The sequence below is a fragment of the Nocardia anocheti genome, from assembly GCF_029675105.1.
Taxonomy (GTDB): Bacteria; Actinomycetota; Actinomycetes; order Mycobacteriales; family Mycobacteriaceae; genus Nocardia.
This window is the reverse complement of record NZ_JAQQFV010000004.1, coordinates 225,901-456,586: the sequence shown is the minus strand read 5'-3', so window position 1 is coordinate 456,586 and position 230,686 is coordinate 225,901. Positions and strand designations below refer to the sequence as shown.

At 68.4% G+C, this 230,686-nt stretch carries 206 protein-coding genes, 4 tRNA genes and 3 pseudogenes (2 of these 213 running past the window's edge); 107 read left to right on the top strand and 106 right to left on the bottom strand.

Annotated elements, in window-relative coordinates; all coding sequences use genetic code 11:
* Nucleotides 1-325, top strand: partial view of a L,D-transpeptidase gene (locus tag QC180_RS13170; protein ID WP_278262976.1) — the end only. The gene continues 884 nt to the left of window position 1, outside the view; only the last 325 of its 1,209 coding nucleotides appear in the window; its start codon lies off the left edge, out of view; it ends in the stop codon at nt 323-325.
* Between the two features lie 68 nt (nt 326-393).
* On the opposite strand, the gene QC180_RS13165 is transcribed toward QC180_RS13170, so the two are convergent.
* Both QC180_RS13165 and QC180_RS13160 read right to left on the bottom strand, forming a co-directional pair.
* Nucleotides 394-744 (bottom strand): hypothetical protein, encoded by a 351-nt coding sequence (locus tag QC180_RS13165; protein WP_278262975.1) that lies wholly within the window; start codon nt 742-744, stop codon nt 394-396.
* A gap of 110 nt (nt 745-854) precedes the next feature.
* Complete coding sequence (locus tag QC180_RS13160) at nt 855-1,022, bottom strand: hypothetical protein (RefSeq protein WP_278262974.1); 168 nt, start codon at nt 1,020-1,022, stop codon at nt 855-857.
* Nucleotides 1,023-1,047: 25 nt separating this feature from the next.
* Here QC180_RS13160 and QC180_RS13155 point away from each other — a divergent pair, with 25 nt between their 5' ends.
* Nucleotides 1,048-1,575 (top strand): CGNR zinc finger domain-containing protein, encoded by a 528-nt coding sequence (locus QC180_RS13155; RefSeq protein ID WP_278262973.1) that lies wholly within the window; start codon nt 1,048-1,050, stop codon nt 1,573-1,575.
* Between the two features lie 45 nt (nt 1,576-1,620).
* Here QC180_RS13155 and QC180_RS13150 read toward each other — a convergent pair.
* Both QC180_RS13150 and orn read right to left on the bottom strand, forming a co-directional pair.
* A tRNA-His gene (locus tag QC180_RS13150) sits at nt 1,621-1,693 on the bottom strand.
* 55 nt (nt 1,694-1,748) lie between these two features.
* Complete coding sequence (gene orn / locus QC180_RS13145) at nt 1,749-2,387, bottom strand: oligoribonuclease (protein ID WP_278262972.1); 639 nt, start codon at nt 2,385-2,387, stop codon at nt 1,749-1,751.
* A gap of 140 nt (nt 2,388-2,527) precedes the next feature.
* Here orn and QC180_RS13140 point away from each other — a divergent pair, with 140 nt between their 5' ends.
* Nucleotides 2,528-4,189 carry a helicase HerA-like domain-containing protein gene (locus tag QC180_RS13140; protein ID WP_278262971.1) on the top strand — a complete coding sequence of 554 codons (1,662 nt, stop codon included), beginning with the start codon at nt 2,528-2,530 and terminating at the stop codon, nt 4,187-4,189.
* Here the strand turns inward: QC180_RS13140 and cmrA are convergent, their stop codons facing one another.
* Nucleotides 4,190-4,993 (bottom strand): mycolate reductase, encoded by an 804-nt coding sequence (gene cmrA, locus QC180_RS13135; RefSeq protein ID WP_278262970.1) that lies wholly within the window; start codon nt 4,991-4,993, stop codon nt 4,190-4,192.
* Between the two features lie 66 nt (nt 4,994-5,059).
* Between cmrA and QC180_RS13130 the strand changes: the two genes are divergently transcribed.
* Entirely contained in the window at nt 5,060-6,259 is a 1,200-nt protein-coding gene (locus tag QC180_RS13130) for a phosphotransferase enzyme family protein (RefSeq protein ID WP_278262969.1), read from the top strand.
* A gap of 101 nt (nt 6,260-6,360) precedes the next feature.
* Here QC180_RS13130 and QC180_RS13125 read toward each other — a convergent pair whose 3' ends face one another.
* Both QC180_RS13125 and QC180_RS13120 read right to left on the bottom strand, forming a co-directional pair.
* Nucleotides 6,361-8,388: an NADPH-dependent 2,4-dienoyl-CoA reductase gene (locus QC180_RS13125; protein WP_278262968.1), complete on the bottom strand. Its 2,028-nt coding sequence runs from the start codon at nt 8,386-8,388 to the stop codon at nt 6,361-6,363.
* Complete coding sequence (locus QC180_RS13120; RefSeq protein ID WP_278262967.1) at nt 8,385-8,939, bottom strand: PadR family transcriptional regulator; 555 nt, start codon at nt 8,937-8,939, stop codon at nt 8,385-8,387. Before QC180_RS13120 ends, QC180_RS13125 begins: the two co-directional genes overlap by 4 nt.
* Nucleotides 8,940-9,053: 114 nt before the next feature.
* Between QC180_RS13120 and QC180_RS13115 the strand changes: the two genes are divergently transcribed.
* Nucleotides 9,054-10,379: an MFS transporter gene (locus QC180_RS13115; RefSeq protein WP_278262966.1), complete on the top strand. Its 1,326-nt coding sequence runs from the start codon at nt 9,054-9,056 to the stop codon at nt 10,377-10,379.
* Between the two features lie 46 nt (nt 10,380-10,425).
* On the opposite strand, the gene QC180_RS13110 is transcribed toward QC180_RS13115, so the two are convergent.
* Nucleotides 10,426-11,073, bottom strand: a complete 648-nt coding sequence (locus QC180_RS13110) for a TetR family transcriptional regulator (RefSeq protein WP_474646432.1) — start codon at nt 11,071-11,073, stop codon at nt 10,426-10,428.
* 144 nt (nt 11,074-11,217) lie between these two features.
* Here QC180_RS13110 and QC180_RS13105 point away from each other — a divergent pair, with 144 nt between their 5' ends.
* From QC180_RS13105 to QC180_RS13095, 3 genes are read left to right on the top strand one after another with little or no spacing between them, the layout of a single operon-like run.
* Nucleotides 11,218-12,309 carry a ferredoxin reductase gene (locus QC180_RS13105; protein ID WP_278262964.1) on the top strand — a complete coding sequence of 364 codons (1,092 nt, stop codon included), beginning with the start codon at nt 11,218-11,220 and terminating at the stop codon, nt 12,307-12,309.
* A 44-nt stretch (nt 12,310-12,353) separates the two neighbouring features.
* Nucleotides 12,354-13,502, top strand: coding sequence for a fatty acid desaturase family protein (locus QC180_RS13100; RefSeq protein ID WP_278262963.1), 1,149 nt, complete (start codon nt 12,354-12,356; stop codon nt 13,500-13,502).
* Entirely contained in the window at nt 13,502-13,834 is a 333-nt protein-coding gene (locus tag QC180_RS13095; protein ID WP_278262962.1) for a hypothetical protein, read from the top strand. Before QC180_RS13100 ends, QC180_RS13095 begins: the two co-directional genes overlap by 1 nt.
* Here the strand turns inward: QC180_RS13095 and QC180_RS13090 are convergent, their stop codons facing one another.
* Entirely contained in the window at nt 13,835-14,329 is a 495-nt protein-coding gene (locus tag QC180_RS13090) for a DUF4254 domain-containing protein (protein WP_278262961.1), read from the bottom strand.
* Between the two features lie 356 nt (nt 14,330-14,685).
* Here QC180_RS13090 and QC180_RS13085 point away from each other — a divergent pair, with 356 nt between their 5' ends.
* Nucleotides 14,686-15,006: a hypothetical protein gene (locus tag QC180_RS13085; RefSeq protein WP_278262960.1), complete on the top strand. Its 321-nt coding sequence runs from the start codon at nt 14,686-14,688 to the stop codon at nt 15,004-15,006.
* A 7-nt stretch (nt 15,007-15,013) separates the two neighbouring features.
* Here the strand turns inward: QC180_RS13085 and QC180_RS13080 are convergent, their stop codons facing one another.
* The 5 genes from QC180_RS13080 to QC180_RS13060 all read right to left on the bottom strand — a co-directional run bounded on the left by QC180_RS13080 (nt 15,014) and on the right by QC180_RS13060 (nt 20,245).
* Nucleotides 15,014-16,006 carry an ABC transporter ATP-binding protein gene (locus QC180_RS13080; protein ID WP_278262959.1) on the bottom strand — a complete coding sequence of 331 codons (993 nt, stop codon included), beginning with the start codon at nt 16,004-16,006 and terminating at the stop codon, nt 15,014-15,016.
* 2 nt (nt 16,007-16,008) lie between these two features.
* Nucleotides 16,009-16,842, bottom strand: a complete 834-nt coding sequence (locus QC180_RS13075; RefSeq protein ID WP_278262958.1) for an ABC transporter permease — start codon at nt 16,840-16,842, stop codon at nt 16,009-16,011.
* Nucleotides 16,835-17,710 carry an ABC transporter permease gene (locus QC180_RS13070; RefSeq protein ID WP_278262957.1) on the bottom strand — a complete coding sequence of 292 codons (876 nt, stop codon included), beginning with the start codon at nt 17,708-17,710 and terminating at the stop codon, nt 16,835-16,837. Before QC180_RS13070 ends, QC180_RS13075 begins: the two co-directional genes overlap by 8 nt.
* Before the next feature lie 63 nt (nt 17,711-17,773).
* On the bottom strand, nt 17,774-19,144 hold the full coding sequence (locus QC180_RS13065) for an ATP-binding protein (protein WP_347567323.1): 1,371 nt from the start codon (nt 19,142-19,144) through the stop codon (nt 17,774-17,776).
* 369 nt (nt 19,145-19,513) lie between these two features.
* Nucleotides 19,514-20,245, bottom strand: coding sequence for a PaaX family transcriptional regulator C-terminal domain-containing protein (locus QC180_RS13060; RefSeq protein WP_278262956.1), 732 nt, complete (start codon nt 20,243-20,245; stop codon nt 19,514-19,516).
* Between the two features lie 134 nt (nt 20,246-20,379).
* Between QC180_RS13060 and QC180_RS13055 the strand changes: the two genes are divergently transcribed.
* The 3 genes from QC180_RS13055 to QC180_RS13045 all read left to right on the top strand — a co-directional run bounded on the left by QC180_RS13055 (nt 20,380) and on the right by QC180_RS13045 (nt 23,261).
* Nucleotides 20,380-22,011: an acyl-CoA dehydrogenase family protein gene (locus tag QC180_RS13055; RefSeq protein WP_278262955.1), complete on the top strand. Its 1,632-nt coding sequence runs from the start codon at nt 20,380-20,382 to the stop codon at nt 22,009-22,011.
* Nucleotides 22,012-22,033: 22 nt separating this feature from the next.
* Nucleotides 22,034-22,576 carry a diiron oxygenase gene (locus QC180_RS13050; protein WP_474646431.1) on the top strand — a complete coding sequence of 181 codons (543 nt, stop codon included), beginning with the start codon at nt 22,034-22,036 and terminating at the stop codon, nt 22,574-22,576.
* A 73-nt stretch (nt 22,577-22,649) separates the two neighbouring features.
* Nucleotides 22,650-23,261, top strand: a complete 612-nt coding sequence (locus tag QC180_RS13045) for a hypothetical protein (protein ID WP_278262954.1) — start codon at nt 22,650-22,652, stop codon at nt 23,259-23,261.
* A gap of 363 nt (nt 23,262-23,624) precedes the next feature.
* On the opposite strand, the gene QC180_RS13040 is transcribed toward QC180_RS13045, so the two are convergent.
* Complete coding sequence (locus QC180_RS13040; RefSeq protein WP_278262953.1) at nt 23,625-24,557, bottom strand: tyrosine-type recombinase/integrase; 933 nt, start codon at nt 24,555-24,557, stop codon at nt 23,625-23,627.
* Nucleotides 24,558-24,655: 98 nt separating this feature from the next.
* Nucleotides 24,656-24,729: transfer RNA gene (locus tag QC180_RS13035), tRNA-Arg, on the bottom strand.
* A gap of 139 nt (nt 24,730-24,868) precedes the next feature.
* Between QC180_RS13035 and QC180_RS13030 the strand changes: the two genes are divergently transcribed.
* From QC180_RS13030 to QC180_RS13000, 7 genes are all read left to right on the top strand, one after another.
* Nucleotides 24,869-26,938: a bifunctional copper resistance protein CopD/cytochrome c oxidase assembly protein gene (locus tag QC180_RS13030; RefSeq protein WP_278262952.1), complete on the top strand. Its 2,070-nt coding sequence runs from the start codon at nt 24,869-24,871 to the stop codon at nt 26,936-26,938.
* Entirely contained in the window at nt 26,935-27,912 is a 978-nt protein-coding gene (locus QC180_RS13025) for a serine/threonine dehydratase (RefSeq protein ID WP_278262951.1), read from the top strand. Before QC180_RS13030 ends, QC180_RS13025 begins: the two co-directional genes overlap by 4 nt.
* A gap of 120 nt (nt 27,913-28,032) precedes the next feature.
* A complete protein-coding gene (locus QC180_RS13020) occupies nt 28,033-28,593 on the top strand; it encodes a single-stranded DNA-binding protein (RefSeq protein ID WP_278262950.1) in 561 nt (186 codons plus the stop codon).
* Nucleotides 28,594-28,662: 69 nt separating this feature from the next.
* Nucleotides 28,663-30,339 (top strand): energy-dependent translational throttle protein EttA, encoded by a 1,677-nt coding sequence (gene ettA, locus QC180_RS13015; protein ID WP_278262949.1) that lies wholly within the window; start codon nt 28,663-28,665, stop codon nt 30,337-30,339.
* A 303-nt stretch (nt 30,340-30,642) separates the two neighbouring features.
* Nucleotides 30,643-35,520, top strand: a complete 4,878-nt coding sequence (locus QC180_RS13010) for an NAD-glutamate dehydrogenase (protein ID WP_278262948.1) — start codon at nt 30,643-30,645, stop codon at nt 35,518-35,520.
* A 41-nt stretch (nt 35,521-35,561) separates the two neighbouring features.
* On the top strand, nt 35,562-35,987 hold the full coding sequence (locus QC180_RS13005; RefSeq protein WP_347567324.1) for an acyl-CoA thioesterase: 426 nt from the start codon (nt 35,562-35,564) through the stop codon (nt 35,985-35,987).
* Between the two features lie 4 nt (nt 35,988-35,991).
* On the top strand, nt 35,992-36,663 hold the full coding sequence (locus QC180_RS13000) for a DUF8185 domain-containing protein (protein WP_278262947.1): 672 nt from the start codon (nt 35,992-35,994) through the stop codon (nt 36,661-36,663).
* Nucleotides 36,664-36,840: 177 nt separating this feature from the next.
* Here QC180_RS13000 and QC180_RS12995 read toward each other — a convergent pair whose 3' ends face one another.
* Nucleotides 36,841-37,164, bottom strand: coding sequence for an AzlD domain-containing protein (locus QC180_RS12995; RefSeq protein ID WP_474646430.1), 324 nt, complete (start codon nt 37,162-37,164; stop codon nt 36,841-36,843).
* A gap of 166 nt (nt 37,165-37,330) precedes the next feature.
* On the bottom strand, nt 37,331-38,026 hold the full coding sequence (locus QC180_RS12990; protein WP_278262946.1) for an AzlC family ABC transporter permease: 696 nt from the start codon (nt 38,024-38,026) through the stop codon (nt 37,331-37,333).
* Nucleotides 38,027-38,093: 67 nt separating this feature from the next.
* On the opposite strand from QC180_RS12990, the gene QC180_RS12985 reads away from it, so the two are divergent.
* Complete coding sequence (locus tag QC180_RS12985; protein WP_278262945.1) at nt 38,094-38,663, top strand: helix-turn-helix domain-containing protein; 570 nt, start codon at nt 38,094-38,096, stop codon at nt 38,661-38,663.
* 1 nt (nt 38,664) lies between these two features.
* Here the strand turns inward: QC180_RS12985 and QC180_RS12980 are convergent, their stop codons facing one another.
* The gene (locus QC180_RS12980) at nt 38,665-39,378 is read right to left on the bottom strand and encodes an HNH endonuclease (RefSeq protein ID WP_278262944.1); all 714 of its coding nucleotides are present in this window, start codon (nt 39,376-39,378) and stop codon (nt 38,665-38,667) included.
* A gap of 194 nt (nt 39,379-39,572) precedes the next feature.
* Between QC180_RS12980 and QC180_RS12975 the strand changes: the two genes are divergently transcribed.
* The 6 genes from QC180_RS12975 to QC180_RS12950 all read left to right on the top strand — a co-directional run bounded on the left by QC180_RS12975 (nt 39,573) and on the right by QC180_RS12950 (nt 44,363).
* On the top strand, nt 39,573-39,977 hold the full coding sequence (locus tag QC180_RS12975) for a globin (RefSeq protein WP_474646429.1): 405 nt from the start codon (nt 39,573-39,575) through the stop codon (nt 39,975-39,977).
* Between the two features lie 177 nt (nt 39,978-40,154).
* Nucleotides 40,155-41,759, top strand: a complete 1,605-nt coding sequence (locus QC180_RS12970) for a glycoside hydrolase family 13 protein (protein WP_474646428.1) — start codon at nt 40,155-40,157, stop codon at nt 41,757-41,759.
* 73 nt (nt 41,760-41,832) lie between these two features.
* Nucleotides 41,833-42,111 carry an aa3-type cytochrome oxidase subunit CtaJ gene (gene ctaJ / locus QC180_RS12965; protein ID WP_278262942.1) on the top strand — a complete coding sequence of 93 codons (279 nt, stop codon included), beginning with the start codon at nt 41,833-41,835 and terminating at the stop codon, nt 42,109-42,111.
* Nucleotides 42,098-42,562, top strand: a complete 465-nt coding sequence (locus tag QC180_RS12960) for a DUF5130 domain-containing protein (RefSeq protein WP_278262941.1) — start codon at nt 42,098-42,100, stop codon at nt 42,560-42,562. The genes ctaJ and QC180_RS12960 overlap by 14 nt, the downstream gene beginning before the upstream one ends.
* A gap of 140 nt (nt 42,563-42,702) precedes the next feature.
* Complete coding sequence (locus tag QC180_RS12955; protein ID WP_278262940.1) at nt 42,703-43,905, top strand: alpha/beta hydrolase family protein; 1,203 nt, start codon at nt 42,703-42,705, stop codon at nt 43,903-43,905.
* Nucleotides 43,906-43,967: 62 nt separating this feature from the next.
* Nucleotides 43,968-44,363 (top strand): helix-turn-helix domain-containing protein, encoded by a 396-nt coding sequence (locus QC180_RS12950; protein ID WP_278262939.1) that lies wholly within the window; start codon nt 43,968-43,970, stop codon nt 44,361-44,363.
* A gap of 132 nt (nt 44,364-44,495) precedes the next feature.
* Here QC180_RS12950 and QC180_RS12945 read toward each other — a convergent pair whose 3' ends face one another.
* Nucleotides 44,496-45,095 carry a TetR/AcrR family transcriptional regulator gene (locus tag QC180_RS12945; RefSeq protein ID WP_278262938.1) on the bottom strand — a complete coding sequence of 200 codons (600 nt, stop codon included), beginning with the start codon at nt 45,093-45,095 and terminating at the stop codon, nt 44,496-44,498.
* 60 nt (nt 45,096-45,155) lie between these two features.
* On the opposite strand from QC180_RS12945, the gene QC180_RS12940 reads away from it, so the two are divergent.
* Genes QC180_RS12940 through QC180_RS12930 form a run of 3 tightly spaced genes read left to right on the top strand, consistent with a single transcriptional unit; the run spans nt 45,156 to nt 48,475 of the window.
* Nucleotides 45,156-46,145 (top strand): patatin-like phospholipase family protein, encoded by a 990-nt coding sequence (locus QC180_RS12940; RefSeq protein ID WP_278262937.1) that lies wholly within the window; start codon nt 45,156-45,158, stop codon nt 46,143-46,145.
* Nucleotides 46,142-47,614 (top strand): flavin-containing monooxygenase, encoded by a 1,473-nt coding sequence (locus QC180_RS12935; RefSeq protein WP_278262936.1) that lies wholly within the window; start codon nt 46,142-46,144, stop codon nt 47,612-47,614. The genes QC180_RS12940 and QC180_RS12935 overlap by 4 nt, the downstream gene beginning before the upstream one ends.
* A gap of 24 nt (nt 47,615-47,638) precedes the next feature.
* On the top strand, nt 47,639-48,475 hold the full coding sequence (locus QC180_RS12930) for an SDR family oxidoreductase (protein ID WP_278262935.1): 837 nt from the start codon (nt 47,639-47,641) through the stop codon (nt 48,473-48,475).
* 76 nt (nt 48,476-48,551) lie between these two features.
* Here QC180_RS12930 and QC180_RS12925 read toward each other — a convergent pair whose 3' ends face one another.
* The 4 genes from QC180_RS12925 to QC180_RS12910 form a co-directional block, all read right to left on the bottom strand.
* Entirely contained in the window at nt 48,552-49,142 is a 591-nt protein-coding gene (locus tag QC180_RS12925; RefSeq protein WP_278262934.1) for a ClpP family protease, read from the bottom strand.
* 13 nt (nt 49,143-49,155) lie between these two features.
* Nucleotides 49,156-49,761: a ClpP family protease gene (locus QC180_RS12920; protein WP_278262933.1), complete on the bottom strand. Its 606-nt coding sequence runs from the start codon at nt 49,759-49,761 to the stop codon at nt 49,156-49,158.
* A gap of 132 nt (nt 49,762-49,893) precedes the next feature.
* Nucleotides 49,894-52,485 carry an aminopeptidase N gene (pepN, locus tag QC180_RS12915; RefSeq protein WP_278262932.1) on the bottom strand — a complete coding sequence of 864 codons (2,592 nt, stop codon included), beginning with the start codon at nt 52,483-52,485 and terminating at the stop codon, nt 49,894-49,896.
* 236 nt (nt 52,486-52,721) lie between these two features.
* Nucleotides 52,722-53,669 carry an NADP-dependent oxidoreductase gene (locus tag QC180_RS12910; protein WP_278262931.1) on the bottom strand — a complete coding sequence of 316 codons (948 nt, stop codon included), beginning with the start codon at nt 53,667-53,669 and terminating at the stop codon, nt 52,722-52,724.
* Between the two features lie 70 nt (nt 53,670-53,739).
* Between QC180_RS12910 and QC180_RS12905 the strand changes: the two genes are divergently transcribed.
* Together QC180_RS12905 and QC180_RS12900 are read left to right on the top strand one after the other, a co-directional pair.
* Nucleotides 53,740-54,696 carry a GlxA family transcriptional regulator gene (locus QC180_RS12905; protein ID WP_278262930.1) on the top strand — a complete coding sequence of 319 codons (957 nt, stop codon included), beginning with the start codon at nt 53,740-53,742 and terminating at the stop codon, nt 54,694-54,696.
* Nucleotides 54,697-54,916: 220 nt separating this feature from the next.
* A complete protein-coding gene (locus QC180_RS12900) occupies nt 54,917-55,753 on the top strand; it encodes a phosphoribosylaminoimidazolesuccinocarboxamide synthase (protein WP_278262929.1) in 837 nt (278 codons plus the stop codon).
* 18 nt (nt 55,754-55,771) lie between these two features.
* Here the strand turns inward: QC180_RS12900 and QC180_RS12895 are convergent, their stop codons facing one another.
* On the bottom strand, nt 55,772-56,128 hold the full coding sequence (locus tag QC180_RS12895) for a winged helix-turn-helix transcriptional regulator (protein WP_278262928.1): 357 nt from the start codon (nt 56,126-56,128) through the stop codon (nt 55,772-55,774).
* A 21-nt stretch (nt 56,129-56,149) separates the two neighbouring features.
* Here QC180_RS12895 and QC180_RS12890 point away from each other — a divergent pair, with 21 nt between their 5' ends.
* A complete protein-coding gene (locus QC180_RS12890; RefSeq protein WP_278262927.1) occupies nt 56,150-57,073 on the top strand; it encodes an NAD(P)-binding domain-containing protein in 924 nt (307 codons plus the stop codon).
* A gap of 111 nt (nt 57,074-57,184) precedes the next feature.
* On the opposite strand, the gene QC180_RS12885 is transcribed toward QC180_RS12890, so the two are convergent.
* Nucleotides 57,185-57,877: an NAD(P)H oxidoreductase gene (locus QC180_RS12885; protein ID WP_278262926.1), complete on the bottom strand. Its 693-nt coding sequence runs from the start codon at nt 57,875-57,877 to the stop codon at nt 57,185-57,187.
* 122 nt (nt 57,878-57,999) lie between these two features.
* Between QC180_RS12885 and QC180_RS12880 the strand changes: the two genes are divergently transcribed.
* Nucleotides 58,000-58,944 (top strand): AraC family transcriptional regulator, encoded by a 945-nt coding sequence (locus QC180_RS12880; RefSeq protein ID WP_278262925.1) that lies wholly within the window; start codon nt 58,000-58,002, stop codon nt 58,942-58,944.
* A 5-nt stretch (nt 58,945-58,949) separates the two neighbouring features.
* On the opposite strand, the gene QC180_RS12875 is transcribed toward QC180_RS12880, so the two are convergent.
* Together QC180_RS12875 and QC180_RS12870 are read right to left on the bottom strand one after the other, a co-directional pair.
* Nucleotides 58,950-59,426, bottom strand: coding sequence for an NUDIX hydrolase (locus tag QC180_RS12875; RefSeq protein WP_278262924.1), 477 nt, complete (start codon nt 59,424-59,426; stop codon nt 58,950-58,952).
* 5 nt (nt 59,427-59,431) lie between these two features.
* On the bottom strand, nt 59,432-59,860 hold the full coding sequence (locus QC180_RS12870; RefSeq protein ID WP_278262923.1) for a MarR family winged helix-turn-helix transcriptional regulator: 429 nt from the start codon (nt 59,858-59,860) through the stop codon (nt 59,432-59,434).
* Nucleotides 59,861-59,932: 72 nt separating this feature from the next.
* Between QC180_RS12870 and QC180_RS12865 the strand changes: the two genes are divergently transcribed.
* Complete coding sequence (locus tag QC180_RS12865) at nt 59,933-60,352, top strand: MarR family winged helix-turn-helix transcriptional regulator (protein ID WP_278262922.1); 420 nt, start codon at nt 59,933-59,935, stop codon at nt 60,350-60,352.
* A gap of 209 nt (nt 60,353-60,561) precedes the next feature.
* Here QC180_RS12865 and QC180_RS12860 read toward each other — a convergent pair whose 3' ends face one another.
* The 3 genes from QC180_RS12860 to QC180_RS12850 all read right to left on the bottom strand — a co-directional run bounded on the left by QC180_RS12860 (nt 60,562) and on the right by QC180_RS12850 (nt 63,502).
* A complete protein-coding gene (locus tag QC180_RS12860) occupies nt 60,562-61,800 on the bottom strand; it encodes an RNA polymerase sigma factor (RefSeq protein WP_278262921.1) in 1,239 nt (412 codons plus the stop codon).
* Nucleotides 61,797-62,192 (bottom strand): YciI family protein, encoded by a 396-nt coding sequence (locus QC180_RS12855; protein ID WP_278262920.1) that lies wholly within the window; start codon nt 62,190-62,192, stop codon nt 61,797-61,799. The genes QC180_RS12860 and QC180_RS12855 overlap by 4 nt, the downstream gene beginning before the upstream one ends.
* Before the next feature lie 89 nt (nt 62,193-62,281).
* Nucleotides 62,282-63,502 carry an NAD(P)/FAD-dependent oxidoreductase gene (locus QC180_RS12850; protein ID WP_278262919.1) on the bottom strand — a complete coding sequence of 407 codons (1,221 nt, stop codon included), beginning with the start codon at nt 63,500-63,502 and terminating at the stop codon, nt 62,282-62,284.
* Between the two features lie 147 nt (nt 63,503-63,649).
* On the opposite strand from QC180_RS12850, the gene QC180_RS12845 reads away from it, so the two are divergent.
* Nucleotides 63,650-64,294 (top strand): DsbA family protein, encoded by a 645-nt coding sequence (locus tag QC180_RS12845; RefSeq protein WP_278262918.1) that lies wholly within the window; start codon nt 63,650-63,652, stop codon nt 64,292-64,294.
* A 36-nt stretch (nt 64,295-64,330) separates the two neighbouring features.
* On the opposite strand, the gene QC180_RS12840 is transcribed toward QC180_RS12845, so the two are convergent.
* Nucleotides 64,331-65,500 (bottom strand): M48 family metallopeptidase, encoded by a 1,170-nt coding sequence (locus QC180_RS12840; RefSeq protein ID WP_474646427.1) that lies wholly within the window; start codon nt 65,498-65,500, stop codon nt 64,331-64,333.
* Between the two features lie 36 nt (nt 65,501-65,536).
* Between QC180_RS12840 and QC180_RS12835 the strand changes: the two genes are divergently transcribed.
* The 3 genes from QC180_RS12835 to QC180_RS12825 all read left to right on the top strand — a co-directional run bounded on the left by QC180_RS12835 (nt 65,537) and on the right by QC180_RS12825 (nt 67,411).
* Nucleotides 65,537-66,010, top strand: coding sequence for a ribose-5-phosphate isomerase (locus QC180_RS12835; RefSeq protein WP_278262917.1), 474 nt, complete (start codon nt 65,537-65,539; stop codon nt 66,008-66,010).
* 9 nt (nt 66,011-66,019) lie between these two features.
* On the top strand, nt 66,020-66,823 hold the full coding sequence (locus tag QC180_RS12830) for an Fpg/Nei family DNA glycosylase (RefSeq protein WP_278262916.1): 804 nt from the start codon (nt 66,020-66,022) through the stop codon (nt 66,821-66,823).
* A gap of 75 nt (nt 66,824-66,898) precedes the next feature.
* Nucleotides 66,899-67,411 (top strand): RDD family protein, encoded by a 513-nt coding sequence (locus QC180_RS12825; RefSeq protein ID WP_278262915.1) that lies wholly within the window; start codon nt 66,899-66,901, stop codon nt 67,409-67,411.
* Between the two features lie 54 nt (nt 67,412-67,465).
* On the opposite strand, the gene QC180_RS12820 is transcribed toward QC180_RS12825, so the two are convergent.
* Nucleotides 67,466-68,422 carry a GGDEF domain-containing protein gene (locus tag QC180_RS12820; protein WP_278262914.1) on the bottom strand — a complete coding sequence of 319 codons (957 nt, stop codon included), beginning with the start codon at nt 68,420-68,422 and terminating at the stop codon, nt 67,466-67,468.
* Nucleotides 68,423-69,061: 639 nt separating this feature from the next.
* Between QC180_RS12820 and QC180_RS12815 the strand changes: the two genes are divergently transcribed.
* From QC180_RS12815 to QC180_RS12800, 4 genes are all read left to right on the top strand, one after another.
* Nucleotides 69,062-69,132, top strand: a tRNA-Gly gene (locus tag QC180_RS12815).
* Nucleotides 69,133-69,173: 41 nt separating this feature from the next.
* Nucleotides 69,174-69,250 (top strand) — tRNA-Pro (locus QC180_RS12810).
* A 36-nt stretch (nt 69,251-69,286) separates the two neighbouring features.
* Nucleotides 69,287-70,039 carry an SDR family oxidoreductase gene (locus QC180_RS12805; protein ID WP_278262913.1) on the top strand — a complete coding sequence of 251 codons (753 nt, stop codon included), beginning with the start codon at nt 69,287-69,289 and terminating at the stop codon, nt 70,037-70,039.
* A gap of 88 nt (nt 70,040-70,127) precedes the next feature.
* Nucleotides 70,128-71,417: a GDSL-type esterase/lipase family protein gene (locus tag QC180_RS12800; protein ID WP_278262912.1), complete on the top strand. Its 1,290-nt coding sequence runs from the start codon at nt 70,128-70,130 to the stop codon at nt 71,415-71,417.
* 3 nt (nt 71,418-71,420) lie between these two features.
* Here the strand turns inward: QC180_RS12800 and QC180_RS12795 are convergent, their stop codons facing one another.
* On the bottom strand, nt 71,421-71,780 hold the full coding sequence (locus tag QC180_RS12795; protein ID WP_278262911.1) for a hypothetical protein: 360 nt from the start codon (nt 71,778-71,780) through the stop codon (nt 71,421-71,423).
* Between the two features lie 159 nt (nt 71,781-71,939).
* Here QC180_RS12795 and QC180_RS12790 point away from each other — a divergent pair, with 159 nt between their 5' ends.
* Entirely contained in the window at nt 71,940-72,344 is a 405-nt protein-coding gene (locus QC180_RS12790) for a DUF1801 domain-containing protein (RefSeq protein ID WP_278262910.1), read from the top strand.
* Here QC180_RS12790 and QC180_RS12785 read toward each other — a convergent pair.
* Together QC180_RS12785 and QC180_RS12780 are read right to left on the bottom strand one after the other, a co-directional pair.
* Nucleotides 72,341-73,141 carry a metallophosphoesterase gene (locus QC180_RS12785; protein WP_278262909.1) on the bottom strand — a complete coding sequence of 267 codons (801 nt, stop codon included), beginning with the start codon at nt 73,139-73,141 and terminating at the stop codon, nt 72,341-72,343. The genes QC180_RS12790 and QC180_RS12785 overlap by 4 nt on opposite strands.
* Before the next feature lie 45 nt (nt 73,142-73,186).
* Nucleotides 73,187-75,661 carry a phosphoketolase family protein gene (locus QC180_RS12780; RefSeq protein WP_278262908.1) on the bottom strand — a complete coding sequence of 825 codons (2,475 nt, stop codon included), beginning with the start codon at nt 75,659-75,661 and terminating at the stop codon, nt 73,187-73,189.
* 167 nt (nt 75,662-75,828) lie between these two features.
* Here QC180_RS12780 and QC180_RS12775 point away from each other — a divergent pair, with 167 nt between their 5' ends.
* The 5 genes from QC180_RS12775 (at nt 75,829) to clpX (ending at nt 80,864) form a co-directional block, all read left to right on the top strand.
* Nucleotides 75,829-76,377, top strand: a complete 549-nt coding sequence (locus QC180_RS12775) for an FKBP-type peptidyl-prolyl cis-trans isomerase (protein ID WP_278262907.1) — start codon at nt 75,829-75,831, stop codon at nt 76,375-76,377.
* 138 nt (nt 76,378-76,515) lie between these two features.
* A complete protein-coding gene (gene tig, locus QC180_RS12770; protein ID WP_278262906.1) occupies nt 76,516-77,874 on the top strand; it encodes a trigger factor in 1,359 nt (452 codons plus the stop codon).
* A gap of 183 nt (nt 77,875-78,057) precedes the next feature.
* Nucleotides 78,058-78,633: an ATP-dependent Clp protease proteolytic subunit gene (locus tag QC180_RS12765; protein WP_278262905.1), complete on the top strand. Its 576-nt coding sequence runs from the start codon at nt 78,058-78,060 to the stop codon at nt 78,631-78,633.
* A 42-nt stretch (nt 78,634-78,675) separates the two neighbouring features.
* Nucleotides 78,676-79,341 carry an ATP-dependent Clp protease proteolytic subunit gene (locus tag QC180_RS12760; protein ID WP_278262904.1) on the top strand — a complete coding sequence of 222 codons (666 nt, stop codon included), beginning with the start codon at nt 78,676-78,678 and terminating at the stop codon, nt 79,339-79,341.
* 242 nt (nt 79,342-79,583) lie between these two features.
* Nucleotides 79,584-80,864 (top strand): ATP-dependent Clp protease ATP-binding subunit ClpX, encoded by a 1,281-nt coding sequence (gene clpX, locus QC180_RS12755; RefSeq protein ID WP_278262903.1) that lies wholly within the window; start codon nt 79,584-79,586, stop codon nt 80,862-80,864.
* Between the two features lie 75 nt (nt 80,865-80,939).
* On the opposite strand, the gene QC180_RS12750 is transcribed toward clpX, so the two are convergent.
* Nucleotides 80,940-81,749, bottom strand: a complete 810-nt coding sequence (locus QC180_RS12750) for a hypothetical protein (RefSeq protein ID WP_278262902.1) — start codon at nt 81,747-81,749, stop codon at nt 80,940-80,942.
* A gap of 462 nt (nt 81,750-82,211) precedes the next feature.
* On the opposite strand from QC180_RS12750, the gene mihF reads away from it, so the two are divergent.
* Nucleotides 82,212-82,526, top strand: coding sequence for an integration host factor, actinobacterial type (mihF, locus tag QC180_RS12745; RefSeq protein ID WP_019045768.1), 315 nt, complete (start codon nt 82,212-82,214; stop codon nt 82,524-82,526).
* A 58-nt stretch (nt 82,527-82,584) separates the two neighbouring features.
* On the opposite strand, the gene QC180_RS12740 is transcribed toward mihF, so the two are convergent.
* Nucleotides 82,585-83,790 (bottom strand): FHA domain-containing protein, encoded by a 1,206-nt coding sequence (locus QC180_RS12740; protein ID WP_278262901.1) that lies wholly within the window; start codon nt 83,788-83,790, stop codon nt 82,585-82,587.
* A gap of 125 nt (nt 83,791-83,915) precedes the next feature.
* Here QC180_RS12740 and QC180_RS12735 point away from each other — a divergent pair, with 125 nt between their 5' ends.
* Both QC180_RS12735 and QC180_RS12730 read left to right on the top strand, forming a co-directional pair.
* A complete protein-coding gene (locus tag QC180_RS12735; protein WP_278262900.1) occupies nt 83,916-84,578 on the top strand; it encodes a TetR/AcrR family transcriptional regulator in 663 nt (220 codons plus the stop codon).
* Nucleotides 84,575-85,147: a GNAT family N-acetyltransferase gene (locus QC180_RS12730; RefSeq protein WP_278262899.1), complete on the top strand. Its 573-nt coding sequence runs from the start codon at nt 84,575-84,577 to the stop codon at nt 85,145-85,147. The genes QC180_RS12735 and QC180_RS12730 overlap by 4 nt, the downstream gene beginning before the upstream one ends.
* A gap of 202 nt (nt 85,148-85,349) precedes the next feature.
* Here the strand turns inward: QC180_RS12730 and QC180_RS12725 are convergent, their stop codons facing one another.
* Together QC180_RS12725 and QC180_RS12720 are read right to left on the bottom strand one after the other, a co-directional pair.
* On the bottom strand, nt 85,350-86,900 hold the full coding sequence (locus tag QC180_RS12725) for a glycerol-3-phosphate dehydrogenase/oxidase (protein ID WP_278262898.1): 1,551 nt from the start codon (nt 86,898-86,900) through the stop codon (nt 85,350-85,352).
* Nucleotides 86,890-87,510, bottom strand: a complete 621-nt coding sequence (locus tag QC180_RS12720; protein ID WP_278262897.1) for a TetR/AcrR family transcriptional regulator — start codon at nt 87,508-87,510, stop codon at nt 86,890-86,892. Before QC180_RS12720 ends, QC180_RS12725 begins: the two co-directional genes overlap by 11 nt.
* Nucleotides 87,511-87,705: 195 nt before the next feature.
* Here QC180_RS12720 and QC180_RS12715 point away from each other — a divergent pair, with 195 nt between their 5' ends.
* Both QC180_RS12715 and QC180_RS12710 read left to right on the top strand, forming a co-directional pair.
* The gene (locus tag QC180_RS12715) at nt 87,706-89,334 is read left to right on the top strand and encodes an FAD-binding oxidoreductase (protein WP_278262896.1); all 1,629 of its coding nucleotides are present in this window, start codon (nt 87,706-87,708) and stop codon (nt 89,332-89,334) included.
* Nucleotides 89,331-90,281 carry a diacylglycerol kinase family protein gene (locus QC180_RS12710; RefSeq protein WP_278262895.1) on the top strand — a complete coding sequence of 317 codons (951 nt, stop codon included), beginning with the start codon at nt 89,331-89,333 and terminating at the stop codon, nt 90,279-90,281. The genes QC180_RS12715 and QC180_RS12710 overlap by 4 nt, the downstream gene beginning before the upstream one ends.
* A gap of 3 nt (nt 90,282-90,284) precedes the next feature.
* Here QC180_RS12710 and QC180_RS12705 read toward each other — a convergent pair whose 3' ends face one another.
* Nucleotides 90,285-90,986, bottom strand: coding sequence for an AAA family ATPase (locus QC180_RS12705; RefSeq protein ID WP_278262894.1), 702 nt, complete (start codon nt 90,984-90,986; stop codon nt 90,285-90,287).
* Between the two features lie 312 nt (nt 90,987-91,298).
* On the opposite strand from QC180_RS12705, the gene QC180_RS12700 reads away from it, so the two are divergent.
* The 9 genes from QC180_RS12700 (at nt 91,299) to proB (ending at nt 103,677) form a co-directional block, all read left to right on the top strand.
* Nucleotides 91,299-93,977, top strand: coding sequence for a valine--tRNA ligase (locus QC180_RS12700; RefSeq protein WP_278262893.1), 2,679 nt, complete (start codon nt 91,299-91,301; stop codon nt 93,975-93,977).
* Nucleotides 93,978-94,057: 80 nt separating this feature from the next.
* Nucleotides 94,058-95,437: a bifunctional tetrahydrofolate synthase/dihydrofolate synthase gene (gene folC / locus QC180_RS12695; protein ID WP_474646442.1), complete on the top strand. Its 1,380-nt coding sequence runs from the start codon at nt 94,058-94,060 to the stop codon at nt 95,435-95,437.
* The gene (locus QC180_RS12690; RefSeq protein WP_278262892.1) at nt 95,434-95,832 is read left to right on the top strand and encodes a DUF4233 domain-containing protein; all 399 of its coding nucleotides are present in this window, start codon (nt 95,434-95,436) and stop codon (nt 95,830-95,832) included. Before folC ends, QC180_RS12690 begins: the two co-directional genes overlap by 4 nt.
* Nucleotides 95,833-95,885: 53 nt before the next feature.
* Complete coding sequence (gene ndk / locus QC180_RS12685) at nt 95,886-96,302, top strand: nucleoside-diphosphate kinase (RefSeq protein WP_278262891.1); 417 nt, start codon at nt 95,886-95,888, stop codon at nt 96,300-96,302.
* A 465-nt stretch (nt 96,303-96,767) separates the two neighbouring features.
* Nucleotides 96,768-100,031, top strand: a complete 3,264-nt coding sequence (locus QC180_RS12680) for a translation initiation factor IF-2 N-terminal domain-containing protein (RefSeq protein WP_278262890.1) — start codon at nt 96,768-96,770, stop codon at nt 100,029-100,031.
* A gap of 228 nt (nt 100,032-100,259) precedes the next feature.
* A complete protein-coding gene (rplU, locus tag QC180_RS12675) occupies nt 100,260-100,571 on the top strand; it encodes a 50S ribosomal protein L21 (protein WP_110039506.1) in 312 nt (103 codons plus the stop codon).
* A gap of 22 nt (nt 100,572-100,593) precedes the next feature.
* Complete coding sequence (gene rpmA / locus QC180_RS12670; protein WP_067486232.1) at nt 100,594-100,860, top strand: 50S ribosomal protein L27; 267 nt, start codon at nt 100,594-100,596, stop codon at nt 100,858-100,860.
* Between the two features lie 121 nt (nt 100,861-100,981).
* Nucleotides 100,982-102,436 (top strand): GTPase ObgE, encoded by a 1,455-nt coding sequence (obgE, locus tag QC180_RS12665; RefSeq protein WP_278262889.1) that lies wholly within the window; start codon nt 100,982-100,984, stop codon nt 102,434-102,436.
* Nucleotides 102,437-102,561: 125 nt separating this feature from the next.
* Complete coding sequence (proB, locus tag QC180_RS12660) at nt 102,562-103,677, top strand: glutamate 5-kinase (RefSeq protein ID WP_474646426.1); 1,116 nt, start codon at nt 102,562-102,564, stop codon at nt 103,675-103,677.
* 117 nt (nt 103,678-103,794) lie between these two features.
* On the opposite strand, the gene QC180_RS12655 is transcribed toward proB, so the two are convergent.
* The 10 genes from QC180_RS12655 to QC180_RS12610 all read right to left on the bottom strand — a co-directional run bounded on the left by QC180_RS12655 (nt 103,795) and on the right by QC180_RS12610 (nt 114,829).
* Nucleotides 103,795-105,375, bottom strand: a complete 1,581-nt coding sequence (locus QC180_RS12655; protein WP_278262888.1) for a hypothetical protein — start codon at nt 105,373-105,375, stop codon at nt 103,795-103,797.
* A complete protein-coding gene (locus tag QC180_RS12650; RefSeq protein WP_278262887.1) occupies nt 105,375-105,746 on the bottom strand; it encodes a hypothetical protein in 372 nt (123 codons plus the stop codon). The genes QC180_RS12655 and QC180_RS12650 overlap by 1 nt, the downstream gene beginning before the upstream one ends.
* A 37-nt stretch (nt 105,747-105,783) precedes the next feature.
* The gene (locus QC180_RS12645) at nt 105,784-106,518 is read right to left on the bottom strand and encodes an ESX secretion-associated protein EspG (RefSeq protein ID WP_278262886.1); all 735 of its coding nucleotides are present in this window, start codon (nt 106,516-106,518) and stop codon (nt 105,784-105,786) included.
* 113 nt (nt 106,519-106,631) lie between these two features.
* The gene (locus QC180_RS12640; RefSeq protein WP_278262885.1) at nt 106,632-107,600 is read right to left on the bottom strand and encodes a D-isomer specific 2-hydroxyacid dehydrogenase family protein; all 969 of its coding nucleotides are present in this window, start codon (nt 107,598-107,600) and stop codon (nt 106,632-106,634) included.
* A 102-nt stretch (nt 107,601-107,702) separates the two neighbouring features.
* Nucleotides 107,703-108,659 (bottom strand): non-homologous end-joining DNA ligase, encoded by a 957-nt coding sequence (gene ligD / locus QC180_RS12635; RefSeq protein WP_278262884.1) that lies wholly within the window; start codon nt 108,657-108,659, stop codon nt 107,703-107,705.
* An 82-nt stretch (nt 108,660-108,741) separates the two neighbouring features.
* Nucleotides 108,742-109,131: a hypothetical protein gene (locus QC180_RS12630; RefSeq protein ID WP_278262883.1), complete on the bottom strand. Its 390-nt coding sequence runs from the start codon at nt 109,129-109,131 to the stop codon at nt 108,742-108,744.
* A gap of 63 nt (nt 109,132-109,194) precedes the next feature.
* A complete protein-coding gene (locus QC180_RS12625; protein WP_278262882.1) occupies nt 109,195-110,295 on the bottom strand; it encodes a methyltransferase in 1,101 nt (366 codons plus the stop codon).
* A 117-nt stretch (nt 110,296-110,412) separates the two neighbouring features.
* On the bottom strand, nt 110,413-112,536 hold the full coding sequence (locus QC180_RS12620; RefSeq protein WP_278262881.1) for a RecQ family ATP-dependent DNA helicase: 2,124 nt from the start codon (nt 112,534-112,536) through the stop codon (nt 110,413-110,415).
* Nucleotides 112,537-112,565: 29 nt separating this feature from the next.
* Nucleotides 112,566-113,777, bottom strand: a complete 1,212-nt coding sequence (locus QC180_RS12615; protein WP_278262880.1) for an RtcB family protein — start codon at nt 113,775-113,777, stop codon at nt 112,566-112,568.
* 176 nt (nt 113,778-113,953) lie between these two features.
* On the bottom strand, nt 113,954-114,829 hold the full coding sequence (locus tag QC180_RS12610) for a ribokinase (RefSeq protein WP_278262879.1): 876 nt from the start codon (nt 114,827-114,829) through the stop codon (nt 113,954-113,956).
* A gap of 211 nt (nt 114,830-115,040) precedes the next feature.
* Between QC180_RS12610 and QC180_RS12605 the strand changes: the two genes are divergently transcribed.
* From QC180_RS12605 to lexA, 11 genes are all read left to right on the top strand, one after another.
* A complete protein-coding gene (locus QC180_RS12605) occupies nt 115,041-116,306 on the top strand; it encodes a glutamate-5-semialdehyde dehydrogenase (RefSeq protein WP_278262878.1) in 1,266 nt (421 codons plus the stop codon).
* On the top strand, nt 116,303-117,181 hold the full coding sequence (locus tag QC180_RS12600; protein WP_278262877.1) for an AAA family ATPase: 879 nt from the start codon (nt 116,303-116,305) through the stop codon (nt 117,179-117,181). The genes QC180_RS12605 and QC180_RS12600 overlap by 4 nt, the downstream gene beginning before the upstream one ends.
* A 3-nt stretch (nt 117,182-117,184) precedes the next feature.
* Nucleotides 117,185-118,576, top strand: coding sequence for a vWA domain-containing protein (locus tag QC180_RS12595; protein ID WP_278262876.1), 1,392 nt, complete (start codon nt 117,185-117,187; stop codon nt 118,574-118,576).
* A 10-nt stretch (nt 118,577-118,586) separates the two neighbouring features.
* Nucleotides 118,587-118,922 (top strand): MmcQ/YjbR family DNA-binding protein, encoded by a 336-nt coding sequence (locus tag QC180_RS12590; protein WP_278262875.1) that lies wholly within the window; start codon nt 118,587-118,589, stop codon nt 118,920-118,922.
* 150 nt (nt 118,923-119,072) lie between these two features.
* Nucleotides 119,073-120,062, top strand: a complete 990-nt coding sequence (locus QC180_RS12585) for a tetratricopeptide repeat protein (RefSeq protein ID WP_278262874.1) — start codon at nt 119,073-119,075, stop codon at nt 120,060-120,062.
* 41 nt (nt 120,063-120,103) lie between these two features.
* A complete protein-coding gene (gene nadD / locus QC180_RS12580) occupies nt 120,104-120,745 on the top strand; it encodes a nicotinate-nucleotide adenylyltransferase (RefSeq protein WP_278262873.1) in 642 nt (213 codons plus the stop codon).
* Between the two features lie 46 nt (nt 120,746-120,791).
* Nucleotides 120,792-121,208 (top strand): ribosome silencing factor, encoded by a 417-nt coding sequence (gene rsfS / locus QC180_RS12575; RefSeq protein ID WP_278262872.1) that lies wholly within the window; start codon nt 120,792-120,794, stop codon nt 121,206-121,208.
* Nucleotides 121,205-121,864 carry a histidine phosphatase family protein gene (locus QC180_RS12570; RefSeq protein ID WP_278262871.1) on the top strand — a complete coding sequence of 220 codons (660 nt, stop codon included), beginning with the start codon at nt 121,205-121,207 and terminating at the stop codon, nt 121,862-121,864. The genes rsfS and QC180_RS12570 overlap by 4 nt, the downstream gene beginning before the upstream one ends.
* Before the next feature lie 904 nt (nt 121,865-122,768).
* Entirely contained in the window at nt 122,769-123,455 is a 687-nt protein-coding gene (octT, locus tag QC180_RS12565) for a diglucosylglycerate octanoyltransferase (protein ID WP_278263141.1), read from the top strand.
* Nucleotides 123,456-123,458: 3 nt separating this feature from the next.
* Complete coding sequence (locus QC180_RS12560) at nt 123,459-124,301, top strand: DegV family protein (protein WP_278262870.1); 843 nt, start codon at nt 123,459-123,461, stop codon at nt 124,299-124,301.
* Between the two features lie 87 nt (nt 124,302-124,388).
* On the top strand, nt 124,389-125,039 hold the full coding sequence (gene lexA / locus QC180_RS12555; protein ID WP_278262869.1) for a transcriptional repressor LexA: 651 nt from the start codon (nt 124,389-124,391) through the stop codon (nt 125,037-125,039).
* Nucleotides 125,040-125,044: 5 nt separating this feature from the next.
* Here the strand turns inward: lexA and QC180_RS12550 are convergent, their stop codons facing one another.
* Complete coding sequence (locus QC180_RS12550; protein WP_278262868.1) at nt 125,045-126,007, bottom strand: DUF2332 domain-containing protein; 963 nt, start codon at nt 126,005-126,007, stop codon at nt 125,045-125,047.
* Between the two features lie 433 nt (nt 126,008-126,440).
* Between QC180_RS12550 and QC180_RS12545 the strand changes: the two genes are divergently transcribed.
* From QC180_RS12545 to QC180_RS12520, 6 genes are all read left to right on the top strand, one after another.
* Nucleotides 126,441-127,148, top strand: a complete 708-nt coding sequence (locus QC180_RS12545; protein ID WP_278262867.1) for a ComEA family DNA-binding protein — start codon at nt 126,441-126,443, stop codon at nt 127,146-127,148.
* Entirely contained in the window at nt 127,145-127,396 is a 252-nt protein-coding gene (locus QC180_RS12540) for a hypothetical protein (protein WP_278262866.1), read from the top strand. Before QC180_RS12545 ends, QC180_RS12540 begins: the two co-directional genes overlap by 4 nt.
* An 88-nt stretch (nt 127,397-127,484) precedes the next feature.
* On the top strand, nt 127,485-130,118 hold the full coding sequence (locus tag QC180_RS12535; RefSeq protein WP_278262865.1) for a ComEC/Rec2 family competence protein: 2,634 nt from the start codon (nt 127,485-127,487) through the stop codon (nt 130,116-130,118).
* Nucleotides 130,115-131,086, top strand: a complete 972-nt coding sequence (gene holA / locus QC180_RS12530; protein WP_278262864.1) for a DNA polymerase III subunit delta — start codon at nt 130,115-130,117, stop codon at nt 131,084-131,086. The genes QC180_RS12535 and holA overlap by 4 nt, the downstream gene beginning before the upstream one ends.
* Nucleotides 131,087-131,205: 119 nt before the next feature.
* Entirely contained in the window at nt 131,206-131,652 is a 447-nt protein-coding gene (locus QC180_RS12525) for an SgcJ/EcaC family oxidoreductase (protein WP_278262863.1), read from the top strand.
* Nucleotides 131,653-131,868: 216 nt separating this feature from the next.
* Entirely contained in the window at nt 131,869-133,026 is a 1,158-nt protein-coding gene (locus QC180_RS12520; RefSeq protein ID WP_474646425.1) for an LCP family protein, read from the top strand.
* A 9-nt stretch (nt 133,027-133,035) separates the two neighbouring features.
* Here QC180_RS12520 and QC180_RS12515 read toward each other — a convergent pair whose 3' ends face one another.
* Nucleotides 133,036-133,293, bottom strand: coding sequence for a hypothetical protein (locus tag QC180_RS12515; RefSeq protein WP_278262861.1), 258 nt, complete (start codon nt 133,291-133,293; stop codon nt 133,036-133,038).
* A 99-nt stretch (nt 133,294-133,392) separates the two neighbouring features.
* Nucleotides 133,393-133,653 (bottom strand): 30S ribosomal protein S20, encoded by a 261-nt coding sequence (gene rpsT / locus QC180_RS12510; protein WP_019045815.1) that lies wholly within the window; start codon nt 133,651-133,653, stop codon nt 133,393-133,395.
* Nucleotides 133,654-133,911: 258 nt separating this feature from the next.
* Between rpsT and QC180_RS12505 the strand changes: the two genes are divergently transcribed.
* The 4 genes from QC180_RS12505 (at nt 133,912) to QC180_RS12490 (ending at nt 138,218) form a co-directional block, all read left to right on the top strand.
* Entirely contained in the window at nt 133,912-135,582 is a 1,671-nt protein-coding gene (locus QC180_RS12505) for a circularly permuted type 2 ATP-grasp protein (protein ID WP_474646424.1), read from the top strand.
* 5 nt (nt 135,583-135,587) lie between these two features.
* Nucleotides 135,588-136,565 (top strand): alpha-E domain-containing protein, encoded by a 978-nt coding sequence (locus QC180_RS12500; RefSeq protein WP_278262860.1) that lies wholly within the window; start codon nt 135,588-135,590, stop codon nt 136,563-136,565.
* On the top strand, nt 136,562-137,404 hold the full coding sequence (locus tag QC180_RS12495; RefSeq protein ID WP_278262859.1) for a transglutaminase family protein: 843 nt from the start codon (nt 136,562-136,564) through the stop codon (nt 137,402-137,404). The genes QC180_RS12500 and QC180_RS12495 overlap by 4 nt, the downstream gene beginning before the upstream one ends.
* Before the next feature lie 64 nt (nt 137,405-137,468).
* On the top strand, nt 137,469-138,218 hold the full coding sequence (locus QC180_RS12490; protein WP_278262858.1) for an aquaporin: 750 nt from the start codon (nt 137,469-137,471) through the stop codon (nt 138,216-138,218).
* Between the two features lie 46 nt (nt 138,219-138,264).
* On the opposite strand, the gene QC180_RS12485 is transcribed toward QC180_RS12490, so the two are convergent.
* The 4 genes from QC180_RS12485 to QC180_RS12470 all read right to left on the bottom strand — a co-directional run bounded on the left by QC180_RS12485 (nt 138,265) and on the right by QC180_RS12470 (nt 142,968).
* Nucleotides 138,265-138,816, bottom strand: a complete 552-nt coding sequence (locus QC180_RS12485; RefSeq protein WP_278262857.1) for a type II toxin-antitoxin system PemK/MazF family toxin — start codon at nt 138,814-138,816, stop codon at nt 138,265-138,267.
* An 814-nt stretch (nt 138,817-139,630) separates the two neighbouring features.
* Nucleotides 139,631-140,275, bottom strand: coding sequence for a hypothetical protein (locus QC180_RS12480; protein ID WP_278262856.1), 645 nt, complete (start codon nt 140,273-140,275; stop codon nt 139,631-139,633).
* Nucleotides 140,276-140,426: 151 nt separating this feature from the next.
* Entirely contained in the window at nt 140,427-140,873 is a 447-nt protein-coding gene (locus QC180_RS12475) for a hypothetical protein (RefSeq protein WP_278262855.1), read from the bottom strand.
* Between the two features lie 427 nt (nt 140,874-141,300).
* Nucleotides 141,301-142,968: a DNA cytosine methyltransferase gene (locus QC180_RS12470; protein WP_278263139.1), complete on the bottom strand. Its 1,668-nt coding sequence runs from the start codon at nt 142,966-142,968 to the stop codon at nt 141,301-141,303.
* A 369-nt stretch (nt 142,969-143,337) separates the two neighbouring features.
* Here QC180_RS12470 and QC180_RS30235 point away from each other — a divergent pair, with 369 nt between their 5' ends.
* Nucleotides 143,338-144,048 (top strand): LGFP repeat-containing protein, encoded by a 711-nt coding sequence (locus tag QC180_RS30235; protein WP_347567322.1) that lies wholly within the window; start codon nt 143,338-143,340, stop codon nt 144,046-144,048.
* Between the two features lie 405 nt (nt 144,049-144,453).
* Here QC180_RS30235 and QC180_RS12460 read toward each other — a convergent pair whose 3' ends face one another.
* From QC180_RS12460 to QC180_RS12435, 6 genes are all read right to left on the bottom strand, one after another.
* A complete protein-coding gene (locus tag QC180_RS12460; RefSeq protein ID WP_278262854.1) occupies nt 144,454-145,101 on the bottom strand; it encodes a hypothetical protein in 648 nt (215 codons plus the stop codon).
* A gap of 89 nt (nt 145,102-145,190) precedes the next feature.
* Complete coding sequence (locus QC180_RS12455) at nt 145,191-145,853, bottom strand: hypothetical protein (RefSeq protein ID WP_278262853.1); 663 nt, start codon at nt 145,851-145,853, stop codon at nt 145,191-145,193.
* Nucleotides 145,854-145,935: 82 nt separating this feature from the next.
* Nucleotides 145,936-146,061 carry a hypothetical protein gene (locus QC180_RS12450; RefSeq protein WP_278262852.1) on the bottom strand — a complete coding sequence of 42 codons (126 nt, stop codon included), beginning with the start codon at nt 146,059-146,061 and terminating at the stop codon, nt 145,936-145,938.
* Nucleotides 146,062-146,109: 48 nt separating this feature from the next.
* Entirely contained in the window at nt 146,110-146,310 is a 201-nt protein-coding gene (locus QC180_RS12445; RefSeq protein WP_278262851.1) for a hypothetical protein, read from the bottom strand.
* 75 nt (nt 146,311-146,385) lie between these two features.
* Entirely contained in the window at nt 146,386-146,922 is a 537-nt protein-coding gene (locus QC180_RS12440) for a hypothetical protein (RefSeq protein WP_278262850.1), read from the bottom strand.
* A gap of 88 nt (nt 146,923-147,010) precedes the next feature.
* Nucleotides 147,011-147,541 (bottom strand): hypothetical protein, encoded by a 531-nt coding sequence (locus QC180_RS12435; RefSeq protein WP_278262849.1) that lies wholly within the window; start codon nt 147,539-147,541, stop codon nt 147,011-147,013.
* A gap of 608 nt (nt 147,542-148,149) precedes the next feature.
* Between QC180_RS12435 and QC180_RS12430 the strand changes: the two genes are divergently transcribed.
* The 9 genes and pseudogenes from QC180_RS12430 (at nt 148,150) to QC180_RS12395 (ending at nt 160,878) form a co-directional block, all read left to right on the top strand.
* On the top strand, nt 148,150-148,473 hold the full coding sequence (locus tag QC180_RS12430; RefSeq protein WP_278262848.1) for a hypothetical protein: 324 nt from the start codon (nt 148,150-148,152) through the stop codon (nt 148,471-148,473).
* The gene (locus QC180_RS12425; RefSeq protein ID WP_278262847.1) at nt 148,470-150,086 is read left to right on the top strand and encodes a relaxase/mobilization nuclease domain-containing protein; all 1,617 of its coding nucleotides are present in this window, start codon (nt 148,470-148,472) and stop codon (nt 150,084-150,086) included. The genes QC180_RS12430 and QC180_RS12425 overlap by 4 nt, the downstream gene beginning before the upstream one ends.
* On the top strand, nt 150,083-151,750 hold the full coding sequence (locus QC180_RS12420) for a hypothetical protein (protein ID WP_278262846.1): 1,668 nt from the start codon (nt 150,083-150,085) through the stop codon (nt 151,748-151,750). The genes QC180_RS12425 and QC180_RS12420 overlap by 4 nt, the downstream gene beginning before the upstream one ends.
* A 218-nt stretch (nt 151,751-151,968) precedes the next feature.
* Nucleotides 151,969-152,151: pseudogene (locus QC180_RS30350) on the top strand (helix-turn-helix domain-containing protein); the annotation flags it as partial.
* Between the two features lie 366 nt (nt 152,152-152,517).
* Nucleotides 152,518-153,231, top strand: coding sequence for a hypothetical protein (locus QC180_RS12415; RefSeq protein WP_278262845.1), 714 nt, complete (start codon nt 152,518-152,520; stop codon nt 153,229-153,231).
* A gap of 253 nt (nt 153,232-153,484) precedes the next feature.
* Nucleotides 153,485-154,534 (top strand): restriction endonuclease-related protein, encoded by a 1,050-nt coding sequence (locus QC180_RS12410; RefSeq protein WP_278262844.1) that lies wholly within the window; start codon nt 153,485-153,487, stop codon nt 154,532-154,534.
* On the top strand, nt 154,531-157,881 hold the full coding sequence (locus QC180_RS12405) for a hypothetical protein (RefSeq protein ID WP_278262843.1): 3,351 nt from the start codon (nt 154,531-154,533) through the stop codon (nt 157,879-157,881). The genes QC180_RS12410 and QC180_RS12405 overlap by 4 nt, the downstream gene beginning before the upstream one ends.
* Nucleotides 157,878-160,676, top strand: a complete 2,799-nt coding sequence (locus QC180_RS12400; protein ID WP_278262842.1) for an RNaseH domain-containing protein — start codon at nt 157,878-157,880, stop codon at nt 160,674-160,676. The genes QC180_RS12405 and QC180_RS12400 overlap by 4 nt, the downstream gene beginning before the upstream one ends.
* Before the next feature lie 70 nt (nt 160,677-160,746).
* The gene (locus tag QC180_RS12395; RefSeq protein ID WP_278262841.1) at nt 160,747-160,878 is read left to right on the top strand and encodes a hypothetical protein; all 132 of its coding nucleotides are present in this window, start codon (nt 160,747-160,749) and stop codon (nt 160,876-160,878) included.
* A gap of 64 nt (nt 160,879-160,942) precedes the next feature.
* On the opposite strand, the gene QC180_RS12390 is transcribed toward QC180_RS12395, so the two are convergent.
* The 6 genes from QC180_RS12390 to drmD all read right to left on the bottom strand — a co-directional run bounded on the left by QC180_RS12390 (nt 160,943) and on the right by drmD (nt 175,194).
* Nucleotides 160,943-161,524 carry a hypothetical protein gene (locus tag QC180_RS12390; RefSeq protein ID WP_278262840.1) on the bottom strand — a complete coding sequence of 194 codons (582 nt, stop codon included), beginning with the start codon at nt 161,522-161,524 and terminating at the stop codon, nt 160,943-160,945.
* Nucleotides 161,525-161,738: 214 nt separating this feature from the next.
* The gene (gene drmC / locus QC180_RS12385) at nt 161,739-162,467 is read right to left on the bottom strand and encodes a DISARM system phospholipase D-like protein DrmC (protein ID WP_278262839.1); all 729 of its coding nucleotides are present in this window, start codon (nt 162,465-162,467) and stop codon (nt 161,739-161,741) included.
* Complete coding sequence (gene drmB, locus QC180_RS12380) at nt 162,442-164,451, bottom strand: DUF1998 domain-containing protein (RefSeq protein WP_278262838.1); 2,010 nt, start codon at nt 164,449-164,451, stop codon at nt 162,442-162,444. Before drmB ends, drmC begins: the two co-directional genes overlap by 26 nt.
* Entirely contained in the window at nt 164,448-168,062 is a 3,615-nt protein-coding gene (drmA, locus tag QC180_RS12375; protein ID WP_278262837.1) for a DISARM system helicase DrmA, read from the bottom strand. Before drmA ends, drmB begins: the two co-directional genes overlap by 4 nt.
* On the bottom strand, nt 168,059-172,039 hold the full coding sequence (locus QC180_RS12370) for an Eco57I restriction-modification methylase domain-containing protein (RefSeq protein ID WP_278262836.1): 3,981 nt from the start codon (nt 172,037-172,039) through the stop codon (nt 168,059-168,061). The genes drmA and QC180_RS12370 overlap by 4 nt, the downstream gene beginning before the upstream one ends.
* Entirely contained in the window at nt 172,036-175,194 is a 3,159-nt protein-coding gene (gene drmD, locus QC180_RS12365) for a DISARM system SNF2-like helicase DrmD (protein ID WP_278262835.1), read from the bottom strand. The genes QC180_RS12370 and drmD overlap by 4 nt, the downstream gene beginning before the upstream one ends.
* 84 nt (nt 175,195-175,278) lie before the next feature.
* Here drmD and QC180_RS12360 point away from each other — a divergent pair, with 84 nt between their 5' ends.
* The gene (locus QC180_RS12360; protein ID WP_278262834.1) at nt 175,279-176,376 is read left to right on the top strand and encodes a helix-turn-helix domain-containing protein; all 1,098 of its coding nucleotides are present in this window, start codon (nt 175,279-175,281) and stop codon (nt 176,374-176,376) included.
* Nucleotides 176,373-176,912: a PIN domain-containing protein gene (locus QC180_RS12355; protein ID WP_278262833.1), complete on the top strand. Its 540-nt coding sequence runs from the start codon at nt 176,373-176,375 to the stop codon at nt 176,910-176,912. The genes QC180_RS12360 and QC180_RS12355 overlap by 4 nt, the downstream gene beginning before the upstream one ends.
* A 122-nt stretch (nt 176,913-177,034) precedes the next feature.
* On the opposite strand, the gene QC180_RS12350 is transcribed toward QC180_RS12355, so the two are convergent.
* From QC180_RS12350 to QC180_RS12335, 4 genes are all read right to left on the bottom strand, one after another.
* Complete coding sequence (locus QC180_RS12350; RefSeq protein ID WP_278262832.1) at nt 177,035-177,571, bottom strand: DUF8176 domain-containing protein; 537 nt, start codon at nt 177,569-177,571, stop codon at nt 177,035-177,037.
* 188 nt (nt 177,572-177,759) lie between these two features.
* The gene (locus QC180_RS12345) at nt 177,760-179,625 is read right to left on the bottom strand and encodes a glutaredoxin domain-containing protein (RefSeq protein WP_278262831.1); all 1,866 of its coding nucleotides are present in this window, start codon (nt 179,623-179,625) and stop codon (nt 177,760-177,762) included.
* A 515-nt stretch (nt 179,626-180,140) separates the two neighbouring features.
* Nucleotides 180,141-180,731, bottom strand: a complete 591-nt coding sequence (locus QC180_RS12340; RefSeq protein ID WP_278262830.1) for a hypothetical protein — start codon at nt 180,729-180,731, stop codon at nt 180,141-180,143.
* 324 nt (nt 180,732-181,055) lie between these two features.
* The gene (locus QC180_RS12335) at nt 181,056-181,505 is read right to left on the bottom strand and encodes a hypothetical protein (RefSeq protein WP_278262829.1); all 450 of its coding nucleotides are present in this window, start codon (nt 181,503-181,505) and stop codon (nt 181,056-181,058) included.
* Between the two features lie 403 nt (nt 181,506-181,908).
* On the opposite strand from QC180_RS12335, the gene QC180_RS12330 reads away from it, so the two are divergent.
* Entirely contained in the window at nt 181,909-182,421 is a 513-nt protein-coding gene (locus QC180_RS12330; RefSeq protein ID WP_278262828.1) for a hypothetical protein, read from the top strand.
* Nucleotides 182,422-182,486: 65 nt separating this feature from the next.
* The gene (locus QC180_RS12325; protein WP_278262827.1) at nt 182,487-189,062 is read left to right on the top strand and encodes a helicase-related protein; all 6,576 of its coding nucleotides are present in this window, start codon (nt 182,487-182,489) and stop codon (nt 189,060-189,062) included.
* A 257-nt stretch (nt 189,063-189,319) separates the two neighbouring features.
* On the opposite strand, the gene QC180_RS12320 is transcribed toward QC180_RS12325, so the two are convergent.
* The 24 genes from QC180_RS12320 to QC180_RS12205 form a co-directional block, all read right to left on the bottom strand.
* Nucleotides 189,320-190,363, bottom strand: coding sequence for a hypothetical protein (locus tag QC180_RS12320; protein ID WP_278262826.1), 1,044 nt, complete (start codon nt 190,361-190,363; stop codon nt 189,320-189,322).
* Between the two features lie 143 nt (nt 190,364-190,506).
* A complete protein-coding gene (locus QC180_RS12315) occupies nt 190,507-192,828 on the bottom strand; it encodes a WXG100 family type VII secretion target (protein WP_278262825.1) in 2,322 nt (773 codons plus the stop codon).
* On the bottom strand, nt 192,825-193,175 hold the full coding sequence (locus tag QC180_RS12310) for a type VII secretion target (RefSeq protein ID WP_278262824.1): 351 nt from the start codon (nt 193,173-193,175) through the stop codon (nt 192,825-192,827). The genes QC180_RS12315 and QC180_RS12310 overlap by 4 nt, the downstream gene beginning before the upstream one ends.
* Before the next feature lie 16 nt (nt 193,176-193,191).
* The gene (locus QC180_RS12305; protein WP_278263137.1) at nt 193,192-193,785 is read right to left on the bottom strand and encodes a DUF3558 domain-containing protein; all 594 of its coding nucleotides are present in this window, start codon (nt 193,783-193,785) and stop codon (nt 193,192-193,194) included.
* Nucleotides 193,786-193,799: 14 nt separating this feature from the next.
* Nucleotides 193,800-194,195 (bottom strand): hypothetical protein, encoded by a 396-nt coding sequence (locus QC180_RS12300; protein ID WP_278262823.1) that lies wholly within the window; start codon nt 194,193-194,195, stop codon nt 193,800-193,802.
* A complete protein-coding gene (locus tag QC180_RS12295) occupies nt 194,192-194,974 on the bottom strand; it encodes a hypothetical protein (RefSeq protein ID WP_278262822.1) in 783 nt (260 codons plus the stop codon). The genes QC180_RS12300 and QC180_RS12295 overlap by 4 nt, the downstream gene beginning before the upstream one ends.
* A complete protein-coding gene (locus tag QC180_RS12290) occupies nt 194,971-196,617 on the bottom strand; it encodes a hypothetical protein (RefSeq protein ID WP_278262821.1) in 1,647 nt (548 codons plus the stop codon). The genes QC180_RS12295 and QC180_RS12290 overlap by 4 nt, the downstream gene beginning before the upstream one ends.
* 98 nt (nt 196,618-196,715) lie before the next feature.
* Entirely contained in the window at nt 196,716-196,973 is a 258-nt protein-coding gene (locus QC180_RS12285) for a hypothetical protein (protein ID WP_278262820.1), read from the bottom strand.
* A gap of 190 nt (nt 196,974-197,163) precedes the next feature.
* Nucleotides 197,164-197,805, bottom strand: coding sequence for a DUF4913 domain-containing protein (locus QC180_RS12280; protein ID WP_278262819.1), 642 nt, complete (start codon nt 197,803-197,805; stop codon nt 197,164-197,166).
* Complete coding sequence (locus QC180_RS12275) at nt 197,802-199,529, bottom strand: type IV secretory system conjugative DNA transfer family protein (RefSeq protein WP_278262818.1); 1,728 nt, start codon at nt 199,527-199,529, stop codon at nt 197,802-197,804. Before QC180_RS12275 ends, QC180_RS12280 begins: the two co-directional genes overlap by 4 nt.
* Nucleotides 199,529-200,182, bottom strand: coding sequence for a type IV secretory system conjugative DNA transfer family protein (locus tag QC180_RS12270; RefSeq protein WP_278262817.1), 654 nt, complete (start codon nt 200,180-200,182; stop codon nt 199,529-199,531). The genes QC180_RS12275 and QC180_RS12270 overlap by 1 nt, the downstream gene beginning before the upstream one ends.
* Nucleotides 200,183-200,291: 109 nt before the next feature.
* A complete protein-coding gene (locus QC180_RS12265) occupies nt 200,292-201,902 on the bottom strand; it encodes a hypothetical protein (RefSeq protein WP_278262816.1) in 1,611 nt (536 codons plus the stop codon).
* Nucleotides 201,899-203,395 carry an SCO6880 family protein gene (locus tag QC180_RS12260; RefSeq protein WP_278262815.1) on the bottom strand — a complete coding sequence of 499 codons (1,497 nt, stop codon included), beginning with the start codon at nt 203,393-203,395 and terminating at the stop codon, nt 201,899-201,901. The genes QC180_RS12265 and QC180_RS12260 overlap by 4 nt, the downstream gene beginning before the upstream one ends.
* 73 nt (nt 203,396-203,468) lie before the next feature.
* Complete coding sequence (locus tag QC180_RS12255; RefSeq protein WP_278262814.1) at nt 203,469-205,124, bottom strand: hypothetical protein; 1,656 nt, start codon at nt 205,122-205,124, stop codon at nt 203,469-203,471.
* Nucleotides 205,121-205,744, bottom strand: coding sequence for a DUF8175 domain-containg protein (locus QC180_RS12250; protein WP_278262813.1), 624 nt, complete (start codon nt 205,742-205,744; stop codon nt 205,121-205,123). Before QC180_RS12250 ends, QC180_RS12255 begins: the two co-directional genes overlap by 4 nt.
* 80 nt (nt 205,745-205,824) lie before the next feature.
* On the bottom strand, nt 205,825-206,577 hold the full coding sequence (locus tag QC180_RS12245) for a DUF8175 domain-containg protein (RefSeq protein ID WP_278262812.1): 753 nt from the start codon (nt 206,575-206,577) through the stop codon (nt 205,825-205,827).
* Nucleotides 206,578-206,593: 16 nt separating this feature from the next.
* Nucleotides 206,594-207,046: a hypothetical protein gene (locus QC180_RS12240; RefSeq protein ID WP_278262811.1), complete on the bottom strand. Its 453-nt coding sequence runs from the start codon at nt 207,044-207,046 to the stop codon at nt 206,594-206,596.
* Nucleotides 207,043-207,330 (bottom strand): hypothetical protein, encoded by a 288-nt coding sequence (locus QC180_RS12235; protein ID WP_278262810.1) that lies wholly within the window; start codon nt 207,328-207,330, stop codon nt 207,043-207,045. Before QC180_RS12235 ends, QC180_RS12240 begins: the two co-directional genes overlap by 4 nt.
* A 24-nt stretch (nt 207,331-207,354) precedes the next feature.
* Nucleotides 207,355-207,897, bottom strand: coding sequence for a hypothetical protein (locus tag QC180_RS12230; protein WP_278262809.1), 543 nt, complete (start codon nt 207,895-207,897; stop codon nt 207,355-207,357).
* Nucleotides 207,894-208,505: a hypothetical protein gene (locus QC180_RS12225; RefSeq protein WP_278262808.1), complete on the bottom strand. Its 612-nt coding sequence runs from the start codon at nt 208,503-208,505 to the stop codon at nt 207,894-207,896. Before QC180_RS12225 ends, QC180_RS12230 begins: the two co-directional genes overlap by 4 nt.
* Before the next feature lie 20 nt (nt 208,506-208,525).
* Nucleotides 208,526-209,596, bottom strand: a complete 1,071-nt coding sequence (locus tag QC180_RS12220; protein ID WP_278262807.1) for a C40 family peptidase — start codon at nt 209,594-209,596, stop codon at nt 208,526-208,528.
* Between the two features lie 170 nt (nt 209,597-209,766).
* The gene (locus tag QC180_RS12215) at nt 209,767-211,065 is read right to left on the bottom strand and encodes a cutinase family protein (RefSeq protein ID WP_278262806.1); all 1,299 of its coding nucleotides are present in this window, start codon (nt 211,063-211,065) and stop codon (nt 209,767-209,769) included.
* On the bottom strand, nt 211,065-212,015 hold the full coding sequence (locus QC180_RS12210) for a hypothetical protein (RefSeq protein WP_278262805.1): 951 nt from the start codon (nt 212,013-212,015) through the stop codon (nt 211,065-211,067). Before QC180_RS12210 ends, QC180_RS12215 begins: the two co-directional genes overlap by 1 nt.
* Before the next feature lie 449 nt (nt 212,016-212,464).
* Complete coding sequence (locus QC180_RS12205; protein WP_278262804.1) at nt 212,465-212,635, bottom strand: hypothetical protein; 171 nt, start codon at nt 212,633-212,635, stop codon at nt 212,465-212,467.
* A gap of 691 nt (nt 212,636-213,326) precedes the next feature.
* Here QC180_RS12205 and QC180_RS12200 point away from each other — a divergent pair.
* The 3 genes from QC180_RS12200 to QC180_RS12190 are packed head-to-tail and all read left to right on the top strand — an operon-like array spanning nt 213,327 to nt 216,366.
* On the top strand, nt 213,327-213,854 hold the full coding sequence (locus QC180_RS12200; protein WP_278262803.1) for an ImmA/IrrE family metallo-endopeptidase: 528 nt from the start codon (nt 213,327-213,329) through the stop codon (nt 213,852-213,854).
* The gene (locus tag QC180_RS12195; protein WP_278262802.1) at nt 213,851-215,005 is read left to right on the top strand and encodes a DUF6545 domain-containing protein; all 1,155 of its coding nucleotides are present in this window, start codon (nt 213,851-213,853) and stop codon (nt 215,003-215,005) included. Before QC180_RS12200 ends, QC180_RS12195 begins: the two co-directional genes overlap by 4 nt.
* Nucleotides 215,002-216,366, top strand: coding sequence for a cytochrome P450 (locus QC180_RS12190; protein ID WP_347567321.1), 1,365 nt, complete (start codon nt 215,002-215,004; stop codon nt 216,364-216,366). The genes QC180_RS12195 and QC180_RS12190 overlap by 4 nt, the downstream gene beginning before the upstream one ends.
* 18 nt (nt 216,367-216,384) lie before the next feature.
* On the opposite strand, the gene QC180_RS12185 is transcribed toward QC180_RS12190, so the two are convergent.
* Together QC180_RS12185 and QC180_RS12180 are read right to left on the bottom strand one after the other, a co-directional pair.
* Complete coding sequence (locus QC180_RS12185; protein WP_278262801.1) at nt 216,385-216,777, bottom strand: hypothetical protein; 393 nt, start codon at nt 216,775-216,777, stop codon at nt 216,385-216,387.
* Nucleotides 216,778-216,785: 8 nt separating this feature from the next.
* A complete protein-coding gene (locus QC180_RS12180; protein WP_347567320.1) occupies nt 216,786-217,394 on the bottom strand; it encodes a hypothetical protein in 609 nt (202 codons plus the stop codon).
* 396 nt (nt 217,395-217,790) lie between these two features.
* Between QC180_RS12180 and QC180_RS12175 the strand changes: the two genes are divergently transcribed.
* The 4 genes from QC180_RS12175 to lepA all read left to right on the top strand — a co-directional run bounded on the left by QC180_RS12175 (nt 217,791) and on the right by lepA (nt 221,786).
* The gene (locus tag QC180_RS12175) at nt 217,791-218,027 is read left to right on the top strand and encodes a helix-turn-helix transcriptional regulator (RefSeq protein WP_278262799.1); all 237 of its coding nucleotides are present in this window, start codon (nt 217,791-217,793) and stop codon (nt 218,025-218,027) included.
* A 236-nt stretch (nt 218,028-218,263) separates the two neighbouring features.
* Nucleotides 218,264-218,467 (top strand): helix-turn-helix domain-containing protein, encoded by a 204-nt coding sequence (locus QC180_RS12170; protein ID WP_278262798.1) that lies wholly within the window; start codon nt 218,264-218,266, stop codon nt 218,465-218,467.
* 206 nt (nt 218,468-218,673) lie between these two features.
* On the top strand, nt 218,674-219,891 hold the full coding sequence (locus tag QC180_RS12165) for a tyrosine-type recombinase/integrase (protein ID WP_278262797.1): 1,218 nt from the start codon (nt 218,674-218,676) through the stop codon (nt 219,889-219,891).
* 50 nt (nt 219,892-219,941) lie between these two features.
* The gene (gene lepA, locus QC180_RS12160; RefSeq protein WP_278262796.1) at nt 219,942-221,786 is read left to right on the top strand and encodes a translation elongation factor 4; all 1,845 of its coding nucleotides are present in this window, start codon (nt 219,942-219,944) and stop codon (nt 221,784-221,786) included.
* 3 nt (nt 221,787-221,789) lie between these two features.
* Here lepA and QC180_RS30345 read toward each other — a convergent pair.
* The 4 genes and pseudogenes from QC180_RS30345 to QC180_RS12145 form a co-directional block, all read right to left on the bottom strand.
* Nucleotides 221,790-222,038: pseudogene (locus tag QC180_RS30345) on the bottom strand (sensor histidine kinase); the annotation flags it as partial.
* A complete protein-coding gene (locus tag QC180_RS30340; RefSeq protein WP_474646441.1) occupies nt 221,933-222,307 on the bottom strand; it encodes a histidine kinase dimerization/phospho-acceptor domain-containing protein in 375 nt (124 codons plus the stop codon). The gene QC180_RS30340 and the pseudogene QC180_RS30345, both read right to left, overlap by 106 nt.
* A 332-nt stretch (nt 222,308-222,639) precedes the next feature.
* A pseudogene (locus QC180_RS12150) lies at nt 222,640-223,242 on the bottom strand (response regulator transcription factor).
* 4 nt (nt 223,243-223,246) lie between these two features.
* Entirely contained in the window at nt 223,247-223,630 is a 384-nt protein-coding gene (locus QC180_RS12145; protein WP_278262795.1) for a hypothetical protein, read from the bottom strand.
* 275 nt (nt 223,631-223,905) lie between these two features.
* On the opposite strand from QC180_RS12145, the gene QC180_RS12140 reads away from it, so the two are divergent.
* Nucleotides 223,906-225,963: a hypothetical protein gene (locus tag QC180_RS12140; protein ID WP_278262794.1), complete on the top strand. Its 2,058-nt coding sequence runs from the start codon at nt 223,906-223,908 to the stop codon at nt 225,961-225,963.
* 59 nt (nt 225,964-226,022) lie between these two features.
* Nucleotides 226,023-227,825: a P-loop NTPase family protein gene (locus tag QC180_RS12135; RefSeq protein WP_278262793.1), complete on the top strand. Its 1,803-nt coding sequence runs from the start codon at nt 226,023-226,025 to the stop codon at nt 227,823-227,825.
* 6 nt (nt 227,826-227,831) lie between these two features.
* Here QC180_RS12135 and QC180_RS12130 read toward each other — a convergent pair whose 3' ends face one another.
* Complete coding sequence (locus QC180_RS12130; protein WP_278262792.1) at nt 227,832-229,811, bottom strand: glycoside hydrolase family 15 protein; 1,980 nt, start codon at nt 229,809-229,811, stop codon at nt 227,832-227,834.
* 112 nt (nt 229,812-229,923) lie between these two features.
* On the opposite strand from QC180_RS12130, the gene QC180_RS12125 reads away from it, so the two are divergent.
* Nucleotides 229,924-230,166 carry a hypothetical protein gene (locus QC180_RS12125; protein ID WP_278262791.1) on the top strand — a complete coding sequence of 81 codons (243 nt, stop codon included), beginning with the start codon at nt 229,924-229,926 and terminating at the stop codon, nt 230,164-230,166.
* A 206-nt stretch (nt 230,167-230,372) separates the two neighbouring features.
* Here QC180_RS12125 and QC180_RS12120 read toward each other — a convergent pair whose 3' ends face one another.
* On the bottom strand, nt 230,373-230,686 hold the end of the coding sequence (locus tag QC180_RS12120) for a M48 family metallopeptidase (protein WP_278262790.1). The gene runs 736 nt beyond the window's last position; the window shows 314 of its 1,050 coding nt (coding positions 737-1,050); its start codon lies beyond the right edge, outside the window; its stop codon occupies nt 230,373-230,375.

The following is a 230,686-nucleotide window of genomic DNA, read 5'->3' as shown; positions in this document are numbered from 1 at the left end:
CATGGACTCCTCGACCTACGGTGTCGCGGTGGACTCCGCGGCCGGGTACCGCACCCCGGTCGACTTCGCCACCCGGATCTCCTACAGCGGCATCTTCTTCCATTCGGCGCCCTGGTCGGTGGGGCAGCAGGGCTACTCCAACGCCAGCCACGGCTGCCTGAACCTGAGCCCGGCCAACGCGCGCTGGGTGTACGAGAACGCCAAGCGCGGTGACATCACCATCGTCAAGAACACCGTCGGCGGCACCCTGTCCGGGGTCGACGGGCTCGGTGACTGGAACATCCCGTGGCCGGAGTGGAAGGCGGGCAACGCCGACGTCGCCTGAGCCACGGCACACGAAAGACCGAGGGCCACCGGAGATCTGCGGTGGCCCTCGGTCGTGATCGGGGTGGTTCAGGCCGGGGTGGGCAGGTCGGCGCAGTCCATCATGGCCTCGCCCGCGACGGCGAGCGCGCTGCCGAGGGCGCCGCACAGGATCCGCCCGCCGAACAGCAGGCGGTCCAGGTTGGGCAGTCCGGCCGAGCCGGTGCCCGAGGAGCCGGTGGTCTCCACGCCGGTCGTCGATCCGCTCTGCGCGGAGCCGGACTCGGGCAGCTCGCTGGGCAGTCCGGCGGCCGCGGTGGCGCCGGGCACCTCCGCGGTGAACTCGGTGAGGGGCAGGCCGGGTGACGCCGCCGCGGTGCCCGCGACGGGACCGAGCACGGTGGCGGCCGCGAGGGCCACGACGACGGTGGAACGCTTCATCAAGTGGTCTTTCCGGTCGAACGCTGACGAGATCCGCCACACACCTGGGCGGCGGTCCAGAGTGTAGCGGGCCGGACGTGAGGTTCGTCATGAATCCGTCATGTGCCCGCTCAGGCGGTGGCTCGGTGATCTTCGCCATGCAGTTCGGTGCTGATCCCGGTCGGGTCGCCCAGGGCGATCCGGCGCACGCCGCAGCGGCAGCGCTGGTAGGCGACGAGGCCGTCGCTGGTGCGGTGGCAGGACTCGATCCGCCAGGTGTGGGTGTGGTGGCTGCTCATGCTTCGAGTCTGTTGTAATGGCATTGTGCATTACAACCATTACGGGCGGGAGCCGGTGCAACTTGGTATCGAACTGCTCAACGAGCCGTGCGCGAGCGCGGCGGAACTGGGGCAGCGCTGTGCCGCCGCGGGGCTGGTGCTGTCGTGCGCGCCCACCGAGGACGATCGCGCCTCCGTGACGGCCTTTCTGGCGCGCTGGCGTCGGGTGGTGCTGGCCGCGGACCGGTCCGAGCGCGCCGCCCTGCTCAATGTGTTGCTGGGCGAGTACGCGGCGGCGCCCCGGCTGACCGATCACGCCGGGGACGGCTGGCATCTGCACTTCCGCGACCCCGGTGTGGCCACCGCCCGCCAGATCGCCGCGCTGATCACCGTCGGCACGGCCCTGCACCTGACCGGTCTCGGCATGGATCGGCTCGGTGGCTGCGCGGCCGAGGGCTGCGACCGGGTCTTCGCGGACAACTCCCGCAACGGCACGCAACGCTTCTGCAGTCCGGCGTGTGCGAATCGTGCGGCGGTGCGCAGGCATCGTGCGCGTCGCGAGAATGCCCGCTGACACGGAGAAAGCCCGGTCCGTGGGGGACCGGGCTTTCTCGCTCGGGGTGACTGACGGGACTCGAACCCGCGACAGCCAGGATCACAACCTGGTGCTCTACCAACTGAACTACAGTCACCATCACCGGTTATTCACCGGCGCGGTAAATAGTAGCGTGCCAGGGGGCGTATGCCCTAATCCGCTGGTCGGGGGTTCGATCCGGTGACATCCACGGCCTCGGTGGCGGCCGCCGCGGCGGCGCTGATCTCGGTGGTCGAGGGGCCGGGCAGGGGGACGAACGCGGTGCGGCGGTAGTACTCGAGCTCGCGGATGGATTCCTTGATGTCGGCCAGCGCGCGGTGGGCCAGGCCCTTGTCCGGCTGACCGAAGTAGATGCGCGGGTACCAGCGGCGGCACAGCTCCTTGATCGAGCTCACATCGACCATCCGGTAGTGCAGGTGCGCGTCGAGTTCCGGCATGTCGCGGGCGATGAAACCGCGGTCGGTGGCGATGGAGTTGCCGCACAGCGGCACCGTGCGGGCGGCGGGCGCGTACTGGCGGATGTAGTCGAGGACCTCGGCCTGGGCCTGCTCGAGGGTCACGGTGGAGGCGCGGACCTCTTCGGTGAGACCGGACTTGGCGTGCATCTCGGCGACGACCGGGGGCATGCAGGCCAGGGCGGCGTCGTCGGCGTGGATGACGATGTCGACACCGTCACCGAGGATGTTCAGGTCGCTGTCGGTCACGAGCGCGGCGATCTCGATCAGCTTGTCGCTGTCGAGACGGAGCCCCGTCATCTCGCAATCCATCCAGACCAAGAGTTTGTCGGACACGTGAGTCACCCTAACGGTGCGGCACTCGCCCGGATCGGTAGGTGCGTCGCGCGGGCGAGGCGGCGCGGTTGCGCGACCGGCGAGGATACAGTTTTCCCTGGACTTGCGTACGGCTCGGTGACCAGACGGAGGACGCGCGAATGACCACCCCTCAGGAGAAGGCAGCGGCGGCCCGCAAGGCGGCCGAGGAGGCGGCGCGGGTCGCCGCGGAGGCGGCCGAAGCCGCCGAGGCCGCGGAGCGGGAGGCAGCCGCCAGCACCGAAACGTCCAGCGCGCCCGCGGTATCGGGCGCCGCCGCCGAGATCGCCGCGGGTTATGCCGTCGACGGTGCGGCCCTGGAGCTGGGCACCGTGATGGTCGACGGGGTCGCCGATCCGGCTGCGCGCGTGCGTATTCCGCTGCGGATGATGAACCGGCACGGGCTGGTTGCGGGCGCGACCGGTACCGGGAAGACCAAGACCCTGCAGGGCATCGCCGAACAGCTCTCGCGGGCCGGGGTTCCGGTGGTGATGGCCGATATCAAGGGCGATCTGTCGGGCCTGAGCGAACCCGGCGCCGACAACGACAAGATCCGCGCCCGCGCCGAGGAGACGGGCGCGACCGGCTGGGCGCCGAGCGCGTATCCCACCGAGTTCGTCTCGCTCGGGACCGGCGGGGTCGGGGTACCGATCCGCGCGACGATCAGTTCCTTCGGCCCGATCCTGCTCAGCAAGGTGCTCGGCCTCAACGACACCCAGGAATCGACGCTGGGCCTGATCTTCCACTGGGCCGATCAGCGCGGGCTGGCGCTGCTGGACCTGAAGGACCTGCGCGCGGTGATCACCCACCTGACCAGCGCGGAAGGCAAAGCGGATCTCAAGGGCATCGGTGGGGTGTCGGCGCAGACGGCCGGGGTGATCCTGCGCGCGCTGGTGAATCTGGAGGCCGAGGGCGGTGACACCTTCTTCGGCGAACCGGAACTCGATCCGGCCGATCTGCTGCGCACCGCGGGCGGGCAGGGCGTGATCACGCTGTTCGAGCTGGGTCAGCAGGCCGCGCGGCCGGTGCTGTTCTCCACCTTCCTGATGTGGGTGCTGGCCGACCTGTTCCAGGTGCTGCCCGAGGAGGGCGACCTGGACAAGCCCAAGCTGGTGTTCATCTTCGACGAGGCGCATCTGCTCTTCGCCGAGGCGTCCAAGGCGTTCCTGCAGCAGGTCGAGCAGACGGTGAAACTCATCCGCTCCAAGGGCGTCGGCGTGTTCTTCTGCACCCAGTTGCCCACCGACATCCCCAATCCGGTGCTCTCCCAGCTCGGCGCGCGGGTGCAGCACGCCCTGCGCGCCTTCACCCCCGACGATCAGAAGGCGCTGTCGAAGACGGTGCGCACGTATCCGAAATCGGCGGTGTACGACCTGGAATCGGCGCTGACCTCGCTGGGCACCGGTGAGGCGATCGTCACGGTGCTCTCGGAGAAGGGCGCGCCGACACCGGTGGCGTGGACGAAGATCGCCCCGCCGCGCTCACTCATGGACACCGTCGGCGAGGACGCGATCAAGTCCAAGGCACTGGCCAGCGCGCTGCGGGGCAAGTACGGGCAGACCGTGGACCGGGAGTCGGCCTACGAGATGCTGCTGGCCAGCGTGGCCGCCGCCGATCCGGCACCCGAGGCCACCCCAGCGCCCGGCCGGGCCGAACCCGCCGACGACTCGGCCGCCGACCGGATCATGAACAATCCGGCGGTCAAGAGTTTCCTGCGCTCGGCGGCCAGCGCGGCGGGTCGCGAGATCAGCCGCAGCCTGTTCGGGACGCGGCGACGGCGCTGACTAGTTGCCCAGCTTCTTGTAGAAGGCGCCCGCGATCGGGGCGGTGAACGAGCGCGGGCCGTAGTTGCCCGCCACGCTCATGCCCTTGCTGATCAGGCCGGGCACGATGCGCATCTTGTTGCGGGCCAGCGCGTCGATGGACACCTTGGCGGTGTACTCGGAGGAGACCCAGAGGAAGTCGGGGACCATCTTGTCGACGATCGACTCGTCCTCGGGAGCGGGGGTCTCGGTGCGCACCGGGCCGGGGGCCAGCAGGGTCACGTTGACGCCGCTGCCCTTGAGCTCGCCGCGCAGCGACTCGGAGAAGGTGTTGGCGAACGCCTTGGAGGCCGCGTAGGTGGCGTTGTTCGGGATCGGCATGTTGCCCGCCGCCGAGCCGCTGATCAGGATGCCGCCCGCCTTGCGCTCGATCATGCCCGGCAGCACGGCCAGGGTGAGATCGTGCACGGCGGTGGCGTTGAGTTCCATCTGCGCGCGCTCGTAGGCGAAGTCCAGTTCGGCGACCGGGCCGAAGGTCGCGATGCCCGCGTTGTTGCACAGGATCGCGATATCGCGCACGGCGAGCTCGTCGACCAGGCTCGCGCGCTGCGCGCGGTCGGCCAGGTCCACCGCGCGCACCTCGGCGGTGATGCCGTGCGCGAGGGTCAGACGCTGGGCCAGCTCGGTCAGGACCTCGCCGCGCCGCGCGACCAGGATCAGCGAGTAGCCGCGACCGGCCAGCTCGGCGGCCAGCGCGGTGCCGATGCCGGAGGAGGCGCCGGTGACGACGGCGCGATTGTCTGCAGTGGGGGAGGGCAAGCTCACACCGGGAGCTTAGGGGATCGGTCCGGCGGGCACATCGACCGGTTGGGCGGCCCTAGCATGGCTGCGATGATTGAGGACCAGGTCTTCGGGATGGGCGACGAGCCGCTCGCGGCGCCGCTCGGTCCGTCGCTGGGCGAGGACGAGGTCGCCCGGGTCGTCGCGGCAACTTGGCCCGAGGCGAGGCCCGAGGAGATCCGCTGGCGGAGCCCGCGGCCGTTGTCGTCGACGGTGGGGGTCCGGTGCGCGGACGGCACCGATCTGGTGGTGAAGCGGCTGCCGTGTGAACTGCGCGACCTGGCTGCGCTGGGCGAGGAACACGGGTTCATGGCACATCTGCGGGCACGCGGGATTCCGGTGCCCGAGGTGCGTGCCACGGTGGGAACGGCCGGTTCGGACCCGGCGGGGCGGGCAAGCGACGGACATCCACTCCGCCCCCAGTCGCCAGGCGTCCCCGTGACGCCGCGCGGCTGTGCCGAGCCTGGGCGGATCAGCGGATCGGGCTCCAGCGCAACCGGGCCCGGACGATTCGTCTACGAAGTGCAGCGGGCGGGGACCGGCACGGACCGGTACCGCGCCGACTTCTCCTGGTCGCCATACCGGGACCGCGACGACGCGGCCGGAGCCGGGGCGATGCTGGGCAGGCTGCACCGGGCCGCCGAGGGTTTCGCGGCACCCGCGCGACCGGCCCGGCCGCTGGTGGCGAGCATGCATACCGGGGTACGCGAGGGGTTCGAGTGGCATCTCGCGCGTCGTCCGGCGGTGGCGCGATTTCTCGCCGGACGGCACTGGCGGGACGAGATCATCGACTTCCGGGCGGACCTCGATGCCGTGGCACCGCTGTGGACGCACGGGGACTGGCACCCGACCAATCTGCTCTGGCAGCACCACCAGGTCGGTTCCGTCATCGACTTCGGGCTGGCCGATCGCACCACGGCGGTCTTCGACCTCGCCACGGCGATCGAACGCACGGCCGTCGACTGGGTCGCCTTGCGTGACGGGGGACCGGCCTCCGTGCGCTACGACCAGATCGCCGCGCTGCTGGCCGGATACCGATCCGAGCGGCCCCTCACGCCCGCCGAGCGAGCCGCGCTGCCGGACCTGCTGCCCCTGATCCACGTGGGCTACGAACTCTCCGAGATCGACTACTTCCTCACCGTCGCCCACGACGCCCGCGCTGCCGAGATCGCCTATCACGACTGGCTTCTCGGTCACCTGCGCTGGTACGCCACGCCCGAGGGGCGTGAGCTCGCCGACGCGCTCCGCTGACCCCGAGACAGCGCACCGCCCCACCCACCCGGATGCGAGTTCGGGGGATGGGGCGGTGCTGGCGGCCGTCCGTCGCGTCGGACGACCGGGTCAGGGGGGAACTACAGGCTCGCCGCCAGGCGGGTGCCCTGGGCGATGGCGCGCTTGGCGTCGAGCTCGGCGGCCACGTCGGCGCCGCCGATCAGGTGCAGGTCGACGCCCGCGGCGCGCAGCGGTTCCTCGAGTTCGCGCACGGATTCCTGTCCGGCGCAGACGATCACATTGTCGACCTCGATGACGCGCGGGTTCTCGTGCTTCTCACCGAAGGAGATGTGCAGCCCGGCGTCGTCGATGCGCTCGTAGTTCACGCCACCGACCTGCTCGACACCCTTGGCCTTGATCGCCGCGCGATGCACCCAGCCGGAGGTCTTGCCCAGGTCCTTGCCGAACGGGGTCGACTTGCGTTGCAGCAGCACGACATCGCGGGCGGCGGGAGCGGGCTTGGGCTGTTTGAGCTGGCCGCGGACCTGCTCGTCGTCGGCGTCGACACCCCACTCCTCCTTCCACTCGTCGAGTTTGAGCGTGGGATGCCCCTCGACCGTGAGGTATTCGCTCACGTCGTAGCCGATGCCGCCCGCGCCGATCACCGCGACCTTCTTACCGACCGGCTTCTCCTGCTTCACCAGTTCGGCGTAGGAGAGCACCATCGGATGGTCGATGCCGGGAATGTTGGGGATGCGCGGGCGCACGCCGGTCGCCAGCACCACCGAGTCGTAGCCGCCCGCGATCAGTTCCTCGGCGGTGACCCGCTTGTCGAGGTGCAGGGCGACACCGGTGAGTTCGATCTTGCGGTTGAAGTAGCGGATCGACTCGTCGAACTCTTCCTTGCCGGGGATGCGGCGGGCGATGTCGAACTGGCCGCCGATCTTGTCGTCGGCCTCGAACAGGTCCACCCGGTGCCCGCGCTCGGCCAGGCTGACCGCGGCCGAGAGCCCGGCCGGTCCGGCACCCACCACCGCGAAGCGCTTGGCGCGCCGGGTCGGCAGCAGATTCAGCGTGGTCTCGCTGCCCGCGCGCGGGTTGACCAGGCACGACACCTTCTTGTTGCCGAAGGCGTGGTCGAGGCAGGCCTGATTGCAGGCGATGCAGGTATTGATCTCGTCGGCGCGATCGCCCTTGGCCTTGTTGGCCCATTCGGGGTCGGCCAGCAGTGGGCGGGCCAGCGAGATCAGGGCGGCGTCGCCGCGGGTGAGGATCTCCTCGGCGATCTCGGGCATGTTGATCCGGTTCGAGGCGCAGACCGGGATGTCCACCTGCCGGGCGATCTTGGCGGTGAACTCCACGAACGCCGCGCGCGGCACCGAGGTGACGATGGTGGGCACCCTGGCCTCGTGCCAGCCGATATCGGTATTGAGGATGTCGACACCGACGGCCTCCAATTCCTTGGCCAGCGCGACGATCTCCTCGAAGGTCTGGCCCTTCTCCACCAGCTCGGCCATCGACAGGCGGAACACGATGATGAAATCGGGGCCGACCGCCGCGCGGATGCGCCGGGCGATCTCCACCGGCAGCCTGCGCCGGTTCTCCGGGGTGCCACCCCACTTGTCGGTGCGCTTGTTCACCCTCGGCGCGAGGAACTGGTTGATGAAATAGCCCTCACCGCCCATGATCTCGCAGCCGTCGTACCCGGCGAGCTTGGCCAGCGAGGCGCAGCGGGCGTAGTCGTCGATGGTGGACTCCACGCCCTTGCTCGACAGCGCGCGCGGCTTGAACGGGTTGATCGCGGACTTGATCGCCGAGGCCGACACACTGGTCGGCATGTAGGAGTAGCGCCCGGCGTGCAGGATCTGGATGGCGATCTTGCCGCCCTCGGCGTGCACCGCCTTGGTGATGGCGCGGTGGCGGTAGGCCTCGGTCTTGGTGGTGAGCTTGCCGCCGAAGGGCAGCAGCCAGCCGGTGCGGTTGGGGGCGTAGCCGCCGGTGATGATCAGGCCGACCCCGCCGCGGGCGCGTTCGGCGAAGTAGGCGGCCAGTTTGTTGGTGTCCCAGGCGCGGTCCTCCAGACCGGTGTGCATGGAACCCATGACCACCCGGTTGCGCAGGGTGGTATGGCCGAGGTCGAGGGGTTCGAACAGGTGCGGAAAACTCATGGGCTGGGTTCACCTTTTCGCGGTCGCAGGGCCTGCAGTACTTCGTCGCACCATTCGACGTAGCCGGTCTCCGCGCGGATACCCGCGCGCAACACCAGGTACTGGTGCAGAGCGGTGCCGGAGAGCTGGTCCGGCACCGGGAAGAATTTCTTCTCGCTGAGGTGGTATTCGTCCAGGCGGCGGGCGTGGTCGGCGCGATGGCGCTCGACCTCGGCGCACACCGCCGCGATGTCACCGTGCGCGGCGCCGCGGATCTTCACGCCCAGTTCGTCGCGCGCGGGGGTGGACTGGGTGGGTTCGGCGATCCAGCGGGCCAACTCGGTGCGCCCGGCGGGAGCCACCGAATAGACCTTCTTGTCGGGCTTGCCCTGCTGGGTCACCGATTCCACGGTCACCCAGCCGGATTCCTCCATACGCTTGAGGACCCGGTAGATCTGCTGATGTGAGGCACTCCAGAAGTAGCCGATCGACTTGTCGAATCGATGGGCGAGCTCGTATCCCGAGCCGGACCGTTCGCTGAGCGAGACCAGCAGCGCGTGCTCCAGTGCCATGGGACGAGGATATCCCGAACCCCCGGTACTATGCAATCAGGTTCATATAGGCGACGACCTGCCGAAACCTCGATGTGTCCTGCCGGGCGCCGCGATCGCCATTACGCTTCGGCCATGACCGAGGTGAGCGCGGCCGAGACCGTCGGTGAGGCGGCCGGACGCGGGCAGGTGCTGGCGTGGGGACTGTGGGATTGGGGGTCCTCGGCGTTCCAGGCCGTGACGCTGACCTTCGTGTTCTCGGTGTATCTCACCGACAAGGTGGGCGACGACCTGCCCGGCGGTGTCTCGGCGAGCGCCTGGCTGGGCTGGGCGCTGGCCGCCGCCGGACTCGTCGTCGCGCTGACCGCCCCGGTCTGCGGCCAGTACTTCGACGCCGTCGGCTCCAGGAAACGCGCGCTGGCCACGCTCACCACCCTCACCGTCGGCGCCATGTCACTGATGTTCTTCGTGCGCGACGACTACCACGACCTGTGGCTGGGCCTGGCGCTGCTGGCCTCCGCCTCGGCCACCTTCGAGCTGGCCGGGGTGCCCTACAACGCCATGATGCGTCAGGTGTCCACCCCGGCCACGGTCGGGCGGGTCTCCGGATTCGGCTGGGCGATGGGCTATTTCGGCGGCATCGTGCTGCTGCTGATCTGCTACGTGGGGTTCCTGGCCGGTGACGGCGACTCGCGCGGGGTCCTCGGCATGCCCACTGACCAGGGGCTCAATGTCCGGCTGGTGATCGTGCTGGCGGCGGTCTGGTTCACCGTGTTCGCGCTGCCGGTGCTGTTCGCGGTGCCGGAGATGCCACGCACCGGCGCCGACCCGGGCGCGGCGCGCAGCGGACTGCTCGGGTCCTACCGGGTGCTGTGGCGTGATGTGCGGGAACTGTGGGGTCGGGACCGGCACACGGTGTGGTTCCTGCTGGCCAGCGCGGTCTTCCGGGACGGGCTGGCCGGGGTGTTCACCTTCGGCGCGGTGCTGGCGGTGCAGGTCTACGGCTTCGCCGACGCCGATGTGCTGCTGTTCGGCATCGCCGCCAATGTGGTGGCCGGGGCGGCCGCCATCGCGGCGGGCCGTTTCGACGACCGGCTCGGCCCCAAGCGCGTGATCGTGGCCTCGCTGGTGGGGATGATCGCCTGCGGGCTGGTGCTGCTGGTGGTCTCGGGCACGCTGATGTTCTGGATCTTCGGCCTCGCGCTGACGGTGTTCGTCGGGCCCGCGCAGGCCTCGGCGCGCTCGTTCCTGGCCCGGCTGGCCCCGCCGGGACGCGAGGGTCAGCTGTTCGGGCTCTACACCACCACCGGGCGGGCGGTCTCGTTCCTCGCGCCCGCCCTGTTCGGCCTGTTCGTCTGGGTGTTCGGTAGTGACCGGGCCGGGATCGCCGGACTGCTGGTGGTCCTGCTGGCCGGACTCCTGGTCCTGCTCCCGGTCCGGGCACCCGCGCGGGCGGAATAAACCAGATCTGGGTGATCTCACAGTGAACGAATGTTCACCCTGTGGTTCACCCGGCGTTCTTGGGCTGCCACCCCGCGATACCCAGCGCGATGAGCCGCATCTGCATGACCGTGCGCTCGACGATGGCGGCCTCCTCGCGCGGGGTCGAGGCCACGAAGGCCGCGATGCCGTCGGTGACCGTGGTGACCAGCAGGTCCGCGGCGATCTCCAGTTCGGTGGTGCTCCACGAGTCCAGCGCGCGTAGCCGGGACAGGTCGGCCACGATCTCGCGCACGATGAGCTGCATCTCCATGGCGATGGCCTGACGCAGGGCGGCCGGGCCGCCGTGGCGCTCGCGGATGAGGAAGCCGAACAGCGCGCGCTTGGTGCGTACCTGGTCGAACACGAAGCGCACGGTATCGGCCAGATGCGCGTCCGGCTTGCGTCTGACCTCGCGCAACGCCAGTCGTAGCGCGGTGACGCCCTCGTCGACCAGGGTCGCGCCGAGGTCGTCGAGCGAGGCGAAGTGCCGATAGAACGCCGTGGGCACGATCCCGGCCGAGCGCGCGATCTCACGCAGGCTCAGCGCCGCGAAGCCGCGGTCGGCGGCCAGCGCGAGCGTGCCGTCGAGAAGGGCGGCCCGGGTGTGCGCTTTGCGCTCGTTACGGGTTCCTGCCTGCTCAGTCACATCGGTGAGCATACATCCGTTCACCATAGTCGAATCCCTCGAGATGTTGCCCGCCTCACATTATTGCCGGTTGACAGCGGGATGGGTCCATCCGGCACACTGGTGAGTGTACAGGCGTGCACTGAAATGTTGGATCGCACGCCGAGGAACTTCGCAGAGGGGCTACACGCAATGGTGGGACTGATCGACCTGGTGCAGACGCTGACGACGCCGCACCCGCTGGACCGGTACCTGGAACTCGTCCGCCCCGGGATCACCGCCCGGGAACTGCGCGCCGAGATCACCCATGTCTCGCACGCCACCCCCGGATCGGTGACCCTCACTCTGCGGGCTACCCGGCAATGGCGCGGTCACACCGCGGGCCAGTACGTACAGATCGGCGTCTCGATCAACGGCGTACGTCACACCCGGTGCTATTCGCCGATCGATCCGGAGAGTCGCGGGGATCGCTACCTGCAGCTCACGGTGAAGGCGCATCCCGGCGGGCTGGTCTCGAACTACCTGCACGACCACGCGAAGCCGGGCATGATCGTCGACCTGGCGCCCGCCTCGGGCGTCTTCGCGCTGCCCGAACAGCGGCCCGGCAAGGTGCTGCTGGTCAGTGGTGGCTCCGGGATCACGCCGGTACTGTCGATGTTGCGGACCCTCGACGCCGAGGGTTTCACCGGTCCGGTGACCTTCCTGCACTACGCGCGTCAGCCGGAGATGGTGCCGCACAAGGCCGAACTGACCGCGATCGCCAACCGTCGCCCCAACTTCCGCATCGAGTACCGCTACCCGGTCGAGCCGGGCACCGTCGTGAACGGCGAGACCTCCACCGGCAGCGGGTTCTTCGACTACGACGAGCTCGAGCGGGTAGCGCCCTGGTTCGCCGACTCGCAGACCTTCGTGTGCGGTCCGCCGCCGCTGATGCGCGCGGTGCAGACCTTGTTCGAGGCCGAGGGCCTGGGCGATCGGGTGCACAGCGAGGAGTTCACCCTCACCACCGTGCCCACCGATCCGTCGGAGGCCACCGGCACCGTGACCTTCTCCGGTAGCGCCGTCACCACCGAGAACTCCGGTGCGCCGCTGCTCGACCAGGCCGAGGCCGCCGGGCTCAGTCCGGAATACGGCTGCCGCATGGGGATCTGCTTCTCCTGCACGGCCACCAAGGTCTCCGGCTGCACCCGCAACCTGCGCACCGGTGAGCTCGACGCCGATCCCGACAAGCAGATCCAGATCTGCGTGAACACCGCGGTCGGCGACGTCGACATCGCGCTCTAGACGACAACCACAGCCCGATTCACCAACCAAGGGGAGATACCGCTATGACGATCCTCACCGAAGGCAAAGACGGTCCGGTCATCCTGACCCCCGACCAGGTCGAAGAGCTCGGCAAGGCGCTCGACGAGCTGCGCGCCCGCATCGAGGCCGACCTGGGCGAAAGCGACCGCGACTACATCTACAAGATCATCAAGGCGCAGCGCGGTTTCGAGATCGCCGGGCGCGGCCTGATGTACCTGGGCTTCCTGCCCCCGTTCTGGCTGGCCGGTGTCGCCTCGCTCGGTGTGTCGAAGATCCTCGACAACATGGAGATCGGCCACAACGTCATGCACGGTCAGTACGACTGGATGCGTGAGCGCGGCATCAACTCCCGCGAATTCGACTGGGACACCGTGTGCCCGGCCGATCAGTGGAAGCACTCGCACAACTTCATGCACCACACCTACACCAACGTCCACGACATGGACCGCGACATCGGTTACGGCATCCTGCGCATCGACGAGGGCCAGAAGTGGAACCCCTACTACCTGGGCAACCCCGTCTACGCCTTCCTGCTGATGGTGCTGTTCGAGTGGGGCGTGATGGTGCACGACCTCGAGGCCGACAACATCATCAAGGGCAAGCGCAAGTGGAGCGACCTCAAGCCGCTGCTCAAGGGCCAGGCGCGCAAGGCGGGCAAGCAGGTCCTCAAGGACTACGTGGCCTTCCCGCTGCTCACCGGTCCGCTGTTCTTGCACACCCTGGCCGGTAACGCCGCGGCCAACCTGGTGCGCAACCTGTGGACCTTCTCGATCATCTTCTGCGGCCACTTCCCGGCCGGTGTACAGACGTTCACCAAGGAGGAGACCGAGGTCGAGACCCGTGGCGAGTGGTACGTGCGGCAGATGCTCGGCTCGGCGAACATCAAGGGCTCCAAGCTGTTCCACATCATGTCGGGCAACCTGTCGCACCAGATCGAGCACCACCTGTTCCCGGACATTCCGGCCAACCGGTACCCGGAGATGGCGCCCGAGGTGAAGGCGCTGGCCGAGAAGTACGGTCTGCCCTACAACACCGGCCGTTTCTCCAAGCAGATCGGCTCGGTGTGGGCCAAGATCTTCCTGCTCTCGGTGCCCGATCGCTTCGTGAAGAGGGCACCCAAGCCCGGTGTTATCGTTATGCGTAATCGGAAGGCAACCGAAGTGGGCGTGTAATGATCGGGAAATTCGAGACCAACAAGGACCTCGTCCAGGAATTGACGTCCTCCGGTGCGCGCCGGGTCGGCAATATCGCCGCCCTCATCACCGGAACCGTCGCCGAGGTCGCTCGGGAAATCGGTGAATTCCTCACCGACGCGATCGAGATGAACGAGGCGGCCGCGGCCGCTCGCCGCGACGCCGCGGTGGAGCGCGCCGAACAGCGTCGCGAGGCCGAGGACCTGGACCCCACCGACGAGACCGACGACCGCGCCACGGCCTGGCTCACCGAGCCGGAACCGGTCGTCGCCGAGGCCGAGCCCGCCCCCGGCGAGCCCGGCAAGGGCTGATCACCACACCGGCAGCCGCCTGCGCCGCTCGGTGACATCGGTGATCAGATCCCGGTAACCGTCGGTCAATTCGGCCAGCCTGCACCAGTGCAGGTGTGTTCGTGCCACCGGATCGCCGCCCAGCGCCTGCTGGGCGGCGATCCATTTTTCTGCCATCCGGTCGATCACCGCGCCCAGGGTCTCGGTGTGCAGTGAGGCGCCGGAGCGGTGGGCCACATGGCCGGTGACCCAGTCGTCGATGCGGGCGATCAGACCGGCGCGGGTGTCGTCGATGTCGTCGAGCAGGCGACCGCACGCGGCGAAGACGGTGCCAGCGGCCTGCGCCTCGCGGGCGGCGTCGAGGGTGGTGCGTCGGCGGGCGTGGCAGTGCGCCAGCCCCGCGGCCGCGTCGAGTACCGGATGGTGCTGGGCGGTGGACTGGCGAAAGGCACGCAACAACGCCGTCGGCGAGGGGAGTTGCGTGGCATCCACACGATGGCCGGGTTCGTTCGGCATGGTGCACGCCCTTGACTACGCGGAATTCGAGAGTGGATACGCCAGGGCCGAGGAGGACGCGGGACGGGTGCACTCCCCGGCACCGGCGTAGCCCCGCCCGGGCGTCGACGAATCGACCGCGACGCTGCGGCAGGGAAGACGACCCGGGGAAAAATCGGGACCTCTCCAGGAAAGCGCGATCCGACGCCGCCACGCAATAGTACGGAGTACAAATCGGGCGCCCGGCAAGAATCGTTATCGACCATTACAGCCGGGTCACCGGGGTGCTTCCCCGGAGTAACCGACCGGCGCATTTCCGGCAATCATTGTCGCGGAGCACCCCGATATCGCCGCCGTATGCACTAGCCTCGGACAATGTGCCTGCCTATGTGTCCTCGCCCGAACTGACCTTCGGGTTCCTGTTCGCGCTGGAAGACCCGCAGCGAATCGCCGACGTCGTGCGCGATCTGATGGAGCGCCACGCGGTCTCGGTGTTCCGGATCGCGCGCCTGTCCGACGACGACGGCCCGCCCGAACGCTATGTGGTGAACTGGGCGGCCATCCCGCAGATCTCCATCACCACCGCCGCGCCCGAGGAGGCCGAGTTGCGCGCCCAGCGGATCATGCTGGTCAACGCCTTTCTCGGTGAGGGTGGCGAAGTGAGCCTGTATTCGGGAAACCCGCACGCGCCGAGCTGAATCTTGCTCAGCGCGCCGATTCGTAGATCCGGCGCACCACATCCTCGATGCCCGGTTCCTCGATGGACAGATCGCGCACCTGCGCCCGGTCCGACACCGCGGCCAGTAACGCCGCCGCGGTGGTGTGCTCGGCGTCGAAGGCCAGCCGCTGACGCATGCCGCCCGCCTCGCTGGACAGCAGTTGCGCCCCGCACGGCAGATCGTCGAGATCCGGTGCGGGCGCGGCCAGGTCGACCACCAGCACCCGGCGCGCGCCCACGGTGGCGCCCAGTCCGGTCAGTGAACCGTCGTACACCAGCTTGCCGTGATCGACCACCAGTACCCGGTCGCAGAGCCGTTCGATATCGCCCATGTCGTGGGTGGTGAGCAGCAGGGTGGTGCCGCGTTCGATGCGTTCGGCGCGCAGGAACTCGCGTAATCGCTGCTTGGAGAGCACGTCGAGGCCGATGGTCGGTTCGTCCAGGATCACCAGCTCGGGCGAATGCAACAGCGCGGCGGCCACTTCCGCCCGCATGCGCTGCCCCAGGGAGAGCTGGCGGACCGGGGTGTCGAGGGTCTCGGCCATCTCGAGCTGCTCGACCAGTTCGTGGGTGCGCTTGTCGGCGATATCGGGGTCGAGGCGGTGGATCGCGGCCAGGATCGAGAACGACTCGTGCAGTGGCAGATCCCACCACAGCTGCGAGCGCTGCCCGAAGACCACGCCGATGCGCGAGGCCAGCTCCCGGCGCTGGCGCACCGGTTCCAGCCCGCAGGTGCGCACACTGCCGGAGGTGGGCACCAGGATGCCGGTGAGCATCTTGATGGTGGTCGACTTGCCCGCGCCGTTGGCGCCGATATAGCCCACCGCGGAGCCGCGTTCGACCCGGAAACTCATCCGGTCGACGGCGGTGATGGTGTCGCGATGACGGCGCCATCGGCTGCCGTTCTTGCGGTAGACGGTGAATTGCCGGGTGAGGTCATCGATGTCGATGATGGGTTCGGTGTCGATCCGCTCGCGCATCGCTAGCCACCTCCTCCCTGGTAGTGCCTGGTACCGATCCGCCATGCCGACAACGCCAGCAACCACACCCAGACCGCCGCCAGCGGGGTCAGCCAGGCCGACCACGCGGGCAACAGCGGCGGGCCGGGCAGGCCGAGCAGGGCGATGGTCGGCACGTACGCCGTGAACGCGACGGGAATCGCGAACCCGAACAGCAGTTTCAGCGGTGTGGGGAACACCGAGGCGGGCTGCATGGCGGCGAACGAGCCGCCGTAGGTGAAGCTGTTGGTGAGCTCGGCACCGTCGATCAAGAAGAACTGTAGCCCCGCCGCGCATACGAAAAGGCCACAGAACAGCGCAATTCCACTCAGCAGGGTGATCACGATCAAGGTAACCGGGGCGATGCCCCAGTCGATGTCGTTGCGCCACAGCCCGATCGTCAGCACGATCACCGCGACCGCTGCCCTGGCGAGCCTGCGCAGGGAGATGTCGCTGGTGACCAGTTGCAGCAGCAGCGGTTGCGGGCGCAGATGGTAGGCGTCGAGGGTGCCCATCCTGATCATGGTCGGCAGCGAATCCAGGTGTCCCACCAGCACTTGCGCCAGCGCGAAGGAGGTGTTGGACAGGCCGAACAGCAACAGCGCCGCGTTCACGTCCAGCCCGCCGAGCGTGCCGACATTGTGGAAGATCACCCACACCTCGGCGAATTCCACCAGCCCGATCAGGAACGCGCTGAACACCTCGGTGGCGAAGGAGAGGCGGTACACCTGCTGTGCTTTCACACGCGAACGCAATACTGCGAGATAGGGGGTGAACCAGGTCCCGGCCACAATGCGCGCGGTCTCCGGTTCACCCACCCTGTACCTCCAGTCTGCGTTGTCCCGCCCGCAGCAGCACCCGGCCGAGCAAGCCGATCACCACCACCCAAAAACCTTGTGCCGCAACAGTAAACAACGCATCGACGCCCTCCGCTCGGCCGGAGAGCGTATCGATCGGGGCCTGCAGGATGGAGGGGAACGGCGTGGCCCTCGCGATGGTGCGCAACCAGTCGGGGAACATGTGGACGGGAACGAAGAGCCCTGCGAGGAAGGTGCCGACGATCTGGTACAGCACCCGGATGCCGCGTATCTCCACCACCCAGAACCCGATCAGCGCCACCGCGAACAGACACAGGAACGACAGCGCCACCGCCAGCAGCACACTGATCACGCCGAGCAGGTAGGCCGTCGGCGTCGTCGGCATGGACAGGCCGAAGGTGGCCGCGCCGACCACGATGCTCGGGACACCGCGCGGCAGGAAGGTGCAGGCGGCGCGGCCCATGTCCCCGGCCAGGTAGCTCAGCTGCACGTCCACCGGGCGCAGGAAGTCGATGGCGACGTCACCGGATTTGATGCGGTCGACCAGGTCGATCTGCGGGCCCATGAACTGAGTGGCCCCGAGCAGTCCCTGCGAGAGCCACACATACGCCGCGATCGTGCCCTCGTCGTAGCCGCCGAACCCACCGGCGGCGCGCACCGCGGCCACCAGCACCGCGGCCCGCACGAAGCCGAAGACACAGTTGGTGAACAGCCCGGCGAACATCGCCAGCTTGTACTGGGCCTGGCGTTTGAAGCCTGCCCTGGCGAAGGTCCAATACACGGCGACCAGGCTCGGCCTGCCGCGGCGGACCGGACACCGGCGCGTCGCGATGGCGAGTTGCCCGTCCCCCTTCGCATTGCCCCGCACAATCAGTCAACTCTAGGCCGATCCGGACAGATCAGCACGAAAACGGCACGGATCGACCGTGGTTCAGCGCAGCGGGACCTTGACGTCGGTGCCACCCTCCCTGGTGATCCGCGCGTTCATCGCGACCAGGGTGGGGGCGGGGGTGAAGCCGCCTGCGAACAGCGCCTCGCCCTGGCGGAACCACGGTGAGCGCTCCAGCAGCGCGGCGGGCGCGTAGCCGAAGTGGGTGCCCAGTTCGGCGAGGTCGACCGGTGAGGACATCTTCATCAGCGCGAGGTTGTCGCACTGGGACAGAATGTTGGGGTGGACCTTCGAGGGGCGCTGCGTCGACAGCAGCAGCCACAGCCCGAATTTGCGGCCCTCGGCGGCGATCTGGATCAGCCGCTCCCTGACCGCGACCGCGATCGGCGAATCCAGCTGGGGCGAGGCCAGATTGTGCGCCTCGTCGATCACCAGCAGGATCGGGCGGCGTTCCTCCCGGCGCGACCACAGCTCGTCGAGCAGCGCCAGCGCGACCACGAGTTGCTGTTCGGCGGTGGAGAATCCGCCCAGATCGAGCACGGTGGCGTCGGGTCGCTCGGCGACCACCTCGGTGACCGCGCGCTGATTGCGGGCCCACACCTCCCACTCGAGCAGGCCCAGGTTCTCGATGCGCATGCCGAGCCGCTGCTGCGCCGGTGATTCCGAGCTGCGCAGGTGCGGCAGGGTGTCGTCGAGTTCGGTGGCCGAGAGCACCGTGGACAGGTGCATGAGTTCGTTGAACTCCTCGCGATCGGCGATCGGGTCGATCCGCAGGATCGCGGCCTTGGACGGCAGCGGGAGTTCGGTGAAGCGGGCTCGCAGCAGGGCGCCCTTGTGTGGGCGCAGCACCCGGATGTCGCGGCGGCGCAGGGCGTCGGCGGTCGGGCCGCTCGCCTGGGGGTCGAGCTCGCCCAGGTGCACGAAATCGGAGTTGGGGTCGAAGACCACCACCGGCAGGGCGGTGTGCGCGATCAGCTGTTCGAGCACGACACCGAGGGCGTAGGTCTTGCCCGAGCCGCTCTGCCCACACCAGAAGGTGTGCCGGTTGAACCGGGTGGGCAACAGCCGGGCGGGACCGCCGGGTGGGGTGAGATCGACGCCGATGTCGAGCCGGGCGCCGGTGGTGTCGTGCAGGGTCTGCACCGTGGCCGCGTCGGCCATCTCCACCGTGGCGTCGTCGAACGGGTATCCGGCGCGCACGTCGATGCCGTCGGCGAGCACCTCGCCCATCATCCTGCCGCGCAAGGAGGCCGGGGAGGTCTGCGAGCGTTCCTCCACCAGCGCGAGCTGGCGGCGCTGTGCGCTGACGATCACCGCCAGCGAACCGGCGACCAGCGCGCACCCGGTCGCGTCGGCGACCACGAACGAACGACCGTCCTCGGACCGGGCGAAGGTCTGGCTACTATTCGGCACTCGCCGATCATCGCACCGAACAGGCTATGGACGCCCGGATAGCTACCGAGTCGCTATCTGGTGTTCGATCAGTGCTCCGGGAAGCCGGTCGCGAACAGGATGGCGATGGCCACAGAGCTGACCACGGAGATAGCGAGAATGATCCACATGAGTGGGAAGGGTACCGGTCCGTCGGTCCACTACCCGCATCGCGTCCGGTATCCCACGCGAGCACCTGCCCGCGGGTGACCCGGCGCTGCCCGATGGTTGCGCCGGTGGTGGTCGGATCGACCGTTCCGGCGTCCCCTGGGTCCGGGAGAAGTGTCGTCACCCGCGCCGCCGGGACCACCGCGGTGCGGCCGAAGCGGTGATGCGGCCGTCGGTGGGTGGTCATGGTGCGGACGAGGTGGCGAACTCGGTGAATTCCGTACGGAAGTCGCGGTAGGCGTGGCGCAGGGCGGTGCCCGGCCATGGTTGTGGCAGGAATTCCGTGGGCAGGATCGGGTCGTGCAGGATGTGACGCACGACCGCGGCCGCCACTTCGAGGCGGTCGCGCATGGTGCCGGCGGCGTCGAGGGCCGTCAGTAGTTTCGTCGCGGTGTCGGCCCAGTCGGTGGGGTGGAACAGGCGGGTGGCGAGGTTGGTGGGGTCGTCGGGGCGGCCGGTGACGTAGGTCAGCCGGTGGGCCGCGGCGATCTGGGCGGCGGTGCCCAGGTTGTCCGGGCGTCCCCAGACGCCTTCGCGGATCTCGCCGAACTTGTTGGCCTGCAGTGATTCCCGGAGCAGGGTGCGCTCGGCCGCGGCCTCGGCGCCGGTGGTGACGATCGCCAGGCGCCAGTCGCCGTCGTAGGGGCGCAGGACGGGGTCGAGGGCGAGGTCCTGCAGTTTCTGGCGGTTCAGCAGGCGGGGGGTGAGCCGGTAGGTCGCGTCGTCGCGTTCCAGGTCGCCTGCCGACACCATGCGGGTCAGTGCGGCGCGCACCGTCGACTCCTGCAGGTCGAGTTCGGTCGCCAGATGCACGATCGTCGCCGCCGACGCCTGTGCCGGATGCGCACCGAGCAGCACGCTCAGGATCGCCGATCGCGCTGTGAGCCGGCGCAGCGGCAGCGAGTTCCGGACCATCGGTCGATGGTAGCCAGTGGGCGCCGCGCGAGGATCCGAGCCCGGATCGGGCATTGCAAATTTTCTTCATGCGATGCAAACTTGCAATATCGGGGCGCGAGTGAGCCACGACACGGACTGCCGGAAGGATCAGCATGGCAACCCACGAGGTGACGAATCAGGTACCTCCGCTGGTCGGCTACGACCCGGCCGACTACCCGGTGGTGCTGGAAGCGCTGCACCGGGCGGGCGCCGATCATGCCCTCGACGAGCTGCACGAGGTGGGCAGGCTGGCGGGCAGCGCGCAGGCCCAGGAGTGGGGCGACCTCGCCGAGGCGCACCCGCCGGTGCTGAAGACCCATGATCGCTACGGTCATCGCGTCGACGAGGTCGTCTACGACCCCAGCTACCACCAGCTGATGACCAACGCCATCGGCTTCGGCCTGCACGCCGCGCCGTGGGCCGACGATCGCCCGGCTCCGCACCTGGTCCGCGCCGCCAAGATGAGCGTCTGGGCGCAGGTGGACGCGGGCCACGGGTGCCCGATGTCGATGACCTACGCGGTGGTGCCCGCGCTGCGGGCGAACCCCGAACTCGCCGCGCGCTACGAGCCGCTGCTCACCAGCGCGGTCTACGACCCCGAGTTGCGGGTGCCCGCGAGCAAGCCCGGCCTCACGGCGGGCATGTCGATGACCGAGAAGCAGGGCGGCTCCGACGTCCGCGCGAACACCACCACCGCCGTGCCCCAGTCCGACGGCTCGTACCGGATCACCGGCCACAAGTGGTTCACCTCGGCGCCGATGTCGGACTTCTTCCTGGTGCTCGCGCAGGCGCCCGGCGGCCTGTCCTGCTTCTTCGTGCCCCGGGTGCTGCCCGACGGCACCCGCAACCCGTTCCGTCTGCAGCGGCTCAAGGACAAGCTGGGCAACCACTCCAACGCCAGCAGCGAGGTCGAGTACGACGACACCGTCGGCTGGCTGGTCGGCGCCGAGGGCCGGGGCGTGCCGACCATCGTCGAGATGGTGAACCTCACCCGCCTCGACTGCATTCTCGGCAGCGCCGCGGGCATGCGGGTCGGGGTCACCCACGCGGCCCACCACGCCGCGCACCGCAGCGCCTTCGGCGCGACCCTCATCGACCAGCCGTTGATGCGCAATGTGCTCACCGATCTGGCCGTGGAGGCCGAAGCCGCGACGCTGGCCGGACTGTGGCTGGCCGAGCTCACCGACCGCGCCGTGGCTGGGGACGAGCAGGCCTCCACTCTGCGCCGGATCTCGCTGGCGGTGACCAAGTACCACGTCTGCAAGCGCGGCCCGATCCACGCCGCCGAGGCGCTGGAATGCCTGGGCGGCAACGGGTATGTCGAGGAGTCGCGGATGCCACGGCTGTACCGGGAGGCGCCGCTGATGTCGGTGTGGGAGGGGTCGGGCAATGTCGCGGCACTGGACACCCTGCGCGCCATGGCCAAACAGCCCGAGACCCTCGGTATCTTCCTGGACGAGGTGAAGTCGACGGCGGGTTCCTCGGCCGAACTCGACACCGCGATCGCTCGCCTGGAGCGGGAATTCGTCGACTTCGAGACGATGCAGTACCGGGCGCGCCGGGTCGTCGGGCAGATGGCGCAGGTGCTGCAGGGCTCGCTGCTGGTCCGCTACGGACACCCGGCCGTCGCTGACGGGTACCTGCGGACCCGGCTCGCGGGCGACCGCGGGGACGTCTTCGGCACCCTCCCGCTCGGCATCGACACCGCGGCGATTCTCGAACGATCCACACCGAAGCTCGCCTGAGCCCGGACAAGGAGCGCGATCAATGACGATCACACCTGAACGCAACGCCGCGGGCGAAGCCGTCGACTACGCCGCGATGCTGCACGCGCTGGCCGACGCCTCGGTCGACCGCGGCTTCAGCCCGTATCACGACATCGACTGGGACGCGCCGGAATTCCAGGTCACCCCTGGCGATCGCCGCTGGATTCTGCCCGAATCCGACCTCGTCGGCCGCCACCCCTGGTATCAATCGCTGCCCGAGTCGACCCGGATCGAGATCGGCATGCACCGGCAGGCGGGCATGGCGAAGGTGGGGCTGCAGTTCGAGCAGCTGCTGATGTCCGGGGTCATGCTCTACCTGCTCGATCTGCCCAACGGGTCGGCCGAGTTCCGTTACGCCACGCACGAAGTCATCGAAGAGTGCAACCACACGCTGATGTTCCAGCAGGCCGTCAACCGGGCCGGGACCGATGTGGTCGGCTTCGGCACACTCTTCCGCGGCATCGCGCCGTCGTGGGAGTTCCTCCGCTGGCTGGTTCACGACACTGACAAGCTACCAGCACGGCCAGAGGCGCCAACCTCGTGAGACGGCGCGCAATTAGGACATCGGACGACGAAAATGGCTGTGCAATTCGCTCTTCGGCTGAAATGATCATTGGATGTCACGTAGGAACCGACTGCGCTTTGCCTTCACGATCAAGGAAGGGCGGCATGCGGGGTGGACGTCTGGTTCCTGGAGGGTGTGGGTCAATAAGGAGGACACCTACATAGCCGCGGCAACCATTGGTGGGATCTGGAAGGCGTCACTTCATGGTGACGTCGCCTGGCGTATTGCGCAGACGAGCGAGAACGCTCAGTCGGAGAACCCGATCATTGACCCGACTGTTGGGCGAAACCTCTGGGAGTTCGATCCGGTCCCGTTCGAAGGTGGCGGACGAATGGCTTTTGCGATTGCCCCCCTGCGGTCGTCGTATCTGCCGCATGAGCTCGATGCGAAGGACGTGCATATTGAGGTTCCGGACCGATGGGACGAGATTACCGTTGCCTACGTCTGGATGACCGAGCCCGGCATTGCTTTTGATGCCGACCGCTTGGTGGGCGGACCGCTGACGTTGGCCAGCGGCCGTCGAGTTTGGGTCTCAGCTGGGACGGAACAAGTGGACCAGTTGGAGGAGTATGACATCGCTGGTTCGATGATCGAGCCGACGATTCCCGGCAAGCACGAAGTAGCAGCACCAGGGTTCTTTGTGAGAGGGCTACGATTGGGATAGGTGTGGCCGCGTCGAGCGCGTTCGGTACCTGTGGGGCGAGAGGATTCACCGAACCACCGTCCGTCTCGCGTCGCGACCGAGACCGCCGACCCGATCGAGCAGATCCGCCGCACCCACACGTTTGTGCTCGCGGGGAGCGCGGCCGCTCGCGCATCAGCACAGCAACGTGGTGCTGTTCGCGACCATGCACCGGGCACCGTGCTGCGGACTCAGTTGGCTCGCCGACACCGAACTACCCCACCGGTACCCGAGTGGGACAGTCAATAGGCGACCGTTGACGCGACAAATAGATTATGCTTAAATGCTTGTCTGCCAGCACTGTCGTTGCAGGTCAGTCAGCGCCGAAAGTGTTTGATTCATAATTCACAGTTGATCTCCGAGCCGAGCCCTGCGGTGCGCATCTCTGGCTCGTTCGTCGGCGACGGATGCGCCGTAGCGGCTGAGCATCTGTCTGGAGCGCCAGCCCGCCAGCATCATCAGGTCCTGTTCCTGGCCGCCGTTGGCGAGCCAGTTGTGGGCGAAGAAGTGCCGGAGTTGGTGTGGGTGGATGTGGTCGATCCCGGCGGCAGCCGCGCGCCGCTCGATCATCTGCTGGATGCCGGAGGCTGTCATCGGACCGAACCGGCCGAGCCACAGCGCGGGGTCGTTGTTCGCCGCGGCGGAGTGCTTCGACCTGACGCGCAGGTACCGCCGCAGGGCGGTGCGTGTCTTGTCGCCGAACGGCAGTGTGCGCGGTCGACGGCCCTTGCCGAGGACCATCACGGTGTTCTCGGTGAAGTCGAGGGCGTCGAGTTCGAGTGGTGCGAGCTCGCCGATGCGGGGGCCGGCGTCGGCCATCAGCCGGATGATCGCGGAGTCGCGCCGGTCGTCGAACGAAGTGCCTTCGCAGTCGGCGAGTAGTTTGCGCAGCGCGTCGACCGGAGGGACCGGGATCTTCTTCTCTGGGACGATCGGGGGTGACATCCGTGCGAACGGGTCGATTTCGAGGAGTTCCTCGCGGACGAGGTACTTGCAGAACTGCTGCAGACTGCGGTACTGGCGGTGTGCGTACTCCGGGGTGACCGGTTTCTGCGTGCGCTGATTCAGGCGGTTGAGCGTGTGCTCGATGTACGCGCCGAGCCGCTGACGTGTCAATGACTCCAGGGTCGGAGGCAGGTTTTCGCTGATCAGGTACTTCCGGAAGTAGCCGACGTCCCGCGCGTAGAGATCGATCGTGCCCTTGGCCTTGTTCTGCTGCCGCAGCTCGCTCGTGAAGTCCTCGAGAAGCTCGTTGATGTCGTCGAGGTCCTGGCTCATACAGCCACAATACCGGCAAAGTTTCTAGCTGTTGAAGCATTGTGCTGGAGTGGATTGAAGCTCCTGACCGGCAGTTATTGCAGGTCAGGAGCTGTTTGTGCCCCCGGCAGGAATCGAACCTGCGACCTAGAGATTAGAAGGCTCTTGCTCTATCCAACTGAGCTACGGAGGCAGTCGCATACACCTTGGCGGATCTGGGCCGCGCTGTCCAGCTCGAAAAGTATAGCGACCGACCAGATCGGGTGGGGGTGACGGCGGGAGCGAGAGCCCCATCGGGGCGGTGCCGGGCACGCCGAACTACCCTCGTTGTCATGTCGTTATCGCAGGACCCCTCCGCTGGACCCGCCGTCGACGGTGGACCACCGGCGGCGGAGTCGGGGCGGTCCGTGCCGGTGGGCAATGCCGCGTCCTTCGGGGTGCTCGGTGTGGTCGCGGGGGCGGTCGCCGCGGTGGTCGCGGCGATGGTGGTCGGGTTGTCGGCGGCGCAGGCGTTGAGTCTGCTGGGTATACCCGATCCGGGGCCGTTGACAACATATGGCTTGCCCGCGCTGCGCGCTGTCGCCGATCTCGCCGCCGCGGTGACGGTCGGCTCGCTGCTGTTCGCGGCGTTCCTGCTCCCGCCGCGTGACAGCGGGTTGCTCGAGGCGGGCGGGTATCGGGCGGTGCGACGGGCTTCGGGCGCGGCGCTGGTCTGGGCGGGGGCGGCGGCGCTGCTGGTGCCATTGACGGTGTCGGATACGACCGGTCAGCCGGTGACGAGCATCTGGCGGCCGGAGAAACTGTGGCCGGTGATCACCCAGGTCGAGGTCGCGGGGGCCTGGCGGACGACGGTGCTGCTCGCGCTGATCGTGGCGATCGGCTGCCGCCTGGCATTGCGCTGGGGCTGGACACCGGTGCTGCTGGGTGGCGCGCTGGTGACGATGATGCCGCTGGCGTTGACCGGGCACTCGTCCTCGGGCGGGTCGCACGATGTGGCGACCAACTCGCTGCTGTTGCACATGGTGTCGGCCGCGGTGTGGGTCGGTGGGCTGATCGCGGTGCTCGCGCACGCGATGCGCGGCGGGGCTGGCACCGATGTGGCGGCGCGACGGTTCTCGCTGGCGGCCACGGTGTCGATCGCGGTGATCGCGGTGAGCGGCGTGATCAACGCCTGGGTGCGGGTGCCCGCCGCCGACCTGTTCACCACCACCTACGGCAGGCTGGTGCTGGCCAAGACCGCCGCGCTGCTCGTGCTCGCCGCCATCGGCTATCTGCAGCGTCGCGCCGCGCTGCCCGCGCTGGCCGCCGACCCACGTGACCGCGGCGCCCTGATCCGCTTCGCCGGGGTGGAGATGCTCATCTTCGCGGCCACGATCGGGCTGGCCGTCGGCCTCGGCCGCACGCCGCCTCCGCCGCCCACCTCGGTGCCGACGCCGATGGAGGTGGAGCTCGGCTATGTCATCGACGGGCCGCCGACGGTGGCCAGACTGCTGTTCGACTGGCGCTTCGATCTGATCTTCGGAACCCTGGCCCTCGTGCTGGCCGCGCTCTACCTGCTCGGGGTGTATCGCCTGCGCAAGCGTGGGGACGCGTGGCCGGTGGGTCGGACCATCGCCTGGTGCAGTGGCTGTCTGGTGCTGTTGCTGGCCACATCCTCGGGGGTCGGCCGGTATTCGCCCGCCATGTTCAGCGTGCACATGGGCGCGCACATGGCGCTGTCGATGCTGGCGCCGATCCTGCTCGCCCTCGGCGGCGCGGTGACGCTGGCGCTGCGCGCATTGCCGCCCGCGGGCAAGGGTGGAGTGCCAGGGCCGCGCGAGTGGATCCTGGCCGCCGTGCACAACCCGGTCTCGCGGTTCCTGACCCAGCCGGTGGTCGCCTCGGTAATCTTCGTGGCCGGGTTCTACGCGCTCTACCTGGGCGGCATCTTCGACACCACCGTCGACTCGCACGCCGCCCATCTGATGATGAACGCGCACTTCCTGATCAGCGGCTACCTGTTCTACTGGGTGGTGATCGGCATCGACCCCAAGCCGCGCGAGGTGGCGCCGCTGACCAAGCTCGCCATGGTCTTCGGCACGCTGCCCTTCCACGCGTTCTTCGGCATCGCGCTGATGAGCATGACCACCGTGCTCGGCGGCTGGTTCTACCGCACCCTCGGCCTGGGCTGGCACATCGACCTGCTCGCCGACCAGCGCAACGGCGGCAGCTTCGCCTGGGCCAGCGGTGAGGTGCCGCTGGTGGTGGTGATGTTGGCGCTGCTGATCCAGTGGTCGCGCAGCGATCAACGCCTGGCCAAGCGCACCGACCGTGCCGCCGACCGGGACAACGACGCCGAGCTGACCGCCTACAACGCGATGTACGCGGAGCTGGCGCGCCGCGACGGTGAGGTGCGCCGGTGAGCGCACGCGAGGTGCCGGTGAGCGAGTCGGCCGAGCGTGCCGAGCCTCCGCGGATCCTGCGCACCGAGGTGCGCGCGGCCCGGCGCAGGCTGGCCGGACGGGTCCGCAAGACCCCCGTCTTCCACACCAGCGTCGACGGGCCGAGCGGTCCGGTGCCGGTCTCGCTGAAGTTGGAGTTCCTCCAGCACGGCGGCACCTTCAAGGTGCGTGGCGCGCTCAACGCGCTGCTGAGCACGCGGGAGCAGACCGGTCATGTGGTGGTCGCCTCCGGCGGCAACGCCGGGATCGCGGTGGCCCTGGCCGCCGCCCAGCTGGGTCGCGACTGCACCGTGGTGGTGCCCGAATCGGCGCCGCACACCAAGGTCGCGGCGATGTGGGCGCACGGCGCCGAGGTGCTCTGGCACGGCACCAGCTACGCCGAGGCCCAGCAGCGCGCGGTGACGTTGGCCGCCGAACGCGGCGCCGAACACCTGCACGCCTACGACATGCCCGCCGTGGTGGCGGGCGCCGGGGTGATCGGGCTGGAGCTGGAGGAACAGGTGCGCGGGCGGCCGCCGGTGCTGGCCGCGATCGGGGGCGGTGGCCTCATCGCCGGACTCGGCGCCGCGCTGGGCAGGCGCAGGCAGATCGTCGGCGTGGAATCCGAGCACACCCCGGCCCTGTCGGCGGCGCTGGCGGCGGGCAAACCGGTCGACGTGGCCGCGCAATCGCCCGCCACCGAGCTGCTGTGCGCGACCCGGGTCGGCGACATCGCCTTCGACATCGCCCAGCGGCACGGGATGCCCGCCCTGTCGGTCGCCGACGACGCGATCAGCGCGGCGCGGGAGTACCTGTGGCGCGAGTTCCGGGTGGTCGTGGAGCTCGAGGGCGCCGCCGCGCTGGCCGCCGTGCAGAGCGGGGTCTACACCCCGGAGCCCGGCGTGCGGCCGATCGTGGTGCTGTGCGGAGCGAACACCGAGCTTCCCGTCGTCTGACACGGCAGATATCCACAACCGGCGAAGTTGTCCCCATTTCGTCTTCGCCCCTCCCCCTCCGCCGCGTGAGCGGCCACCCTTGAATCATCAGGACAACGACGACGAGCGGGGGCGGATTCGATGTACGAGACGAACACGGCGGTGGTCGGCACCGTGATCACCCATCCGGTGCGACGGGACCTCGGCAACGGTGACCAGGTGGTCACCTTCCGCATGGCCAGCAATGCCCGGCGGCTCGACCCGGCGACGGGGGAGTGGGTGGACAACGGGAGCCTGTACCTGACGGTTTCCTGCTGGCGCAAGCTGGCGGTCGGCGTCGACCGGTCGTTGCATCGGGGCGACCCGGTGATCGCCTACGGGCAGTTGCGCTCGCACGAATACCGGACCAAGGACGGCACCGAGCGGCGCGATCTGGAGATGCGGGCGGCGGCGGTGGGGCCGGATCTGAACCGGTGCAGTGCCTCGGTGGTGCGACGGTCGGACGCCGCGCGGGCGGCGGTGCACCCGGCACGGAATATTTCCGGTCGGCTCGACGCTGCACCCTCGGGCGCCGGGGACGTGGCCGAGTATGCGCCCACCGCCCCCACTGCCGTAGCCTCTACGACCGCGGCGGATTCCCTCCCGGCGCGATCGCCGGACGAGGTGCCCCCGGCGGGCATCCCCGAGCGGGTCGACGCCTGAGGCGCTGTCCGCGGCACCCGGCCCGCTCCGCATCTCATCCCCGTTACCCGCACCGATAGGCTTCCATATATGGCTGAGTTCATTTATCAGATGATCAAGGTTCGCAAGGCGCACGGCGACAAGGTCATTCTCGACGACGTGACGCTGAACTTCCTGCCCGGCGCCAAGATCGGCGTCGTCGGACCGAACGGCGCGGGTAAGTCCAGCGTGCTGAAGATCATGGCGGGGCTGGACCGGCCGAACAACGGTGAGGCGTTCCTCGCGCACGGCGCGACGGTGGGCATCCTGCAGCAGGAGCCGCCGCTCAACGAGGAGAAGACCGTCCGCGGCAACGTGGAGGAGGGCCTCGGCGAGGTCAAGGTGAAGCTGGATCGCTTCAACGAGATCGCCGAGCTGATGGCCACGGAGTACTCCGACGAGCTCATGGACGAGATGGGCAAGCTGCAGGAGTTCCTCGACCACGCCGACGCGTGGGACGTCGACTCGCAGCTCGAGCAGGCCATGGACGCGCTGCGCTGCCCGCCGCCGGACGAGCCGGTCACCAACCTCTCCGGTGGTGAGCGCCGCCGCGTCGCGCTGTGCAAGCTGCTGCTGAGCAAGCCCGACCTGCTGCTGCTCGACGAGCCCACCAACCACCTCGACGCCGAGTCCGTGCTGTGGCTCGAGCAGCACCTGGCCTCCTACCCGGGCGCCGTGCTGGCCGTGACCCACGACCGGTACTTCCTCGACAATGTGGCCGAGTGGATTCTTGAGCTCGACCGTGGCCGGGCCTACCCCTACGAGGGCAACTACTCCACTTACCTGGAGAAGAAGGCCCAGCGGCTCGAGGTGCAGGGCAAGAAGGACCAGAAGCTGCAGAAGCGCCTCAAGGAGGAGCTGGCCTGGGTGCGCTCGGGTGCCAAGGCCCGCCAGGCCAAGAACAAGGCCCGCCTCGGCCGCTACGAGGAGATGGCCGCGGAGGCCGAGAAGCACCGCAAGTTGGACTTCGAGGAGATCCAGATCCCCGCGGGTCCGCGCCTGGGCGACATCGTGGTCAACGTGTCGAACCTGGACAAGGGCTTCGGCGACCGTCAGCTGATCAAGGACCTGTCCTTCACGCTGCCGCGCAACGGCATCGTCGGCGTGATCGGCCCCAACGGTGTCGGTAAGACCACCCTGTTCAAGACCATCGTCGGGCTCGAGGAGCCCGACAGCGGCGTGGTGAAGGTCGGCGAGACGGTCAAGCTCAGCTACGTCGACCAGAACCGCGCGGGCATCGACCCGAACAAGAACGTCTGGCAGGTCGTCTCCGACGGGCTGGACTTCATCGAGGTCGGTAACCAGGAGATGCCCTCGCGCGCCTACGTGAGCGCGTTCGGCTTCAAGGGCCCGGATCAGCAGAAGCCCGCGGGCGTGCTCTCCGGTGGTGAGCGCAACCGCCTGAACCTGGCGCTGACGCTCAAGCAGGGCGGCAACCTGATCCTGCTCGACGAGCCGACCAACGACCTCGACGTGGAGACGCTGAGCTCGCTGGAGAACGCGCTCGAGCAGTTCCCTGGCTGCGCCGTCGTGATCTCCCACGACCGCTGGTTCCTGGACCGCACCTGCACCCACATCCTCGCGTGGGAGGGCGACAGCGACAACGAGGCCAAGTGGTTCTGGTTCGAGGGCAACTTCGAGGCCTACGAGGCGAACAAGGTGGAGCGGCTGGGTGCCGAGGCGGCTCGTCCGCACCGGGTCACCCACCGGAAGCTGACCCGCGACTGAGCGGATCACACCGAGCCGGACCACGGGCAGGGTAGCGCGCGTCGCCACCCTGCCCGTGGTGTCTGCGGCGGCGATCCGACCTGCCCGTCGCGGTACCGGATCCGGGCGGACGACGGCTGTTCGCTGCGGGCGGAATCCGTTGCGGCACGGCGGGTTCGGCGTCGCTGACGTGTCCTCGGCGAAGTTACCGGTGGGGTAATCGGGTTGTCTCTCGGCGCGGCCCCTGACCTCGGGCTAGTCTCGATTCGGCGTCACCTGTATGCGGAACCGAAGCGGAACCGAATCCTTGGGAGTGGACGGAAAATGACGGTCTCGTCGGAATTGTCCAGCGCAGCGTGGGCGGCGGGTCTGCCCCAGCCTCTGCGTGGGGAGCTCGCCACCTTGGAGGAGGCGTACTTCCGACACGTCGACGCCGGGGACGTCGACTGCACGATCACCGGCATCACCCAGATCTTCCGCCGTCACCTCGAGCTGGCCGCCGAACGTCCGCGCGGCAAGGCGCTCATGCGGGTGCACCATCCCGACGACGGCGCGGGCGTGGGAGTCGCGGTCCAGCTGGTGACCGACGACATGCCGCTGCTGGTCGAGTCGATCACCGCGGCGCTCAATCGCGCGCAGGTCAGCGTCACCGAGGTCATCCATCCGATCTTCGAGGTCATCCGCGACGCCGAGGGCAAGCTGGTCTCGGCCGCCCCGCACGAGGTGGACGGCAACGGCGCGGTCGGGCTGGCCGAGTCGTGGATGCATCTGCAACTGCATCCCTCGACCAGCCGGGCGGCGCTCGACGAGCTCACCGTGACGCTGCCGAAGGTGATCGCCGACGTGCGGCAGGTCATCGACGACACCGAGGACATGGTCCGGGTGCAGTCCGGCCTCGCCGACCGGCTCGACCAGGCCGCTGGCCGGTCCCCGGCACCGTTCCCGGCCGCCGACCTGGGCGCGTGCGCCGACCTGCTGCGCTGGCTGGCCGACGGCAACTTCACCCTGCTCGGCTACGCGCGCTACCGGCGCGACACGGTGGGCGGGCACACCGTGTCCAGCGCGGTGGACGCCAGCTCGCTGGGTGTGCTGCGGCCGGGGATCGGCACCGACTTCCAGGTGCCGATCAACGGCGGTGACCGGCCGCTGCTGCTGCTCACCCAGGGGCTGGTCCGGGCCACCGTGCACCGGTCGGTCTACCCGTACTTCATCGGTGTCGCCGATGTCGACGACGCGGGCGCCGTGGTCGGGGTGCACCTGTTCATCGGGGTGTTCACCGTCAGCGCCGTGCACGAGAACGTGCTCGACATCCCCGTGATCAACCGGCGCGTGCGCAGCGCGATCGAGGCGGCCGGGTTCGACCTGGATTCGTTCTCGGGGCAGGCCATGCTCGAGGTGATCGAGTCGTTCCCGCGCACCGAGCTGTTCTCCGCCGACACCGAGACGCTGCGGCGCACCGCCGTCGCGGTGCTCGGCGTCGGCCTGCGCAGGCAGGTGCGGCTGTTCCTGCGGTCGGATTCCTACGGCCGTTTCGTCGCGTGCATGGTGTACCTGCCGCGCGACCGCTACACCACCGCGGTGCGGCTGGAGATGCAGGACATCCTGGTCCGCGAGCTGGGCGGCACCGATATCGACTACTCGGCGCGCGTCAGCGAAAGCGAGCTGGCCAGTGTCTATTTCACGGTCATGCTCTCCACCGAACCGCACGCGCCGATCCCGGACACCTCCGAGGAGAACCGGCTGCGCGTGCAGGCGCTGCTCGACGCGGCCAGCCACAGCTGGGACGACCGCGTCGAGGGCGAGGCGGCCACCTCGGCCGAGCACGATCCGGCTGCCGTCGCCCGTGCCGCCGAGACCTTCCCCGAGGGCTACAAGGAGGACTTCACCCCCGCCCGCGGCCTCGACGACCTGGGCAGGCTGGCCCGGCTGCGCGAGGGCGGCATCGGCCAGCTCCTCTACCGCACCCCCGATTCCGCGCCTGGCACCTGGCGGTTCAGCCTCTACATCGCAGGGAGTGGGGTGTCGCTGAGCCAGGTGCTGCCGGTGCTGCAGAGCCTCGGCGTCGAGGTCGTCGACGAGCGGCCCTACCGGCTCGAACACGCCGCCGAACGCTGGATCTACGATTTCGGCCTGCAGGCGCGGCCCGATCTGCTGCGCAACCCGCTCGTCGCCGAACTCGACGCGGGGCTGCTCACCCCTAGCGTCGGGGCCGACGCGATGCGCGCCCGCGTCACCGACGCCGTCGAGGCGGTCTGGTACGACCGGGCCGAGGCCGACGGCCTCAACGAGCTGGTGCTGCGCGCCGGACTCGGCTGGCGCGAGGTCACCATCCTGCGCGCCTACGCGAAATACCTGCAGCAGGCCGGGTTCCCGTACAGCCAGGCCAATATCGCGCGCGTGCTGCTGGCGCATCCGGAGGTGGCGCGGCAGTTCGTCGCGCTGTTCGCGGCACGCTTCGACCCCGACACCGTCTCGGCCGAGACCGCCGCGGAGCTCGAGACCAGGGTGCGCGCGGGCATCGACGAAGTGGTCAGCATGGACGCCGACCGGATCCTGCGGGCCATCCTGGGCCTGGTCAAGGCGACACTGCGGACCAACTACTACGTGGTCGACGCCGAGGGTCGCCCGCGCGACTACCTGTCGCTGAAGGTGGAACCGCGCGAGATCGCCGAATTGCCCAAGCCGCGACCACAATTCGAGATCTTCGTCTACTCGCCCCGGGTCGAGGGCGTGCATCTGCGCTTCGGTTCGGTGGCGCGCGGTGGCCTGCGCTGGTCGGACCGGCTCGAGGACTTCCGCACCGAGATCCTGGGCCTGGTCAAGGCGCAGGCGGTGAAGAACGCGGTGATCGTGCCCGTGGGCGCCAAGGGCGGTTTCGTGGTGAAGCGCCCGCCCGCGGCCACCGGTGACCCGGCCGCGGACCGGCAGGCGAGCATCGCCGAGGGCACCGCCTGCTACCGCACCTTCATCTCCGGGCTGCTCGACGTCACCGACAACGTCGACCTGGCCACCGGCGCCGTGCTGCCGCCCGACCGGGTGGTCCGCCGTGACGGTGACGACACCTACCTGGTGGTCGCCGCCGACAAGGGCACCGCCAGCTTCTCCGACATCGCCAATGACGTGGCCCTCGGCTACGGCTTCTGGCTCGGCGACGCCTTCGCCTCCGGCGGCTCGGCGGGCTACGACCACAAGGCCATGGGCATCACCGCCAAGGGCGCGTGGGAGTCGGTCAAACGGCACTTCCGCGAGATGGGCATCGACACCCAGAGCCAGGACTTCACCGTGGTCGGCGTGGGCGACATGAGCGGTGACGTGTTCGGCAACGGCATGCTGCTCTCGCGCCACATCCGGTTGGTCGCAGCGTTCGACCACCGGCACATCTTCCTCGACCCGAATCCCGACGCCGCCACCTCCTTCGCCGAGCGCGAGCGACTGTTCGCGCTGCCGCGCTCGTCCTGGGCCGACTACGACCGCTCCCTGATCAGCGACGGCGGCGGGGTGTTCGAGCGGACGGTGAAATCGGTGCCGATCTCGGCGCAGGCCAGGGCCGCGCTGGGCCTGCCCGACGCGGTGCAGGCACTCTCGCCGCCGGAACTGGTGCGCGCGATCCTGCTGGCGCCGGTGCAGTTGCTGTGGAACGGCGGCATCGGCACCTATGTGAAGGCGAGCACCGAGTCCAATGCCGAGGTGGGCGACAAGTCCAACGACGCGGTGCGGGTCGACGGAAACCAGTTGCGGGTCAAGGTGGTCGGCGAGGGTGGCAACCTGGGCGCGACGGCCCTGGGTCGCATCGAGTTCTGCCGCGCGGGCGGCAAGATGAACACCGACGCGCTGGACAACTCCGCGGGCGTGGACTGCTCCGACCACGAGGTCAACATCAAGGTGCTGCTCGACGGGGTGGTGAGCGCGGGCGCGCTGGCCCCCGCCGACCGCAACCCGCTGCTGGCCTCGATGACCGACGAGGTCGCGCGGATGGTGTTGCAGGACAATGTGGATCAGAACGCGCTCATCGGCATCGCGCGCACCGACGCGCCGCAGATGGCGAGCGTGCACGGGCGTGTCATCGACGATCTGGAACAGCGGCGCGGGCTGGATCGCGAGCTCGAGGCGCTGCCGTCGACGGCCGAGCTGAAGCGTCGCGCCGAGGAGGGCAGTGGGCTGGCCTCGCCGGAGCTGGCGAATCTGCTCGCCCACGTCAAGCTCGGGCTCAAGGCCGATCTGCTCGACACCGACCTGCCCGACAGCGCCTACTTCGCGCGCAGGCTGCCGCTGTACTTCCCGACCCCGCTGCGCGAGCGCTTCGGCGCCGAGATCAAGAAGCACCGGCTGCGCCGCGAGATCGTCACCACGATGATCGTCAACGAGATGGTCGACTACGGCGGCATCACCTACGCGCACCGGCTCGGCGAGGAGGTGGGCGCGAGCACCTCCGATGTGGTGCGGGCCTTCGCCGCGGCCAGCGAGATCTTCGAACTGCACGAGGTGTGGGCGCGCATCCGTGGCGCCGACGCACCGGCCGGGGTGTGCGATCTGCTGGAGCTGGAATCCAAGCGCACGCTGGACCGGGCCTCGCGCTGGCTGCTCAGCAACCGGCCGCAGCCCATCGCGGTGGGCGCCGAGATCAACCGCTATCACCGTCGCGTGCAGGAACTCGCGCCGCAGGTGCCGGGCTGGTTGCGCGGACACCACGTCACCTCGCTCACCCAGGGCGCGGCCGAGCTGATCGCGCGCGGCGCGCCGACCGACCTGGCGACCGAGGTGTTCGGGCTGCTGAGCATGTTCCCGCTGCTGGACGTGGTCGACATCGCCGACATCGCCGATCGCGACGGCGCCGAGGTGGGCGCGCTGTACTACGCGCTCAACGAGCACCTGAAGATCGACTGGCTGCTCGAGGCGGTCAGCCACCTCGAGCGCGGCGACCGCTGGCACGCGCTGGCCCGGCTCGCGCTGCGCGACGACATGTACGGTTCGCTGCGTTCGCTCACCCTCGATGTGCTCTCCGCGGGTGACCCGGAGGAAACCGCCGACGAGAAAATTGCATACTGGGAGTCGAAGAACCAGTCCCGGCTGGGTCGTGCGCGCGCGGCCCTGGCGGAACTGTTCGAGTCCGGGACCCACGACCTCGCCACACTGTCGGTCGCCGCGCGACAGGTGCGGAGCATGGTGAGCGGGGTGGGCGCCCAATCGGAGGTACCACGGTGACGAGTTCGCCCAACGGCGACACCGCCGCACCCACGCCAGATCTGGTGTTGCCGCAGCGTTTTCACGCGAAGGTCGAGATCCGCTGGTCGGATATGGACGTGTTCCAGCACGTGAACCACGCGCGGATGGTGACGCTGCTGGAGGAGGCGCGCATTCCCTGGCTGTTCGATGACGACAAGCCCACCGCCTCGATGGGGCGCCAGGGTTGCGTGCTGGTCGACCTGCACGTGAAGTACCGGGGTCAGCTGCGTCACGAGGACACCCCGCTCGACATCGCGATGTGGGTCAAGCAGTTGCGCGCGGTCGATTTCACGATCGGCTACGAGGTGCGGGCCAACGGCGTGGCGCCCGATTCGCCGCCCGCGGTCACCGCGACCACGCAACTGGCCGCGTTCGACATCGAGACCCAGCGACTGCGCAGGCTCAGCGATACCGAACGCGACTATCTGGCGCTGTGGCGGGCCTGATTTCGTGAGCTCCGAACAGCGGGTGCTGCACACGCCCGACCCGGCCGAACGCGAGAACCTGGCCACCTTCCTCACCCGGGCGCTGCGCCTGGACCCCGCCGCCGTCGTCCGGTTGCGCCGCCGCGGGTCGAGCCTCGTCTCGGCCTGGGTGGCGACCGGGTTCGAGACCCTCGCCGTGCGCACGGTCACCGCCGAACTCGGCGTCGACGACGCCACCGCCGCGGCCGACACGGTACTGGCCGGTCTGCGCACCGGACACCCGGTCGACCTGGGCTATTCGATGGATTCGGCCTGGCGCGGGGCGCTGCCGCCCGTCGACGGCTTCACCCACGTCGACGACGTGCCCGCCCGCGCCCTGGTCGAGCTGGCCGAGCGCGGCGCGGACGTGGCCCGCGAACACGGCGGCGCCCACGGCCCGCCCGCCTCGCTGCTGGACCAGTCGGTGCTCACCGTCACCGGCGCGGACGACCTGGCCGTCGAGGTCCCGATGCGCGTGGTCTTCGCCCTGACCGCCATGGACTTCATCCCGCACGCGGGTGAGAAGGCCGAGTCCCGCCGTATCCAGCCCACCGAACTGGTCCGCGTCCGCGCGACCCGCACCTGGTTGCGCCTGGACGCCCGCTACGGCTCCGTCGCCCGCCGCCTCGGCGGGGCAATCCCGCTGTCACCCAGCTGAATCCCCGACCGAGCGCCCACCCCCGCCCAGCTACAGGCCGCCGCCGCTGCTGATGGCGCGACGGTGCCTGCCGGCGCGGGCTCTTGCTGGCGTGGTGGTGTTGGCCGATGTGGCGGTGCTGTGCCATTGCGCCCGTGAGGGTTTCGTCGGATGCCGATCGGAATTCGCGGCGTGTGGTCAGTGCACGCCGACAAGGCGTAGCAGTGCCGTTGTAGACGCGGCGGCGAGCACGGTCACCAGTAGCGGTGCGCGGCGCCAGGCGAGGACACCGCCGACGCCGACCCCGGCGGGCAGGGCGATCCCGAGTTCGCCGGAGCCGGTCGGCAGGGTCGCGGTTGCCACGAGGGCCGCGAGCAGGATCAGCGCGCCGGTGTCGAGCAGGTGGATCGTCCTGGCGGACAGGCGGAGCCGATGCCGCAGGGCGGGGCCGGTCCAGCGCAGTGCGTAAGTGCCGACGGCGAGCGTGAGCATCGCGGGCAGCAGGTAGGGCGCGTTCACCACGGGCCCACCCGATTCGGACGTCGGCCGGGCAGGGGGCGTCTCTTGGGGTGGTCGTCTCGGCCGACGCGTGGCAGTCCGGGGTGCCCCGCGGCCGATAGGCCCGCGATGTCGCGGGATCGTGCGTCGGCCCGACCGCGACAGCGGCTTCCCGATGCCGGAGCTGTCGTCAGCATGCGGTGACCGCCGTGTGGTCCGGCGCCGGTGGGCGCAGGGCGAACACCAGGCCCAGCAGTGCGATGAGTACCGGGAGACCGGCGGGGACGAACGGGGCCACGACCACGGCCAGTGCCGCGCCGGACAGGACCGGGCGCAGGGTCGCGCGGTCGCGCAGGGCGGGGAGGATGAGGGCCAGCAGGATGACCGGGGAGACGGTGTCGAGGCCGAGCGCGGCGGTGTCGGGGACGATCGCGCCGAGGGCGGCGCCCAGGGTCGCGCCCAGCGGCCAGCACATGGCCACGCCGATGCCGCAGGCCCAGTACGCGGCGCGTTTGCGGGCGGGGTCGCCCGGGGCGGTGGCGAAGGCGACCGATTCGTCGTTGAGGACGTGGATGCCCAGCGCGCGCCGCCACCCACGGCCGAAGACTTCCGGGGCCGACAGGCCGTAGGGCAGGTGCCGGGCATTGAGCAGCAGCCCGGCCACGACGGCCGCGATCGGGCTGCCACCGCCGGCCACGATGCCGAAGAACAGCAGTTCCGAGCCGCCGGCCAGCACCGTCACCGCCATCACGATCGGCATCCAGACCGGGAAGCCCGCCGCGATGGTGGAGGCACCGTAGGACACCCCGAACAGGCCGACGGCCAGGCAGGCCGCGGCCACGGCCGTACCGGTCCGCCGATCGAGTGTTCGCCATATCGAACGCATGTTTCTCATAGTGAACGCACGCGGTGGGTAAAGTCAACGCGAACTCGCCAGCTCCCAGGAGGCGTTGATGGACCGGCAGGACCCGGTCGCCGGACCACCCCAAGCGGTGATCGCGGCGTCGCTGCGGCGCGAACGCGCCCGCGCAGGTTTGTCGCTGACCGAGGTCGCCAGCCGGGCCGGGGTCGCGAAATCGACACTGTCGCAACTGGAATCGGGCACCGGTAATCCCAGCCTGGAGACCCTGTGGGCGCTGTGCGTGGCGCTGGAGATGCCGTTCTCGCGCCTGCTCGACCCGCCTCGGCCGCAGGTCCAGGTGATCCGCGCCGACGAGGGCGCGCCGGTGCCCTCGGCCGACGCCGACTACCGGGTGACCTTGCTCGCGGCGGGCCAGTCACACACCCGCTGCGATGTGTACCGGATCGCGGCCGAGCCGGGCCATGTGCGCCGGTCCGAGCCGCACACCCCGGGCGTGGTCGAGCACGTGGTGCTGGCCGCCGGACGCGCGCTGGTCGGCCCGGCGGACGAGCCGATCGAGGTGGGCCCCGGTGACTACGTGCGCTACCTGGGCGATCTCCCGCATGTCTTCGAGGCGCTGGAACCGGGCACCTGGGCCTCGATGGTGATCGAGAGCCCCTGACTCAGGCGGCCCCTTCGCCGAGATACTGCAACCAGAGCGGATCCAGTTCGGCGGTGGTCGAGAGCAACCGCCAGTGCGGGCCCTTGGGCGAGACCAGTGGATGACGCAGTGTCCAGCCGAGTTCGGCCAGCATCTTGTCGGCCTTGCGGTGGTTGCAGGGCGCGCAGCTGGCCACGCAGTTCTCCCACGAGTGCTCGCCGCCGCGGCTGCGGGGGATGACGTGGTCGATGGTCTCGGCCTTGCCGCCGCAGTAGCCGCACCGGTAGCGGTCGCGGTGCATGAGGGCGGCGCGGGTCATCGGAACCCGGGCGCGATAGGGCACCCGCACGTAGGTGCGCAACCGGATGACGGAGGGAATCGCCACGGCGGCCCCCGCGGAGTGCAGGACCGGGGCGTCGGGATCGTCGTGGACGGCGTCGGCCTTGGCGCAGATCAGCAGGACCACGGCGCGGCGCGCCGACAGGGCGGTGAGGGGCTCGTAGGTGGCGTTGAGGAGGAGGACCCGGCGTTTGCGCCATGCGGCGGCGTCGTGGTCTCCGGCGAGATGCAATGGCGCGGGGTGATGCGGCAGGTCGTGACGACCGGATGCGCCCGGATGGTGATCGGACAGGATGTGCAGCGGGATGGCCCCCGAGCCACGGTTGTGGACGTCGGCGGGCTGGAGTTGTCGATACGCGCGCGCCTCGTGTGACCGGGCGCCTGGTCGCTGCTTCATCTTGACCTCGATTTCATGATTGGCAGGATCATGTGGTATCTGGGGTCGATACTGTCACCCAGTTGACCACGCTCGCGCCGGTATTGCACGGCTATTTTTCAAACTTCCGGGTGAACTGTGGTTGAAGGGCCATGCGTTCGTGATGCGCGCTGCCGCCGGGCGGGGCCGCCGGTCACCGGGGCACAATGGGGTACGTGACTTCAGGTGAGCAGACAACGACCTCGTTCTACGACGCGGTGGGTGGCGCGGAGACCTTCCGCCGGATCGTGTCGGTGTTCTATCGCGAGGTCGCCGCCGACGAGATCCTGCGGCCGATGTACCCGGAGGAAGACCTCGGCCCGGCCGAGCGGCGGCTGCGGATGTTCCTCGAGCAGTACTGGGGTGGGCCGCGTACCTACTCCGACGAGCGTGGGCACCCCCGGCTGCGGATGCGGCACCATCCGTTCGTCATCGGGCCGCTGGAACGCGACGCCTGGATGCGGTGCATGACCATCGCCGTGGGCGAGATCGAGCCGTCGATCCTGGACGACGAACACCGCAAGGCGCTCATGGACTACTTCCAAATGGCCGCGGCGTCCTTGCAGAACTCCCCGAACTGACCCACCCGGGTGCCCCGCGTTCGCTGATGACCGGCAGGTAGCGGCCCGATTTCGCGGCGATATCGAGGTTTACCGCGAGGTTTCGCCTCGGCGTGGCCGACGCTGGCGATTTGCCGGATCGTGAGAAAGTGCCGCGCCGCAGGAATATCGCGGGCGGTTTTTGGCAATATTGCGGTTGTGACACAGACACCTGCCTCGCCGGTGCCGGGGGACAAAAGCACCGCTCCGTGGTGGACAACCGCCGTGTTCTATCAGGTCTATCCGCGTTCGTTCGCCGACTCCGATGGTGACGGAATCGGCGATCTGGGCGGCGTACGCGAGAAGATGGGCTATCTCGAGCTACTCGGTGTGGACGCGCTGTGGATCTGTCCGGTGATGCGCTCGCCGCAGGCCGACGGCGGGTACGACGTGTCCGACCCGCGCGACATCGACCCGGTGTTCGGCGGGCTGGCCGCCATGGACGAGCTCATCGCCGAGGCCCACGATCGCGAGATCAAGGTCACGATGGATCTGGTACCCAATCACACCAGCGTCGAACATCCCTGGTTCACCGCGGCCCTGGACGCCGCGCCCGGCAGCCCCGAACGCGCCCGCTACATCTTCCGCGACGGCCGCGGCCCCGATGGCGCCGAACCGCCCAACAACTGGCCCAGCATCTTCGGCGGCCCGGCCTGGACCAGGGTCACCGAGGCCGACGGCACGCCCGGCCAGTGGTACCTGCACATCTTCGCCGCCGAACAGCCCGACCTGAACTGGGACAACCCCGAGGTCGCCGACGACTTCGAGAAGACACTGCGGTTCTGGCTCGACCGCGGCGTCGACGGGTTCCGCATCGACGTGGCGCACGGCATGGCCAAACCGGCCGGGCTGCCCGACATGGCCGAGGTCACCACCCGCCTGCTGGTCAACGACGACGACGATCCGCGCTTCAACGACCCCGGCGTGCACGCCATCCACCGCCGCATCCGCACCGTGCTCGACGACTACCCGCACGCGGTGTCGATCGGCGAGGTGTGGGTCGAGGACAACATCCGCTTCGGTGAATACGTGCGCCCCGACGAACTGCACCTGGCCTTCAACTTCCGCCTCGCCGAGACCCCGTTCACCGCCGAGGGCGTGCGAACCGCGATCACCCATTCGCTCGAAGCGGTGAGCGTCGTCGGCGCGCCACCGACCTGGACGCTGTCCAATCACGATGTCGAGCGCGAGGTGACCCGCTACGGCGGCGGCAAGATCGGCGTGGCCAGGGCCAGGGCGATGATGATGGTGGAACTCGCGCTGCCCGGCGCGGTCTTCGTCTACAACGGCGCCGAACTCGGCCTGCCCAACGTCGACGATCTGCCCGAGGACGTCCTGCGGGACCCGGTGTGGGAGCGCTCGGGCCGCACCGAACGCGGTCGCGACGGCTGCCGGGTTCCGATTCCCTGGGAGGGCCGGACCCCGTCGTTCGGCTTCACCGCGGGCACCGATTCGTGGTTGCCGATCCCCGCCGACTGGGCCGACCGCACGGTGGAAGCCCAACTGGAGACACTGCATTCGACGCTGTCGCTGTACCGGCTGGCCATCGACCTGCGCGGGACCCGGCCGGAATTCTCCGGCGACCGGATCGAGTGGTACGGCAGCCCCGACGGCGCCCTGGCCTTCCGCAGGCCGGGCGGGCTGATCTGTGTCCTCAACGCCACCGACGCGCCGATCCAGCTGCCGCCGGGAGAGGTGCTGCTGGCCAGCGCGCCCGTGGTCGAGGACCGGTTGCCCGCGAACGCGGCGGCCTGGCTGGTGTGAATCGGACGGGACACGCACGCCGAACCGATGACCGGAGGATGAACTACTACACAGCATCGTCTACCGTTGGACCGTGAGCATTCTCGAGACAGTGCTGATCTTCGTCGGCATCCCGGCCGCGATCTACTTCGCGATCGCGGGTTTGTCCTATCTCGGTAAGCCACTGCCCGGTGAGAAGCCGGCCCACTTCGCACTCGGGCAGAAGTGGACCCACTCGCCGGTGCTGTGGAGCGCTACCGACGAGGTGACCGCTGCTGCGGGTCACCACACCGCCGAGCCGCATGGCAGCCATGCGGCTCTCGAAGCCGCCGACGCGGCGCTGATCGGAGGCCGGGCAAGTGGCAAGTTCTAAGTGGCCCGCGGTGGTCGAGGCCGACCTGCCGCACGGTTCCGCGCTCACCAGCAGCGGCCGCGTCTCGGGTGTGCACGAGTCGGGCACCGTCTTCGACGAGGTGCCCTTCACCGACCGTGAGCGCATCATGCTCGACAACGCGCTCACCGAGGCGACCCGCGCCACCAAGGTGCGCTTCAGCATCTACGTGGGCGACCTGGGCGGCGACCCGGCCACCGGCGCCGACGAGCTGCTGCCGAACACGCCCGAGGCGGCCGACTCGGTGCTCATCGCCGTCTCGCCCAACCAGGGTGCGATCGAGGTGCGCTCGGGTGCGAACGTGGCCGAGCGGGCCAACGACCGCATCTGCCAGCTCGGCGTCACCGCCGCGCTGGCCTCGTTCCGTCAGGGCAACCTGATCGACGGCCTGATCTCGGCGGTGCGCGTGATGGCCGCCGCCATCGGCCGCTAGTTCGTTCGTTCCGCCGTCCGGCGCGTTCACCCGTGAAGGTGAACGCGCCGTTCGTGTCTCGGCCCTCGTCGCGGCATCGAGTAGTCTGATCGGCGGTTTACCGGCCGCGCGTGGCGGTCGGCGGTGGCGCTGGGGGGAAGATGCGGACAGGAATCGGTCGCGGGATCACGGCGGTGGCGCTGGCCTGTGTGCTGGCCGGATGCGGGCAGGACGCGCCGGTCGCCGACGGGCCGGTCGCGGGAGCGCCGCAGGCGCGGTTCTACACGCCCACACCGGAATCGGTGCCGGGTGCGCGCGCGTCGGTGATCCGGGTCGAACCGTTGACCGGCCCCCAGGCCGTGCCGGGCGCGCGCAACTATCTGGCGCTGTACCGCTCGGTGGACGGCGGCGGCGCGACGGTCGCGGTGTCGGGCACGCTGGCCGTACCCGAGGGCACGCCCCCGGCGGGTGGCTGGCCGCTCATCTCCTGGGCGCCCGGAACCAGCGGTGTCGCCGATGTGTGCGCGCCGTCGCGGTCGGAGGGTTCCTCGCCGAGCCGCGACGATCAGGCCCGCTGGATCGCCGCGGGCTACGCCGTGGCCAGGACCGACTACCAGGGCTTGGGGACGCCCGGTGACCACGGCTATCTGATCGGGGAGACCGAGCAGCGCGCGGTGGCCGATCTGGCCGTCGCCGCGCGCGCGATCGACGAGTCGGTGGGATCGCGCTGGGTGGCCATGGGTCATTCGCAAGGTGGGCACGCGGCGCTGTTCGCCGCGAGCGCGTCGGCGGGCTGGGCGCCGGACACGCCCCTGCTCGGCGCGGTCGCGTTGGCGCCGGTCTCGCATCTGGGCCAGCAGGTGCGGATGGCGAAGTGGACGGTGTCCAACCCGCTGGGCAAGGTCGGCGCCGGTGATCTGGCGGTCTATGTGCCCCTGCTGGTGCGTGGCGCGCAGACGGTCGCGTCGGTGGACCCGGGCCGGTTCCTCACCGAGCGGGCGGTCTCGATGCTGCCCATCGCCGATTCGGAATGCAGTGCGGGCCTGCGCGATCGGAGCAAATGGGGTGGGCTGTCCACCAAGGACGTGTTCTCCCGCGACGGCGACCTCTCCGCGCTGCTGGGAGTCCTCGACGGCAACGATCCCAGCGGGCTGTCGTTCACCACACCGGTGCTCGTCCTGCAAGGTCGCGACGACCTGACCGTGCTCCCGGCCTCGACCGACGCCATGGTCTCCGACCAGCGGAAGAACGGTCAGGACGTGGACTACCGCAAGCTCGACGACACCGACCACAGCGAGATCGTGGCCGCCGCCTTCGCCGACACGCTCGCTTGGGTGGACGCGCGCTTCGGCATCACCCGCTGACCCGGTTACGCCGACAGCAGAAGAGCGCGGTGTTCGCGAGCCCAGGTCTCTACCCTCGGAGTATGGGCGAGCACAAGGGATTGCGGGTGATTCCGGGCGGACATGAGCGGCGGCTCGAACCGCTGTGGCGCGAGGCGCTGGGGGAGCACCTGCGCGCCCTGCGTCAGCAGCGGCGCTCCACCCTGGTGGACACCGCCGGACGGGCGGGCATCTCACCGCAGTACCTGTCCGAGGTCGAGCGCGGGCGCAAGGAGCCGTCGAGCGAGATGATCGCCGCCCTCGCCGGGGCGCTGGGCACCTCGGTGGGCGAGCTCGTCGGCCGGGTCGCCGAGACGATGCGCGGGCGCGCCGCCGTCCCGGCCGCGGTGGTGGTGGGTGGCGATCGCCGGATCACGGCCCCGATGCCACGGACGCAGCCGCACACCATCGCCCCCAACGCGGTGCTGCTCGCGGCTTGACCACACCCGTCCTGCGCGGCGACCCGGACCTGCTGCGGCGGCGTGACCGCGGTTGTTCACGCCCCGTGTCGTCGGCTCGGATGTGCAGCGGTGGCCTGACCGTGTCGGTTCTCGTCCTGTCGCCGGGCGGGTTCAGGCGTCAACCGGCGAATCGATCAGGCTGCGCAGGAGGTCGACCAGGGCGCTGACCGGCATCTCGGGGTCGATGGCGCGTTGGACGCCGAGGCCGATGCCCAGCGAGAGCAGTTGCAGGGCGGCGTCGTCGGGGGAGACACGCAGGGTGGTTCCGGTGTCCTCGGCGTGGATGCGGATGAGCGAGCCGAGCATGGCGGTGAGGGTGCGGCGGCGGGTGGCCAGTTCGGTACGCACCTCCGGAACGTGCCGGGTGCTCGTCGCGAACTCGACCTCGAGCGCGGTCCAGCCCACGTCACCGATGTTCTCGTCGGCCCACCGGGCGAAGCCCTCGAGCCGCTCGGCCATGGTGTCGTGGGTCAGCACGGCCGCCGAGAGCGATTCGGCGCGCTCCACGTGCACCACATCGAGGACGGCCAGCCCCAACTCGTGCTTGGTCGCGAAATTCGAGTAGACCGCGCCCTTGGAGAAGCCCGCCTCGGCGGCCACCTTCTCCAACGAGGTGACGTTGTAGCCGTCGGCCAGGAACATGCGCTTGGCGGTCTCGACCAGACGCTCGCGGGTGAGTGCGTGCGATTGCTTGCGCGTCATCCTGGCCATACGCGAAATCCTAGCAAGATGGGCTACCGCTGGAATTCGAATACCGTTAGTATCCGAATTATGACTACACGACGTGGCCTGGCCATCGGATGCGGTGGCGTCCTCGGCTTCGCCTGGACCGCGGTCGCCCTCGACGCCGTCGAACGCGCCCTCGACTGGGACGCCCGCACCGCCGACGTCCTGGTCGGCACCTCGGCGGGCGCCGAGATCGTCGCCGCGCTGGGTTCCGGCCGCACCCCCGCCGACCTGCTCGCGGCCCTGGCCGACGCGCCCGACGCCGACCCGGTCCTCGCCCGACACGTGGCCGTCGACCCCGGCAAGCTGCCTCCGCTCCCGCGCCTCGGCCTGCCCGGCCTGGGCCTGATCGGCGCGGGCATCCGCGGCGGGTCGGCCTACACCGCGCTGGCCGGTCTGCTGCCGCGCGGCGGCGGTGACGCCGGTTGGCTGCGCGACTTCGGCCGCGCCCTGGCCGACCACGACGGCTGGGTGTCACACCCCGCCACCTGGCTGATCGCCGCCGACGCCGCCACCGGCGAGCGAATCGCCTTCGGCGCCGGTGACTCGGCCGGGTCGGTGCCGTCCAGGTCCGCCGATCCAGCCGGTTCCGCGGTCGATCTCGGTGACGCCATCGCCGCGTCCTGGGCGATCCCGGGCTGGTTCCCGCCGGTGCGCGTCGCCGGGCGCGACTACGTCGACGGTGGCGCGGTCTCCTCGGTCTCGGCCGACCTGCTGATCCCGCGCGAGCTGGACGAGGTGGTCGTGATCGCCCCGATGACCTCGGCCGGAGGCGAGCCCGCCACCGGCATGGACCGCGTCGAACGGCTGCTGCGCGCCCAGATGACCCGCGGCCTGGACCGCGAGATCGCCCAACTGCGGGCGGCGGGCACCCGGGTGATCCGGGTCGAGCCCAGTGCCGTGGACCTGGCCGTGATGGGCCCCAATTTCATGGATATCGCGCGGCGCGCGGCGACACTGGAGATCGCTCGTCGCACCGCACCCACCCGCGTCGCGGCGGCCGTCCGCGCGGCGCACGAAGGAGTCACCCTGTGAGCGAGCACCACGACGTGATCGTCATCGGCGCCGGTATCTCCGGTATCTGCGCCGCGATCAAACTGGCCGAGGCGGGCATCGACGACGTGCTGATCGTCGAGAAGGCCGAGACCTTCGGCGGCACCTGGCGCGCCAACACCTATCCGGGCTGCGCCTGCGATGTGCCCTCGGGCCTGTACTCGTTCTCCTTCGCGCCCAACAGCGAGTGGTCGCGGCTGTTCGCGCCGCAGCCGGAGATCCTCGCCTACGTCGACCGGGTGGCGCGCGAGCACGGGCTGGCCGCGCGGACCCGCTTCGGTGTCGAGGTCACCGCCGCGCACTGGGCCGAGGACCACTGGCGGCTGAGCACCAGCGACGGTGAGCTGACGGCGCGCTTCGTCGTCTCGGCGGCCGGGCCGTGGAACGAACCGCGCGTGCCCGAGATCCCCGGTCTGGCCGAATTCCCCGGCGAGGTCTTCCATTCCGCGCGCTGGAACCACGACTACGACCTGCGCGGCAAGCGCGTGGCGGTGGTGGGTTCGGGCGCCTCGGCGGTGCAGTTCGTGCCCGCCATCGCGCCCGAGGTCGCCCAACTGCACCTGTTCCAGCGCACCGCGCAGTGGGTGCTGCCCAAGCTCGACCACGCGGTGCCCGCCGTGGAGAAGCGGGTCATGCGGCGCATTCCGTTCGCGCACAAGGCGCTGCGGGGGATCGAGTACACGATCATGGAGGGTCTCGGTGTCGCGTTCCGGCGTCCGCGTCCGCTCATGCAGGCGGTGCAGGCCGTGGGTTCGGCGTATCTGCGCGCGGTGGTGCGTGATCCGGCGCTGCGCGCCAAGCTCACCCCCGACTATCTGCTCGGCTGCAAGCGGATCCTGTTCTCCAACAGCTACCTGCAGTCGCTGACCCGACCCAATGTCGACGTGTACGCCACCGGCGTGGCCGAGTTCCGGGGCAGCACCGTCGTCGGGGCCGACGGCAGCACCGCCGAGGTCGACGCCGTCATCCTCGGCACCGGCTTCCACATCCTCGACACCCCCTTGGCCGAGATCGTCCGCGGCGCCGACGGCCGCAGCCTGGCCGAGCACTGGCAGGGTTCGCCGGAGGCCTATCTCGGCACGGTCACCACCGGTTTCCCGAACGCGTTCACCGTGCTCGGCCCCAGCCTCGGCACCGGTCACTCCTCGGCGTTCGCGATCCTGGAGGCCCAGGTCGACTACCTGGTGACGGCCATCGCGAGCGCCCGCCGCGAAGGCTGGTCGGTGCTCGACGTGCGCCCACGGGTGCAGGCCGCCTACGTCGAGCAGGTGCAGGCGGCTCTCGCCACGACCGTCTACAACGCGGGCGGCTGCCGCAGCTACTACCTGGACGCCAACGGCCGCAACAGCTTCAGCTGGCCATGGTCCACCGGCGAGCTGACCCGCCGGGTCAGCGCCTTCGACCCCGCCGACTTCACCATCACCCACGACGACGTGGCTGTCCCGGCCTGACCGGGACACCGAAAGGAACGCAGCATGAGCTACCCCCGGATCGACCTGGACGGCGCACTGGTCGCCATCACCGGCGCCGCGCGCGGCATCGGCCTGGCCACCGCGCGGGCCTTCGTCGCGGCGGGCGCGCACGTCGCCCTCGGAGACCTGGACGAGGCGCTGGCCGTACAGGCCGCCGCCGAACTCGGTGACCGGGCGATGGGCCACGCCCTCGATGTCACCGACAAGGCCTCCTACGCCGCGTTTCTCGACGCGGCCACCCGGTGGCGCGGCCGTCCACTCGACGTGCTGGTCAACAACGCGGGCGTGATGCCCAACGGCGCGTTCCTCGACCAGTCCGACCGCATCGACCAGCTCACCATGGATGTCAACGTCTACGGCGTCATCCACGGCATGCGCCTGGCCCTGCCCGGCATGGTCGAGCGCCGGTACGGCCATGTGGTCAATGTCGCCTCGCTGGCGGGCAAGTTCCCGATCAAGGGCCTCGCGGTCTACAACGCGAGCAAGTTCGCCGTGGTCGGCCTGACCGCGGCGACCCGCCTGGAGATGGACGGCACCGGCGTGAGTGTGAGCGCGGTACTGCCCTCGGCGGTGCGCACCGAGCTGAGCTCCGGCATCGACTACGGCATCCTGCCCGCCGTCGACCCCGAGGACATCGCCGCCGCGGTGGTGCGCACGGTCAAGACGCGCGCCGCCGAGACCGCGGTGCCCGCCTATGTCGGTGTCGCCGCCGACGCCGCCGCGCTGGTGCCCGAACCGGTGATGAAGCTGCTGCGCAAGGCCGCTCACGACGACGCCGCGATCACCCGCGTCGACGACGAAGTCCGCCGCGTGTACCTGGACCGCATCGACAAGCAGTGAGCCGACGCGATGAGCCCGGCCGGACCTGGCGACGGGTAGACCCGGCCGACGCTCGCGCGTCCGCGCCGCCGGGCGCTCACCCGCGTTCGTGCAGGACCTGGTCCACCAGCCCGTAATCGAGGGCGGTGTCGGCGGTGAACACCCGATCGCGGTCGGTGTCGCGCCGGAGGGTCTCCGGCGACTGGCCGGTATGCACGGACAGGATCGCCTCCACCGCCGCGCGCATCCGCACGAGTTCGTCGGCCTGCAGGATGAGGTCCGGGATGGTGCCCTGACCGCGGGTCGCGGGCTGATGCAACACGATCCGGGTGTGCGGCAGCATGGCGCGATGTCCCGCGGCGCCCCCGGCCAGCAGGACGGCGCCGACCGCGATGGCCTGGCCGACACAGGTGGTGTGCACCGGCGCCTTGATGAAGCGCATGGTGTCGTAGACGGCGAGCATGGCCGACAGGTCGCCGCCCTCGCAGTTGATGTAGAGGCTGATCGGCTGGCCGGGGCTGTCGGACTCGAGGTGCAGCAGTTGCGCGATGAGCGCGTTGGCGACCCCGGAGTCGATCGGGGTGCCGAGATAGACGATGCGTTCGCTGAGCAGGTGCGAGTAGATGTCGGTGATCCGCTCGCCCCCGCGATGCTGGGACACGACATTGGGGATCGTGTAGCTGGTCACGGTGCCTCCTCGGCTAGGCGGTGATACCGATGCGGTGACGGTTGGGGACCACCTGATCGAACGATTCGACGATGTGGTCGATGAAGCCGTAGTCCAGGGCCTGGGTGGCGGTGAACCAGCGGTCGTGCAGGGAATCCTCGTAGACGCGGTCGAAAGGCTGGTCGGTGTCGGCGGCGATCAGGCCGAGCACCGTGTCGACGGTGTAGCGCAGATCGTCGGCCTGCACCTCCACCTCCACCGCGCTGCCACCGATCCCCGCCGAACCCTGATGCATGAGGACGCGGGCGTGCGGCAGCGCGAACCGGCGACCGGGCGAACCCGACGACAGCAGGAACTGGCCCGCGCTGCACGCCAATCCGAGCGCCAGCGTGGACACCTCACACGGCACCAGGCGCATCACATCGCGGATGGCGAGCATGGACGGCACCGAGCCGCCGGGGGAGTGGATCCACAGGGAGATCGGCGCTTCGGGCGACTGCGCGGCCAGGGTCAGCAACTGGGTGATCAGCAGGGTGCCGTTGTCGTCGTCGAGCGCGCCGTCGAGGACCAGGATCCGGCGGGCGAACAGTTGCTCGCGGGCCCGCCAGCTGAACATGGGGGATTTGTCATCGTGTGCCATGAGTCCACGGTGCCGTGTGGACAGGGTGACTCGCCGCTGATGCTGCTGTGAGCAGATCTGCTCAGGGCTGTGTTTATCGGAGAAGGTGAGAGGACCCGGTGCGTCGTGCGCACCGGGTCCTCTGGGGGGCGGTTACTTGGCGTCGAATTCCCTTGCGCGCAGGGAGCGTTCGATGCCTGCGCGGCCTTCGGAGACCAAGCGGTAGAGGGCGGGTGGGTGGTCGGCGGCGAGGAACTCGTCGGCCTTGGTGACCGCTTCCTCACTGATGGCCCAGTGGGGGTAGAGGCCGACTACGACGGTCTGGGCGACCTCGCTGGAGCGGCGGTCCCAGACGGCGGGGATCTGGGCGAAGTACTTGTCCACGTAGGGGGCCAGCAGCTCGGCCTGACCGGCGGGGGCGAAGCCGCCGACGATGGCGCGGGCGGTGATGTTGGGGACCGAGTCGTCGGCCATGACGGTGTCCCACGCGGTGGCCTTGACCTCGGCGAGGGGGCGGGCGGTGGCGGCCGCGGCGGCCTGGCGCTTGCCCGCGGCGGTCGGGTCGCCCTTCAGTTCGGCGTCGATGGCGGGGGTTTCGGGGCCGTCGGCGTCGATCAGCCCGGCCGCCGCCAGCGCGGTGACGATGCGCCAGCGCAGGTCGGTGTCGACGGTGAGACCGGCCAGTCCGGCGCTGGCGGGGTCGGCGTCGAGCAGCGCGGTCAGCACGTCGGTGTGCCGCGCGTCGAGCTTGGCGCCGGTCAGCGCGTTGACGAAGGCGAGCTGGTGATCCGACCCGGCCTCGGCGGCGCGGGCCAGTTCGAGCAGCCGGTCGGCGAAGGCGGGCCAGCCCTCCCGCTCGGCCCAGCCGGGATCGGCGTAGCTGCCGATGGCGGTGTTGGCCTGCATGAGCAGCCGCTGCACCACGCCGATCTCGGTCTCGGCGCCGATGCCGCGCTGCACCAGCGCCACGAAATCACGGGCCTTCATCTCGGCCTGACGGGTCATCTCCCACGCCGCCGACCAGGCCAGGGTGCGCGGCAGCGAGTCGGCGATGTCGCCGATGCGGCGCACCGCGACCTCCAGCGACTCCGGGTCGAGGCGCAGCGAGCAGTAGGTGAGGTCGTCGTCGTTGACCAGCACCAGCTGTCCGCGCGGCGCCCCGACCAGCTCCGGTACCTCGGTGCGGGCGGTGGCCGTCAGATCGAGTTCCACGCGCTGGGTGCGCACCAGCTTGCCGTCGACATCGTCGTAGACGCCGATCGCGATCCGGTGCACGCGGTGTTCACCCGCGCCCGGCTCGGCACCGTCCTGCACCACCGCGAAACTCTCGAAGGTGCCGTCGGCGGCCACGGTGAACTCCGGGCGCAGGATGTTGAGACCGGTGGTCTTGAGCCACTGCGCGCCCCAATCCGACAGGTCACGGCCCGACGCCTTCTCCAGCGCGCGCAGCAGATCGTCGAAAGTGGCGTTGCCGTAGGCGTGTTCGGCGAAGTAGTCACGCAGACCGGCCAGGAACGGCTGCAAGCCCACATAGGCCACCAGCTGCTTGAGCACCGAGGCGCCCTTGGCATAGGTGATGCCGTCGAAGTTCACCTCGACCGCGTGCAGGTCGGGGATGTCGGCGGCGATCGGGTGGGTGGAGGGCAGCTGGTCCTGGCGGTAGGCCCAGGACTTCTCCACATTCGCGAAAGTCGTCCAGGCGCTGGTGTATTCGGTGGCCTCGGCCTGGCACAGCACCGAGGCGAAGGTCGCGAACGACTCGTTGAGCCACAGGTCGTCCCACCACTTCATGGTGACCAGGTCGCCGAACCACATGTGCGCCATCTCGTGCAGCACGGTCTCGGCGCGGCGCTCGTAGGAGGCGCGGGTCACCTTGGACCGGAAGACGTAGTCCTCGAGGAAAGTGACCGCGCCCGCGTTCTCCATCGCGCCCGCGTTGAACTCCGGCACGAACAGCTGGTCGTACTTGCCGAAGGCATACGGCACGCCGAAGTTCTCGTGGTAGAAGGCGAAACCCTGCTTGGTCTCGGTGAACAGGCGCCCGGCGTCCATGTGGTCGGCCAGCGAGGCGCGGCAGAACAGGCCCAGCGGGATCTCGCCGTGCTCGTCGCGGTAGGAGTCGGTCCAGGTGGCGTACGGACCGGCGATCATGGCGACCAGGTAGGTGCTCATCTTCGGCGTGGTGGCGAAGGTATGGCGCACGACCGCGCCGACGGTGTGCTGCTGGGCGGTCGCGCCGTTGGACACCACCTGCCAGTCGGCGGGCGCGGTGGCCACGATGTCGAAGGTGGCCTTGAGGTCGGGCTGATCGAAGCAGGCGAACATGCGCTTGGCGTCGGCGGTCTCGAACTGCGAGTACAGGTAGACCTTGTCGTCGGCCGGGTCGACGAAGCGATGCAGGCCCTCGCCGGTGTGCGAGTACTCGCAGTCGGCCTCGATCACCAGTTCGTTGTCGGCGGCCAGGTCGGGCAGCGCGATGCCGGTCGACTCGTCGTAGCCGCTGATGTCGAGCGGGTTGCCGTTGAGCACGGCCGAACGCACCTGCGCGGCCACCAGATCGACGAAGGTGCTCGCGCCCGGGGTGGCGGAGAAGGTGACGGTGGTCTTGGAACCGAAGGTGTCCGACACTTCCGAGCCCGCGCCTCGCGGCTGGTCGGTGAGGTCGAGTTCGATCCGGTAGTTCCGCACGGCCACCGTGGCGGCGCGTTCGACGGCCTGGTCGCGGGTGAGATTCGGGGCGGACATAGATCTCCTTCGTCGTCGACGAACACGGCACGGTTCGCGCGTACCGGTGATCCCCGGCGCGCGCATCAGCGTCCACAATGCCACCTGCGGCCCGCCACCGCCCCCGGGTTCACCTCGGACCCGCACCCACCGCTCCCACCTCGCTGCTCGACCGACTCCGCTGCGCGTGCCGGTCGTCGGTGACGCGGTGTCCGCCCGGGGTGGCGCGCCGAGGGCACGCCACCCCGGGTAGCCGGTCAGCGCAGGGTGACCACCAGTTTTCCGAAGGTTCGGTCGGTCTCGCCGAGGGCGTGCGCCCGGGCCGAGTCCGCCATCGGGAACACCCCGGCGATGGTGGGCGTGAGGGTGCCCGTGGCGAGGAGGTCGGCGATGGCGTTCATCCCGGCGTGGTCGGCCTCGACGAGCAGGGCGGCCACCCGCACACCCTGCCGGTCCGCTTCGGCGCGCACTTCCTCCACTCCGATCGGTTTGATGGTGATCAGCAGGCCGCCGGGGCGCAGGACCCGCAGCGAGCGCAGGCTGGTCTCGGCGCCCATGGTGTCGAGCACGACGTCGACCTCGCGCACCGCCTCGGCGAAGTCGACGGTGCGGTAGTCGATGAGCTCGTCGGCGCCCAGGGCCCGCAGCTGCTCGTGCTTGGCGGCACTGGCCGTCCCGATGACGTACGCGCCCCGCGCCTTCGCGATCTGCACCGCCAGATGACCCACCCCGCCCGCGGCCGCGTGGATCAGCACACGCTGGCCCGCTTCGAGCTTCGCGGTGTCGACCAGTGCCTGCCAGGCGGTGAGCGCGGCCAGTGGGGTGGCCCCGGCCACGATGTGGTCGACGGACTCGGGCTTGCGGGCGAAGGCCCTGGCCGGGCCGGTGACGTACTCCGCCATCGACCCGTGCCCGTACGGATACGGCAGCATGCCGAACACCTCGTCGCCCGGCGCGAACAATGTGACGCCGAAGCCCACGGCCTCCACGATTCCGGAGACGTCCCAGCCGAGCACGAACGGCGGCGGGGGCAGGAACAGTCCGTCGAGCGCGCGGTGCTTCCAGTCGGTGGGGTTGATTCCGGCCGCGTGCACCCGGACGAGCAGTTCGCTCGGACCCGGTGTGGGGCGGGGCAGTTCGATCTCGCGCAGGACCTCGGGTCCGCCGAGGGTGTCCTGGCTGATGGCGCGCATGGTGTCGGTCATGCCGTAGACGGTGCCGGATTCCGTCCGCCCGGAAAATGGCAGAAAGGTCAGTATTCGATAGAATCGTGCCATGCATCGCGTGGTGGTTCTGGCACTCGACGGCGTCTACCCGTTCGAACTCGGGACGCCACAGCGGATCTTCGGCACCCTCACCGACCGCTATGAGGTGCTGACCTGCTCGGCCGACGGGCAGCCCGTGCGCACCAATGCCGACTTCCGGATCGTCGTCGACCACGGCCCGGCGTTGTTGGCCACCGCCGACACCGTGATCGTCCCCTCCTGCGACACCGCCGACGCGATCGCCGGGCTGAGCGAGTCCACCCGCGCCGCGCTCGCGCGCATCCGTCCCGGGACCCGGATCGTCTCGATCTGCACCGGCGCGTTCGTGCTGGCCGCCGCGGGTCTGCTCGACGGTCGCCCCGCTGCCACGCACTGGCGGATGGCCGACTCGTTCCGGACACATTTCCCGCGCGTGCGGCTCGACGCCGACGTGCTGTTCGTCGACGACGGCGACCTGCTCACCTCGGCGGGCGCGGCCTCCGGCGTCGACCTGTGCCTGCACCTCGTGCGCGCCGACCACGGCAGCGCGGTGGCCAATCACGTGGCGCGCCTGTGTGTGGTGCCGCCCTGGCGCGAGGGCGGCCAGGCCCAGTTCATCGACCAGCCGGTTCCCGATCCCGCCCAGGCCAGCACCGCCGCCACCCGGCACTGGGCCCTGGAGAACGTGGAACTCCCGCTCACCATCACCGAACTCGCCGCCCACGCCCGCATGAGCCCGCGCACCTTCGCCCGCCGCTTCGGGGACGAGGTGGGCATGAGCCCGGGCCGCTGGCTCACCCAGCAGCGGCTGGCCAGGGCCCGTCACCTGCTCGAGGCCAGCGAGTTGTCGGTCGAGCAGATCGCCGGGCGGGTCGGTTTCGCCACTGGGACCTCCCTGCGCCAGCACTTCCAGGCGAGCGTCGGCGTCGCCCCGTTGGCCTACCGCCGTACCTTCCGGCTCGCCGACGGTGATCGCGCCACTGCCTGATCGCGGCCCACGCCGCCGCATCCCCGGCAGGCGATCGGCGACCCGGCGCGCTGGGTAGCCCGGACGTGACCGTCCTCGGTGCGATCGCTGCCCCGCGGCCGCTCCGCCGGGAAATGTGACCGGCCTCGCGTCGCGGTGACCAGGCCCGATCCGGGGCCGGGCGGGCCGGTAGAGTCCGTACCGACATCAGTGCGTACACCCAGGATTCGGAGGCTCGACGTTGAAGCATGTGCACGCCGGGAAAGTTCGTGACCTCTACGAGGACGGCGACACCCTGCTGCTCGTTGCCTCCGATCGCGTGTCGGTCTACGACGTCGTGCTGCCCACGCCGATCCCGGACAAGGGCGCGCTGCTGACCCAGCTGTCGAACTGGTGGTTCGAGTACTTCACCGGCATTCCCAATCACGTGGTCTCGGCCACCGATGTGCCCGCCGAGTTCGCCGGGCGCGGCATCCGGGTCAAGCCGCTGAAGATGGTGCAGGTCGAGTGCATCGCGCGCGGATACCTCACCGGGTCGGGGCTCAAGGAGTACGAGCGGTCCGGGACCGTGTCGGGCATCGCCCTGCCGCCGGGTCTGCGGGACGGCGACAAGCTGCCCGAGCCGATCTTCACCCCGTCCACCAAGGCCGCCGAGGGCCACGACGAGGCGATCAGCTTCGCCGACGTGGTGAACCAGGAGGGCCGCGAGGTCGCCGAGAAGCTGCGCGGGCTGACCCTCGAGATCTACTCGCGCGGTGCCGAGCACGCGGCGAAGGCGGGCGTGATCGTGGCCGACACCAAGGTCGAATTCGGCTGGGACGGTGACGTACTCACCCTCGGTGACGAGGTGCTCACCTCGGACTCCTCGCGCTTCTGGCCCGCCGACGAATGGGAGCCGGGCCGCCCCCAGCGCTCCTTCGACAAGCAGTTCGTGCGCGACTGGTCGACCTCCACCGGCTGGAACAAGGAGTACCCCGGCCCGGAGATTCCCGCCGACATCGTCGAGATCACCCGCCGCAAGTACGAGGACGCCTACGAGCGCATCACCGGCAAGACCTGGACCGGCACCCCGGCCTGACCTCGCGCGCGGCGCCGGTCAGTGCACCGGCGCCGCGACACCCTTGACCTCGCACACGTGCGCCATGTGGGCGCTGCCCCACGCGCCGAGCGGCGCCAGCGCCGCGTTGAGCGACACCCCGAGCTCGGTGAGCGAGTACTCGACCTTCGGCGGCACCTCCGGATAGATCTCGCGATGCACGATGCCGTCGTGCTCGAGCTCGCGCAGCTGCTGGATCAGCATCTTCTCGGTGACTCCCGGCACCAGCCGTTTCAGCTCGCCGAACCGCTGCGTGCCGGTGGACAGCGCCCACAGGATCAGCGCCTTCCACTTCCCGCCCACCACGTCGAGCGCGGCATCGATACCGCACGAATACGGACGCTCTCGCTGCTTCATACGCGCCTTACTTACTTTTTGGTGAGTATTGGACTTGATAGTCGGTACTTGTCGATTGTAGCGCGCTCGGCGAATCTGGAAGGGCCTCGCCGATCGGCGGCGCGAGCTACGGCACAAGGGGAAGACATGTCCGATTCGGTGACGGCACAGCGGGTTTCGCTTCTCGGTCTGGGCGCCATGGGCACCGCGCTGGCGCGGGCGCTGCTGGCCGCCGGACACGAGGTGACGGTGTGGAACCGCACCGCCGCGCGGGCCGAGGCGCTGGCGGCCGAGGGCGCGACGGTGGCGGGCACGGCCGCGGAGGCGCTCACGGCGGCCGACCTGGTGATCCTGTGCGTCCTCGACGACGCGGCGGTGCGCGAACATCTCGAGCCCGCCGTCGACGGCCTGCGCGGCCGGGTGGTGGTGAACCTGACCACGACCTCGCCGGAACAGGCACGAGCCCTGGGTCGCTGGGCCGAGGCCGAGCGGATCGCCTGGATCGACGGCGGCATCATGGCCGTGCCGTCGATGATCGGCGGACCGGGCGCCTTCGTGCTCTACAGCGGCGCGGCGGCGGCGTTCGAGCGGCACCGCGCGGTGCTGGAGGTGTTCGGCCGGGCCGAGTTCGTCGGCACCGACCCCGGCGCGGCCGCCATGTACGACGTATCGATCCTCGGCGGCATGTACGCCATGTTCGCCGCCTTCCACCAGGGCGGCGCGATGGTACGCACCACCGGCGGATCGGCGGCCCAGTTGGCGGAGCTGATGGCGCCGTTCCTGCGGGCGATGGCGACGCTGCTCGCCCCACACGCCGTCGGCATCGATACTCCGGCGGAGTACATCCAGGAACAGAGCGACGAATTCACCGCCGCCGCGATCGATCTCATCGACAAGGCTGCCACCGAATCCGGCACGCCCACCGAACTGTTCGGGGTCTTGCGCCGCACGCTCACCGGGTTGTAACGGCGTCACTGCGCTGGTGAGAACCGATACGGCTGCGGACAGGCGGCCGGTGGTCCGCTGGCGGACCGCGACGCGGTGACCGGTGTGGGCCACCGCGTCGCGGGTGCCGGGTCAGGCGTCGACGAGGTCGGCGGTGAGGAACTCGTCGACGAAACCCCGCGCGGTCGCGTCGAAGGCGGCGTAGTGGGCGGCCCTGGCGTCGCCCTGGATGGCCGCGCCGATCACCAGATTGCCCTCGCTGTCGAGGGTCTGTGGCTGGTCCTCGGCATCGGGCAGCAGGCCGACGCGCGAGTCGGCGAAACCGCTGTAGTAGGCCAGACCCTCGCTGAGCTGGGCCTCGAGCAGCTGCTGCATGCCGGGGACGATGGCGTCGTCGGCGGTGGCCCCGGCCAGACCGAGCCACAGGATGCGCTTGCCCGCCAGCCGGGGCTTGCTGCGGCCGTAGGCGAAGCCGTAGTTCCAGATCCGGTCGATCCAGCCCTTGAGGATGGCCGGGGTGCTCTGCCAGTAGACCGGGAACACCACGACCACCACCTGGGCGGCCTGGACGCGGGCCATGTGCGCCTCGGCGTCGGCGGAGTACCGCTTGTCGCGGTTGCCCCAGTCGGGCTGGTCGGCGACGGTCATCCGGGGATCGAAGTTCTCGGCGTGCAGGTCCAGCAGGTCGACGGTGTAGCCCGCCGCGTCGAGCCGGGCGACGGCCAGCTCGGCGACATGCGCCGACAGCGAATCGGCGCGATGATGGGCGAGCACGACAAGCGCTGTGCGCGAAGCGGATTCGGTGGTGGCGAGCGACTGCGTCACGGTGGGACTCCCTGTTGATCTTGGGGGCGCGCTGCCCCGGTACCTAGAGTCAACCGCGATTCGTGTGGACGATCTATGGGTGATCATCTCCGCTCGATAGGAATTCGTCTACGGTGGTGGGTATGGATCCGTTGAGTTCGTTGCTGAGTGGCATCCGTGCGGACGGATCGGTGGTGGCCCACGCCGTATTGCGTGCCCCGTGGACGATCCGCTTCGCCGACGAAGCGCCGCTGATCATGGTCACCGTGCTGCGCGGTCGGGGCGGCACGCTGGTGCTGGCCGACGGTTCCCGCACCCGGCTGGTGCTCGGCGACACCGCGCTGGTGCAGGCCGGGGCCTCCTTCGAACTGCTCGACGGTGACACCGACGCCGGGAATCCGCGCCTCGAGTACGAGCTGTCCTGCTTTGTGCCGCGTGGTTTCGGCGCGGCCGAACTCGCCTGCGTCACACCGGAACTGGTGGAGGTAACCGGGGTCGAATCGGAGACCTCGCTGATCGTCGGGGCCTACCGCGCCTCCGGGCGGCGCCACGAACGGCTGCTGCGCGCGCTGCCGCCGGTGATGGTGGTCGGCGGCGACACCGAGATCTGCACCTGGCTCGAAGAGGCCGCCGCCGACGCGTTCCGCAATACCGCGGGCGCGCAGGCGCTGATGGACCGACTGCTGGACTGGGCGCTGGTCTGCACCCTGCGCAGTTGGCTCACCCGGCAGGGCGAATTCGCGCCCGCCTGGTATCGCGGCATGGCCGATCCGGTGGTCGGTCCGGCGCTGGAAGCCATCCACGCCAAGCCTTTCCAGCGCTGGACCGTCGCGAGTCTGGCCACCGAGGCGCTGGTCTCGCGCGCCCTGTTCGCCAAACGCTTCACCGAGGTGATGGGCGAACCCCCGCTCACCTACCTCACCGAATGGCGGATGGCCGAGGCCGAGGAGTTGCTCGCCGATCCCGCCCGCAGCGTCGCCCAGGTGGCCACCACCGTCGGCTACTCCGACCCCTTCGGCTTCAGCGCCGCCTTCAAACGCTCACGCGGACAGAGCCCCACCGAATTCCGGACCGCCGTGCGGGCGTGACCGGCTCAGCCGTCGAGGTGGGTGGTCAGGCGATCGAGGAACGGGCGCTGGCCGGTGACGAGCTTGTCGCGGGCCGACTCGGGGGCGAACCATTCCGCGCGGTCGATCTCCGGGAAGACGCCGGTGCGACCGGAGCGGGGCGGCCATTCCATCTCGAAGGTGCCGGGCACGATCGCGGTGGTGTCGAGGTCGCCCTCCACGGCCCACACGGTGACGGTCTTGCGGCGGCCGCCGCTGCCGTAGTGCACCTGGCCGAGATCGGTCCAGTCGCCGTCGGGGACGGGCAGGCCCAGTTCCTCGGTGAATTCGCGCGCGGCGGCCGCGCGGGGCTGTTCGTCGGGCTCGTACTCACCCTTGGGGATCGACCAGGCCGACTGGTCCTTCTTGGCCCACAGCGGTCCGCCCATATGTCCGAGCAGCACCTCGATGCCGTCGTCACCGCGCCGGTAGAGCAGGACGCCCGCGCTGAATTTCTCCGCCATGGGCTTCAGTCTGCCCCAGGTGGTTCGTCGAGCCCGGCGACGAAACGGCCGAGCAGGTGGGCGAATTCGCCGCGCTCGCGGACCGACCACCCGGTCATCGCGCGATCGAAGGCGCCGCGACGGCGCTCGTGGGCCTGTTCGACCAGCGCTTTCCCGGCGTCGGTGAGTTCCAGCAGCGAACGCCGTCCGTCGGACTGATCGGCGACGCGCCGCAGCAGCCCCCCGGCCACGGCCGTGGCGACCAGCTTGCTCGCGCGCGGTTGATCCACCGCGAGCGCGGACGCGACCGTCGAGACGGTCGGCTCGGGCGCGTCCTCGACCACGTCGAGCACGTCGAACGCCTGCCCGCTCGGCTCGCCCGCGCCCAGGGTGCGTCGCGTCTGCCGTCGTCGGATGGCGATCATCGCCCGTTCGATCCGCTCGACCTCGTCCACGCCGTCATGCTACCGTCGAACATATACATGTAAAAGAACATGTAATTGTCTGAGGATATGTAGGTGCCGTAGATGACCGAACGCCGACTGATCGGCTACCAGGTGAAACGCCTGGACCAGCTGATCGAAGCCACCTTCGACCAGGCCGCCGCCGAGGTCGGAATGACCCGCCGTGAATGGCAGGTCCTCACCACCCTCGGCCGTGGTCCCGCCACCGCCGACGCGCTCCAGGACGCCCTGCGCCCGTTCTGGGAGACCACCACCGACTCCGTCGCCGCCCTCACCACCGAACTCACCACGCGGGGCTGGCTCACCCGCGACGCCGACGCCCGCTTCGCCCTGACCGAAGCCGGGATCTCGGCCCACGCGGCCGCCACCCACTCCGTCGGCACCCTGCGCGCCCGGATGACCACCGGCGTCGCTGCGGCCGACTTCGACACCTGCACCACCGTTCTCGCCCGGATGATCGCGAACCTCGAGCCCGCGTCCTGACACCGCGAGCCGAGATCGCGCCGGAACGGGCCGCGAGGCGCGCGCTGCCGCAGACCACGCGATCCGGGCACGGGTGCCGCGTGCGTATCACGCGCCAGGCAGCCGGTCCGTGCCACACAGCAGGTGGGTGAGAACGTTCAGCCCGCGACGACCGCGTGTATCGGGTCGTGTCTGTGATCGACAGGTTCGGGTGGCGGTGCCGGTGTCGATCACCCTGGCGTCGGTGTGCCCGATCGAGGTACCTCGGTGGCGGCGGCGAGCCGGGCGGCGCGGAGCAGGAGGTAGTCGCGTTCGGGGGTGCTCGCGGTGTGTTGGGCGGCGCGGCGGTATTCGGTGATCGCGGCGGCCGGGTCGCCCGCCATCTCGTGGAGGTGGCCGCGGACGGCGGCGAGGCGGTGGGAGCGGGACAGGGCCTCGGCGACGGTGTCGGCGAGGGCCAGACCGGCGTCGGGGCCGTGGACCATGGCGGTGGCGACGGCCCGGTTGAGGGTGACCATCGGGTTCGGGCTCCGGCGTTCGAGCAGGGTGTAGAGGGCGAGCACGCTCGGCCAGTCGGTGTCCTCGACGCGGGGTGCCTGGGCGTGCAGGCCCGCGATGGCGGCCTGGAGTTGGTAGGGGCCGGTGAGACCGGCGGGCATGGTCGCGGTGAGCAGACGCAAGCCCTCGGTGACGCGGGCGCGGTCCCAGCGGGCACGGTCCTGCTCGGGCAGGGGGATCAGTTCGCCGTGCGGGCCGCAGCGGGCGCCGCGGCGCGCGTCGGTGAGCAGCATGAGCGCGAGCAGGCCGCCGACCTCGGTGTCGTGGGGGAGCAGGGCGTGCAGCGCGCGGGTCAGCCGGATGGCCTCGGCCGACAGGTCCGCCCGGTCCAGCGTCTCGCCCGCGCTGCTGGTGTGCCCCTCGGTGAAGATCACGTACAGCACCCGCAGCACCGAGTCCAGCCGCGCGGGGTCGGTCGCGCCGTCGGCGAACGGCCGGGGCAGGCTCGCCAGCTTCTGCTTGGCCCGCGAAATGCGCTGCGCCATGGTCGCTTCCGGAACCAGGAACGCCGCCGCGATCTCGCCGGTGCGCAGGCCACCCACCGCACGTAGCGTCAGGGCCACCGCCCCCGCGGGCGGTAGGTCGGGATGACAGCACAGGAAATACAGATCGAGGGTGTCGTCACGACCGGACGCCTCGGTCGGCAGCTCCCGCGCGAACACCGTGCTCTCCCGGCGGCGTCGCGCCACCTCCGCGCGCACCGCGTCGGCCATGCGCCGCTGGGCGACCTGGATCAGCCAGCCGCGCGGATTGTCCGGCCTGCCTTCGGTGTCCCACTGGGTGGCCGCGGCCAGCAGCGCGTCCTGCACCGCGTCCTCGGCCAGTTCGAAGTCGCCGAACCGGCGCACCAGCACACCGAGGACCTGCGGGGCGAGCGTGCGCAGCAGGTCCTCGGTGCGTGGCTCGCTCACGCTTCGGGGGCGCTCATGACCTGGCGCACCTCGATGTACTCACCGATCGGCGCACCACCGGGGCCGGGCGCGGCCGAGGCCTGCGCGGCGATCTCGATGGCCCGCTCGGTCGAGTCGACGTCGACGATCCAATAGCCCGCGAGGAATTCCTTGGTCTCCGGGAACGGCCCGTCGGTGACCACCGGCGCCGACCGCCCGTCGGAGTGCACGATCAGCGCCTGCTCCGGCCCGGCGAGACCCTGCCCCTCGACGAGTTCGCCCGAGGCGGCCAGCTGCGCGCCCAGCGCCCGCTGGAAATCGATGTGCGCGGCGATGTCCTCGGGCGCCCACTCGGGCAGCGGACGATCACAGTAGGCGGTCTCGCCGTAGGTCTTGACCAGCATGTACTTCATGACTCCAGCTCCTGTTCCGTGGCGCTCGTGCGGCGCCTTCGACCAGTGGTCGGAGCCACCGCGTCGGATTCGACAGACTTCCCGACCGATCAGAGGGGAATATCGGGATTCGCCAGCCGCTCGGGTTCCACCGGCTCGGCCGACAGGATCAGCTGCTTGATCCGGTCGGTCACATCCCACACGTTCACGTTCATGCCCGCCTTGACCCGGTTCTCGGGGTCGAGCCAGAACGCGACGAACTCCCGTTCGGTGGGCTCGCCGCGGACCACCACGCGCACGTCGTCGCCCCGGCCGACATAGCCGGTGTACTCCATGCCCACGTCGTACTGGTCGCTGAAGAAATACGGAAGCCGGTCGTAGACAGCCGATCTGCCGAGCATGGTGCGCGCGGCCACCGCGGGCTGGTTCAGCGCTGTCGCCCAGTGCTCCACGCGCACCCGCCGGTTCAGCACCGGATGCTGCTGTTCGGCGATGTCGCCGACGGCCACCACATCCGGGTCGCTGGTGCGCAGCGCCTCGTCGACGAGCACGCCGCCGTCGTAGTCGAGCCCGGCCGCGATGGCCGACTCGATATTGGGTGCCGCGCCCACCGCCACCAGCACCGCCTGCGCGGGGACCACCGTGCCGTCGCCGAGCTGCACGCCGGTCGCGTCGCCCTCGTCGGTGAGAATCGCGTCGACACCGATCCCGGTGCGCAGGTCCACGCCGTGTTCGCGATGCACCTCGGCGTAGAAGGCGCCCATCTCCGGGCCGAGCGCGCCCAGCAGCGGCAGCTCCGCCGACTCGATCACCGTGACATCCACGCCCCTGGCCCTGGCCTGCGCCGCCACCTCCAGACCGATCCAGCCCGCGCCGATGATCACCAGCCGTTGATCCGAGCGCAGCACGCCCGCGATCACGTCCGAATCGCCGATGGTGCGCAGGGTGTACACATTCGGCGCGTCGGCGCCGGGAATCTTCAGCGTGCGCGGGCGGGAACCGGTGGCCAACGCGAGCTTGTCGTAGGACAGGGTCGACTCGTCGGGCAGGGTGACGGTCCTGGCGCGCGCGTCGAAGGCCGTGGCGGTGGTGCCCAACCGCAGGTCGATGTGGTGATCGCGGTACCAGGCGGCCTGGTCGACGGTGAAATCGGGCAGCTGCTGGGTGCCCGCCAGATGCTGTTTGGACAGCGGCGGCCGCTCGTAGGGCAGCTCCTCCTCACCGGCCAACACGGTCACCTGACCGTCGAAATCGTTGGCGCGCAGGGCCTCGGCGAGCTTGGCGGCGGCGAGCCCGCCACCGATGACGACGAAATGCTGGTTCGAGCTCATGAACGGACTCCTTCTCGCGGGCGACCGGACTCCTCGCCGACGAGCCTAATCCGCTCCGGCGTCCGGGGGAACGATTCCGGGGCGCGCGCGGTTGCACCTGACGGCGAGCCCGTCCGCCCGCCGCCCGCTGACCCGAGAGGAAGACTCGTGAGCGATCAGGCCACGAAGGATGTCGTCGATTTCTGGTTCGATCCCCTGTGCCCGTGGTGCTGGATCACCTCCCGGTGGATCCTGGAAGTCGAGAAGGTGCGCGACATCGACGCGCGCTTCCACGTGATGAGCCTGTCGGTGCTCAACGAGGGCAAGGACGACCTGCCCGAACGCTACGTCGAGATGATGGCCGCGGGCTGGGGCCCGGTGCGCGTCGCCATCGCCGCCGCCCAGAAGCACGGCGACGAGATCCTCTCGCCGCTCTACACCGCGCTGGGCACCCGCATCCACGACCGCCGCGCCGAATACGAGCGCGAGACCACCCAGGAAACCCTGGCCGCCGTCGTCGCCGACGCTCTGGCCGAACTGGACCTGCCCGCCGAACTGGCCGAGGCCGCCGGGGTCACCGAGTACGACGAGGCGCTGCGCGAGAGTCATCACGCGGGCATGGACAAGGTCGGTCCCGACGTAGGCACCCCGACCATCCATGTCAACGGGGTCGCCTTCTTCGGCCCGGTCCTCTCGCGCATCCCGCGCGGTGAGGACGCTGGCCGGGTCTGGGACGGCGTAGTCGCCCTCGCCTCCTACCCACACTTCTTCGAACTCAAGCGCACCCGCACCGAAGACCCTGTGTTCGATTGAGAAACGGACGGGGTGCCGTAGTGGCACCCCGTCGGCTCAGACCGGTTCGGGTGGTAGTGCTCGCGTCTTGGTGGTCAGTGGGTAGCCGCTCGGGGGTGGGATGGCGCCGGGGTGGGGTGGTTTCGGGCGCCAGAACATGGGGCCGGGTTTGGTGCGGTCGCGTAGGGCCCACATGCGCCAGGTGAGGACGGGGTGGGTGGCCATGGCGTTGACGAGCCAGACGAAGCCGCCCTTCTCCAGGGCGGCGCGGTCGGCCATCTCGTCGAAGCCGACCTCGGCGTTGAGGTACTTGCCCGCGGCCAGGGTGGCCATCGCGCCGGGGGCGCCCTGGGGGCGGTTGCAGAAGCCGTGGTTGTCGGCGGTGTACTCCTGGGCGCGGATGAGCGAGGAACCCAGGATCGGCAGCCAGGGGGCGACGAACATGCCCAGCTGACGCCAATACGACACGTGACCGGCGGCGATGTGGCCGACCTCGTGGCCGATGATGAAGGCCAGCGCGTCGGGATCGCGGGCCGCGCCGCCGATCTCGAACAGGTCGCTGTAGACCACCACGAAGCGGCGGAAGCCGTGGCCGGAGGCGAAGGCGTTGATCTGGCCGTTGCCCAGGATCACGTACGCGTCGGGCACCTTGCGCATCCCGAACCGGGCCGCCGCCTCCTGCACCATCCGGTACCCCTCCGGGAACTGGCTGGGTGACATCTTCACGCCGTTGATCCGCTGGGTCGCGTAGTTCATGCCACGACCGGCCCACAGCAGGATCGGCGCGAACAACAGCAGCAGCACGTACGGGCTGGTCAGCACCGAGCCGACCTCCTGGCCCTGATCGTCGACCAGCGGCCCGGCCACCGCCTCGATCAGCAGCATGAGCAGCACCAGCAGGTAGGCGACCCCGGTGAGCATGATCACCACCACCAGCAGCGGGATCTCCCACGGATGCCGGGCGGGCATCCCGTACGGGGACAGACCGCGCGGCTGGTGCTGGGGCGGAATCGGGGGGCCGGGTGGGTGATAGCCGGGGAAGGGCGCGTAGCCGCCGGTCGGCTGCGTCGGGAAACCGCCGGTCGGTGCGGCGGGCTGGGCCCAGGGGGAGGTGCCGTGTGGGGGCTCGGACCCGGCGTGCATCGACGGTGCCGCGTCGGTAGGTCGGCCCTCGGGCTGCGGCGGGGGACCTGCCGAATGCGGGAATTGCGGTTCGTGCGGGTGCATGAAAACGACTCTAAGCGGCCTGACACAATCGCAGCCATGCGCGTTTACCTGGGTGCCGACCATGCCGGTTTCGAACTGAAGAATCACGTCAAGGCCCATCTGCAGGAGGCCGGACACGAGGTCGTCGATTGCGGCGCCCTCGAATACGACGCTCTCGACGACTACCCCGCCTTCTGCATCGAGGCCGCGCGTCGCACGGTCGCCGACCCGGGCAGCCTCGGGCTGGTCTTCGGCGGCAGCGGCAACGGCGAGCAGATCGCCGCCAACAAGGTTCCCGGCGCCCGCTGCGCGCTGGCCTGGAGCGTGGAGACCGCCAAGCTGGCCCGCGAGCACAACAACGCCCAGCTCATCGGCATCGGCGGCCGCATGCACACCACCGAGGAAGCCCTCGCCATCGTCGACGCGTTCCTGGGTCAGGCGTGGTCGGAGGAGCCCCGCCACCAGCGCCGCATCGACATCCTGGCCGACTACGAGAAGTCCGGCGAGGCCCCCGCCGTTCCCGCCTACTGAGCAAGGACCTTGCCTGAGGGACACACCCTCCACCGGATCGCCGGACTCCATCAGGAGCGGTTCTCCGGTGGGGCGGTGCGGGTTTCGAGTCCACAGGGGCGCTTCAGCGAGGGCGCCGCGCTGGTGGACGGGCGGGTGCTCGAGCGGGCCGAAGCGGTCGGCAAGCATCTGCTGCATCACTACGAGGCCGGGCTGACCGTGCACGTGCACCTCGGGCTGTACGGCACGTTCAGCGAATCCGCGCTGCCGATGGGCGCGCCGGTCGGCCAGGTGCGGATGCGGATGATCGGCGCCGCCACCGAATTCGGCACCGACCTGCGCGGGCCGACCGCGTGCGAGGTCATGAATCCCGCCGAGGTCGACGCGCTCATCGCCCGGCTCGGCGCCGACCCGCTGCGCCCCGACGCCGATCACGAACGCGCCGGTGCGCGCGTCCGCCGCTCCCGCAGGGCGATCGGCGCGCTCCTCATGGATCAGTCGCTGATCGCCGGGGTCGGCAATGTGTACCGCGCGGAAGTGCTGTTCCGGCACGGGATCTCGCCGTACCGGCCCGGCACCTCGATCGGTGCCGAGGAGTGGGACGCACTGTGGGCCGACCTCGTCGAACTCATGCCGATCGGCGTGGCCACCGGGCGCATGCACGTGGTGCGGCCCGAACACGACACCGGCGCACCCTCTTACGCGCAGGATCGGCCGCGCACCTATGTCTACCGGCGCCAGGGTGAACCCTGCAGGGTCTGCGGGACACCGATCGCGCACGCCGTCATGGAGGGGCGAAACCTGTTCTGGTGCCCCACCTGTCAGCCGCGCTGAGTGACGGGATCGGCTGAGCCGGTGGGGATGCCCGTGTCGGCCGCCGGACCGGGTCCGCTGTGCCATCATGTCGGCATGAGTTATCGGGGGAATCTCGACGCGGGGCGTCGTTCGGCTTACACACCGCATCAGCACGGGGCCACGGGGGACAGCCGCTATCCGTCGCCACGGATACTGCGCAATGCGATCGCGAACGTCCTCGACGTCGTGGTGGTGTTCGGACCGTTCATGGCCGGGTATCTGTTTCTGCTGCTGAACGAGCGGGATCTGATGCTGCGGGACGATCAGACACCGATCCTGCTCACGAGCATCGTCGTGGTGCTGACGACGTCACTGGTCAACGCGGTGCTGCTACCCAGCTTCGCGGGTTCGAGTATCGGGCAGCTGGTGACAGGACTGGTCTGGATCCGCGGTTCGGACGGCAGCAGGCCGAGCGTCAGGGAAATGTTGCGCGCGTTCTTCAACCACCGCGGCCCGCTCCGGTTGGGCGGTGTCCAGCAGCACGCGCCCGCACTGGTCGTGGTGCGTCGTCGTGATCTGGCCGCGCCCGCGATGGTTACCGGCTCCCTCGGCTACACCGAACACTGACAGTTCCCGGAATAGGTTGAGCCGGACCGCGAAGTGCAGGCTTCGCGATCCGACTCAGCCCGCGACCGCCGTTCCCAGTTCGGGGTCGCCCGATTCGGCGAGCGCGAAACGCCGCCCGCCCGCGGATTTCGCCGAATACATCGCGCGGTCGGCGCGACGCAGCAGGTCGGTGAAATCGCACGTCTTTCCCGGCGCGCAGAACGCCGTGCCCACACTCGCCGACACCGGGACCGGGCCCGCGCTCGACCACACCGGGTCGCGCAGCGCCGCGACCACGCGGTGCGCCAGCTCGCCGAGGGTGTCGCGCCGGGGGTTGGCCGCGACGACGAACTCGTCGCCGCCGTACCGGCAGATCACCGTCTCGGGCGGGCAGACCTCGCGCAGCCGGTTGGCCAGCTCGACGAGGACCTCGTCGCCGATCGCGTGCCCGTAGCCGTCGTTGATCTGCTTGAACCGGTCCAGGTCGACCACCAGCACGCCGACGCCACGGGTGGGGTCGGCCGCGAAGGCGCGGACCCGTTCCTGCAGCAGGGTGCGGTTGGCCAGGTCGGTGAGAGCGTCGTGGGTCGCCTCGTGGCGCAAGCGGTGCTGCAGCGCGGCGATCTCCTGTACGCGCAGCGACACTTTCGCCGAGATGTTCTGTTCCTGTTGCGCCAGCGCCCGTTCCTGCAGCGCCTGCGCGTAGCTGTCGATGGCCTGACTGGCGACCAGCGGCCAGCGGGTGGCCACCAGCGAGCCGGGCACGCCGGAGGGGAAGCCGAGCAGCCAGCGGGTGGCGTGCGCCAGCATCCGGGTTCGTTCGAAGGGCGCCTCGGCCAGCCGGGCACCCAGCATCCGTGCCTGCGGCACCGGGAACGGTTCGGTCCTGGCCAGGTGCAGCAGGCGCTCGACGATGTCGACGAGAACCGGCTCCAACTGGTGCGGCGCCGTGGACGATCCGGGCTCGGCACACACCGCGCGGGCCCAGGCGCGGGCCATCGCGGCGACCGGTGGCTCGATGTGGACAGTCATCGACATCACCGGCGGTCGGTGGCGACGGACATGCCACCTCGCTCGTTCGCACTGCTACGCGGTTGAGTCCACCGAGTTCGGTACACGCTCACCGCCCCCTTTCCAGATACCCCCGTCCGGCAAAAAGGATTCTAGCAAGCCACCCGAGACCGAAAAGTCGCGTTCTAGCACGCGTTACAGTCTCTCGCGAATGGCGATCGGGTATGACATCGCTGCAGCCGCTCTGGCGTTACACACTTTCCGGAGAAATTTTCAGAGCACCCGAATGTGCAGCGTATAGCCCTGTTCTGGGTGGTGGACGTTGGGTCGCCATGGTCCCTCCTCGCCGGGTTGCGCGCCATCTCATGGTGGCCTACTCGCCGCCCACACGCGAGGTTTTCGAGGAAAATCATCCTGTTTAATCCCCCCGTGCGGCGGGCGCCGGTTCCCCGACGGCGCGCACCAACCATCGTGTCCGCGTAAGGGATTCGTAGCTAGGGTCATTAGGCCCTAATCGGGCATAGCGTCCGTGCCGACGGGTACTCGTGTCCGGCGCGCGCCGCCGGGGAGTCCGGGGGGCTGATTGGCTTTTACCGCGCGGGGTTCGGTACAGTCGTGGCGCACACGACATCGTGGCGATCCCATCGATGTCGTATGCCTGCGGGTGTAGTTCAATGGTAGAACCTCAGCCTTCCAAGCTGATGGTGCGGGTTCGATTCCCGTCACCCGCTCAAACACGAATTCCCTCGTCGGCGATCCCGCCCCGAGGACTCGGGGTGTAGCGCAGCTTGGTAGCGCATCCGCTTTGGGAGCGGAGGGTCGCAGGTTCAAATCCTGTCACCCCGACCATCACCATTCGCCCAGCTCAGGGTCGTAGGAGATCGCATGACTGCCAGGGTCGCTGTTGTCACGGGAGCCGCACGGGGGATCGGTGCCGCGGTCGCGCTCCGGCTCGCCACCGACGGATACGCCGTCGCCGTGCTCGACCTCGACGAGGCGGCCTGCGCCGACACCGTCGCCGCGATCGAGGCCGCGGGCGGCCGGGCCCTCGCGGTCGGCGCGGATGTCAGCGACGAGGCCGCCGTCACCGCCGCGGTCGAGCGGATCGCCACCGAACTCGGCGCACCGGTCGCGCTGGTCAACAACGCGGGCGTGCTGCGCGACAATCTGCTGTTCAAGATGTCGGTCGACGACTGGGACACCGTCCTGAACGTGCATCTGCGCGGGGCCTTCCTGATGACGCGCGCGGTGCAGAAGTACATGGTCGAGGCCGGGTTCGGCCGCGTCGTCAACCTGTCGAGCACCTCGGCGCTGGGCAATCGCGGCCAGGCCAACTACTCCGCCGCCAAGGCGGGCATGCAGGGCTTCACCAAGACGCTGGCCTTCGAACTGGGCAAGTTCGGCGTCACCGCCAACGCCATCGCCCCCGGCTTCATCGAAACCGAGATGACCGCGGCCACCGCCGCCCGCGTCGGCGCCGACTTCGAGGCGTTCAAGGCCGCGGCCGCCTCGCAGATCCCGGTCAACCGGGTCGGCGCGCCCGCCGATATCGCCCACGCCGCCTCGTTCTTCGCCAGCGAGGGTGCCGGGTTCGTCTCCGGTCAGGTGCTCTACGTGGCGGGCGGCCCGAAGGACTGACGCCGGGATTCGTATTCCCGGGACGCACTGTCCACGAGACTCTTACCGTTACCGCCGGTAGTGGTTCGCGGTGGTGGGAGTCGGTGTGGTGGGAAAGTGGTCTCTGGTCATCGGCGCGACGGTTCTGCTGACGGCGCTCGCTCCGGGTGGGTCCTCGGCGGCGCCGCCGGGATGCGCCGCCACCGGGTGGGTCGGTAGTTGGATGGCCGCGCCCTCGGATTCGTTCGGCGCGGTGGACCCGGCGCTGGTGCCGCAGCTGTCGGTCTCGGATCAGACCTACCGCGTCCTGATCACCCCGCACCTCGGCGGCGCGGAACTGCGTGTGCACCTGACCAACCGGACCCGGCCCGTGCCGATGGCCGTCGGCCGGGTGACCATCGCGACCTCGGCGGGCGGTGCGGCGGTGCGGCCGGAATCGCTGCGCGAGGTGACCTTCGGTGGCAGCGCGAGCGTGATCCTGGCTCCCGGCGCCGATCTCGTCAGCGATCCGGTCGATCTGTCGGTCGACGGGTTCACGCCGCTGGCGGTGAGTGTCCACCTGCCCGGATTCGCGGTGCTGCCGACCGAACACTTCAACGGCAATGCCACCAGTTACTACAGTCTGCCGTTCGCCGGGGACAGCACCGCCGATCCCTCGGGCGCCGGGCTGCCGCTGCGCACCACGGCCGTGCCACTGGTCTCCGGACTGGATGTGCGGGCGCCCGGCGCGGCGGGGGCCATCGTGGCCTTCGGCGACTCGATCACCGACGGGTACGTCTCGGCGAATTTCCTCGGCACACCCCAGGAGCCGGGCGTCGTGGACCGGAATGTGCGCTACTCGGACTTCCTGCAGCGGCGACTCGACGCGGCGGGCAAGCCGTTCGCGGTGCTCAATGCCGGGATCTCGGGCAATCGGGTGACCCGTGACGGGTTCATCCCGCAGTTCGGGCCCGCCGCCGTCGACCGGGTGGAGCGGGACGTGATCGGCAAGGCCGGGGTCACCGATGTGATCGTGCTCGAGGGCATCAACGACCTGGGCATCCCGATCGGGGCGAGCTACGAGCAGATCGTCGCCGGGTACACCACGCTGATCGAGCGGCTGCGCGCCGCCGGGCTGGCGGTACACCTGGGCACCATCCTGCCCGCGAGCAACGCCCTCGCCGACGGCATGCTCACCCTCCCGTACTCGAATCCGGTGCGGCAGCGGATCAATGCCTGGATCAGGGCGCAGCGGCTCTCCGACAGCGTGGTGGATTTCGACGCGGCGCTGCGTGATCCGGCGAATCCGGACGTGCTCGACCCGCGCTTCGCCGGGCCGGACAATCTGCATCCGAACGCGGCGGGATATCAGGCGATGGCCGCCGCGATCGACCTCGACGCCTTCGTGGGCTGCCGGTAGCGCTCAGGCGCAGCCGAAGCGGAAGTCGGCGCCGACCTCGGTACCCGCGGCCACCTCGAGCCGGGCCGGGGCCCGGTCGTTGAGGCCGCAGCCGCCGGGCACGGTCGTCACCGCCGCCTCGTAGCAGCCCACCGGCAGGGCCACCGTGGCGCTGCCGTCCTTGCCGCTGACGAGGGTGGCGACGACCTGGTCGGTGCCGCACGCGGTGACGGTGATCTCCGCGCGGTTCACCGGAATCGGTTCCGAGCCGGTGATCGCGCGGACGGTGAGCGTGCCCGAGCCGGGCGGCGCCGGATCGGCGGCGGCGACACCGGCCACCGCCAGCGGACCGAGCGCGATCAGTGCGAGCAACGTACGGCGCATGAACCTCTCCTCAACAGCGAGTCGGGTCGTCCGCTGGTGATGGTAGGCGCCCGCCACCCGGTCGGGGCCGGTCCCGCGCGGGATGTCGCGCCGACGATTCGATGACGATCGCGGGCGCGGTGCCGCCGCGGTGAGGGTGGCGTGTGTCACCATCGGCGGGTGAGCTATGTCGTCGATCCACGCGTCGATGCCTACATCGACGCGCTGCCGACCTGGCAGCAGGCGATCTGCCGCCAGGTCCGCGAGCTCGTCCACGCCATCGATCCGGCCGTCGAGGAAACGGTGAAGCGCCGGGTGCAGCCGTATTTCGTGCTGGACGGCAATATCTGCGCGCTCCTGGCGGCCAAGACGCACGTCAACATCTTCCTCTACGACGGCGCCATCGTGCCCGACCCCGACCACATCATCACCGGTGGCCACGACAACAAGACCGCGCGCACTGTCGCCGTCTACGAGGGACAGACGCTCAACGAGCGCGCGCTGCGCAGCATGGTGAAGCAGATCGTCGCCGACAACCGGGCGGGCGGCTGGCGCAAGATCAAGAAGGACCGCGGCGAAGGCTAACCGGTGGGGGAGATGCCCGCCCGTTCGCTCCACACCTGTTCGGCGGGCACCGACAGGGTGGTCAGCTCCGGGTAGCGCAGCGCCGACAGCGCGCCGCCGAAGACCGCGCCGGTGTCGAGGCAGAGGGTGTTGTTGACCCAGCGCAGCGTCGGCGACGGGGTGTGGCCGTAGACGACCGTGGCGGCGCCGCGATAGTCCTGCGCCCAGTCGTAGCGCACCGGCAGACCGTGCGCGTCGACCTCGCCGGTCGGGGCGCCGTACAGGGCGAAGGCGCGGGCGCGACTGGAGTCACGGCCGTGCATGCTCTCGGTCAGTCCGGCGTGCGCGATCACCAGGCGGCCGCCGTCGAGCAGATAGTGGCCGGGCAGCTCGCGCAGGAAAGCGAGAGCGGCGGAACGGAATTCGGGGTCCTGTTCGGCCAGCTGGGCCAGCGAGCGTTCCAGGCCGTGCGCGACCCGGACCGCCCGGCCTTCGAGCGCGCCGATGAGCTTGATCTCGTGATTGCCCATCACGCACAGCGCGCCGCGCGCCGCGGCCATGCCCATGACCAGGCGCAGCACGCCGGGGGTGTCGGGGCCGCGGTCGACCAGGTCGCCGACGAACACCGCGGTGCGCCCCTCGGGATGGACCGCGTCGATCGGGCGGCCCGCCACGTCCCGGGTGATCCGGTAGCCGAGGGCGCCGAGCAGGGACTCGAGCTCGCCGCGGCAGCCGTGGACGTCGCCGATCACGTCGAACGGTCCGGTCAGGTCACGACGGTCGCGGGGGAGGGCTGCGGGGCGGCGGGGCTCGGTCATCGTCGGTCCATCGTGGCCCGGACCCCGACGCCGCCGCAACCGGGTTCACTGCGCCCTCGGCACTCCCGCGTCGGGCCAGACCCAGTTCGCCACCACGGGGATGTCCTCGCCGTGCTCCCTGGTCCAGGTGCGGGCGATGAGCCGGGCGTCGACCATCTCCGCGCGCAGCCCCGCCGCGCGTTCGCGCAGGCCGGGGACCCGGTCGATCACGTCGATGACCAGGTGGAACCGGTCCAGGTCGTTGAGCATCACCATGTCGAAGGGGGTGGTGGTCGTGCCCTTCTCCTTGTAGCCGCGCACGTGCAGTTCGGCGTGGTTGGCGCGGCGGTAGGTGAGCCGGTGCACCAGCCACGGGTAGCCGTGGAAGGCGAAGATCACCGGGCGGTCGCGGGTGAACAGGGTGTCGAAGGTCGCATCGGGCAGGCCGTGCGGATGTTCGTCGGCGGGCAGCAGGCGCATCAGGTCGACCACATTGATCACCCGGATGCGCAAGTCGGGCAGGCGATCCCGCAGGATCGCGGCGGCGGCCAGGATCTCCAGGGTGGGGATGTCGCCCGCGCAGGCCAACACCACGTCCGGCACCGTGCCGGGGTCGTCGTTGTGGCTGGCCCACGGCCAGATGCCCACCCCGCGGGCACAGTGCAGCGCGGCCTGGTCCACCGAGAGCCAGTCCGGTCCCGGCTGTTTACCCGCGACCACCACGTTCGCGTAGTGCAGCGAGCGCAGGCAGTGGTCGTAGGTGGACAGCAGGGTGTTGGCGTCCGGCGGCAGATACACCCGCACGATCTCGGGACTCTTGTTGGCGACCACGTCCAGGAAACCGGGGTCCTGGTGGGTGAAGCCGTTGTGGTCCTGGCGCCAGACGTGCGAGGTGAGCAGATAGTTCAGGCTCGGGATGCGCCGCCGCCACGGGACGGCCAGACTCGCGTCGAGCCATTTGGCGTGCTGGTTGAACATGGCGTCGACGATGTGGATGAACGCCTCGTAGCAGGTGAACACGCCGTGGCGGCCGGTCAGCAGATAGCCCTCCAGCAGACCCTGGCACAGATGCTCGGAGAGCACCTCGAGCGCGCGGCCGGTGGGGCTCAGCGCCACGTCCCAGCGGCCCACCTCGGCCTGCCAGTCGCGGCCGGTCACCTCGAGGATGTCCTGGAGGCGATTGCTGGCCAGCTCGTCGGGGGCCATGGTGAGGAAGTTGTGCGGGTTGCGCGCGGTGACATCGCGCAGCCAGCCGCCGAGCACCCGGGTGGCCTCGTGCGCGCCCTGGCCCGGCTGCTCGACGGGCACGCCGTACTCGCGCCAGTCGGGCAGGTCCAGTGCGCGCACCAGCAGTCCGCCGTTGGCGACCGGATTCAGGCTCATCGGCGCCTCGGGGACCTGCTCGAGCAGGATCTCGCGCGGGCGGCCGTGCTCGTCGAACAGCTCGTCGGGCCGGTAGGAGCGCAGCCACTGTTCGAGGACCTCACGGTGGCGGGTGTCGGTGCGCGCGGCGGGCAGCGGCACCTGATGCGCGCGGAAGGTGCCCTCGACGCGTTCGCCGTCGACCACCGGCGGGCAGGTCCAGCCCTTGGGAGTGTGCAGCACGATCATCGGCCAGCGCGGGCGGGCGGTGTCGCCGTCCTCGCGCGCGGCGCGCTGGAATTCCGCGACGCGGTCGAGGCAGGTGTCCAGCGCGGTCGCCATGGCCTGGTGCACGGGGGCGGGATCGTCACCGGAGACGATCAGCGGCTCGTAGCCGTACCCGCGCAGCAGCTCGACCAGCTCGCTCTCGGGGATGCGGGCCAGGATGGTCGGGTTGGCGATCTTGTACTCGTTGAGCGCCAGGATCGGGATCACCGCGCCGTCGCGCGCGGCGTTGAGGAACTTGTTGGCGTGCCAGCTGGCCGCCAGCGGGCCGGTCTCGGCTTCGCCGTCACCGATGACGCAGAAGACGGTGAGGTCGGGATTGTCCAGGGCCGCGCCGTAGGCGTGCAGCAGGCTGTAGCCGAGTTCGCCGCCCTCGTGGAAGGAGCCGGGCGTCTCGGGCGCGCAGTGGCTGGGCACCCCGCCGGGGAAGGAGAACTGGTGGAACAGCCTGCCCATACCCGCCGCGTCGCGGGGGATGTCGGGGTACAGGACGGTGTAGGCGTCCTCCAGCCAGGCGCAGGCATTGGGGCCTGGCCCGCCGTGACCGGGGCCCGCGACGAACACCGCGTCGAGTCCGCGCCGCCGGATCTGCCGATTCGCGTGCGCCCACACCAGATTCAGACCCGGCACCGTGCCGAAGTGGCCGAGCAGACGCGGCTTGATGTCGGTGGGTGCCAGCGGGGTGCGCAGCAGCGGATTGCGCATCAGATAGATCTGGCCGACCGCCAGATAGTTCGCCGCGCGCCACCACGCGTCCACGGCGACCAGGTCGTCGCGGTCGAGGGGACCGGGCGCGTCACCGAGGACATAGGGCGTGGGGGCGACCGTCTCGCCCTCGCCGCCGCCCACATTGTCGGCCGCGGTGTCGGTATCGATATCGCTGGTCTGGCTCATCGCGGGACTCTCCTCGCGCTCGGCTGTGCCGCAGCGCGGTGCGCGCCGCCGGGGGACCTGCCGGATGACGGCGACCCTGCGCGGCACCCGGGTGGAGATACGCGGAACCGAGCCTACCGCCGTGCCGGGTCGTGGCGCCGCACGCGCGGTCGATTACTGTGCGGGCCATGCATTCTCTCGGCAGGATCATCGGCATCGGACTCGTGGCGGCGGCCGCGGTCACCACCGCGGCCTGTGGCTCGGACTCGGAGTCGACCGGCTCGGCGGGAACCAGCGTCACCGCGGGCGGCACGGAGAGCAAGGGCCGTGAGTGCACGGCCGAGGACGTGAAGGTCGAGGGTGGCTACGGCGACGCCCCGCAGATCACCATCCCCGACGACTGCGATCCGCCCAAGACGCTGATCGTCAAAGACCTGGTGCCCGGCAACGGCGCGGGCGCGGCGGCCGGACAGCCGCTGACCATGAACTACGCGCTGGTCACCTGGTCGGACAAGCAGACCCTCGACAGCTCGTTCCAGCGCGGCAAGCCGTTCCAGTTGACGCTGGGCGCGGGCCAGGTCATCGAGGGCTGGGACCAGGGTCTGCTCGGCGTGCAGCAGGGCGCGCGGCGGCTGCTGATCGTGCCGCCGGACCTCGGCTACGGCGCGGGCGGCAACGGCGTGCCGCCGAACGAGACGCTGGTCTTCGTCACCGACGCGGTGCAGGTCGGGCGCTAGCGCGTCGGTCGAACAACCGCCGATTGCACGGCCGCGAGGACGGTCAACTACCCTGGTCGGGATGCGTACGCCGCTCCCGGTTCCGGGCGCGACGTCCATGCGGGGACACCACTGAACTACGAACCAAGGAGCATGTCCGTGAAGAGCACCGTCGAGCAGCTGAGCCCGACCCGGGTCCGGATCAACGTCGAGGTGCCCTTCGAGGAGCTGAAGCCCGACTTCGACAAGGCGTACAAGGCGCTGGCCCAGCAGGTCAAGATCCCCGGCTTCCGTCCCGGCAAGGCCCCGGCCAAGCTGATCGAGACCCGTGTCGGCCGTGGCGCCGTGCTCGAGCAGGTCGTCAACGACGCGCTGCCGGGCCGCTACGCCGAGGCCGTGCAGACCGCCGAGGTGAAGGTCATCGGCCAGCCCGAGATCGAGATCACCAAGATCGAGGACGGCGAAGAGCTGGCGTTCACCGCCGAGGTCGACGTGCGCCCCGAGATCACCCTGCCCGACTACTCGGGCATCGAGGTGAGTGTCGATTCCTACACCATCGAAGACGCCGACATCGAGCAGCAGCTCACCTCGCTGCGTCAGCGCTTCGGCACCCTCACCGGTGTCGAGCGCGCCGTGCAGGACGGCGACTTCGTCTCGATCGACCTCTCGGCCACCGTCGACGGCGAAGACGTCCCCGAGGCGGCCACGACCGGCCTGTCGCACGAGGTCGGTTCGGGTCAGCTGATCGAGGGTCTCGACGAGGCCGTCATCGGCCTGAAGGCGGGCGAGTCCAAGGAGTTCACCTCGACCCTGGTCGCCGGTGAGCACGCGGGCAAGGACGCCGTCATCACCGTGACCGTGCAGTCGGTCAAGGAGCGCGAGCTGCCAGAGGCCGACGACGAGTTCGCCCAGCTGGCCAGCGAATTCGACACCATCGGCGAGCTCGAGGAAGACCTGAAGGGTCGCGTCGAGCGCGTCAAGAAGGTCGAGCAGGCCGGTCAGATCCGCGACAAGGTACTCGAGAAGCTGCTCGAGACCGTCGAGGTGCCGCTGCCCGAGGCCGTGGTCAAGGCCGAGGTCGACGCGGTGCTGCACGACGCCGTGCACGGCTTCGACCACGACGAGGCCAAGCTGGCCGAGGCGCTCGAGGCGCAGGGCTCCTCCCGCGAGGAGTTCGACAAGGACACCCAGGAAGCCGCCGAGAAGTCGGTGAAGACCCAGCTGCTGCTCGACGCCATCGCCGAGGCCGAGAACACCCAGGTCGGTCAGCAGGAGCTGACCGAGCGGATCCTGTTCCAGGCCCAGCGCTACGGCATGTCGCCGGAGCAGTTCATCCAGCAGGTGCAGCAGGCGGGCCAGCTCGGCGCGGTCTTCGCCGACGTGCGCCGCGGCAAGGCGCTGGCCGGTGTGGTGACCCAGGTGAAGGTCACCGACTCCGAGGGCAACACCGTCGACACCGCCGAGATGTTCGGCGACGCCGACGATTCCGCCGAGGCCGTCGAGGCGGCTGCCGAATAAGTCTGTGAAGCGTGATTTGATTGCGCTCGTGCGTAGCGAGATTGCGCTCTGAGCGAAGAAGGGCGGTACCGGGAGTTCGGTGCCGCCCTGCTTCGTTAGTGTTTGAGACGACGAACCGTATGGCCGTTAGCAATCGGTGAGAAGAGAAGGCAGGTATCCGTGACAATCAACCAGGCAGGGGTCATGACAGCCGCTACTGCTGGTCTCAACCTCAGTGATTCGGTGTACGAGCGGCTGCTGCGCGAGCGCATCATCTTCCTCGGCACCCAGGTCGACGACGACATCGCGAACAAGCTGTGCGCGCAGATCCTGCTGCTCGATGCCGAGGATCCGACCAAGGACATCTCGCTGTACATCAACTCCCCGGGTGGTTCGGTCACCGCGGGTATGGCGATCTACGACACCATGCAGTTCGCCGAGTGCGACATCAAGACCGTCGCCATGGGTCTGGCCGCCTCGATGGGGCAGTTCCTGCTGACCGCGGGCACCCCCGGCAAGCGTTTCGCGTTGCCGCACACCCGGATCATGATGCACCAGCCCTCGGCGGGCATCGGTGGTTCGGCGGCCGACATCGCCATCATGGCCGAGCAGTTCGCGCACACCAAGCGTGAGCTCAACGCGTTGCAGGCGCAGCACACCGGCAAGTCCGTCGAGCAGGTCACCGAGGACGCGGACCGCGACCGCTGGTTCACCGCGAAGGAAGCCCTGGAGTACGGCTTCATCGACCACGTGGTCAGCCACGCGAACCAGGCGAAGTAACGCCGCCGTCCCCCCTCACTCGAGACAAGCTTGGAGATAAAGATGGCCAACCTCTTCGACCCGCGCGCCGGACACGGCGGCTCCGCTGCGGGTCTCCCGCAGGCGCGCTACATCCTGCCGCAGTTCACCGAGCAGACGTCGTTCGGTATCAAGACCTCGGACCCGTACAACAAGCTGTTCGAGGAGCGCATCATCTTCCTGGGCAACCAGGTCGACGATGTCTCGGCCAACGACATCATGGCGCAGCTGCTGGTGCTGGAGTCCCAGGACCCCGACCGCGACATCACCATGTACATCAACTCGCCCGGTGGCTCGTTCACCGCGCTGATGGCGATCTACGACACCATGCAGTACGTGCGCCCCGACGTGGTGACCGTCTGCCTCGGCCAGGCCGCCTCGGCCGCCGCGGTGCTGCTGGCCGCCGGTGCGCCGGGTAAGCGCGCCGCGCTGCCCAACGCCCGCGTGCTGATCCACCAGCCGTCCTCGGGCGGGGTGCAGGGTCAGGTGTCCGACCTCGAGATCGCCGCGGCCGAGATCGAGCGAATGCGTCGCCTCATGGAGGTGACCCTCGCACGCCACACCGGCAAGACCGAGGAGCAGATCCGCAAGGACACCGACCGCGACAAGATCCTCACCGCGGAAGAGGCCAAGGACTACGGCATCGTGGACCAGGTCTTCGACTACCGGAAGCTCAGCTCGCAGAAGTGACACGCCCGGGCCCGTCGCCGTATGTGGGCGGCGGGCCCACCTTTTTCCCGCGGGTCGGCTCACAATGGTGAGAACCCGCACAACAGCGAACAGAAACATGCGCGAGTTGTCGACCTCATTCGCGCACAGCAGGTACGGTCGACTCAGGGACCACTGCTCTGATTGACGGCACCGAAAACGAACTTTTTGGCCCAATCGGGGGACGACGGTCGCACTCGGACAAGGAAGTAGGGACCTACGAGATGGCGCGCATCGGAGACGGCGGCGATCTGCTCAAGTGCTCGTTCTGCGGAAAGAGCCAGAAGCAGGTCAAGAAGCTCATTGCGGGCCCCGGGGTCTATATCTGCGACGAGTGCATCGATCTCTGCAACGAGATCATCGAGGAGGAGCTGGCCGAGTCGAGCGAGGTCAAGCTCGACGAGCTGCCCAAGCCCTCGGAGATCCGGGACTTCCTGGAGAACTACGTCATCGGCCAGGACACGGCCAAGCGCACCCTGGCGGTGGCGGTCTACAACCACTACAAGCGCATCCAGGCGGGCGACAAGGGCCGCGACAGCCGCGGCGAGACCGTCGAGCTGGCCAAGTCGAACATCCTGATGCTCGGCCCCACCGGCTGCGGTAAGACCTACCTCGCGCAGACGCTGGCCAAGATGCTGAACGTGCCGTTCGCCATCGCCGACGCCACCGCGCTCACCGAGGCGGGCTATGTGGGCGAGGATGTCGAGAACATCCTGCTCAAGCTCATCCAGGCGGCCGACTACGACGTCAAGCGCGCCGAGACCGGCATCATCTACATCGACGAGGTCGACAAGATCGCCCGCAAGAGCGAGAACCCGTCGATCACCCGCGACGTCTCCGGCGAGGGTGTGCAGCAGGCGTTGCTGAAGATTCTGGAGGGCACCCAGGCGAGTGTGCCGCCGCAGGGCGGTCGCAAGCACCCGCACCAGGAGTTCATCCAGATCGACACCACCAACGTGCTGTTCATCGTGGCGGGCGCGTTCGCGGGCCTGGAGAAGATCATCTCCGACCGCACCGGCCACCGCGGCATCGGCTTCGGCGCCGAGGTCCGCTCCAAGGCCGAGGTCGACACCGACGACCACTTCGCCGACGTGATGCCCGAGGACCTGATCAAGTTCGGTCTGATCCCCGAGTTCATCGGCCGCCTGCCGGTGGTCGCCTCGGTGACCAACCTGGACAAGGACTCGCTGGTCAAGATCCTGTCGGAGCCGAAGAACGCGCTGGTCAAGCAGTACGTGCGCCTCTTCGAGATGGACGGCGTGGATCTCGAGTTCACCACCGACGCCCTCGAGGCCGTCGCCGATCAGGCCATCCTGCGCGGCACGGGCGCCCGTGGCCTGCGCGCCATCATGGAGGAAGTCCTGCTCCCGGTGATGTACGACATCCCCGGCCGCGACGACGTCGCCAAGGTGGTCGTCAACGCCGACACCGTCACCGAGAACGTCCTCCCGACCATCGTGCCCCGCAAGGCGCAGCGCACCGAGCGTCGCGAGAAGTCGGCGTAGGACGCGCTCCGAAACAGACGAACAGGGCTCGTGCTCCGGCGGTTCGCCGGGCACGAGCCCTGTTTTATGTGAGCGTCAGTTCTCGCGGAACGCGGGGGCCGCGGCGAGCAGATCCTCGGCCTCGTCGGCGGGGATCTCGGCGGAGGCGCGGGCGATGGCGGTGCTGTAGCGGGCGCTGGCGGCGTTGTGGATCATCAGGGCCACGCCGATCATCACCGGGGCGACGCCGTGCACGGCCGCGTCGTAGAGATTGCCCTCGCTGAAGTGCGGATAGGTGTTGAGGGCGATGGTGAGGGTGAGCAGGAACAGTTCGGCGATGAGCACCTGGTTGCGGTTGCCCACCACGCCCCACTCGGAGACGCGGGTGGTGCCGACCATGATGATGATCAGGCAGACGCTGATCATCGCCTCCAGGCCGAAGCTGGCCCAGTAGAGCGGGTCACCGGGGCCGCCGGGGGCGATATTGTGCTGCACGTTCACCGCCGACCACAGCATGCCCGCGATCACCACGCCCGCCAGCGCCCGCAGTGACCAGGTGCGATGCCGGTAGAGCGAGGCCAGCCGGGCGCGCGGGTCGGACTCGCGACGCTGCGCGGCGATGGCCTTGCGGGCCAGCATCAGATCCGCCATCTCGGCGCGCTCGAGCTCGGCATTGGTGTCGCGCAGCCGGTCGGCGTGGGTGGAGGCGGCCTTGATCTGCTTCCAGCGCTGATCGCGCTCGTAGGTGCGGATCTTCTCGGCGAGTTCGCGCTCGGCGCGCAACTCGTCCTCGGACAGCGCGTCGGTCAGGGCCGGGTCGGATTGGTAGGCGATGCGGCGTCTGGCCCGTTCCACCCGTTCCGGTAGGGCGACGACCTGGTCGTCGAGCGGGTGTTCCTCGGGCATCGCAACTCCAGTAGGCAAAGGGTTCGCCGGGTCGCGTCATTCTTAGCGCATCGAGGCGCTGAGCACACATCCGCGGGCCGTGTCGCGCGACCCGCGCCCGGCGGAAAACCGGTGGCGCACAACTGTGTAGCTGTCCGAGCACTCGCCGGGGATACGGTGACGGCCGGGGTGACCGGTCGCGCCCGGGGTCGAGGAGCGTCGTTGATCCTCCGTGGTTCGCCGTTGAACCTTGATCCCGTGAAGTGCTTCTGCTGGTGTGTCGTCCCAGGTGGGCGAGGTGTTACGCGCGTCACCTTTCGTCCGTTTGGTCCGTCTCCCAGGGTCTTCACCCATTACGACGGGCCCGACCCGCAAAACTCATCGGCGTATCCTCGCGGTGTGTCGGACTGATGCTGCCGAGCTGGTGCTGTTTACTCGGTCCGTCAATCAGATGTTCGAGTGACGAGTGGAAGCGGAGGAGACATGGCACTGCCTACGATGACCGCCGAACAGCGCACCGAGGCGTTGGCCAAAGCGGCTGCCGTGCGCAAGGCGCGCTCGGAACTGATCGGCAAGGTGAAGGAGGGCAAGGTCACCGTCGCCGATCTGCTCAAGAAAGCCGACAGCGACGACCTGGTCAAGAAGACCAAGGTCGCTGCCGTGATCAAGGCGCTGCCGGGTGTCGGCCCGGTGAAGGCGGCCAAGCTGATGGATCAGGCCGAGATCCCCGAGGATCGCCGTATCGGCGGCCTCGGCGCCCGGCAGCGCGCGGCGCTGCTCGACGCTCTCGAGGCCTGAGCCCCGGTGTACTCCGGCGCCCGTGGCACATCTCCCACGGGCGTCGGGACGGTCACCCTCAGACGCAATAGGTCAGCAGAAAATCATTGATACGCAGGCGCCAACCCGGTTGCAGCTCGATCGGGAGGGTGCCCACCCGGGACCATCGTTCGCTGTCGGGGGCGGCGAAGAAGGTGCCCGAGGTCGCGGGGGCTTCGCGGACGAACACCTTGCCACGGTCGGGGGCGACGAAGGCATGGACCCGCGAGACGAGCCGGTCGCGCTCGATCAGGATCGGGGTGGCGGCGGCGCTGCGCACCGAATCGTCCCCCGAGGGATTGCGGCCCAGCACATACGGGCGATCCAGCGGATAACTCAGACCGTCCTCGGTGACCAGCGCACCGCGCGGACTGGTCGTCTTGCTCAGGGCCACCGGCTCGGCGCGTTCGGCGGTGTGCAGGGCCTGGGACCAGGCCAGCGGTGCCGCGGACGCGGGGGAATTACGTTGGCCGGTGCTCACGGTGACGCCCTCGCCGGTGCCGGTGCGTCCGCCGGTGCTCACCGTCGCGCTGTCGGCGTTGCCGGGTTCCGGTGCCGGAAAACCCGAGGTGGCGGGCAGGGAGTCGCTGGTGGTCGGCCCGCTGGCGGGCGTGCGTCGGGATTCGCCGGTGGCGGGCCTGGCGCCGCGCGGAGTCTCGCCGGTGTTCGTCCGCGCGGACGGGGCGCGCAGGGCCTGGAAGCCGGTGGCCTCGGTGGGGGCCGGTTCGTCGACGGCCTCGACCCGGCGCGGGGCCTGATTGCGTTTGCGGCCCAGCGTGAGGACGAAGCCGTTGCCGTTGACGATGCCCGCGCGCAGGTCGGTGCGCGGATTCGCGCTGGTGGGGTCCGCCAGTTCCGCGCCGATGGCGATGCGGCGCACGGGCTCGCGGATGATCTCGTCGACCCAGGTGAAGGCGCGGTCACCGGCCAGGCGGCGATTGCCCTCGGCGCCGGAGATCTCCGCGATCACCGCGCCGCGCAGCAGGATCAGGGTGCCGTCGCCGGTGGGCGCGAGGACGCCGAACGGGGGCGGTGCCGAGGCGCCGCCGAAGACCACCCCGGCCAGGCGCTGGGCGAGCGCGGCGCCGGGTGCCGACGCGGCGGTGCTGTGGGCGACGGTCTCGACCGCGCCGAGCAGACGATCGGTGGACGGGGTCTCCCCGGCCAGATAGAGGACGACGTCGCCGAAACGGGCGACGATCCCGGTCCCCGGCACGATGGCCACGGTGGACGAATGCGCATGCATCAACGCCTCCTTGTCGGACTGGCTGTAGCCAGCATAGGTGGATCGACCGGCCCGCGCGGCCGCTGAACGATCCGCGAACAGCGTTCGTGCCAAACGCCGTTCGGTCGCGTCGTATGATCGGGCGCATGAATGCCGCACCCGTCAGTCGCCGGGCCCGTCCGGCTAAAGCACCGCTGAGCCGCGAGGTCGTGATCGAAGCCGGTCTGCGCATCCTCGACACCGCCGGTCTGGCCGCGCTCACCATGCGCCGCGTCGCCCAGGAACTCGACACCGGCGCCGCGTCGCTCTATGTCTACGTCGCCAATCGCGACGATCTGATGACCGGCATGCTCGACCAGGTGCTGTCCACCGTGCCCGTGCCCGCCGACGGTGACTGGCGCGATCGCCTCACCGCCCTGGTCGAGGCCACCATCGGGGCGCTCGGTCGGCACGAGGGGCTGGCCCTGGTGGCCTTCGGGCGCCTGCCCACCACCGGTCACGCGCTCGGCGTGATCGAGCAGATGCTGGCCCTGCTGCGCGAGGGCGGACTCGATCCGGCCACCGCGGCCTGGGCGGTCGATCTGATCCACCTGCACATCACCGCCGAGGCGGCCGACCAGGGCGAGGACGAGCAGGGTGCCGCGGCGGGCGAGATCACCCGCCGCCTCGCCGAGCTACCCGCCGAACGGTTCCCGACCATCGTCGCGCTGCGCGAGCACCTGCTCGACGACGATGCCGGAACCCGCGCCCGCTGGGCCCTGCGCGCCCTGCTCAACGGCGTCCTCGCGACCCCGGTGCCGGTGCGATGACCGGGCCCGTCGCGCAGACCGCCGCGCGCAGCGAGCCGGTGGGCGGACCCATCCGTCCGGCCACCGCCGCCGAGATCGCGGATCTGCAGGAGATCGAGCGCCGCGCGGGCGCGCCCTTCGCCGAGGTGGGCATGACGGCGGTCGCCGAGGACGAGCCGCCCGCCGCCGAGATCCTGGCCGAATTCGTCGCCGCCGAACGCGCCTGGGTCTGGCCCGACGCGGACGACCGCCCGATCGGCTACCTGGTACTGAGCCTGGTCGACGGGCAACCGCACATCGACCAGGTCTCTGTGGACCCGGCGCACGCGGGCCTGCGTATCGGCAAACGCCTGATCGACCATGCGGTGCGCTGGGCCAGGGCCCGTGGCCTGCGCGAACTCACCCTGACCACCTTCACCCAGGTCCCGTGGAACGGCCCGTACTACGAGCGCCTCGGCTTCCGCTACCTCCCGGCTGCCGAGGAGACCCCGGAACTGCGGGCCATCCGCGCCGCCGAAACCGCCCACGGCCTGGACGAATGGCCGCGCGCGTCGATGCGCGCGGAGCTGAGCACCTGGTCGCTGGGCTGACCCGCGCCGTCGACCTCCGTACTGGCCGCACTCCGCCGGTCCACTCGATGGTGTGGCCAGTGGACGCCTTCCGCGTGTGAGGCGGACGGCCCCTGGAACCGGTGCCGCCTACCCGTTGCGGGCTTCGGTGCGCCGGGTCCGTACGCGTGTGGCGCGGCGATGTCGGCCGTCGGATTCGGTGGCGACGGCCGACGGCGGCGGTTCAGTCGCGTGCTCCGGCGTGCCGGGCGAGGGCGGCTTCGGCGGCCGGGAGGGCGGCGGCGCGGTCGGCCGGGACCAGGCCGAGGCGGGTGCGGCGGTCGAGGAGGTCGTCGACGGTGAGGGCGGCTTCGTGGGTGACGGCGAAGTCGAACTCGGCGGCGGTGACGTCGAGACCGGGGGCGACCGGGGCGCGCAGGGCGGGGTCAGCGAGCCAGGCGGAGACGATCAGGCCCGCTTCGCTGCCGTAGCGCTCGATCAGCACCGGGGGCGCGTCGATGCGGTCGCGGGCGGCACCGGTGACCGCGCCGACCAGGGGTAGCTGGGTGGTGCGGCAGTGCGCGGCGGGCAGCCCGGCGGCGGCCACCGCGGCGTCGACGGCGTCCTCGGCCATCTGCCGGTAGGTGGTGAGTTTGCCGCCGACCACGGTGATCAGGCCGTCGGGGGAGGTGAGCACCGCGTGCTCGCGGGAGATGTCGGCGGTGCTGTCCTCGGCCGTTTTGAGCAGCGGGCGCAGCCCGGCGAAGCGGCCGCGGATGTCGGCGCGGGTCAGCGGTTCGCGCAGCGCGGTGTTGATGGTGTCGAGCAGGAAGTCGATCTCGGCCTCGGTGGGCTGGGGCTCGTCGGGGATCGGACCGGGGGCGTCCTCGTCGGTCAGGCCCAGGTAGACGCGGCCGTGCGCGGCGGGCAACGCGAAGACGAAACGGCTGATGCTGCCCGGCACCGGCACGGTCAGCGCCGCGCTCAGCCCACCGAAGGCGGCGGCGTCGAACACCAGGTGGGTGCCGCGACTGGGCCGCAGGTCGATGCTGCGGTCGACCTCGCCCGCCCACACGCCGGTCGCGTTGATCACCGCCCGCGCGCGCACCGTCAGCGTCTCGCCGCCGATCGTGTCGCGCAGCTCGACCGTATCGCCGGTCGCGGTGACGGCTTCGACCCTGGTCAGCACGGTCGCGCCCTGGGCGGCGGCGGTGCGGGCCAGTGCGACGACCAGGCGCGCGTCGTCGACGAGCTGTCCGTCCCACGCCTGCAACCCGCCACGCAGACCCTCACGCCGCACGGTCGGAGCCAGCCGCAGCGCCTCGGCGGCGGCCACCCGGCGGGAGCGGGGCAGGGTGTCCACGGAGGTGTGCGCGGCGATCCGCAGCGCGTCACCGGCGGCGAAACCGGCCCGGATCAGCGCACTCTGCGTGCCTTTGAGGCCCGGCAGCAGCGGGACGAGCTGGGGGAGGGGACGCACCAGATGCGGGGCGGTGGTGCGCAACAGGATGCCGCGTTCGACCGCGCTCTCGTGCGCGATGCCCACGCGTCCGCTCGCCAGATAGCGCAGGCCGCCGTGCACCAGCTTGGAACTCCAGCGGCTGGTGCCGAAGGCGAAGTCGTGGCGTTCCACCAGCAGGGTGCGCAGGCCGCGCGCGGCGGCGTCGAGGGCGACACCGGCGCCGGTCACCCCGGCGCCGATCACCACCACATCGACCTCGGGATGGTCGCCGAGGGCGGTCAGGTCGGCGGTGCGGCGGGCGGCGTCGAGGGCGGGGTGGGAATCAGGAGTCATCACAGTCCTTGTCGCGTGGCGGGATCAGGTAACCCTCGATCGCCCTCGACAACTCGGCGTCGAACTCCGCACCGGCCAGCACCGGTGACACCGTGCCCGCCGACTGCACCGCCGACTGGGCCATGAGCAGCAGCATGGCCGCCATCTGCTCGGGCTCGCCGTCGCGGATCGACCCGTCGGCGTGACCGAGCCGGATCGCGGTGGCGAACAGCTCGATCAGCGTGCGCTGATTGCGGCCCAGCCTGCCGAACACGTAGGTCAGCATGAGGTCGGTGTCGGTGCGGAAGATCTTGGCGAACACCGCGTTCGCCCGCACCGCGCCCGCCCCGTCGACGATTCCGCGCACCAGCCGGTCGCGACCCAGGCCCGTGTCGGGCATGGTCTCGGCCACGATCGTGCGCAGTTCCCGCACCAGCAGTTCGGCGATCAGCGACCCGGTGTCGGGCCAGCGACGGTAGACCGTCGGCCTGCTGACCCCGGCCCGGCGCGCCACCTCGGTGAGCGTGGTCCGGCGCACGCCGAAATCGACGACGCAGGCCCGGGTGGCATCCAGAATCGCCACGTCGGTGGGCGAGAGCTGCTCGTGCGCGTGGGTCGCGAGGTCGATCATCGTGCTTCACCGCCGGTGGGTTCGACGACGCCGGGGTGTGGCGCCGTGGTCGAGCTGGAACGCCCAAGGGTATCGAGCGGACCAGCGGGGTCGCCGCCGTGAAACGGCGGCAGTGACATCCGACAGAGTTCGGACGCCGACTCGAGGACATGTCGTTGTGGTTACTGCTTGACATCTTATGTCATTATGTAACGCATGGTCGAGACGCAAGAGGAAAAGTCCGGTCCCGGCACCGTGGCCCCGGACATGGTGTGGGACGCCTGGGGTGTCCCCGCAGGACACCAGCCCCTGTCCCCGCAGATTCGCGGCCTGCTCGCGCAGGTCTTCGGCATCTCCGGCGACCCGGTACCGCGCCGCGCGGAGGCCGAGGTGCCGCTGCGCCCGAGCGCGCTCACCGAGGCCGATCGGACGGGGTTGCGCGCGATCGTCGGTGACGAACATCTCACCACCGACGACGTCGTCCGCCTGCGCCATGCGGGCGGCAAGAGCACCCCGGACCTGTTGCGCCGCCGCGCGTCCGGGACACAGGACGCCCCCGACGCGGTCGTCTACCCGGCCGATCACACCCAGGTCCTCGCGCTGCTGCGGTACTGCTCCGAGCACGCGGTGGCGGTCGTCCCGTTCGGTGGCGGCACCAGCGTGGTCGGCGGTGTCGACCCGGTGCGCGGGCAGTTCGACGCGGTCCTCGCGCTGGATCTGCGCAGGCTCGGCACCCTCACCGACGTGGACCCGGTCGCCGGGACCGCCACCCTGGGTGCCGGGCTAACCGGCCCGCAGGCCGAGCGACTGCTCGCCGGGCACGGGCTCTCGCTGGGGCATTTCCCGCAGAGTTTCGAGTTCGCGAGCATCGGCGGGTTCGCCGCCACCCGGTCCTCGGGGCAGGCGTCGGCGGGCTACGGCCGCTTCGACGACATGGTCCAGCGCCTCGTCGTCGCCACCCCGCAGGGTGCCCTCGACCTGGGTCGCGCCCCCGCCTCGGCCGCCGGACCCGACCTGCGTGAACTGTTCGTCGGCTCCGAGGGCACCCTCGGCGTCATCACCTCGGTCACCGTGCGGGTGCACCCGGTTCCGGCGACCACCGCCTATCAGGCGTGGTCGTTCCCCGATTTCGCCACCGGCGCCGCGGCCCTGCGCACCGTAGTGCAGGCCGGTGCGGCGCCGACGGTGCTGCGGCTGTCCGACGAGGCCGAGACCGGTCTGAACCTGGCCCGTTCCAGCGATGTCGGCGGTACCCCGGTCGCGGGCTGCCTGGCCATCACCACCTATGAGGGCACCGAAGCCCATGTCGCGGCGCGCTCGCGGGAGGCCGCCGACCTGCTCACCGCCGCGGGCGGCACCGCGCTCGGCGAGACGGCCGCCCAGCAGTGGGAACACGGCCGCTTCGCCGCGCCGTACCTGCGCGACGCCCTGCTCGATCTCGGCGTGCTCTGCGAAACCCTGGAGACCGCGACCACCTGGTCGAACCTGGACAACCTCAAGGCCAAGGTCACCGGCGCGCTCACCGACGCGCTCGGCGCGCAGGGCACCCCGGCCCTGGTCATGTGCCACATCTCGCACACCTACCCGACCGGCGCCTCGCTGTACTTCACCGTCGTCGCCAAGCAGCTCGACGACCCGCTCGCGCAGTGGGCCGAGGCCAAGCGCGCCGCCGGTGACGCGATCGTCGTCGCGGGCGGCACCATCACCCACCACCACGCCGTCGGCGCCGATCACCGCCCGTGGATGACCGCCGAGATCGGTGACCTGGGCGTACGCGTGCTGCGCGCGGTGAAACGCGAACTCGACCCCGCCGGGGTGCTCAATCCTGGAAAGCTGGTCCCGTGAACGAACATTCGGTGCGGCGCGTGCTCGTCGTGACCAATCCGCACTCCGGGATCGGCCGGGGCGAGGGCGTCTCCGGCGCGGTGCTCGACGGCCTGCTCGGCCACGGCGTCGCGGTGACCGAGGTGCGCGAGGACAGTGCCGCGGAGTCCGTGGAGCGGGTCCGCGCGGCGGTGTCGTCGGTGGCCGAGCGGCCCGACGCGGTGGTGTGTGTCGGCGGCGACGGGCTGATGAACGCGCTGCTGCCCGCGCTCGCGCACAGCAGCGTCCCGCTGGCGCTGGTCCCCGCGGGCACCGGCAACGACCTGGCCAGGGAACTCGGCATCCCCGTCGACGATCCGCGCGCGGCCACCGAGATCGTGCTGCGCGGCCGCTCGCGCACCATCGACCTGGGCCGCATCGAATCGCTGCACGAGACGCCCACCTGGTTCGCCACGGTCGTCGGCACCGGCTTCGACGCGCGGGTCACCCTGCGCGCCAACGAGATGCGCTACCCGCGCGGACGGCTGCGCTACACCGTCGCCGCGGCCGCCGAACTGCTGCGCGGCTACACCCTGCCGTTCCGGATCGAACTGTCGGGCCTCGCGCCCGGCGCGCTCGACAACCCGCCGGGCGAGCACACCGTCGTCGAACTGGACGCGGTCATGGCTCCCATCGGCAACACCCGCACCTACGGCGGCGGCATGCTCGTGTGCCCCGAGGCGCTCGACGACGACGGCTACCTCGACATCACCGTGGTCGGCGCGGTCTCCCGGCTCGCCATGGCCCGGCTGCTGCCCGCGTTGTCGGCGGGCAAGCGCATCGACCACCCGTCGACCAGGCGCTACCGGGCGCGCCGGATCACCGTCACCGCGCCCGACGGCTACGCCACCGCCGACGGCGAACCCGCGGGCATGCTGCCGGTCACCGTGCAGGCGATGCCCGGCGCGCTCACCGTGATGGTGCCCTGACCCTCAGGCGGCGTCGAAGACGATGCGCGCGACGGCGCTGAGCGTCGGCCGGTCGATGATCACCACCGAGCCCCCGGCCAGCGCGGTCGCGTCCCCGGTCGCCGGGGTGCCCGAGCGGGCGCCGAGCTCGCGCATCAGCCGTTCCCAGCGGCGGCAGTGGCCGCGGAAGGCCAGGCCGTTGACCCGGCGCCCCCGGGTGACCTGACCGTGTCTGGCCTGCGGCGCGGGCACGTCGATGAGCACCATGTGCAGCTCGCGCTCGCCTTCGGCGGCCCAGCGGGTGATGAGCCTGCGGCTCCAGCCGAAGGTGGCGCAGTCGTGCACGGCGACCGGACCGTCGGTGCCGCGCAGCGCGTCCCGGATCGCGCGATAGTGCGCCACGTGCACCAGCGGACGCCACAGCGCGTACGGCACCGATCCCAGCCGGTGCCGTAGCCGGTTGCGGGAATGGTGCGAATCGAGCACCAGCGCACCGGCCGCCGAGCGCACCGGCCCCTCGGCCTCCGGACCGGCCGCGAAGAAGCGATGGAGCGCGGTGGATTTGCCCGCGCCGGGCACCCCGGCGAAGACGAGCACGCTGGCGGCGGGGTAGCGGAGTTCGGCGACCTCGCTCGCGCGGAGATCGACGAGAGCGACCGGGGCGACGGTGCGGGACGGCAGGGGCCGCGAGGCCGGAGCGGCGGCGGAATCGAGCGGGGGTGTCACCCTCTCCAGGTTCCGCGAAAACGGACAATTCGGCAATCGGGGACGACCCTGAATTTTCGTCGGAGGAGGTTGTCCGACAACAGTTTCCGCGTGTCGCCCGGTGCGTCTCCGTGACGAACCCCAAGACCGCGCCGGGAAGCTGAGAATTGCCTATGGATTCGGCTTACGGTGTCGAAACGTCGGTAGGGTCGAGAGCAGTAGACGGAATCTTCGGTGTCCCTCATCCACCGAAGGTTCCGTCTCTGTTTTCCGGGCACCGACGCGAACGTCCCCCGAGACGGAGCGGGTTCGCGCGGCCCTTAGGATTGGTGGGTGACCAGCGCAGCCCCAGACAACTCGCGTAATCGTGCCGATGCCCTGCCCAAGAGCTGGAACCCCGGCGAGGTAGAGGCCGACCTGTACGAGGGCTGGGTAGCCGCGGGATATTTCGGCGCCGACGCGAGCAGCGGCAAGCCCGCCTACTCGATCGTGCTGCCCCCGCCGAACGTCACCGGCACCCTGCACATGGGCCACGCGCTCGACCACACCCTGATGGACACCCTCACCCGCCGCAAGCGGATGCAGGGCTACGAGGTGCTGTGGCTGCCGGGCATGGACCACGCGGGTATCGCCACCCAGAGCGTGGTGGAGAAGCAGCTCGCCGCCGACGGCAAGACCAAAGAGGAATTCGGCCGCGAACTGTTCATCGACAAGGTCTGGGACTGGAAGCGCGAGTCCGGCGGCGCCATCCAGTGGCAGATGCGCGCGCTCGGTGACGGCGTGGACTGGAGCCGCGACCGCTTCACCATGGACGACACCCTCTCGCGCGCGGTGCGCACCATCTTCAAGCGCATGTTCGACGCGGGCCTGATCTACCGGGCCGAGCGCCTGGTGAACTGGTCGCCGGTGCTCGAGACCGGTATCTCCGACCTCGAGGTGGACTACAAGGACGTCGAGGGCGAACTCGTCTCCCTGCGCTACGGCTCGCTCGACGACGACGAACCGCACGTCGTGGTGGCCACCACCCGCGTGGAGACCATGCTCGGTGACACCGCCGTGGCCGTGCACCCCGACGACCCGCGCTACGCGGCGATGATCGGCACCACCGTGTACCACCCGATCACCGGCCACCAGATCCCGATCATCGCCGACGACTACGTCGACCCGGAGTTCGGCACCGGCGCGGTGAAGATCACCCCCGCGCACGACCCCAACGACTTCGAGATGGGCCTGCGGCACAACCTGCCGATGCCCACGATCATGGACGAGGGCGGCCGGATCACCGGCACCGGCACCGAATTCGACGGCATGGACCGCTTCGAGGCGCGCGTGAAGGTGCGCGAGCGCCTGGCCGCCGAGGGCCGCGTGGTCGCCGAGAAGCGGCCCTACACGCACAGCGTCGGCCACTCCGAGCGTTCCGGCGAACCGATCGAGCCGCGCCTGTCGATGCAGTGGTGGGTCAAGGTCGAATCCCTGGCCAAGGCCGCCGGTGACGCGGTGCGCGACGGCGACGTGAAGATCCACCCGGCCAGCCAGGAACCGCGCTGGTTCGACTGGGTCGACAACATGCACGACTGGTGCATCTCGCGCCAGCTGTGGTGGGGCCACCGCATCCCGATCTGGTACGGCCCCGAGGGCGAGATCGTGTGTCTGGGCCCGGACGAGGAAGCGCCCGAGGGTTGGGTGCAGGACCCCGACGTGCTCGACACCTGGTTCTCCTCGGGCCTGTGGCCGTTCTCCACGATGGGCTGGCCCGAGGCCACCTCGGATCTGGCCAAGTTCTATCCCACCAGCGTGCTCGTCACCGGCTACGACATCCTGTTCTTCTGGGTGGCCCGGATGATGATGTTCGGGATGTTCGTCAGCGACGACCCGGTGCTCACCGCGGGCAAGGGCGGTCAGAAGCAGGTGCCGTTCGAGGACGTCTTCCTGCACGGCCTCATCCGCGACCAGCACGGCAAGAAGATGTCGAAGTCGCGCGGCAACGGCATCGACCCGCTGGACTGGATCAACTCCTACGGCGCCGACGCGCTGCGCTTCACCCTGGCCCGCGGCGCCCAGCCGGGCGGCGACCTCTCGGTCGGCGAACCGCACGCGCTGGCCTCGCGCAGCTTCGTCACCAAGCTGTTCAACGCCACCAAGTTCGCGCTGATGAACGGCGCGCGCACCGGCGAGCTGCCCCCGCGCGAGACCCTCACCGACACCGACCGCTGGATCGTCGACCGGCTCGACGAGGTGCGCGCCGAGGTCGACGCGGCCTTCGACGCCTACGAGTTCGGCAAGGCCTGCGAGGCGCTCTACCACTTCGCCTGGGACGAGCTGTGCGACTGGTACCTGGAGCTGTCGAAGGTGCAGTTCGCCGAGTCCGACGCGCGCGCCGAGAGCACCGCGGTGGTGCTGGGCACCGTGCTCGACGCGGTGCTGCGCCTGCTGCACCCGGTGATCCCGTTCGTCACCGAGACGCTGTGGAAGGCGCTGACCGGCGGCGAGTCCGTCGTCGTGGCGCCGTGGCCCGCCGCCAGCGGCGTCGTCACCGACACCGTCGCCGCCCAGCGGGTCGCCGACGCGCAGCGACTGATCACCGAGATCCGCCGCTTCCGCAGCGACCAGGGCCTGGCCGACAAGCAGAAGGTGAAGGCCACGCTGGTCGGCCTGGACGAGGCGGGCCTGGCCGGGTTCGCCGCGCCGGTGGCCAATCTCGCCCGGCTCACCGACCCGGGCGCGGACTTCGCCACCACCGCCGAGGTGCAGGTGCGCTTGTCCGGCGCCACGGTCACCGTCCAGCTCGACACCTCCGGTGCCATCGACCTCGTCGCCGAGCGTCGCAGGCTGGAGAAGGACCTCGCGGTCGCCCAGAAGGACCTCGACCAGACCACCGCCAAGCTCGGCAACGCGGAGTTTCTGGCCAAGGCGCCCCAGCAGGTGGTCGACAAGATCACCGGCCGTCGCGACGTGGCCGCGGCCGAGGTCGCCCGCATCGGTGCCCGTCTCGCGGAGCTGAGCGCCCGGTGAGCGACACCGAGCCGGACCCGGAATTCGGGGGCGAGGACTACGAGGCGGACCGGCTCGGTGGCGGTCCCTCCCCGGTCGAACTGGCCGAGATGGCCCTGGTCGAGGCCGAGCTGGACAAGCGCTGGCCGGAAACCAAGATCGAGCCCTCGCTCACCCGCATCAGCACCCTGATGGATCTGCTGGGCAACCCGCAGCGCAACTACCCGGCCATCCACATCGCGGGCACCAACGGCAAGACCTCGGTGACCAGGATGATCGACGCGCTGCTCACCGCCCTGCACCGGCGCACCGGCCGGATCACCAGCCCGCACCTGCAGCTGGCCACCGAGCGGATCAGCGTCGACAACGCCCCGATCAGCCCGGCCCGCTACGTGGAGACCTACCGCGAGCTCGAGCCCTACATCGAGATGATCGACAAGCAGTCCGCCGCGGCGGGCGGCCCGGCCATGAGTAAGTTCGAGGTGCTCACCGGCATGGCCTACGCCGCCTTCGCGGAGGCACCGGTCGACGTCGCCGTGGTCGAGACGGGCATGGGCGGCACCTGGGACGCCACCAATGTGATCGACGGGCAGGTCGCGGTGATCACCCCGATCGGCCTGGACCACACCGAATACCTGGGCCCCGACCTGGAGTCGATCGCCAAGGAGAAGGCCGGGATCATCAAGCGCGCTCCCGAGCAGCTGATCCCGGTCGACACCGTCGCGGTGATCGCCCAGCAGGAGCCCGAGGTGATGGACGTGCTGCTGCGTCGCGCCGTCGAGGCCGACGCGGCGGTGGCGCGCGAGGGCTCGGAGTTCCGGCCGCTGGAACGCGCCGTCGCCGTCGGCGGGCAGCTGCTGACCCTGCAGGGTCTCGGCGGCGTCTACGACGAGATCTTCCTGCCGCTGCACGGCGAGCACCAGGCGCGCAACGCCGCGCTGGCGCTGGCCGCGGTGGAGGCGTTCTTCGGCGCCGGTGCCGACCGTCAGCTCGACATCGAGGCGGTGCGCGCCGGTTTCGCGAGCGTGGCCAGCCCCGGCCGGATGGAGCGCATGCGCAACGCGCCCACCATCTTCGTCGACGCCGCGCACAATCCCGCCGGAGCCCAAGCGCTGGCGGCCACGCTGACCTCCGAGTTCGACTTCCGCAAGCTGGTCGGCGTGGTCGCCGTGCTCGCCGACAAGGACGCGGCGGGCATCCTCGACGCGCTCGAGCCGGTGTTCGACGAGATCGTCGTCACCAGCAACGGCTCGCCACGCGCGATGGACGTCGACGCCCTGGCCGACCTGGCCGTGCAGCGCTTCGGCGACGAACGGGTGATCACCGCCGACACCCTGCCCGACGCGCTGGAATCGGCGATCGCGCTGGCCGAACAGGCCGGTGACGACGGCGACGTGATCTCCGGCGCCGGTGTGATCGTCACCGGCTCGGTGGTGACCGCGGGCGCCGCGCGCGCCCTGTTCGGAAAGGCTCCCTCATGAGCGAGGTCCCACCCCCCGCCACCGATCCGTGGAAGGGGCTGCGCGGTGTCATGGCGGGCACCCTGGTCCTCGAGGCCATCGTGGTGCTGCTCGCGCTGCCGGTGGTCGCCGACGTGGGCGGCGGGGTCACCTGGTTCTCCGGCACCTACCTGGTGGCGCTGTCGGTGCTGATGATCCTGGGCGCCGGGGTGCAGCGCAAGCCGTGGGCGATCCCGTTCAACATCGCCCTGCAGGTGCTGCTGCTGCTCGGCGTGTTCATCCACCTGTCGATCGGCATCATCGGCCTGGTCTTCGTCGCGGTCTGGGCCTTCATCCTGGTCCTGCGCTCGGACGTCCAACGCCGAATGGACGCCGGTCTGCTCCCCAGCCAGCGGATAAAGCGCTCCGAACCCTGAGCGGCCCAGGGGGCCGCTCAGCGCGGCGCCGCAGGCGACGCTAATGTTGCTGCGTGACTGAGCAGACGTTGGTACTCATCAAGCCGGACGGTGTCTCGCGTGGACTCGTCGGCGAGGTGCTCGCGCGCATCGAGCGCAAGGGCCTCACCCTGCAGGCCCTGGAGCTGAAGAACGTGTCCGTGGCGCTCGCCGAAGAGCACTACGCCGAGCACGCCGAGCGGCCGTTCTTCGGTTCGCTCATCGAGTTCATCACCTCGGGCCCGGTCGTGGCGGCCGTGCTGGAGGGTCCTCGCGCGATCGCGGCCTTCCGTCAGCTCGCCGGTGGCACCGACCCGGTCGAGAAGGCCACCCCCGGCACCATCCGTGGCGACTTCGGTCTGGAGACCCAGTTCAACCTCGTTCACGGTTCCGACTCGCCCGAGTCCGCCAAGCGCGAGATCGCGCTCTGGTTCCCCGAATTTCCTGCTTGATCTGCTGTCCTCGCTCGTCGCGCCCGTCGTGGGCGCGGCGAGCTCGAGTGACGCGGAGTTCGTGTGAGTTGCGCCGATGGCGATCCTCGCGCGAACCGTATGGGATACTGACTACGGACGTGTTCGATGCCGGACCCTGTCGCGCAGGTACGTGACAGCGGCGACGGACATGACCGGATGACATCGCGGTTGGATGCCGATCATCGCTGCCACGGACGACCCTGTTGCTGGGGACGCCCGCACCGGCACGCTGGATGAGCGCTCGAAACGCGGCGTCGCCGTACAGCCAGGCGCCGTGTGACCGGTTGGCCCGCCAGATGATCGATTTCCAGGCGCGACCGGACGCACGGGGCGAGACCAGATGACCCTCGCACCATCGGGTGTGAGGTGCACGGACGATGCCCCCGCGTCGGCCGCGTACACCCGTACCGGGGATGGACGCGCCCGGGGGCCCGAGGAGACTTCGTGGCCGAACAAGAGCCGCTGGACACAACACAACAGGATGCCGATCAATTGCCGGAGCGAATTCGAGTTCATGCGCTGGCCAAGCGACTGGGAGTGACCAGCAAGCGCATCCTGGCCAAACTGGCCGAATTGGGAACCGAGGCGCGCAGCGTCCAATCCAATGTCGACCGCGCGGTCGCCGAGACCGTGCGCGACTCGATCGCCGCCGACGCCGAGACCGGCGAATCCCCAGCATCCCCGGCGCCCACCGCCGCCGCCCCCGTCGCCGAGCAACCGGCCGACACCACCGCACCCGCCGCGACCCTGTTCTCCGCCCCCGAGGTCGCGCGCACCGATGAGGTCTTCGCCCCGACGGCCGACGACGCGCACACCGGGCTGTTCACCCACCGGGTGACCGAGACCCCCGCCCCGGCCGAGCCGGTCGCCTTCGAGGCGCCCGCCGTGGCCGCGCCGCTGTTCCTGCCGCCGGACGCCACCGCCGCCGAAGAGGCCCGCAAGCGCCGCCGCACCGCGCGCACCAAGCGCACCGAGGAGCCCGCCGCCCCCGCCGAGGAGCTCGAGACCGAGCCCACGGTGACCGAGGACGCGTCCGCCGAGGCCGCCACCGACGACACCACTGACACCGATTCCGACCAGTCCGGTGACCACGACGCCGACGGCCAGCCGCGCCGCCGTCGTCGGGGCCGCCGTGGCCGTGGCCGTGGCCGCGGCGAGCAGTCCGCCGACGGTGACGACACCGAGACCGACGAGTCCGACACCGACGACGAGCCCACCGCCGCCACCGAGCAGAACACCGAGTCCGCCGAGCAGACCGAGGACTCCGACGAGGACGACGAGGACACGCTGCCCGAGGGCGCGAGCCGTCGCCGTCGCCGTCGTCGGCGCCGCAAGGTCGGCGGGGAGTCCGGCGAGGAGGCCTCCGCCGAGGACGATCCGCCCAACACCGTCGTGCACGAGCGCGAGCCGCGCAACAAGAGCCGTGGCCGGTCCGGGGCCGACGAGGTGCAGGGCATCTCCGGGTCCACCCGGCTCGAGGCCAAGCGGCAGCGTCGCCGGGACGGTCGCGAGGCCGGGCGGCGTCGTCCGCCGATCCTGACCGAGTCGGAGTTCCTGGCCCGCCGCGAGGCGGTGGACCGGGTGATGGTCGTGCGGGAGAAGTCCTTCGACGCCGCCGAGCACGCGCCGGGTCACCAGATCACCACCCAGGTCGCGGTGCTCGAGGACAACATCCTCGTCGAGCACTTCGTCACCAGTTCCGGCCAGGCGTCGATGGTGGGCAATGTCTACCTCGGCAAGGTGCAGAACGTGCTGCCCAGCATGGAGGCGGCGTTCATCGACATCGGCCGCGGCCGCAACGGCGTGCTCTACGCCGGTGAGGTGAACTGGGAGGCCGCCGGTCTGGGCGGCAAGGAACGCAAGATCGAGCAGGCGCTCAAGCCCGGCGACCAGGTGCTGGTGCAGGTCTCCAAGGACCCGGTCGGGCACAAGGGCGCCCGGCTGACCACCCAGATCTCCCTGGCGGGCCGCTTCCTGGTGTACGTGCCGGGCGGCACCTCCACCGGGATCAGCCGCAAGCTGCCCGACACCGAGCGCAAGCGGCTCAAGGAGATCCTGCGCGACATCGTGCCCGCCGACGCGGGCGTGATCATCCGCACCGCCTCCGAGGGCGTGAGCGAGGCCGAACTGGCGCGCGACGTCGAGCGGCTGCAGGCCACCTGGCGCACCATCGAGGAGGCGTCGAAGGGCGCGGGCAAGGACGCCCCCAAGGCGCTCTACGAAGAGCCCGACATGCTGGTCAAGGTCATCCGCGATCTGTTCAACGAGGACTTCGCCCGGCTGGTCATCGAGGGCGACCGCGCCTGGAGCACCGTCGAGAACTACGTGCGCACCGTCGCGCCGGACCTGCTGCCGCGGGTGAACCGGCACGAGAACAACGGGGTCGACGTGTTCGACGCCTTCCGTATCGACGAGCAGCTGGCCAAGGCGCTCGACCGCAAGGTGTGGCTGCCCTCCGGCGGCACCCTCGTGATCGACCGCACCGAGGCGATGACCGTCGTGGACGTCAACACCGGCAAGTTCACCGGCTCGGGCTCGTCGAACCTCGAGGAGACCGTCACCAAGAACAACCTGGAGGCGGCCGAGGAGATCGTGCGCCAGATGCGGCTGCGCGATATCGGCGGCATGATCGTGGTCGACTTCATCGACATGGTGCTCGAGTCCAACCGCGATCTGGTGCTGCGTCGTCTCACCGAGGCGCTGGGCCGCGACCGCACCCGTCACCAGGTCTCCGAGGTCACCTCGCTGGGGCTGGTCCAGATGACCCGCAAGAAGCTGGGCACCGGCCTGGTCGAGGCGTTCTCCACCACCTGCGAGCACTGCCACGGCCGCGGCATCCTGGTGCACTCCTACCCGGTGGACGCCGGGTCGGCCGCCGAGGAACCGCGCGCCAAGGAGGGCGGCTCGCGCCGTCGCCGCGGCAAGGACAAGGACCGCGACAAGCAGCCCGTGGCGGCCACCCCGGCCTCCAACGGCACCGCGCCACACGTCGAGCACGGCGAGGAGGACATCGCGGTCAAGCGGGCCCACCCGGTCGCGCTCGCGATGGCCGCCCATCACGGTGAGGACGGCGAGCCCCTCGACGAGACGGCCGACTCCACCACGGAGGCGGCACCGGCCGAGGCCGTGGCGGAGGCACCTGCCGAGCCGACCCGCCGCTCGCGCTCGCGGTCGCGGCGGTCCAGCCGCGGCGCGGGGGCGCAGTCGGAGACGGCCACGGAGAGCCCGGCGCTGACCGGGGTCATCCCGGCCGAGTCGACGGCGTCCGACGAGAGTCCGGCGCCCGCCGAGCCCGCCACCGCGACGGTGACCGAATCCACACCCGCCGAAGCCGAAGCCGCTGTCGCGGAACCGGAAGCTGACGCCGAGTCGAGTGTCACGGACACGGGAGCGGACGTCGCCGCTACGGAGTCGGCGCCCGCCGCCGCGCAGCCCGACGCCGCCGCTCCCGAGTCCTCGATCGCCGAGCCCGAGCCCGCCCCCGAGGCCGAGGAGCCCGCTCCCCGGACCCGCAGGCGCCGGGTGGCCCGCTCGACCGCCGCTCCGGCGCCGGACAGCGCGGGCGCGGTGTTCGTCCTCTCGACGAGCGAACAGCCGCCCACGGCCGTGGTGGACTTCGCCGCGGAGCCCGTGGTCGTCCCGGAACGCAAGCCGCGCCGCCGCGCGGTGGGCCGTCCCGCTGGCGCCCCGGCGGACGGATCGAATTGACCCCGGCTGCCCCCGATTCGGCCCTGACCGGCCGAATTGGGGGAGTGGTTACCGTTCTGGTAGCCTAGGTCGGTCGCTGCCCCGCGATTGACACCTGGCCGGACGGCCGGGTGATTCCGCAGGCAGCCGAAGTTCTTCCCCCGCCGATGCGGGGATGAGCCCAGAATTACGCGTCGCAGCTGTGGCGCGGACATGTGCAAGACCAACGTGAGTGGAGGAAGCCGACCGATGGCAGCGTACGCAATCGTCAAGACCGGCGGAAAGCAGTACAAGGTCGCGGTCGGTGACCTGGTGAAGGTCGAGAAGATCGAGGGCGAGCCCGGCACCGCCGTGGCCCTGACCCCCGTTCTCGTCGTCGACGGCGCCGATCTGACCACCGACGCCGACAAGCTGGCCAAGATCTCCGTGGCCGCCGAGGTCGTCGACCAGACCAAGGGCCCGAAGATCCGGATCCACAAGTTCAAGAACAAGACCGGCTACCACAAGCGCCAGGGTCACCGTCAGCCGCTGACGGTCATCAAGGTCACCGGCATCAAGTAAGAATTCCCGAGGAGACGAAGCAATGGCACATAAGAAGGGTGCATCCAGCTCCCGGAACGGTCGTGATTCCAACGCCCAGCGCCTCGGCGTGAAGCGCTTCGGTGGCCAGAAGGTCAGCGCGGGCGAGATCCTGGTCCGTCAGCGCGGAACCCACTTCCACCCCGGCGTGAACGTCGGTCGTGGCGGCGACGACACCCTGTTCGCCCTCGCGGCGGGCGCGGTCGAGTTCGGCACCAAGCGTGGCCGCAAGACCGTCAACATCGTCGTCCCGGAGCCGGTCCAGGCCTGACCGCCTGGAGCGTCGGCTCCCCACGGACACCAGAGCGGGTCAGGGTTGTTTCCCTGACCCGCTCTGTCGTGTCCATCACCCCCTACCGCCAACGACCAGTCAGAAGGAGGAGGATCAACCCATGTCCAAATTCATCGACCGCGTCGTGCTTCATGTTCGTGCCGGTAGAGGTGGACACGGTTGCGCCTCGGTGCATCGTGAGAAGTTCAAGCCGCTCGGCGGGCCCGACGGCGGCAACGGCGGCAACGGCGGGGACGTCATCCTCGAAGTCGACGCCAATGTCCACACTCTGCTCGATTTCCACTTCCACCCGCACGCCAAGGCGGGCAACGGCAAGCCGGGCGAGGGCGGCAACCGCGACGGCAAACAGGGTGCCGATCTGGTGCTCAAGGTGCCCGACGGCACCGTGGTCGTCGACGGTGACGGCAAGGTCGTCGTCGACCTGGTCGGCGCGGGCAACCAGTTCGTCGTCGCCAAGGGCGGTCGCGGCGGTCTGGGCAACGCCTCGCTGGCCTCCAAGGCGCGCAAGGCGCCCGGTTTCGCGCTGCTCGGCGAAGAGGGCGAAGAGCTGGACCTGGTCCTCGAGCTGAAGTCGGTCGCCGACGTCGGCCTGGTCGGGTTCCCCTCGGCGGGCAAGTCCTCGCTGGTCTCGGTGCTGTCCGCGGCCAAGCCCAAGATCGCCGACTACCCGTTCACCACCCTGGTCCCGAACCTGGGCGTGGTGGCCTCCGGCGACACCACCTTCACCGTGGCCGACGTGCCCGGCCTGATCCCCGGCGCCAGCGACGGCCGCGGCCTCGGCCTGGACTTCCTGCGTCATCTGGAACGCTGCGCGGTGCTCGCGCACGTGGTCGACTGCGCCACCCTGGAACCCGGCCGCGACCCCGTCTCCGACGTCGACGCGCTCGAGGCCGAACTGGCCGCCTACAAGCCCGCGCTGACCGGTGACGAGAGCCTGGGCGACCTGGCCGACCGCCCGCGCGTGGTGATCCTCAACAAGACCGACGTCCCCGACGGCGCCGAGCTGGCCGAGATGGTGACTCCCGAGTTCACCGAACGCGGCTGGCCGGTGTTCGAGATCTCCGCGGTGAGCCGGGCTGGCCTGCGCCCGTTGACCTTCGCGCTGGCCGACATGGTCCGCCAGTACCGCGAGGACCACCCCAAGGCCGCGCCGAAGCGTCCGGTGATCCGTCCGATCGCCACCGACGAGTCCGGCTTCAGCGTGATCGCCGACCCGCAGGAGCCCGGCGGCTTCATCGTGCGCGGCACCCGCCCGGAACGCTGGGTGCGCCAGACCCAGTTCGACAACGATGAGGCCGTGGGCTACCTGGCCGACCGCCTGGCCCGTCTCGGCGTGGAAGCCGAGCTGGTCAAGCAGGGCGCCGAGCCGGGTTGCTCGGTGACCATCGGTGACGTGTCGTTCGAATGGGAGCCGCAGGTCTCCGCGGGCGTCGACATCGTGCCGACCGGTCGCGGAACCGACGTGCGCCTGGAAAACAACGACCGCGTCGGCGCGGCCGAGCGCAAGCTCGCCTCGCGTGCCCGGCGTGGTCTGCTCGACGAGGACGGGAAGTAGGTTCGGCCGTGGCGATCCGGTGAAAACCGATGTCGCCCTCGGTCGTTCGATCGGCATACTGCGGTGGGTCGCCGGTGTGAGCCGGGACCGTCGACGACGGTGATCGCGGTGCAGGGAGTAGAGCTATGCGGGTGAGTTCGGAGCTGAGCGCGGCGCGTCAGGCCATCGTGTCGGCGCGCGCGGTGGTGGTGAAGATCGGGTCCTCGGCGCTGACCAGTCTCGAGGGCGGTCTCGACACCGACCGGCTGGACCGGCTCGCCGACGCCGTGGAGGCGCGGATGCGCGCGGGGTCGGATGTGGTGGTCGTGTCCTCGGGGGCGATCGGCGCTGGCATCGCGCCGCTGGGCCTGTCGCGCAGGCCCAAGGATCTCGCGACCAAGCAGGCCGCCGCCAGTGTCGGCCAGTTGGCGCTGGCGCACGCCTGGGGCACCTCGTTCGCGCGCTACGACCGCACCGTCGGCCAGATCCTGCTCTCGGCCGACGATTTCGCCCGCCGCGAGCACCACCGCAACGCCCAGCGCACCCTCGACCGGCTGCGTTCCCTCGGCGCGGTCGCGGTGGTCAACGAGAACGACACCGTCGCCACCGAGGAACTGCGCTTCGGCGACAACGACCGCCTCGCCGCCCTGGTGGCCCACCTGGTCGGCGCCGACGCGCTGATCCTGCTCTCCGATGTCGCCGGGCTCTACGACGGCGACCCGCGCAAGGGTGCCGCCAACTTCATCCCCGAGGTGCGTGGCAGCGCCGATCTCGACGGCGTCATCGCGGGCAGCGGCGGCGCGCTCGGCACCGGCGGCATGGCCTCCAAGCTCTCCGCCGCCCGCCTCGCCGCCGACGCGGGCATCCCGGTCCTGCTGGCCTCGGCCGCCGATGCCGCCGACGCCCTCACCGTCGGCACCGTCGGCACCGCCTTCGCCGCCCGCCCCGTGCGCCTGTCCGGCCGCAAGTTCTGGGTGCGGCACGCCGCCGACACCCGCGGCGCCGTCCTGCTCGACGCGGGCGCCGTCACCGCCGTCACCGAACGCCGCTCCCTGCTCGCCGCGGGCATCACCGGCATCCGCGGCCGCTTCTTCGGCGGCGACGTGGTCGACCTGGTGAGCCCCGACGACACCGTCATCGCCCGCGGCGTCGTCGAATACGACAGCACCGAGCTCACCACCATGCTCGGCCGCTCCACCACCGAACTCCCCGACACCATGCAGCGCCCGGTCATCCACGCCGACGACCTCGTGAAGGTCTGAAACCCCGACCCGCCTCGCGCGCCCATGCGCTACCGGCGGCCGAGCGGCAAGGTGACGTCCCTCGATCCCGAGAACCGCGGCACGGTCGTCGTCATCGTGGCCGAACCCCGACAAGGGTCAGCGGCGCGGGATGACTCCGGGCTGGTCCATGTCCGCCGGTGACGGCGGCGGCGGAACAGGTTGCGGCTGCGGGTTTTCCGAACCAGGTATCGGCCCGGTGACACCCGGCTGCCCACCCGGGTCGGACATGCCGGGTCCACCGGGAACCGGTGCCGGAACAGGCCGTGGCGCAGGCTGTTCGGCCGGGGCGGGTGCCTGACCCGAAGGCTGCTCCGGTGCCGGTGCCGGTGAATTCGGTGCGGGTGCAGGCGGTTCGGTCGACGGCGGCGTCTCACTCGCAGGCGGCTCAGGCGAGTTCGGTTCGGGCACAGGCTGCTCCGGCGCGGGCGCACTCGGCGGATCACTCGGCTGCGATGGCTGTGTTTCCGGTGTCGGAAGCGTCTGCCCCGGCATCGGCTCCGGCGCCTCCGTCGTAGTCGGGGCCGAATCCTGCTGCGTCGGCGCCGGAGGAGCAGGCGTCGGCCCCTCCGTCGGAGTCGGGGCGTCTTGCGTGGTGGGTGCCGGAGGAGCAGGCGTCGGCGCATCCTGCGTGGTGGGTGCCGGGGGTGACGGCGGCGCGGAGGTCTCCGTCGGCGGCGGCGCAGTGGACTCACCGGTCGGCCCCGGAGCCGACGGCGTGGGACTGTCTTCCGTGGGCACGGGTGCGCCCTCGGTCGGTGTCGGAGTCGACGGTGCGGGACTGTCTTCGGTGGGCGTGGGGGTGCTGTCGGTGGGCGGGGGAGTGGGCGCCGCGGGAGCCCCGTCGGTCGGTGCCGGAGTCGACGGTGCGGGACTGTCTTCCGTAGGCGCGGGGGTGCTGCCGGTGGGCGGGGGAGCGGGGGCGTCGGGAGTCCCCTCGGTCGGCGCCGGAGTTTCCCCCTCCGGAGGCGTGGATGCTCCGGGATTCTGGGGCGAACCATCCCCCGGAGGCGTGGATGACCCGGGGCGCTGGGGCGAATCACCTTCCGGTGCAGTGCCTTGCGGGGTGCCCTCCTGTGGCAGAGCGGGCGAGTTCTGCGGACGAGACGGTGCACCGTTCGGCGCGGGCGATTCCTGTCCGCGGGCGCCCGGTGGTGGGGGGAGGGACGGAACGCCGGTTCCCGCCAGTGAATACGCGGGCTTGTAGATCATGTTCATGGCCAGCACGGCTTCCTGGCGCAACGCCTCGGTCGCCATCTGCGCGTCGATCACCTTGGCGGACTCCAACAGTCGCGCGATGGTGCCGATGGGCCCCGAATCACCGGGCGCGACCACGGCCAGCTTCACCGCTTCGGCGGCCGCCGCGACCCCACCGAGACGGGCGCCGACTTCGGCTGCCACGACGGCCAGTTCGTCCAGGGCGGCGGCGAAGGCGCGGGTGCTGGCGAAGGCGGCCTCGGCGGCGGCGCCCTCCCAGCCCGCCTCGTTGATCACGCGTTCGGCGTCGGCCTTGGTGATCGGCAGGGTGGTGCTCAGCGCGGCCGCGGCCTCGAGCCAGGCCATCGAGGCGTCGAGGACCGCGCCCGCGTCGATCTGCTGGGTGCGCGCGTAGATCTGTTCGTGCGGCATGGATTCGAAATGCTCCATGGCACTGATGTAGGTGGGGTCGGTTCCGCTCATCAGCGCATCCGGGTGTCGACGGCGCGCAGGGCGGCGGCGGCCGCGGCGTCGGCTTCGTCGTAGAGGCCCCCGCTGAGCAGGAACGCTTCCTTCATCCGGTAGGCCGCCTCGATGTAATGGTCGATGAGCGTGGCCGCGTCACGCGCCTTGTGCGCGAACCCGGCCCGTAACTGCTGGGCGGAGACGAAACCACCGAATCCACCTGCCTCGGAGGCGGATTCGAGACGCTGACGTAACTGACCGAGCTGGTCGGCCTGCTGTTCGTAGAGTTCGGCGCAGCGGCGCGCGGCCTCGGGCTCGAACTTCAGCGTCCCCGTCGCGGCGGCGGTGCGGAACCGGGAGATCTCGGCCCTGCTGGTCTCGATCGTCATCGCGTCTCCCCTCCAGATGAAGCGTTCGTGGTCCAGGCTAGCCGGACCTTCTGCTGTGCGAACTGTGCGCCGGTGCCAGCCTGCGCTGGAGCTGGGCGGCGAGCTGACCGGGCGTCGCGGGCACCACGTGCACCGTTTCCCCTGCTCGCAGTAGGTATCGACCGTCTCCGGCGACATCGATCCAGCTGTAGTGCACCGGTGCGGCGGGCACCTCGCGGTCCAGGCCGGTCTCGATGCGGATGTGCCCCTCGGCGGTGTGTCTGCGGCGCAATAATCGCTGGATACGGGGCACCGCGGGATGGGTGGCGACCACCGTCTCCTCGTCGCGCACGGCCTCGGTGGCGGCTTCGCGCGCCGGTTCACGTCCCGGTGGCGTGTCGGGCAGGCACGCGGTGATCCGGGAGCCCATCCCGGCGGTGTGCCCGATCGAAACCCGCACGCTGCCACCGTAATCGGGGCGCGTGCCGGGTTCCTGGCGCACCAGCACGGCCCGGTCGTAGACGGCGCAGGCGAGCAGCCGGATCTCGCTGCCCGGCGTGTGTCCGCCCCCGACCAGCACGATCCTGGCGTGGGGTTCGGCGAGGATCCGCAGGCACGCGGTGAGGTCGGGATCGCCGCCGCCGGGTAGTCGTTGATCGAGCCCGGTGCGCAGCCGGGTCGCCTCGTGCTCGGTGTGCGGTGATTCCAGCACGCGGATCGGGAACGGCAGGCGATCGCGACCCGATTCCCGCCAGACGTGCGCGAATTCGTCAGCGGTGAAGGTCCATCCCATTGCCGATCCCATCCTTACCGAGCCAGGACCACGACAGCCTATCCGTACTGTCCGATTCCGGCCTACCGTTCACCCGGCATATCTCCGAACGGAAGCGTTCCGGGTGCCCGGCGTCAGTAACCCCGGTCCGGATCGATCAGCGCGTGCAGCTGCTCGCCCGCGACGAAGCGGGCCACATTCGCGCCGACGTGATCGGCGAAGGCGGCCAGCCGCAATTGTGGCGGGTTGGAATCGTGCGGGGTGATGATCGCGTTGGGCAGGCTCCACAGCGGATGGCCGTCGGGCAGCGGTTCCGGGTCGGTGACATCGAGCCCGGCGCCGCCGATCGCGCCCCGCGACAGCGCGTCGACCAGCGCCGCGGTGTCGACCAGGCTGCCCCTGGCCACATTGATCACCCACGAGGACGGCTTGAGCCGGGCCAGTTCGTCCGCGCCGATCAGGTGCCGGGTCCGCGCGGTCGCGGGGGCGGCGACCACCACGTGATCGGTGTGCGACCACACCCGACCCAGCTGCTCGGCGGGCACCGTCTCCACGTCGGCGGGAATGCCCGGCCCGGCGACCGGGCGCCCCGACCGGTTCACCGCGATGACGTGCGCGCCCAGCGGCGCCAGCATCGGGATCAGCGCCCGCCCGATCCCGCCCGCGCCGAGGATCGTCACCGTCTTGCCGCGCAACGACCCGACGTGCGGGAAGAATTCGCGCTGCTGCCAGGAGGTCGCCCGCAGGTGCTCGGGCAGATACCGCACACCCGCCAGCAGCAGCGTCAGCGCGTGCTCGGCGACACTGTCGGCGAACGCGCCCGCCGCGGAGGTGAAGGTGATGCCGGGATGGGCCTCGAAGACGCCCGCGGCGAAGTAGTCCTCGATGCCCGCGGCGGGCAGCTGCACCCAGCGGACCGAGCCGGGCAGCGTCTCGGGGAACTCGCCCGGTGCGCCGATCCAGATCAGCGCGTCGGCGTCGTCCAGCGCGCCGACCTGCGCACCCGCCCTGAGCACCGCTTTCTCCAGCAGGCGCGAACTCGGCTGGTTTGGTCCGATCGCGATCGTGGGCGCGGGTTCCTGCACGGAGACCTCCTGGGTCATCGGCTCGACCGAGGCGCGTGGGAGCCCCGGGTGGGAGTGTCGATTCTTCCTGCTCGGGCGCGCCCGCGCAGCCCCGCGATCAGCGCGCGCGGAAGGGTTCCGCTATTCGTCGAGGTCCACCGGTTCGTCCACGCCGTGGCGGTCGGCCAGCTCGAGCAGCGGCGCGATGTCGAACACGGCCGCGTCCATCCCGGCCTGCAGGTCACCGAGCTCGGCGTAGCGGGCGGGCACGGTGGCGAGCGTGAAGTCGCGGGGATGGATCTCGTCGATCTCGCTCCAGCGCACCGGCGTCGACACCGTGGCCGCCGGTACGCCGCGCACCGAGTAGGCGGCGGCGATGGTGTGATCGCGCGCGTTCTGGTTGTAGTCGACGAACAACCGCGCGGGATCACGGTCCTTGCGCCACCAGGCGGTGGTCACGTCCGTGGGCGCGCGCCGCTCGACCTCCCGCGCGAACGCGAGCGCTGCGCGGCGGACCTGCTGGAAGCCGTATTCCGGCGCGATCCGCACGTAGACGTGCATCCCCGACCCGCCGGAGGTCTTGGGCCAGCCGACCGCGCCGAGCTCGTCGAGCGCCTCGTGCACGACATGCGCGACCCGCCGCACCCGCGACCACGGACAATCCGGCATGGGATCGAGATCGATGCGCCACTCGTCGGGCGATTCGGTGTCGCTGGCCCTGGAGTTCCACGGATGGAACTCCACCGTCGACATCTGCACCGCCCAGATCACGTCGGCGAGCTCGTGGACGCACAGTTCGTCGGCGTGCCTGCCGTAGCGTGGGAAGTACACGCGCACCGTCGAGATCCAGTCCGGCGCACCGCCCGGCAACCGCTTCTGGTGCACCTTCCCGCCGGGCAGGCCCTTGGGGAACCGGTGCAGCATGCACGGCCGGTCCCGCAGCGCGGCGACGATGCCGTCACCCACGCTCAGGTAGTAGCGCACCAGGTCGAGCTTCGTCGCGCCCAGCTCGGGAAAGTACACCCGGTCCGGGTTGCTCACCCGCACCGTGTGCTCGCCGACCGGCAGTTCGACAGCCGGAGTCGCTGACTTGGCCACCGATCAACCCTAACCGAGTGGACCCACCGCGCCGCGGATCTCGCAGGGGAGCAGCGGCGCGGTGGGAAGGCGATCGGCGGAGCTAGAGCTCGTAGACGCCGAACGCGCGGTTCTGGATGCACATCGGCATCACGTGCACCCGGTCGGTCCACTCGAACCTGGCGGCCGCCTCGACGGTTCCGCGCTCGTCGACGCATACGCTGGCGGTGCCGGGCATGGTCAGCGGGTTGAGTACCGCCAGCGGGATCCCGGCGTGGATGCCGCTGTAGAGGCCGCCGCTGAAGCACAGCGGCGTGATCGCGATGCCGCGCGCGGCGCTCTCCCGGTCGGCCGCGGCCTGGGCGCCGGGCACCCCCGCGCAGTCGAGCGGGTTCTCGTTGGTCGCCTGGGCGGGGGCGGTGAAAAGGGTGAATCCGGCCGCACAGCCCGCGGCGACGGCCATCAGGGATCGAGCGAATGTGGTCCTGGTCATAGCCGCATTGAAGCACTGGTGGCGGGTGCCACACATAATCGGCGGCGGCGTGTCGAGCCGGACTCAGCGGGCGAGGGCCTCCAGCACGCAGTCCGGCGCGGCGGTGTGGACGGTCCGGGTGAGGGTGAAGCCGCTGCGCGCCAGCAGCTCGCGAAACTGTGTCTCGGTGCGTTCGTGGCCGCCGTCGGTGTTCACCAGCATCTCCAGATCGATGAACTTGCCGGGGTGCGGACGGTCGTCCTCGGGCAGCACCAGTTCGATCACCAGCAGCGTGGTCGACCGGTTCATCGCGAGCCGGATGGTGCGCAAGATCTCCTCGGCGCGCTCGTCGGACCAGTCGTGCAGGATGTGTTTGAGCAGGTAGGCGTCGCCGCCGTCGGGCACCTTCTCGAAGAACGACCCGGCCTCCACCGCGCATCGCTCGGTGAGCCCGGCTGTCGCGAGTTCGGCGGTCAGGTCGTCGACCACGTTCGGCAGGTCGAACACGACCCCGCGCGCCGCCGGGTACCGGCCGAGGATCTCGGTGAGCAGGCCGCCCTGCCCGCCGCCGACGTCGACCAGCGTGTCGAACCGGCCGAAATCGTAGGCCGCGAGCAGCGGTTCGGTGGACAGGGTGCCGATGCTGGTCATCGCCCGGTCGAACAGTTCGCCGACCTCGGGGTGGTCGGCCGTGTAGTCGAAGAAGCTAGACCCGTCGATGGCCGGGCCCACGGACTCGCCGGTGCGGACCGCGTCGGTGAGATGCGACCAGTGGTTGCGGTGGAACTTGGAACCGAAGAACTTCGACACGTCGCGCAGGGTCACCGGGGCATCGCTGCGCAGCGTGTCACCCATCCGGGTCAGCGTGTAGGAGCCGTCGCGGCGTTGCGCGAACACGTTGTAGCTCACCAGCAGGCGCATCAGCCTGCGCAGCCCCTCCTCGTCGGCCTCGACCGCGCGCGCCAGCTGCGCCGCCGTGCGCGGACCCCCGGCCAGTTCGTCGGCGATCCCGAGTTCGGCGGCCGTGCTGATGGCCTGGGAGAGGAATCCGGCGATCTGTAATTCCAGCAGGGCGATGTGGCCCGGAACCAGATTCCGGTACAGGCTCCCGAGCGCGGCACGGACGCGATCGATCGCGCGGAGCACGGGGAGCGGGGGGAGCTTCTGCGGTGCTGTGGACGCCATGAGGACTCCGTATCGGCCGGTTGACCTGCGCGTATGGACTCGAGGGTACGGGATCGCGAGTGTTCTGGGCAGCCCCCACGCGCGGACTGGGTGACCGGCCCCGCGCGGACCGGTCGGTCAGGTGGGGGTGGCCAGCGCGAACGGCAGGACCGCGTCGGCGCCGCTGGTACGCAGGGCGTGCGCGGCCACCGTCATCGTCCAGCCGGTGTCGGTGAGCGTGTCGACCAGCAGGATCGGCCCCGCGACCCCGGACAGATCGGGGACCTCCCAGTAGTCGAACAACCCGGCCACCCGGTGCGCCGAATTCGCCGCCGAGACCGGCGGCCGATCCGGACGCACGCGCAGGGTGCCGAGGTCGTCGAGCTTGCCGACCCGCGCCAGCCGCGCCGCCAGACTCGCGGTGAGTTGAGGATGGCGTGGTGACTCCAGGGCGAGGACCGAGGTGGGCCGGGTGTCCCAGGTCCAGTCGCGCAGGACCGCGATACAGGCGTCGAAGACCGCGTCGGGCACCGGCGCGTCGGGCTCGTCGAGCAGCGCGCGTAGACGCCTGCCCCAGCCGAGATCGGTGAGCCTGCCCAGCACCCGCCCGGTCTCGGCGCCGCTGGTGATCTTCCCCGAGAGCGGAACGCCCAGCTTCGCCATACCGGTGGGCCACTGCTTGCGCGGGGCGAGGTCGAGGCCGGGACGGTCCAGGCGGGCCCGAGTGGCGGCGACGGCGGCCTCGTCGACGGTGGTGTCGGCCGTGGTGCCGGTGCAGTTGTCGCAGCGCCCGCAGCCGGGGGTGGTGGCGTCGAGGGCGGCCAGGCCGGGGTCGTCGAGTTGGCGGCGCAGGAAGGTCATCCGGCAGGTCGTGGTCGACTGGTAGTCGATCATGGCCTGCTGTTCGCTGTCGCGGGCGGCGGCGAGCCGTTCGTAGCGTTCGGTGTCGTAGGTCCAGTCCTGGCCGGTGGACAGCCAGCCACCGCGCACCCGGCGCACCGCCCCGTCCACGTCGAGCACCTTGAGCACCATCTCCAGTCGGGAGCGATTGAGCTCCACCAGCGGCTCCAGCGCCACTGTCGACAGCGGTCGATCCAGGTCCAGCGCGGCGAGCACCGCGCGCACGATGTGTTCGCGGGGAAAGGCGACCGAGGCGAAGTAGCTCCAGATCCGCGCGTCCTCCGGGCCGGGCAGCAGCACCACCTCGGCCTGCTCGGTGCCACGCCCGGCGCGACCCACCTGCTGGTAGTACGCGATCGGCGAGGACGGCGCGCCCACGTGCACCACGAACCCGAGATCGGGTTTGTCGAAGCCCATGCCCAGCGCCGAGGTGGCGATCAGGGCCTTGACCTCGTTGTTCAACAGCGCGGCCTCGAGCACTTCGCGTTCGGCCGGGTCGGTCTGGCCGGTGTAGGCGGCCACGGTGTGGCCGTGCGAGTTCAGCACGTCGGCCAGATCGTGCGCGGCGGCGACGGTCAGGCAGTAGATGATCCCCGAGCCCGGTAGCCGGTGCAGCTGCTCGCTGAGCCACGCCGTGCGCTGGACCGCGTCGTCGAATCGCACCACCGACAGGTGCAGCGACTCGCGGTCCAGGGTGCCGCGCAGCACCAGGGTCTCGGTGCCGATCTGCCCGGCCACATCGGTCACCACCCGGTCGTTGGCGGTGGCGGTGGTCGCCAGCACCGGCACATCCGAACCCAGATCGGCGATGAGCGTGCGGATGCGCCGGTAGTCCGGTCGGAAATCGTGTCCCCAGTCCGAGACACAGTGCGCCTCGTCGATCACCACGAGTCCCGCGTCGGCGGCCAGCCGGGGCAGCACCTGGTCGCGGAAGTCCGGATTGTTCAGCCGCTCCGGACTCACCAGCAGCACGTCGACGGTGCCGTCGGCCACCCGCTGATGGATCTCGTCCCACTCGGTGACATTGCCCGAGTTGATGGTGGCTGCCACCACCCCCGCCCGTTCGGCGGCGGCCACCTGGTTGCGCATGAGCGCGAGCAACGGCGACACGATCACCGTCGGCCCGCGCCCGGCGCCGCGCAGCAGCTTGGCGGCGATGAAGTACACCGCCGACTTGCCCCAGCCCGTGCGCTGCACGACCAGGGCCCGCCGCCGGTGCACCACCAGCGCCTCGATGGCGGTCCACTGGTCCTCGCGCAGCCGGGCCTGCGGACCGGCCAGTTCGCGCACCAGTTCCTCGGCCCGTTCCCGCAGGTCAGGAGCCATCAGGTCGAGCACGTCACTGCCAGCCGCTGAGGTCATGCCCCCATACTGCCCGACCCCACCGACAGCTAACCCTTGACGCAGAGCACCTGCCGCAGCGTCGCCACCACGTCCACCAGGTCGGCCTGCGCGGCGATCACCTGGTCGATGTCCTTGTACGCGGCCGGGATCTCGTCGACCACGCCCGCGTCCTTGCGCGACTCCACGCCCTCGGTCTGGGCCACCAGATCAGCGACGGTGAACTGCTTCTTCGCGGCGGTCCGGCTCAGTCGACGACCCGCACCGTGCGAGGCCGACTGGAACGAGGCCGGATTGCCCTTGCCCCGGACCACGTAGGACCGGGTGCCCATCGACCCCGGGATCAGCGCCAGATCACCCGCGCCCGCCCGCACGGCACCCTTGCGGGTCACCAGCATCGGCACGCCGTCGATGATCTCCTCGGCCACGTAGTTGTGGTGGCAGCTGATCGGCTCGTCGAAGCCCACCGTCCGCGCGCCGAACTCCTCGCGCACCGCCCGGCACACCAGCGACAGCATCACCGCGCGGTTGCGCGCCGCGTACTCCTGCGCCCAGGTCAGGTCGCGTCGGTACGCCGCCATCTCCGGCGTCCCCGCCAGGAAGACGGCCAGATCGCGATCCGGCAGCGACTGGTTGTGCGGCAGCGCCCGCGCGATGGCCATGTGTCGCTCGGCGAGTTCCTTACCGATATTGCGCGATCCGGAGTGCAGCAGGATCCACACCGCGTCGTCCTGGTCGAGACACACCTCGATGAAGTGGTTGCCGCCACCGAGCGACCCGATCTGCTTGTGCGCCTTGGACTCCAGCGACGACACCCCGGAATGCAGATCGCGGAAGGCCCGCCAGAACTGCTCCCAGCCCTTGGTCCGCGCCGACTGCCCGTGCGAAGCGGCGTGCAGCGCGGTGACGTTCACGGCGTTCTTGTGCGCGTTGAACCCGACGGGTACCGCCCGCTCGATCCGCGACCGCAGCGACCGCAGGTCATCGGGCAGATCGGCGGCGGTGAGGTCGGTCTTCACGCTCTCCATGCCGCACCCGATGTCCACACCGACCGCGGCGGGTGCGACCGCGTCCCGCATGGCGATGACCGAGCCCACCGTCGCGCCTTTACCCAGGTGCACATCGGGCATCACGCGCAGCCCGTGCACCCATTCCAGATCCGCGATATTGCGGAGCTGGCGCAGCGCGGCCTGCTCGATCTCGTGCTCGTCGGCCCACATGAGTGTCTGCGCCTTGGTACCGCGCAGCTCGACGGGAAACATGGTTCGGTCCTCTCCTTGATGTACCGACGACGGTAGGCGCACAGCGACTCCGTCCGCATCCGAATTACTCCGTGTGCGCGGCTGCTCGTTCCCTGATTCGGTTGTGGGAGAGGGTATTTCGGTGTCGTTGGCGGGGTTTCCTCCGAGTCGCGCACGATCGGTGTGGTCCGTGTCGGTCAGTCCGTCGGCAGCGCGGCGGCGATCCGGGTGCGGTCGGGGATCGACGCGCTGGCGCCGAGTACGGTGGTCGCCAGCGCGCCCGCGGTATTGGCCCAGGTCAACGCGGCCCGTGGTCCGCTGGTCCAGGTGGCGGCGAGTGCGCCGGTGAACGCGTCGCCCGCGCCGGTGGTGTCGACCGCGTCGACGGCCATGCCCCGCACCGCCATCTCCCCGCCGTCCGCGCCGCGATAGGTCGCGCCCTCCGCGCCGAGGGTGCGCACCACGTGCGGGACGCGGGCGAGATCGGCGGAATACTGCTCGTATTCCAGGGAATTCACGATCGCGACGTCCACGTCGGCCCAGAGTTCGGCGGGCAGCGGGGCGACCGGTGACGGATTGAGCACCACGAGGGTGCCTGCGGCGCACGCGTGGCGGGCGGCGGCGACGACGGTGTCGAGGGGGATCTCGAGCTGGCACAGCAGGAGGTCGGCCGCGGCGATGGCGGCGAGTTCGTCCTCGGACAGGTCGGTCACGTGTCCGTTCGCGCCCGCGACGACGATGATGCTGTTCTCGCCGGACCCGTCCACCACGATCGAGGCGACCCCGCTGGGGCCCTCGACCCGCCGTACCAGGGTCGTATCGACACCCGCCTCGTCCAACGTGGACCGCAGTTCGTCGCCGAACGCGTCGTCGCCGAGCGCGCCGAGGAACCGCACCCGCGCCCCCGAGCGGGCGGCGGCGACCGCCTGATTGGCACCCTTGCCGCCGGGCACCGTCGCGAACCCGGTACCGAGCACGGTCTCACCGGGTGCGGGTCGGCGCCGCGTGCTGGTCACCAGGTCCATATTGATGCTGCCGAGGACGACGACATCGGGTCCGGCGGAGCTGTCCATGAGGCCAACCTAGCGGTGTGCGGGCCGGTCTCGCGGTGCTGTGGCGAAGCCGAGGACGGCGGTGTCGGCGGAGCGCGGTGGCACATCGGGTCGACGACGTCCAGCGGGCGCTTCGAGCCTGTGGATAACTCGGCCCCGGCGCCGGTCGGGGCCGCTTTACGGCGTCCGGGTCGCGTCGAGTCGACGAGCCGCACTGCGTAGGCTGATACCCATGACGGTAGAAGTGACCCCCGAGCTCGACATCCGCGCAGCGGTGCACGACGCCGCCCGCAGGGCTCGCGTCGCGTCCCGGGTGCTGGCCCAGCTGACCACGGCACAGAAGAACGACGCATTGCACGCGGCGGCCGACGCGCTGCTCGCCGCCGCCGATCGCGTGCTCGCGGCCAACGCGCAGGACATCGCGACCGCCCAGGCCGCAGGCACCGAGGAGAACCTGCTCGACCGGCTGCGCCTGACCGAGGCCCGCATCGACGGCATCGCCTCCGGGCTGCGTCAGGTCGCCGGACTGCCCGACCCGGTGGGCGTGATCGTGCGCGGTTCCACGCTGCCCAACGGCCTGGAGATCCGCCAGACGCGGGTGCCGCTCGGTGTGGTCGGCATGGTCTACGAGGCCCGCCCCAACGTCACCGTCGACGCCTTCGGTCTCGCGCTCAAGTCCGGCAACGCGGCGCTGCTGCGCGGCTCGTCCTCGGCGGCGCAGTCCAATGCCACGCTGGTCGAGGTGCTGCGCGAAGCGCTTGTCGCCCAGGGCATCCCGGCCGACGCGGTGCAACTGCTGCCCAGCCACGACAGGTCGAGCGTCACCCACCTGATCCAGGCCCGCGGCCTGGTCGACGTGGTGATCCCGCGCGGCGGCGCTGGCTTGATCAACGCGGTCGTGCGCGACGCGCAGGTGCCCACCATCGAGACCGGCACCGGCAACTGCCACGTCTACGTGCACGCCGCCGCCGATCTGGACATGGCCGAGGCGATCCTGCTCAATGCCAAGACCCGCCGTCCCAGCGTGTGCAACGCCGCCGAGACGGTGCTCATCGACGCCGCCGTCGCCGAGACCGCCCTCCCGCGCCTGAGCAAGGCCCTCGAGGCCGCGGGCGTCACCATCCACGGCGACCTGCCCGGCCAGGTCCCCGCCACCGACGCCGACTGGGGCGAGGAGTACCTCACCCTCGACATCGCCCTGAAGGTCGTCGACTCCCTCGACGCCGCGGTGGACCACATCAACACCTGGGGCACCGGCCACACCGAGGCCATCGTCACCGCCGACCTGGCCGCCGCGCGCGAGTTCACCGCCCGCGTCGACGCCGCCGCGGTCATGGTCAACGCCTCCACCGCGTTCACCGACGGCGAGCAGTTCGGCTTCGGCGCCGAGATCGGCATCTCCACCCAGAAGCTGCACGCCCGCGGCCCGATGGCCCTGCCCGAACTCACCTCCACCAAGTGGATCGTGTGGGGCGACGGCCAGACTCGGCCGGTGTGATCGTGGCACTGGTAGAGGAACCGATCTTCGCGTCGGTCGAGGAAGTCGTCGAGCGGCTCGCCGCCACCGGTTACCTGGCCGACAAGGCCACCGCCACCTCGGTCTTCCTGGCCGACCGGCTGGGCAAACCGCTGCTCATCGAGGGTCCGGCCGGTGTCGGCAAGACCGAGCTGTCGCGCGCGGTGGCCCAGGTCGCCGGGGCCGAACTGGTGCGGTTGCAGTGCTACGAGGGTGTCGACGAGGCCCGCGCGCTCTACGAGTGGAACCACGCCAAGCAGATCCTGCGGATCCAGGCGTCGAGTGAGAACGACTGGGCCGAGACCAAGGCCGACGTCTTCACCGAGGAGTTCCTGCTCTCGCGTCCGCTGCTCACCGCGATCCGCCGTACCGAGCCCACCGTGCTGCTCATCGACGAGACCGACAAGGCCGATGTCGAGATCGAGGGCCTGCTGCTGGAGGTGCTCAGCGATTTCGCGGTGACCGTGCCGGAACTGGGCACCATCACCGCCACCCGCAAGCCCTTCGTGGTGCTCACCTCCAACGCCACCCGCGAGCTGTCCGAGGCGCTCAAGCGGCGCTGCCTGTACCTGCACCTGGACTTCCCCGACGAGGAACTGGAACGGCGCATCCTGGCCAGCCGGGTGCCCGAGCTGTCCACGACCGTCGCCGAGCAGCTGGTGCGGATCGTGCACGTGCTGCGCGGGATGCAGCTCAAGAAGCTGCCCTCGGTCGCCGAATCCATCGACTGGGGCAACACGCTGCTGGCACTGGGCGCCGAGGACCTCGACGACGCCACCGTGCGCGCCACCCTCGGGGTGGTCCTCAAGCACCGCAGCGACCACCAGCGCGCGCTGGCCGAGCTGAAGCTGGCCTGAGCCGTGACAGCGCCAGCGCCGCACGGACTCGGTGGTCACGTCGCCGGTTTCGTCGCGGCGCTGCGCGCTCGCGGCGTGCCCGTCGGTCCGTCGGAGACCATCGACGCGGGCCGGGTGCTCACCGTGCTCGACCTGCTCGATCGCGAGGCCGTGCGCGAGGGCCTGGCCTGCGCGGTGCTGCGCCGACCCACCCACCGCGCCACCTTCGACGACCTGTTCGACCTGTGGTTCCCGGTCGCCGTCGGCCACCGCGGCGCGGAAACCCCCGACCTCCCGCGCACCGCCGAGGGCCAGGTCGACCTGCCCGCGCTGCGTGAACGGCTCGCCGAACTGCTGGCCGAGGAGAACGGCGGCGCCCAGCTCGAGCAGCTGGCCGGACAGGTGGTCGAGCAGCTCGGGCAGTACCAGTCGGCGCGCGGCCCGTCGTTCTCGGCGTATCAGGCGATGAAAGACCTGGCCCCGCAGACCTTGCTGTCGCGCGTGCTCGCCGGACTCGCGCTCCCGCCGGATGCCAGCGCCCGCGACACCGAGGTGGCCCGCCGCGTCGCCAGGGAACGCATCGACAGGTTCCGGGCGAGCGTGCAGTCCGAGACCAACCGGCGCGTGGCCGAGCAGATCGGCCGCGACCGGGTCGCCACCTACGGCGTCACCCGCCAGGCCGAGGACGCCGATTTCCTGCGCGCCTCCGAACGCGAACTCACCGAGCTGAAACGCGGCACCCAGCGCCTGGCGCGCATCCTGGCCTCCCGGCTCGCGGTGCGGCGCAAGCACTCCCGACGCGGCGAGATCGATCTGCGCAAGACCCTGCGCGCGTCGATGTCCACCGGCGGCGTCCCGATCGATCTGGTGAACCGCAAACCCCGCCCCGGCCGCCCGGAACTGGTGCTGCTGTGCGACATCTCGGGCTCGGTGGCCGGATTCAGCAACTTCACCCTGCTGCTGGTGAGCGCCCTGCGCGAGCAGTTCTCCCGGGTGCGGATCTTCGCCTTCGTCGACCGCACCGACGAGGTCACCAGCTACTTCGACCCGCACGCCGGGCTCGACGACGTACTCATCCGGATCTTCACCGAGTCGCGCATCATCGACGCCGACGGGCACTCCGACTACGGCCAGGCGCTGACCAGTTTCGCCGACAACTTCGCCGACGCCGTCACCAGCCGCAGCTCGCTGCTCGTCCTCGGCGACGGCCGCACCAACTACCGCAATCCGCGCCTGGACGTCCTGCGTGAACTGGCCGGGACCGCCCGGCACGCGCACTGGCTCAATCCGGAACCGAAAAACCTGTGGGGCACCGGTGATTCGGCCGCCCGGGAGTACGCCACGGTGATAGAGATGCACGAATGCCGCTCCGCCCGGCAGCTGACCGAGGTGGTTTCCCGACTACTACCCGTGTGAAGGAGCTGTGGTGGATCCGCTGACCTACTGCCTGGCCAAACCCGGTGCGTGGGAAGACGAACCGTGGGAAGGCGATGTCGTCGCCAAGGTCGGCGACAAGATCTTCGCCTTCCTCGGCGCGGGCACCGCGATCGGCCTCAAATGTGGCCGTGACCGGGCCGAAGCCGACGAACTGGTACACGTCTACCCCGACGATGTCAGCGCCTCGGCCTACATCGGCCGCTACGGCTGGAACAGCATCCGGCTGGGCGGCGCCGTCCCCGACGACGAACTCCGCGAACTGATCGACGCCTCCTACGACGCGGTCGTCGCGAAACTCCCGAAGGCCAAGCGCCCGAAGACATGAGAAGTTTCAGCGGACGTTAAGCCACTTGCATGGTCCCGGTACCAGGATCGCGCACATGCTGGCAGGGGCGTCGCGCGACGACGAGCGAGCCGATCGACGCGGATCGGACAACACGGGTGACCTAGCGGTGTCGCGGGTGCGGTCCACCCGGTGACCGATCCGCACGTCGAGAACAGCGCCGCCGAACCAGCCCGCGACACACAGCCCGAACACCCCCTCGCCCCCGCGGGACCCGGTGCGCTCGTCGTGGTCGACCGAAGTCTCCCCGGACCCACACCGGGGATGGTGCCGGGGTTCGCGCCCGCGCTGGAGCCCGGTGCGGGGCTGCGGGCGGCGCGCAGGCTGGCCGTGGTGGCGGCGGCGCGGCTCGTCGACGCGCCCGCGGCGGCCGAGGAGCAGTTGCGGCGTGCGCTGGTGGTCGGCGCGGGTGAGCTGGCCGGGCGTGAGCTGGCGCAGTTGCGTACCCAGCTGGTCACCGCGCTGGCGGCCCAGCCCGATCGCGATCGTGAGGTGGCTCGGGCCGCGGCCGCCGCGGCGGCGAGCTGGCAGCCGATCTCCGGGGCCGACGCGGCACATCTGTGGCTGGTCGCCGGACGGGCCTGGCATCGGGCGGGCAGACACGGGGAGGCGGTCACCGCGTTCGACCGTGCCTTGCTCGGCGGCCCGCCGCACTATCCACCCGGCGAACTCTCCCTCGCGCGCGCCGAGTTCGCCGAGTCCCTGATCCGGCTGCGGCGCTACCGCCAGGCCGCCTGGCAGTTCACCGAGGCCGCGCGCCTGCTCTCCGGCGCACCCGCCGACCGGCATCGCCACGCCGACCTGGTGTGGTTGGCGGCGGTGGCCCGCGAATGCTGCGGGCAGGAGTCGCTGGCGCTGGGCCTCTACCTGCGCGCCGCCGGTCTGTGGGGCGAGCAGGGCCGCATCGTGCCGCGCGCCCGATGCCTGCGCGCGGCCGCCTGGCTGCAACTGCGCGGCCCGCACGGATACGTCCGCGGGCCGTGGTGGGTCACCATCGACGTCCTGCTGGCCGAACTCGGTCGCCTGGTCGCCGAGAACCCGGCCGCCCACGTCGCCGAAGAACTCGACCGCACCCGCGCCCAGTTCGCCCAGATGTGCGCCCAGGCGTCGGGCCTGGGATGACCGGCGCGCGGCGGCCGAGCACTCCGTTAAGCTCGGACCTCATGCACGAAACAGCTCGGCCGCGCCGCAAGCTCGGCGTCATGGGCGGCACCTTCGACCCGATCCACCACGGCCACCTGGTCGCGGCGAGCGAGGTCGCGAACCGGTTCGAGCTCGACGAGGTGATCTTCGTCCCCACCGGACAGCCGTGGCAGAAGGCGAACAAGCAGGTCAGCCCCGCCGAGGACCGCTATCTGATGACCGTCATCGCCACCGCGTCCAACCCGCGGTTCTCGGTCAGCCGGGCCGACATCGAACGCAACAAGGTCACCTACACCGTCGACACCCTGCGGGAGATGCAGAGCGCGCATCCCGACGACGAGCTGTACTTCATCACCGGTGCGGACGCGCTGGCCAACATCCTGACATGGCAGGATTGGACCGAACTGTTCGAACTGGCGAAGTTCGTCGGGGTGAGCCGTCCGGGGTACGAGCTGAACACCGACCATCTCGAGGAGCATCTGCGGGACCTTCCCGCCGACGCCGTCACGATGATCGAGGTCCCCGCGCTGGCCATCTCGTCGAGCGAATGCCGCCGCCGCGCCGCGGAGGGTCGGCCGGTCTGGTACCTCGTCCCCGACGGCGTGGTGCAGTACATATCGAAGCGGCACCTGTATGGGCCCGCAGGAACGGAAGGTAGCTGACGTTGAGCGAGACGAGCGTGGTTGTGGTCTGTCAGGGGGAGCGGGCATGAGCGCTTCCGCCGAATCGATCGAGATGGCCAAGGTCGCCGCGCTGGCGGCCGACGACAAGCTCGCCACCGATGTCGTCGTGCTCGACGTCTCCGAGCAGTTGGTGATCACCGACTGCTTCGTGATCGCGTCGGCGCCCAACGAGCGCCAGGTCAACGCGATCGTCGACAATGTCGAGGAGAAGCTGCGCGAGGCCGGGCACAAGCCGGTCCGTCGCGAGGGTACCCGCGAGGGCCGCTGGGCGCTGCTGGACTACGTCGACATCGTGGTGCACATCCAGCACAACGACGAGCGCAATTTCTATGCGCTGGAACGCCTCTGGCGTGACTGCCCGGCGGTGCCGGTGGACGGCATCGAAACCCCCGCCACCCCGGCGGCCGACGACGACGCACAGGTAGAGGGAAACACCGAGTGAGCAAGTACGCCCATGTGCGCACGCTGATCCTGCTGCGGCACGGGCAGACCGAATGGAACGCCGCCGACCGGATGCAGGGCCAGATCGACACCGATCTCACCGAGCTCGGCAGGCAGCAGGCCAAAGAGGCCGCCCGCGAACTGGTTTCGCGCAATGCCATCGCGATCCACGCCTCCGATCTGCGTCGCGCCAAGGACACCGCCCAGGCCCTCGGTGACCTCAGTGACCTGCCGGTGGTCCTCGACCAGCGGCTGCGCGAGACCAACCTGGGTGACTGGGAGGGGCTGACCCATCTCGAGGTCGACGCCGACTACCCCGGCGCGCGCGTGCGGTGGCGCCTCGACGCCACCTACACACCGCCCGGCGGGGAGAGCAAACTCGAGGTCGGCGCGCGGGCGTTGCCCGTGGTGCGCGAACTGTACAACGAGCGGCAGGATTGGCCCGGTCGGACTATCATCCTGGTTGCGCACGGCGGGCTGATCGCTGCCCTCACGGCCGCGCTGCTGGAACTGCCGCCCGGCAGCTGGCCCGCTCTGGGCGGGCTGGCCAATACGAGCTGGGTGCAGCTGTCCAGCCACGGCCCTGACATCGACCGACCCGGCTGGCGACTCGATGTTTGGAACGCAGCGGCGAAGGTAGCTCCCGATGTCCTCTGAAGAGCCCGTCCGATCGGTACCGGACGAACTGTTCCAGCAGGTGACGGCCAAGCCCGGACGGCAATTGCCGGACGCGCTGTTCGGCCCGGCACCCGCTCGCACCCCACGCGCCGAGCGTGAGGAGCCGATTCGTTCGGTACCGGACGAACTCTTCAAACAGGTCACCGCGCGGACGGTACGTTCGCTGCCCGACGCGCTGTTCGGTCCGATGCCCGCCCCGGTCCCGGCCGAACCCGAACAGGACGAGGCGGCGGATTCCGCCACCGGCGCAGGGGCTTCCGACGCGGCGATCGTCGAGTCGGGTGACGACACTCCTGGATCGGCCGACGGAATCGATTCCGTCGCAGCGGAGTCCACGGACGATCTCGTGGACACCGTCGAGCAGACCGTCTCGGAATCCGTTGCGACGTCCGAGACTTCGGAAGCCGACTCGACGGCGTCGGGGATCGGGCAGGGCGGGACCGAGCTCGAGCCGTCCGCTCCCGAGACTTCCGACGTCGCTGCCGAGGTGGTTTCCGTCGACGTGCTCGACGATGCCGGAGACGGTATTGCCGCCGCTGCCGAGGTCGCGGCGGATGGATCCGAGGTCGCGGTGGTCGAGTCCGAGACCGGTGACGTCGCCGCGGCCGCGCGAGCGGATGGTCCCGAGATCGCCGCTACGGAAACGGCATCGTCCGAGGACGCGGCAAGCGAGAACGTCACCGAGGCGGGTGAATCCGCCGCAGCGCAAGTCGGCGTCGTCGAGAATCTGGTCGTCGCCCCGGCAGCCGCTGTCGACGGAGCGACGGAATCGGCTGTACCGCAGCCTGAACCGAGTGCGCCCCAGGACACGGACGGCGTGCTGGTCGAATCCGCGCCCGCCGCACTGCCTGTCGCCGAGGCGTCCCCGCGTCCGGTGCTGCTGGTGATCGCCGACTCGCTGGCCTACTACGGTCCCAAGGGCGGTCTTCCCGCCGACGATCCGAGGATCTGGCCGAATCTGGTCGCGGCCGAACTGGACTGGGATGTCGAGTTGATCGCGCGGATCGGCTGGACCTGCCGAGACGCCTACTGGGCGCTCATCGGTGACCCCAGGGTGTGGGCGGCGGTGCCGCGCGCGGGCGCGGTCGTGTTCGCCGTCGGTGGCATGGACACGCTGCCCTCGCCGTTGCCGACCGCGCTGCGCGAACTGATCCGCTACATCCGGCCGCCGCGGCTGCGGCGCGGGGTGCGCTCCACCTACAACTGGCTCCAGCCCAAGCTGTCGAAGCTCGGCCGCCCGGTGGCCCTGCCGCCGCGGGTGAGCGTCGACTACCTGGAGCAGTCGCGCGAGGCGCTCACGCACCTGCGTCCGGAACTGCCCGTGGTCGCGGTGCTGCCGTCGGTGCACAAGTGCGAGGCATACGGACGCGTGCACCGTGGCCGAGCCAAGGCCGTCAAGGCACTGCGGGCCTGGTCGGGCCGTACCTCGGTGCCGCTGGTCGACCTCGGCGAAGCGGTGCGCGAGGACATCGAGTCGGGCTCGGCGAACCCGGACGGCATCCACTGGGGCTGGGCGGGCCACACGGCCGTGGCGACGGCGATGACCAAGGCGCTGCAGGAGGTCCGGTAGTCCGTGACCGTTGTCGTGGTCACCGATTCGGCGGCCGGTCTGTCCGCCGACGTCGTCGCCGAACTCGGAATCGAAGTGGTCCCGTTGCACGTCCTCGTCGGCGAACGGGAGATCCGTGAGGGCATCGACCCGATCGAGATCGACTACGGCGCCGACTCGGTCAGCACCTCGGCCGCGTCGCCGGGTGAGCTGCGCGCGGCGTACGAGCGCGCGCTGACCCACAGCGACGGTGACGGCGTGGTGGCGGTGCACCTGTCGCGTCGGTTGTCGGCGACCTGGGAGTCCGGACGGCAGGCCGTGCGTGACATGGGCGCCGAAGACCGTGTGCGCCTGGTGGATTCGCTCGGCGCTGGCCTGGCCACCGGTCTGCCGGTGTTGGCCGCCGCCCGGCGTGCGCGCGCGGGCGAGGCCCTGGACGCGGTCTACGAGCGCGCGGTGGCGGCCGCGACCCGAGCCCGCACCTTCATCCTGGTCAACCGCACTGAACAACTCCGCAAGGGTGGCAGGCTGAGCAGCGCGGCCGCCTTCTTCGGCAGCGAGCTGGTGACCAAACCGCTGCTGCAAATCGTGGAAGGCAAGCTCGAGCTGCGCGAGAAGGTCCGCACCCGATCGCGCGCCTACGCCAAGCTCGTCGCCGCCGTCCTCGAGGCGGCCGGTGGTGACGGCGCCACCCTCGGCATCCAGCACCTGGGTGCCCCCGACGCCGCCGAGAACATCGCCGCGCAACTGCGCGAGCAGGCGCCGGAGCTGGCCGAACTCTACGTCGCCGAATTCGGTCCCACCCTCGGCGTGCACCTCGGGGTCGGTGCGCTCGGCGTGGTGGTCGTGCCCGGCGGCTGCTCCTGAACCGTCGCGTCGCCGGATCCGGACGCGCCGTCGCGGACCGGCCACGCGATGCCGTCGGGTGATCGCCCGGGGATCTAGGATGCCCCGGTGACCGCATTCGACGACTTCGACTACCTCGACACCGCGAACCTGCCGCCGCGCAGGCAACACATTCTCGCCGTGATCAGGGATTCGGTGCTCGCCCACGGCTATCCGCCCAGTGCCAGGGAGATCGCCGACGCGGTGGGTCTGCGGTCCACCTCCACCGTCGCCAAGCATCTGAAAGCCTTGGAGGAGGACGGTTTCCTGCGCCGCAGCGCCTCGCTCACCCGCCCCATCGATGTCCGGCTGTTCCTGCGCTCCGTGCCCGGCGCGGGTTCCGACTCCTCGGTGAGCGTGCCCGTCGTCGGCGATATCGCCGCGGGCACCCCGATCCTGGCCGAACAGCACGCCGACGACGTCCTGTCCCTGCCGCGTGAACTCGTCGGCCGCGGTGAGGTTTTCGGCCTGCGTGTGCGCGGTGACTCGATGATCGACGCCGCCATCTGCGACGGCGACCTGGTGGTGGTCCGCAGACAGCAGGAGGCGAATTCCGGCGACATCGTCGCCGCCATGATCGGCGAGGAGGCCACCGTCAAGGTGTTGCGCCGCCGCAACGGTCACATCCACCTCGAACCCCGCAATCCCGCCTACTCCGTGATCGACGGCGACGAGGCGGTGATCCTCGGTCGCGTCGTCTCGGTGATGCGCAGCATCTGAGGTCCTCACCCCACGCCGAACCAGCCCAGCGACTGACCGTGCGGACCCGCGTACGCCAGCGCCACCTCATCGAGCGCCACCACCAGCTGTGCGTCGTCCGAATCTCGTCCAGGCAGTTGGTCGGTGAGCCAGGGCAACACCCCGGGGCCCTCCTGGGAGATCCAGTGACACGGCAGTGCCCGCACTGTCGTCCGGAACTCCGCCCGGGCCGCCGGTGACAGGTAGTTGAGGACGGCACTGTGGAACACGACCACCGTGCTGTCGCGCGGTGCGGTGGCCACCAGTTCGGTGACCTTCTCGATCAGGTCGCCGACGATGATCTTCGGCGGGTCCGCCGCCGCGATCGCGCAGGCTGCCCGCAATCGAGCCGCCCGATGCTCCTGGCCCGGCCAGACGAGGGCTGCCAGCCAGTCGCGATCCCCGCCGTCGGCGGCGTCGAGCGGATTCAGGTCCACGCCCGTCCGGTGGACGACCCGCGGCAACCGGGTCGGGATCGGCACCGCCCCGGTGGTGGTGCAGGACAGCACCACCGAGGACGGGCCCTCCTCGGGATCGAGGCTCGCCCCGTCGTATCGATAGCTGAAACGGTCCGGATACAGGCACAATCCAGCCGAGGCGCCCACCTCGACGAGCGACAACGGTCCCGGTAGTGCGGCCAGGATCGGCAGCAGGCACGCCGCGCGCCCTGCTTCGTTGGTCTGCGTGCGGCGCGTCAGTGCCGTCCGCGCGATCGCGGGCCAGTGCGCGTGGAACTGCTCGCGGAATTCGCTGTAGCGCTCCGCATTCGCGCCGTTCACCCGGGCAGCGGCCAGGATCAGGTTCGGTTGCCGCTTGTCCGGCGGCAAGGCGGCGATGAGTGCCAAGGTCTCCGGGTCGGCGGCCATGTCGAGTGCTCGCCGGTGGTAGAGCGGGGAATTGCCGCGTGCCTCGCGGAGCGCGAACTCGCGGAATCTCTGTGCGGGGTGCATCTGTCCATCCGTACTGCGGAGTCGTCATGCGCGCACCGTATCCGTTCAGGCCGCGCCGAAAGCCCGCGTCGTCGGCGTGAAACCCTGGTTGTCCACAGGCTCGGAGTTATCCACAGGCTGATCGAAAGCCCTGGTCGGAGGCAGGGCCGCGTCGTCGTGCGGGCATACCGTCGGAGCCATGTCACGACACGAAGAGCACGAGCGGGTACGGCAGCGGTTGGGTGGAATGGCGGTGCGGGACCAGGGGTGGTCCGGTGGGCCGCCGCCCGGTCACGAGTCGGGCCGCAGTGCCACCGGCATCCGCGGCGAGGGGCGCTGGGACGACGAGGTCGCACCGGTGGGATCCGAGGAGGTGCGGCTGCCGAGTTGGCTCGATGAGGGAGCATCACGGCGACGGAACCGGTTCGTACCGGAGCGGTTTCGCGGTGCCCGGATGGATCCGGGTCGGCGGGGCGCGATGGCGCTGGGCGCGGTCGGCATCGTCGCGGTAGTGGTCACCGGTGTGGCGGTGATGCGGGATCAACCGGTGCCCCAGGCGGTCCCGCCGGTACCGGTAGTCCGGGCCGAGGCCGCTCCCGCACGTCCGGAAACGGTGGCCGCGGTTGCCGCGGTGGCGGAGACCGGTGCGGGTGCGGGTGCCGAGGTGGTGGTCAGCGTCGTGGGTCTGGTCGAGCACGCCGGTCTGCATCGGTTGCCCGGGGGTTCCCGCGTGGCGGACGCCATCGAGATGGCGGGCGGCATCCGCGACGGTGCCGACCTGACCGGACTGAACCTGGCCCAACGCCTGTCCGACGGCGACCAGGTCGTCGTCGGCGCCACCGGCCCGCACTCGGACCCGGCCAGGCTCGGCAGCGGCATGATCAGTGCGTCCGGCCGCACGCCCGCCGCTGGACCGTCCGCGCCGGGCGTCACCGGTTCTACGCCCGCCGGTGCGGGTGCGGGCAAGTCCGGTGGCGTCGATCTCAACACCGCCACCGAAGCCGAACTCGACGCTCTCCCCGGCGTCGGCCCGGTCACCGCGAAAGCCATCCTCGCCTGGCGCGCGGCCAATGGGCGCTTCACCGATATCGCCCAGCTGGGTGAGGTGGACGGTATCGGGCCCGCTCGCCTGGCGCGCCTTCGCGAGCTGGTGACGATATGACCACACCTCGTCACGCGGCTTCGCGCACCGAAACCCGCTGCTCCGCCTGGCTGATTCCGGACGCCGCACCGCGTCGGTCGGAGCCGCGCACCGGTTCGAGCGCCGAGGTCGACGGCAGCGGCGAGACGCTCACCGGGTCGTTGACCCCGGTGTGGCCGCGGCGAATCGGCTCGTTCGCCCTGCTCGCCGGGACGGAGGAGGGCGGGCCGCTCGGGTGGTCGTGGCCGACCGGTGCGGTGCTGGGATGACCGACTCGACAATCCCTGGAACAGAGTGGGCACACGCGGAATTCGGTAGTCGGTTCGGAGGCGGCGGATCAGCCTGCGTGGTGCACGGATGAGGGTTGCGGGGGAGGAGATCACCGCGGCGGAGGAAGGGGAGCGGCAGGTTCTCGATATGCGGTTGGTGCCTGCCGCGGTGGGGTGCTGGGTGGCGACGATCGTGGCGATCGGAGCCGGGTGGGTAGCGGGGGTAGTGATCTCGGTGGCTGCGGTGGTGGTGGCCATCGGGCTGTGGGTGGTGCTGCTCTGGGCGATCGCGCATCGGCGGGAGCGGTGGCGGGTGGTGGCGGTGGCCGGTCTGGCGGCCGTGTTGTTGACCGCGGGGTTCGGGGCTGCGGGGGCGTGGCGGGAGCACCGGGTGCAGGCACATCCGCTACGGGACATGGTCGGGCGGTCGGTGAGTGTGGTGGCGGTGGTCACCGACGACGCCAAACCGATGCGGGGCGGTGGGTTCGGTGGGCAGCGCCGGTGGATCGTGCACGCCGAACTGCGGGAATTCGGTGGAGGCGCGGGGTGGACGCGGGGCGGCGGGGCGGTCGTGGTGCTGGCGGGCGGTAGCGAGTGGGCCGCCCTGTCGCCGGGGCAGATGGTGCGATTCCGGGCGGAGGTGAGTCGGCCGAATCGGTCCGATCTCACCATCGCGGCGCTGAACGCGTCGGCGGCGCCGGAACGGCTCGGTGAGCCGCCGTGGTGGCAGCGGGTGGCGGCAGGCGTGCGCGCCGATCTGGTGGCGGCGGCCGCGCGGGCGTTGCCCTCGGATGCCGCTGGCCTGCTGCCCGCACTCGTCGTCGGCGATACGGTGGCACTGCCCGACCATGTTCGGGACGCCTTCGAAATCGCGGGACTTCAACATTTGTGCGTGGTCAGTGGCGCGAACTTCACGATTCTGTTGACAGCGTTGCTAGCGCTCACCCGGCTGCTCTCCGCCGGGCCGAGGACCAGCGCCGTCGCCGCGGCCGGGGTCGTCGGGGTGTTCGTCGTCATCGCGCGCCCCGATCCGAGTGTGCTGCGTGCCGCCGCGATGGGGTCGGTGACTGTGCTCGCCTTGCTGACCGGGCGGCGCAAACAAGCCCTGCCCGCGCTGTGCGGGGCGGTGATCGGATTGCTCGCGGTCGCACCGCAATTGGCGATGAGCGCGGGATTCGCGCTGTCGGTGTCGGCCACTGCCGGGCTGATCCTGCTCGCGCCGAGCTGGGCCGATTGGTTGCGCGCACGGGGATGGTGGCGGGCACCCGCGGAGGTGGTCGCGGTGTCGGCGGCGGCCTTCGTCGTCACCCTGCCGTTGATGGTGGCGCTGTCGGGCAGGGTCAGCCTCGTCGCGATCGTCGCGAACGCTCTGGTCGCCCCGGTGGTCGGATTGATCACGGTGATAGGTGCGGTGGGCGCCGTGGTGGCGTGCGTGTGGGGTGATGCCGCCGTCTGGGTGCTGTGGTGTGCGCGGCCACCGCTGTGGTGGTTGCTCGACGTGGCCGACCGCGCCGCCGCGGTGCCCGGCGCGACCATGACGGTGCGCTCGGGCACCCTCGGCGGCGTGGTGGCGGCGGTGATCGTCGTCGCGGTGATCGCTGCTCTGCGCTGGTCACGAACCCGGCGGCTACTCGCGGTCATCGCGCTCGGGATCGGCGTGGTGCTCGTCCCCGTACGCCTGTGGGCCCCCAGCTGGCCGCCGTCCGGCTGGACCCTGGCGATGTGCGACGTGGGTCAGGGCGACGGCCTCGCCCTCGCTGTCGGCCCCGGCACCGCCGTGGTCATCGACACCGGCCCCGATCCACGCCGCATCCGCCGATGCCTCGACAACCTGCACATCACCCACATCGCCCTCCTCATCCTCACCCACCCCCACGCCGACCACATCGACGGCGTCCCCGGCGCCCTCCGCGGCCGCACCGTCGACGCCATCGCCACGGCCCCAGGCGAACTCCCGATCGCACCACCTCACCCCACCGCCCCGACCTGCATCGCAGTGCCCACTACGTCCACCGATCCAGGTGCAGCCCCGACCTGCGTCGCCACAGCTTCACCCTGCGAGGTCACCGCCGCGTCGGGTGCGGCCGCGAACCGTGAGGTGGGGCATCAGGATGAGAAAGGAGGGGTTCGGCGGGTTGTCGAAAGTGCCTGTGGGGCAGGTGTTCCGCTGATGGAGTTGTTCGCGGGGCAGGTGTTGACCTTCGGAGCGGTGGAACTGGTGGTGCTGGCGCCGGGGCCCGGGGTGCCGAGCAGTACGGCGGCCGAGGGGGCCAATGATCGGTCGCTGGTGGTGATGGCGCGGACGGCGGTCGGGTCGGTGTTGTTCACCGGGGACATCGAGGCGGACGCGCAGGCCAGGGTGATGCGGGACCACGATGTCCGGGCCGATGTTCTCAAGGTGCCGCATCACGGGTCGCGGACGACGACCCCGGAGTTCTTTCGGGCGGTGCGGCCCCGGCTGGCGCTGATCAGTTCCGGGATGGACAACACGTTCGGACACCCGCACCCCACGGTCCTCGCCGCGCTGGCCGGTCTCGGCAGCATCGTCGCCCGGACCGATCGTGACGGGGACGTGGTCGTGCTCGGCGGCCCGGGGAACCTGCGCATCGTTACTTCCCGGCGCCGAGCCGCGCGGGTGTGTCCGGGCGGGGTCGACGTAGCAGGGATGGACCGGCATGGGGCACGTCGGTTGTCGGGGATGGTCCGTAGGATCGGCTCGTGAGCGAACGACCTGCTGCGGTGCATCTGGTTCTCGGGGACGAGGAACTGTTGGTCGAGCGTGCGGTGGCGCAGGTGACCGCGGCGGTGCGGGCGAACGCGCCGGATCCGGACTCGGTGCCGGTCGACCGGTTGCGCGCCGGGGACGCGAGTACCGCCGAGCTGGCCGAACTGCTGAGCCCCTCGCTGTTCGCCGAGGACCGGGTGATCGTGCTGGAGTCCGCGGCGGAGGCGGGCAAGGACGCGGTGGCGGTGATCACCGAGGCCGCGATCGATCCGCCCGACGGGGTGGTGCTGATGGTGCTGCACTCCGGCGGCGGGCGGGCCAAGGCGCTGGCACCGGCGTTGCAGAAGCAGGGTGCCGTCGTGCACGAATGCGCGAAGCTCACCAAGGCCGGGGAGCGGATGGAGTTCGTGCGCGCGGAGTTCCGGGCGGCGGGGGTCAAAGTGCCCGCCGAGGCGGTGCAGGTGCTGATCGAGTCCGTCGGCTCCGAGCTGCGCGAACTGGCCGCGGCCTGTTCGCAATTGGTCGCTGACACCGGCGGCAAGGTCGATGTGAACGCCGTACGCCGTTACTACTCCGGCCGGGCCGAGGTGACCGGGTTCGATGTCGCCGAGCTGGCCGTGACCGGTGACCGGCCCGCCGCCATGGAGGCCCTGCGCTGGGCCACCGATCGCGGTGTGCCGCACGTGCTGCTGGCCGATGCCCTCGCCGATTCGGTGCACACCATCGCCAAGGTCGGGTCGGCGGGCCGGGGCGACCCGTTCAAGCTCGCCCAGCAGCTCGGCATGCCGCCGTGGAAGGTGAAGAAGGCCCAGGCTCAGGCCCGCGGCTGGAACCCGGCCACCATCGGCACCGCCCTCCAGGTGGTCGCCACGCTCAACGCCGACGTCAAAGGCGGCGCCGCCGACGCCACCTACGCCGTCGAACACGCCCTCTCCCGCATCCTGGACCTGCGTGCGGCAGGCTGACCCCGGCTCCACCCGCCCCGCGGCACCGAGCCCGCGGCGCACGCGGCGCTCACCCGGCCGGTGGCCCGTCGCGGCACACCCTTGACCTCAACAACGGTTGAGGGAGAACGATGCTCGTCATGGACATCAACACCACCCAGCCGCCGGTGATCGACGACCACACCGTCGATCACACCGACGACATCGCCGCCATCCGACAGATCATCACCGATACCCAGACCGCCATGAACACCAACGACGCCGAACTCCTGACCGCGTCGTTCGCGGAGAACGCCACCGTCGGCAATGCAGCGGGCATGGTGATCAGCGGGCGCGACGCGCTGCTGGCGGCGAACCGGCGTGGGTTGGCGGGGTTTCTGAAGGACGAGTACGTCCGCTACGACGTCACCGATATCCGGTTCCCGCGGCCCGATGTCGCTCTCGCGTACAAGCAGGCGCGCGCGACCACGCCCGAAGGGGAACTGATCGACATCGAGCCCGCGATGGTCGCGCTGTATGTGCTGGTCAAGGAGGGCGGTCGCTGGTGGACGGTGGCCAGGCAGAACACGCCGGTCCCGAAGGGCTGACGACGGCCCGCGCCCGACGGTCGGCACCAATTCGCGATCGGATCGCGATCTTCGATCACTCCTGGCGCTGGCAGAGTCGAGCACGACATGGGAGAGCCGACCGTTAGCCGAACCGATGAGCGCGGACGAGGTCGACGCGCTCATCGGTCGGCTCGGGACTGGGCCAGGGGAATCGGGAAGGGGATCGCGGCGGGGCTGTCGGCCGCGATCGTCGCGGTGACGGCCTACGGGTGGTCCACGGCGGGCAACTTCGATTCCGGCTTCCTGCGCTCGTACGCGCTGGGGGAGGACGCGCCACACTCGCTCGGCGGCGACCTCAACATCCTGCTGATCGGCCTGGACACCCGTCGCGACCAGGACGGCAACGAACTACCGCCCGAGGTGCTCGAACAACTCCACGCCGGTGACGGCGACGAGGGCGGCTACAACGCCAACACCCTGATCCTGGTGCACATCCCGGCCGCCATGGACAAGATCGTCGCGGTGTCCATCCCGCGCGACGACTATGTGCCGGTCAGCGGCATCCCCGGCTACACCCACGCCAAGATCAAGGAGGCGTACGGGTTGAAGAAGGCGGCCGTCCAAGACCAGCTGATCGCGCGCGGGATGACCGATCGGGCCGAGCTCGAGCAGGCGGGCCGGGAGGCGGGACGCGCCTCGATCGTCAAGGCGGTGCGGGATCTGACCGGGGCGCCGATCGACCGCTTCGCCGAGATCACCCTCGCCGGGTTCTACGACCTGGCCGACGCGCTGGGCGGGGTGGAAGTGTGCTTGAAACAGCCGGTGAGCGACCCGGAGTTCTCCGGCGCCGACTTCCCGGCGGGCCGCCAGCATCTGGATCCGGCGCAGGCGTTGGCCTTCGTGCGGCAACGGCACGGACTGGACAACGGCGATCTGGACCGCACCCACCGCCAACAGGCCTTCCTCACCTCGGTGGCCAGGAAACTGCGCAGCGCGGGCACCCTCACCGATCCGGGCAAGCTCTCGGCGCTGATGGACGTGGCGCACCGCAATATCGTGCTCTCCGACGGGTGGAGCATGACCGACTTCGTGCGCACGCTCGGCGGCGCCGAGGATCCGCAGGTCGAATTCCGCACCCTGCCGGTGCTGCGCTACGACGTGATCAACGGTCAGGACGTGAACATCGTCGACCGCGCGGCCATCCGCCGCGAGATCTCGACCGCCTTCGGGACACCGTTCGCCGACCCGTCGCCAACCACCACGACCCGGCGGCACACTCCACCCGCGGCCCTGCCCGCGGAGGCGACCACCGGCAGACAGACCGGCACGACCAGCTCGGTGACCGAAACCCCCGACGCGGGCAAGCCGGTCCGCAGCGACATCACCTCGGGGGAGATCCCCTGTGTGAACTGAACCGGAGGATCACTCGCCGACCAGGGCGAGCTGCTCCTCGTCGTCGCCGAGGTCGTCCTCGAGGTCCTCGTAGCGGCCCTCCCACTCCTCGTAGAGCGGGACCTCGTCCTCGCGGGTGACGATCCACGCCGGGGAGTAGCCGCCCTCCTCGTCGGGCACCATCACGTTCTCGATCTTGAGGCCGAGCCCCAGGATCTCCGCGGCGCGGATCACCTCGGCCAGGTCGTCGCCTCGTACCACCGTCTGATTCGCGTAGACCGTCAACATGCGCGGAATGGTAGCCGACGACAAAAGCCGCCGTGGTCATCGAGGCCACGGCGGCTGCGTCTTGCGAGGTATTGCTGAGCGGGATCGAGCCCGCCCCGATCAGATCTTGTTCAGAGCCAGCGCGAGCGCGGACTTCTTGTTGGCCGCCTGGTTGGCGTGGATGACGCCCTTGGAAGCGGCCTTGTCGAGCTTGCGGCTCGCGAACTGCAGCTGCTCGGCAGCCTTTTCCTTGTCGCCGCTGGCAGCAGCTTCACGGAAGTTGCGGATCGCGGTGCGCAGCGCGGACTTGACCGACTGGTTGCGCTTGCGCGCCGCCTCGTTGGTACGGATCCGCTTCATCTGGGACTTGATGTTGGCCACGCCTGTATCCTCTGGTTTCCTGTCGCTGGGTGGTATGTCTTGAAAGCTCGTCGGGCGCGCGCCCACGATGCAGCAGGTGGTGCTGAACTACGGGTAACACCGCGCCGAATGTCGAGGTTACCAGCTCGGCACCGGCGGGCGAAATCGGCCCGGATCCGGCCGCACCGGCCCGCGCTCGATTTCACCCGTTTCAGGTGATGCAAGAAATTTACCTGTGTCTCACAGAACCCTGCTGTCGGGTGATGCACAGTTTTTCCCATGACCTCCACCACAGCGCCGAGTACGGGTCGACCAGCAGCACCGGCGTCGGTGGGATCGACCGGACAGCCGACCGCGCAGACCGGCCTGTTCGAGGGGTACGGGCCGGGCCGCTTCGCCGACGCCTTCGACGAGATGTTCGACGCCGCGGGCCGGGTGCGCGCGCCCTATCGCGGCATCCACGCGGCGATGGCCGGGATCGACGTCGACGACCTGGCCAAGCGGTCCGACGCACTGGACCGCGCCTTCATCGATCAGGGCATCACCTTCTCGCTGTCCGGGCAGGAGCGGCCGTTTCCACTGGATCTGGTGCCCCGGGTGATCGCCGCCGCGGAGTGGGCCAAGCTCGAACGCGGCATCAAGCAGCGGGTGACCGCGCTGGAACTGTTCCTGGCCGACATCTACGGCGAGCAGAACATCCTGCGCGACCAGGTGATGCCCAAGCGGCTGGTCACCTCCTGCGAGCACTTCCACCGGGAGGCGGCCGGGCTGGTGCCGCCCAACGGGGTGCGCATCCACGTCTCGGGGATCGATCTGGTGCGCGACGAACGCGGCGACTTCCGCGTCTTGGAGGACAACCTGCGTTCGCCGTCGGGGGTCTCCTATGTGATGGAGAACCGGCGCACGATGGCGCGGGTCTTCCCCGATCTGTTCTCCTCGCACCAGGTGCGCGCCGTCGGCGACTATCCCGGACATCTGCTGCGCGCGTTGCGGGCCTCGGCCGCGCCCAACGAGGCCGACCCGACCGTGGTGGTGCTCACCCCGGGCGTGCACAACGCCGCCTACTTCGAGCATTCGCTGCTGGCCCGGCAGATGGGGGTGGAACTTGTCGAGGGACGCGATCTGTTCTGCCGCGACAATGTCGTCTACATGCGCACGACCGCGGGGGAGCGGCAGGTCGACGTGATCTACCGGCGCATCGACGACACCTTCCTCGACCCGATGCACTTCCGCCCCGACTCGGTGCTGGGCGTGGCCGGGATCCTCAACGCCGCCAGGGCGGGCAATGTGGTGATCTCGAGCGCCGTGGGCAACGGCGTCGGCGACGACAAGCTCATCTATACCTATGTGCCCACGATCATCGAGTACTACCTCGGTGAGAAACCGGTGCTGCCCAATGTCGACACCTTCCGCTGCTGGCTCGACGACGAGCGCGCCGAGGTGCTCGACCGGGTCGGCGAGCTGGTGGTCAAGCCGGTCGAGGGGTCCGGCGGCTACGGCATCGTCATCGGGCCGGACGCGGGTCCGCGTGAGCTCGACGCCGTGCGGCGCAAGATCAGGGCCGATCCGCGCGGCTGGATCGCCCAGCCGGTGGTGCAGCTCTCGACCGTGCCGACCAAGATCGGCAACGATCTGGTGCCCCGGCACGTGGACCTGCGTCCGTTCGCGGTCAACGACGGTGACGACATCTGGGTGCTGCCGGGCGGGCTCACCCGCGTCGCGCTGCCCTCGGGCTCGCTGGTGGTGAACTCCAGCCAGGGCGGCGGCAGCAAGGACACCTGGGTGCTGGCCGGACGCTCGGGTCGGGCCGAGCGGGAACTGGCCGGTTCGGAACTGGTGAGCGACCCGCCCCAGGCCGACTCGTTCGAGATCGGCCGCGAGCTCAGCGCGCCGCAGGCCAATCAGCAACAGCAGCAACAACAACAGACGCAGCGGCTGATCGGGGAATAACACACATGCTTGCTCGAAACGCCGAATCCCTCTACTGGATCGGCCGATACGTCGAGCGCGCCGACGACACCGCGCGCATCCTCGACGTCGCCGTGCACCAGCTGCTCGAAGACGCCACCGTCGACGCCGACCGCACCTCGCGGGTGCTGCTCAAGGTGCTCGGCATCGAGGCACCGGAGGGCCTGCGCCTCGACGTCTGGTCGGTGACCGATCTGGTCGCCTTCAGCCACGACCACGGCGTCTCGATCAGCGACTCCATCGCCAAGGCCCGCGAGAACGCCAGGGGCGCCAGGGAAGTCACCTCCAGCGAGATGTGGGAGTGCCTCAACGCCACCTACAACGGCCTGCCCGCCGCCGAGCGCGCGGCACGCGGCCTTGGCCCGCACGAGTTCTTCTCCTTCATCAAGGACCGCGCGGCGATGTTCACCGGGCTGACCGATTCCACGCTGAGTCGCGACGACGGCTACCGCTTCCTGCTGCTCGGGCGCTGCGTCGAACGCGTGGACATGATGGTGCGTCTGCTGCTCTCGCGCGCGGGCGATCGCACCTCCTCGCCCGCCTGGGTGACGGTGCTGCGTTCGGCCGGGGCGCACGACACCTATCTGCGCACCCACCGCGGCGCCCTCGACGCCGCCCGGGTCGCCGAGTTCATCCTCATCGACCGGCTCTTCCCCCGGTCGGTGTTCCACACGCTGCGCGTGGCCGAGGACTGCCTGACCGAACTCGACCAGCGTCCGGGCAGCCGGGTCGGGGCGCGGCACGAGGCCCAGCGGGTGCTCGGCCGGGCCCGCAGCGAACTGGAGTTCCTGCCGCCGGGTGTGCTGCTGGAAGACCTGCAGAGCCGCCTGCTCGCCCTGCAGAAGTGCTGCCGCGAGGTGAGCGAGGCGGTCTCGCGCCAGTACTTCCACGCCGCCCCGTGGGTGGCCTGGACCGATGTCCGCCGCAACCAGGACACGCGCGTGCCGGTGGAGGGAGAATTATGAGCTGGCGGATCAGGGTGGTGCACACCACGGGATATGTCTACGACGCGCCGGTGACGCGCTCGTTCAACGAGGCCAGGCTCACGCCCAGGGCCGACAGCAGGCAGAACGTGATCCTCAATCGCGTCGAGACCGTGCCCGCCACCAGGGCCTATCGCTACACCGACTACTGGGGCACCGCGGTCACCGCCTTCGACCTGCACGCCCCGCACACCGAACTCGAGGTGACCGGGTCCTCGGTGGTGGAGACCGAGCCGTTCGCCGAACCGGCGGGCGAGCTGACCTTCGAGGACCTGCGCGGCGGACGCGTCGTCGACCGGTTCGACGAAATGCTCAGTCCCACCGCCTATGTGCCGCGCGACCGCAAGCTGGCCACGGTGGCCCGGCAGCTCTCGCGCGGTGAGCCACCGGCCAAGGCGGTGGTGCGCGCGGCGGAGTGGGTGCACAAGGAGATGGACTACATCGCGGGCACCACCTCGGTGCACACCTCCGCGCCGCAGGCGTTCGCCGAGCGGCGCGGGGTCTGCCAGGACTACGCCCATCTGACGCTGGTGTTGTTGCGCAGCATGGGGATTCCGAGCCGCTACGTGTCGGGGTATCTGCATCCGAAGCCGGGCGCCGAGATCGGGGAGACGGTGGCGGGGCAGTCACACGCCTGGATCGAGGCGTGGACCGGGCAGTGGTGGGGGTATGACCCGACCAACAATCTGGCCGTCAACGAGCAGCACGTCTCGGTGGGGGTGGGCCGCGACTACGCGGACGTGCCGCCGCTGAAAGGTGTGTTCTCCGGGGGCGGCTCGACCGATCTGGAGGTCGTTGTGGAGGTCACCCGGCTCGCGTAATCTCCGAGTGGATCGTGCGGAACCCCGCTGGTCGCGGGGTCAGTCCTCTCGAAGGCGGTGGGCGATGACCGAGGTGGTGCCGGATACCAAGAAATGGGCGGCCGAGGGACTGGGCACCTTCGTCCTGGTGATCGGTGGTGTCGGCACGGCGGTGCTGGCGGGGGAGCGGGTCGGCGCGCTGGGGGTGGCGTTGGCCTTCGGTCTGACCCTGATGTTCCTGGTCTACGCGCTCGGACCGATCTCGGGCTGTCACGTGAACCCGGCGGTCACCCTCGGACAGTTGCTGCTGGGCCGGATCTCGCCGCGCAATGCCGGGTTCTACGCGCTGTTCCAGATCGTCGGGGCGCTGCTGGCGGGGCTGGTGCTGTTCGCCATCGCCAACAATCTGCCCGCCTACGACCGCCCGGTCGACGGGCTCGGCGCCAATGGCTGGGGCGCGCACAGCCCCTCCGCGGTGACCGGTCCGCTCGGTGAGGTGGTGCTGCAGAACGGCTACGGGCTCGCGGCCACCATCATCATGGAGGTGATGCTCACCGGCGTGCTGGTGTTCGTGGTGCTGGCCTCGACGGACCAGATCTCCGACGCGCCGCTGGCGGGCATGTCGATCGGCGCGGCGTTCGCCATCGTCAACCTGGTGGCCATCCCGGTGGACAACGGCTCGGGCAACCCGGCGCGCAGCATCGGGGTGGCGCCGTTCCAGGACGGGGCGATGGGGCAGCTGTGGGCGTTCATCCTGTTCCCGCTGATCGGCGGGGCGCTCGGCGCGCTGGTCTACGGGCTGATCTTCGGGCGATCCAAGGAGATCGCGGCCTGATCAGGCAGGGCGAACCCCGGTCCGCGCGGATCGGGGTTCGCGGCGGTCAGCTCCAGTGGTATTCGGCGACGAGCCGGTGCGCGACCAGGTCGAAGGTCTTGCGCTCGACGATCGCGCCCTCGCGCCGGATGCCGTCCTCGGGGACGTCGAGCACCCGATCCAGGCGGACCCAGCTGGGCCTGCCGTCGTTGTCCCACGGACCCGACCCGATCCCGACCCAGTTGCGGTCGTGCGCGCGTTCGGCTTTGGACGACAGCATCAACCCCAGCAGGGTCTTGCGGTCGCGGCCGACCACCAGCACCGGGCGGTCCTTGCCGTTGGTGGGGTCCTCTTCGAAGGGCACCCAGGTCCAGACGATCTCCCCGGGATCGGCGCGACCGTCCAGCTGCGGGCAGTAGACGATCTGGCGGGCGCGGTGCGCGGTGGGCACCGGAGTGGAGGCGGTCGGTCGGACGGCGACGGTGGGGCCGGGCTTGCTGCCCAACGCCTCCACCAGCTTCTCCAGCAACCGCGGCCCTTGCTTGCGCACGATCTTCGGCCCCTGCTCCTTGGCGATCACGCCGAGCTGCTTGCCGAGTGTGTTCCAACTGCTGGCCATCCCTGAAATATAACGGTGCCTCGGCGCTTCGGTGCACCGGTGACAGGGCCACCCCCGCGGCCATGGGACGATGGACCCAGTTCGCCGATACCCCTCGAGGAGTGGAGTGGCTTCCAGCTTTGCCGACACGACGTTCACCGATCCGTCCCGGATCAGGAACTTCTGCATCATCGCGCACATCTATTCGCGGGTCGCGGGGTAGAGATTGTTTTGCCTGTTCGGGGCCCATTTCCCCACTTCCCAACGCTTCCTGGTGTGACCTGGCGTTTCCCATGGCGGTTTGTTGAGCGATGGGATGAGAATGGGATGAGTTCGGCGGGGGAGCTGGTGAGCGCCGTGGTGGCGCAGGCTACGTAGCTGATCAGACTCGTCGGCGTGTCGCAATCCGACACGCCGACGAGTTTTCTGGGTTGGCAAACCTGTAGCTATCAGATGGATGTCTCTGCTGAGTGCCACTGCGGGGGTCGACGGTGCGGTCGGTTGGGATGAGAATGCGCCCTGCTTCAGTGGCTGGAAGCTCAGGCGCTGTCCTCATCTGCCGTGTCCGGGAATCCGAGTACGTCCAGGCCCTGGCTTGCCTTGGATGCCAGTTCTTCACGCACCGGCCTGGCCTTGAACTCGCCGCCTGGCGGTGGAACAGGCTGCCATTCGATGTCACGGGGAGCGCACAGGCCGAGGATGTACTCCTCTGCCTCGCGAGTGGGATATGTCACTCGAGACCCGCCGGCTGGGTCGGTGATGGTCCACCACGCCAAGACGTCGGCTCTGCCGTTGCGAAGCTGCCAGTGGCTGGTGCCAGGGGCGTAATCGAACTTCAGATGCCAGTCACCGATGAGTCCGCGGGACTCCAACGCTTCGAGTGCGTGTCCGATATGGCGTTGACGGGCGATGCGGTATGGGAACCGGTCTGCTCGGGGCATGGTGCGACACCGTACATCCGTTGGACCGAACATCCCCGGATGTCCACTTCTCCGGTGTGGCTCCGCTGGCTGCCATCGCGCCTCGCGAAGTTGATGCCGATGGCGGGCCATTCGGCGTGCCGTAATAGGTAGCGTCGCCGCCGCGCGGACTCGTGGCTCGGATGATCTACTTCACGCGCGGCCGTTCGTACAGGACCCGATGTCTCCGCTGTGGCCCGGTGGACGGGTTTCGCCGCGCTGGCATTCGCCAATGTGTAGCCCTTGCTCGTGGGGCGATACAACAGCTGGACGATCTGCTCATACCGGCAGGTTTCAGGATTGCGTACTGAGATCGTGGCGGTGGTTCCGTCTGCTTCGAGGTATCCCTGCTCGATCAGAATGTCGAACTCGCCAGCCGGGTTCTCGAGACCCTTCGCCGGTGACCGCTCGAACCAATCCCTGTGGACGCTCAGTAGTTGACACATCACCTGAAGGCAGTCGCGAACCTGTAGATAGGTGTCTCCGGTGTATTCGAACTCGGCCTGGCCGTCGATGTTCATTGCGCCCCCCGTTGACGTTAGGTCGAAGAAGCTGTGATCGCACAGCGGGGCAGACCGTGCCCGCCGTTTCCTCGGTTGTACCCGGTGTTGGGATGTAATGCGCGTTCCTCGTGAACCTCAGGTTGGAGGTCGTCGGGTGCGGAGGCAGTTGCTACTCAGGTGGCAGGGAATTGCGCGGGCGGGCCATACCCATGCCGTGGCGCTTGTTGAGCACCTCGACCACTCCTCGGGTGTGATAGACGGTGCGTGCACCGCGGGCAGTGTGGTCGACCTGTTCATCAATGATTGCGCGGTACTGGGTAACGGTCTTGCCGTCGAGGCCGACCAGTCGGGCGATTGCGCCGAGTGTTCGGTATTCCTCGGGTCCATCGGGCATCGCCAACGGTGCTGGTCGGTTGGCTGCTTCCCAACGGTCTGCGAAGGCATCGAGTTCGTCGCGGTCGTACTCCTGGGCGGGAGTGCCTCCACCCAGGCCGGTGCGTGAGCGGGGTTGCTTGGGTTTCGGAAAGTCGGGATGGCATACCCAGGTGTTGCGAATCGAGCCGTAGCTGCGCCCGCGCAGAGCGGCCCATTCCTTCAACGTGATCAGTGTTTCCACGCTCTCATTGTTGTCGGGTCGCTGTCGCGGCGCCCAACTGGCTTCTAGCATGGCGCGCATCAGGGGACCTCTGTCTGATGGGGCGGCGGACACCGCGGCCTTGGGCCCGGTGGCTGGCTTGCTAGACTCGTCCATGCCCTTCCTTTTGCGAGTGGGGCACTTTCGGGCGGTCTGACGTGTCCGAGCTGTGGTCTCGCGATTACGGCTTCGTCAGGCCGCCCGACCCCGTATATGGCGCGTTGCAGGGGCGGGCGCGCCGAAGATCGAGTCCCGTCCCGACTACGCGTTTGCTGTGCGAATCGCGTCGTTGTCGTGGTTGATGGTGATATCGAACATTCGAATGGCCCGCTCTGGAAGTGGTTGTGAGAGTGGACGAAAGGGGGGAGGTCGCCGGGGAGGGCCTGTTGGTCGGCCCTCCCCGGTTCTCTCAGCCTGCCAGGGCGTAGCGGTCGAGTTCCTCGCCGGTGATGGCTTCCACCAGCGCGGAGATCAGGATTTCGGCGGCGGGCGGTGTGACGGCGTTGCCAAGTTGCCGTACTCGTTGGCGTTTGTTGCCCAAGACCACGTAGTCGGTTCGGAACGCCATGGCGTTCTGGATTTCCTCGGGTTCCAGCATGCGGAAGCGCACGTCGTCGATGTCGTGCTCGGTGATCGTGTCGACGAGGGCGTACCGGTCGCGGGTGGTGAGTGCACCGATCGGATCGGCGACCGGTCGCGCGGTGCTGGTGCCGTAATAGGGCAGCAGGAGCGAGTTCCACAACCGAGCGGACATACCTGTCGGGGGAGTGACCATGCCGTGGTGGTTGCCGCTGGCCGTGACGGTGGCAAGGGGCTCGGTCACGGATCGTGCATCCGACGACCCGCCGCGCAGCTCCGCGACGAACGGCAGGAATGCGACTCCTGTCTCGGCCCTGGTCGTCTGGGTTCGCAGGGGCTGAGTGGCCAGCTGAGCTTCTTTGCCGTCGCGGCCCTCCATCGGGATCATCAACGGCGGTGGGACGACGAGCCCGTGATTGGAGCCGTCGGCGACGATCGTGGCCATGGGGTCGCGCAGGTCGATCGTGAGGGGTCGATCGGAGCGGAGCAGTGCCAGAAACGGTTCCGGGATCGCGACACCGTCGTTCTCACGGGTTGTTCGCGCGCTCATCGGGTCGGTGACCTGCGTGGCGTCGTCGCGCCAGGTACCTCCGGCCGGGACCATCATCGGGGTGGCCGAGGCGTAGCGTCGCAGGCCGACTCGGATTCGTTCCATGGTCTTGGGTGCCAAGGGCTTGGTCCGGTCGCCGATGCGGGTACCCGGCAGGGTCCAGTCGATCGCGGCGGCTGCCGGTAGAACGGGCGGCTCCACGATCGAGTTGCGGCAGCTGACCCGAGGGCAGCGGAACGCGTACTGAGTGCGATAGCGGCCCATGTCGGCGCCGGGCTTCTTGAAGACCTGGATGGCGCTAACCCATTCGTCGCACGGCACGCAGTAGGCGCGCGGGCGCAACCACTTGTTCCAGTCGGGCTCACGGCCGAGGCTGAGATCCCAGTAGGCGACGTAGAGTCGGTCCCTGCTCTGCGGCGCTGCCGGAGTGCGAACTGGTTGGGCGTGGGCGGAGTTCAGGGCGACGACTTTGGTCCCGTAGCCCAGGGCGCGGATCTCGCCGATCCAACGGCTCCACTGGTCCCACTGGCGGACCTCGACGACGTTTTCCACGACCCCGGCGCGCACCCGGCCGCCGCGCTCGATCACGCCTCGCAGATACATCGGAACCTCTTCCATCAGCGCTCGACTGCGATCGGCTTCTTCGTCGCGCTGGAGGTCGAGCAGGTCGCCTTGGAGGGTGTTGTCGTAGTCCCGCTTCTTGCCGCGCGCCGAGGACCACTGCGGGCACTCCGGCGATGCCCAGAAGATATCGGCCACAGGCCATTTCACGATGCTCGCCTTGGCTTCTTCGGTGCTCAAGTCGCCCAGGAAGTGATCGGCTTCGGGGTAGTTGGCGGCGTGGGTCTCGATGGCCTTCGACCAGTGATTGGCCGCACGGGTGACGCGCACACCGGGCACCTTCGACGCGCCCTGCGTGGAGCCGCCAGCGCCGCAGAACCAATCCATTAATTCGAGCATGGGGGAATCCCTTCGTGATTTGCGAGTGGGGTGGAAGAAGGCGGGGTGTCCGGTCCCGCATCCTTCTATGTAATATATTACCCGTTAAGCTGGAACTGTCAAGGTGGGTTGACGTTGATCGGTGGAGATTCTCAATCCGCGTGTCATTTTCTCAGTCGCGATGTCATGTCGACTTCATCCGCGTGGCCACGATCGAGAAAACTGCAGGTCACGCAGTATTTGCGAACCTCCGTCCTGTCGATGACGGTAGGGAAATGACATGGAACCGAGAATCTGCCAGAAGTCGCAGGTCACGGCGTCGGCCCATGACATCGCCGTTGAGGATCTGCAAATCGGAGATGAGACGGAGTCGTGCGCATGACTATGACGGCGGGCAATGGTCTGGACTCGGGACGGCCTGATCGGCATGAGCTGAAAGATCTGATCCGCGCCGCTCGCGAGCAGGCTGGACTCTCCAACGGGGAAGCCGCGCGGCGTGCCGGATATCAGCCGACACCCGATGGCGGCAGGTGGAGAACGGCTACGAGGAGGTTGGAGGCCGCCGCATCCCCGCCAACTCGACTCGCACGATTCTGGTCCGGATGGCGCGTGCCGTCTCCCTTCCAGTCGGAGATGTGTCGCGCGCGGCGGGGTTTGCGCCCGATACGGGGCGTCCGGGCATGGACCAGGCTTCGATGTCGACCGGTGGTCGAGTCGGGCGGGGCGGGATGGAAGCTGCCTCGTCCATCACAGTGGGGACAGTCCTGGCTCGAGTCCGGCGGCGAACGCGGACCTCTCGGCTACCGCAGCACCGACGAGATCGTTGCTCCCGACGGCACCGGCCGGTTCAGCCGATTCGAACGCGGCATGATCTATTGGTCGCCGTCGACCGGCGCCCACGCGGTCAGCGGCCGCATTCTGACCCTGTGGTCGGCGGCAGGCTATGAGGCCAGTCACTATGGATATCCGACCATCGACGCCACCGCCGGCTGCCGCCTACCTGCGGCTGTGTCCCAGCTGTCAGCATCTCGGTGCCGAGGGTGTAGGCGCCCTCGATGCGGAGCCGTTGCGGCGAACGTGAATCGTTGAACATGACCACGCCTGTCCCGTCGGCGCGCGCCCGGCGAGCCGACCGTCCGACCCGGATGAACCGAATTCGATGCCGTGCGAGCAGCGGGAGCACGAGCTCGCCCACGTCACGGGCGGTGTCTTCCCAGTCGTCGCCCACCATCGCGGTGACGACAACCAATTCCCTCAGATCGAAGTCGCCCTTCGGGCTCGAAGATCCAGCGAAGCAGGAGCGCCGTACTGTCGGCTCCAAGGCCATCGGACAGCATCACTTTCGGTGCACGTTCGTGTGCGGCCAACTGTGCGCGCAACGCCACACTCACGCCGGGCCCGGTCATCGGCGCCCAGCGCGTTCGGTGCTCACCGCACAGGTGACCAACATCGGGCAGGACAACCACGCCCGCGCACCACCGGTGTTGCCGGACATCACACCGGCCCCCTACCGGTCCAGCTGGCCCACCAGTCGTCGACGAGTCCGACCCTGCTCCAGTGCACGAGCCGGTCGTGCGCGCAATCACGATGAGTGAACGCTGCCGCCTCGCGTTCGATCGGATAGCAGCCGGAATGGGTCGAGCAGCCCTGAGTCCAGGCGGGCGTGTCTTCGAGGACTATCACGTTCGTCGACGAAAACCCGTCGGAGGTGAGCGGGCCGAGCAGGGTCGCTTCGCGGTTCGCGTCTCCCAGCGCCGCGGCAGGCAGCATCGCGAAGTGCCAGCTGCCGGTGAGGGACCGAGCCGCGATGCGGATAGGATCGTCCAACAGCGCGTCGGCGGCCTGCACGGCTGCTACGGCGGTGTCGGCGTAGCAGAAGATGTCGAGCGGAGAGCCGTCGATACGGGAGTAGACCGCAGCGCACCAGTCGGTACTGCTGTCCTCTCCGAGCACCAGGCCGTCGCCGTTGCACACGAGCAGTTCCACCGGCGCGCCCCGCACCTCGAGGCCGGGCAGGCAGATGTTCACGTGGCCGACCACGCGGATCTGTGCGTCCCAGCCGAGTTCGGCCAAGGCGATCAGCTCGGGTGCGTAACGTGTCTGTGCTTCGGCGACGAGTACGTCGAAGTTGGTGGAGGGCATAGCTGTTCCCTTCCTCTGAGGAGTGCGAGTGGGCGGTGAAGCGGCGGGGTGTCCGGTCCCGCCGGGACTTCACGGTGTCGCGGTGATCATCAGTGCTCGCGTGGTTCGGCCTCGTCGAGCAGGTCGAGCAGAGCATCGATGTCCCTGGTGCTCGCCAGTCGTGCGGCGGCCGGAGTTCGGAGTCGGCGGAGCAAGGCGCGAAGGTCCGAGTTCTGTTCGGCGTCGGCCACCGGACGTCTGTCACCGGTGTGGGGGTCCACGAGTTCAGCGGTGACGTCGATGTCGACGCGTGGATTTTCGCGGAACACCCCGTACCGCCGTGTGGTGACGAAGTCGAACTCGGTGCCTCGTCCGGGTGCGAATGAAGGTTCTGGGGAGTCTTCGACCACGATCTCGAAGTACCAGCGAACCGAACCAGGCCGACTCCACGGCGGGGTAGGCGCGATGACCGCGATCCACTGTCGGGTGCGGATGTTCCAGGCAATGTAGGGGCCGCTATGGGTGAGGTTGGTCAGTCGATCCACGAAATCGGTGTGCCGAGCTTGGTATTCCGGCGACCACCACCAAGCCCGGCGAGCGCGCCGCCACCAGAGGAAGAGCAAGTACAGCGCACTCAACGCGGTGCCGTACCCCGCCGCCGCGAGCCAGTCACCGCGCTGCACGGCGTGCACGAATCCGTAGGCGTGCACCCCAACGCTGAGCATGGCCGCAGCCGTGGGGGTCAGGATGTAGCGGGTGATGAAGTCAGACATAGAGCCCTCCAGGAGTGCGAGTGGAAGAACGCCGGGTCGGAAGTGTCCGGTTTCCGTCCCGGCGTGATGTGGTGCGCGAGGGTCAGCGGACGGTCTCGGGCTCGTCCGCGTCGTCGTTGTCGTCGTCCTCCCAGTCGTCGGGGACGCCATCGGTCCACACCACGACCTTGGCGAGGTGGTCCCAGGTCGTGTGCGCGAGGGCCTGCACGCGCTCTGTTTCGTCGGCTTTGTCGAGGCGAACACCCGCCGGGATCAGTCAGAGTTCGGCGCGGAAGTCCCACGCGGAACCGGAAACCTGTGCCGAGGAGCTGACCTCCTCTGCCGCCCAGGCGCGTGCTGCGTCCTCGGAAGTGAAGTCGATTTCCTCGATCTGCCACCGGCTCTGGCCGGGCGGGATGCTGGAAAAGTTCACGTAGAAGCGGTCGTGATTCGCGACTACTGCCAGGGGTGGGTACATCGGGAGTGCCTTTCTTGCTGCGAGTGGGATCGAAGAAGTCGGGGTGTCCGAACCCGAATCATTCTATGTAATATATTACCCGATATGTTGGCGAATGCAAGCCGAGGCGGTCGGGCTGAACGGACGTGGATCTGATTCCTTCTGGCCTGGCCGGAGAGTCAGTCGCAATCGCGCCGATCGCGGGCAGCGCGCAGTCGTTTGATACCGCATACCGGCGATTGAGAGCGGCCCGATGCCGCCGCGCTCGGTAGAGCGCCAGTTCGGAGTGGGGCGGGGGAGACGGGCCTTCTCATCGGGGAAACGCCTGGGTTCGTCCCCTTGTGAGGGGTCGAACCAGCGCATCGCTTCGTCGTGGAAGTCGTTGTCGGCGAGCGACTGGCGGGCGGAGCCCTCGGAGGCGGTTTCGTAGACGCTGTGGTCCGCGCCGCCTTCGTCGGTCAGAACGCGGTTCAGAATCCAGCCGACGGTGTCGGTGCGATACAGACACCCAGGCTGGGTTCGGCCATCCATGAGCGGTGCGACCCCTTCGAACTCATCGGCCTGCTCGCTGTAGAACATCCCGAACGGCTTGGTCCCGTTGTCGGTGAAGTGGACGTAGGTGATGCGCGCCATGATGAGGTTTTTCCTTCTCGGTGGGTGTCGAGCGCTCGAATGCGCCGTACCGGACGGTCTGGGCGCTGGTGCCGGTACGGCGCATTCGTCAGTTCCGTGTCCGGGTATCGGACGGTGTCTTCGTGTCGGCAGCGGTCCGCGTCGGCTTGGTTTCCGCGGATCGACCCCCGGAACCGCTGGGAGCCGGATCGGATTGCGGTGTGGCGGGAGGTATGGCTGAAACCTCCGGCGAGGCGGTCCTGGCGTCGACCTTCTCTGTCGATGGCGGAGTTAGGGGCGCCTTGGCGGCGGTGGTTGCTGTCTGAGATGGGCGGGGCTGAGGTCTGTTCTTCGCTCGTCTGGCCACAGCGCGGATCGCGGCGGTGGGCTTGAGGCCGATCCGCTCGAGGGCGTCGGGTTCGGCGCCGGCGTTCGTAGCCGCCGCGTAGGCGGCTGCCACGGCAGCTTCGGCGGACTCCTCGGCGGCGATCAGCCGTGCGATCTCGGTCTCGCGGTTCTCGGAGGCGCGCTGCCATTCACCGACCTTCACCGCGAGTTCGCCGATGCGTGTCTCCATGTCGTCGTCGATGACCACGCGTCGATACGCGGCCAAGGCGTGGGTCGCCGTCTTCTTCACCATGGGCGGTGCCTCCTTGCTGGATGGTCCCTAATGGACCGATAAACCCTAGTGTATCGAAAGTATCGAAAGGAAACCCTGGCCGTCTACAGGCGCTCAGTGGCCGCACGGTGCACACCGACAGCCGGTCTCGCCGCCTGTTCGGTCGGGGGCCGGTATGCCGTCGCAACCGGGCGGCGTGGGTTGACCTGGCCGGGGCGCTCCGGCGGACGGTCCTATCACGCACTGCTTCCGTGCGCGAGCGTCGGTGCGTTCGCTGTGGTGCCCATCGTGAGGCGCGGGGGGCGTGACCAGTAATTCGGGTGAGCAAGATATCCCAAAAGTGGCCACTTTTGGGTTGCGCCCAGGGGTGGGCGCAAGACACACTCGAAGTGGTTCGAATGTATCGAAAGGCTCTAGAGCATCTAGAGGCTCCGATGTCTCCAGCCCTGCGGGATGGAGACATCGGTGTGTCCGGCAGGGGGCTGCCGGACCGGAGAGCGCCGCTGGGCGCTCGGTAGACGAAGGGACGGGAAGTGCCTCCGAAGAGTGGGCAGGGCCATCGGCCCCACGCGGCGAAGCCGCGGTCGATCAGTCGGCGGTCGACGTACGCGCCGGCCGAATGGGCGCTGGTGACCGCGGCGGCGGCCACGGTCGGACTGCGGCCCGGCGCGTTCATCGCCAAGGCCGCCGTCGGTGCGGCGCGGGCGTTCGCATCGCAGCGCAACGGAGCGACAGTTCGCACCAGCGGCCAAGTGGAGATCCTCATCGCCGAGGTGCGCGAGCTACGCCGACTGCTCGGAAACGTCGCGGGCAACGTGAACGATGTCGCCCGCCACGCGAACTCCACCGGCGAACTCGGCCACAACGCCGACGCCGTGCTGACCTACACCCGCAAGATCAACAGCCGAATCGATGTTTGGTTGGTCGAACAACTTCGGCACGGTGCGGTGTGATCGGCAAAGCGATCCGGGGATGGGACGGGCGGCGGCTCGTCCGGTATCTGTTCTCGCCGGGCACCTACAACGAGCACACCAACCCCCGGGTGATCGCGGCGTGGCAGTCCGACCCCGACGCCCTACAACCGCTGTGGGTCGGGCCCGGCGACTGCGACTTCGCGCCAGGTGAGATCGGCAAGCTCGCCGGGCAGGTCACCGCGCTCTCGGAGGCGATCGGGCTGCCCACTCAACAGCCCGAGCCCGGCCAGCCGGGCTACACCAAGCACGGCTACATCTGGCACCTGCCCGTTGCCATCGGTGCCGAGGACGGCGAACTCGACCAACAGACCTGGCGCCGCATCGCCGAGGACATGCTGCACGAGACCGGCATCGCGAAAGCGGGCGACGCCGGGGCGTGCCGGTGGATCGCGGTGCACCACGGCAAATCCGTCGACGGCAACGACCACATCCATATCGCGGCCGTGATGGTCAGAGCCGATACCGGCAAACGGTTCTATCCCGACAACGACTGGAAAGCCGTGCGCCGAGTCGCCCGTCGCTGGGAAGAAGCGCTTGGGTTGCGGCTGACCGCCATCGACGATCCGATGGCGGTACCGACCCCGACGCGCGGCGAACAGGAGAAGGCCCAGCGTCGTCAGGCCGCCGGCGACGAGGGCATGCTGCGCGCGACACCTGGTGCCGCAGCGCGGACCCAGTTACGTCAGTTGATCACCGAGTCGGCCGCTATCGCGACCACCACCGACGAGTTCCTCGCCCGGCTCCGCGGCGCGGGCGTGCTCGTCGACCTCAAGTACGACGGCACCGGGCAGATCACAGGATGGGCAGTCGCGGCTCCCGGCGACGTGTCGGCTAAGACCGGCGCACCCATCTACTTCGCACCCAGCCGACATCTCGGTGCCGACATGTCCTGGCCACGAGTCACCGCCCGCTGGACAACGCATGCCACCTCCGGCGCCGCACGCACTGGGACCAACGACGAGATAGTCCGCGAGGCGCACATGGTGCTGGCCGACAGCGCCGACCGCGTGCGGGCGGTCACCACTGCCGTGCGCGGCGAGCGATCCGATATCGCGACGGTGGCCCGCGAGTTGCACGACGTCATCGGCAGTTGGGCCTCCATCGCCGATGGTGCCGCGCGCCAGGGCCCTCTCTCACAGGCGACGTGGACCTTCGACCGCGCGGCGCGCACACGGCACGGTTTGACCGCGGTCCCCGCCGGGCGGCTCGCCGCCGAACTACGTGCGATCTCACGCGATCTCGCTGCGGTTCGGATGCTGACCGGGCGTGGTCTGCAACGAGACCCGAGCGTGCAGCTCGGCCTCGCAGTCGCCGACCTGCTCCTCGAGATCGCTGCATGGCATCAACAACACCGGCGCATCACCGCCGCCCGCAGTGCCCGCGAAGCCGCACACCTCGTCCGCGCCCACGGTGAAGCCACCGGCACCGTCCCCGACCAACTCCCACCGCAGTGGGTGCCAGCGAACACGCACACCTCCACCGCGCCGCAGCGTGGCCCCGCTGCTCGACCAGGCGTCCGCCCCGAACAACCCGCAGTACACGGGTTCCGTGAATCACCGCACCACCCAACCAGGAAAGAACACCGACGATGAACGAGCCGATCATTGAACCGCCCGTGATGGGCATCCCCCGCGAGGACACCATGCGTATCGCCTTGGCAGTACGCAGCCTGTCCGGCGTACTCCGCCAACTGCGCGAGCAGCGTGGTCGCTCCGCGTGGGACGACGCCGAGAACGTCGCCCGCAAGAACGCGGTCCTCGATCGCCACGCGGTCACCAAGTTCAGCCCCACCGATGCCGACGAATGGAATGCCGCAGAGAAGGACGGGCGCATTCGCGCCGAACGCCACCCCGATACCGGAATGACCATCCGGGTAGCCCCGCTCTCGCACGGGCGGTTCGGAGTCCAGGCCGGATGGATGGACAACCACGCCGAGGCCGTGTTCGGCTCCGAAGAACTCGCTAACCGAGTCGTCGACTGGCTGCGAAACAACGGCTCCGCCGAAGCGGTCGACGATCTGCGGCGCAACGCCGACGAACTACACGCCACCTCCCGGGCTCGACACCAGACCCTGCGAGACGTCGAGCTGGCACAGGCGCGCATGTGGGCCAAGGAACACGAAACGGACTGGTACCGCTGGTGGGAGCAGAGCTACGCCGCTGCCGACACCATCGACGGGCGACGCCTCGACGAAAACGAGATCATCCGCAAATGGGTCGACGCCACCGGCGGCAGGACAGATTCACTCGTGGGAGTGGCACGGAAATGGCTCAAGCAGCACGACCCCGAATGGGGCCACAACTGGGAGACCGAATACACGAACTGCGACACCCGTGACGGCCGCCGCAGTCTCGAAGACGAAGTAGTCCGACGCTGGCGCTCGCAATCTCGCACTGCCTCCGGGCGCGGAACCGACAAGGGCAAGGCGACCGCCGAGTCCGGTGAACAAGAACGCGATCGGCAGAATCAGCGCACCCCGACGCCGTTGGCGGACCGACTGCGCGGGCGTGTGCCCGATCAGATTCTCGATGACCCACGCTGGCACGTCGCCGAGGACCAGTACACCGTGCTCACCGCGCAGGGCGCCGATCCGGAGATCCTGATCGAGTCGGTCGCCACCATCGACTTCGACAGCGGCCAGATCCGTGCTCCCAGCGGGTACGCCGCGTGGGTGATGCGCGAAGCCACGAAGAACCGCGATGCGGGCAACACCCACGCTCGCAGCGAAGAAGACGCCCGACTTTCGGTAGCCGAGGAATGGCTCACCGCCGCCGATCCCGAGTCCCCATTCGATCGAGCACGCGCCGCCCAGCTGGTTGGCGAGATCAATGACCAGTTCGATTCCCTACTGGCACGCAAGTATCCGGGCATCCTCGATGGCGACGCCGACGAGGCTCAGTTCGATCGAAACGAACCAACCGCCGACGATGCTCATACTTACGAGAACGCGAGTGCCACGCCCGCCACCGACGTGAACGGCAACACCATCTTCGTCGTGGACGGTGAAGGCACGGCCATCCCCGTCTCGTTCGTCGAGGCACCGCGATCGGAGGTCGGGACGCACTCAGAAACAGTCGATCGCCACGCCGACGCCGGTCGCGAAGGTGGCCCGGCATCCCTCACCGTGCCGACAGCGGCCCACGCCCCCTTGACCCCGCCTGAGCGGGACCAAACGAACACCAAGTCCCGTCGGCGAACCCCACCACCGGCCAGGCCAGCAGCAGCTGCCGCTCGACACCGGCCCCGGACACACTGACGGTATCGGGCTCGGTGTCGATGCGAACGCAAGTGACCAGGGACGGTCGAATGGCCGAATTGATGATTGCAGCCAAATTCTCAACTCCGAGCGAATCGCCGTCGTCAACCGGTCTCCCGTCCAGCATAGTGTGAGCTACCAGCTAGTGCAGGTTTGAGCAGGGGGCGGCCACGGCGGGCATCCTTGCAGTCGAATCATTGTTCGCCTTATATGGACAGGTGGCGTCGTCTCTTCGTCGTATCAATTCCGCGCGCTTGCGGGCGTGTCGGGATGCGATGGGTTTGAGCCGCTCGGCCTTGGCGCAACGGTGTGGGGTGTCGGAGCGGTTGATCTACTTGTATGAGACTGGTGCGCGTTCTCCATCGCCCGCGCGACTGGCGGAACTGGCCGCAGCGCTGGATTGCGAGATTGCTGCCCTGTTGGGCGAACGGTCAGGACGCGGGACGTTGGTTGACCTGCGATACGCCGCAGGCTTGACACTGGCCGAGTTGGCGCGAGTGTTGCTGCGGTCGGATGCTGGGCGTGATCTCCGGGTATCGGCATCGAAACTGTCTGAGCTGGAGCGGGGTCGGCCAGTGCGCGATCGCCGGTGGCGGGATGTGAATGAGACCGGCCGACTGCTTGCACCGCTCGCGCGGGCGTTCGGCGTGCCTGTGCGAATGGTGCTCGACGCGTGGATGCGCTCGCGTCCTGATGAACCCGCGCCTGCGAGCCCGCCGCCGGCAACGCGCCCACCGTCACGGTCAGCAGTAGCAATGTGGGAGTCGTTGAACGAGCGCCAGCAGCAGTTTCTCGCGGAGATCATGCGCGATGATCGGATGACCGAGACCGAGATGTGGATGCGCAGATTGCAGCGCTTGCCAGTGCCGCCGCCTCGGGAGTGGCGCAAACTGCCGCTGGCTCTGGATTCGTCATCTGCCGGTGTCGGCTACACCCGGCTGCAAGAGCGGCTGCGGTCGCGTGGGGTGCACGATTCGGGGGTCGGGTCGACGGTGTACGCGCTCGAGCGCCGGGGTCTGGTGGTGGTGTCGGAGGATGTTGTGCAGCATCCAGTGGCCGGTTCAGTTCGGCGGGTGATGGTCGAGATGACTCGTCAAGGCCGGGCCGCGGCTCGGGCTGGTGTAGGCGAGCCTCGGGAGCCCGATCCCGCGCCGCATCTGCTCTCGGAGTGGCTGTGGGGTGTCCTGGTGCGCGTTGCTGCGGCTGAACCGGACGGTCTCGCCGAGGATCGGCTGGCTGGGCGCTCGGTGTTCTACCTCGGTGTCGGATATCGCGGCAGGTCAGGCAGCAGGCCGAGTCGGGGGTTCGTGGATTCGGTTCCAGTTGTTGCTGCTGGTGGTACTCATGTGGCCGAATATCGTTGGCAGTTGACCGATCTCGGTCGCAGACACGTGGTCGAGTACCTCGACACCTATCGAAACGTGTATCCGGCCGTCGATACTGCTGGGTTGGCGTCGTTTGATCGCGACCGCCCGATCTGATCGCCTGACCTCCCCGGCGAATTCGGTGACTTCTTGTCGGTGCCCGGGCGTAGTGTGCCCGCTCGTGACCAGAGTCCTGAGGGATCAGACGCAGATAGGAATCGACGACATCACGGTGCGCTCGCGCGTCCTACGCGCGGCACTACGCGCCGCGGAAGCTCAGACGGTGCCAGGTATCGGTCCGGTAGACCGATTGAAGGTGCTCAGAGAGTGTCACGGTGAGGTACTCGCTGTCCGAGGTCCGGGCAGTCCCTTGTCATTCGCAGATTTCCGGTGGGCTGTCGCTGAGGACCTGGCGCGTCTGCTTCCCGAAGGGGTGGCGTCGGGCGAGTTCGAGCAGCTGTCCAGTATTGACCAGGGGCAGATAGACCCGGCAGTATTCGACCTCGCTCTCGAAGAGCAGATGGTCCTGAAGCATGTGCTGAAGAAGGCGCGTAGCTCCGGCCGACTGTCCAGTAGGTCCGAGCTGCAGTCGGAGATCGAACAGGAGATGGTCTACACCTATCTGCGCAAACCGGGGGAACAGCGCACTTACGAGGCGGGACGCCGCGCATTGATCGAGCACCCGTACTACCCAGCCGAAGACCTGTGCGATCTTCCGATCCCGGTCTCGGTCGGGGAGTACTACCAACCGGTTCCCTACGGTTCGCAGCATCGCGGCTGGTGGTTCCCGTGTCCGATCTGCCGTTGGCCGATGCGCATCACCGCGGGCGCCGACCGCCACGTCCGCCGCGCCCAGTGCTGGCATCAGCCACACACCGACATGGGCGCCATCTACCTGATCGACTCAACCCGCAAAGAGCGTGCGCCTGAACTGATTCCCGATCACGCCGTCGACTTTCCGGAAGGACCGTTGTCGGTACTGCATCCCGATACGGGCACGATCCCGGTAGCGCTCCCCGCTGAGGGGTATCGGGCCCTGGTCCGTGGAGTATGGCGGTACACCACGATTCCTGGAATCCCGGAGATTGCCCTGTATCTCGCGCTGAAGGCGCGGGGTTTGCAGGTCGAGCTGTGGCCCGGGCTGGATGCCTACGATCTGCGCGTCGTAATCGGGGAGAAATCATCGGAACGGGTATACGCGGTCGACGTCAAGGATTTCACCAGCGCGAGGACCCTCGGTGAGTTGATCCATGCTCAAGAAGGTGATGCGGGAGGTGCCAACTGGCTGGTCGTTCCCGACCACCGCGCCGCTCAGCTGCCGTTGCTGTCGGGAGTATGCGAGCGGTACGGGCTACAGGTGGAGACGGCAACCGGTTTCGCCGAGCGGGTCTGTGCGGAGGCGGGGGTGATTTGGTCGTGAGTGAGCCATCGGTGCAGGAGACGGCGGTACTGGCGGCTCTGGCATTGGCTGCGCACTATTTTCCACAGTCTGTCGCCGGGGACGACAGGGTTGCGGCGCCGTTCGATCAAGCAGCGTTTCTGTTGTCGGGCAAGTTCCGGGCGTGGAACCGGTGGCCGGAATTGCCGCATGAGGAGAGACAGCGTATCGCGGGGGTGTACAAGATCGCTCCGGTTGCGTTGTCCGATCCTGCGAAGTTTGCGATCGCCGCGCGGATGACTCTGGCGCCGCTGACCGTCGACAGTGACGGCGACCCGCCGCTGGCCCTGTTCGAACTGGTCGGGGACTCGCCATATACAGCGACTGCTGCGGTCCCGCGCGTCGGCGGCGATCTCTTCGGATTCGTCGATCGCCGTATCGCACGGTTTCGCCGACCCAGCGCTCGCCCGAAGCCGATCCCGTTTGCCGGCCCCGGAATCTGGACCGCCGCTGAGGTCTTCGACAAAAAGGCCGGGCTGATCCGCGGACAGGTGACTATCCCGGAGTTTCCCCAGTTCACCGAGGCATTCGGCCATGACCGGCTTCCGGCGGTCGTGACTGCACCCTACCTGTCCGAGGTGTTGATTCCGACTGCGGAACTCCTTGGTCTCGCGACCAAGATCGATACTCGGCTCCATGAGCCGTACCTGTTCGATGTCCTGAACGGTCTTTTCACGGCGTTGCAAACCACCGACACCGTCTCTGCAGCCGACATGCTAGCCCTCGCGTCGGGAAGCACGCAGATACTCAACGCCCCCACTGGGACTGGCAAGAGTGTCCTCGTGCGGGTCCTGGCCGCATGGTTCGCCAAGAACAACCTTCGCGTCGCGGTAGTGCTGCCCGACATCACCGCCTGCCTGTCCACCACGGACAAGATCCAGAAAGATCTGGCCTGCCTGTACCAGATGCAGGAGTTCGACCACGAGCCGACATGTGCGCACCTGATGTCGTCAGGCGGAATGCTGGACCGTGCGGACACGTTGGCGTCGTTGATCACTGAAGACGCTGATGCTCCCGGGCAATGGGGCGGGCGGGCAGACCGAGACCTCAACGCCCTGTCATACGGATGTGCTCTGGAATCACACATCGATGCCGCAGCCCCATATCCGCCCGGACGAGAACCCTGCCTGTCGCTGCACACGCAGGGCGTCGGCGCGGCGGCCTGTCCTTGGATTCCGACGTGTGGAAAGTTCACCCCTGTCTACCAAGCGTGCGAGGCAGATGTCGTAGTCATGAACCATTTCATGTTCATGCAAGGCAACCTCCGCATCGGAGTGAATCTCGATGGACGGCCGATTCGGCGGATGACCGCCGCTGAGTTCGCATTGCGGACCTGCCATACCGTTCTCATCGACGAGATCGATCAATTCCAATGTCGTGCCATCGACAAGTCGACCAGCGATATCTCGTTGCATTCGAGGCGGCATTGGTCAGCGGTCCCGCAGGAGTTCGATGTCGATGCGAAGCGGATGCCGATCGCCGACGAGCACGACCTGTTGCCGTCGGTCAGCCAGGTTCGCCTGATGGCGGAATTCCTACTCTTGAGCATCTGCCAGAACGCCTTGAGCTTGCATGCGACCGAAGACGAAAGAGCCCGCCAGCGAGTGCCTGATCAGACCAGTACACGCTGGCACCTCGCCCGGGGTCGTGACCGCCGACTGATCCGCTTGCTTTTTCCAGACCTGGACTGCACCTCCGATTCCGAGGTACCCGAGGTCCTCTTCCCCAAAATCGATGCCTTGCTCCCTGGCCGGTACGGCGAACCCGGTTCAGCACCCCCGGGATCGGGGTTGCGCCTGCCGCCGGAGTGGTCACAAATCAGAGAATCCCTCAGCGCCCTCGTCGCGCCGCGCGGGAGGCACCTGCTCGATGCGGTGAAGATGGAACTACACAAGCTGCTCGACGATCGGATCAAGGACCCGCACGACAGGGCAATGGCGGTCAACCTGCTCGTCACCCGCACCGCGATGGTCGAACTGGATGAAGCCTTGGCCGAACTCCAGCAGAAGGCGCACGGCCACCGCGGATCGGGTTTGCAGTCTGCGCACAAGATCGTCGAGAAGCTGCAGTCCTCGGCGATGATGACGGCATTTCCACAGGGAATGTTGGGCCGGTCGATCACCGGCTACCGAGTCACTGGGCTCGACGACAGAGAGCGCAACGCCGAACTCGTCGCACAGACGATCGCCGGCGACCCCCACACATTCACCGCCGAACTGGGCGGGCTGGTATCGCTGACACTCGCGGGCCATGAGCGACCCGTGATGGGCCTGTCCGCCACTGCCTACTTCCCGCAAGCAGTTCGCGAACACCTGCACGCTCCGGTGAAATGGTGGATGACCGATGCGCAGGCCAAGTCGATCCGGGCCAAGCGTCACCGCATCGACTACAGCGAGGATCATCCTCTCGTTGGCGAACCGATCCACATCTCCGGCATCCACGCCAGCCGGAAGAAGGACGCGTTGATCGAGCTGGGCAGCCAGCTCTACGATCTCAAGATCCATCGTGAGCTGGAAGCCGCGCGGAAGAATGACCCCGGCCGTGCTCACGTCTTGGTCGTGGCGAACTCGTACGAGCAATGTGGATGGATTGCCCAGGGCATTGCACGAGCAGGACGGTTCGGCGGAGGTCTGTGTGTGGCGGTTCGCACTGAGGACCGCAATCGCACGGACCTCGACTTGCCCAAGTCCAGCATCGCGACCCGGTTGACGAAAGAACAGTTCGAAGAGTTCCCTAGTCATGGCAATATCCTGGTCGTCCCGCTATCCGTCGTCGCCCGCGGACTGAATATCGTCAGCGGTACCCGATCCGCGGTTCGATCGGTCTACCTGTGTGTCCGGCCGCTTGCCGACCTCAGCGAACCTGCCGAAATGTACGGCAGCATCAACGCCGCGGGCATGAACGCTCTGCCACCAGACGGCAGCTCCAACCCTGTCGCCGCCCTGCGGCATGCGGCCGAAGCGGCCTCCGACCGTGTGACGCTGCTGCTGCGCAATCCACCCCAGTTCACCTCGATGTACAAGACCCTGCAGGAGGAGATCGTCGCGGGAATCGTCATCGATCTGATCCAGCTCGCCGGACGGGCGCGACGAGGGGGCACCGAGGCAGTACTGCATTTGGTCGACTACGCGTTCGAGGCCGACGCCTGGAGCGCGGATCTTCCCAGCATCTTGCGTCGCATTCACGCCAAATGGCCACCGGACGTGCGGCAAAGAATGAACGATCTCTACGGGGAAGCGCTCAATGCGTTCCTATCCTATGCGGGGATAGACCCCGCAGCCCCGGTCATCTCCGCCCTGCCACACATTGACCCTGAAGAGGAATCGTGACTCGATTCGATCGTGCACCCGGCAAGTACCTCGACTCGTTGGCGTTCCGGTGCACCCCAGAACTCGTCGGCGACGCAACCGTTCACGTCCGCCACCTCGACCCCGAAACCGCGAAGCTGTGGAACGACTTCGACAACCAGTGTAAACAACGGTACGGAAACGAATCCGCGCAAGCCCCCTACTCGATCGCCACCCTCGTGCTCAGCATGATCAGCGGCGGATACGTCCATTTCGACCCTGCCCGCCGCGACCCGTTCCTCGCATCACGCCAGCCACTGTCGCCCAAGTCGCTGCGGCGCGCGTTCACCCTCACCCACGGACTCGCGCTCGGCGTAGACGTTGACAGTATCGACCTCGCTCAGCCGCCGGAGCTCGCCTCACGTATCGCCGACACCATCGAGGTCAGCCATCATCTGGCCGAGCACCTCGTACCGATCGCTGGCGAGCAGCCACAGGTTCCGAACTGGGTATACCGTACAGTCGCATGGGATCTCGCCGAACGCCTCGCCGCAGAACCATGGGCGATATCTGACAACCGCAAGATCGCATTGCGGCCCGACACCACGGGCGGGCTGGTCGCCCTCGACCAGCCATGGGAAAATGACCAACGCGGACGATTCGCGCTCTCCCGCACAAGTTTGCAGCTGATTACCGTCCCACATCTCGTGCACCCGGTGCTCATCGCCACCTCACGAGTCACCCGGATATCGGACTCGCTGATCTTCTGCCGCACCGCTCTGGCCGACCGCGGTCCCGGGTCGCCCGTGCTGGAGGTATCGCTCAACGGTCGCGGCGGCGCCCGCACTGTCAACCATCTCGCGTTGCAGGCACTGAGCCGCCTCGAGATGAACCGCTCCATTCTCGACTCCATGGCAACGCGATCGAAGCAGGAACAAGCCTTGCGCGCCAAGGCGAAAGAAGAGGACAAGCGTGTCCGGTTTCCGCGCGAGCGCCCCGATCGGATTTGGCCGATCCTACCGAAGAATCGGCAGTTCCCCATCGGCGTCGGCGTCGGCATGCACCACATGAGGATGCTCCGACAACACTTCATCGAGATCTTCGGTGATGCAGCACAGCAGCCAGAGATGGTCGAAGTCGGCAGTCCCATGCCGCATCGGCCCAACGACGCGGAACGAATCTCCACCGACGAGTACAGGCGCCGCAAAGAAGAGAAGGACAGGGGCGAATACGAGGGTCCCCTTCGTCCGAAGGGTCCTCTCCTGCCGACCCCTGAAGACATACTCGCAGCTGTCGAAGAAGCAGGTTTCGACACGCTACGAATCGCGTGCCTGTGGTATCGGGACGAGGCACGGATGCGGATGCTGAACCGGCTGGTCAAGGCATTCGGTGTCGACACCGCGGCGCTGGATCCCTCCGATGCCTCGGTGCTCGACCTACATCGAGGCCGTATCACTGCAACCTTCCACCGTGCGCCAGACTTGCTGGAGCCTGGACCGGTCAACGGCCGAACAGCCGCTCTGGAATCCAGCGGAGTCCTAGTCGCCGCTGACGGCGGTACCCTGGTCGGCGCCTGGTGCGAAACTGAGTACCCGTCGGCAGGACAGGACTCCGAAGGTAGCAAAGACGCCGCTGTACTCGACGATCTCGACGCGAAACAACAGACCCGCCGACTGTTCGGAGAACGCGATATCGCCAACCAGTACCTGCTCGGCGTCGATCCCGACGGCAACATCATCACCCCGAAGGCCGATGACCACCCCGCGATGCTGGCGCTTCTCGACCTCTACCGCAGTCTCGGCATTGTCGACCAGAGATTTGCCAACGCGCTTCCCGAGAGCGCAATCGACTACCCGGTTGACCAGATCGCGCATGTCGGTTTCCATATCCGGCAGCAAAATCGGCGCCCCGGTGAATATGGCCAACCGAAAGTCGTCATCACGGCGGCGGCCTTCGTTCCACCCGCCGTGGCGGGTGGTGTGTGGACGATGCTCGGTTGGTCCTCGACCCGACCCGAATGGCAGCCCTATCGACTCGCCCAGACCGCCTTCCACGCCACCGTCTACCCCCAACCCAACCGAGAGAAAACGACATACCGGCAACGATGGGACGACGCCGCGATGCAGATCGAATGCGCCCTCAGCGATCTCGCAGAGGAACTTGCCGGGACATCGTACGTTGTCACCGTCGATGAACAGGCCAGTCGTCGTATGTGGGATGGACTCCATAACGCACACCAAGGCACGAACCCGGAGTACGGAGATACCCGCTACCGCCATCCCGGAGCATCCTTGCCGGATGACGAACGACCCGATGCCGTCATCCGGATAAACCTCGATCGAGAACGGGTCATACCGGCGGTCGGAACCACCCAAGTGTTCAAAGAGCAAGGCAAGGAACCGAAGACATCCCGCACCACCAGAAAGCTGTACCGGGTCACCACCGATTTCGGCACACCGGTGTGGGTCCTGTCCAATGTTCCGCTAGCGTTCGACGGTCAGAGTGGAGGTCGGTTCGGTGAGCACTACACGAGATGGGACGCGGCGCGGTCGGTGTACTCCGACAATCCGAAGGAACGCCGGAAGAGCGAGATGCCACAGAACTGGTACTCCATGACCACCACCGAGATCTACCCGATGTTCGCGGCGCCCCACGTCGATCTGCAGGCGCTGGCCATCACCACGGCCAACCTGTGCCACCAAACCATGGCTTGGACCGACCGAGCTCGATACCCCGCGCCGCTGCACGCTGCCAAGAAGATGGACGAGGACCATCCCCAATACCGCCGCTCCGCGACCCCCGCCGAACCAGAAGGTGAGGAGGCCGAAGACGATTGAACCGCCTGGTGATGTGTCGACCTGCACCCCGTAGGCGGGCCGCGCCCGCACCGGATTAGGTTTCGAGGCGATGCCGACGGGGTTCGTCAACCAGCAGCTCGCCCGGAACCTGGCCCGTACGACTGTGGAGGGCCAGGAGAACACGGTGCAGGCATTCACCGCCTACGTCAACGCGTTCCCGTGGCAGTGGACCCGGCGATGATCGACGAATGGCCCGGTGGGGTGCGCCCGGACTGCGCAGTCAGGGCGCACCTCAGCAGATCGCGCTAGATTCCGCGAACCTGGCGCAGCCGACTCCAGGCGACCCGCTCCATGACGTATCCCAGAGAACCTGGTTTGGACTCCCACGCTCCACCGCCCAGGAGTGATCGTCGCCCGGTCACGAGGTGTGAGCACTCGTAGATGAACGACTCCCAACCGAGCGGCGAGGTTGGGAGATTCGCGTCTTCCTCAGTGCCGAGTGACCATTCAGGCTCGCGGGCCACCGCAATCCACAGATCGAAAGCGCCCTCGGCAGCGAGGCGGATCGCCGGGGACTCGATCACCACCCGGAACCAGCTGTCGATCTCGTCCAGGCGTTCGGCATCTGCGATGCGCTGGCGCTGTGCGGCCTGCCACCGCAACTGGTCGCCAAGTCGCTTGCGCAGACCGGCGGCCCCGCTTCCGCTGCCGTGATAGTGAACGAGGTCCGTCGCGGGATCGACCCACGCGTACACCCCTCCGGCTGCGGGGATTTCGACTGGTTCGGTGACCTTACGCCAATGAAGCTGGGTGAGTTCGCGGACCGCTACGAACTTGATCGCCGGTATGCGCGCTGTTCCCGCGAACTCTTCGAACTTCGAGAACACGTCGTTCCTTCTACCTCTCCTCGACGAGCGACTGAGGCCGTTCCTCAGCCCTGCGGGAGCAGGCGTGAACAAGCTAGCAGTGCACTACGACATTGATCGTTCTCGCGGGCGGATCTGCGAGGACGATCTCGAATTGCCCGCGCCCGTCGTCGCCCTCGGCTATCACCACAAGACCCCTACCGCGGCGGCCGATAGCCTCCAGTTCGTTCGCATTTCAGACGCGTTCGTACACAGTTTGCTCAGCCGATCGGAGTTGCTGCTCAATAGCTTCGGTCAGAGTGGGGTTCTCCACGATCAAGCCGAACTCGATGTTGTGATGTTCGGCACTGTGGGAGAAGTTGGCGCTGGTGACCAGCAGTATGCGGTGGTCGATGGCGATGAATTTGGCGTGGTTGGTGACATAGCGGCCGTCGTAGTCCTTGGTGCGGAACACGATGGCTGGGGCGAGGTGGCGGGCGACTTCCTTCGTCGTCGGAGATCTCGATTTCGGCGCTCGGTCGGCGGCCCGCGCGTCCATGTACACCTTCACGTGCACCGACGGGCGACCAGCGGCGCGGCGTAGCGCATCCCACAGCCCCGATGATCGTTGGAAGTTGAAGGTCGAGCAGATCACGGAGTTGTGGGCGCCGTCGACATACTCGACGATCGATGGGGTGAGTCGGCCGGTGTCGGCCAGCGGACCGGGCATGGTCCAGAGCTGGCCGAGCTTGGTTACCGTCGATCGGGCTCCCTGGATGCCGCGCAGGACCGCGACGGATTGCGAGGGGTCCAGCTGCCGCAGCAACTGGGTCGCTTCGGGACGGCGGTCGACGGTGAGTGCGGTGAGGGCGGTGCGGATGGTCGCGCCGGCGGCGAGTCGGTCGGCGATGTCCTTGGCTTCGGTGCCGGTGAGGTAGCGGCCCAGCAGACGGGCGATCTCAGCGGGGGAGTTGGAAGAATCCAAGGGTGCTCCCCGGTAGGTCGATGAGGAACCGGCGGTCGAGGAACCGGTTGGCGCGTTCACACGAGGTTTCCGATGCCATGACGCAGCAATGGCAGGCGGCGCCGTGGAGGAAGTCCTCTGGCGGACGGGGTGTCCGGTTGGAGCAGATCGGATCTGACGGGCAGCGCATCGCGCGGCGTAGCGCGTTGGTGACGACCCGCTCGAGCAACGCTGGTCGGCTTTGCTCGACGAGGCCGCCGAGGGTGCCGTCGCTGTCGGAGGCGGTGGTACAGATGAGAAGTCCTGCGGCGGCCGGGCGTTCGGGGCTGGCTTGCCAGGCGTAGAGGCGTTCACTCAGGCTGGCGGCGTTGTAGCCGCACGTCATCGCCAACTCGCGGATCAGGATGTGAGCGAGGCCGTGGACGAGCCAGTAGCGCGGCGGCTTGAGCCGGGTTTCGTGGTGCACGTCGGCGGCGGTATCGGAGTGACGGCGTTCGAAGTTGAGTTTGTGGGCCGCCGAATGCGCTTTCCAGACCTTGCTGCCGTACGTCCGCTTCTCCCACGCCGTGACAGCGGCTTCGTCGAGTTGCAGGAAGATGCCTTCGCCGAGATCCTCGGTGGCGACAGTCCATTTCGGTCTGGCCGCGCGAGCGATCGGGACGAAGCGTCGCTCGACGTCGTCGACCCGATCCATTTCGTCGATGCGGGTGAAGCCGAGCAGGGCGTTGACTTTGCGCAGCGATTCCACGGCCAACACTCGGGTGATCTGCGGTGGCAACGTTTTCCCACGATCACGTCGGGCCAGGGTGAGGCCGCTGACCTCGTCGCGCTGGCCATTGGCGTATGCGTCGTTGAGCAGATACTTCCACTCTGGGACGAGAAGTTGGATGGGGTCCCACTCGCGCTTCTGCTCGTCGGCGTCCTCGGGTTCCTTGTCGGCCAGTTCGACAACAGTGGTGAACTCGTCATCTGATAGGGCGAACGCCGCTGGCACCGACTGTTCGATGAGCGCTTTCAGCACGTCGATATCGCCGTGGAACTTGGCCAGATTGGAGCCCAACGCGATCCGCAGGAGGGTCGCCAGATCGCGGTAGTGCTCTTCCGGCGAGGTCACCGGCATCACGACCACCGACTGGGTCACCGGGAACCACAGGTTGGATGCGCCGATCAGCATCAGTCGGGTGTCGGCGCCGCATTTCTCGAACGCGTCGAGGTGCGGGTGCCTGCCGCGGCACTTCGGCAGCTTCTCGCGCCCGGCCGCCCCCTGAGCTTCGCTCATGCTGCGTGTCCTGCCGCACGCGGTGCAGTCGATGCTGGCTGCCGCGCCCTTGCCAGCGGTGCGGGTCGGCATCTTCAACCGAGGAACCTCCGCTTCAGTGCACGGCCTTCCTCGGTGTACCCATTCGTTGTAGGGGAATTCGTCGAGGTGGCCGTCGGCGCAGGCCAGCAGGTATCGGGCGGCGACAGCGTCGCGGCCCTTGGCCTTGCGGGTGCCCTTGCGCCCGGTGCAGCCGGTGTGTTCGAACGCGGCCTGGTCGGACCGAAATGGGTGCGTGTTGTGGTATTTGAACAAGGTCAACGGACCGAGAAGGTCGCAGCCGGTGCAGCGCAGCCACTGCGGGAAGACCCGAGCGGGCACACCGAGATCGTTGCCTTCGGTGGACATGGCGAGCTTTTGCGCTTGCCAAGGATGCGGCCGCAATTCAACGTCACGTGACTTCATCAACTTGGCCACGGCTTCGCGCAGGCGAGGAGCGTGAATGGTGCGGGAACCGTCGCGACGTTCGTAGATCCGGTCCCAATCATCGAGTCCGGTCGGCATGATCGTGAAGTTCGGCAGGTCCATCACCGCGCCGGGACCGTAGGTGTAGAGCAGCGAGGACGGTCGTGCGGAACCAACCTTCGCGCGATTGTGTTTGGTGCCTTTGGCTTTGAGCTTGTCCGCGTCGTCCAGCGGAGCGACGGCCTGGCTCGGGTCGTAGACGTAGTCGGCGTCGATGCTCACTTGGCGTCCTTCTCGTTGGCCTCGGGCATAACCCATTTCGGTGCGGTCAACGGCGCTTGGTAGTACAGGTTCGCTTCGATCGGGCTGACGAGCAGGTTGATCTCGGGCTGCACCTCACGCATGGAATTCGCCACGACAAAGGGCGGCACGTCGCGGTTGTCTGCGAGGGCCCTGCCATGCTCAGGGCTGATGATCAGCGGCGCCGAGCTGGATTTCCCGACGCGCTCGTAGACCAAGGTCTGCATCTGCTCCACGACTTGCGCGCGGCGCTTGAGCCACAGGTCGCGCCGCATGGTGAGCCGTTCCTGGGCGGACTGGGTAGCGTCTTCGCTGCGCGCTGCCCGGCCCATGCGGGCCACGAGAGCCTCGATCAGGTTGTCGACGAACTTCTGTTCTGCCTCGATGCGGCCGGCGCCGGTCTCCTCCGACAGGCCACCTGACTTCCCCGCCTGTAGGACGCGAGCAGCGCTGACGAGAACGCCGTCGATGCCTCGCAGTATCGAGGTCATCGAGTATGGTGTGACCGACAAGGCTTCGACCTTGGCGTAGAAGGTCTCGTGGTAGTGGCGGAACTGCTCGTAATGCGCGAGATCGCGTGGTCGAGCCCAGTTCCCCAGCGTGACGACCAAACCCGGTCGATTGTTGTCTCGTCCCACGCGTGAGGACGCCTGGATGTACTCGGCGGTGTTCTTCGGTTGACCGACGACCATCATCAAGCCGAGCCGAGTCACGTCGACTCCGACCTGCAGCATCGACGTGGCGAGTACCGCGTCGAATGGCTGGCGTGGCCGTCGTTTGGTGTGCACGGCACCCGAGCTATCGATGTCCGGATCGAACGGAATCGCCATCTCGTCGAGGGTTTGGGTGATGTTCGCGCCAGCGACTCGGGCGGTGAGCTCGGTGATATTGAGCTGGCCGATGGTCCCGTAGCGCTTGGGCAGGCCGCGTGACCACGGGCGCCCCTTGGCGAGCAGATCTTGCACGTCGTCGTCGAGATAGCGCTTCATACCGGCCAATTCGCGGGTCGCGCTGAAATACCCGACCAGCGTCATGTACGGGTCGGCCGCGGCTCCCGACCGATCGAGCAGCAGTTGGCCCGCGGCCATCAGAATCTCCGCGACGCGGATCTCCGCGGTCGTCAATCGGACACCAGTGGTGGAAATGCCGATGTAGCGACGACCGGGGTTTTCGTCGTCGATCGGGATCTCCTTGGAGAAGTAGGTGCGCCCCGCGTCGAGCACCTGGGGCGGGAAGATCGTCACGTCACGGCCATAGATCGCCTTTACCTGGTCGGCGGCATTGCGGGCGGTCGCGGTCGAGGCGACAACCAGCGGCTGTACCGGGCGGCCGTCGGCGGTGCGCCACGACGAGACCACGTCTATCCCGGCCTCGAACAACCCGACCGTTGTGCCCAATGCGCCCGTGATCAAGTGCAACTCGTCCTGGATGATCAGGTCCGGCGGACGTAACCGGGTCGCCGGTCGGATGGTCGCCCCCGAGCCGGGATGCTTGCTGCCGTCCTTGATCACGCAACCCGCGTAGTCGGTGTGCACATAGCCGTGCAGGTCGCACCGTTGCCTGACGTATCCGAACAGCGAGGCAGCCTCACCCTCGCGGGCGAGCCGCGCGAACTTGTCGACGGTCGCGATCACGAACGCCGGCGCGAGGCGGTAGATCTCCTCATCCACGGTCAACACGGGCAAACCGTCCTCGGCGGCACCGCCCTTGGCGAACGGGCAGTCGCTGAGCTCGTCGCCGCAGTACACGAACACCCGTTGCCGCGTGGGGTCGGGATGGATGTCGCGAGCGGTGATCCGATCGCCACACCACGGGCAGCGCTGGATCTGCAGCACGGTCAAACGGTGACCGCGCCCCTCGTTCACCTTCTTCAACTGGGCTTCGGCCTCTTCGAACCGCTTCGGGCTGACGTCGGTACCCACCCACAGGCCAATTCGGAACGGCTCAGACCCCCACTTGACCGCATCGGCGCGCCGGGTCATCTCCGCCGCGCACACCATTGCTGTCGCACGTTGAAACTGTTGTGCGGTCAGCAGTCTGAGCGTGTACCGCATCAGCACGGCAACGCCGCCGCCATCGAGCGGGCCGTCGAGGGTTTCGAGCATGCCTTGACGTCGCCTGATCGCGAAGGTGTAGGCCGCCAAACCGAGGTAGGCCTCGGTCTTGCCGCCGCCGGTCGGGAAGAACAGCAGCTGCGCTTTCGCCAGCTCACTCGAGCGCCGGTCCGCGGCGGGGTCGGTCAACATCGGCAGCTGCATCAGAATGAAGGCCAACTGAAAGGTACGCCACGAATGTGCCAGCGGTCCTTTGGCTTTGACCTTCTCACGGGCTTGCGCGATGGATTCCGCCGGATGCTGTGCACGGCGTTCGGCGACCTGGGATTGGATGCGCTGGGAAGCCATGACCGTGTTCATGAAGCGGAAGCACCGCAGCGCTTCGGCGTCATCGAGGAGATGCTGTAGCCCAGCCCGCAACTGGGCGTGCACGTTACGTGCCTCGGCGACTGCTTCGAGCGCGTCCGCTCGCAGGTGCTCGGGCATCTGCTCTGCTGCGGTCTGCTCACCGTCGAGCCACGCCGCGTAGCCGATCACGATCGGCTCCAACCCTGCTCGCAGCTCATCGATTCCGGCGCTCGCCAGTTGCTCCATGTCCAGCAGGGCGGCCGCGATCTCCTCGGCCCTGGTCTGCGGGGTTTGGCAGGTCGGCAGCCACGTCGTCCACACCGATCGCGCGCGCCGCGAACCCTGGGCGACATCCCAATCCACCGAACATGTTCGGCCGACCGCGAACTCGAGCCGGTCGCGGTATTGCAGGTTCAGCAACCGCAGCTCGTCGTCGAACTCGTCGTCATCCTCGATCAGCAGATCGCGGATAGGAAGGAACACCTCGTCGCCGCCTGCGGTGACGGCGAGCTTGGTCTGGAACAGCCATGCGTTGATGGGGATCTTGCCTGGCGTCTCCGCGTCATTGCACAGGGCGATCTCGATCAACCGGCGACCGCGCTCGGGGTCGTCGTAGCGGTCGACCCGCAGCACCACGGTGTCGCGCAGGTGGAATGCCGTGGTCTCCTTCGGGACCAGACTCGTGACGTTGACGACCGTGTCGATCGAGATCGGCGTCCGCTGGAATCGAGGAGCCGTTCGCTTACCGTCGTCATCGACCTCGGTCGGCAGCGCCTCGTAGGTGCCCCACGACGCGGTCACGGTGAACGATGCGAGATCCGAGGGGATTTGCAGACGCAATCCCATGGAAGCGGGGATGATCAGGCCCCGGCGTTGCGGGCCGTCCTCGACCGTGTCCTCTTCGGCGGTAGCTGCCGCATCGTCCACCGCCGTGAGCGGGACGCCACGACTCTCGAGCGCGTCGAGTTCGTCACCGACGTCGGTCGCGGGGTCCTCGTCCCAGCCTCGGTCTGTGAGGCGGGCCGGCGCGATCCGGCCGATCAGGTACGCGGAGTCGGGCGGACCAGCGAGGATCTCGTTCGGACCGCCCGCTGGGCCGAGAAGTTCGCGTTCAAGGATGTCGGCGAGGTTCTCCCGAGCGGTGACTGATCGGCCGTCGGGGTCGCGGGCGAGGAGGTAGGGGGCGGTCATTCGTCGTCCTTCTCGGCAGCGGGTGGGGCTTCGCCCTGAGCGGCGGCGCGGCGGTGGTTTTCCTCAAGGAGGCGGTCCAAGATCTCAACCCGTGCAGCGGGGGAAACCGTCCAGCGGAGCATGTTCCGGTAGGTGTGGAAGCCATGGTCGAGTGGGACGTCGTCCCAGCCGTAGGCCGCCAGCACCGCATGGTCCAGTTCGACGTGGATCTCGCGCAGACGGGTGATGTCCGGGTCGGAGGTTATGTCGGGGTCGTTGGCGAGGTTGTAGAGCTTGGTGAGACCGAGGTCGCGGCGGAGCATCATCTCACGGCGCTCAGAGTCGAGGGTTCGACCGACAGCATGGAGGAGATCGGTGGGAGCCGGACGTGGAAAGGTATCGAAGACGTCGGAGGGCATATAGCGAACGGTTCGCATTGTGGGGCCGTAGGTTAGTACCCAGACCTGGTGAATGTCCGATGCCAACAACGCTTGCAGTGCGAATGAATCTGTTGCGAAAACAATTAGACTGTGGCTGAACACCTGGCCGGTTGTAATGCGGCTAGGCATCAGGGTCTTGCTGGTTTGTGCGATAACAAGTACCTCGTCCAGTCCTGCGATGGCTTTCCGCATCGCTGGACGTTTTTCGCCGAATTGCCACCATCGGTCTCGCAAGGCCTTCCTATTTACCTTCTGCCGCTCCGGTTTGACTAGTTCGAGGATCCGGCCATACGGCAGTGAGTACTTTGCGGCAGCCTCCTCCGTACGGTCGTAGAAGTCGATCACCCATCGGGATGCAGACGCGTCTGGCCGCGAGTTGAGGTCTTCGGCGTTGAGATAGGGGAAGAGAACCTCGCTGTTTGCTGGGTTTGCAGCGAGCCATTCTGCTGCCTCGTCAGGTTCCAACACGAACCCCATGCCGACGACGATGCAACCCTGGAACGCTATCCCGCTGTTCTCCGCCAGCCGCACCGGGTTTCCGTCGACCCGACCGGCTGGTTCCAGCATGGCCGAGATCCGACGAACGGCGATGTCGTCAGCGACCCGGGGAATGTCGTCACCGATGGCTTGCAGGGTTCCCCACACAGCAGCGAACTTCAAATCGGCGCTGGCCGACGGCCACACGCGACTTTGAATGGCCCGAGTGAGAGTCAAATGGTCGGCTACGAGAGTGTCGAGACCGACTTCGCGTGTGGCGCCCTGGGCAATTGTGTTGGTTGCGATCAGGCCGAGGTTGCCTCGTGGTGTGAGAAGCGACACGGCCCGCAGCAGGAAGTAGGCGACGAGGTCCGCGCTGCCGCGTTGACCGTCCGCAAGGACGTTGACAAACCAGTCCCGCACTTCGGTGCCCATGGTGCCTGTAAGTTTCTGGCCACCGAGAAAGGGCGGGTTCCCCACAATCGCATCAAACCCGCCATGGTCAAACACATCCGGCACTGCCAGAATCCAATGCAATGGCTTCCAGCGTGCATAGTCGGTCTTCACCGAAGGTGTCAGCCCTGCTGCCTGAATCTCGTCAAGAGCGGTCCGATCCGCATCGGGACCGTCGGCGGGGTACGCCTGACCAATTGCCAGTCGAAGGCTCTCGTACGCCTCCGTGAGGGCCTTCCCCGGCTTACCTCCGAATTGCAGCCCTGCCGCCACCACACCATCAGCGATATCGGCGAGCTCGCGGGTCAACTCCTGAGTGCGCAGCAGCTGCCGCCGTTTGGCCGTCGCGGAACGCTGTGGGTCGGTGACGCTGACTTCGTGCGCGAGATCGCGGCGTATCGCGGCCACTTCGCGAAGTCGATCGTCGACGTCGATATCGGAGAACATCAACTGCGTGGCGTCGGGGTAGATGTGCTGGTGCTTCAACTGCTCGACGCTGGTCAGCCCCAAGAGTGCGTTCCCGTGGAAGATCTTGTCGTCCACGAACGAGAACGGCAGTTTCGGGTCCAACGACACCAGCCACAGCGACAGCTTGCACATCTCCACGGCCATCGCGTTGATGTCTGCGCCATACAGGCACGAGGCCACCACATGCCGTATGGCTTTGGTCCGCAGGTCATGTCCGGTTGCGGTGCCCTCCCGTTCCCACGCCTCGAGCAGTCGTTTGGCGAGGTAGCGTGCGGCGGCGACGAGGAACGCGCCGGAGCCGCAGGCGATGTCGGCGACTTTCAATCGCAGGATCTGATCTGACGACAGAGGTTTCCATTTGTCCTGGTCGGCGGTTTGATGCGGCCCAGGGGAGTAGACCAGCGGCTCGAGCGCGTAGCGCACGACCTCCTCGGCGAGATCCCTTGGTGTGTAGTGGGCGCCAGCCGAGGCGCGGGACGCGGTTTCCACGACGAGAACGCCGCCGGGGTGGACGACGAAAGGACGGTCGCGCAAGTCACGTCGAATGACACCGACGAAAGGACGTAACCGATCCCGCAACTCGGCGTCGGTGGTGATCGCACGCAACGCGCGGTCGGCGTCAGTGACCGCGTCGCCTGCTTGGATCGCCTTGGCGAGAGCGGCGGCGGTGGGACTGACCGCAGCTTGTTGGTGAGCTTTCGTCCAGGCGATCAGGGCGGTGGCGAGTTTCGCCGGGTCCGGGTTGGCTGTGGCGAGGGACTCCAGGACGCTCAGCGGGATCTCGGGCTCATGCCCCGCCTTGCCGATCAGCCCGACGGTCACCTCGTTGACGTCGGCGCAGGAATAGCCGAGCAATCCTTCGTAGATGTACCCGATCTGCTCAACATCGATGTCGCGGAATGAGATTCGGCTCGCGAAACCCTTGACGGTAGCGACCTGGACCGAAGCCAGCACAGCCAACATGACCCGGTCGCTCACCGCGATGAGCAGGCCCCGCTCGTCGCGAGCGGTGAGGAACTCGAACCGGTTCGGGTCGAAGAGCGAGCCGCCGTAGGACGGGATCCGCATGTCCTCGAAGGTAGCCCCTTGATACAACGCCGTTGTCGTGGCAAGTAGTCGATGCCAGGTCAGATGGGTGGCGTCGAGGGCTTCGGTCCCTTCGTCGCGGGCGCGGGCGTCAAGGAGATCGAGTTCCTCGCTGAGACCGTAACCGCGAGTGAACAATTCGCTCTCGGGCAGTAGTTGCCGTTGCTCGGCGAACAAGAGGAACACCACGCGCATCATCATCGTGACAGCGGCCTCGTATACCGCGCCACGATCGGCGGGGAGCGGGTCAGGTTCGCCGCGCTCGACGACCGTCAGCGCCGATTCGGAGAGGGCTTGAACGAGGAGTTCGACGGCTTGACGGACCTGGGTGCCGAGCGCCTCGGTGATCTCCTCAGCGGACTTCACCGATTCGGCGAACAGATTCGGCAACCGGTCCTGGGTGACCCCGGCGACGAGCTGGCGACGGGCGAGCAGGGCGAAGAACGCGTTGCGGGTCGCTGGTTCCTCGATCCAGGTGTGCGCGTCGACGATTCCAGAGGCGACAGATGCTTGCGGGCGGGCGCACACGACGCCCCACCAACGGCCGTCGGTGACCACGCCGATCGCCACACCTGCCTCGCGCAACAGGTGAGTCGTGCGGTCGATCGCACTGTCGGACCAGCCGTCGAGGCCGGGATCGCGCAGCGAATCGACCGGGTCGACAACGAGAACCAACGCGCCGACGAGGTCGCCGTGGACCAATGCGCCAGCGGAAGTGACGATGACTCGGTGGTCGGGAGAGCGGACGGTGTAGGTGCGTCCGGTGTCGTAACTCCCCGACCAGCCGACGACCTCGCGCAGGACCGTGCCGACCCAGGTGTCGCGTTCGGCGCGGTAGAGGTCCAGCGCCGACTCGTCGCGGTGGGTGTCCCAGTTCTCCCAAGCCTTCTCGAACGCGGGTTTCGCTTCGGCGAGTATGGCTTTACGGTCGGCGGTCAATGAGGGCATGCCTTGCGGCCACACTCGCTTGACGGCGGGCACGGAGAGGAACGGGCCCTCGGCGTCGACGAGTTCGAGCCAGCCCCGGTGAAGTTCGGTACTGGTCGGCGGCTTGCGCCTGGACTTTGTTGTCATCGCAGGGCTCCCGGCTCGGCGTCGGCGGGGGTGAGTGCGAACACCACAGCAGCGGCCGACACGTGCGGCTCGATGTCGCGGTAACGGTCCCGGATAGCCTCGACTTCGCGGCGCTCCTCATCGGGAATGCTGGCTTGGCGGTCTTGCATGGCGCGCAGGTCTTGGCGTCGTTGTCGCTGTTGGTCGCGTGCGATCTCGGGCAGGTCGAGGGTCATCAAACTCTCCTCGGCTTCGATTTCCCTGGTCAGGCGTTGCACATCCTGGATCAGCGCGGTGCGAAAGTTCGCGAAGATCTGACGAGCGCGCGCGATGTCGTCTTCTTCGCGGGTGCGCAGGGCTTCCGCGACACGCTTCTGGCGGGCTTGAGCGCGAGTGTTGATCGCGTCCAAGAGTTGCCCGCGCATTCGTGAGCCCTCGGTATTCCACAACTCGGCCAGCGTCATCCGCACATCTTCGCTGGCCAGCGTGAGGTTCTCCGCGTCGAGGGCTTCGTCGAGAACGTCTTCGACCTTGGTTTCGGCCATCGCGCGCCCGCGTAGCCGGACACCGGTGAGGAATACCTCCTCATGCAGGCGGAGCCCGCCTCGGCCGACCAGGACCAGACGTGAGACCGCGGCGACGCAGGACTGTGGCAGATCCTCGACGACCACCGCGGTGACCCGGTTGACCGGCGAGTCGACACCGAAGAGCGCGCCACGCAGAATGCGTGCCGACCGCTGCAAGAGCGCGTGCCCCAGATGGATGTGCACGAGATCTTTTCGGCCTTTGGCGGCTTCATCGTCGAAGGTGATCGGTCGGAGGAGGTCGGGTTCGAGTGCCGTGGTCAGTCCCCGCAGCGCGGGCTGCCACGCCGGGCCCAAGGCCGGGACCTCGAAGACCTGGGCGTCGGTCCGGTCATCGCCGACCTCGCTCAACAGTGGCTGTTTGGTGTGCTCGAGCGCGGTGTCCACGACGCGGCGGGCATTGCCAGGGGTGAGGTGCATTCTGGATTTGATCTGCGGATACCGCTGAGCCAGTTCGGTGAGCCGGGCACCGAGTCGGCGTTCACCCGCGAGTGCGCGAGAGATGGCTTCGTCACCGCTGTCAGGCGCGGCTTTGGCACGCCGTTTCGCGCTCGGGCTGTACCGGTCCTGCACCTCGGCGGCCACCACCTGGTTCATCTTGCCGAGGTCTTGGCGGGCATTGCCGACCTTCTCGGCGATACGGCGCATGAAATCGAGGTCGGCGGCGTAGGTGGCGGAACCGGCGTCCGGGGCGAAATGGAAGATCTCCGGTTGCTCGCGTTGCCCGTATCGGTCGATGCGGCCGATACGTTGTTCGAGCCGGGACGGGTTGAACGGCACGTCGTAGTTCACCAGGCGGTGGCACTGATCTTGCAGGTCGATGCCTTCACCGGCGGAGTCGGTGGCCAGCAGCACCCGCACCGGGAACTTCGATGGTTCGTCGGTGAACTGTTGCCGCACCGTCTCGCGGTCCTCGGCGGGGGTCGACCCTTGAATGACCGCGACCCGGCCGCGATAGCCCTTCTGGTCGAGGACACCCGCGATCCAGCTCAGCGTCGCGGCGTACTCGGTGAAGACGACAACGCGCTCATTGGTCCAGTTCTTGCCGTCAGGGCGGCAGATGGCGTCAAGGAAGTCGATCAGCGCGGTCAGTTTCGAGTCGGGACGGTGTTCGTAGCCGCTGCCCCACGCGACCAGGCCGGCGACCTCGGCCGGGGTGGCCGCGATGAGCGGGTCCGAGCCCTTGCTCTTGCGGAGGGTGTCGAACTCTGGTTGGTCCTGCTCGCCTTCCTCCTCGTCGGACTGGCCAAGGGACAGGACCTCTTGGAAGTACTCGTCGTCGTCTTCGGGGATCTCCGGCAAGCGTCCGGTAGCGGTGGACTTGTCGTAGAGCTCCAAGGTCTTGGCGAATGACCATGGGCTGGAGAGGAACCGCTTCTTCAACAGCATCGCGACGATGTCGGCGGATTGACCCGCTCGACCGTTCTTGCGGGCGCTGTCTTTCAAGATGCGTTCGAGCAGGCTGAACTTCTCCTGTTCGATCTCCGCTGGCGTGAACGGGATGTTCCGTAGCACACGGGTTTTGAAATCCAAGCTGGTGATGTCGGTCTTGAGCCGGCGGACGATGATGTCGCGCAGTGCACGCTCGTCGAGGGTGGCACCACGGGTGAACCGGCGCCCATCGATCATCTCGAGCAGCGCGGTGAACGATTCGGAGTAGCCGTTGTGGGGCGTCGCGGACAGGAATAGGCGGTGCTCGCAGCGCTGCGCCAACGCTCGGGTCGCGATGGTGCGCTTGCTGTCGATCGCGTAGCCACGTCGGCCGCCGACCGGGGTGGGGCTCGCCGGGGCGACATGGTGGGCTTCGTCGACGACAAGCGCGTCGAAGGCGTAGCGTCGCGCGCTGCCCGAATCGCGGACATCGGCATAGATTTCGCGCAGCAAACGCTGTGCCCGCAGCGACGGCAACCAGGCCATGCTGACGATCACACGGGGAAACAGACGAAACGGGTTCGCGCCCAGACCATGGCTGCGACGTACCTGGGCGATGAGCTCGCTGTTGACGATGACGAAGTCCAGGCCGAACTTGTCGCGCATCTCGTCTCGCCACTTCACCGACAGGCTCGGTGGGCACACCACCATCACCGAGCGCGCGCGGTGGCGCAGCAGCAGTTCCTGGATAACCAGGCCCGCCTCGATGGTCTTGCCGAGGCCGACGTCGTCGGCCAACAGCAGGTTCGTACGTGAGGAGTGCAGCGCGCGGCTCAACGGCTCGAGCTGGTAGGCCTCGATGTTCGCGCCACTTCGGAACGGTGCTTGGTAGGAGTTCGCGTCAGCGGAGGTCACCGCGCCCCAGCGCACCGCGTCGACGAACGCGGCGAGCGTGTTCGGGTCATCGAATCCGGTCGCGGTGATCGTCTCGGGCAACTGCTGTGGCGGTGCCACGGAGTGGCCGACCTCGAGCTCCCATACGACAGCCAGTTCCTCGCCGAGGCGGTCTTCTTCGAGGGACTGCAGTCGCGCGACATGCGTCAGCCGCGCGGCACCTTCGTCGGCCGGGCTACGGGGTAAGCCTTGCGGCCGGACCTCGGTGACCGCCCACGTCGACCCGCGCACGGTGACGACCTGACCTGGCTCGGGCACCTTCGGCATCGTTTCCCACACCCTTCGTTCCAGTTGGACCGCTCCACCGTATCGACCGTTTGCGATTTTCGCAATCGGTGCTAGGTTGGAGCTGTGTCTGAGATTCCCGAGCGTGTGCGCGAGCTTATTCGCACGTCCGGCCTGAATCAGCGTGATTTCGCTGGCCGAGTAGGTTTGGACGATTCCAAGCTGTCCAAGTCGCTGCGCGGGGCACGTCGCTTCTCCTCGCTCGATCTCGCGCGCATCGCCGACGCCAACGGTGTGACGGTGGACTGGCTCATGACCGGTGTCGAGCCGGCCCTGGCGGTCGCCGCGCGAACCACCGGCGGAAGCGCCGGGGAGGCCGTTCGAATCGCCAAGCGGTACAGCCGATCGCGAGACGACCTCGCCCTGTTGGGGTATCCGCAACCCTGGCGGCCGGTGGAGGTTGTCGAGTCCGGTGGGTACGTCGAACACGGCAAGCGGCTCGCGGCCGCCGCGCTGACCCGACTCGCCGAATGCTCGAGGTCGGTGACCGAGCCGGATCTGGCGACGTTGATCGAAGACGTGTTCGGTGCCGACGTCGCCGTCGCCGCACTGGGCTCGGGCTTCGACGGTATGACCGCCGCCTCCGCCGATGTCCGCCTCATCTTGCTGGCGACCTCCCACATCCCCGCGCGGCAGCGGTTCACCCTCGCCCACGAACTGTGCCACCTGTTCGCAGGCGACGACCAGGGTCTGCACCTGGACAACGATGTCTTCGACAAGGCGCAGCGCAGGCAACCAAGTGAGCAGTGCGCCAACGCATTTGCGGCCGAGTTCCTGATGCCTGAGGATCTGTTACGCACCCGCGTCGATGGCGGAATCACCACAGAATCGTTCGCCGAGCTGGCCTGCGACCTCATGGTCACGCCCTCAACGCTCGCGCTTCGTTTGCAGTCGCTTCGGTTCATCGACGCCGGCGTCGCCGAACCCTGGAAATCGATGACCGCCGCCAACGCCGCCGCGCTCGCGGGTCAAGACGACGTCCTCGCGATGCGGGTTGCCGCCGCGGCCCAGATCAGGCCGCCACGGCTGTTGATCCGTGACGCCTTCGCCGCCTACCAGAGCGGCAATTCCACTCTACGGCCATACGCTAACCTCCTGGAGTTGGACGTCGATGAGCTGCGCCAGTCGCTGGAGGCGCAAGGGGGGAGCTTCGAAACCTCGTGAGCGAGTTCGTCTTTCCTGACAACACGGTGCTCTGCAACTTCGCGGCTGTCGACCGCGTCGGTCTGCTTCGTGCCATCCTCAACGGCGACGGGCGATGGGCTGAGGCCGTTGCCGAGGAGGCGCGGCGATCGGCGGCGTACTTGCCCAAGCTGGCGGCGGCACTGAGCGGGGGCTGGCTAGGCGAACCCATCGAGATCGATGACGAGGCCGAGGTACGTCGGGTCGAACAGATTCGCCGTGCGGTGTTCGGCGGTGGCGAGGACAAGCCGCTGCAACACCTCGGCGAGTCGCAGACGTGTTTTCTCATCGCCGAATCCGGGCGGTTCGTCGGAGCGTGGTGGATCTCCGATGATCGCGAAGCGGTGCGGTACGCGCAGATGCGCGGGATCACCACGCGCGAGACCATTCATCTGATGAACGCCGCTGTCGTGGAAGGGTTGATCAGCGACCGGGACGCTTTCGAGGCCATGCGGCGAATGGTTGAGCTCGGCCGCTACGTCCGACTCCCGAAGAACGCCGCTGAACTGCGGCGTTGATGGTTGCGGGCATCATCTCGGCGCAGCGCGACCCCCAGCCGCCGCCTTTGCATCCTCAACGTACCGATGCGGGCTTCATGGCTGCTTTTGAGCAGAGGAACGATGCCTAACGCCAGCGGAATTCACTCGGGGTGCTCGGCCTCGGCGCTGCTCACGGTGTCGATGAACGTGCGCCCGTCGCGGTCGATGGTCGTGACGTTCTGGCGGTAGGTTTTCGTCTCGCCGGAGGGCCTACGTTCGAGCACGTCCACAAGGTAGTGGTTGGGTTGCTGTTGGGTGATCGTCAGGCAGTGGACCGTGGAGACGGGGATGGTGTCGATGCCCTTCTGGATCGTTGCCGCCGAGGGCATCGGGGACTCCGGGAGCACCAAGGCGCGGACCTGATCGCCCGAGCGTGCTCCGTAGTACGCGTGCTGGAAGGCGAAAACCGCCGCAGCGCCACTGGCAGTGCCGCCGGGCCCGTTGCCGCGATACACGTTGCCCTCCACGGTGTTCGGGCAAGGGCCGCCCGACAGAAAGTTCGTCGTGGTCGTTGTCGCCACCGTCGGGGTGGCACTCGGCAGGACGGGAAGTGCGGTGTGTGTCCGCCCAGCAGTGCTCAGCCCCAGCGCCAGCGCGCCGAGACCGAGCGCACCCACGGCCGCCGAGATCCCCAGCATCAGATTCCTGGGACGGCGTGTCGGCTCGGGATCTGTGTCGTTGGCGCCCCGCGTCGCCTCGACGGGTTGCGTGGGTTCGGGCACCGGCGTGGGTTCGGAGATCTGTACAGGCGAGAGCACTGGTGTCCAGGGCCCAGAGGCAGGGGCCGACCGATCGGTGGTGGCGTTCATTCTGATCTGCTCCTTGTTCAACGCCCGCGACCGCTGCGATGCGGTGCTGGGGTGGTTGTGGTTGGCGCTGCCGGGGGCAGCGTGGTGCCGGCGAAAGCCGTTGTCGTGGCGATCGGGGTCAACGGTCCGCTGGCGGCCCGCAGCGACTGTTCACCACGGCGCGCCGCTTGTGGAGCGGCAAAGGGTGGCCGTCGGCCATCACCGCGCGCTGCGGCAACATCTGCGCCCTGACTGCGAGATGGCGAGACTGCCGGTTCGGGTGCGCTGGCTTGGTGTACGTAGCGCATGGCCGCCTCTACCACCGCTCCGGTCTTGCGGGGATCGCCGTTGGGAAGCGAGGCCCATTGCGGCGAGCCCAGTTCCGGGATCTCTCCCCTCCGTTGGGCGCTCTGCAAATACGGGGCGGCCCAGTTGCGCACTGTTTCGACGCTCAGGTGGTCTGCCGCGCCGGGGTGAGAAAACCCCGGCTGCACAGCAGCCGCCTCCTGTTCTGCCACGACGTCGGCGCGCAGCACGCCGGACAGCGATTCGAGCTTGTCGGGGCGGAATCCGGTGAACCGAACGTTTCCGGCTTCGACCACGGGGACGCCACGAAATCCCATGCTCAACAGACGCTCTCGCGCATCGGTGTCCTGGCCGAGATCGACGACCCGATAGGCGAACCCGAGGTTGTCGAGCGTGCGTTTGGTGGCGTCGCACTGCGGGCATTGAGGTTTGGTGTAGACGGTGATCTCCACGCCGTCGTGTGGCGTTTCGGTTAGTGGCATGGCTGGCTCCGAAATCTGTTGGTTGTCTGTCGCGCGGGTCGCCGCGGTTTCGATCGCGGAGTCGGCCCCGATCTCTGGGGCCAACACCCACCGCCACCCGGTCTCGGGGTCGAACAAGCGCCGAAACGCGCCTTTCAGGGTGTTCTCGGCCTCGGCGAGGATTGCCTGGGCAGTCGGGAAGCCTTGGTCGAGCTGGATTTCGGTGACCGGCACGAGTTCATCGAAGTCGTGACCGAGGTCGAAATGGTCGCTGAGGTCATTGCCGGTGGCCGCCTCCACGACCACCACTTCCCGCACCAGGCCGATCAAGAGTCTTTCGACGTAGGCGGCGTGGCGGTAGCCGGCCTCGTCGCGGTCGGCCACGATCACCACCCGCGCCGCACCGGCGAGCTGGCGGGCGTGGGCGTGCCGAAAGGAACCCGCCCCCATCGCGTTGCAGGTGGCGACCAGGCCCGCCCCGCGCGCCCGTTCCACGTCCTTTTCTCCCTCGACGAGGAAGATTTCGTCACCGTCGGCGATGGCCTGTGCCACTTCGGGAAGGCGGTAAAGCACCGGGGCGAAACCTCCCTTGTGCCACCGGCCACCGGCGTCGACTCTTCGCTGGAAGAACGTCTTGTGGATGCCACGTTCGTGTGGGACATGTATCCGCACGACTTCGCCGAGCGGAAGGCCACGCTGGTCGGTGTAGAGGTAGGTCGCGGCCTGGTAGCGGGGGCCGACGACTTTGCCGAGGCGTCGCTTCTTCGACAGTTTCGCCGGATGACGTGCACGCCGCTGATCCGGTTGCGACTCGGGTCGAGGCGGTCGAGGGCGAGGTGGTGTGCCAGGCTCTCGGACCCATTTCCTGTCCCAGATCGCGTTGCCGGGCAGTCCGATGGTGGCCAGGACCTGCGTGTCGGGGCAGCCGCTGAAGCACCGCACGATGGTCTTGGCCTTGTCCTCGTTGTGGATCAACCCCAGGCTCGGATCTGCGTCTTCGTGCGCAGGGCAGCGGTACATCGTCCATTGCCCGCGCTGAGACGATGGGCCGGGCAGGTGGTTGTGCTCGAACGCCCACTCGTCGAGAGCGCGTGTGATTCGGGCGAACGAAGCACGCGAGGCGGATGTACCGGCCACGGCCTACACCTCCACAGTTGCTCGGGTATCGAAAGTATCTAAAGCAGCTAAACGTCGTCGTGAAGGGCTTAGCCCCCACCGGGCGATCGGCTCAGTGGCGCTTGGTCTGACCCAGCAGACTCGCCAACGTCATCCCCACTGCTGCGCCCGCCAGGCCGCCCGCGACTCCCCGCGCCACGCGACCCGGCCTTCTGTGTGCTCGGGATGACCCCGGGTTGGGGCGTCGGTACTTCACGGCGATCACGATGACCGTGATCAGAATGGCAACAGCCGGGTATATCAGCAGGATCGACATGGCCGACCACCTCTTCCTTGTTCATCGCCCGGCCGATCACCGGAGCGTGATTCTAATGTATCGAAAGCATCCAAAGGTGTTGCCGCGGGTTCGCTGGTTGGATGAGATCATGCGCAAGCGTACTGGGCCTAGCGAGCCGCATCGCGCCACTTCTGACGGAAGGTCAACGCCGTGGTGCCGAGGGAATTGCTGGCGAAACGAGCGTTGTGCAACCGGATGTTCATCGGCCGCGCCGTGCGACGGCGGCCGGTGGCGCAGCTGCGGTGATCGGGGTGGTGCGGAAGGTGAACGGGTCGCTGGCGATCACGTGCGCTTTCGCTCCTCGCGCACTGGCTGCGATCAGCTTCTCGATGTGGCGGGCATGGCGTCGGGCAATCGAATCGTGGTCGTCTCGGTGGCGAGATTGCCCCTGGGGCACGCTATCTCGCCGCTCGCCGGCGACCAACTGTGTATCTGGGGCATCGGCCCGGTCGAAATCGTCGTAGTGTGCTCGCCACCGTGGGTCGGCGCCGAGTACGCCACGATGCTCGCGCAGGTAGTGCGTGAGCGCGTTGTCCGCGCGGGCCACGGCTTCGGCGGAGCCGTCGTCGGGGGTGATTCGCACAAGCGCGCCGTGTTCGTCGATGTCGATGTAGGAGGTGGCGTTCGCGACGTTGTGGGCGTGCTCGAGCGCTGCCTCGAGGTAGCGGGCGGTCATGGTGACCGATTCCGGGGTCCTGTGGTCGGTGGAGGTGAGTGGATCGGGCATTGGATCGCTGTCCTTTGTCGAGGGTTGGCTGGTTGCTGGGCTCGCGCTCTGAAACTCTGGCATCTGTTGACGCTAGAGACTCGATTGTATCGAAAGAATCTAAATGCTGATCCGGTTGATCGATGTTCGCCAGGTTCGTCCTGGTCAACGGCTTGAAACCCGATCTTTGCGCTCGGTCGTGTGAGTCGGGCCGCCGGCGGGTTCGGATGCGTGGGCGGGTGCGTAGACATCGTTCGACTGCCGGCGGTGTGTTGCTCTTGTCGGACTTGCTGGTGCGGGCGGTCTCGTTGGGTTGTCGATCCGGTGGTGTACCGGTTGGAAACGCCCTCGGCGCTCCATGTTCTTGCGAGAACGTGGAGCGCCCGGGAGTGCGTGTGGTTTCTGTCGCTAGGGTGTCGCGACCGGGTCGGCGGACTCGATCGGGGTGGCGGGTGTTGTCTCCCGTCGGGGGAGTTGGTCCTCCAGGGCCTCCTCGGCCCAGTCCGACCACGCCGGGTAGAGCTCGGCCTCGGCCCACCAGGTGGCTCGTGCGTCGGCCATGATCTTCGTGTCGCCGCTGTACGAGCGGCGGGGTCGGGTGCCTGCCTGCTCAGGTGGAACGCGTCGACCGGGAGGGAGGCGGTCGGGGGCGGGTTCGTATGCGGTCAGCCCCAACTCCGCGCGCTTGCGTGCTGTCTTCGACGCGAAGGCCGCATCGAGCCATCCTGCCCAGGTGGGGAACTGGCGAATCTGCTTCTGCCACTGCTTCTTCGCGTCGGACCAGACCTCGTTGCTGCAGGAGAAGTTCGTCCTGCCCTTGGTCTGCTTCTCCGTCTTGTCAGACTGTGCGTCGGCCACGGTTCCCTTCCCTCTAGACGGTAGAACGCGCATCCCGGTCCGGTCGGCTTCTCACCGCAACTCCGATGGTTCCAGTGTATCCAATAGCCCGATCACATCTAAAGCGGCGGGCGCCGTCGAAATGGTCTGAAGCGCTCCAGATGCTATCGAGTCTTTCGATACATTAGAGTGTATCGAGTTCGGCTGGGGTGATCGTCCCAGGTGGATGCCCTCGACACATCAGCAACAACGGAACCATTGGGGCTGGTGAGATGCGCCGCCCCGCCGTCGAACACGGAGGCGATCATGGCGCGGCGACCGCGAAGAATGCAGATCAGCGAAGACCAGCTGAGCTTGGAGGCACTATGGGGCGACCCGAACCCGGCACCCTCGACCGTCGACCACCGAAAGGACAATGAACGCGATGATCATCGACAAGGTCAGGACCTACTTCACGACATACCTGCCGCGAACGACGCAGCTGCTGAAGGACCCGCAGACGCACTTCCAACAGCTGGCAGACCAGATCAGTCAGCGAATCGAGCAGATCTCGACCCATCTGGAAACCGACGCGATCACCCCCGGACAGGACTACCTGCAACGGGTGGGAACGCTGAACACGGTGCGCGCCCAGGCAACGGAGATGGCCCTGGCCGAGCTGCTGTACTCGATGCCCCCGGAGAACCAGGACGACCCGGAACCGAGCCGGACCGAGCGCGACCTGCTGGTAATGCAGCAGGAGGAGCGAGCGGTGGAGCAGCGCCTGGAGATGGAGCCGGGCAGCCTGGAGGCGAGCGAGTGGGATCGCCGGTATCCGCATCTGGTCGAGGAGGTCCACTGGATGCTGAGCGACCACGACGAGTTGACCGCCCAGCAGAAGCGCGAACAGCTGGCGCTGATCCTGGAGAGGCAGGACGCCGCGCGGCCGGCGCGGTAGAACTCGGCTCCATCACGCAGGACACCATCGTCACCGTCGGTGAACGGGACTACCTCATCGACGGCGTGCAGGTGTGGGAAGCCACTCGCGGCGAGTCCACTGGCGGTGACGCGCAGTGGACTCGTCTCCGCGAGGTCGGCACCGCGACCGGCGCCGCCGAAGCCGATCGTCTGGCACGGGCCGATGCGATGTTCAGCCCGGTTGAACTGGCAACGCTGCGGTGCACGATCGAGGACGAGGCGTACGCCTACGGTGGCTACAACCGGCCACCGGAGATATTCAACCCCTCCACCGCGCCGCGATACATCACCGAGGGTCCGCTCAAGGCGCTGTCGGCGGGAGAACGATTCGGGCCGACCTGGTTGTGGGTCGAGTGCTACCTGCGCGCCCACCCCGACCTCTACGACGAGACACCCGTCTCGGTCCAAGCCCGCCAGTACGACCGCGCGCACGCCGCAGGGCCGATGATCAGCGCCGCCGTCGAACTCCTCCGCGCGGGACGTTTCGAGCAAGCCCGCACGCTGCTCGACCAGGCTCAGCTCACCAACCCCGCCGACGCCAGCGACTACGTCGAGATGCGCTCACGCATCGAGCGCCTGGCGGGGTTCGTCGACAAACTCAGGCTATCGGCCCACGAACGGTTCGACGGAGTGCACGGACGACGGGCACACATCGTGGTCGGTGAACACACCTTCCTGCTCGAACCCCAACGCGGTCAGTGGATCGTCCACCCCGCCGCTGCCGATGCGGCGCCGATCACCGAAGCGCTACCCGTGCGCGAAGTTATGCCTCGGATTCGTGCCCATCTGGCTGAGCTCCCCGAACCGACGACTCCCGCCACGGCTGAAAACGTCAGGACCGAAACGAATCTCGTTACGCCGCGAACTGATCCGCCAGAATCCGCTGCACCAGTCGAGGACGCGACGACTTCGTTGCCGATCCTCATCGAGCACACCGCAGAAGGCACGCTGGTCCGCAACACCGACAAAGCGAACCTGCAACTCCGCCAAGCCCTGCACGACGCCAAATTCCAGTGGTCACGCCCCCAGAAGTTCTGGTATCAGCGGCGGGCGACCGATCTCGCCGTGCGCACCCGCCGCGTCGGGTATCTGCGAGCCTCGCTCACCAGACTCGGCCTGCCCTTCACCGAGACCGGTGCCGCGACCACCTCCGACACTGCCGCCCTCGCCTCCGGGCACGCGGTCACAACACGGCCGACCGAGCACGCAACACCTGTCGAATCATCGGAGGTTCAGCAGGGTTCGACCGCGCTGGCATCGCCATCAGCAGGCACCGACGGTGCGGACCCTGCCCCAACCCGGCCCGAGCCGCAGGCACCGAGGGTCGTGCCGGTCACCACCGACCAGTCGCTAGCGACACAACCCCGAACCGAGGCGGATACAACAGTGCGGGCCGCTGTGTCCGGCGCACTGAACGTGGGGTTCCGGTGCAGTGAACGGCTTCCTGCACCCGATGTCGACGTCCCCAGATCACCGCAGCGGCGAATCGCGGCGAATCTCGCGGCGATCCAGACACTCCAGGTTCTCGAACGTGACAGCCGTGAACCGACTCCCGCCGAGCGGGAATCACTGGCGAAGTGGACCTCGTGGGGTGCGGTGCCGCAGATCTTCGATAAGGAACAGGACGAGTTCCGCGTCGATGCCGAATCGCTGCGGAACCTGATCGGCAAGGAAGGCTGGAAGCAAGCCAACCGCACCGTTCTCAACGCGCACTACACCGACCCGATGATTGTGCAGGCGATGTGGTCCTACCTCCAGACCCTGGGGCTCACGACCGGCCACGTGCTCGAACCTGGCTGCGGCGCGGGCGCATTCATAGGCCGCGCCCCCGAATCGGTCCGCATGACCGGCGTCGAGCTGGACGCCACCACGGCCCGGATCGCGCAGGCCCTCTACCCGCACGCCGACGTCCGCATCGAGTCCTTCGCCGAAACCCGCTTCTTGGAAGGACATTTCGATGCCGCGATCGGCAACGTCCCCTTCTCCTCGACGAGGCTGCGCGACCCGGTCCACAACACCGGCGAGCACGCCCTGCACAACCACTTCATCCTCAAATCGCTGGCGTTGGTCAAGCCCGGGGGTGTGGTCGCGATGGTGACCAGCTCGTTCACGATGGACAGCCAGAATCCGGCCGCACGCCGCGAAATCGCGGCCAAGGCGGACTTCCTCGGCGCGATCCGGCTCCCCAACGGCGCGCATCGACGGGTGGCGGGCACTGACGCGCTCACCGACATCCTGATCCTGCGTCGCCGTGATGGCGAGGCACGCCAGTTGAACGGACCGTTCGAGCTGGCGGTCAAAGCCGAGCTTCCGCTCACACGGGGACAAGGGGAGACCGAAACAGTCCTGGTCAATGAGTATTTCCTCAATCACCCGGAGATGGTGCTCGGCTCGTTGCATGCGGGCACCAGCATGTACGGCGGCCTGGCGGTGGAGGTGCTCGGGCACGGTGACCTGGAGCAGCAGCTCGGGGCCGCGCTCGAGCGCATCGTCTCCCAGGCACTGTCCGAGGGCATCAGCCACTGGCCCCGTGACATGGCTCCCGGCGAGCGGCGCGTGGCGGCCTCGGCGCCGGGAGACCCGAAGGAATTCCCCGGCCACCTGCGAGCCTCGGCAGGCGGGTTCGAGGCGTTGAGCAGCGACCATATCTACGAAGAGCTGTCGGTCCCTACGACCCAGGCCGAGGAGCTGCGCGCACTGTTGGGTCTGCGTGACACCGCGGTCGCATTGCTCGAGAACGAGGCCGCCACGGCTGAGGACTCCGCCGAAATCGAGGCACTGCGCGCGCAGCTCAACCAGCGTTACGACCGCTACGCCGGGCAGTTCGGGGCGATCAACCGGTGCACCTGGCATCCGACCGGCCGTGTCGATGACGCGGGCGAACCGGTGATGTCGGTCCGTCGGCCCCCGGTCATGCGGTTGTTCCGCGATGACCCGCACGCCCCGGTCGTGCTGGCGCTCGAGGACTACGACGCCAGCACCGACACCGCGGTGAAGATGGCGATCATGCGCCAGCGTGTGGTCGCGCCGCGCAGCCCGCGGCTGGGCGCGGACACCGCCGAGGACGCGGTGGCGATCTGCCTGGACACCCACGGTCACATCGACCTGCCGGTCATCGCCACCCTGCTCGGCGTCGAAGACGAGGAGGCCCGCGTCAAATGCCGGGGTCTGATCTACGCCGACCCCGCTGAAGACGGACGCTTCGTCCCGGCGCCGGAATACCTGTCCGGCAACGTCCGAGTCCGGCTCGAGCGGGCCCGCCGGGCGGCCGCTACGGATCCGGAAACCTATGGCGACAATGTCACCGCCCTGACTGCGGTTATCCCGCCTGACCTCGGCCCTGCCGAGATCGACGCCCGCCTGGGCGCGGTGTGGATCGAAGCGCCCGATGTGCAGGCGTTCCTGAACGAAATCTTGAACGACGACACGATCACCGTCGAGCACACCAAGGCGGGGGAGTGGAAGGTCACCGGCGGTCGTCGTGGCGTTCTGTCGACTCAGGAATTCGGCACCTCCCGCGTCCCGGCGCCCAAACTCGCTCAGGCCCTGCTGCGCCAATCCCCGATCCGTGTCTACGACCCGGACGAGAACGGTGAGGCGCGCATCCCCAACCCGACCGAGACCGAAGCAGCGAACGAGAAGGCCGAGCAGCTCAACGAGCGGTTCTCCGAATGGGTGTGGGAGAACCCGGTCCGGGCCGCCCGGCTGAGCGAGGAATACAACCGGCGCTTCAACAATCTGGTGCTGCGCAACTACGAGGCCGATGGCAAGATGCTGACCCTGCCCGGCCTGTCGCGGGTCTACACCCCGCGACCGCACCAGCGTGCCGCAGTCGCGCGCATGATCGCCGAGCCGAACGCCGGACTGTTCCACGCGGTGGGTGCGGGCAAGACCTTGGAAATGGCGATGGGCGTCATGGAGCTCAAACGGCTTGGGCTGGTGAACAAACCGGCGATCATGGTGCCCAATTCGATGCTCGACCAGTTCGCCCGCGAATTCCTCCAGGCGTATCCGCAGGCGCGCATCCTCGCCGCCGGCACCGAGGATCTCGCCGGGGAGAAGCGGCGGCAGTTCGTCGCGCGCGCGGCCACCGGCGACTGGGACGCGATCATCCTGACACGCGGCAGCTTCCAGCGTCTCGAGGTGAGCCGCGAGACCGCGCACTGGTACTTCGATCGCGAGATCGCGCCGCGCCGTGCCTATCTGGCCGAACTCATGGCCAGTCGAGCCAAGCGCACGACCATCAAGCGCATCGAAAACGCCATCCTCAAATCCGAGGAGAAGCTCAAGCGCAAGCTCGGGGGGCCCACCGATCCTGGCATCACTTTCGAGCAGACCGGCATCGACTACATCGTGGTCGACGAGCTGCACGACTTCAAGAATCTGGCCACTGACACCCAGATCGAGTCCGCGGCCATCGCGGGCAGCCAGCGAGCGCAGAAGCTGCACATGGTGCGCGAATATCTCGCGAACAAGCACAACGGGCGGGCGATCACCGGTGCCACCGCCACCCCGCTGGCGAACTCGATCACCGAGGTGTATGTAGTGCAGCGTTACCTGCGCCCGGACCTGCTCGAAGAGGCAGGAATCCGCAATTTCGACGAGTGGGCGGCCACCTTCGGCAAGACCAAGACCGAGCTGGAGATGTCGGTCGACGGAAACTCCTGGAACCTCAAGACCCGGCTCGTGGGCTTCCGCAATGTGCCTGAGCTGCAACGCATGTTCCACGTCGCGGCCGATGTGAAACTGCCCGAGGACCTGAATCTTCCGGTGCCAAAGCTCGCCCGTCGTGCCGATGGGCAGCGTGCACCGGAGATCATCTCGGTGCCAGCTACCGACACCCAGCTCGAATACGTCCGCGATCTCGGGCACCGAGCCATGCTGGTGCGTTCGCGCACGGTCGACCCAGCGCGCGACAACATGCTCAAGATCTCCTCCGACGGTCGTGCCGCCGCTCTTGACCTGCGCCTTGTCAAGTCGCTCGGTCTCGGCGCTCGCTCGGTCTCGGCGCACGAGGACCGCCCGATGTTGGACGTGGCGGAGGGAGGCGCCATCGCCGGATACCTCCACGCGAAGTCGCCGAGTCCGGCCACGGCGAGGTACGTCGCGCTGTATTCGGCGATGTCGCGCCACGAGCCGGACGACGAGGTCGGTGAGGATCAGTTCGGCCTCAAGCTCGAAGCGGCAGCGGACTGGATGTTCGACAAATGGCAAGCCGCCAAGGACCAGGTCTTCCTCGGTCGCGACGGCCAGCCCCACCCTCGCCGCGGCGGTCTCGTCGTGGCGTTCTGCGACCTGGGGACGCCGGGCGAGGACTGGAATGCCTACGACGAACTCAAGACCAGGCTCATCGCACGGGGCGCGCCGGCGGACCTGTTCGCCTACATCCACGACGCGAAGAACGACAAGGCCAAGGCGGCGCTGTTCACCAAGGCCCGCAACGGCAGCATCCAGTTCCTGTTCGGCTCCACATCCAAGATGGGCGTCGGCGTGAACATCCAGGATCGAATGGTCGCCATGCTGCACGTCGACTGCCCCTGGCGGCCGGCCGACATCGAACAGCGCGACGGGCGCGGCATCCGCCAGGGCAATCAGAACGCTGAGATCGCTGTTGCCCGCGCCGTCACCGAGGGCACGTTCGATGCCCGCATGTGGGCGGCCCAGTCGAGGAAGGCGGCCATGGTCAACCAGTTCCTGAAAGGCTCGCTCACCGCCCGAGAGATCGACGACATCGGCGACGCGGCGCTCAACGCCAACGAGGCCCTCGCTATCGCCAGCGGCAACCCGCTGGTGCTGGAGAAGGCCGAAGTCGACATCGAGGTCACGAAACTCGATCGCTTGCGCCGAGCCCACCAACGCAGCCAGTCCATGCTGCAGATCCGTATCCGCGATGCTGACAACGCGATCCCCGCCCTCGAAAGCGAGATCGATGCTTACACCCGAGCCATCGCGCACCGGACACCGACCAAGGGTGATGCGTTCGCCGCCAAGATCGACGGTCGATACTTCGACCACCGCGGCGAGGCCGGTGACGCACTCGCCGCACGACTGTCCAAGCTGACTCAGGACCCCCGCTCGGTCTGGAAAGTATTCTCCGACCAGGGGGTAACGGAGATCGCCGGCTTCGTCCTCGATGCTCGCACCGTACCCACCGGCCGAGAAGTCCATGTCGAGGTGGTGTTCTCCGATATCAGCAGCGACCTCTACGTCACCGTCGACAAGAAGACCCTGGAAAGGGGCGGTGCAGGACTGATGATCAGGCTCGAGAACGCGGTAAACGGCCTGGACAAGCGACTCGACATCGCGACGAGCCGACTGGCCACCGAGCGCGCCGAACGCGAACGCTCCGCACAACGCTTGGGCAAGCCGTTCGAGCACGCCGAGCGCCTCGATGGACTAAGGGAACGGCAGAAGACGATCAATCAGGAGCTGCTGGGCAGCAAGGACTCGCAGCCGGAGGCAGGACCGACCGGGGCGTCGGAGTCACCCGTAGAACTCGAGCGCATCCAGTCGGCCGCCGTGCACGACTTTGCGAGAGTGGCGGGTCGGGTCGACGGTACTACGGTAGACAACGGTGCAGGCACCAGCTCGATTCCCACGGGTCGAGGACGGGGGCGGTGAACTCGGCCTCCGTTATGGCGATGATGTCCGCTGCCTGCGAGGAACGTGCTGGACGCAGCTGGCGAGCGCGCGAGCAAACGAGCACGGTCCCGTCGTGAGGATGGCCGATTCGGCAACCCTCGACACCTGAAGACCCTCACCAACTATCGAGGAAGGTGAGGGTCTTCTGGGTATCGGAAGGCTTGACCTTGATGATTGCTTCCGACGATGAGCCTACGCCATTCGGACTCGAAGCGCTGATCAGAGGTGCGCGGCTGCTATCGCATCACTGCATTGTACCCGTCTATGAGCGACTGAGAATCGCCTACTCGTCCTAATAGTTCATTCAGATCGGGTGTTAAATTGGGGCTGGTGGAATCTCCGGACCCCGACAAGTCCTTCCATGGTCTCAGCTTTCCATCCTCAAACAATTCACTGTACTGTGCTTGAATTTCTGGCGAAATATTCATTCGAGACAGTATGTAATAGTGAGCTTGGGTAAATGCGAGCAACGGAAATCTGGAACCGATACATTCCAGCGATACCCCGAACGTGTCAGCATCCTGCGCGAGGTTCCCGCGTACCCCCTGTGCTCGGTCACCCGGCTGCGTTAATGCCTCTGCTTTTCGTTGACACGCGGACTTCTGGGTATTGTCCCCGATCGAGTCGGACATCCCCAATGATGTCCCACGATCTATGACACCGGTCAGTGCACCTGCCCACGTGAGATTCCGCGCTGCGCCTGGAGCATGGGGATCGCTGGCATACTTTTCGGCGTACTGAAGTGCCAGTTCCTGGGCGTCGCGTATGAGCCGCTTTCCCGCTATCTCGTCCGTATTGGCGAGTGCGAACATTCGGACGGCGCCGCTGAACGAGTTGTCACGGTCGGGGTCCGGCCAGGTCGAGCCCGGAAGCGGCTCCGGGGGGAAGCCTGGCAGTACATCGGTACGGTAGTCGCCTACCATCGCACCCAAGTACGGCGACAGACTCACTGCGAGCGTGCGCGCTGCCTCCGGGTTGCGCGCGCCCGCCGTCTCGCCATCGCCGACATCCTCGAATTTCTGCCACTGCTCTTGAGGGGAGAGCCATTGACCGACCGACCACATGGTCGCTCCGGATCTCTGCGCGGTCTCAACGTCGTTGGCATCGTAGGGATCGTCCACGCGAGCCTCACCCTCGTCGAAAGCGAAGACAGCAGCAGCCGCCTTGCCGTCGTCGGACCAGTTGCGGGTGAACGCGTCAGTGACTGAGGCCGCGTCGAGTGAGGTTGAGGTAGGTGGTGGCTCGGTGCTGTCCCAACATCCGGCAACGAGGGCCGCCACGGCACACATCATAGGGATGAGGACATTTCGACGGTCGCGGCGCCACGTCGCCAGTGTCCAACGGTTCGTCGTCGCAGCCTCGCCGCGCTCGAATCCCCACCGCGTGGGCGTGCGCACGGCATGCCCCTTCGCTCTGCGGTACCTCATGACGCAGCCCCCAAGGTTGCCCGGTTGTATGCGTTGACAAATACTTGTGGGTCGCCGACTCGTCCCATGAGCTCATTCAAATCCGGCGTGAAATTCGGGCCGGACGAGTCTCCGGTTCCTGACAATTCCTGCCAGGATTTGAGTGTGCCGCCGTTAAAGAGCTGCGGATACTCGTTCCGAAGGTCTTGCGAAATATCCATACGGGTAAGCACTTCATAGTTTCGCAAAGTGAAGTTCGGTGGGCGAAGCTCAACATCGCCAGTCGCGGTGGGCGCAGCGCCGATGATCGCATCTTTCAACGGATTTCCACCGCCGTCGGCGACCCGGTTGAATCCCTCGGCGATCAATGGGTTCGCACCTGCGCCAAGTCCGGTTCCTGTCGCCAAGAACTGTGTTCCGGCCTTCAATGCGTCATAAGCGGCAGACTTGCGAGCGTAGGCTTCCTGGGCGATATCATTCTTGTTGTCGACAGAGGCTTGTAGCCCATCTTGCAGGCCGCGATCGGATATTCCATTTAGCGCACCTGCGAACTCGAGATTCCTTTCGACACCGCTGCGCTGAGGGTTCTGGGCGTAGTCGGCCTCGTATCGCAGCACCTGTTCCATGGCGGCACCAGTGAATTGCTTTCCCGCCACCTCATCGGTATTCATGAGCGCGAATACTCGCCGCGACCCGTCGAAGGTCAGGCGGTTATCCGGGTCGATCCAGCTCTTCCCGTCGGGCATGGTGTCGAACCCCGGAAGGTCAGTACGGTGATTGTCGCCTGCGAGCGCGCTGACGTAGGGGGACATGCTGGTCGACAGCCCTTGTATCAGGGCGGGGTTGCGTTCTCCAGCTGATTGGTTGTCGCCGACGTCGGCGAATTTCTGCCACTGCTCATCGGTGGAGACCCATTCGCCTACCATGCTCATGATGTTGCCGGTTCGGTGTGCGGTTCCGACGTCGACCGGGTTGTTCGGGTCGGTGACGACGGCGTCGCCGTCGTTGAAGGTGAACAGGGTCGAGGCGGCTTTGCCGTCGTCGGTCCAGTCGTGGACGAGCATGTCGGTGACGAAGTCTTTACCCTGGCCGCCGCTGAGGACTTGTTCGACGGCGATCTTGTCGTCGCCGACGGCTTGCATGATCGGTTCGGTGACCGGGGTGCCGCTGAAGGGTTGTCCGTCGACGGTGAGGGCGGTGAACGCTTTGTCCGGGTCTTGTTCCCATGCGACCTGGGCGTTGAGGTATTGGCGGCCGACGTCGAGCAAGTTCCGGTCCAGGGTGCTGCCCTGCTGGTAGCGGTCATCACCTGCGGAAACGATAGCCGCGATGGCCTGGTTGTCGGCCACACCGTTGAGCTTCACCGTGTCATATCGGTAACCCTGGCCCACCTCGGTCCCGGTGACGACGAGGTCGTCACGGGTCAGCGACTCACGAACCTTGGTCGGTAGTTTGTCGAAGCTGCCGTTGCCCGCCGGTCCGGCTTTCACGCGTTCGTTGGACACCAGGTTGAGGCTGTTCGACAAGGCCTGTTTGCCTTCGGGTGGCAGCTTGTCCATGATCTGCTGGATTTCCTGAGGGCTCTTGCCGTCGAGTCCGCGCGCGAGTTCGGTCATGTACTGCATGGTGGAGGCCGGGACCGTGATGTCCTGGCCGGCCTGCAAGGCGGCCAGTTGGTCGGCCGGCAAGGTGCCCGCGTCGACGAGTCGCGCGACGTCGGCGGGGCTGAAGGTTCCGTTGACCAAGTCGGTGGCATCGGCGCTACCCTGGCCGGTGCCCAGTGCTGCCGCGCTGGTGAACATCGCGGGCAGTCCGGCGGCCTTGAGTTCGAGTTGCTGGCGCAGGCTGTCGTCGGCGGATTTCGCCGCCGCCGCACCATCATTGAGGTCGACCGCCAGGCGGAGGATCGCGAGTTGGTCTGTCTCGGGGAGTTCTTTGAACGTCTTGCCGTTGACCATCATCGAGGTGATCCGGCTGCAGAACAAGCTGACCGAGGTGTCGCCGGAAGGGTTGTACCCCTTGTCGCGGAGTCCGGCCAGACCGCCCTTGGCGCGTTGCAGGGCGGCTTCGATGCCGTACCAGTTCTCGTTGAGAAGAGTCGACAGACCCCGTACCTGATCGGTCATGTCGGCCAGGTGCCGTCGATCCTCACCGGCACGCTGCTGGGCGGCGTCGGCGGCCGAACCCTGCCAGTAGCCACCATCGGTGGTGCGGACCAGGGCGTTGGTGTACCGGTCGAAGACTCCGTCGAGGGCGTTGGCGAGGTTCGTCCATTCCCCGGCGACCTCGACAAGGTCGTGCGGGCGCCAACCGTGGAGTTGATCGAAGGTCAAACTCATTGCGCAGCCTCCGAAGTCCAAGCGCCCGTGGTGTTGTTGTACAGCGCCACGAGTTGATCGCGGGCGGACTCGTCCTGGTCCTTGAACGTCGTCGCCGTGTGTGACATCGCTTGGGCGACGCTGACCAGGCGGGCCTCGGCCCCTTCCCGCAAGGCGTCGTGCAGCAGGGTCGTCGTGATCGTGATGGCCTTCTCGTGCGAGGCCATCACCCCACCGGGGCGCCCCGTACCGAATGCCTGCACCGCACCCTTACCGCAGGCGACCGCGCCCGCTTCCTGCGCCAAGCCCTGCACGACGCCGCTGAGCCGATTCAGCTCGTCGATATCGGCTTTCAAACTGTCCGCCACCGTTCCCCCTTCATCTCTACTTGTCCGGCAGTGTTGCTTCGACCGCTGCGGCGGCCTCAAGGATGTGATCACAGGCGCGCCATGTGGTCTGCGGTGAGTCGGACAAATTGACCTGGATTACTCCGTCTGGACCTGACATCGCGATATGACACGCACCAGCGGTCGTAGAGGAGTACGAGATCGCTGGACGGCCACCGACGACGATGTCTTGGGAGTCCTTGAACTCCTTGGCCCGGAACTCGTCCAACGTGATACCAGAAGACCACACGGTCAGGCCGCCTACACGGCTCATTCGATCGCTGAATCGAGCCTTCTCGAGGCGGTCGAATTCGCAACCGATGAAGGCGTAGTCCTCGAAGACGTAGTCGTTGCGTTCACGGGTTTCGACCGCGAAGCCGAGCGTTTCCGGGACTGAATCCGGCACTGTGAAGCACGGATCGTATTTGACGGTGATTCCGGCCCGGGATGGCTGATGTGGTGCCGGTTCTACGGTGACCCGCATCGGTACCGCTGTAGTCGATGGAGTATCAGGCGAACCAGACGGCTGCGGGCCGCTGGTTCCGCAAGCGGCGAGAATGTATGTCGCGCAACAGGCTAGGCCAACAACCATCATGTTGCGTGTGATCACGACGGGCTACCTATCATGCTCGCCTGGTGTTGGAGTCGTCGCTGGTTCAACTCATCAACTTCGGTCATCATCTTTCCAGCGATCAGAAATCCTTCTTGGACTTCGAAAATTCCATTGATGAGCTGGTCCAGCACGTGCCGGCCCTCGGTGGCCTTCCAGATGAACCCGGCGCGGAGTTCTTTGGATGAGTCGAATCCGCCGAAGCTTCCGACGCCCTCGGCGTCGCGTAACGATTCGCGTATCTCGATGATCTCGTCAATCATTTGGTCGTACCATTCGACGATCGCGCGTACTCCGTCAGGGTTGTACTCGAACGTGCCGTTCGTGGCGACTTCTTTGAACGCGCCGATTTGCGCCTGTCCGTAGTCGATTTTGGGTAGTTGTCCGCTCATGACACATTCCTTCCTTGATGGCCTGACCTGAGACCGGCGTGGCGACGGAGTTCCCGCACGATCCGGTCGGCCGAGGCGGCTGTGACGATGGTTTCGTGGTTGCGTATCTCGACCAGGTAACGGCCGGAGGCGAAGTGCCCGGGTGGGATATCGATCCAGGACAGATAGCGAGGTGGCCACGGATGCGCGCTGGTCGGATCGCGTTCGATCACCAGTTGCCCCTCGGCGCTGCGACGTAATCGGGCGAGTCTGCGGATTCTCTCGTCTACCGGCAGCCTCCCGTCAGCGGTCCTGAGCTGGCTGGTGGGTGATTCATCGCCACGGACTCGTGGCGTGTAGCCGAGCATCGACCCGGCGCCACCGGGTGCGGCGCGCGGCATGGTTGCCACGACGTGCGCGGCGGCGGCGAACGGGTCTGCCAAGGCGAGGCGAAGTGGTCCGCTGTGCTCGCGGGGGCCTGGCTGTTGGTGCAGGATGACCGCTACCCGGTCGCCGATAGCGGCGTGGGTGCGGATCTCGTTGCCGTCGGCGGTGGTGCCGAAGCAGCGGATCCGGCTGTCGGGGTGGGCGAGGGTTTCGAAGACCGGACGTAGAGCCGCGACAGCGGGTGCGGGGAACCGCCGCTCGAATTCTCGTGTCTGCCGGGCGTATTCGACCGTGGTTGTCGCGGTCTCGGTGATACGTAACGGGTCTGGGAAGTCGAACTCGTCACCACCGGCAGCGGTCCGCCACAGCCAGGCGAACTCATCGGTGGTGAGATCGATGGAACTCGACCTCACCGCGGACCAGGCTCTGGCTCGACCACACTGCCAGCGGCGCCAGCGTCGGTACTTGGTGGAGCCCAATTGTATTCGCTGAGCAGGGCCGCGATTTCCGCCGAGACCGCGGAAGGCTCGGCATCGGTCTCCGTGCTCGGTGACCGATCAGGCTGTGTGGGCTCCGAAACCGCGGCGGGTGCGACGGTTCGCGGCGCGTCGCCGGCGCTGTTGTACGGTGCCGGTTCTAGCGATGCTGGAATCGGGCGTGGGATCGGCGGCGCCGATGGTGGCGGTGTCGGCTGCGTGGGGTGCGCCTGAGTTGGGTTCGGCTCGGCGGCGATAGCTTCGCCGCCGATGACCGAGTCATAGGTGGTGATGCCCTCGAGCCAGTCGGGCTGGACCTGCCTCAGATACTCCGGGGCGGTATGTTCGTCGTCTGGTTCGCCGCGTCGCTGTCCCGCTCCCGAGCCCATCGGCCCCATCATGGGTGACATCGACGGTCGCGCCGCTGAACCGCCAACGGCAGCCGACACGGCACCACCGGGTGACGGTTGCCCGGGAATCGAGGCACCTGGCGCGCCTCCCAGTGGTCCGCCTGCGCCGGGGGTCGCGCCGGGAGAACCACTGCCGAACGGCGATGCCGTTCCACCCGGTGGAATCGAGCCTGGCGAGACGGTCGTCGGTACAGTGCCCGCTGGCGTGGTCTGCGCAGGTTCGGTCGAGGGGTCACCGTCGGAGCCCGTACTGGACTGGTCTGACGACGCATCCGACGAATCGCCCGCATCGGCCTGATCGCCGGTGTCGGCGGGCGTATCGTCTTCGGTGGTAGGTGTCGTGGGCTGGTCGTTTTCCGGTGTGCCGGTCGAGGGGTCACCGGCCCCGGTCGGCTGGTTCGTGTTTCCTGGTCCGCTCGAATTCCCTTGGCCGCCACCGTCTCCAGCCAGTGCGGCGGGGACGAAGGTGTAGGCGGGAACACCTGATCCGGCAGGCGGGTAACCGGGCTTATAGATCGTGTTCATCGCGGCGACGTTCTCGGCTTTGACCCGGTTCTCGGCTTCGCGGTCCACGGTGACGGTCTCGGGGTTGGCGATGCCGGGTATCAAGGACTGGACGGGGTCGTCCGGGTCGATGACGACCATCGGCGTCGGTGGTTGTCGCACGGCCTTGCGGACCGCTTCGGCGGTGTAGTAGAGCTGTTCGGCACGGCCTGTGACGGCGGAGAACACCTGGGAGATCTGGTTGGCGACCTGACCGAGCCGGGTGGCCGCCGCTGCCGCCGCGTTTCCAGCCTGACCGGTGAGCGCGCCGTCGTTCAACAATGCCAGCACCCGCGACTGCATACCGACCGACACCGACCCCAGGTCGGTCGTCGCCGAATTCCAGACACCGCGCATGGTCGCGAGCCCGGTGATATCCATCCCGCCTTCCCCGTGTACCGCGTTGTAGAGCTGCTGGGCGGGTATGCCCTCGAAACGTTCGTCGGTGACGGCGTAATCCGAGTCCGTGCCCGCGCCCTGACCGGTGAGCGCTTCGGTGGCGGTCTTCACTCGCTGCTGCGTCGCGCCCAACTGTGCGACAACCTGCTGCTGTGCCGCGCTCGGTATGCCGCCGACATCGAGAATGATCGGCAGGACGCCACCGTTCTCGCCGGAGTCATCGCTCATCGGCCCGCCCCCTCACTCCGTCTCCTGGTCACCTGCGTGGAAGATGCTTCCATAGACTTAGACGCACCCGCGCTCGCTTCGGTTCCCTCGATCCACGATCAATTCCACCGCGCCGTGTGGTGAGCGCTCTCGATCGCGGTCCGAATCAGCTTCGCTTGCGCGGCGACCTGGCCCACATCGTCGACCATGCTCCGCGCGTCTCGCAGGTACGCCGCGAGCGCTGCCACTGCGGCAACGGCGCCGTGGCGATGGGCATGCTCGTCGACCTGGGCCGCGAAGGTTCGCACCGCCTGATCGAGATCGGAGTGGATCGATTCCCACCCCCGGTGAACAGCTCTGATCTGTTCCGGATCCATCGCCCCTCCTCCCGGAACCGGCGCACCGGTCCAGCGGCCTGCCCGACATCGCTCGGTCGATCGTATCGCGCGACCGCGGCGGCCTGTCGGGCGAGCGAGTGCGATCAAGGTCCGCCCCTGTGTCGGGGCAACTGCCAGGTGGGGATATGCGGGCAGCAATGGTCGGCTCTCGGTGCCCGTTTTATTTGGTTCACGGTCGGAGAATTGATGGGACGACCGGGATGAACTTGGCATCAGGGTCGTGGATCTCGGGGGTACAGGCGTAGAACGGTCCGGCGGGGTTACTGAGGGTGTTGAGCAGGGGATAGAAGTAGTCGCGGAAGTATGTGGCCATCGCGGCGCCTGGCTGTACGACAGCATCGAGCCATGCGCGGCGTAGTGACCACAGCACGCTGACCGCCTCCGGGTGTTCGTACCATTGTGAGCACCAGCAGATCGCACCGTTGGCGGTGCTCGTCGCCGAGCGGGGCAACTTGCGTTGCGCCCACTCACCGATATTGGCGATCACCCAGTCCAACAGCACCTTCATGTCGATCTGGTCTACGCCCGCGCCGGCGGGAGTAGCCGTCGCGGCTGTCGACGGTTCGGGTGCGCTCGGTGGAATTTCGGTGACTGTCGCGGTTCTCATGTTCTCGGCCAGCCGGTCGGCCAGGACCCCTAGAGCTGTCTCGAACTGATCAAGACCTTGGGCTGACCGTGCGGCGGTAGCGTCGATACGCTCGACCTTCGTTGAGAGCAGGCGATTCTGGTTGCGCATCTCGACGAGCGCCTCGCTCAGCATCGCCAGCTGGTCACGCAATTCGGCGGTGTCCGCGGACTCGCCGGTGCTCACGCCGCACTCGCTTCCGTGTCGTCGGCGAATCGACGTCGTAGCGTTTTCGCGACCGGGTTGGCCGGGCCGAGGTGCTCGATCGCGGCCTTCTGCACCTCCTGGGTGGCTTCGTCTCGGACGCGTTCGATGTCGCCTTTGTCCGGCTCGGTGTACCAGGGGATGAGGTCGATCAGCACCGGCTTGGACGACTGCCGGATCAGCAACGCGTTGTGCTTCTTCATCGCGGCGATGTCTTCGACGGGCATGATCGGCTCGAGTGAGCCGCGGTCGTTGGAGGTGGTGACACCGCCGGGGCCGTGGGAGCGGCGGCGCTCGCGGGGTTTGTACTGGCCTACCAGCCCGGAGATTTTGCGCAGGAACGGCTCATCTTGGAGTCCGGCGCCGAGCAGACGCACTGTCGATGCGCCCCACAGCGCGGCTGCTTCGTCGGCGCCCCACGTGGAGATGATCTGCGCTTCGGACTGGAAGATGGCGGTTACGCACATCGACTTCGACCCTAGGTGCGAGGCGAGCTTCGGCAGCCGCTTGATCTTGCAGATGTTGGCGCATTCGTCGAGGACGAGGGTCAGCGGCGGATCGACCCGTCCGCCGTGTGCCGAGGCCGCGAGGTCTCCGAGTTCGAAGAGCTTGGCGACCATCGCCGCGATCACCGCGCCCGCGCTGCTCGATCCACCTTCCTGGGTCATCAGGTACAGCGTCGGGGCCCGGTCACCTTCGTAGGCGAATACGGTCCACAGGTCGAGTTCGGCGATCTTGGCCGTGGTCGGCTGTTCCCACGTGTGCGGTGGGGTGATCCAACGCAGGGTTTCCTCGTCCTGGACCGACGCCAGCGCGGTCTGAGCTTCACCGAAGACACCGCCTCGTGTCTCGGGTGGCAGATCCAGCACGGCGGCGAATGCGTTGCCCGCGCGGCGATTTCCGTGCTGGTGCAGGATGTCGATCGGCTTGTCGGAGTAGGTGTCGATCCAGTCCAAGACATCGCGCATGGTGCGTCCGCTCAGCGCGGCGGCCAGCAGTGCCCAGGCGAGCAAGTTCTTTCCGGTGGGTGCGAAGAACGGGTCTTCGGATTGTGCGGAGCCTCCGGAGCGGTTCTCCTCGATGAAGTGCTCGGCGATCATTTTGGCCTCGCGCAACGTCGTGATGCTGGAAAGGATGTTCCACCACCAGGTTTGGGTGGCGTAGGCGATCTTTCCGGGGTCGAAGACGTAGACCGGTCCGACGGCCTCGCGCAGGGCTGCGGTGAGAATCCATAGGTCGGGTTTGTTCGAGGTGGCGATCACCGCGCCGGGCGCGGACAGGATGCGCGGGACCGCGACAGCGGAGGTCTTGTTGCTGCGTGGGCCCATCAGCACGATGGTGAAGTCCTCCCAGGAGGCGTAGATCAGCTTGCCCAGCAGCCGGCCGATCAGCGGGGCCAGTTCCCGCATGGACACGCCTTTGGCGGATTCGAGGGAGGCACGCAGACCCACGCCCCGCTGAGCGGCTTGCTTGGGGAGCATGTCCGAGATCTGGCTCTTGTCACGCAGCAGTCTGTCCGGCGTCTCACGTGGCCACGCCTTGCGCACTGCCCACCCCAGTACGCTCAACATCAGGACGAGCACGACCGTGACCAAGGCGATCACCAGCCACGATGTGCCTTGTTGGTGGATTCGGGACACGCCGTAGCCGATTCCGACCACAGCGAACCCCGCGATCCACACCCAAGCCAGCGCGGAATCTTGCATCACGCACCCCTTCGCAGGGCCCCGATGTTCACGACCTGCGTCGATACGCCCGCGTCCTGGGCTGCCAGCAGCAGCTCGGCCCGCAGTGCGGCGGCAACGCCCGCGCCGCGCGTGCCGGGCACTTCGACGACGAAGATCTCCCGGTGGGCGGTGAGCGCACGCGATCCGAGGACCGGCAGATGGTCGATGGTCGATCCCGTGTCGGCGTGCGGGCTCAACGCGGCCAGGATCGGGCCGTAGTCCAGCGGTAGCATGGCTTGGCGGACCACCGCCCAGATCGCTGCCCGCTCTCCGGCCGGTGCCTCGCCGAAGGTATCCAGATCCGCAGTGGGGTCGTCCTCCCCGGCTACGTCCAGCAGGCGATAGGGTTCGTCCAGGTCGCCGGTGTGTATCCAGTCGAGAACGTCGGTGAGGGTTCGCCTTCCGCGTGCGGCCGCCAGCAGCAGGTTCGCGGTGAGTAGCGATGCCTCGGGTACGAAGTACAGCGCGCCTTCGTCTCGGATCACGGAGAACAGAGCTTCGGCGATCCGGTCGGCGTCGGTGGCGTCGGTGATGGCCGACAGCAGGTCCCACCGAAAGGTTGTTGCCGGGCCGCGCATTTCGGGGTTCCACACCAGAGCGCGCCCCCACCACCGGCGCGGCAGTGTCGCCACATGGTCGGTGACCCTGACGATCATGGCGGTGGGTGTGGAGTCGGGATTGTCGTTCCGGCCCGGTGCGGAGATGGCTTCCCGCATCACGATCCTTTCCCGAGTCGGTCGCTCATGCTGCACGGCTACACCGTCCAGAGAGGGTCCCGTCGAGTCCGGCGAACGCACCATCTGTGTTGAAAAGGTCGAGTTCTTCCGGCGTCAGGTCCACATTCACCGGCAACCCCATGCGCGAGCCGGACTTGATGAGGTACTTGCCTCGGCCGGGATGGCGCTGACCGGGCACCCACGTCGGTGGTGCGGACCAGCGTGTGACCAGGTCCTTCTCGCCGGAGGTGAACGGTGAAATTTCTTGTAGCCGTGCCATTTCGGCGTGGTCGAGGCCGCCGATGACCTTGATGTCGTTGCGGGCGATCATGCCCTTCGCCTTGGCACGGTCGGCTGCGGTAGGTAGCGCCTCGAGGTCGGTGATGGTGTGGGTCGATTGGGCCGAGACCACCCCGCGTTTGCGGTTGAGTCGGGTCATCCGGTCGGACTTCTCGACCAGACCGGGAGCCGCGCGCAGTGCCCGCCACAGCTCGTCTTGAGGTTGGAAAACGTTGCGTCGTTGCCCAGCCGCCTGTTTGCCCTCGATCAGGCCCGCCGACCACGCCCACGAGCACATCATCGCGGCGGCCACCACGTCGTCGCCGTCGTCCTCCACAGCTCCCAGCGACAGCGAGATCGCTGGTAGGTCGGCGTCGAGGGCGAAGCTGGACGGTCGGTCGAACATGCCCTTGATCGGGCCCTCGCACAACAGGACCAGGGTGTTGCGCAGCTCGCGGACCTCGCGCCGATATTCGTGTTCGTCGCGGGCGGCCACGACGCGCAGCAGCGGTTCGCTGGCGGAGTCGAGGATCTGCACCAGCTCGGGGATCGTCGGGTCGGGCCGACCGTGGCGATGGTTGGCGGCATCGGCCTGGTCGACGGTCATGGCCAGCAGCAGCCGTTCGGTGGCGGTGAGGTCCTGCCCGCCGACGATGGTGATCAGCGACTCCAGCAGGTCCAGTCGCCTACCGCGGGCTTGGGAGACCAGCTGGTCGCGCTGGGTGCCGACCGCGGCGTCGATCGCGCCGCGCAGGGGCCCGAGGTCGAGGGGATTGAGGCTGTGCAGGCCCCGCCCGATGCGGAACACCTTGCCGTCCAACGCTTCCACGATCGGGGTGTACTCGTCTTTGATGTCACCGGGGATCACCGCCGCGAACCCGAACGCGACGAGTCCGACCATCAACCGCTTGATCGCGGTGGACTTCCCGATGCCGGGCTGTCCTTGGACCCACAAGCCGGTGTTGGTGACCAGGCCGTCCACCAGCCACTGCGAGGGATCGAGCCCGATCGGTTCGGCGGTGTGGAGGTGGCGGCCGAACGGGACGCCACGCACCCTGGCACCGGAGGCGGCGGCGAACGGAAACAGACCTTGGATCTGAGTGGTGGTACCCGCGAACAGGCGTCCCGCGTCGACGTTGTGGGCGTACCCACCGAAGGGCCGGTTCTCGCCGCGCGCATCGGGAATCGGAGGCAGGGACGCGAAGGGCGCGAACGGGTTGAACGGTTCCCGACCGGGTTCGTCAGGATCACAGGATTCCTGTTTGCGGTAGGCCGGGATCACTCCCAGTTTCGCCAGCCAGCGTTCGGCCACACCGGCGCTGGCCGCTGCCTGATGCAGCTGTGCGGTTTCGGTCATGCCAACCACCTCTGTGCGGCGCTGCGTGAGAGTCCGGAGGTCGGTTCGATGCCGTAGCCGAGGGAGGACGCGAACGCGGCGGCCTGTGCGCCGCGCGCGCGACGGAATCGCAGTTTGGTGCCGCTGATGCGGTCCTCGACATCGGCGCAGGCGGCCGCCAGGGTTTCCTCGCTGCGCACCGTGGTCGTGACGTACATCGTGAAGCGGCCGAGGCCCGCGCCCATCGACTCCTCCTGCGCGGCTCTACGAGCGCGCACTCGATCGTCGTATTCGCGCTGGGTCTCGTCCTTCTTGGTCTTGGTGTTCCAGACCTGGCGGAGTTTGCCGCCCTGGATCTCGCGCTCGACGATGTCTGCCGCGGCGGCGGCGCTGTAGGGTCGGTAGACCAGCGAGAACCGTCGGTAGTACCGTCCTGGACTGACCAGTTTGAGTAAGATGTCTTGGCGCACAACGCTGTTGGGTGGCTTCTTGAACACCCAGGTGACTGAATAGCCGGAGTCGTGGTAGTAGACCTCCTTGGTGCTTTCGGTGCGCAGAGCGCCCGCGTCGGCCCACGTCAGTAGTTCGTCGTCGTTGTCGGCGGTGTCGGAGGTCGAGATCCGTACGGCGGGGTCGACCGCGGCGCGGATGTTGCGGATCACCGATGCGGTGGACGCGCGGTCGGTCACGGTCGCTCCGGCTGCCGCGAGTGCGGATTCGATGCGGGGCAGCCACCGCACCACTTCCGCCGCGCCCTCGGACAGGGTGGCGGGTTGCGGCGATGCCTTGGACAGATCGAAGTTCACCGTGACCCGCATCTGAATGTCGGCGGTGGTCGAACGTGACTGCTCGACAGCCTTTTTCATGATCGTCTTGGCGAGCGCGGGTGCGTTCTTGCCGTCGCGCTCCATGCGGCCCAAGGTGTAGGCACGCTGGTCGACACCGCCGGTCGGGCTGGATTCGCAGGTGAACACGACCGAGGAGATGATCGGCGTGAACCCGAGATCGGCCAGCCAGCTGCCGTAATTGCGCACCCAGGCATTGGTGTCGGCGCTGTCGGCAAGGGTGATGCCGACCGGGGAGACCTTCAGCACCGCCGACAGGATGCCGGTGCGCCGGTTCCAGATCAGGCATTGCGTGCCGCCGCGTCCGTCCTCGACGGTCAACGGCATCAGCGGGGCCAGCACGCCGGGCAGGTTCTCCCCGCGCGGGGCTTCTTCGAGCACGTCGGCGGCGTAGGCGTCGCTGTTGTGCTGGTTGCCCCACCACGCCCGGATGTTCCAGGTCAGGTGTTCGACGACGGTTCGTTGCGAGTCGCCCAGCGGGACGATGGTCAGGGCCAGCACGGGGATGGCGATGAACAGCCCGAGGAAGGCCAGCATCAGGTCGATGAAGGTGGTGAAGGCCAGGCCCACGACGGTGGCCCCGATGATGGCTGTGCCGCTGGTGCCGAGGCGGCCCAGGCCGAAGCCCTTGACCTCTCGGAATCCGCCGTATCCGGGTGTGTCGTTCATCGCGTGTCCTTACCGTGTGCCGCCTGGTGTGCGGTGTGCTGATGTGTCCTGATAGAGAGAGATGTACGGGCGCTCATGGCCGCCGTGGTCCGAGGTCGTCACCGGTCATCTCCGAGCCGATGTCGTTGGCGGCTTCGGCGGCCGAACTCGCCGCCGACAGCCCTGCTTGGACCGCCATGGAGACCCCGCCGGTGGCCGCCGCGCCCGCCGCGCCGGTGGCCGCGGCCGATCCGCCGCCGGCTGCCGCGGGACCGCCCGCCTCGGTGGCACCGGCGAGGTCGATGCCAGTGCCGGCGCTGTCGCTGGGTGTGACGGGTGGTGTGCCGGAGGCGTCGGGATTCTCGGGCTGCGAGCCGGGTCCGGCTTCGAGTTCGAGCCCGGAGCTGCCGGTGCCGAGAGCTTTCGGCGAGGACCCGGACTCCAACTGAGCCTGTCCATCACCGGAAGGCAGCGCGGCCGTGCCTCCATTGCCCGGTGACGGGTCGGTCTCGCCTCCACCGGGGCCGGTCGCGGACATGAAGCTGGCGTATCCGCCTGCGCCAGTGGAAGATCCTGAACCATTGGTGCCCATCGCCGCAGCAGCACCGAGCGCCCCGCCTGCCAGACCACCGACCGCGAGGCCGAGCGCGCCGGAGCCACCGCTGACGCTCATGCCCATGAAGTCGAAGAACTTCAGCAGCGCGGGCAGGGCGATCACCGCGAGCGCGACCACCATCAGGCCTGTGACCAACGTGGTCAGGGATTGTTCTTCGCCGATGAGCGCGAAGCCCAAGGAGTAGATGTAGGCGGCCATCGGCTTGTAGAGGATCAGCGCCACGCAGGTCGCGGCGATGCGGGGGAACCACTGCCGCCCCCACGTGGTGAGCTGTCCAGCCGCCGCGAAGAGAATCAGGTTGTACAACACAACGATCCCGGCCTGGCGGATGAAGCCCATCACCCACTGGATCGCGCCGAGCAGGAACGCGACGATGCCCAGCAGCAGAACACCGCCCGGATTGCCGATGGTGGAGGTGCCCAGCATGACTTGGACGCGCTGGCCGAACTGGTTGGCGTCGGTGTCGATCATCTGGTGGGCGAAGTCGTCCCCGGCGTGGATCGCGCCGGAGAGCACGATCAGCGCCATCGAGGAGATGACGATGTATTTCACTCCGCCGAGCAGGATCTGCGCGCCCGGCTCGGTGCGACGGGTCACCATCATCACCATGGCGCCGCTGAGGATTCCGGCCATCATGATGAAGAACACGACCTTCTGGACCGGTGCCTTGTCCGCCATCACGCCCGCGTAGGACAGACTGATCGAGTCGGTGCCGATCCACCAGGTCATCGACTCGACCAGCAGGTCACCGCTGAAGCGTCCGATGGATTCGGCGGCCTTGCCGAAGGCCGAGTCCACCGCCTTGCCGATCGTGTTGTCGGCGACCCTGCCCGGGTGCAGGTCGATCGTGGTTTGTGTTGCGCCATTGTTGATTTGAGCCCGGAACGCGGTGTCGTCGTTCGGGTAGAGATAGCCGGTGTCGGGTTTGTCCTCGCACCCGGGGAACTGGGGATGCTGCGAGCACCAGATCACGCCGTCGGTGTCGCGCCAGCTCTTCTGCTCGGCGCTGAGCTCGGAGAGTTTCTGCGGCATGGCGGGTTCGGCCGCGGCCAGCGCCATCGGGCCCACCAGCAGCGCCAGCAGCATGCCCACGAGCGCGATGGGCCGCAGAGTCGACCAGGATGTGGTGCTCATCGCCCTGCCCTGTCCTGGAACGTCGTGAACCCGGTCAGGCCCGTGGAGTTCGGTAGTTCGGGGAGGCCGGAATCGACTTGGTAGACCCAGTCGGTGCCGTCCCACAGCGCGGCGCGGGGTACGAAGTCGTAGCCGCCCTTGTCAGACGGGACCGCGAAATACATCCGTGCGAACATCGGTGTGTAGGTGACGAATTGGAAGGCGACCGGCTGACGAAAGGCCGCTTCGAACTCTTCGGCGGACAGATTGCGGGTCAGGGTGACCGCGTTGCGTACTTGCTGTTGCTGGCCGAGGTCGGCGCGCACCTGGGTACCGAGTAACCGCTCGTAGCGGGCGTCGGTCAGCACCCGTGTGGCGATCTGCCACGCGGCGACAAGTGCGCCTTGGGGGGTGTGGGTGTAGCCGCGGGCGCGCGGACCATCGACCTGGGTGGGCCCGTCTTCACCGAAGGGCAGGCGGACGCCGTTGATCAATTTCCATTGCAGCTCGCGCGGCGGTGTCGTGGTGGTGGGTGCGTCAGGTGCCGACGGTGTCGCGACATCGCGTGGTTGATCTCGGATCACTGCGACCGCGATGATTCCGGCGATTGCGACCAGTACGGCGATGACGGCTACCGGCACCCACCGCCGCAGCGGGCGTGGGCCGCGGGGTACGGGGTGTTCGGCGAATTCTCGGGTGGTGGACATCAAGGTCTTCCTTGCTACAGCGGGGTGAATCCGGTCAGGTCTGCCGTGTCTGGCAGCGCTGGGGCGCTCAGCTCGCTGCTGTAGCGCCAGTCGCCCTCGCGCCACACCACCGCTTGACGGGTGATCCGGTAGGAGCCGGAGGCGCGGGGGTAGGCGTAATAGATCGTTGCGGCGTCGCTGGTGTAGGCGCCGATCTTGAATCCGGCGGGCTGCACGGTGGCGGCCTGCACGGCGGATGGGTCCAGCCGAGGCTGGCTGTCGCGGGCGGTGAGGATCTGGTGACGGTCGGCGGGCGAGATCGCGGTCTGGATGTCGAGGACGCGGGCGAAATCGGGGGAGTAGAGAAGTCGCATGCCGATCTGCAGCGCCGCGACGGTCGCGCCTTGCGGGGTGCGGGCGTAACCGCCCGCGACCGCCCCGTCGATGCGGGAGGGCCCATCCGAGGACGTGAACGGCAGGGGAACGCCGTCGACGCGCTGCCAAGACAGGCCCTGGGGCGCGGCGGTCAGCCAGTCCGGGTCGGCTGGGGAGCGGGCGAGCGGGATCTGGGGGACCAGCGAACCCTTCGCAGCGCTCGTCACCACCGTCGTCGAGGCTGTTGCGAGTGCGTCGCCTGGGGCATCGGTCTCGCCGTGGAAGCCCATGCCGACAAGGGCGAGCGCGCCGACAACGGCCAGTGCCGCCGCGCTGACCGACCCGATCAGATACGCGCGGCGCGCTTTCGCCAGATCAGCGGTGTCGCGGAACTCGGAGGTAGTCAATGACATTGGTGTTCAATCTCTTTCACAGAAATACGTTGATGACGGTGTAGGCCGACCCGGACAGCACGGTGGCGACGAGCACGACCGGCAGCGAGTGCAGGGCCTTCTTGGCTTGCTCGGAGCGACCACGGACGCCCACCATCAGCACTGCGGCGGTGATCAGGACGCCGCCGACCGCGCAGGCGAGCGCGAGGGTGCGCATCCAGCCGAGCGAGTCGGCGATGAAGGAATCCAGGTCCTCGGGAGCGTCGGCGGGATCTCCGCCGAACTTGTCCCATTGCACGCCGCCGGTTGCGGGGTCGCGGATGGGAATTTGCTCTCCGGTGCCGCCGCCACCCGGACTCTGGGGACTGAGCTGCTGGCTGGTCGGCGGGGTCGGTGTGGTCGTCGGCGGCTGAGCGTGCACGACTCCGGCACCGGCACCGGCAGTGGTCAGGATCGCGGCCAGCGCGAGCGCCCAGACCGCCCGTTTCACTGAAACGCCTCGATGATTCCGCCCGCGCCGCCGGTGATGACGATGCCGAGGATGACCATCGGCAGGTGCCCGAGCGCGTTCTTCGCCGTGTCGCTACGACCGCGCAGGCCCACGAACAGCATTCCAGCTACCGCGAGCAGTCCAGCGAAAGCCAGTGCGTAGCAGAGAGTTTTGGCGTAGCCGAGGGTGTCGTCGACGCGGGTGCCCAGCTCGCCAGGTAGCTCCTTGGCGGGTGGGTTGGGGACCTGGGCCAGCCAGTCGGCGGTCAGGAGCAGTGTGGACATTGGGGTATTCCTCTTCGTGATCGGTCAAGACGCCCGCAGGACGGAGCGCTCGTGCTCGCCCTCGCTGATGGGGACCAGCTCGGATGTGGCTGTGGTGGTTGGTGTTTCGCGCTCGATGGCGGTATGCACCGCCTGAACCAGCTCGTCGCGGAACTTGCGGGCGGGTTCGGCCCACCGATAGGTCTTGCGGTCGGCGTCGAAGACGCCGGTGGCCAGCAGGTTCCAGGGGTTGTCACTGACGGCCAGCGGTGAGAACCAGCCGAGCCGTAGCACCGGGGTGTTCAGATTGGTGGCGGCCATCTTCAGGCGGCGCTGGACAACCGTGGGCCAGCGCCCGTCGCAGTCGGCGACGACGACCAGGACCGGACGCACGGCCATCTGCTGGGCTGTGGCGATGGCCCAACTCACTGCGACGGCGGTCGCGCGGGTCACCAGGACGTCGACGGCCTGGGTGCCGTTGGCCTCGACGACACCGACATCGATGCCGTCGAGCAGATGAGCCACCGTGGTCGTGCCGACTCCACCGGCGATGCCCCCGATCACCGGGCGCCGCGGTCGCGTGCTCATCGCGCGCCCACCTGGGACACGCGCCAGCCGGCGCCGACCTTGACCAGCGCGAGCCCGACCACCAAGTGACGCTCCGGCAGGGGCCCGTTCGCAGTGCTGACCCTCTGGGTGACCTCGAGTAGTCGCGTCGCGGAGTTCGCGGTGTCGGCGGGCGCGCCGACCTCCGCGCCTGGGCGCACGCCGCCAGCGGGCACGCTCAGTGCCGCTGACCGCGCGGTCAGGTCGAGCCAGTCCGCTCCCGGGCCCGAAATCGGCGGATAGTCGCGCAGCAGCTGTGTGAGCCGGGGTTCGAGCAACGGGGCCGCGCGCAGCTTGGCGTCGTGCGGAGACAGATCGCGGGTGGTGTCCCACCCGTACCAGGTCCGCGCCACCGCGACCGCGACCGCATCGACATCGATGTCTTCGACCGGGCCGACCTCGACGGGAAGTGCGGTCGGAACCGCCAGCGGCGTCGAGGCCGGTGTCGCCGGAACTCGCGAGGTGGTTTCGGTCGGGGTCGTGACCGAGGTCGTCGGTGTCGGGGTGTTTGTCGGCGCGATGTGGTTGGCCTGGCCCGTGGAGCATGCCGCCACTGCCAGCGCCGCCCCGGCCAACGCGACTGCCTGCATCGGCCACGTAGTTTTCGGTATCATTGTCTTTGGATTCCTGCTCCGAATCGCCTGATTTCGATTCCTGGCCCCAAATTCGATAAGGGGGAGATTTTCACCCGATCGCCTGATTGGGGGGCTTCGACCATTTGTCCGTCGCCGAGCGCGATGGCGACATGTTGCGGATTTTCGCCGCTCGGAAATACGATGTCCCCCGGCTGGATATCGTCCTCGTCTACAGGGTGACCGCGTGTGTCATTGAGGATGGAGGTGGTGTAGTGGGGAAGTTGAATAGATTTGCTGCTCGCCTGCCCCACGGCATACAGGACAAGTCCCGAGCAGTCGAATCCGACTTTCTCGTAGTCGCCGAAGGAATCGGCGACACCGCCGTCACGAATTCCCTGTGACGGCCCGTCGAGATCGCCGCCGCCCCACGCATACGGCGTGCCCAGCCAGCACAGTGCCGCCGAGGCCACGTTCGCGCCGAAGGCTGCGCCCGGGTGGAACTGGCTGCAAGTGGTGAGTTCGACAGTGCCGAGCTGGGTGTATTTGGCCATCTTGGCTTTGACCCCAGGCGCGTACCCCTCGGTCTCCCCGTTGACGATCTGGGGCCCGCCAGCGGATACCACGCAGCCGTATCCGCAGTTGTAGGCGGCGAGCACGATGTCGATCAGATCGCCCTCGATCCGTCCGCTGGCCAGGTCCTGCTTGGCCTGCGCGACAGTGTCGCAGTCGAATTTCGCCTGCGCCATGATCGCGTCGGCCGGGTCGAAGGGAGAGATCACGCCGTTGCCGTCGGCATCGACGCCGTAGGACGGCCAGGTGTAGGGCATGAACTGCGACAGGCCCTGGGCGCCGGCCGGGGAGACCGCATGGGGGTTCCACCCCGACTCCTGCTCGATCTGGGCGGCGATGAGCGGGGCCGAGATCTCCTCGCACAGAGTGCCCGCCCGGATGACCCACGCCTCGAACTCCGGCGGAACAGTCCCGGTCGCGAGTTTCCCCTGCGCGAAACTCGGATTATCGCGGTCGCCGTCGATGAAGATCGCGACAATCAACACCGGAACCATGACGAGCGCTATCAAGAGCGCGACCAATTTCGATGCTTTCATCGCGATAACACCTCCTTGGGGCGTGCTTCGTAAACGGCCGTTTTCACTGGGAACGCGGTCGAGTAGTATTGATGCGGGATCGGGTGCCGCGAGAATTTCGGTCGCTACGTTCTTCCGCTTACGCCCGGCGCTCCGATGCCCCGGGCGCAAGCGGAAAGAAGGTCACCGATTCAGAGACCGGCCTGAATCTTCGCGGTCAGCCATTTCACGATCCATTGCGCGGCGGTGTCGCCGCTGTCATTGACCGTGTAGTTGCTCGCATAGGATCGGTGCGCGTCCAGAAGGAGATAGGACACGGCCTGAGATGCCTGTTGAACGAGCTCGTCGGGCTTGGTCAGGCTGACCAGCGCATCGAACTCGGGCATATCGATGACCTGGGCGACGTCATCGAGCATCGTCGAGGAGAACACCATCTCCGCCAGGGACAGCGGCAGCGAGTACGGTGAAGTCGCCGCGACCACACCGAGTTTCGTCAACTCGGTGATCACAGAACTGGCGGCCTTCGCGATGACCTGTGGGTCGGCCTCGGCGACGTTCCTGACCAGCTCCAGCCCGCGACCGATCGCATAGTTCGGCAGATCCTCGGGCGTGAGGTTGAGCAGCGGCACCACTGCGGCGACGACCTTGGACTTGCCCGAGAGCGAGCAAATCGTGTCGTTGGGCGCGCACATCGTGGTCACCCGCTCAGCGAGCACGCCCATCCCGCCGTCGCGCTGACCGAGCACACCCTCACCGCCCGGGTCGGCACCGACCAACGTTTCGGCCACCGACGACGACTTCGTGTTCACCGAGTTCGTCGGTGGAGCGCCATCGGAGGTGGAAGAAGCAGCCGACGCCGAACGTTTCGGGTCCGACAACAACCCACCGGCCAGAATGCGCGAGGGGTCGACCACGCCGCGGCGGTTCCCGACCTCGGACAGGAAGTCCCCAGCGATCAGCGCGCCCTGGCTGTAGCCCAGGATGACGAACTTCGACAACGGGCACGCTTGCGCCAATTCCGTGGCCCGCGCCTCGAGTGCGGACTTGCCATTGGCACGAGACTGGCTGAGTGTCAACGGATTTCCCGTCGCGATACCAGCGATCGGGCCGCCTACCTGCGCCACGTAAGGAACCTGTTCGGCGCGCACGGACGTCGCGTTGGGCCTCGGTGCGCTCGCCACGGTGCTCTGGGCCGACGAGGACCCGGCCACCTGCGTCGGCACCGCCTCCGCCGCAGCAGGCGCGGTGGCGCCCAGGGCAGCCAGGAGCGGCCCGGTGATCTGGCCGAGCATGCCCGGTACGACGTTGCGGTCGGCGTCGGCACTGGTTTCCCAGGTACCGGGGACCGCCAGCGTGATCACATCCGAGCAGTCGGTCGCCGTCGGTGCCGGTTCGGGATCGGCCCAGGCGGGCACCGCGGCAGCCGATGCCAGCACCACCGCCAGCGCCCCTGTGCATACGGAACGCCGCCCGATCGTCGCGGCCGACATCACCGCACCAGTCCCTGCACAGCGGTGAGCGCACCGTTGGCAGCCTCGGTCAGCGGACCGAGCTGGTCGGACTCGAACGGAGCCTGCTCGCCGATCGCCGAGGTGATCGCGTCGACGACGCCCGAGGTTCCCGGCGTCGAACGGGCAGCGGCGAGGACATCAGAGGTCACCTCCGCGAACGCGGCATCGACCGGCGCGGCCATCGGCTCGTCCTGCCACGCCTGTTTGGCACCTTCGATCACCGATGCGACCGTGTGAACAGCGTCGGTCCCGCCAGGCTGGGCCTGCACCCAGTCGTATGCCGCCTCGCCTGCCGCACGAGCGGCATCGGCGTCCGCGCGCAGCTGATCGTGCAGGGACAGGTCGGGCGCACCTGGATCGACTCCTTCCGGCGGAGCGACGAAGTCTGAGCCGTCGCCCGCCGTCGCGACTCCGCCGACCAGAGCGCCAACTGCCCCGCCAGCCACACCACCGGCAACTGCGGCGGGGACGCCGAGAGCCGCAGCGCCGACCGCTGCGCCGGCCGCCGCGCCCAGCGCGGTCCCCGCCACTGCGGAGGGGACGACACCGACGATGGGCAGCGGGACCAGCGTGCCTGCCGCGGCACCGGCCGCACCGCCGACCGCAGCTCCGACGACACCGCCGCCGACCGCTCCGATCGCGGCAGCGGGAACACCCAGAGTGATTGCGCCGATGCCGAGTCCGCTCGCTCCGCCCAGGACCATCGCGGTTGACATGACGTCGGCGCGGGAGGCACTGATCCCCGCAGATTGCAGGGCGGCGTTGGTGTCGCGTTGGGCGAGGGCCACGTGGCCGTTGATCTTCCACGCCACATCGGCGGGCACCCAGTCCGGGCGGTCGATGGTCAGATCACCGAGCCCGAGTTTGTCCGGAGCAGGAGGAGTGATCACCTTCGGCGGCTCGACCGGGATCGGCGCGGGCTCCACCACGACCGGCAGGTTCGGTTCTGGCGCGGGCTGGTGTAGTCGCTGCGGGCTCGAGGGCTGCTGAGGTAGCGCAGGGCCAGTTCCCTGATCGGTGGACGGTCGCGGGTCGCGATACTGACTCGGATCGCTCGGCAGTGCGGGCGCGGGAATCACCCTGCCCAACGGGGACTGCTCGGCAGGAGGAGGAACCGGAGCGGTCGGTCGGGTCTCGAAACCCGGTTGCGTTGTTGCAGGACCAGCAAGACCGGGCTGCTGAGTCGGCGCGGCTTGGGCCAACGCCGAGTTCGCGGCCAGGACAATCGTCGCTGCTACCGCCGAGGTCATCGCGACCCGCACAAGACCGGTGCCCGATCCGAGCATTCCCGTCATCCGGGCATACTTCTCCCCGTGCGCGACGGCGCAATCCCAGGTCGGTGCAGTGCGGTCGGCATCTGGTCCGACATTGTTCGCGGTCATGCGGCGGCCCGCCCGTCCACGCTCGACAGGACGCGCGGGGACGACTTGCCCACGATGCTCGCGGACGCGCCGACTCGGCGGGCCGCAAGCACGAACTCCTCCACCTCAACGGCGGGCAAATCGTAGAAAAATCGTGCGCCGCCAGGAAATTCTACGTGCACACTCATTGTCGGAACTGTGGACATGTTTATGCTCCATTCAAAAGGCAAGTGGGCATGGCGATTCCAGGGCTGGATGTGCGCTGAATTGGTCCTGCGGGTCATCCGGTGACCGCGCGGAATCGCATTCGCCGACCGCTGGTTGCGCCGCGCGGCGGCATGCGGGCGACTGCCTAGTCGGCGGCCTGTCGACCAGGTCGCTCCCACATCGGCACTTCTCCCTCACTTGCAGCTCAGCGACCGATTTCCGGCCGCGAGATGAAGGTAAATGGACTGGGGCAACCGCACAATGCACAGCTCAGAGTGGTAAATCGAAGTAATAGCAACTAGCCGGCATGGCCTACTACGACCAACTTCGATCAGGCTCGATCGCCTTTGATCTCGTGAGATAGATCACGAATCGGAAGTATCGAAACCGAAATGAAGCCGGGGGCGGCCAGTGGCTCCGTGATGCGGGATCGAAACCGTGACCAACTGTGTGACATCTCGCACGCTGATTCGCCGGTCGTCGTCGCGGCTTTCGAGCGGACATTGCCAGCTCATCACTGGGGTGTCGTGATCGCATCAACTCGTCGGCTTGCTCTGTGGCGGGGCTTCTGCTGTAGACAGGGCCAGGTGCGTCGGCTATGTACCAGCTATTATGTTGGGGAGCTATTAGTTGAACGGTCGCTTCTATACGCGTGCGCTGCTGGGTGCACAGATGGAGATCGTGTACAGGACTTCGGAGGTCGGGACTGCGGTGGATGAGAGCCGGTTACAGAGGATCTTGGATGGAATCCCGCTGACACCGCCGTGGACGGTAGGGGAGTTCACGAGGTACCTGTCCGGTCGTCTCGGCAAGCGGATCGTCTTGGCCCCATGGCGGGTGCATGTGCCGTCGGTGTCGCGATGTGGCGCCCTGTGGGTCACGCAGGACGAGCTTGTCGTCAAGTATGACGCCGCGCGATCGCCTCGCGGGCAGCGGCAGGAGATCATGCACGAGTTCGGTCACGTCCTGCTCGAACACCGGGGTGACGACCAGTACGAGGTGACCGACTCGTTGCTGTCCGAGGGCCTGGACCCCCAGCGAGTCCGCGAGATCATGCACCGAAGCCACTTCGACTCCACAGCCGAGCGCGAAGCCGAATGGCTGGGAACGCACCTCGCAGGGATGAGCCGCGGTCGGCCCGACGACATCAGCGGTGCGCGCCACCGCGCGGCATCTGTAATCGAACTGATGTGGCGATGAGCCCCAGCCCGTTACTCGTCGCCGAGGCCACGTCCTTGCTGTCCGAACCGGTCGCGGCGGCGCTGCTGATCTGGATCGCCGTCGTGGTCGTGGCCCGCATGACGGTGCTTATCGAACGCCTGAGCATGGACTGGGCATTGGCGGCATTGGCGGTGTCGTTCTGGATTACTGCGCTGCTGCGGGACCGGGCTGTTCAATCGGTTTTGACGCGCTGGATCGCGCTCGCTGACATTCGCCTTGCCACCCACGCGGCTGCACTGTGTGCGGCCGGCGCTCTCGTGTGGATAGGACTGCTGTGGCACGCGCGAAAACCCGTGCGCGACAGCACCATAGTGCTGATCTGGGTCGGCGTCGCGGCGCTCGTCGTCGCGCTGGCGTGGATCTCGGCCCCTGCACGCACGGCCAATATCGCGGTTGAGGAGCTTTCGGGATGGCGACCCGGGGTTTACATGACGACCTATTCGCTGCCCACCGTTCTCGCCGAGCTGATGATTCTGGTCACCGCCGTGAGTTTGGTGTGGCACTGGCGCCAGAGCCTCGCACGCGCGGCATTCGCGGGTGTCCTCATCCTCTGTATCGCCTTCTCCCAGATCGACGCCTGGACTCGAATCCTCACCGGTTGGTTGATCAGCGCAGGAGTACTGGACGACCTCACCGTCGACCGGGCGGTCAGCAATGATCTGTTCTTCCTGGCCCCGGTGGCGCTGCTGATGCTGCTGGCTTTGCCCTCGATCGCCACGTCCCTGGCGATCCGGCTGCGCCGAGACCCTGCCTCGCGCAATATCGCGGTTCTCGAGCCGATGTGGACGGACATGATGGACGCTCGCCCGGAAATGCGCCTGCACGTCAAGGCGCGCAAGGCGTTCCCCCAGGTGACCGAGCACCGCATGCGCATCGAGATCGAAGACACGATGATCTCTGCCGCCCCCTACCTCGCCGGTCTGGGCCCGCACCCGGACCCGTCCCAGGTGTGCCAGGCGCTGCGCGCCGCCCTGGACGCGGGCGTCGAGGGCCATCTCCACCAGGGCGCGAACGCGCCGGAGTGGGTGGGAAACGAGGCGTTCGTACTCAAGATCGCTCGTCAATGGAGCAGGACCCGTCCCGGCCCTGACCGAGCCACAGAACCGCATCCCAGAGAGGTATCCGTATGACGATGATGAAATCTACTGCGCCGCAGAGTATTCCGCATCCGCCTAGGCGGGTGCCGATCCTGGGTGATGTGCTGGGTATGGATCGCAAACGACCCAACCAGAAGACGTTGTGGCAGTTCAGCCAGCTGGGGCCGCTGTATCGGCGCACGTTCGTCGGCGGCATCCATTTGACCTTCGCCGGGTCGTCGGACCTCATGCGCGAGGTCATCGACGAGAAGTCCTGGCAGCGCCATTTCGCCCGCCCGTACGAAAAGCTGCGCGCCATCGCCGGGAACGGTCTGTTCACCGCCTCGAACGATTCACTCGAGTGGAAACGTGGCCACGAGGCGCTGATTCAGGGATTCGTGCCCGCCGCCCTCGCCGACTACCATGCCGCCTTCGTCGATGTGGCGGAGCAGACCGCGCAGTGGCTCGGGCAGGGCCGCACCGTCGATGACACCGCCGCGATGATGGGCGATGCCGCGCTGGAGGCGATCGGGCTGGCTGGGTTCGGCTACTCTGTCAGCGCATTCACCGACCGCGAGAACGGCCGAAACCCGTTTGCCGACGCGCTCACACGAGTGTTCGCCTACGCCCAGGAATCGGCGATTCCGGTGGTGGGCAAGCTCACCGGCGGCAAGCGCGCGCGTCAGAACAACCTGGACGTCGCGTTCATGAAGGGCGTGGTGTCCGAGGTGATCGAAGAACGGCGACAGTCCGGCCAGCGGTACCCGGATCTGCTCGACCGCATGATGTACCCCGTCGAGGGATCGGCGCTGCCCGATGACAACCTCATCGAGCAAGTCCTGACTCTCTTCGTCGCCGGGCACGAGACCACCGGCAACCTACTGGCCTTCGTCACGCACTTCCTGGCCAATGACCCGGAGCTGGCCGCGCGGGTACGCGCTGAGGCCACCGCGCTCACCACCAACGGCCGCATCGCCTACGAGGATGTGGCCAAGCTCGAGGTCACCGACGCAGTGATCGCCGAAGCGCTACGGCTATGGCCTGTCGCGCCGGGATTCTTCCGCGAAGCCCGCCAAGACACCACCCTCGGCGGATTCCCCATCGCCGCAGGCGAATGGGTTTTCGTGCTGCTGTTGGCGGTGCACCGCGATCCGGCCGTGTGGGGGAGCGACGCGAACGAGTTCCGCCCCGATCGCTGGTTGGGTGGATTCCGGCCCAAGCCCTGGGCCTATCGACCGTTCGGGACCGGCCCGCGCGCGTGCATCGGCCAGGCTTTCGCGCTACACGAAGCGAAACTGCTGGTCGCCTCGTTGGTGCGCGACTACGAACTCACCGCACACGGCGAACTCGACGTCGAGGAGAATCTGACGCTACGCCCGGCGAACCTGAAAATCGGATTCCGCCGCATCGAATGACCAGGGCAGGGGCTGGATTTACCGCTTGCGGGCAGGAAGCGCACGCAGATCGGCGATCAGCTCCCTGAGCTTGTCGCGGGTCAGCGCTCGCGCCGCAACGTGCTGTACCCCGCGGTCACGCGCCAGGGTCCACAGCTGTAGCCGCAAGTCGATATCCACATCCTCGTCCCCGACCGGCAGCAGGTAGGCCGTATCGGTGACACCGCACAGTGCACATAGCGCCTCCGCTACCTCGGGCGTCACCTCCAGGACCGAACCGGCGCGCAAAGCCGCGATCTCGTCGGGAGTCACCGCGCGCCCCAGAGCCTCGGTCAGCGCGGCGGCGATCTGCTCGTTGTTCATCGCCGGTTCGTCCCATCGGTGCGAATAGGCGATCATGCGGTCGATCTTCCCAGCCAACGACAGTGTCATGAGGGTCCTCACCGGTTGATCCGTCGGGTTCCCGAAAGTGTCCGCTCCGTCTGTGACCACCGCTGCGCGAACTCCTCGGCGCGCTCGGACGCCGACTCCGGCAGGCGCCCCAGCAGCCAGCGCAGATACAACAACTCCGTCTGATCGTCGGCGGTGGGCGCCTGCGGCTCGCGGCGCAGATAGTGGCCCAACAGCATCTCGATGGTGGCCTCGCTCAGCGTCCCGTCGAAGCGCTGGTGCTCGATGTCGGCGATGGTCCACGCCCTCAGCATGCGGTCAGCGATGGTGTTCATGCCGTCGACCAGCGGTGCAAGACGTTCATCATCACCCGCGACCTCGGTCACCCTCTGCGCCATCCCCACTGTGTCCTGGAACAAGTTGGCCGGGATCGGAACGTAGAGCACCTTCGACGTCGGCTGCGGCGCGTCGGTGCTGTCGATGACCTCCGGGGGTAGGCGCTTGGTGAAGGCATTCGATGCGGAGCCGCCCTTCCATTTCAGCCCCGCGTCCAGCCTGGGCAGCGTGTTGTCGCGCAGAATCCCGGCCTTGCCGCTTTCGATCTTCTCGATAGTCCTTGGGTTCAGTCCGGTAGCCGCGTGAAGCGCCTGCCTGGACATGCCTAGCTCTGTACGCCGCGCCTGCACTACCTGGCCCAGGTACTCGGGGTATCGCGTAGTCATCGCCTCGACTCTGTGTAGTAAGGGCTCGCAGAACATGCTGCTACACCCGCATTGCTGTCGATACTACATGACTTGAGTGTGTACTTCACGGTCGGTCGATCTGTAGTTACGTCCGTCATATCCAGCGGAAGGCGCGTAGAACTACACACTTGTAGTGCAGATGATGTGTAGTTTGTCGGTTGTAAATATGCACTTAGATACGTACTATGGCGGTGTAGCGACAGGTGGCCGCAGGTCAGACCCCTGATGTCACGCCCGTGTCGTGGAGCGCGCTCAGTCCGAGCTGGCTCACAGGGCGTCACCCGGCTGCCACTTCAACGAAGGAAACAGGCAATGGACAACACCAACGACATCTGGCTGACGAGCAAGGAAGTTGCACTACGTCTCAAGGTCGAGGTCTGCACGCTGGACAGCTGGGCGTACAACGGCACCGGTCCCGACTTCATCAAGCCGGGCCGTATTCGCCGCTATGCGCTGGCCGACATCGTCGCGTGGGAAGACCGACTGCGAGCCGAAGCGAAACTTCGACGGCAAATCGCCCAGGCCAACGTCCGTCGTCATGTCGCCTAGTCGCTTCCAAGCTGAGGGCGGCAGCGGCTTGCCTGATCGACGTGTCCGCTGCCTGGGATCTCGCGCGCGATCGATGCCATCAAATCCGCACATCTCAGGTATGAAATGAACACCCATCCCCGACGGCAACGTTTCGGTCTTCGATCTCAGTCGGCGGACGTCGAGACCGTCCGGCGCCGCCTCAAAACTCTCCGGCGGTCGTATCGAGCGAATCGAGTCGCGAAGGAAGCGGTTTTATGACCGCCGATGAGGTATGGCTCTCCACCGAAGATCTGGCCCGGCGGTTTCAGGTCCCGGTGAAGACGATTTCCGTATGGGCGTCAGCCGGAAAAGGCCCGAACTACATAAAGGTCGGTCGGTACCGGCGATATCGGCTGAGTGACATCGAAGAGTGGGAGCAGGATCTCCTAAAAACTAGCCGCACTCGGCGAGCTGCATAAGGGCACTCGTTTTCGGTTTAGACCGGAATCTCCGACCCCCCTACGACGATAGGTCTACGGGGGGTCGGATCGTGTTCGCAGGGACGACGTTCAGCTACCTGTTGGCTAACTTTTCTCGGTAGACGGATGGTCGGTTGGCATTCAATAGTTTTGCTGCCGCCCCGGCCTAGGGGTGCGGAAGGCAATTCGATCCAGAAAGTGTGGAGATGGCAAGTATTCAGGTCCGTGAAATCATGATGGGCCCGCGCGGTGGTCCGAAGAAGAAGGTAAAGCGATACATCGTTCGTTGGGAGGATCAGAACGGGGTACCTGACTCGAAAACCTTCGACAAGCGAGGTCGTTTTGATATCCCAGACACTGCCGAGTACTTCAAGAGCAAGATCGAGGCGAAGCTTCGTGACGGTGAGTATGTCAATCCTGACCTCGGTAAACAGAACGTCAAGACCTACGCCGAGAAGTGGCGGGACCGTGCTCGCAAAGATGGCACCTATAAGGCTCGGCAGCAGTTCATCAATAACCTCGGTCCGCTAGCGAAGCTCAGCCTGGCGCAGGTTCAACGCAGTGATATCCGCGATTGGACGGATCTACTCCTCACCGGTCGGCCCTGGTGCAACGGAAAGGCTCTCCAGCTTTCGACGGTGTCGTTGTATCTCCAGCATCTGACGACTCTTCTGCAAATCGCAGTGGACGATGAGCTGATCGTCAAGAACGCGGCCAGGAAGTTCAGGCTCGACGGCGACGACTACGAGGAGGGTCTGAAGGGGCCGACCGCGACGGAGCTACTCACGCCAGCGCTCATCAGCCGCGTGCGGGAGCATGCGTCCGAGACCGTCTCCATCATGATCTTGGTGAGCGCGCTGACCGGCCTGCGGGTCAGCGAAGTTGCTGGCCTTCGTGTGCAGGATGTCAACTTCGTGCGGCGAGAACTCAACGTAGTCCAGCAGGCCGCGCGCAGCCCCAAGAGGGAGCCGGTCACGCCAAAGACGCTGTCTTCGCGCCGCACCATCCCGTTGTCCAAGTCCGCTGTGGAGACCCTCGCCGCGTATCTGGCGGACGATGCCCACAGTCGCGGTCCCGGTGGACTGATCTTCGCGGCCCCGCGCGGTGGACGCTGGTACGCCACTTTGCTCGGTGGCAACTTCCGACGAGCATGCGAGAAAGCGGGGCTCGGCACGGAGTGGTCGTGGCACGACCTGCGCCACTATTTCGCCTCGCGCCTCATCTTCAAGGGGCGGGACGTCAAGACCGTCAGCGAACTTCTAGGACACTCCTCTCCGAATATGACATGGAAGGTCTATGTCCACCTGTGGCCCGGTCAAGACGACGCACTGCGCGAAGACATGGACGAAGCACTTCGCGACATCACCGCGCAGCGATGGGATGAGAATGGGATGGGATCGGACCTGCGGGGCGAGGCCGCGTAGCTCCGTGGGATCATGGACAACGCCGATTCCCATCAGTGACCAGGAGCCCCGTGCCTAGCTTTGCCGACACGACGTTCACCGATCCGTCGCGAGTCCGGAACTTCTGCATCATCGCGCACATCGACCACGGCAAGTCGACGCTGGCCGACCGGATGCTGCAGCTGACCGGTGTGGTCGAGGAGCGCGCGATGCGTGCCCAGTACCTGGACCGGATGGACATCGAGCGTGAACGCGGCATCACCATCAAGGCGCAGAACGTGCGCCTGCCCTGGAACGTCGACGGCGAGGACTATGTCCTGCACATGATCGACACCCCCGGCCACGTCGACTTCACCTACGAGGTCTCGCGGGCGCTCGAGGCGTGTGAGGGCGCGATCCTGCTGGTCGACGCCGCCCAGGGCATCGAGGCGCAGACGCTGGCGAACCTGTACCTGGCGATGGAACGCGATCTGGCGATCATCCCGGTGCTGAACAAGATCGACCTGCCCGCCGCCGACCCGGACCGCTACGCCGCCGAGATCGCGCACATCGTGGGCTGCGAGGCCGACGATGTGCTGAGGGTCTCCGGCAAGACCGGTGTGGGTGTCGACGCGCTGCTCAACAAGGTGATCGCCGAGGTCCCGCCGCCGGTCGGCGACGCCGAGGCCCCGGCCCGCGCGCTGATCTTCGACTCGGTCTACGACACCTATCGCGGCGTGGTCACCTACGTGCGTGTGGTCGACGGCAAGCTCACCCCGCGCCAGAAGATCAAGATGATGTCCACCGGCGCGCAGCACGAGCTGCTCGAGATCGGCATCGTCTCGCCCGAACCCAAGCCCACCCAGGGCCTGGGCGTCGGCGAGGTGGGGTATCTGATCACCGGCGTGAAGGACGTGCGTCAGTCCAAGGTCGGTGACACCGTCACCTCCGCCCGCGACGGCGCCGCCGCGGCGTTGGCGGGCTATCAGGAACCGCGGCCGATGGTCTACTCGGGCCTGTACCCGGTCGACGGGTCGGACTACCCCGACCTGCGTGACGCGCTGGACAAACTGCAGCTCAACGACGCGGCGCTGACCTATGTGCCGGAGACCTCGGTGGCGCTGGGCTTCGGCTTCCGCTGCGGCTTCCTCGGACTGCTGCACATGGAGATCACCCGCGAGCGGCTCCAGCGCGAGTTCGGCCTCGACCTGATCTCCACCGCGCCCAACGTGATCTACCGGGTGGTCATGGAGGATGGTGCCGAGCACATCGTCACCAACCCCTCCTACTGGCCCGAGGGCAAGGTCCGCCAGACCTTCGAGCCGGTCACCAAGTGCACCGTGATCGCGCCGAGCGAGTTCGTCGGCACCATCATGGAGCTGTGCCAGAGCCGCCGCGGCGAGCTGCTGGGCATGGACTACCTGTCGGAGACGCGCGTGGAGATGCGCTACACGCTGCCGATGGCCGAGATCATCTTCGACTTCTTCGACTCGCTCAAGTCGCGCACCCGTGGTTACGCCTCGCTCGACTACGAGGAGGCAGGCGAGCAGTCCTCGGCGCTGGTCAAGGTCGACATCCTGCTCCAGGGCGAGGCGGTCGACGCGTTCAGTGCCATCGTGCACAAGGACGCCGCGCAGGCCTACGGCAACAAGATGACCACCAAGCTGCGCGAGCTCATCCCGCGTCAGCAGTTCGAGGTGCCGATCCAGGCCGCGATCGGCTCCAAGATCATCGCCCGCGAGAACATCCGCGCCATCCGCAAGGACGTGCTGGCCAAGTGCTACGGCGGTGACATCAGCCGCAAGCGCAAGCTGCTCGAGAAGCAGAAGGAAGGCAAGAAGCGCATGAAGACCATCGGCCGGGTCGACGTGCCGCAGGAGGCCTTCGTGGCCGCGCTGTCCTCGGACGCGGCCTCCGACAAGCCCAAGGGCAAGTAGCCCTCAGCTCGACTCGGCGGGTAGGCGCACCCACAGGCGCGCCCCGCCGAGCGGGCTGTCGGTGAGTTCGGCGGTGCCGCCGTGCAATTCGGCCTGCTGGCGGACCAGGGCGAGACCGAGGCCGGAGCCCGGGGAGCCGGGCCGTTTCACGAAGCGGTCGAACGCGGTGGCGGCGAGGTGGTTCGGCAGACCGGTGCCGTTGTCGTCGACGGTGATCTCGACGAAGGTGCCCGCGCGCCGGGCGGCGACGGCGATCTCGGTGGCCCCGCCGTGGTGCACGGCATTGGCGACCGCGTTGGTGACGATGAGCAGGACGCCACCGGGCTCTCGGCGGCGAGGACGTCGGCCAGGACCGCGCCGCGTTGGTCGGCGGGCAGGTCGGGACCGGCGAGCACCTGCAGGTCGGTGCGCATCGCGGTGAGCGGGGTGCGCAGTTCGTGCGCGCAGACGGCGGCGAAATCGCGGGCACTCGCCAGGGCCTGACGGGTCTCGCCGTGCGCGGTCTCCAATCTGGCCAGCATCCGGGTGATCGCGGCGTCGACCAGTTCGCGGTCGGCGCGCAGTTTCACGATCAGTCCCGGCGCGCCCTGGACCGGTGCCAGCGCGGTATCCGGGACGACGATCGTGTCCGCCGGATCGAGGGGCCGCGCGGGGGCCGCGGTGATCGGGACCGGCGGGAACAGTCCGTCGTCGGCGGCGACCTGCACGCGCATGGTCGAGACCGTCTGGTCCAGCTGACGGCTGCCCGCCACCGCCAACAGCGCCGCGTAGGTGAAGCCCAGCGTGATCGCGACCAGCGCGGCCACCGCCGCCGACACCAGCGCCACCCGCGTGCGCAACGACCACGAGCCCCTCACGGGGTGTCCCGCAGCACGAAACCGACCCCGCGCACCGTGTGCACCACCCGGGCGACGTCGTTCGCCTCCAGCTTGCGCCGCAGGTAGGAGACGAACACGTCGACCACATTGGTGTCGGTGCTGAAGTCGTAGCCCCAGACGGTGGCAGGATCTGCTCGCGTCCCAGCACCATCTCGGGATGGCGGGCCAGCATCGCCAGCAGCTCGAACTCGCGTTTGGTGAGCTCGACCGGTTCGCCGCCCGCCGTCACCCGGTGGCCCACCGGATCGATCACCACCGCGCCCACCTGCACCGTCGCACCACCGCCGGTCACCGGCCTGCGCCGCAGCAGCGCGCGCAGCCGGGCGACGAGCTCGCCGAGGTCGAACGGTTTGGTGAGATAGTCGTCAGCGCAGCGCGGTGACCACCCCGACACCGTCGAGCTCGGGCATGTTCACATCGAGCACCATGGCGTCGGGCGCGGCCGAGCGCACCAGGGCGAGCGCCGCCGCGCCGTCACCGGCCGTGATGACGTCGAAGCCCGAGAGTTCCAGGCCGCGACGCAGCGACGCGAGTACGCGGACCTCGTCGTCGACGACCAAGATCTGCTGTCCGGTCATCCGCTCACCCTAGTGCGATCACTCGTCGGCGCCGGTCAGCGTGGGCGCCCGCGGGCAGTACGACCGCCGGGGCACCGTCCGGCGCGTCACCGGGGGCCAGGCGCAGGCACAGCGTGCCCTCCTCGCCACCGGGCAGCCGCTGCGCCGGAACCGACTCGGGTCCGGGGCCGCGCTCGATGACGATGGTCCGGGAGAAGTCGCCGTCGGCGCCCGGCTGGGCGGGAACGGCACGGTGGAACCGCGCGCCCGCAGTGTCGGGGGCGCCGCACGTCGTCACGGTCTGCCCGGGCGCACCGGGGTCGGCGGTGGCGACCCCGCCGAGGGCGGCGGTGCACAGGGCGGCGCCGGGCACGGCGAGCACGCGGCGAGGGGTCGGGGATACGGTCATGATGACTCCTGACGTGGGGTTTCGCCGACCTGTCCGGTCGGTGGAACCGACGCTGAGCAGCCGATCTTCACGCACTGTTGATCAATCGTTAGAGTTCTCTTGGGATCCGGATCCCCCTGTTTTTCGCGGCTCGCCGAAAGCTGTTGCTGGCCATAGGGTGGTACGGGCCGTTCTGGTCGAAATGACAGTGCGGTGTTCCGGAATTAGTGTTGGATGATTCTCACTTCGCCTCGATCGGGTGGGGAACAACAGCGATGCGAGTGTTGGAGCTTGTGATGACGCGTGATCTGCCTGACGACGACGGTGCCGCGCGCGCAGCGGAGGCCCCGGGCGGGGACGCCGCCTATCGGGTCGCCAACGGTGTGGCCAGGGTCGCCAGGGCGGGCGCGTACGTGACCGGTGGCGCGCTGGTCGCCGCCAACGGCACAACGCCCGAGCACGCGCCGGGCACCAGCACCGCCGACAGTCGCTACGCGGGCTGGTCCTCGCACGTCTCGCCCGATCCGGACCCGGATGTGCCCAGCCCGATCGTCACCTTCCCGGACCTGGCCTACGAGCCCGAGGCGCCGGTGACCCCGCACACGCCCTTCGGTGGGCTGCAGCCGCCGATGGACCACGACCTCACCATGGTCGCGCGCACCAGCGAGTCCCCGGGTGAGCCGCGGATTCCGGGCAGCGACGGCGATCGCGACCTGCGCATCCCCGGCTCCGGGGAGACCTCCACCGGCATCGGCATCCCGTCCGCCACGCATCCGCCGTCGCTGCCGAGTTTCGGCACCGGCCCCGGGACGGGCACCGACGACGAGACCGACACCGGCATCGGCCTCCCCGGCTCGGGGCCGGGCCTCGGCCTGCCCGGTCACGGCATCGGTATCCCCGGCTTCGACGGCCTGCCCGGCCACGGCATGGGCATCCCCGGTTTCGACGGTGTCGGCCTGCCCGGTCTGCCGGGCAATCCGGGTATCCCCGGTGGGTCGGCGGGCACCGGGGACAACCCGTTCGACGGCATCGGAAACCTCGATGGCCTGTTCGACGGGTTCGGCGCGATGGTCACCTCCGAATGGCAGGTCGACATGCACGCCGGGCTCGACGGTGTGTGGTTCACCTCGCAGATGAAGGTCGACCTGCAGGTCGGCAAGGTCGGCGACCAGCTCGACGATTACGGGCAGTACCTGGGCGGCGGCCTGAAGGTCCCCGGTTCCGACACCACCGGCGGCACGCAGAACGGCGGTCTGCCGGGCACCTCGACCGGTGGACCCGGCCTGCCCGGTTCGTCGTCCTCGGGGATCGGTCTGCCCGGCGCGTCCACCGGCCCCGCCGCGACACCCGCACCCGTCGGCCCCGCCGCGACACCCGCACCCGTCGGCCCCGCCGCGACACCCGTGCCCGCCGCTCCCGCCCCCGCTCCGGCGGTGGCCACCCCGTTCGCGCAGGCGCCCGCCCCGGCTCCGGCCCCGATCGCACCCGTACCGGCCGTCGCTCCGGCCGCGGTCGCCCCGGTCGCGGTGAGCCCGGTCGTGAACACCCCGCTGCAGACGACGGTCCAGCCCGACGCCGCCACCAGCCCGATCGCCAACGTGCTCGGCGGACCGGGCGTCACCGCGCCCGTCGTGGCCGTGCCCGGGCTGTTCGCCCCGACGACGCCGACCAAGCCGGTCGTCACGCCGGAGCCCACCGGCGGCACGCAGACCCCGACCCCGTCGACCGCGCCGGGCACCACGGCCCCGACCGTCCCGACCATCGACCTGCCCACCACCACGGTGAAGGTGCCGCTGCCCACGGTGAGCACACCGTCGACGCCGGACACCACCCCCGGCGGCAGCACCGGCTCGCCGACCACGACCGGCCAGGTCACCCCGACGACGCCCGACGGCACCGGGACCACCCCGCCCGGCACCTCCGGCGGCGTCACACCCCCGGCCACCTCCGGCGGAACCACCACCCCCGACACCGGCGGCACGACGACCTCGCCCGGCACCACCGACGGCGGCGTCAGCACGCCCTCGACCGCGCCGACCACCCCGACGGTCGACGTGCCCACCGCCACCCAGCCCACGCACACCGCGCCGACCCAGCCCACCCACACCCAGCCCACGCTCGACATCGACACCCCGACGGTGGTCACCCCGCCGACCGTGGTCGCCCCGCCGACGACGTTGGCGCCGGTGAAACCCCCGGTCGTGGGCACCAAGCCGATCGCCGACGACTTCGATCAGCACGCCGCGGGCTACCATGGCGTTTCGGCCGGGTTGTTCGACTCCGGTATCGCCGGGGTCGACCCGGTGGTCACCGTGTTTCCCGTCGATCACCATGGGTATGACTTCGTCATCTGAAATGACGGCGTCTCGCCTTCGCGATACGGCCGGGCACGTGCAACGAGAGTGAGGGACAGTTGTCTGCCGCAGCCGGACTGCAGGCCGCGACGGTGAAGCATCCGGATGTGATGGCTCCGGTCGTGTCGCTGGTCGACGAACTGCGGGAGCTGGTCCGCTCGGGCGGCCGCGACGACCTCGACGCTCGTCTCGGCATGGTGCGGGCCCGCCTCACCGACACCCGGGTGCGCCTGGTCGTCGTCGGTGAGCCGCAGGCGGGGATGAGCACCCTGGTCAACAGCTTGGTCGGCAGCCCGGTCAGCGCGACCGACGGCAAGCCGAGTGTGCCGGTGATCGTCGAATACGGGCCGACCCCGAGTGCGACGCTGGTCAAGTCGGCCCCGCGCGGGCGCGTCGAACGGGTGCCCGTCGACCCGCAGAACCCGGGTCCGGCGCTGACCACCCTGGGTGTGCTGCGCGCGGAGTTCGCCGAGCCGAGCCGCTTGCTCGCCGACGGCCTGGTCGTGATGGACGCGCCGGGTCCGGTCGCCCGCGAGGGCGCCGCCTGGTCGATGATCGCCGCCGCCGACGTGGTGCTCTACGCCGCCGACGCCGCCGCCGAACTCACCGAGTCCCAGCTGGACTACCTGCGTCGGGTCGAACAGGTGTGTCCGTCGGTGGTCTGCGTGCTCACCAAGATCGACCGCAACCCGCACTGGTCGCTGACCCAGCGCCGCAATCGCGCGCTGCTCGACGGCGCCGGGCTGAACTTCGCGGTCGCACCGGTCTCGGCGCTGCTGCACCAGCGCGCGGGCGAGACCGGCAACCAGCAGCTCGACGCCGAATCCGGCGTGCCCCAGCTCATCGACCACCTGCAGGATTACGTGGTCGCCCAGGCGGATTCGGTGGCCGTCGCGGCCGCGGTCCGCGATATCGCCATGGTCACCGAGCAGCTCTCGGTGACCCTGCGCGCCGAGGCCGACGCCCTGCGTGACCCACGTCGCCGCGCCGAGATCACCCAGCGCCTGACCGCGGCGCGGGCCGAGGCCGATCAGCTGCGCCAGCGCACCGCCACCTGGCAGGTCACCCTGGTCGACGGCAGCTCCGAACTCGCCGTCGACATCGAACACGATCTGCGGCACCGGCTGCGCACCCTGGTCCGCGAGGCCGAGGCCGAGATCTCGCGCACCGACCCCTCCCGCAAGTGGGCCGATTTCGGCACCGAACTCGACGCCCGGATCTGCGAGGCGGTCGAGGAGAACTTCGTCATGGCGCACTACCGCGCCGTCGAACTCGGCGAACAGGTCGCCGCGAAGTTCCCGCCGGACAACCGGACTCCACCGCTGCCCGAACTGCGCTTGACCGATCCGGGGGAGGTGCTCGACCCGGTCCAGCCGCTGGAATCGCTAGAGAGCGCGAAATCCAGTGTGGGACAGCAGGCGATCACCGCGCTGCGCGGCTCCTACGGCGGCATCCTGATGGTCGGTCTGGCCACCAGCCTGCTCGACATGGGCCTGGTCAACTGGTACTCCGCCGGTGCGGGTCTGCTGCTGGGCGTGCACGCGCTGTGGGACGACCGCGGAAATCGCAAGCAGCGCAGGCAGGCCGAGGCCAAGGTCGCCGTCGCCCGCCTGGCCGATGACGTGATCTTCCAGGTGGGCAAGGAATCCCGCACCCGCCTGCGCACCCTGCAGCGGGTGCTGCGCGACCACTACACCGAGATCGCCGCCGAGGTGGCGCGCACCGCCGACGAGGCCCTGCGCGCGGCCGAGGAAGCGGGCCAGCGCTACGGCAACCACCGCGAACTGCGCATCACCGAGATCGACGCGGGCCTGCGCACGCTGGCGGGGCTGCGCGAACGCGCCGAGCGCCTCACCTACTGACCCGCGCTAGGAGCGCATCGGCGGGGTGTGCGCGGGCTGGAACTGGCCCGCGTTGCGCGAGTCCTCGGCCCGGATCACGTGGGTCACCGCGTTGATCAAGGCCAGATGGGTGAACGCCTGCGGGAAGTTGCCCAGGTGCCTGCCGGTGCGCGAGTCGATCTCCTCGGCGTAGAGCCGCAGCGGGCTCGACAGGCCCAGCAGCCGCTCGCACAGGTGCGTCGCGCGCTCGAGCTCGCCGATCTCCACCAGCGCCGAGACCAGCCAGAACGAGCAGATGGTGAAGGTGCCCTCCTCCCCGGCCAGACCGTCGTCGGTGGTGTCGGTGCGGTAGCGCAGCACCAGTCCGTTGACGGTGAGCCGGGTCGCGATGGCCAGCACGGTGGCGCGGATGCGGTGGTCCTCGGGCGGCAGGAACCGGGTGAGCACCGCCAGCAGCAGCGAGGCGTCGAGGGTATCGCCGCCGTAGGTCTGGGTGAACACGCCCTCGTCGTTGACACCGTGGGCGAGCACGTCGTCGCGGATCTGCTCGGCGATGTCGAACCATTCCGCCGCCCGCGCGTTCTGCCCGTGCAGCAGCGCGAGGCGGGCGCCGCGGTCCAGCGCCACCCAGCACATGATCTTCGAGGAGGTGAAGTGCTGGGGTTCGCCGCGCACCTCCCAGATCCCGCGATCGGGCTCGCGCCAGTTGGCGATGGCGGCGTGCACGGTCCGTTCCAGCAGCGGCCACAGGTTCTCCGGCACCTGGCCCCGCGATTTCACGTGCAGGTACACCGCGTCGAGCATGGTGCCCCAGATGTCGTGCTGGTCCTGGTCGTAGGCGGCGTTACCGACGCGCACCGGTACGGCGCCGTCGTAGCCGGTCAGGGTGGACACCTCGAACTCGGTGATGCGGCGCTCGCCGCCGATGCCGTAGAGCACCTGCAGTGGCAGCGCGTCACCGTTCTCGCCGGTGGTGACGTCGTCGAGGAAGGCGAAGAAGTCGTTGGCCTCGCGGTCCAGGCCCAGGGTGTACAGACCCCACAGCGCGAAGCTCGCGTCGCGCACCCAGGTGTAGCGGTAGTCCCAGTTGCGTTGGCCGCCGGGGGTTTCCGGCAGCGAGGTGGTGGCGGCGGCGAGCAGCGCGCCGGTAGGCGCGTAGGTCAGACCCTTGAGCGTGAGCGCGCTGCGCTGCAGATAGTTGCGCCACGGATGATCCGGGAAATCGCCCAGGGTGATCCAGCGCCGCCAGGATTCGGCGGTCGACCACATCTTCTGCGCGGCCTCGTCGAAGGTGGCCGGGGCGGGCAGTTCCGACCAGGTGAGCGCGACGAAGACCTGATCACCCTCCGACATCCGGGTGCGGGCGCGCGCCTCCCTGCCCTCCAGACCCAGCCGCAGATCGGTGGTGAGCACCAGCGTGGGGCTCGCCTCCGGCGTCCCGATCGCCCGCGCGGTGGCCTGCTCGTAGACCTTGCCGGTGTACTCCCATTCGGTGCCGCCCTGGTGATAGTCGAACGAGGGCTGGCAGCTCATCTCCAACTCGACGGTCCCGCTCACGCACTTCACCGTCCGCAACAGGATGTGCTCGGCGTCCCAGTCCATCGGCGTGCGGCGATAGGTGCGCGAGCGCTGGTCGTTGTTGTGCCACGGGCCCAGCACCAGCGCGTCGCGCACGATCAGCCAGCCGGTCTCGGTCTGCCAGGTGGTCTCCAGGATCATCCCGCCCGGCAGGTACCGGCGCGCGGCGGGCACGTTCTTGCCGTACGGGCCGATCCGGAAGTGTCCGGCGCTGCGGTCCAGGATCGCGCCGAACACGCTGGGGGAGTCCGGACGCGGGACACACATCCACTCCACCGAACCGCTGCTGGCGATCAGACAGTTGGTCTCGCAATCGGACAGGAAGGCGTAGTCGTCGATCGGCGGGAACGCGCCACGGCGGCCACTGCTGGACACCGGGCTGAGGATGGGCAGCAGATCGGCCGCGGACGGATCGTCGGGGTGCGCCATCACCCCATCATCACGGCAGGCGCGTCGCTCGTCCACCGGGGCGAGCGGCGGGTTGTCGTTCCGTGACCAGCGCGATCACGGCCCGCGCGGGCGTGACGGCTAGGCTGGCGTCGTGCACAGCATCGCAGGTTGGTGGGACGGTTTCGAGCTCTGGGTAGCCGGTCTGCCGTTCATTCCGCAGTTCCTGGTCGTCCTGGTCGGCATGGTCCCGATCAGCTTCGCCATCGCCTTCCTGCTCGACCGGACCCTGCGCGCGATCTTCCGCGTCCTGCGCCGCGACGACAGCCCCGAGCCGCCCGTGATCGGCCCGATGCCCGCTCAACCCCGCCCCACCGTGGGAAGCGGGGTCCGCTGATGCCCCGCTCCCGCGTTCAGCTCGCGCTCATCGGCCTGCTCGTCCTGGTGATCATCGCCTGGTTCTTCACGAGGTGAGTGTGTTTGTTGGAGCGCTGGCGCGCTCGAGTCGCGGCCCCCTGGGGGGCGGCCCGGGCCGCGACCGGCCACTTCGTGGCCGCCGCTCCTCGGGGTCGCGGGTGCGGGGCTGGGTCGCGGGTGCGGCGGCTAGTTCTTACGCCAGTCGTCGAAGCGTTTGCCCAGGTCGGCGACGGTGCGGCCCACTTCCTGGCCCACCGTGTTGACCGCGGAGCCGACATCGCGGCCCAGGTCGCGCACGGTGCGGACCAGCAGGTCCTCGGACTGGTCGAAGCTCTCCCGGTAGCTGCGGGCGGCGTTCTTCACCTCGTCGCTGATGCGGGCGTTCTTGTCGTGTTCGCGGCGCGGGTAGGCACCGCCCAGGACGCGGTCGTACTCGCCGGACTGGATCCAGCGGCGCAGTTCGGCGGCGCGCAGCACCGAGAACGGATGCGATTGCAGCT

Bases quoted from the DNA above. Each gene is read 5' to 3' on its own strand.
- QC180_RS12260 (WP_278262815.1), bottom strand. From the start codon at position 203,395: ATGAACGACACACCCGGATACGGCGGATTCCGAGAGGTCAAGGGCTTC.
- QC180_RS12220 (WP_278262807.1), bottom strand. From the start codon at position 209,596: ATGAAAGCATCGAAATTGGTCGCGCTCTTGATAGCGCTCGTCATGGTT.
- QC180_RS12930 (WP_278262935.1), top strand. From the start codon at position 47,639: ATGAGCTACCCCCGGATCGACCTGGACGGCGCACTGGTCGCCATCACC.
- QC180_RS13050 (WP_474646431.1), top strand. From the start codon at position 22,034: ATGACGATCACACCTGAACGCAACGCCGCGGGCGAAGCCGTCGACTAC.
- QC180_RS12910 (WP_278262931.1), bottom strand. From the start codon at position 53,669: ATGACCGACACCATGCGCGCCATCAGCCAGGACACCCTCGGCGGACCC.
- QC180_RS12170 (WP_278262798.1), top strand. From the start codon at position 218,264: ATGACCGCCGATGAGGTATGGCTCTCCACCGAAGATCTGGCCCGGCGG.
- QC180_RS12825 (WP_278262915.1), top strand. From the start codon at position 66,899: ATGAGTTATCGGGGGAATCTCGACGCGGGGCGTCGTTCGGCTTACACA.
- QC180_RS12235 (WP_278262810.1), bottom strand. From the start codon at position 207,330: ATGTCCACACTGCTCCTGACCGCCGACTGGCTGGCCCAGGTCCCCAAC.
- clpX (WP_278262903.1), top strand. From the start codon at position 79,584: ATGGCGCGCATCGGAGACGGCGGCGATCTGCTCAAGTGCTCGTTCTGC.
- QC180_RS12650 (WP_278262887.1), bottom strand. From the start codon at position 105,746: ATGACGATCGAGACCAGCAGGGCCGAGATCTCCCGGTTCCGCACCGCC.
- QC180_RS12550 (WP_278262868.1), bottom strand. From the start codon at position 126,007: ATGCACCCCGCACAGAGATTCCGCGAGTTCGCGCTCCGCGAGGCACGC.
- QC180_RS12985 (WP_278262945.1), top strand. From the start codon at position 38,094: ATGGACCGGCAGGACCCGGTCGCCGGACCACCCCAAGCGGTGATCGCG.
- QC180_RS12750 (WP_278262902.1), bottom strand. From the start codon at position 81,749: ATGCCCGAGGAACACCCGCTCGACGACCAGGTCGTCGCCCTACCGGAA.
- QC180_RS12855 (WP_278262920.1), bottom strand. From the start codon at position 62,192: ATGAAGTACATGCTGGTCAAGACCTACGGCGAGACCGCCTACTGTGAT.
- QC180_RS12480 (WP_278262856.1), bottom strand. From the start codon at position 140,275: ATGAACATCGACGGCCAGGCCGAGTTCGAATACACCGGAGACACCTAT.
- QC180_RS12265 (WP_278262816.1), bottom strand. From the start codon at position 201,902: ATGACCGAAACCGCACAGCTGCATCAGGCAGCGGCCAGCGCCGGTGTG.
- QC180_RS12505 (WP_474646424.1), top strand. From the start codon at position 133,912: ATGACCTCCACCACAGCGCCGAGTACGGGTCGACCAGCAGCACCGGCG.
- QC180_RS12330 (WP_278262828.1), top strand. From the start codon at position 181,909: ATGATCATCGACAAGGTCAGGACCTACTTCACGACATACCTGCCGCGA.
- QC180_RS12725 (WP_278262898.1), bottom strand. From the start codon at position 86,900: ATGACTCCTGATTCCCACCCCGCCCTCGACGCCGCCCGCCGCACCGCC.
- QC180_RS12300 (WP_278262823.1), bottom strand. From the start codon at position 194,195: ATGAGCGGACAACTACCCAAAATCGACTACGGACAGGCGCAAATCGGC.
- QC180_RS13125 (WP_278262968.1), bottom strand. From the start codon at position 8,388: ATGAGTTTTCCGCACCTGTTCGAACCCCTCGACCTCGGCCATACCACC.
- QC180_RS12720 (WP_278262897.1), bottom strand. From the start codon at position 87,510: ATGATCGACCTCGCGACCCACGCGCACGAGCAGCTCTCGCCCACCGAC.
- obgE (WP_278262889.1), top strand. From the start codon at position 100,982: ATGTCCAAATTCATCGACCGCGTCGTGCTTCATGTTCGTGCCGGTAGA.
- QC180_RS12470 (WP_278263139.1), bottom strand. From the start codon at position 142,968: ATGGATTGGTTCTGCGGCGCTGGCGGCTCCACGCAGGGCGCGTCGAAG.
- QC180_RS12370 (WP_278262836.1), bottom strand. From the start codon at position 172,039: ATGACAACAAAGTCCAGGCGCAAGCCGCCGACCAGTACCGAACTTCAC.
- QC180_RS12765 (WP_278262905.1), top strand. From the start codon at position 78,058: ATGACAGCCGCTACTGCTGGTCTCAACCTCAGTGATTCGGTGTACGAG.
- QC180_RS12185 (WP_278262801.1), bottom strand. From the start codon at position 216,777: ATGACACTGTCGTTGGCTGGGAAGATCGACCGCATGATCGCCTATTCG.
- QC180_RS13055 (WP_278262955.1), top strand. From the start codon at position 20,380: ATGGCAACCCACGAGGTGACGAATCAGGTACCTCCGCTGGTCGGCTAC.
- QC180_RS12760 (WP_278262904.1), top strand. From the start codon at position 78,676: ATGGCCAACCTCTTCGACCCGCGCGCCGGACACGGCGGCTCCGCTGCG.
- QC180_RS13105 (WP_278262964.1), top strand. From the start codon at position 11,218: ATGGTGGGACTGATCGACCTGGTGCAGACGCTGACGACGCCGCACCCG.
- rpmA (WP_067486232.1), top strand. From the start codon at position 100,594: ATGGCACATAAGAAGGGTGCATCCAGCTCCCGGAACGGTCGTGATTCC.
- QC180_RS12625 (WP_278262882.1), bottom strand. From the start codon at position 110,295: ATGGCGTCCACAGCACCGCAGAAGCTCCCCCCGCTCCCCGTGCTCCGC.
- QC180_RS13130 (WP_278262969.1), top strand. From the start codon at position 5,060: ATGATTGAGGACCAGGTCTTCGGGATGGGCGACGAGCCGCTCGCGGCG.
- QC180_RS13030 (WP_278262952.1), top strand. From the start codon at position 24,869: ATGTCGTTATCGCAGGACCCCTCCGCTGGACCCGCCGTCGACGGTGGA.
- QC180_RS12130 (WP_278262792.1), bottom strand. From the start codon at position 229,811: ATGGCGCACCCCGACGATCCGTCCGCGGCCGATCTGCTGCCCATCCTC.
- QC180_RS12820 (WP_278262914.1), bottom strand. From the start codon at position 68,422: ATGACTGTCCACATCGAGCCACCGGTCGCCGCGATGGCCCGCGCCTGG.
- QC180_RS12245 (WP_278262812.1), bottom strand. From the start codon at position 206,577: ATGTCATTGACTACCTCCGAGTTCCGCGACACCGCTGATCTGGCGAAA.
- QC180_RS12715 (WP_278262896.1), top strand. From the start codon at position 87,706: ATGGTCGAGACGCAAGAGGAAAAGTCCGGTCCCGGCACCGTGGCCCCG.
- QC180_RS13080 (WP_278262959.1), bottom strand. From the start codon at position 16,006: ATGCGCGAGCGGATCGACACCGAACCCATCATCGACATCGATGACCTC.
- QC180_RS12645 (WP_278262886.1), bottom strand. From the start codon at position 106,518: ATGGGATGGACCTTCACCGCTGACGAATTCGCGCACGTCTGGCGGGAA.
- QC180_RS12190 (WP_347567321.1), top strand. From the start codon at position 215,002: ATGACGATGATGAAATCTACTGCGCCGCAGAGTATTCCGCATCCGCCT.
- QC180_RS13160 (WP_278262974.1), bottom strand. From the start codon at position 1,022: ATGAGCAGCCACCACACCCACACCTGGCGGATCGAGTCCTGCCACCGC.
- QC180_RS12525 (WP_278262863.1), top strand. From the start codon at position 131,206: ATGGACATCAACACCACCCAGCCGCCGGTGATCGACGACCACACCGTC.
- QC180_RS13040 (WP_278262953.1), bottom strand. From the start codon at position 24,557: ATGAGCCAGGACCTCGACGACATCAACGAGCTTCTCGAGGACTTCACG.
- drmD (WP_278262835.1), bottom strand. From the start codon at position 175,194: ATGCCGAAGGTGCCCGAGCCAGGTCAGGTCGTCACCGTGCGCGGGTCG.
- QC180_RS12795 (WP_278262911.1), bottom strand. From the start codon at position 71,780: ATGCGCCGTACGTTGCTCGCACTGATCGCGCTCGGTCCGCTGGCGGTG.
- QC180_RS12990 (WP_278262946.1), bottom strand. From the start codon at position 38,026: ATGCGTTCGATATGGCGAACACTCGATCGGCGGACCGGTACGGCCGTG.
- QC180_RS12690 (WP_278262892.1), top strand. From the start codon at position 95,434: ATGAGCGAGGTCCCACCCCCCGCCACCGATCCGTGGAAGGGGCTGCGC.
- QC180_RS12840 (WP_474646427.1), bottom strand. From the start codon at position 65,500: ATGCACCCGCACGAACCGCAATTCCCGCATTCGGCAGGTCCCCCGCCG.
- QC180_RS30235 (WP_347567322.1), top strand. From the start codon at position 143,338: ATGACTATGACGGCGGGCAATGGTCTGGACTCGGGACGGCCTGATCGG.
- QC180_RS12395 (WP_278262841.1), top strand. From the start codon at position 160,747: ATGCCGACGGGGTTCGTCAACCAGCAGCTCGCCCGGAACCTGGCCCGT.
- QC180_RS12255 (WP_278262814.1), bottom strand. From the start codon at position 205,124: ATGAGCACCACATCCTGGTCGACTCTGCGGCCCATCGCGCTCGTGGGC.
- QC180_RS12895 (WP_278262928.1), bottom strand. From the start codon at position 56,128: ATGAAGCAGCGAGAGCGTCCGTATTCGTGCGGTATCGATGCCGCGCTC.
- QC180_RS13115 (WP_278262966.1), top strand. From the start codon at position 9,054: ATGACCGAGGTGAGCGCGGCCGAGACCGTCGGTGAGGCGGCCGGACGC.
- QC180_RS12495 (WP_278262859.1), top strand. From the start codon at position 136,562: ATGAGCTGGCGGATCAGGGTGGTGCACACCACGGGATATGTCTACGAC.
- QC180_RS12850 (WP_278262919.1), bottom strand. From the start codon at position 63,502: ATGAGCTCGAACCAGCATTTCGTCGTCATCGGTGGCGGGCTCGCCGCC.
- QC180_RS12305 (WP_278263137.1), bottom strand. From the start codon at position 193,785: ATGGTTGTTGGCCTAGCCTGTTGCGCGACATACATTCTCGCCGCTTGC.
- QC180_RS12205 (WP_278262804.1), bottom strand. From the start codon at position 212,635: ATGAGTGTGCACGTAGAATTTCCTGGCGGCGCACGATTTTTCTACGAT.
- QC180_RS12435 (WP_278262849.1), bottom strand. From the start codon at position 147,541: ATGGTGAAGAAGACGGCGACCCACGCCTTGGCCGCGTATCGACGCGTG.
- QC180_RS12225 (WP_278262808.1), bottom strand. From the start codon at position 208,505: ATGCAGGCAGTCGCGTTGGCCGGGGCGGCGCTGGCAGTGGCGGCATGC.
- QC180_RS12460 (WP_278262854.1), bottom strand. From the start codon at position 145,101: ATGCCCTCCACCAACTTCGACGTACTCGTCGCCGAAGCACAGACACGT.
- QC180_RS12610 (WP_278262879.1), bottom strand. From the start codon at position 114,829: ATGGACAGCTCCGCCGGACCCGATGTCGTCGTCCTCGGCAGCATCAAT.
- QC180_RS12485 (WP_278262857.1), bottom strand. From the start codon at position 138,816: ATGGCCAGCAGTTGGAACACACTCGGCAAGCAGCTCGGCGTGATCGCC.
- pepN (WP_278262932.1), bottom strand. From the start codon at position 52,485: ATGTCCGCCCCGAATCTCACCCGCGACCAGGCCGTCGAACGCGCCGCC.
- QC180_RS12905 (WP_278262930.1), top strand. From the start codon at position 53,740: ATGCATCGCGTGGTGGTTCTGGCACTCGACGGCGTCTACCCGTTCGAA.
- ettA (WP_278262949.1), top strand. From the start codon at position 28,663: ATGGCTGAGTTCATTTATCAGATGATCAAGGTTCGCAAGGCGCACGGC.
- QC180_RS12440 (WP_278262850.1), bottom strand. From the start codon at position 146,922: ATGGCGCGCATCACCTACGTCCACTTCACCGACAACGGGACCAAGCCG.
- QC180_RS12955 (WP_278262940.1), top strand. From the start codon at position 42,703: ATGCGGACAGGAATCGGTCGCGGGATCACGGCGGTGGCGCTGGCCTGT.
- nadD (WP_278262873.1), top strand. From the start codon at position 120,104: ATGCACGAAACAGCTCGGCCGCGCCGCAAGCTCGGCGTCATGGGCGGC.
- QC180_RS12655 (WP_278262888.1), bottom strand. From the start codon at position 105,375: ATGAGCGGAACCGACCCCACCTACATCAGTGCCATGGAGCATTTCGAA.
- QC180_RS12775 (WP_278262907.1), top strand. From the start codon at position 75,829: ATGCATTCTCTCGGCAGGATCATCGGCATCGGACTCGTGGCGGCGGCC.
- QC180_RS13095 (WP_278262962.1), top strand. From the start codon at position 13,502: ATGATCGGGAAATTCGAGACCAACAAGGACCTCGTCCAGGAATTGACG.
- QC180_RS12945 (WP_278262938.1), bottom strand. From the start codon at position 45,095: ATGGCCAGGATGACGCGCAAGCAATCGCACGCACTCACCCGCGAGCGT.
- QC180_RS12180 (WP_347567320.1), bottom strand. From the start codon at position 217,394: ATGTCCAGGCAGGCGCTTCACGCGGCTACCGGACTGAACCCAAGGACT.
- QC180_RS12165 (WP_278262797.1), top strand. From the start codon at position 218,674: ATGGCAAGTATTCAGGTCCGTGAAATCATGATGGGCCCGCGCGGTGGT.
- QC180_RS12195 (WP_278262802.1), top strand. From the start codon at position 213,851: ATGAGCCCCAGCCCGTTACTCGTCGCCGAGGCCACGTCCTTGCTGTCC.
- QC180_RS12630 (WP_278262883.1), bottom strand. From the start codon at position 109,131: ATGACCAGGACCACATTCGCTCGATCCCTGATGGCCGTCGCCGCGGGC.
- QC180_RS12980 (WP_278262944.1), bottom strand. From the start codon at position 39,378: ATGAAGCAGCGACCAGGCGCCCGGTCACACGAGGCGCGCGCGTATCGA.
- QC180_RS12620 (WP_278262881.1), bottom strand. From the start codon at position 112,536: ATGACCTCAGCGGCTGGCAGTGACGTGCTCGACCTGATGGCTCCTGAC.
- rsfS (WP_278262872.1), top strand. From the start codon at position 120,792: ATGAGCGCTTCCGCCGAATCGATCGAGATGGCCAAGGTCGCCGCGCTG.
- rplU (WP_110039506.1), top strand. From the start codon at position 100,260: ATGGCAGCGTACGCAATCGTCAAGACCGGCGGAAAGCAGTACAAGGTC.
- QC180_RS12285 (WP_278262820.1), bottom strand. From the start codon at position 196,973: ATGGATCCGGAACAGATCAGAGCTGTTCACCGGGGGTGGGAATCGATC.
- mihF (WP_019045768.1), top strand. From the start codon at position 82,212: ATGGCACTGCCTACGATGACCGCCGAACAGCGCACCGAGGCGTTGGCC.
- QC180_RS13010 (WP_278262948.1), top strand. From the start codon at position 30,643: ATGACGGTCTCGTCGGAATTGTCCAGCGCAGCGTGGGCGGCGGGTCTG.
- QC180_RS12735 (WP_278262900.1), top strand. From the start codon at position 83,916: ATGAATGCCGCACCCGTCAGTCGCCGGGCCCGTCCGGCTAAAGCACCG.
- QC180_RS12875 (WP_278262924.1), bottom strand. From the start codon at position 59,426: ATGGCGGAGAAATTCAGCGCGGGCGTCCTGCTCTACCGGCGCGGTGAC.
- QC180_RS12835 (WP_278262917.1), top strand. From the start codon at position 65,537: ATGCGCGTTTACCTGGGTGCCGACCATGCCGGTTTCGAACTGAAGAAT.
- QC180_RS13090 (WP_278262961.1), bottom strand. From the start codon at position 14,329: ATGCCGAACGAACCCGGCCATCGTGTGGATGCCACGCAACTCCCCTCG.
- QC180_RS12145 (WP_278262795.1), bottom strand. From the start codon at position 223,630: ATGACCGTATCCCCGACCCCTCGCCGCGTGCTCGCCGTGCCCGGCGCC.
- QC180_RS12540 (WP_278262866.1), top strand. From the start codon at position 127,145: ATGACCACACCTCGTCACGCGGCTTCGCGCACCGAAACCCGCTGCTCC.
- QC180_RS12605 (WP_278262878.1), top strand. From the start codon at position 115,041: ATGACGGTAGAAGTGACCCCCGAGCTCGACATCCGCGCAGCGGTGCAC.
- QC180_RS12920 (WP_278262933.1), bottom strand. From the start codon at position 49,761: ATGGCACACGATGACAAATCCCCCATGTTCAGCTGGCGGGCCCGCGAG.
- QC180_RS12200 (WP_278262803.1), top strand. From the start codon at position 213,327: ATGGAGATCGTGTACAGGACTTCGGAGGTCGGGACTGCGGTGGATGAG.
- QC180_RS13060 (WP_278262956.1), bottom strand. From the start codon at position 20,245: ATGGTCCGGAACTCGCTGCCGCTGCGCCGGCTCACAGCGCGATCGGCG.
- QC180_RS12445 (WP_278262851.1), bottom strand. From the start codon at position 146,310: ATGTACCCACCCCTGGCAGTAGTCGCGAATCACGACCGCTTCTACGTG.
- QC180_RS12290 (WP_278262821.1), bottom strand. From the start codon at position 196,617: ATGAGCGATGACTCCGGCGAGAACGGTGGCGTCCTGCCGATCATTCTC.
- QC180_RS12865 (WP_278262922.1), top strand. From the start codon at position 59,933: ATGACCGAACGCCGACTGATCGGCTACCAGGTGAAACGCCTGGACCAG.
- QC180_RS12805 (WP_278262913.1), top strand. From the start codon at position 69,287: ATGACTGCCAGGGTCGCTGTTGTCACGGGAGCCGCACGGGGGATCGGT.
- QC180_RS12420 (WP_278262846.1), top strand. From the start codon at position 150,083: ATGAACGAGCCGATCATTGAACCGCCCGTGATGGGCATCCCCCGCGAG.
- QC180_RS12275 (WP_278262818.1), bottom strand. From the start codon at position 199,529: ATGCAAGATTCCGCGCTGGCTTGGGTGTGGATCGCGGGGTTCGCTGTG.
- QC180_RS12880 (WP_278262925.1), top strand. From the start codon at position 58,000: ATGGATCCGTTGAGTTCGTTGCTGAGTGGCATCCGTGCGGACGGATCG.
- QC180_RS12230 (WP_278262809.1), bottom strand. From the start codon at position 207,897: ATGAGCACGCGACCGCGGCGCCCGGTGATCGGGGGCATCGCCGGTGGA.
- QC180_RS13020 (WP_278262950.1), top strand. From the start codon at position 28,033: ATGTACGAGACGAACACGGCGGTGGTCGGCACCGTGATCACCCATCCG.
- QC180_RS12730 (WP_278262899.1), top strand. From the start codon at position 84,575: ATGACCGGGCCCGTCGCGCAGACCGCCGCGCGCAGCGAGCCGGTGGGC.
- QC180_RS12535 (WP_278262865.1), top strand. From the start codon at position 127,485: ATGAGGGTTGCGGGGGAGGAGATCACCGCGGCGGAGGAAGGGGAGCGG.
- QC180_RS12950 (WP_278262939.1), top strand. From the start codon at position 43,968: ATGGGCGAGCACAAGGGATTGCGGGTGATTCCGGGCGGACATGAGCGG.
- QC180_RS12545 (WP_278262867.1), top strand. From the start codon at position 126,441: ATGGATCCGGGTCGGCGGGGCGCGATGGCGCTGGGCGCGGTCGGCATC.
- proB (WP_474646426.1), top strand. From the start codon at position 102,562: ATGCGGGTGAGTTCGGAGCTGAGCGCGGCGCGTCAGGCCATCGTGTCG.
- QC180_RS30340 (WP_474646441.1), bottom strand. From the start codon at position 222,307: ATGCTGGCCAGATTGGAGACCGCGCACGGCGAGACCCGTCAGGCCCTG.
- QC180_RS12315 (WP_278262825.1), bottom strand. From the start codon at position 192,828: ATGAGTTTGACCTTCGATCAACTCCACGGTTGGCGCCCGCACGACCTT.
- QC180_RS12140 (WP_278262794.1), top strand. From the start codon at position 223,906: ATGACGCGTGATCTGCCTGACGACGACGGTGCCGCGCGCGCAGCGGAG.
- QC180_RS13110 (WP_474646432.1), bottom strand. From the start codon at position 11,073: ATGGTGAACGGATGTATGCTCACCGATGTGACTGAGCAGGCAGGAACC.
- QC180_RS13120 (WP_278262967.1), bottom strand. From the start codon at position 8,939: ATGGCACTGGAGCACGCGCTGCTGGTCTCGCTCAGCGAACGGTCCGGC.
- QC180_RS12490 (WP_278262858.1), top strand. From the start codon at position 137,469: ATGACCGAGGTGGTGCCGGATACCAAGAAATGGGCGGCCGAGGGACTG.
- QC180_RS12785 (WP_278262909.1), bottom strand. From the start codon at position 73,141: ATGACCGAGCCCCGCCGCCCCGCAGCCCTCCCCCGCGACCGTCGTGAC.
- QC180_RS12175 (WP_278262799.1), top strand. From the start codon at position 217,791: ATGGACAACACCAACGACATCTGGCTGACGAGCAAGGAAGTTGCACTA.
- QC180_RS12740 (WP_278262901.1), bottom strand. From the start codon at position 83,790: ATGCATGCGCATTCGTCCACCGTGGCCATCGTGCCGGGGACCGGGATC.
- QC180_RS13140 (WP_278262971.1), top strand. From the start codon at position 2,528: ATGACCACCCCTCAGGAGAAGGCAGCGGCGGCCCGCAAGGCGGCCGAG.
- QC180_RS13045 (WP_278262954.1), top strand. From the start codon at position 22,650: ATGTCACGTAGGAACCGACTGCGCTTTGCCTTCACGATCAAGGAAGGG.
- QC180_RS12500 (WP_278262860.1), top strand. From the start codon at position 135,588: ATGCTTGCTCGAAACGCCGAATCCCTCTACTGGATCGGCCGATACGTC.
- QC180_RS12350 (WP_278262832.1), bottom strand. From the start codon at position 177,571: ATGCTGGGGATCTCGGCGGCCGTGGGTGCGCTCGGTCTCGGCGCGCTG.
- drmA (WP_278262837.1), bottom strand. From the start codon at position 168,062: ATGACCGCCCCCTACCTCCTCGCCCGCGACCCCGACGGCCGATCAGTC.
- QC180_RS13100 (WP_278262963.1), top strand. From the start codon at position 12,354: ATGACGATCCTCACCGAAGGCAAAGACGGTCCGGTCATCCTGACCCCC.
- QC180_RS12455 (WP_278262853.1), bottom strand. From the start codon at position 145,853: ATGTCTGACTTCATCACCCGCTACATCCTGACCCCCACGGCTGCGGCC.
- QC180_RS12340 (WP_278262830.1), bottom strand. From the start codon at position 180,731: ATGCCAGAGTTTCAGAGCGCGAGCCCAGCAACCAGCCAACCCTCGACA.
- QC180_RS12615 (WP_278262880.1), bottom strand. From the start codon at position 113,777: ATGTTTCCCGTCGAGCTGCGCGGTACCAAGGCGCAGACACTCATGTGG.
- QC180_RS12215 (WP_278262806.1), bottom strand. From the start codon at position 211,065: ATGTCGGCCGCGACGATCGGGCGGCGTTCCGTATGCACAGGGGCGCTG.
- QC180_RS12515 (WP_278262861.1), bottom strand. From the start codon at position 133,293: ATGTTGACGGTCTACGCGAATCAGACGGTGGTACGAGGCGACGACCTG.
- QC180_RS12940 (WP_278262937.1), top strand. From the start codon at position 45,156: ATGACTACACGACGTGGCCTGGCCATCGGATGCGGTGGCGTCCTCGGC.
- QC180_RS12780 (WP_278262908.1), bottom strand. From the start codon at position 75,661: ATGAGCCAGACCAGCGATATCGATACCGACACCGCGGCCGACAATGTG.
- QC180_RS12640 (WP_278262885.1), bottom strand. From the start codon at position 107,600: ATGACCCAGGAGGTCTCCGTGCAGGAACCCGCGCCCACGATCGCGATC.
- QC180_RS13165 (WP_278262975.1), bottom strand. From the start codon at position 744: ATGAAGCGTTCCACCGTCGTCGTGGCCCTCGCGGCCGCCACCGTGCTC.